The sequence below is a fragment of the Marinobacter sp. MIT932201 genome (assembly GCF_047123295.1).
Lineage (GTDB): Bacteria > Pseudomonadota > Gammaproteobacteria > Pseudomonadales > Oleiphilaceae > Marinobacter > Marinobacter salsuginis.
The window spans coordinates 2875869-3106554 of record NZ_CP138917.1; the positions used below are offsets into that span (position 1 = coordinate 2875869).

General features: G+C 56.3%; 204 protein-coding genes and 2 pseudogenes (2 of these 206 only partly in view). 85 read left to right on the forward strand and 121 right to left on the reverse strand.

What is annotated here, in order from left to right:
* On the forward strand, positions 1-825 hold the final stretch of the coding sequence (locus SIC15_RS13155) for a M48 family metallopeptidase (RefSeq protein ID WP_412536118.1). It extends 1173 nt beyond the left edge of the window; only the last 825 of its 1998 coding nucleotides appear in the window; its start codon lies off the left edge, out of view; it ends in the stop codon at positions 823-825.
* 8 nt (positions 826-833) lie between these two features.
* Here the strand turns inward: SIC15_RS13155 and gspD are convergent, their stop codons facing one another.
* From gspD to SIC15_RS13185, 6 genes are all read right to left on the reverse strand, one after another.
* Positions 834-2786, reverse strand: a complete 1953-nt coding sequence (gene gspD / locus SIC15_RS13160) for a type II secretion system secretin GspD (RefSeq protein WP_412536119.1) — start codon at positions 2784-2786, stop codon at positions 834-836.
* 32 nt (positions 2787-2818) lie between these two features.
* Positions 2819-3673, reverse strand: coding sequence for a type II secretion system protein N (locus SIC15_RS13165; protein WP_412536120.1), 855 nt, complete (start codon positions 3671-3673; stop codon positions 2819-2821).
* Between the two features lies 1 nt (position 3674).
* Entirely contained in the window at positions 3675-4466 is a 792-nt protein-coding gene (gene gspN, locus SIC15_RS13170) for a type II secretion system protein N (RefSeq protein WP_349342877.1), read from the reverse strand.
* Between the two features lie 164 nt (positions 4467-4630).
* Positions 4631-6283 carry a chaperonin GroEL gene (gene groL / locus SIC15_RS13175; protein ID WP_069183154.1) on the reverse strand — a complete coding sequence of 551 codons (1653 nt, stop codon included), beginning with the start codon at positions 6281-6283 and terminating at the stop codon, positions 4631-4633.
* A gap of 78 nt (positions 6284-6361) precedes the next feature.
* Positions 6362-6649 carry a co-chaperone GroES gene (gene groES, locus SIC15_RS13180; protein ID WP_008171363.1) on the reverse strand — a complete coding sequence of 96 codons (288 nt, stop codon included), beginning with the start codon at positions 6647-6649 and terminating at the stop codon, positions 6362-6364.
* A 193-nt stretch (positions 6650-6842) separates the two neighbouring features.
* The gene (locus tag SIC15_RS13185; RefSeq protein ID WP_349342876.1) at positions 6843-7391 is read right to left on the reverse strand and encodes an FxsA family protein; all 549 of its coding nucleotides are present in this window, start codon (positions 7389-7391) and stop codon (positions 6843-6845) included.
* Positions 7392-7552: 161 nt separating this feature from the next.
* Here SIC15_RS13185 and SIC15_RS13190 point away from each other — a divergent pair, with 161 nt between their 5' ends.
* Positions 7553-8314 (forward strand): SDR family oxidoreductase, encoded by a 762-nt coding sequence (locus SIC15_RS13190; RefSeq protein WP_412536121.1) that lies wholly within the window; start codon positions 7553-7555, stop codon positions 8312-8314.
* A gap of 41 nt (positions 8315-8355) precedes the next feature.
* Here SIC15_RS13190 and SIC15_RS13195 read toward each other — a convergent pair whose 3' ends face one another.
* The 3 genes from SIC15_RS13195 to SIC15_RS13205 all read right to left on the reverse strand — a co-directional run bounded on the left by SIC15_RS13195 (position 8356) and on the right by SIC15_RS13205 (position 10559).
* Positions 8356-8661 (reverse strand): MGMT family protein, encoded by a 306-nt coding sequence (locus SIC15_RS13195; RefSeq protein WP_069183151.1) that lies wholly within the window; start codon positions 8659-8661, stop codon positions 8356-8358.
* Positions 8661-9986: an AmpG family muropeptide MFS transporter gene (locus tag SIC15_RS13200; RefSeq protein ID WP_412536122.1), complete on the reverse strand. Its 1326-nt coding sequence runs from the start codon at positions 9984-9986 to the stop codon at positions 8661-8663. The genes SIC15_RS13195 and SIC15_RS13200 overlap by 1 nt, the downstream gene beginning before the upstream one ends.
* 90 nt (positions 9987-10076) lie before the next feature.
* Positions 10077-10559, reverse strand: a complete 483-nt coding sequence (locus SIC15_RS13205; protein ID WP_069183150.1) for a YajQ family cyclic di-GMP-binding protein — start codon at positions 10557-10559, stop codon at positions 10077-10079.
* Positions 10560-10670: 111 nt separating this feature from the next.
* Here SIC15_RS13205 and SIC15_RS13210 point away from each other — a divergent pair, with 111 nt between their 5' ends.
* Together SIC15_RS13210 and SIC15_RS13215 are read left to right on the forward strand one after the other, a co-directional pair.
* A complete protein-coding gene (locus SIC15_RS13210) occupies positions 10671-11642 on the forward strand; it encodes a response regulator (protein ID WP_412536123.1) in 972 nt (323 codons plus the stop codon).
* A 298-nt stretch (positions 11643-11940) separates the two neighbouring features.
* The gene (locus tag SIC15_RS13215; RefSeq protein WP_349342871.1) at positions 11941-12966 is read left to right on the forward strand and encodes an AraC family transcriptional regulator; all 1026 of its coding nucleotides are present in this window, start codon (positions 11941-11943) and stop codon (positions 12964-12966) included.
* Here SIC15_RS13215 and SIC15_RS13220 read toward each other — a convergent pair.
* From SIC15_RS13220 to SIC15_RS13240, 5 genes are all read right to left on the reverse strand, one after another.
* Positions 12963-14174, reverse strand: a complete 1212-nt coding sequence (locus SIC15_RS13220) for an argininosuccinate synthase (RefSeq protein WP_412536124.1) — start codon at positions 14172-14174, stop codon at positions 12963-12965. The genes SIC15_RS13215 and SIC15_RS13220 overlap by 4 nt on opposite strands.
* Positions 14175-14347: 173 nt before the next feature.
* Positions 14348-14746: a flagellar export chaperone FliS gene (gene fliS, locus SIC15_RS13225; protein WP_412536125.1), complete on the reverse strand. Its 399-nt coding sequence runs from the start codon at positions 14744-14746 to the stop codon at positions 14348-14350.
* 36 nt (positions 14747-14782) lie between these two features.
* Complete coding sequence (gene fliD / locus SIC15_RS13230; protein ID WP_291905877.1) at positions 14783-16774, reverse strand: flagellar filament capping protein FliD; 1992 nt, start codon at positions 16772-16774, stop codon at positions 14783-14785.
* 247 nt (positions 16775-17021) lie between these two features.
* Positions 17022-17456, reverse strand: coding sequence for a flagellar protein FlaG (locus SIC15_RS13235; RefSeq protein ID WP_291905878.1), 435 nt, complete (start codon positions 17454-17456; stop codon positions 17022-17024).
* A 70-nt stretch (positions 17457-17526) separates the two neighbouring features.
* The gene (locus SIC15_RS13240) at positions 17527-19152 is read right to left on the reverse strand and encodes a flagellin (RefSeq protein WP_291905880.1); all 1626 of its coding nucleotides are present in this window, start codon (positions 19150-19152) and stop codon (positions 17527-17529) included.
* 384 nt (positions 19153-19536) lie between these two features.
* On the opposite strand from SIC15_RS13240, the gene SIC15_RS13245 reads away from it, so the two are divergent.
* The gene (locus SIC15_RS13245) at positions 19537-21141 is read left to right on the forward strand and encodes a flagellin (RefSeq protein WP_291905882.1); all 1605 of its coding nucleotides are present in this window, start codon (positions 19537-19539) and stop codon (positions 21139-21141) included.
* A gap of 194 nt (positions 21142-21335) precedes the next feature.
* Positions 21336-23336 carry a hypothetical protein gene (locus SIC15_RS13250; protein WP_412536126.1) on the forward strand — a complete coding sequence of 667 codons (2001 nt, stop codon included), beginning with the start codon at positions 21336-21338 and terminating at the stop codon, positions 23334-23336.
* Positions 23337-23431: 95 nt separating this feature from the next.
* Here the strand turns inward: SIC15_RS13250 and SIC15_RS13255 are convergent, their stop codons facing one another.
* The 3 genes from SIC15_RS13255 to SIC15_RS13265 all read right to left on the reverse strand — a co-directional run bounded on the left by SIC15_RS13255 (position 23432) and on the right by SIC15_RS13265 (position 26233).
* A complete protein-coding gene (locus SIC15_RS13255; RefSeq protein WP_412536127.1) occupies positions 23432-23755 on the reverse strand; it encodes a nucleotidyltransferase family protein in 324 nt (107 codons plus the stop codon).
* A gap of 96 nt (positions 23756-23851) precedes the next feature.
* Positions 23852-25297, reverse strand: coding sequence for an exodeoxyribonuclease I (sbcB, locus tag SIC15_RS13260; protein WP_412536128.1), 1446 nt, complete (start codon positions 25295-25297; stop codon positions 23852-23854).
* 48 nt (positions 25298-25345) lie between these two features.
* Positions 25346-26233: a hypothetical protein gene (locus tag SIC15_RS13265; RefSeq protein ID WP_412536129.1), complete on the reverse strand. Its 888-nt coding sequence runs from the start codon at positions 26231-26233 to the stop codon at positions 25346-25348.
* A gap of 351 nt (positions 26234-26584) precedes the next feature.
* Here SIC15_RS13265 and SIC15_RS13270 point away from each other — a divergent pair, with 351 nt between their 5' ends.
* From SIC15_RS13270 to SIC15_RS13285, 4 genes are all read left to right on the forward strand, one after another.
* On the forward strand, positions 26585-27613 hold the full coding sequence (locus SIC15_RS13270) for a response regulator (protein ID WP_153633653.1): 1029 nt from the start codon (positions 26585-26587) through the stop codon (positions 27611-27613).
* A 3-nt stretch (positions 27614-27616) separates the two neighbouring features.
* Complete coding sequence (locus SIC15_RS13275; protein WP_412536130.1) at positions 27617-28570, forward strand: diguanylate cyclase; 954 nt, start codon at positions 27617-27619, stop codon at positions 28568-28570.
* A 239-nt stretch (positions 28571-28809) separates the two neighbouring features.
* Positions 28810-29373: a transposase gene (locus SIC15_RS13280; RefSeq protein ID WP_412536131.1), complete on the forward strand. Its 564-nt coding sequence runs from the start codon at positions 28810-28812 to the stop codon at positions 29371-29373.
* 142 nt (positions 29374-29515) lie between these two features.
* The gene (locus SIC15_RS13285) at positions 29516-30223 is read left to right on the forward strand and encodes a Fic family protein (RefSeq protein ID WP_412536132.1); all 708 of its coding nucleotides are present in this window, start codon (positions 29516-29518) and stop codon (positions 30221-30223) included.
* A gap of 75 nt (positions 30224-30298) precedes the next feature.
* Here SIC15_RS13285 and SIC15_RS13290 read toward each other — a convergent pair whose 3' ends face one another.
* From SIC15_RS13290 to cysQ, 31 genes are all read right to left on the reverse strand, one after another.
* Positions 30299-30667, reverse strand: coding sequence for a histone-like nucleoid-structuring protein, MvaT/MvaU family (locus tag SIC15_RS13290; protein ID WP_412536133.1), 369 nt, complete (start codon positions 30665-30667; stop codon positions 30299-30301).
* 178 nt (positions 30668-30845) lie between these two features.
* Positions 30846-32108 (reverse strand): Vi polysaccharide biosynthesis UDP-N-acetylglucosamine C-6 dehydrogenase TviB, encoded by a 1263-nt coding sequence (tviB, locus tag SIC15_RS13295; protein WP_412536134.1) that lies wholly within the window; start codon positions 32106-32108, stop codon positions 30846-30848.
* A 42-nt stretch (positions 32109-32150) separates the two neighbouring features.
* Positions 32151-32438 carry a type II toxin-antitoxin system RelE/ParE family toxin gene (locus SIC15_RS13300; protein ID WP_412536135.1) on the reverse strand — a complete coding sequence of 96 codons (288 nt, stop codon included), beginning with the start codon at positions 32436-32438 and terminating at the stop codon, positions 32151-32153.
* The gene (locus tag SIC15_RS13305; RefSeq protein WP_136632001.1) at positions 32416-32682 is read right to left on the reverse strand and encodes a type II toxin-antitoxin system ParD family antitoxin; all 267 of its coding nucleotides are present in this window, start codon (positions 32680-32682) and stop codon (positions 32416-32418) included. The genes SIC15_RS13300 and SIC15_RS13305 overlap by 23 nt, the downstream gene beginning before the upstream one ends.
* A gap of 95 nt (positions 32683-32777) precedes the next feature.
* The gene (locus SIC15_RS13310; protein ID WP_412536136.1) at positions 32778-34223 is read right to left on the reverse strand and encodes an MBL fold metallo-hydrolase RNA specificity domain-containing protein; all 1446 of its coding nucleotides are present in this window, start codon (positions 34221-34223) and stop codon (positions 32778-32780) included.
* A gap of 78 nt (positions 34224-34301) precedes the next feature.
* A complete protein-coding gene (locus SIC15_RS13315; RefSeq protein ID WP_412536137.1) occupies positions 34302-36287 on the reverse strand; it encodes a polysaccharide biosynthesis protein in 1986 nt (661 codons plus the stop codon).
* Between the two features lie 29 nt (positions 36288-36316).
* A complete protein-coding gene (gene istB, locus SIC15_RS13320; protein WP_008170042.1) occupies positions 36317-37072 on the reverse strand; it encodes an IS21-like element ISSpu5 family helper ATPase IstB in 756 nt (251 codons plus the stop codon).
* Between the two features lie 11 nt (positions 37073-37083).
* A complete protein-coding gene (gene istA / locus SIC15_RS13325) occupies positions 37084-38625 on the reverse strand; it encodes an IS21-like element ISSpu5 family transposase (protein ID WP_053114397.1) in 1542 nt (513 codons plus the stop codon).
* A gap of 306 nt (positions 38626-38931) precedes the next feature.
* Positions 38932-39489: a sugar transferase gene (locus tag SIC15_RS13330; protein WP_209396809.1), complete on the reverse strand. Its 558-nt coding sequence runs from the start codon at positions 39487-39489 to the stop codon at positions 38932-38934.
* Between the two features lie 51 nt (positions 39490-39540).
* The gene (locus SIC15_RS13335) at positions 39541-40707 is read right to left on the reverse strand and encodes a nucleotide sugar dehydrogenase (RefSeq protein ID WP_412537620.1); all 1167 of its coding nucleotides are present in this window, start codon (positions 40705-40707) and stop codon (positions 39541-39543) included.
* A 34-nt stretch (positions 40708-40741) separates the two neighbouring features.
* Positions 40742-41707 carry an NAD-dependent epimerase/dehydratase family protein gene (locus SIC15_RS13340; protein WP_412536138.1) on the reverse strand — a complete coding sequence of 322 codons (966 nt, stop codon included), beginning with the start codon at positions 41705-41707 and terminating at the stop codon, positions 40742-40744.
* Positions 41708-41715: 8 nt separating this feature from the next.
* The gene (locus tag SIC15_RS13345; protein ID WP_412536139.1) at positions 41716-42663 is read right to left on the reverse strand and encodes a UDP-glucuronic acid decarboxylase family protein; all 948 of its coding nucleotides are present in this window, start codon (positions 42661-42663) and stop codon (positions 41716-41718) included.
* A 1-nt stretch (position 42664) separates the two neighbouring features.
* Positions 42665-43459 (reverse strand): glycosyltransferase family 2 protein, encoded by a 795-nt coding sequence (locus SIC15_RS13350; RefSeq protein WP_412536140.1) that lies wholly within the window; start codon positions 43457-43459, stop codon positions 42665-42667.
* Positions 43456-44625: a capsule biosynthesis protein gene (locus SIC15_RS13355; RefSeq protein ID WP_412536141.1), complete on the reverse strand. Its 1170-nt coding sequence runs from the start codon at positions 44623-44625 to the stop codon at positions 43456-43458. The genes SIC15_RS13350 and SIC15_RS13355 overlap by 4 nt, the downstream gene beginning before the upstream one ends.
* Before the next feature lie 396 nt (positions 44626-45021).
* Entirely contained in the window at positions 45022-46287 is a 1266-nt protein-coding gene (locus tag SIC15_RS13360) for an O-antigen polymerase (protein ID WP_412536142.1), read from the reverse strand.
* A gap of 88 nt (positions 46288-46375) precedes the next feature.
* Positions 46376-46990: a DapH/DapD/GlmU-related protein gene (locus SIC15_RS13365; protein ID WP_412536143.1), complete on the reverse strand. Its 615-nt coding sequence runs from the start codon at positions 46988-46990 to the stop codon at positions 46376-46378.
* A 2-nt stretch (positions 46991-46992) separates the two neighbouring features.
* On the reverse strand, positions 46993-48189 hold the full coding sequence (locus tag SIC15_RS13370) for a lipopolysaccharide biosynthesis protein (protein WP_412536144.1): 1197 nt from the start codon (positions 48187-48189) through the stop codon (positions 46993-46995).
* Positions 48190-48275: 86 nt separating this feature from the next.
* Complete coding sequence (locus SIC15_RS13375) at positions 48276-49226, reverse strand: phytanoyl-CoA dioxygenase family protein (RefSeq protein WP_412536145.1); 951 nt, start codon at positions 49224-49226, stop codon at positions 48276-48278.
* Positions 49227-49260: 34 nt separating this feature from the next.
* A complete protein-coding gene (pseI, locus tag SIC15_RS13380) occupies positions 49261-50313 on the reverse strand; it encodes a pseudaminic acid synthase (protein WP_412536146.1) in 1053 nt (350 codons plus the stop codon).
* Positions 50306-50830: a UDP-4-amino-4,6-dideoxy-N-acetyl-beta-L-altrosamine N-acetyltransferase gene (gene pseH / locus SIC15_RS13385; protein WP_412536147.1), complete on the reverse strand. Its 525-nt coding sequence runs from the start codon at positions 50828-50830 to the stop codon at positions 50306-50308. The genes pseI and pseH overlap by 8 nt, the downstream gene beginning before the upstream one ends.
* On the reverse strand, positions 50827-51936 hold the full coding sequence (pseG, locus tag SIC15_RS13390; RefSeq protein ID WP_412536148.1) for a UDP-2,4-diacetamido-2,4,6-trideoxy-beta-L-altropyranose hydrolase: 1110 nt from the start codon (positions 51934-51936) through the stop codon (positions 50827-50829). Before pseG ends, pseH begins: the two co-directional genes overlap by 4 nt.
* Positions 51927-52727: an SDR family NAD(P)-dependent oxidoreductase gene (locus tag SIC15_RS13395; RefSeq protein ID WP_412536149.1), complete on the reverse strand. Its 801-nt coding sequence runs from the start codon at positions 52725-52727 to the stop codon at positions 51927-51929. Before SIC15_RS13395 ends, pseG begins: the two co-directional genes overlap by 10 nt.
* A complete protein-coding gene (locus tag SIC15_RS13400; protein WP_412536150.1) occupies positions 52720-54351 on the reverse strand; it encodes an aldo/keto reductase in 1632 nt (543 codons plus the stop codon). The genes SIC15_RS13395 and SIC15_RS13400 overlap by 8 nt, the downstream gene beginning before the upstream one ends.
* Entirely contained in the window at positions 54348-55505 is a 1158-nt protein-coding gene (pseC, locus tag SIC15_RS13405; protein WP_412536151.1) for a UDP-4-amino-4,6-dideoxy-N-acetyl-beta-L-altrosamine transaminase, read from the reverse strand. Before pseC ends, SIC15_RS13400 begins: the two co-directional genes overlap by 4 nt.
* A gap of 2 nt (positions 55506-55507) precedes the next feature.
* Entirely contained in the window at positions 55508-56506 is a 999-nt protein-coding gene (gene pseB / locus SIC15_RS13410; RefSeq protein WP_209396784.1) for a UDP-N-acetylglucosamine 4,6-dehydratase (inverting), read from the reverse strand.
* Between the two features lie 21 nt (positions 56507-56527).
* Positions 56528-57493 carry a Wzz/FepE/Etk N-terminal domain-containing protein gene (locus SIC15_RS13415; protein ID WP_412536152.1) on the reverse strand — a complete coding sequence of 322 codons (966 nt, stop codon included), beginning with the start codon at positions 57491-57493 and terminating at the stop codon, positions 56528-56530.
* Positions 57493-60030, reverse strand: a complete 2538-nt coding sequence (locus SIC15_RS13420) for an SLBB domain-containing protein (protein ID WP_412536153.1) — start codon at positions 60028-60030, stop codon at positions 57493-57495. Before SIC15_RS13420 ends, SIC15_RS13415 begins: the two co-directional genes overlap by 1 nt.
* Before the next feature lie 32 nt (positions 60031-60062).
* Positions 60063-61406 carry a capsule assembly Wzi family protein gene (locus SIC15_RS13425; protein ID WP_412536154.1) on the reverse strand — a complete coding sequence of 448 codons (1344 nt, stop codon included), beginning with the start codon at positions 61404-61406 and terminating at the stop codon, positions 60063-60065.
* Between the two features lie 358 nt (positions 61407-61764).
* The gene (locus tag SIC15_RS13430) at positions 61765-62523 is read right to left on the reverse strand and encodes a Wzz/FepE/Etk N-terminal domain-containing protein (protein ID WP_412536155.1); all 759 of its coding nucleotides are present in this window, start codon (positions 62521-62523) and stop codon (positions 61765-61767) included.
* 94 nt (positions 62524-62617) lie between these two features.
* Positions 62618-63097, reverse strand: coding sequence for a transcription/translation regulatory transformer protein RfaH (rfaH, locus tag SIC15_RS13435; protein WP_412536156.1), 480 nt, complete (start codon positions 63095-63097; stop codon positions 62618-62620).
* Complete coding sequence (cysQ, locus tag SIC15_RS13440; protein WP_412536157.1) at positions 63094-63870, reverse strand: 3'(2'),5'-bisphosphate nucleotidase CysQ; 777 nt, start codon at positions 63868-63870, stop codon at positions 63094-63096. Before cysQ ends, rfaH begins: the two co-directional genes overlap by 4 nt.
* Before the next feature lie 90 nt (positions 63871-63960).
* Between cysQ and SIC15_RS13445 the strand changes: the two genes are divergently transcribed.
* Complete coding sequence (locus tag SIC15_RS13445) at positions 63961-65322, forward strand: MBL fold metallo-hydrolase (protein ID WP_412536158.1); 1362 nt, start codon at positions 63961-63963, stop codon at positions 65320-65322.
* A 3-nt stretch (positions 65323-65325) separates the two neighbouring features.
* On the opposite strand, the gene SIC15_RS13450 is transcribed toward SIC15_RS13445, so the two are convergent.
* The 3 genes from SIC15_RS13450 to SIC15_RS13460 form a co-directional block, all read right to left on the reverse strand.
* On the reverse strand, positions 65326-65772 hold the full coding sequence (locus SIC15_RS13450) for a pilin (RefSeq protein WP_412536159.1): 447 nt from the start codon (positions 65770-65772) through the stop codon (positions 65326-65328).
* Between the two features lie 131 nt (positions 65773-65903).
* A complete protein-coding gene (locus SIC15_RS13455) occupies positions 65904-67757 on the reverse strand; it encodes an O-antigen ligase family protein (protein WP_412536160.1) in 1854 nt (617 codons plus the stop codon).
* On the reverse strand, positions 67757-68194 hold the full coding sequence (locus SIC15_RS13460; RefSeq protein WP_412536161.1) for a pilin: 438 nt from the start codon (positions 68192-68194) through the stop codon (positions 67757-67759). The genes SIC15_RS13455 and SIC15_RS13460 overlap by 1 nt, the downstream gene beginning before the upstream one ends.
* A 410-nt stretch (positions 68195-68604) precedes the next feature.
* Here SIC15_RS13460 and pilB point away from each other — a divergent pair, with 410 nt between their 5' ends.
* From pilB to SIC15_RS13520, 12 genes are all read left to right on the forward strand, one after another.
* The gene (gene pilB, locus SIC15_RS13465) at positions 68605-70320 is read left to right on the forward strand and encodes a type IV-A pilus assembly ATPase PilB (protein WP_412536162.1); all 1716 of its coding nucleotides are present in this window, start codon (positions 68605-68607) and stop codon (positions 70318-70320) included.
* 2 nt (positions 70321-70322) lie between these two features.
* Positions 70323-71543, forward strand: coding sequence for a type II secretion system F family protein (locus tag SIC15_RS13470; protein WP_412536163.1), 1221 nt, complete (start codon positions 70323-70325; stop codon positions 71541-71543).
* Positions 71544-71635: 92 nt separating this feature from the next.
* A complete protein-coding gene (locus SIC15_RS13475; protein WP_412536164.1) occupies positions 71636-72511 on the forward strand; it encodes a prepilin peptidase in 876 nt (291 codons plus the stop codon).
* Between the two features lie 75 nt (positions 72512-72586).
* Positions 72587-73186: a dephospho-CoA kinase gene (gene coaE / locus SIC15_RS13480; RefSeq protein WP_412536165.1), complete on the forward strand. Its 600-nt coding sequence runs from the start codon at positions 72587-72589 to the stop codon at positions 73184-73186.
* Positions 73179-74273: a hypothetical protein gene (locus SIC15_RS13485; protein ID WP_412536166.1), complete on the forward strand. Its 1095-nt coding sequence runs from the start codon at positions 73179-73181 to the stop codon at positions 74271-74273. Before coaE ends, SIC15_RS13485 begins: the two co-directional genes overlap by 8 nt.
* Positions 74274-74326: 53 nt before the next feature.
* The gene (gene tsaA, locus SIC15_RS13490; protein WP_412536167.1) at positions 74327-75070 is read left to right on the forward strand and encodes a tRNA (N6-threonylcarbamoyladenosine(37)-N6)-methyltransferase TrmO; all 744 of its coding nucleotides are present in this window, start codon (positions 74327-74329) and stop codon (positions 75068-75070) included.
* Positions 75071-75113: 43 nt separating this feature from the next.
* A complete protein-coding gene (locus tag SIC15_RS13495; protein ID WP_412536168.1) occupies positions 75114-77465 on the forward strand; it encodes a response regulator in 2352 nt (783 codons plus the stop codon).
* 62 nt (positions 77466-77527) lie between these two features.
* On the forward strand, positions 77528-77716 hold the full coding sequence (gene yacG / locus SIC15_RS13500) for a DNA gyrase inhibitor YacG (protein WP_008170214.1): 189 nt from the start codon (positions 77528-77530) through the stop codon (positions 77714-77716).
* Positions 77717-77828: 112 nt separating this feature from the next.
* Positions 77829-78386, forward strand: coding sequence for a YfaZ family outer membrane protein (locus tag SIC15_RS13505; protein WP_153633691.1), 558 nt, complete (start codon positions 77829-77831; stop codon positions 78384-78386).
* 156 nt (positions 78387-78542) lie between these two features.
* Complete coding sequence (locus SIC15_RS13510; RefSeq protein ID WP_412536169.1) at positions 78543-80714, forward strand: hypothetical protein; 2172 nt, start codon at positions 78543-78545, stop codon at positions 80712-80714.
* An 89-nt stretch (positions 80715-80803) separates the two neighbouring features.
* Positions 80804-81739 (forward strand): glucosaminidase domain-containing protein, encoded by a 936-nt coding sequence (locus SIC15_RS13515; RefSeq protein ID WP_412536170.1) that lies wholly within the window; start codon positions 80804-80806, stop codon positions 81737-81739.
* A 12-nt stretch (positions 81740-81751) separates the two neighbouring features.
* Positions 81752-82666: an acyltransferase gene (locus SIC15_RS13520; RefSeq protein ID WP_412536171.1), complete on the forward strand. Its 915-nt coding sequence runs from the start codon at positions 81752-81754 to the stop codon at positions 82664-82666.
* 23 nt (positions 82667-82689) lie between these two features.
* Here SIC15_RS13520 and SIC15_RS13525 read toward each other — a convergent pair whose 3' ends face one another.
* The 5 genes from SIC15_RS13525 to zapE form a co-directional block, all read right to left on the reverse strand.
* Positions 82690-85392: a LuxR C-terminal-related transcriptional regulator gene (locus SIC15_RS13525; protein WP_412536172.1), complete on the reverse strand. Its 2703-nt coding sequence runs from the start codon at positions 85390-85392 to the stop codon at positions 82690-82692.
* A 214-nt stretch (positions 85393-85606) separates the two neighbouring features.
* On the reverse strand, positions 85607-86968 hold the full coding sequence (locus tag SIC15_RS13530) for a DUF1329 domain-containing protein (RefSeq protein ID WP_412536173.1): 1362 nt from the start codon (positions 86966-86968) through the stop codon (positions 85607-85609).
* Positions 86969-87002: 34 nt separating this feature from the next.
* On the reverse strand, positions 87003-88868 hold the full coding sequence (locus tag SIC15_RS13535; protein WP_412536174.1) for a DUF1302 domain-containing protein: 1866 nt from the start codon (positions 88866-88868) through the stop codon (positions 87003-87005).
* Between the two features lie 626 nt (positions 88869-89494).
* Positions 89495-90679, reverse strand: a complete 1185-nt coding sequence (locus tag SIC15_RS13540; protein WP_412536175.1) for a thiolase family protein — start codon at positions 90677-90679, stop codon at positions 89495-89497.
* 83 nt (positions 90680-90762) lie between these two features.
* Positions 90763-91860: a cell division protein ZapE gene (gene zapE / locus SIC15_RS13545; RefSeq protein WP_205632655.1), complete on the reverse strand. Its 1098-nt coding sequence runs from the start codon at positions 91858-91860 to the stop codon at positions 90763-90765.
* A gap of 230 nt (positions 91861-92090) precedes the next feature.
* Here zapE and SIC15_RS13550 point away from each other — a divergent pair, with 230 nt between their 5' ends.
* Positions 92091-92531 carry a YhcB family protein gene (locus tag SIC15_RS13550; protein WP_008170195.1) on the forward strand — a complete coding sequence of 147 codons (441 nt, stop codon included), beginning with the start codon at positions 92091-92093 and terminating at the stop codon, positions 92529-92531.
* Positions 92532-92752: 221 nt separating this feature from the next.
* Here the strand turns inward: SIC15_RS13550 and SIC15_RS13555 are convergent, their stop codons facing one another.
* The 11 genes from SIC15_RS13555 to SIC15_RS13605 form a co-directional block, all read right to left on the reverse strand.
* Entirely contained in the window at positions 92753-93496 is a 744-nt protein-coding gene (locus SIC15_RS13555) for a Nif3-like dinuclear metal center hexameric protein (protein WP_412536176.1), read from the reverse strand.
* A gap of 164 nt (positions 93497-93660) precedes the next feature.
* The gene (hisC, locus tag SIC15_RS13560; protein WP_412536177.1) at positions 93661-94713 is read right to left on the reverse strand and encodes a histidinol-phosphate transaminase; all 1053 of its coding nucleotides are present in this window, start codon (positions 94711-94713) and stop codon (positions 93661-93663) included.
* A gap of 153 nt (positions 94714-94866) precedes the next feature.
* The gene (gene hisD / locus SIC15_RS13565; protein WP_412536178.1) at positions 94867-96171 is read right to left on the reverse strand and encodes a histidinol dehydrogenase; all 1305 of its coding nucleotides are present in this window, start codon (positions 96169-96171) and stop codon (positions 94867-94869) included.
* A gap of 53 nt (positions 96172-96224) precedes the next feature.
* Entirely contained in the window at positions 96225-96866 is a 642-nt protein-coding gene (gene hisG / locus SIC15_RS13570; protein WP_069183084.1) for an ATP phosphoribosyltransferase, read from the reverse strand.
* 40 nt (positions 96867-96906) lie between these two features.
* Positions 96907-98169, reverse strand: coding sequence for a UDP-N-acetylglucosamine 1-carboxyvinyltransferase (gene murA / locus SIC15_RS13575; protein ID WP_069183083.1), 1263 nt, complete (start codon positions 98167-98169; stop codon positions 96907-96909).
* Positions 98170-98197: 28 nt separating this feature from the next.
* A complete protein-coding gene (locus SIC15_RS13580) occupies positions 98198-98440 on the reverse strand; it encodes a BolA family protein (protein ID WP_064228698.1) in 243 nt (80 codons plus the stop codon).
* A gap of 104 nt (positions 98441-98544) precedes the next feature.
* Complete coding sequence (locus SIC15_RS13585) at positions 98545-98877, reverse strand: lipid asymmetry maintenance protein MlaB (protein ID WP_305966743.1); 333 nt, start codon at positions 98875-98877, stop codon at positions 98545-98547.
* Positions 98874-99527 carry a phospholipid-binding protein MlaC gene (locus SIC15_RS13590; protein WP_069183081.1) on the reverse strand — a complete coding sequence of 218 codons (654 nt, stop codon included), beginning with the start codon at positions 99525-99527 and terminating at the stop codon, positions 98874-98876. The genes SIC15_RS13585 and SIC15_RS13590 overlap by 4 nt, the downstream gene beginning before the upstream one ends.
* A 32-nt stretch (positions 99528-99559) precedes the next feature.
* A complete protein-coding gene (gene mlaD, locus SIC15_RS13595) occupies positions 99560-100009 on the reverse strand; it encodes an outer membrane lipid asymmetry maintenance protein MlaD (protein WP_069183080.1) in 450 nt (149 codons plus the stop codon).
* Between the two features lie 34 nt (positions 100010-100043).
* Positions 100044-100826 (reverse strand): lipid asymmetry maintenance ABC transporter permease subunit MlaE, encoded by a 783-nt coding sequence (mlaE, locus tag SIC15_RS13600; RefSeq protein WP_305966742.1) that lies wholly within the window; start codon positions 100824-100826, stop codon positions 100044-100046.
* Positions 100823-101635: an ABC transporter ATP-binding protein gene (locus SIC15_RS13605; protein ID WP_305966741.1), complete on the reverse strand. Its 813-nt coding sequence runs from the start codon at positions 101633-101635 to the stop codon at positions 100823-100825. The genes mlaE and SIC15_RS13605 overlap by 4 nt, the downstream gene beginning before the upstream one ends.
* Positions 101636-101823: 188 nt before the next feature.
* Between SIC15_RS13605 and SIC15_RS13610 the strand changes: the two genes are divergently transcribed.
* From SIC15_RS13610 to yjgA, 12 genes are all read left to right on the forward strand, one after another.
* On the forward strand, positions 101824-102804 hold the full coding sequence (locus tag SIC15_RS13610) for a KpsF/GutQ family sugar-phosphate isomerase (RefSeq protein ID WP_412536179.1): 981 nt from the start codon (positions 101824-101826) through the stop codon (positions 102802-102804).
* A gap of 22 nt (positions 102805-102826) precedes the next feature.
* Positions 102827-103375, forward strand: coding sequence for a KdsC family phosphatase (locus SIC15_RS13615; RefSeq protein WP_412536180.1), 549 nt, complete (start codon positions 102827-102829; stop codon positions 103373-103375).
* Entirely contained in the window at positions 103372-103956 is a 585-nt protein-coding gene (gene lptC / locus SIC15_RS13620) for an LPS export ABC transporter periplasmic protein LptC (protein WP_069183075.1), read from the forward strand. The genes SIC15_RS13615 and lptC overlap by 4 nt, the downstream gene beginning before the upstream one ends.
* The gene (gene lptA / locus SIC15_RS13625; protein ID WP_209396722.1) at positions 103940-104506 is read left to right on the forward strand and encodes a lipopolysaccharide transport periplasmic protein LptA; all 567 of its coding nucleotides are present in this window, start codon (positions 103940-103942) and stop codon (positions 104504-104506) included. Before lptC ends, lptA begins: the two co-directional genes overlap by 17 nt.
* Positions 104484-105209 carry an LPS export ABC transporter ATP-binding protein gene (lptB, locus tag SIC15_RS13630; protein ID WP_069183073.1) on the forward strand — a complete coding sequence of 242 codons (726 nt, stop codon included), beginning with the start codon at positions 104484-104486 and terminating at the stop codon, positions 105207-105209. Before lptA ends, lptB begins: the two co-directional genes overlap by 23 nt.
* A gap of 157 nt (positions 105210-105366) precedes the next feature.
* Positions 105367-106887 (forward strand): RNA polymerase factor sigma-54, encoded by a 1521-nt coding sequence (locus tag SIC15_RS13635; protein WP_136630269.1) that lies wholly within the window; start codon positions 105367-105369, stop codon positions 106885-106887.
* A 100-nt stretch (positions 106888-106987) separates the two neighbouring features.
* Complete coding sequence (gene hpf / locus SIC15_RS13640) at positions 106988-107296, forward strand: ribosome hibernation promoting factor (protein WP_008170154.1); 309 nt, start codon at positions 106988-106990, stop codon at positions 107294-107296.
* Positions 107297-107383: 87 nt separating this feature from the next.
* On the forward strand, positions 107384-107854 hold the full coding sequence (gene ptsN / locus SIC15_RS13645; protein ID WP_069183072.1) for a PTS IIA-like nitrogen regulatory protein PtsN: 471 nt from the start codon (positions 107384-107386) through the stop codon (positions 107852-107854).
* 28 nt (positions 107855-107882) lie between these two features.
* Entirely contained in the window at positions 107883-108767 is an 885-nt protein-coding gene (rapZ, locus tag SIC15_RS13650) for an RNase adapter RapZ (protein ID WP_209396719.1), read from the forward strand.
* Positions 108768-108774: 7 nt separating this feature from the next.
* Entirely contained in the window at positions 108775-109044 is a 270-nt protein-coding gene (locus tag SIC15_RS13655; protein WP_069183070.1) for an HPr family phosphocarrier protein, read from the forward strand.
* Between the two features lie 9 nt (positions 109045-109053).
* Positions 109054-110415 (forward strand): magnesium transporter, encoded by a 1362-nt coding sequence (gene mgtE / locus SIC15_RS13660; protein WP_412536181.1) that lies wholly within the window; start codon positions 109054-109056, stop codon positions 110413-110415.
* A gap of 15 nt (positions 110416-110430) precedes the next feature.
* Positions 110431-110958: a ribosome biogenesis factor YjgA gene (gene yjgA, locus SIC15_RS13665; protein ID WP_412536182.1), complete on the forward strand. Its 528-nt coding sequence runs from the start codon at positions 110431-110433 to the stop codon at positions 110956-110958.
* Between the two features lie 43 nt (positions 110959-111001).
* Here the strand turns inward: yjgA and SIC15_RS13670 are convergent, their stop codons facing one another.
* From SIC15_RS13670 to SIC15_RS13700, 7 genes are all read right to left on the reverse strand, one after another.
* Positions 111002-111847 (reverse strand): carbon-nitrogen hydrolase family protein, encoded by an 846-nt coding sequence (locus SIC15_RS13670; protein ID WP_412536183.1) that lies wholly within the window; start codon positions 111845-111847, stop codon positions 111002-111004.
* A gap of 30 nt (positions 111848-111877) precedes the next feature.
* Positions 111878-115633, reverse strand: coding sequence for a YhdP family protein (locus SIC15_RS13675; RefSeq protein WP_412536184.1), 3756 nt, complete (start codon positions 115631-115633; stop codon positions 111878-111880).
* 40 nt (positions 115634-115673) lie between these two features.
* A complete protein-coding gene (gene rng, locus SIC15_RS13680) occupies positions 115674-117155 on the reverse strand; it encodes a ribonuclease G (protein ID WP_136630255.1) in 1482 nt (493 codons plus the stop codon).
* Entirely contained in the window at positions 117152-117757 is a 606-nt protein-coding gene (locus SIC15_RS13685; RefSeq protein WP_069183064.1) for a Maf family protein, read from the reverse strand. Before SIC15_RS13685 ends, rng begins: the two co-directional genes overlap by 4 nt.
* Positions 117758-117759: 2 nt before the next feature.
* Entirely contained in the window at positions 117760-118236 is a 477-nt protein-coding gene (gene mreD / locus SIC15_RS13690; RefSeq protein ID WP_069183063.1) for a rod shape-determining protein MreD, read from the reverse strand.
* Positions 118236-119069 (reverse strand): rod shape-determining protein MreC, encoded by an 834-nt coding sequence (mreC, locus tag SIC15_RS13695; protein WP_412537621.1) that lies wholly within the window; start codon positions 119067-119069, stop codon positions 118236-118238. Before mreC ends, mreD begins: the two co-directional genes overlap by 1 nt.
* 92 nt (positions 119070-119161) lie before the next feature.
* Entirely contained in the window at positions 119162-120202 is a 1041-nt protein-coding gene (locus SIC15_RS13700) for a rod shape-determining protein (RefSeq protein ID WP_008170134.1), read from the reverse strand.
* A 366-nt stretch (positions 120203-120568) separates the two neighbouring features.
* On the opposite strand from SIC15_RS13700, the gene gatC reads away from it, so the two are divergent.
* Genes gatC through gatB form a run of 3 tightly spaced genes read left to right on the forward strand, consistent with a single transcriptional unit; the run spans position 120569 to position 123798 of the window.
* On the forward strand, positions 120569-120856 hold the full coding sequence (gatC, locus tag SIC15_RS13705) for an Asp-tRNA(Asn)/Glu-tRNA(Gln) amidotransferase subunit GatC (protein ID WP_069183061.1): 288 nt from the start codon (positions 120569-120571) through the stop codon (positions 120854-120856).
* Between the two features lie 11 nt (positions 120857-120867).
* Positions 120868-122325: an Asp-tRNA(Asn)/Glu-tRNA(Gln) amidotransferase subunit GatA gene (gene gatA / locus SIC15_RS13710; RefSeq protein WP_412536185.1), complete on the forward strand. Its 1458-nt coding sequence runs from the start codon at positions 120868-120870 to the stop codon at positions 122323-122325.
* Between the two features lie 21 nt (positions 122326-122346).
* Positions 122347-123798: an Asp-tRNA(Asn)/Glu-tRNA(Gln) amidotransferase subunit GatB gene (gatB, locus tag SIC15_RS13715; protein WP_069183059.1), complete on the forward strand. Its 1452-nt coding sequence runs from the start codon at positions 122347-122349 to the stop codon at positions 123796-123798.
* 195 nt (positions 123799-123993) lie between these two features.
* Here gatB and rimO read toward each other — a convergent pair whose 3' ends face one another.
* A complete protein-coding gene (rimO, locus tag SIC15_RS13720; RefSeq protein WP_412536186.1) occupies positions 123994-125340 on the reverse strand; it encodes a 30S ribosomal protein S12 methylthiotransferase RimO in 1347 nt (448 codons plus the stop codon).
* Between the two features lie 305 nt (positions 125341-125645).
* Between rimO and SIC15_RS13725 the strand changes: the two genes are divergently transcribed.
* The 4 genes from SIC15_RS13725 (at position 125646) to SIC15_RS13740 (ending at position 130205) form a co-directional block, all read left to right on the forward strand.
* Entirely contained in the window at positions 125646-126056 is a 411-nt protein-coding gene (locus SIC15_RS13725) for a PilZ domain-containing protein (protein WP_069183666.1), read from the forward strand.
* 159 nt (positions 126057-126215) lie between these two features.
* Complete coding sequence (cysD, locus tag SIC15_RS13730; protein WP_305966734.1) at positions 126216-127124, forward strand: sulfate adenylyltransferase subunit CysD; 909 nt, start codon at positions 126216-126218, stop codon at positions 127122-127124.
* 1 nt (position 127125) lies between these two features.
* Positions 127126-128784 carry a sulfate adenylyltransferase subunit CysN gene (gene cysN, locus SIC15_RS13735; protein ID WP_412536187.1) on the forward strand — a complete coding sequence of 553 codons (1659 nt, stop codon included), beginning with the start codon at positions 127126-127128 and terminating at the stop codon, positions 128782-128784.
* A gap of 404 nt (positions 128785-129188) precedes the next feature.
* Positions 129189-130205 carry a nucleoid-associated protein gene (locus SIC15_RS13740; RefSeq protein WP_412536188.1) on the forward strand — a complete coding sequence of 339 codons (1017 nt, stop codon included), beginning with the start codon at positions 129189-129191 and terminating at the stop codon, positions 130203-130205.
* On the opposite strand, the gene trmH is transcribed toward SIC15_RS13740, so the two are convergent.
* Positions 130141-130920, reverse strand: a complete 780-nt coding sequence (gene trmH, locus SIC15_RS13745) for a tRNA (guanosine(18)-2'-O)-methyltransferase TrmH (protein WP_349342788.1) — start codon at positions 130918-130920, stop codon at positions 130141-130143. The genes SIC15_RS13740 and trmH overlap by 65 nt on opposite strands.
* A gap of 186 nt (positions 130921-131106) precedes the next feature.
* Here trmH and miaB point away from each other — a divergent pair, with 186 nt between their 5' ends.
* From miaB to lnt, 5 genes are all read left to right on the forward strand, one after another.
* Entirely contained in the window at positions 131107-132453 is a 1347-nt protein-coding gene (gene miaB / locus SIC15_RS13750; RefSeq protein WP_349342787.1) for a tRNA (N6-isopentenyl adenosine(37)-C2)-methylthiotransferase MiaB, read from the forward strand.
* Between the two features lie 506 nt (positions 132454-132959).
* On the forward strand, positions 132960-133943 hold the full coding sequence (locus tag SIC15_RS13755) for a PhoH family protein (RefSeq protein WP_412536189.1): 984 nt from the start codon (positions 132960-132962) through the stop codon (positions 133941-133943).
* Positions 133940-134413: an rRNA maturation RNase YbeY gene (ybeY, locus tag SIC15_RS13760; protein WP_222464969.1), complete on the forward strand. Its 474-nt coding sequence runs from the start codon at positions 133940-133942 to the stop codon at positions 134411-134413. The genes SIC15_RS13755 and ybeY overlap by 4 nt, the downstream gene beginning before the upstream one ends.
* Positions 134410-135255 carry an HlyC/CorC family transporter gene (locus SIC15_RS13765; protein ID WP_069183050.1) on the forward strand — a complete coding sequence of 282 codons (846 nt, stop codon included), beginning with the start codon at positions 134410-134412 and terminating at the stop codon, positions 135253-135255. The genes ybeY and SIC15_RS13765 overlap by 4 nt, the downstream gene beginning before the upstream one ends.
* Positions 135245-136807: an apolipoprotein N-acyltransferase gene (gene lnt / locus SIC15_RS13770; RefSeq protein ID WP_412536190.1), complete on the forward strand. Its 1563-nt coding sequence runs from the start codon at positions 135245-135247 to the stop codon at positions 136805-136807. The genes SIC15_RS13765 and lnt overlap by 11 nt, the downstream gene beginning before the upstream one ends.
* Here the strand turns inward: lnt and SIC15_RS13775 are convergent.
* On the reverse strand, positions 136776-137324 hold the full coding sequence (locus tag SIC15_RS13775) for a zinc ribbon-containing protein (RefSeq protein WP_069183048.1): 549 nt from the start codon (positions 137322-137324) through the stop codon (positions 136776-136778). The two genes, lnt and SIC15_RS13775, sit on opposite strands and share 32 nt — an antisense overlap.
* A 447-nt stretch (positions 137325-137771) precedes the next feature.
* Here SIC15_RS13775 and leuS point away from each other — a divergent pair, with 447 nt between their 5' ends.
* The 5 genes from leuS (at position 137772) to SIC15_RS13800 (ending at position 143158) form a co-directional block, all read left to right on the forward strand.
* Complete coding sequence (gene leuS, locus SIC15_RS13780; RefSeq protein ID WP_412537622.1) at positions 137772-140357, forward strand: leucine--tRNA ligase; 2586 nt, start codon at positions 137772-137774, stop codon at positions 140355-140357.
* 40 nt (positions 140358-140397) lie between these two features.
* A complete protein-coding gene (gene lptE, locus SIC15_RS13785) occupies positions 140398-140946 on the forward strand; it encodes an LPS assembly lipoprotein LptE (protein WP_412536191.1) in 549 nt (182 codons plus the stop codon).
* Positions 140943-141950, forward strand: coding sequence for a DNA polymerase III subunit delta (gene holA / locus SIC15_RS13790; RefSeq protein WP_412536192.1), 1008 nt, complete (start codon positions 140943-140945; stop codon positions 141948-141950). The genes lptE and holA overlap by 4 nt, the downstream gene beginning before the upstream one ends.
* A gap of 111 nt (positions 141951-142061) precedes the next feature.
* Positions 142062-142325: a hypothetical protein gene (locus SIC15_RS13795; RefSeq protein ID WP_412536193.1), complete on the forward strand. Its 264-nt coding sequence runs from the start codon at positions 142062-142064 to the stop codon at positions 142323-142325.
* A gap of 197 nt (positions 142326-142522) precedes the next feature.
* Positions 142523-143158 carry an endonuclease gene (locus SIC15_RS13800; RefSeq protein ID WP_412536194.1) on the forward strand — a complete coding sequence of 212 codons (636 nt, stop codon included), beginning with the start codon at positions 142523-142525 and terminating at the stop codon, positions 143156-143158.
* 91 nt (positions 143159-143249) lie between these two features.
* On the opposite strand, the gene SIC15_RS13805 is transcribed toward SIC15_RS13800, so the two are convergent.
* The 9 genes and pseudogenes from SIC15_RS13805 to bioB all read right to left on the reverse strand — a co-directional run bounded on the left by SIC15_RS13805 (position 143250) and on the right by bioB (position 153079).
* Complete coding sequence (locus SIC15_RS13805) at positions 143250-145040, reverse strand: acyl-CoA dehydrogenase C-terminal domain-containing protein (RefSeq protein ID WP_412536195.1); 1791 nt, start codon at positions 145038-145040, stop codon at positions 143250-143252.
* 211 nt (positions 145041-145251) lie between these two features.
* A pseudogene (locus SIC15_RS13810) lies at positions 145252-147052 on the reverse strand (acyl-CoA dehydrogenase C-terminal domain-containing protein).
* Between the two features lie 269 nt (positions 147053-147321).
* Complete coding sequence (locus tag SIC15_RS13815) at positions 147322-147990, reverse strand: putative metalloprotease CJM1_0395 family protein (protein WP_412536196.1); 669 nt, start codon at positions 147988-147990, stop codon at positions 147322-147324.
* Positions 147991-148012: 22 nt separating this feature from the next.
* Entirely contained in the window at positions 148013-148258 is a 246-nt protein-coding gene (locus SIC15_RS13820; RefSeq protein ID WP_136631502.1) for a flagellar basal body rod C-terminal domain-containing protein, read from the reverse strand.
* A 51-nt stretch (positions 148259-148309) separates the two neighbouring features.
* Positions 148310-149002, reverse strand: a complete 693-nt coding sequence (gene bioD / locus SIC15_RS13825) for a dethiobiotin synthase (RefSeq protein WP_412536197.1) — start codon at positions 149000-149002, stop codon at positions 148310-148312.
* Positions 149002-149853, reverse strand: coding sequence for a malonyl-ACP O-methyltransferase BioC (gene bioC / locus SIC15_RS13830; RefSeq protein WP_412536198.1), 852 nt, complete (start codon positions 149851-149853; stop codon positions 149002-149004). Before bioC ends, bioD begins: the two co-directional genes overlap by 1 nt.
* Positions 149841-150596 (reverse strand): alpha/beta fold hydrolase, encoded by a 756-nt coding sequence (locus SIC15_RS13835; RefSeq protein WP_412536199.1) that lies wholly within the window; start codon positions 150594-150596, stop codon positions 149841-149843. Before SIC15_RS13835 ends, bioC begins: the two co-directional genes overlap by 13 nt.
* Complete coding sequence (gene bioF, locus SIC15_RS13840; protein ID WP_412536200.1) at positions 150593-151768, reverse strand: 8-amino-7-oxononanoate synthase; 1176 nt, start codon at positions 151766-151768, stop codon at positions 150593-150595. The genes SIC15_RS13835 and bioF overlap by 4 nt, the downstream gene beginning before the upstream one ends.
* 252 nt (positions 151769-152020) lie before the next feature.
* Positions 152021-153079: a biotin synthase BioB gene (gene bioB, locus SIC15_RS13845; protein WP_069183036.1), complete on the reverse strand. Its 1059-nt coding sequence runs from the start codon at positions 153077-153079 to the stop codon at positions 152021-152023.
* A 50-nt stretch (positions 153080-153129) separates the two neighbouring features.
* Between bioB and SIC15_RS13850 the strand changes: the two genes are divergently transcribed.
* On the forward strand, positions 153130-153864 hold the full coding sequence (locus tag SIC15_RS13850; protein WP_412536201.1) for a ComF family protein: 735 nt from the start codon (positions 153130-153132) through the stop codon (positions 153862-153864).
* 197 nt (positions 153865-154061) lie between these two features.
* On the opposite strand, the gene SIC15_RS13855 is transcribed toward SIC15_RS13850, so the two are convergent.
* Positions 154062-155207 carry an NAD(P)/FAD-dependent oxidoreductase gene (locus SIC15_RS13855; protein ID WP_412536202.1) on the reverse strand — a complete coding sequence of 382 codons (1146 nt, stop codon included), beginning with the start codon at positions 155205-155207 and terminating at the stop codon, positions 154062-154064.
* A gap of 110 nt (positions 155208-155317) precedes the next feature.
* On the opposite strand from SIC15_RS13855, the gene SIC15_RS13860 reads away from it, so the two are divergent.
* The 5 genes from SIC15_RS13860 to cmoB are packed head-to-tail and all read left to right on the forward strand — an operon-like array spanning position 155318 to position 158938.
* On the forward strand, positions 155318-155743 hold the full coding sequence (locus tag SIC15_RS13860) for a hypothetical protein (protein ID WP_412536203.1): 426 nt from the start codon (positions 155318-155320) through the stop codon (positions 155741-155743).
* An 11-nt stretch (positions 155744-155754) separates the two neighbouring features.
* Positions 155755-156771: a serine/threonine protein kinase gene (locus SIC15_RS13865; RefSeq protein ID WP_412536204.1), complete on the forward strand. Its 1017-nt coding sequence runs from the start codon at positions 155755-155757 to the stop codon at positions 156769-156771.
* Between the two features lie 34 nt (positions 156772-156805).
* Complete coding sequence (locus SIC15_RS13870; protein WP_222464983.1) at positions 156806-157174, forward strand: kinase; 369 nt, start codon at positions 156806-156808, stop codon at positions 157172-157174.
* A complete protein-coding gene (gene cmoA, locus SIC15_RS13875; RefSeq protein ID WP_412536205.1) occupies positions 157167-157943 on the forward strand; it encodes a carboxy-S-adenosyl-L-methionine synthase CmoA in 777 nt (258 codons plus the stop codon). Before SIC15_RS13870 ends, cmoA begins: the two co-directional genes overlap by 8 nt.
* Before the next feature lie 2 nt (positions 157944-157945).
* Positions 157946-158938 carry a tRNA 5-methoxyuridine(34)/uridine 5-oxyacetic acid(34) synthase CmoB gene (gene cmoB, locus SIC15_RS13880; protein ID WP_412537623.1) on the forward strand — a complete coding sequence of 331 codons (993 nt, stop codon included), beginning with the start codon at positions 157946-157948 and terminating at the stop codon, positions 158936-158938.
* Between the two features lie 54 nt (positions 158939-158992).
* Here cmoB and SIC15_RS13885 read toward each other — a convergent pair whose 3' ends face one another.
* From SIC15_RS13885 to SIC15_RS13935, 11 genes are all read right to left on the reverse strand, one after another.
* On the reverse strand, positions 158993-160288 hold the full coding sequence (locus SIC15_RS13885; protein WP_069183031.1) for an adenylosuccinate synthase: 1296 nt from the start codon (positions 160286-160288) through the stop codon (positions 158993-158995).
* Between the two features lie 83 nt (positions 160289-160371).
* Positions 160372-161553, reverse strand: coding sequence for an ATP phosphoribosyltransferase regulatory subunit (locus tag SIC15_RS13890; protein ID WP_412536206.1), 1182 nt, complete (start codon positions 161551-161553; stop codon positions 160372-160374).
* A 173-nt stretch (positions 161554-161726) separates the two neighbouring features.
* Positions 161727-162602, reverse strand: coding sequence for a protease modulator HflC (hflC, locus tag SIC15_RS13895; RefSeq protein ID WP_069183029.1), 876 nt, complete (start codon positions 162600-162602; stop codon positions 161727-161729).
* Between the two features lie 2 nt (positions 162603-162604).
* Complete coding sequence (gene hflK / locus SIC15_RS13900; RefSeq protein ID WP_412536207.1) at positions 162605-163780, reverse strand: FtsH protease activity modulator HflK; 1176 nt, start codon at positions 163778-163780, stop codon at positions 162605-162607.
* Between the two features lie 83 nt (positions 163781-163863).
* A complete protein-coding gene (hflX, locus tag SIC15_RS13905) occupies positions 163864-165162 on the reverse strand; it encodes a ribosome rescue GTPase HflX (protein WP_412536208.1) in 1299 nt (432 codons plus the stop codon).
* A 121-nt stretch (positions 165163-165283) separates the two neighbouring features.
* Positions 165284-165535 (reverse strand): RNA chaperone Hfq, encoded by a 252-nt coding sequence (gene hfq, locus SIC15_RS13910; RefSeq protein WP_008170056.1) that lies wholly within the window; start codon positions 165533-165535, stop codon positions 165284-165286.
* A 33-nt stretch (positions 165536-165568) separates the two neighbouring features.
* On the reverse strand, positions 165569-166573 hold the full coding sequence (gene miaA / locus SIC15_RS13915) for a tRNA (adenosine(37)-N6)-dimethylallyltransferase MiaA (RefSeq protein ID WP_412537624.1): 1005 nt from the start codon (positions 166571-166573) through the stop codon (positions 165569-165571).
* 28 nt (positions 166574-166601) lie between these two features.
* Positions 166602-168512 carry a DNA mismatch repair endonuclease MutL gene (gene mutL, locus SIC15_RS13920; protein ID WP_412536209.1) on the reverse strand — a complete coding sequence of 637 codons (1911 nt, stop codon included), beginning with the start codon at positions 168510-168512 and terminating at the stop codon, positions 166602-166604.
* Between the two features lie 20 nt (positions 168513-168532).
* Complete coding sequence (locus SIC15_RS13925) at positions 168533-169891, reverse strand: N-acetylmuramoyl-L-alanine amidase (RefSeq protein ID WP_305966712.1); 1359 nt, start codon at positions 169889-169891, stop codon at positions 168533-168535.
* Between the two features lie 38 nt (positions 169892-169929).
* Entirely contained in the window at positions 169930-170427 is a 498-nt protein-coding gene (gene tsaE / locus SIC15_RS13930; protein WP_222464989.1) for a tRNA (adenosine(37)-N6)-threonylcarbamoyltransferase complex ATPase subunit type 1 TsaE, read from the reverse strand.
* Complete coding sequence (locus tag SIC15_RS13935; RefSeq protein WP_412536210.1) at positions 170424-171977, reverse strand: NAD(P)H-hydrate dehydratase; 1554 nt, start codon at positions 171975-171977, stop codon at positions 170424-170426. Before SIC15_RS13935 ends, tsaE begins: the two co-directional genes overlap by 4 nt.
* A gap of 147 nt (positions 171978-172124) precedes the next feature.
* Here SIC15_RS13935 and queG point away from each other — a divergent pair, with 147 nt between their 5' ends.
* Positions 172125-173204, forward strand: coding sequence for a tRNA epoxyqueuosine(34) reductase QueG (gene queG, locus SIC15_RS13940; protein ID WP_412536211.1), 1080 nt, complete (start codon positions 172125-172127; stop codon positions 173202-173204).
* Here queG and orn read toward each other — a convergent pair.
* The gene (gene orn, locus SIC15_RS13945) at positions 173199-173744 is read right to left on the reverse strand and encodes an oligoribonuclease (protein WP_412536212.1); all 546 of its coding nucleotides are present in this window, start codon (positions 173742-173744) and stop codon (positions 173199-173201) included. The genes queG and orn overlap by 6 nt on opposite strands.
* 313 nt (positions 173745-174057) lie before the next feature.
* Between orn and rsgA the strand changes: the two genes are divergently transcribed.
* Entirely contained in the window at positions 174058-175113 is a 1056-nt protein-coding gene (rsgA, locus tag SIC15_RS13950; RefSeq protein WP_209396647.1) for a small ribosomal subunit biogenesis GTPase RsgA, read from the forward strand.
* Between the two features lie 11 nt (positions 175114-175124).
* Here the strand turns inward: rsgA and motB are convergent, their stop codons facing one another.
* The gene (gene motB, locus SIC15_RS13955; RefSeq protein WP_136631652.1) at positions 175125-176084 is read right to left on the reverse strand and encodes a flagellar motor protein MotB; all 960 of its coding nucleotides are present in this window, start codon (positions 176082-176084) and stop codon (positions 175125-175127) included.
* Between the two features lie 31 nt (positions 176085-176115).
* The gene (motA, locus tag SIC15_RS13960; protein WP_069183018.1) at positions 176116-176967 is read right to left on the reverse strand and encodes a flagellar motor stator protein MotA; all 852 of its coding nucleotides are present in this window, start codon (positions 176965-176967) and stop codon (positions 176116-176118) included.
* A gap of 174 nt (positions 176968-177141) precedes the next feature.
* On the opposite strand from motA, the gene asd reads away from it, so the two are divergent.
* Positions 177142-177996 (forward strand): archaetidylserine decarboxylase, encoded by an 855-nt coding sequence (asd, locus tag SIC15_RS13965; RefSeq protein WP_412536213.1) that lies wholly within the window; start codon positions 177142-177144, stop codon positions 177994-177996.
* 15 nt (positions 177997-178011) lie between these two features.
* On the opposite strand, the gene epmA is transcribed toward asd, so the two are convergent.
* Both epmA and efp read right to left on the reverse strand, forming a co-directional pair.
* Complete coding sequence (gene epmA, locus SIC15_RS13970; protein WP_153633727.1) at positions 178012-178980, reverse strand: EF-P lysine aminoacylase EpmA; 969 nt, start codon at positions 178978-178980, stop codon at positions 178012-178014.
* A 7-nt stretch (positions 178981-178987) separates the two neighbouring features.
* Positions 178988-179563, reverse strand: a complete 576-nt coding sequence (gene efp / locus SIC15_RS13975) for an elongation factor P (RefSeq protein ID WP_069183015.1) — start codon at positions 179561-179563, stop codon at positions 178988-178990.
* 45 nt (positions 179564-179608) lie between these two features.
* Here efp and epmB point away from each other — a divergent pair, with 45 nt between their 5' ends.
* From epmB to SIC15_RS13990, 3 genes and pseudogenes are all read left to right on the forward strand, one after another.
* Positions 179609-180649 (forward strand): EF-P beta-lysylation protein EpmB, encoded by a 1041-nt coding sequence (gene epmB, locus SIC15_RS13980; protein WP_412536214.1) that lies wholly within the window; start codon positions 179609-179611, stop codon positions 180647-180649.
* A gap of 225 nt (positions 180650-180874) precedes the next feature.
* Positions 180875-182680: a GTPase gene (locus SIC15_RS13985; protein WP_412536215.1), complete on the forward strand. Its 1806-nt coding sequence runs from the start codon at positions 180875-180877 to the stop codon at positions 182678-182680.
* 107 nt (positions 182681-182787) lie between these two features.
* Positions 182788-184864: pseudogene (locus SIC15_RS13990) on the forward strand (EAL domain-containing protein).
* 11 nt (positions 184865-184875) lie between these two features.
* On the opposite strand, the gene serB reads toward SIC15_RS13990, so the two are convergent.
* Complete coding sequence (serB, locus tag SIC15_RS13995; protein ID WP_412536216.1) at positions 184876-186108, reverse strand: phosphoserine phosphatase SerB; 1233 nt, start codon at positions 186106-186108, stop codon at positions 184876-184878.
* Positions 186101-188410 (reverse strand): DNA topoisomerase IV subunit A, encoded by a 2310-nt coding sequence (gene parC, locus SIC15_RS14000; protein WP_412536217.1) that lies wholly within the window; start codon positions 188408-188410, stop codon positions 186101-186103. Before parC ends, serB begins: the two co-directional genes overlap by 8 nt.
* Before the next feature lie 278 nt (positions 188411-188688).
* On the opposite strand from parC, the gene SIC15_RS14005 reads away from it, so the two are divergent.
* The 4 genes from SIC15_RS14005 (at position 188689) to SIC15_RS14020 (ending at position 190555) form a co-directional block, all read left to right on the forward strand.
* The gene (locus SIC15_RS14005; protein ID WP_069183009.1) at positions 188689-188931 is read left to right on the forward strand and encodes a hypothetical protein; all 243 of its coding nucleotides are present in this window, start codon (positions 188689-188691) and stop codon (positions 188929-188931) included.
* A 126-nt stretch (positions 188932-189057) separates the two neighbouring features.
* Positions 189058-189432 carry a hypothetical protein gene (locus tag SIC15_RS14010; RefSeq protein ID WP_227549350.1) on the forward strand — a complete coding sequence of 125 codons (375 nt, stop codon included), beginning with the start codon at positions 189058-189060 and terminating at the stop codon, positions 189430-189432.
* Between the two features lie 59 nt (positions 189433-189491).
* Positions 189492-190367, forward strand: coding sequence for a methyl-accepting chemotaxis protein (locus SIC15_RS14015; protein WP_227549349.1), 876 nt, complete (start codon positions 189492-189494; stop codon positions 190365-190367).
* Entirely contained in the window at positions 190346-190555 is a 210-nt protein-coding gene (locus SIC15_RS14020; RefSeq protein WP_227549348.1) for a hypothetical protein, read from the forward strand. The genes SIC15_RS14015 and SIC15_RS14020 overlap by 22 nt, the downstream gene beginning before the upstream one ends.
* 34 nt (positions 190556-190589) lie before the next feature.
* Here the strand turns inward: SIC15_RS14020 and SIC15_RS14025 are convergent, their stop codons facing one another.
* Positions 190590-191171, reverse strand: a complete 582-nt coding sequence (locus tag SIC15_RS14025; protein WP_069183007.1) for a YceI family protein — start codon at positions 191169-191171, stop codon at positions 190590-190592.
* Between the two features lie 68 nt (positions 191172-191239).
* Positions 191240-191785: a cytochrome b gene (locus SIC15_RS14030; RefSeq protein WP_136631659.1), complete on the reverse strand. Its 546-nt coding sequence runs from the start codon at positions 191783-191785 to the stop codon at positions 191240-191242.
* Between the two features lie 517 nt (positions 191786-192302).
* On the opposite strand from SIC15_RS14030, the gene SIC15_RS14035 reads away from it, so the two are divergent.
* Positions 192303-193589, forward strand: coding sequence for an EAL domain-containing protein (locus SIC15_RS14035; RefSeq protein ID WP_412536218.1), 1287 nt, complete (start codon positions 192303-192305; stop codon positions 193587-193589).
* Here SIC15_RS14035 and SIC15_RS14040 read toward each other — a convergent pair.
* From SIC15_RS14040 to SIC15_RS14075, 8 genes are all read right to left on the reverse strand, one after another.
* Positions 193584-195362, reverse strand: a complete 1779-nt coding sequence (locus tag SIC15_RS14040) for an SLC13 family permease (protein WP_069183004.1) — start codon at positions 195360-195362, stop codon at positions 193584-193586. The genes SIC15_RS14035 and SIC15_RS14040 overlap by 6 nt on opposite strands.
* A 95-nt stretch (positions 195363-195457) precedes the next feature.
* Positions 195458-197353, reverse strand: a complete 1896-nt coding sequence (parE, locus tag SIC15_RS14045) for a DNA topoisomerase IV subunit B (RefSeq protein ID WP_153633732.1) — start codon at positions 197351-197353, stop codon at positions 195458-195460.
* Between the two features lie 67 nt (positions 197354-197420).
* Positions 197421-197894, reverse strand: coding sequence for a protease complex subunit PrcB family protein (locus SIC15_RS14050; protein ID WP_412536219.1), 474 nt, complete (start codon positions 197892-197894; stop codon positions 197421-197423).
* A complete protein-coding gene (locus SIC15_RS14055) occupies positions 197894-200401 on the reverse strand; it encodes a S8 family serine peptidase (protein WP_412536220.1) in 2508 nt (835 codons plus the stop codon). The genes SIC15_RS14050 and SIC15_RS14055 overlap by 1 nt, the downstream gene beginning before the upstream one ends.
* 273 nt (positions 200402-200674) lie before the next feature.
* Positions 200675-202726 carry a TRAP transporter large permease subunit gene (locus SIC15_RS14060; RefSeq protein ID WP_412536221.1) on the reverse strand — a complete coding sequence of 684 codons (2052 nt, stop codon included), beginning with the start codon at positions 202724-202726 and terminating at the stop codon, positions 200675-200677.
* A 15-nt stretch (positions 202727-202741) separates the two neighbouring features.
* Positions 202742-203752: a putative solute-binding protein gene (locus SIC15_RS14065; protein ID WP_069182999.1), complete on the reverse strand. Its 1011-nt coding sequence runs from the start codon at positions 203750-203752 to the stop codon at positions 202742-202744.
* A 58-nt stretch (positions 203753-203810) separates the two neighbouring features.
* Complete coding sequence (locus SIC15_RS14070; protein ID WP_412536222.1) at positions 203811-204875, reverse strand: hypothetical protein; 1065 nt, start codon at positions 204873-204875, stop codon at positions 203811-203813.
* A gap of 203 nt (positions 204876-205078) precedes the next feature.
* On the reverse strand, positions 205079-205690 hold the full coding sequence (locus SIC15_RS14075) for a TetR/AcrR family transcriptional regulator (protein ID WP_174805008.1): 612 nt from the start codon (positions 205688-205690) through the stop codon (positions 205079-205081).
* 165 nt (positions 205691-205855) lie between these two features.
* On the opposite strand from SIC15_RS14075, the gene SIC15_RS14080 reads away from it, so the two are divergent.
* The 8 genes from SIC15_RS14080 (at position 205856) to SIC15_RS14115 (ending at position 217758) form a co-directional block, all read left to right on the forward strand.
* Positions 205856-207652: an acyclic terpene utilization AtuA family protein gene (locus tag SIC15_RS14080; RefSeq protein WP_412536223.1), complete on the forward strand. Its 1797-nt coding sequence runs from the start codon at positions 205856-205858 to the stop codon at positions 207650-207652.
* Positions 207653-207802: 150 nt separating this feature from the next.
* Positions 207803-208669 carry an SDR family oxidoreductase gene (locus SIC15_RS14085; protein WP_412536224.1) on the forward strand — a complete coding sequence of 289 codons (867 nt, stop codon included), beginning with the start codon at positions 207803-207805 and terminating at the stop codon, positions 208667-208669.
* A 10-nt stretch (positions 208670-208679) separates the two neighbouring features.
* Complete coding sequence (locus SIC15_RS14090) at positions 208680-210296, forward strand: acyl-CoA carboxylase subunit beta (RefSeq protein ID WP_412536225.1); 1617 nt, start codon at positions 208680-208682, stop codon at positions 210294-210296.
* A gap of 482 nt (positions 210297-210778) precedes the next feature.
* Complete coding sequence (gene atuD, locus SIC15_RS14095; RefSeq protein ID WP_209400803.1) at positions 210779-211939, forward strand: citronellyl-CoA dehydrogenase; 1161 nt, start codon at positions 210779-210781, stop codon at positions 211937-211939.
* A gap of 160 nt (positions 211940-212099) precedes the next feature.
* On the forward strand, positions 212100-212921 hold the full coding sequence (locus SIC15_RS14100) for an enoyl-CoA hydratase/isomerase family protein (protein ID WP_412536226.1): 822 nt from the start codon (positions 212100-212102) through the stop codon (positions 212919-212921).
* 152 nt (positions 212922-213073) lie between these two features.
* On the forward strand, positions 213074-215044 hold the full coding sequence (locus tag SIC15_RS14105) for an acetyl/propionyl/methylcrotonyl-CoA carboxylase subunit alpha (protein WP_412536227.1): 1971 nt from the start codon (positions 213074-213076) through the stop codon (positions 215042-215044).
* On the forward strand, positions 215041-215868 hold the full coding sequence (locus SIC15_RS14110; RefSeq protein ID WP_069182990.1) for an SDR family oxidoreductase: 828 nt from the start codon (positions 215041-215043) through the stop codon (positions 215866-215868). Before SIC15_RS14105 ends, SIC15_RS14110 begins: the two co-directional genes overlap by 4 nt.
* A 63-nt stretch (positions 215869-215931) precedes the next feature.
* Complete coding sequence (locus SIC15_RS14115) at positions 215932-217758, forward strand: long-chain-acyl-CoA synthetase (RefSeq protein WP_412536228.1); 1827 nt, start codon at positions 215932-215934, stop codon at positions 217756-217758.
* A 347-nt stretch (positions 217759-218105) separates the two neighbouring features.
* Here SIC15_RS14115 and SIC15_RS14120 read toward each other — a convergent pair whose 3' ends face one another.
* On the reverse strand, positions 218106-219086 hold the full coding sequence (locus SIC15_RS14120) for an NADPH:quinone oxidoreductase family protein (protein WP_412536229.1): 981 nt from the start codon (positions 219084-219086) through the stop codon (positions 218106-218108).
* A 144-nt stretch (positions 219087-219230) separates the two neighbouring features.
* Positions 219231-219797: a BLUF domain-containing protein gene (locus SIC15_RS14125; RefSeq protein WP_412536230.1), complete on the reverse strand. Its 567-nt coding sequence runs from the start codon at positions 219795-219797 to the stop codon at positions 219231-219233.
* A 192-nt stretch (positions 219798-219989) separates the two neighbouring features.
* On the opposite strand from SIC15_RS14125, the gene SIC15_RS14130 reads away from it, so the two are divergent.
* The 5 genes from SIC15_RS14130 to SIC15_RS14150 all read left to right on the forward strand — a co-directional run bounded on the left by SIC15_RS14130 (position 219990) and on the right by SIC15_RS14150 (position 224694).
* A complete protein-coding gene (locus SIC15_RS14130) occupies positions 219990-220607 on the forward strand; it encodes a trimeric intracellular cation channel family protein (RefSeq protein ID WP_069182986.1) in 618 nt (205 codons plus the stop codon).
* A 151-nt stretch (positions 220608-220758) separates the two neighbouring features.
* Positions 220759-222057 carry an NCS2 family permease gene (locus tag SIC15_RS14135; protein ID WP_069182985.1) on the forward strand — a complete coding sequence of 433 codons (1299 nt, stop codon included), beginning with the start codon at positions 220759-220761 and terminating at the stop codon, positions 222055-222057.
* Positions 222058-222087: 30 nt separating this feature from the next.
* Positions 222088-222630, forward strand: a complete 543-nt coding sequence (locus SIC15_RS14140) for an adenine phosphoribosyltransferase (protein ID WP_069182984.1) — start codon at positions 222088-222090, stop codon at positions 222628-222630.
* Between the two features lie 23 nt (positions 222631-222653).
* Positions 222654-223316 carry a fumarylacetoacetate hydrolase family protein gene (locus SIC15_RS14145; RefSeq protein ID WP_412536231.1) on the forward strand — a complete coding sequence of 221 codons (663 nt, stop codon included), beginning with the start codon at positions 222654-222656 and terminating at the stop codon, positions 223314-223316.
* Between the two features lie 49 nt (positions 223317-223365).
* On the forward strand, positions 223366-224694 hold the full coding sequence (locus tag SIC15_RS14150) for an ABC1 kinase family protein (protein WP_412536232.1): 1329 nt from the start codon (positions 223366-223368) through the stop codon (positions 224692-224694).
* Positions 224695-224712: 18 nt separating this feature from the next.
* Here SIC15_RS14150 and SIC15_RS14155 read toward each other — a convergent pair whose 3' ends face one another.
* On the reverse strand, positions 224713-225390 hold the full coding sequence (locus SIC15_RS14155) for an SIR2 family NAD-dependent protein deacylase (protein WP_291906051.1): 678 nt from the start codon (positions 225388-225390) through the stop codon (positions 224713-224715).
* Positions 225390-226793 carry an FAD-binding oxidoreductase gene (locus SIC15_RS14160; RefSeq protein WP_069182981.1) on the reverse strand — a complete coding sequence of 468 codons (1404 nt, stop codon included), beginning with the start codon at positions 226791-226793 and terminating at the stop codon, positions 225390-225392. Before SIC15_RS14160 ends, SIC15_RS14155 begins: the two co-directional genes overlap by 1 nt.
* A gap of 190 nt (positions 226794-226983) precedes the next feature.
* On the opposite strand from SIC15_RS14160, the gene serA reads away from it, so the two are divergent.
* Positions 226984-228213 (forward strand): phosphoglycerate dehydrogenase, encoded by a 1230-nt coding sequence (gene serA, locus SIC15_RS14165; protein WP_069182980.1) that lies wholly within the window; start codon positions 226984-226986, stop codon positions 228211-228213.
* 63 nt (positions 228214-228276) lie between these two features.
* Here the strand turns inward: serA and SIC15_RS14170 are convergent, their stop codons facing one another.
* Positions 228277-228933 carry an OmpA family protein gene (locus tag SIC15_RS14170; RefSeq protein ID WP_069182979.1) on the reverse strand — a complete coding sequence of 219 codons (657 nt, stop codon included), beginning with the start codon at positions 228931-228933 and terminating at the stop codon, positions 228277-228279.
* 38 nt (positions 228934-228971) lie between these two features.
* A complete protein-coding gene (locus tag SIC15_RS14175) occupies positions 228972-229979 on the reverse strand; it encodes an alpha/beta hydrolase (protein WP_069182978.1) in 1008 nt (335 codons plus the stop codon).
* 77 nt (positions 229980-230056) lie between these two features.
* Here SIC15_RS14175 and SIC15_RS14180 point away from each other — a divergent pair, with 77 nt between their 5' ends.
* Positions 230057-230686 carry the 5' portion of an alpha/beta hydrolase gene (locus tag SIC15_RS14180; protein WP_136631598.1) on the forward strand. 264 nt of this gene lie beyond the right edge of the window, so only the first 630 of its 894 coding nucleotides appear in the window; the start codon lies at positions 230057-230059; its stop codon lies off the right edge, out of view.

Below are 230686 nucleotides of genomic sequence, written 5' to 3' on the forward strand. Positions count from 1 at the left end.
GCGCCGATCAAGCCGGGGCGGAAATTCTCAGACCAGGTTGGAACCATCAACCGGCAAAGCGAAGACTTCGCGCTGCGCTTTCTGGAGCGACTGCCAGCCACTTTCCGGAACCTGCTTTACACCCGGGCCGGAGCCTCACAACTTTGTTACGCCATGCTGATCTGTGAATTGCCGCGACCGCAGCAGGAGGAACGACTGAACCTGCTGCCGGCTCACCCGGTATTGGGCAGCCAGCCAGAGCTGCTGGAGAAGCTCTTACCAGCCCTGAAGACTATTGGGGATGGAGTCCGCTTTCCTGCCCTGGAGCTGGCCATGCCGGCGCTGCGCAAGCTGGATCCGGAAGAACGGGAGATGCTGATTACCAATGTCCAGAAGCTGGTTGCGGCGGATAATCGGGTCACCCTGTTCGAACTCGCCTTGACCAGTTTCCTGTCCCGCCATCTGGGCGATGAGGCAGCCAGAGTGGTTCCGGTTCGCTACAAGAGCTACAAACCGGTCATGCCGGCCCTCCAGCGACTTCTGAGCCTGATGGCAAGGGCGGGGTCTGCGTCCCAGGCTGACGCCGAGAAGCTTTATCGGGAAGCCATGGCAGGCTTCATGAATGCGAAGGATGGCAATGAGCCGGTTCTGGAGAAAGTCACCATGCGCCAGCTAAGAGAGGCCTTAACGGCCCTGAACGGCCTCTCGCCTTTGCTGAAACCGGCGATCATTGATGCCTGCGGGTACTGCATCACCCGCGACGGCAAGGTGGAAACGCGGGAGTATGAGTTGATGCGTCTGGTGGCGGATCAGATGGACTGTCCGATGCCGCCACTGGCTGTCTGAACGCTTACTTACTGTACGCGGGTGCTTTCGCCTTCAAACAGTGCGTCCACCGTCGGGCGCTGCTCTTCGGTAGGCATGCCCAGCTTTTCCCGGATATTCAGGTTAACGTCCCACAGCTGATTGAACTTGTCAGAGGTGGCCGCAACGGCTTCCTCTTTACCCAACATGATTTTCGGGCGCAGGAACACCAGCAGGTTACGCTTTACCCGACGCTCCGATTCCGATGAGAACAGACGCCCGATGAACGGAATATCACCCAGCAGGGGCACCTTACTCTTGTTGACCTGGTAATCATCCCGGGTCAAACCGCCCAGGACGATGGTCTCGCCGTCATCTGCGAGTACCGTAGTCTTGATTTCCCGCTTGTTGGTAACGATATCCGAGGCGTCCTCGATACTGTCCGCCACGTTCTCCGTGGTCTGCTCTACCACCAGACGTACCAGGCCATCGGCGCTGATGGTCGGGGTAACCTTGAGGGTCAGGCCAATATCACGACGCTCGATGGTGGTAAACGGGTTGGTGGTGCCATCGCCGGTGACTGTTGACTGGCCAGTCCGGAACGGCACGTTCTGCCCCACAATGATTTCCGATTCCTGATTGTCCAGGGTAATGATGCTGGGCGTGGACAGCAGGTTGGCTGCTGCGGAAGTGGACAGAGCCTGCAGGAGAATTCCCCAACTCACACCATCCTCGTTCCGCTGGCCGGCGCCGACGGTGATTCCACCTACTGCGGGGGTGATGGCGGACTCGGTCAGAATCGCGCTGAGTACCTCGCCCAGACTGCGACCCACGTTGCCGAAGTTGGTGCCGGCAACCGGTGTGGATTCGCCGGACTCGTCACCGACGGCAACCTGAACGCCCAGATCCTGGCCCAGCTCGTCACTGATCTCGACAATGGCCGCCTCAATCATCACCTGGGCACGACGCACATCCAGAGCGGCCACAATCTGTTCGGCTTCCTGCATCAGGGACGGCTCGCCACGCACCACCAGGGCGTTCAGCCCTTCATCGGCGAAAACCGCGAAGCTACTCTGAGGCTTCGCGCCACCCCCGGCGCCGCCCGAGCCCGCGCCCTCTTTAACCAGCTCTCCCATAACCCCCTTGAGAATCTCAGTGAGGTTCTTTGCGTCGGCGTGTTTGAGCCTCAGGACTTTGGTGGTGCCACCGGTTGCCGAAGGCTGATCCAACTGCCGGATCAGGCCGCGCATCTTATCCCGGAAGGTTTCATCGCCCCGCAAAATCAGCCGGTTACTGCGTTCATCGGCGGTTACGCTGTATTTTCTCGCCGCGTTGTCGCCGCCGGCCCGACCCAGTTCATCGGGAGCCAGTTCCTGCAGCAGCGTCACCATATCACCGACCCAGGCTTCCTGGAGCTGGATTACTTCCACTTCGTACTTGGAGGGGCTATCCAGTTCCCGGACAATCTGCTCGATGCGCTGGATGTTGGAAGAATGATCGCTGATGATCAGCGCGTTGGCAGCGGCTACCCCGGCCAGGTGGCCATACTTGGCCACCAGTGGGCGAAGAATCGGGACCAGCTCCAGGGCATTTGCGTTATCGATCTGTATGACCCGGGTGATCAGCTGTTCCGAGGGCGTTTCCGGAAACCGCTCCAGAATCTCGGCCGACTGCTTGGCGTCAACCTGCTGCACCACCTTGATCACTTCTTCGCCAGGAATGGCCGTAAATCCGTGGACGTTCAGGACCGCCAGGAACAGGTCGTAAATCTCATCCTTGTTCATGGGCGCGCTGGAGAGCACGGTTACCTTGCCCTTCACCCTGGGATCCACCACAAAACTGTACCCGGTAATATCGGCCACCTGGGTCACGAAGGCGCGGATATCGGCGTCCTTGAGATTAAGCCGCCATGTCTCGGCTTCCTGCCCGTGCGCCATGGACATAAAGGGCAGGAGAACAAGCAGGACAATAGCCCGCAAAAGATTGATCTTGTGGTTATACATCTGGCGATTTCGTCCTGTTTCAATGAACCCGATCAGCGCCACTGTTCGGGTATGGCATAACTTATGGTGAGGATGGATCCGTCACGCTCGATTTCGATCTCCAACTGGGCCTGACCGCGCCAGTTCTCAAGCAGGGCCTTGTCCTGACTGATATCTCCCAGCCTCTGGCCGTTGATCGCCGTTATTACGTCACCGGCCTGCAGGTTGACAGCATTCAGCATGGCATTGGAGCCGTCGTAGACGTAACCGGACATGCCGCTGTCATCCACCGGGCTCAACCCGAAAGGCGCGAGAGCAGCAATGCCCTGGCTATCAATCTGCTCGCGGGCGCTGGCCAGAAACTCATCCGGTCCTGATTCTGCCGGCTCGGCAGTTACTTCTGCAACCAGATCTGAAGACACCTGTTCCTCAAATGTCAGGGTCTCGTACCGTCCGCCCCGACGAATCAGAATTCGACCGGGCTCGACTTCGGCAAGCTCGGCGTTGCCGGGCAACATTTCCCCGACCCGGTAATACGCCGTTTCACCATTGCTTCCAGCAACTATAGCACCGGAGTCCTCCGGGCGCTGCGCTACCAGCACCCCTTCGAGCCGAAGCCGAAGGCGGGTTTCCGGAGCCGAGCGGCGAACGGCTTCCGCCACCTGAACCGGCTGCTCCGAACGCCCGAAGAAATCGTAAACGGCCATGGAAGTCGTCAGACCGCTGCTCCCGGCCATGTTCCCGGCACTGTTCGACGCTGGCGCACTTGGGACCGGCCTGTCCTCCCAGGCGAACAGCCAGGTCATCCGGGCGAGCGTGACAGCCAGATACACCACCAATACCAGCAACAACAGGTTCGCCAGAGTCCGCGAAATCCGGCGCTGGGCCGGGGTACTTAACATAGCCATACTATCGCGCCCCCGGGACAAGAGGCTGGCGCACCCGGAACACCACATCGCCGGGGCTGGCAGAATCCGGCCAGGGCTGACCTGCCAGGTCCACCATTCGCTTGTAGACACGCAGTTCCAGCATTCCGTTCCAGAACACCGTGGCATCTGCCGCCGGACCCTGTCCGCCCTGTTCGGAAACGCTCAGGGCAACGCCCCCCTGGGTGGTATCCATGGTCGCCTGCATGGGCGGAAACTCCGCCCGACCCCGCTGGTCGCCCATGGGCCAGGTCACCAGACCGCCATCCCAGCGCCCCAGGCCTTCAGCGCGTGTAATCCGGTTATCGGCCCAGGCCATAGTCAGCCGGTCGATCATCACCTCGCCTTCGATCATTGCACCGCCACTCTGGCGAATCAGGTCTTCAAACTCGGCTACCATAACCCGCCCACTCGCATCCAGCTGCGCACTGGCAGGCCAGCCAATCGTAACATCGCCATTAAGCGAGGATTGTGACGACTCGACAGAAATTGTCATTGGCCATTTCAGGCTGGTGACCTTTGGCATGTGAAGACGCCAGTCAACACGCAGCGGGAAGCCGGCAACCACAACCCCGGCCTCACCATCCCATACTTTTCCGGCAACCTGTCGCACCTGAACCTGGGGCGGCAAAGAAACGTGAGCAGAAGCCTGCTGCCAGACCCACCCAGCAGGTACCAGAAAGACCAGTGACAGCAGATAAACCAGAGCGCCCAGCAGCAGGAGCAGAAACACCTTGCCGGGGCGAAGAAAAGTTTTGGGTTCAGCGTCACTCATTCGGCGTTGCACAGATAATGGACCGGAAGCCGAGTCTAGCAAAGGCATTGCCCAAGTTCATGACAAAAAAACAAAAACCCCGCGTTGGAGTGAACCAACGCGGGGTTTTCAGTGGTGATCGGGCAGCGCCCCAAAACTTCGGAGCGCCTGGGATCAGGCCGGCATTACATCATGCCGCCCATGCCTCCCATGCCGCCCATGCCACCCATGTCCGGCATACCGCCGCCGGCTTTCTCGTCTTCCGGCTCATCGGCAACCATCGCCTCGGTGGTGATGATCAGGGACGCAACGGAAGCAGCCGCCTGCAGCGCGGAACGGGTAACCTTGGCAGGATCCAGAATACCCATTTCCAGCATGTCGCCATACTGCTCAGTAGAGGCGTTGAAGCCGAAAGAGCCTTCGCCTTCACGAACCTTGGCAACCACCACAGAAGACTCACCGCCTGCGTTGTACACGATCTGGCGCAGCGGAGCTTCCATGGCACGGCGCAGGATGTTCACACCGGCTTTCTGCTCTTCGTTGATGGCATCTACCTTGTCCAGAGCAGCAATAGCGCGGATCAGGGTAACGCCGCCGCCCGGCACAATGCCCTCTTCAACCGCAGCGCGGGTGGAGTGCAGTGCATCTTCAACGCGGGCCTTCTTCTCTTTCATTTCCACTTCGGAACCGGCACCAACCTTGATGACGGCAACACCGCCAGCCAGCTTGGCAACACGCTCCTGCAGCTTCTCCTTGTCGTAATCGGAAGAGCTGTCTTCGATCTGCTTGCGGATCTGCTCAACGCGAGCTTCGATGTCCGCCTGTGCTCCTGCACCGCCGATGATGGTGGTGTTTTCCTTGGTCACGTTGACACGCTTGGCTGTGCCCAGGTCATCCAGGGTGGTGTTTTCGAGAGTCAGGCCGACTTCTTCGGAGATCACGGTACCACCGGAGAGAATCGCGATGTCCTGGAGCATTTCCTTGCGACGATCACCAAAGCCAGGCGCCTTAACAGCGTTGACTTTCACGATGCCACGCATGTTGTTCACAACCAGAGTTGCAAGCGCTTCGCCTTCGATGTCCTCAGCGATGATCTGCAGCGGCTTGCCAGCCTTGGCTACAGCTTCCAGCACCGGCAGCAGCTCGCGGATGTTGGAAATCTTCTTGTCAACAAGCAGGATGTATGGGTCTTCCAGCTCGGCAGACATGTTGTCCTGGTTGTTGATGAAGTACGGAGACAGGAAGCCACGGTCGAACTGCATACCTTCAACCACGTCCAGCTCGTCTTCCAGGCCACGGCCTTCTTCAACGGTAATGACGCCTTCCTTGCCAACCTTTTCCATCGCGTCGGCGATGATCTTGCCGATGGTCTCGTCGCCGTTGGCAGAGATGGTGCCAACCTGGGCAATCATCTTGCTGTCGTCGCAGGGCTTGGCCATGTCGCGAATTGCCGCCACGGCTTCGGTAGTAGCCTTGTCGATGCCACGCTTCAGATCCATCGGGTTCATGCCGGCAGTAACAGCCTTCACGCCTTCATTTACGATGGACTGGGCCAGAACAGTTGCAGTAGTGGTACCGTCACCAGCCGTGTCATTGGCCTGGGAAGCCACTTCTTTCACCATCTGGGCGCCCATGTTCTCGAACTTGTCAGCCAGCTCGATTTCCTTGGCGACGGAAACACCATCTTTGGTGATGGTCGGCGCGCCGAAGGACTTTTCCAGAACCACGTTACGGCCTTTCGGGCCGAGGGTCACTTTAACCGCGTCTGCCAGAACGTTGACGCCCGCGACCATGCGCTTACGCGCGCTATCACCGAATTTAACGTCTTTTGCTGCCATGTCTTCTATTCCTGTTCGTTAAACCGAAGTAACTGAATTTATCGGATTAATGAGAGTTCGTGCGATTCGCCTCAGCGATCACTCAAGCACGCCGTAAATGTCGCTCTCGCTCATGATGAGGAGCTCTTCGCCGTCGATCTTGACGGTGTTACCGGCGTACTGGCCGAAGACCACGGTGTCACCCACCTTGACCGCCAGTGAGCGGGTTTCGCCGTTTTCCAGGATGCGACCGTTACCAACGGCAATCACCTCACCCTGGGAAGGCTTCTCTTTGGCGTTACCCGGCAGCACGATGCCACCCGCAGTTTTCTCTTCTTCTTCCTTACGGCGCACGACAACACGATCGTGTAGCGGACGAATTTTCATTGCTCGGTTTCTCCAATAGTCAGATTAATGTGGCAATGACATTGTTGATGTTGGTCGGATCGGCAAAACCGGACCCGACAAATTGCCCGGCTGGATAACCAACTGTTTTCAGTGGAAATCAGCCTGCAGCGAACTTGTGGTTTCTATTTGGGGTAGCGGGTAGGTGTTTTCAACACCCCGGAGAGAAATTTTTTCACTTTTTTTCGATCCGGTCCCGATCGGATTCCGTCTCGTCCTGATACTCCCCTTCTATGATGTCGCCGTTGCTGTCCCGGTCAAACGGGCGTTGCCGACCGAAGGGATTTTCGCGGCCACCGAACGGATCCTGCCCGAAAGGGTTCGACCCGCCGCCGGCACGGAAATAGAAGCTGCTGCTCCGGCTTTGCCCAGCCACAACCATACGCTTGAGCGCCTGGGCTGCCAGCCAGTGACGGGACCCGGGAATCAGGCATAGGAAACCGACCGTATCGGTAATAAAGCCCGGCGTAAGTAATAGGGCACCACCAATGGCCAGAATCAGCCCCTCGGCAACCTCCTTGGCCGGCAATTCCCCACTGTTCAGCCGCTGATTGGCCTTTAATAGCGTGGCAAGGCCCTGCTGGCGAAGCAGCCAAGCACCGATGACGGCAGTCAGCAGCACCAGCCCAATGGTATTGAGCACACCAATCATGCCGCCGACCTGGATCAATACCGCCATCTCGGCGATTGGCATGATAATGAATAAGAACAGAAACACTGACATCCGGACCTCAGGGTCTGAGCAGGAATTTCAGAAGGTCTGGTATACTCGCAGCCCTTCCGTTTTAAAAAGAAGCCATTTAAATGGCCCGACACACCAGTTTTACCGGTGAAAAGACGCACAGCAACCGTAAAACCACCTGATAACAGTAGTTAGGGCAAAACATGAAACTTCAAGATTCCGTGATTGCAATTACCGGCGGCGGCCAGGGCCTTGGCCGTGCTATGGGCGAATACCTCGCCGCCAAAGGTGCCAAAGTCGCGCTGATCGACCTGATGCCGGAAAAACTGGATGAAGCAGTTGCCGCGTGCAAAGCCGCCGGCACAGAAGCCAGAAGCTACATTTGCAACGTCGCCAAAGAAGAAGACGTTGAAAAAACCTTTGAAGCCATCGTGGAAGATTTCGGCCACCTCAATGGCCTGGTCAACAACGCCGGTATCCTCCGGGACGGTCTGATGGTCAAAGTGAAGGATGGCGAAGTCGAGCGCCGTATGGAGCTGTCCCAATGGCAGGCCGTAATCGACGTCAACCTCACCGGCGTGTTTCTCTGCGGCCGGGAAGCTGCGACCCAGATGATTAAAAACGGCGACCAGGGCACGATCATCAACATCGCTTCCATTTCCCGTGCCGGCAACATGGGCCAGAGCAACTACTCCGCCGCCAAAGCCGGCGTCTCTGCCCTGGTTCCCGTGTGGGCCAAGGAACTCGCCCGTTACGGCATTCGCTGTGCCGGCATCGCCCCGGGCTTCATCGAGACCGAAATGACCGCCTCCATGAAACCGGAAGCCCTGGAAAAAATGACGGCCGGCATTCCGCTCAAGCGCATGGGCAAGCCCGAAGAGATTGCTTCAACTGCGGCGTTCATCTTTGAGAACGACTATGTGTCAGGGCGGATGATTGAAGTGGATGGAGCCCTCAGGCTCTAACCGGTTGAACAACCACTGAATGGGGCGCCCGGAGCGCCCCATTACCAACGGAATCGAGACATCGATACTCGTCCATCAACGACCTCAACACCCTCGGCCTCAAGACGGCTAACCTGCTCTTCAAATTTCTCGGACCCAACGGGAAAGGCAATCTGGCCGTTACTACGAATAACCCGATACCACGGCACGACATGGCCTTCTGGCAGCTTACCCAAGGCCTTTCCGATATACCTGGCCTGACGACCCAATCCAGCCATCTCTGCAACTTGCCCGTAACTGACCACTCTACCCTTTGGGACGGCCAGTACCACTTGCCAGATTTTCTGGTCTTTTGTTGGTTCGGACATCAGGAGCTCACCGCTTCTGCGTCAGACTTTAATTCATGTCGAAGCGCTAACGCATCCAATCGATCACCATGTCGAATCATAAAAATGGCCAACAGGATGGCCGGCACACCCATGATGCCGGCCACCAGGAAGAACTCTGCGTAGCCGAAACCAGCCACAACTATGCCTGAGAACCCACCGATGAACTTGCCTGGCAGGGTCATCAGCGAACTGAACAGAGCATACTGGGTGGCGGTAAATGAGGCACTGGTCATGCTGGAGAGCCAGGCAATGAGAGCCACGTTGGCAATGCCGCCACTGAGGTTATCGGCGCTGACCACCGCGGCCAGCGTGACGATGTTGGGCGGGTACTGGGCCAGCACGACGAACAGCAGATTGGTGGCTGCGGTCATGACTGCGCCCAGCAGAAGAATCCGGCGAACGCCGTAGCGAACCACCATAACTCCACCCACCAGCGAGCCGGCGATGGTCATGAAGAAACCGAAGATCTTGGTCACGTCCGCCACCTGGGTTTTGCTGAATCCCATAAAATCCAGATAGAACGGATTGGCCATCACGCCCATGGCGATGTCGGAGATCCGGTAGACGGCAACCATAAGCAGGATAATGAGGGCCAGTTCTTTGTACCGGCGGAAGAAGTCCAGGAAAGGGCCGGCGACGGCGGCGTAGAACCATCCAACCAGTCTCGCTACGCGGGGACTCAGATGGGTGAGCTTGGCGGCCTCCTGCTCGATCTTGTGGGCAATGTCCTGAGCGGCGGCAAAGTGGTTTACGCTGGGCTCGCGAACAATCAACACCGTCAGCGCGCCAACGCCTACCAGGGCGGCCATTACCTCATAGGACACCTGCCAGGACCAGAATTCCGCCAGGTAAAGGGCACCGGCGCCGGCCACCAGAAGCGCCAGCCGGTAGCCAAAGATATAGGTTGCAGCCAGGGCGGCCTGCAACCGTTCCTCGGCAATCTCGATACGATAAGCATCAATGGCCACATCCTGGGTAGCTGAGGAGAAAGCCACCAGCAGGCCACACAGAGCCATCATTTCAGGCGCTACCGTGGCATCCACGTGAGCCATCAGGTAAAGCCCCGTGGCAATACCCGCCTGCGCAAAGATAATCCAGCTTCGCCGCTTGCCCAGCAGCCGGTCCAGCAGCGGCAGTTTCAGACGGTCCACTACCGGCGCCCAGAACACCTTGATGGAATAAGTTATGCCTAGCCAGCTGAAAAAACCGATGGTGGCAGTTTCCACCCCGACATCCGCCAGCCGCGCATTAAGCGTGGAAAACACCAGCAAGAACGGCAGACCCGCCGAAAACCCCAGGAACAACAGGGCGATCACCTGCCAACGGGTGTAGGTGTAGAGCGTATCCCGAATCAGGGTCAGGCGGGTGCCGGTGAAGATGGTAAAGCCTCCGGATCAATCACGGAAATTATTGAACTGAAGCGGGATATCCAGCTCAGCCTCGCGCAACATGGCGATGGCTCCCTGAAGATCATCACGCTTCTTGCCGGTCACCCGCACTTTATCGCCCTGGATACTGGCCTGGACCTTCATCTTCTGGTCCTTGATCATCTTCACAATCTTCTTGGCCATATCGGTCTCAATGCCCTGCTTCAATAGCAGGTGCTGCTTGACCAGCTTGCCAGACTTGCTGTCTCCGTCCTCTGCCAGGGCGCGGGCATCGATATTCCGCTTGGCAAACGCCATCCGCAGCATATCCAGCAACTGCTCCAGCTGGAACTCCTGCTCGGCACTGATGGTTATACCCTTGTCGTCCAGCTCAATGTCGGCTTCAACGTTTTTGAAGTCCCAGCGATTGCCAAGTTCCCGCTTGGCCTGGTCGACCGCATTGGTCACTTCGTGCATATCGATTTCTGAAACAATGTCAAAAGAAGGCATGGTCGTTATTCTCCAACAGGGTAAGAAGGTATACTTCTTCAATTTGCTGGGGATGATACCAACCCCCGGCATCTCCCGCACCTGACAACGGACTGGTAAAAGTAGATAACAATGCCCAATCTGGACCTTCCCATTCTCGTAGTAGACGACGCGAAATTCAGCAGTATGGTGGTTGGCCGCACGCTGCGAAATGCCGGATATCGCGACGTGCGCATCGTGAACAACGCACCGGAAGCCCTCAAGCTGATCGAGCAGCGCCCGGTTAGTGTGTTGATTGCGGACTGGCTGATGCCCGAGATGGATGGCCTTGAGCTCACCGACCAGGTGCGACAACAGGACGAGCAGAACAATCACTACACCTACGTGATCCTGCTCACCGCCCGGGAGAGCGTCGAAGCCCTCTCTGAAGCCTTCGACCGGGGCGTGGATGATTTCATCTACAAGTCCGACATGACCAAGCAGCTGATCCCCCGCATCTTCGCGGCGGACCGAATGGCTGACCGCCAGAACACCCTGCTCCGGGCCAACTCCCTGCTGATCGAAAACAATCGGGAACTGGAATCCACCAACATCATTGATCTGGAAACCGGTCTCTGTAACACGAAATACGGCCGCGAGCGACTAACCAAGACGCTACGCCACGCTGAATCCCGCGGCGGCTGCTCTGCCTACGTGCTGTGCGGCATTCGCAACTGGCAAGAGCTCAAGCGCAAACACCCACCGACGGTGATGAGTGAACTGGCCATCGGCATCGCCCGCCGCCTGAGCACTCTGATTCGGCCCATTGATGCCCTGTGCCGCGTTGGCGACAACCAGTTCGCCATCATTGCCTACTTCCCGAACAGCGACCACTGCACCACCACCGCTTTCCGGCGCGTGTTCGACGGCATCAACCACAAGGCTCTGAAGACGACTGCCGGCTACATTTCCGTGGAAGCGGGCATGGTGCTGTGCAAAGCCGACGCCCAGAACGGCACCCCGTCAATCCAGGATATGGAACGGGCCGCAGTGCAAGGGCTGGTGGATGCCTACGATACACGCCGGTTTACCGAGACCGCACCCGAGATCGGAGCGACGGCCTGAAGCGGCGACACACTCGGTAACACTGATACACACTTCACAAACAGACAGGAAGGCACGGAAGACTTAATCTGACATCGTGGATTTAAGCAGTATCCCCCATGGTGGAGGAGCCGAGTAGTACCTCCGCCGCCATATGGGGAATCGAATCCACCGGATTAACGAATTTTTCAGGCACTTTCGTTCTTTCCTTGTTTTTAGGCCAGCTTTTTAGCTGGCCTTTTTATTTTCTGCCCCGGACGTTTCCGCGCCAGTTCCGTTATACTCCCGCCATAACGATTCCAAAAACAGTGCTGTAACCATGAAAACCCTCGGAACCGCTTCTGTCGCCGCCTTGCGCCAATACGTTCGTGCTGCCGAATCCACTGACGTGGACATCCATCGCCTTTTCGTCCAGGCCGAACTGGACCAGAGAATACTCGACACTGACGACGGCCGAATCAACGGCGAGCAGTTCCAGCACTTTATCCGTTTATTGTGCGAGCAAACCGGCAACCCGATTCTGGGCCTCGAAACCGGCGACTTCGTTCAACCCGGCTCCTACAGCGTGCTTGGCTACATCACCATGAGCTGCGCCACCCTGGGCGAGGCCGTGGCACGCATTGCGCCGTTCGAAAAACTCGTCGGAGATATGGGCACCACCAGCCTCGCCATGAAAGGCGAAGACATCAAACTGACCTGGAACTGCAACTACACCGATCCCGTCGTCCGCCCGCAACTGGTGGACAACGTATTTGCCTCCTGGGTGAACTACGCCCGCTGGCTTGCAGACAATCAGGACGCGTCACCTAGCTCGGTAAAGCTCCGCCGATCCTCGCCAGGCTCGGAATTTGAAATGGCCTACCGGGAGCGCTGGCACTGCCCGGTGACTTTCTCAGCCGATGAGGACAGCATCACGCTCAAGAAAAGCCTGCTGGAAACCCGCCTGCGACAACCCGACCCCCTGCTCCGCAAAACCCTGGAAGCCCATGCCCTGAGCCAGCTGGCCTCTCTGGATACCGACAGCGACCTGACCTCAAAAGTTCGCCACAGCATTCAGCAACAGCTGATGCAAGGTGTCACAAGGCAGGACATGGTGGCCGAGGACCTTGGCATGACAAGCCGCACTCTGCAGAGAAAGCTCGGGCAGGAAGGTGTGTCTTATCAGAAACTCTTGGATGAAGTGCGGCAAAAAATGGCCGAGGACTATCTACGAAACAGCGAGTTGGCCATTCCGGATATTGCTCTGAGGCTGGGGTACAGCGAAACCACGTCGTTCCACCGGAAGTTCAAGGCGGTAACGGGGAAGACGCCCGGAGAGTTCCGGGCGTCCAAAGAGCAGACTTAAAGCTTGCGGCCTTTGCCGGCAGCAATCCGAAGCCGCAGCGCATTCAGCTTGATAAAGCCTTCGGCATCCTTCTGATCGTACGCACCCTGATCTTCCTCAAAGGTGGCGATCTTCTCGTCGAACAGAGAATCCTCAGACTTACGGCCAACCACATCCACATTGCCCTTATAGAGCTTCAGACGAACCGTGCCGTTTACATAGTTCTGGGTCTGATCGATCAGCGCCTGCAGCGCCTCACGCTCCGGAGACCACCAGTAACCGTTGTAGATCACCTCAGCGTAACGCGGCATGATGCTGTCTTTCAGGTGCGCCACTTCGCGGTCCAAAGTGATGGACTCGATGGCACGGTGGGCACGCAGCATGATGGTACCACCCGGGGTTTCGTAGCAGCCGCGGGACTTCATACCTACATAGCGGTTCTCAACAATATCCAGACGACCAATACCGTTGGCACCCGCCAGCTTGTTCAAAGTCTCCAGAACCACATGCGGCTTCATGTCCTGACCATCGATAGCAACAATGTCGCCCTTCTTGTAGGTCAGCTCTACGTAAGTCGGCTCATCCGGTGCGTTTTCAGGAGACACACTCCAGCGCCACATATCTTCCTCGGCTTCCGTCCAGGGATCTTCCAAATTGATGCCTTCATAAGAGATGTGCAGCAGGTTGGCGTCCATGGAGTACGGGCTCTTGCCCTTCTTCATTTCCACCGGGATGTTGCGCTCTTCGCAATATTTGAGCAGCTTCTCGCGGGAATTCAGATCCCACTCACGCCAGGGCGCAATCACCTTCACACCGGGCTTTAGCGCGTAGGCACCGAGCTCGAAACGCACCTGGTCGTTGCCCTTGCCGGTAGCGCCATGGGAAATAGCATCGGCGCCGGTCTCATTGGCAATATCGATCAGACGCTTGGCAATCAGAGGACGGGCAATGGAGGTACCCAGCAGATACTCACCCTCGTAGATGGTGTTCGCGCGGAACATCGGGAACACGTAATCGCGCACAAACTCCTCGCGCAGGTCCTCGATGTAGATTTCCTTAACGCCCAACGCCTCGGCTTTCGCCCGCGCCGGTTCAACTTCCTCGCCCTGGCCGATGTCGGCGGTGAAGGTCACCACCTCACAGTTATAGGTATCCTGCAACCACCGAACGATAACGGAAGTATCCAGGCCACCAGAATAGGCCAGCACCACCTTTTTGATATCAGACATGCCCTTGCTCCAGACTGAACAGAATGGATGTGTTGAAAATAAGGGCGCTATTGTACGGGACAGCGGGGGGAATGGCTATTGGGCCGGGGTATTAGGCAGGCTGCGTGTTCGAAACAGGGGTCAGATGAAAGCCTTCATCTGACCCCGACTTTAGCAAGGCTGAGCGTGCCGGTTCAAACAGCCTGCTGCTGCCCAATAGCCTCTTCACGAATGCCGTCCCAGCCTTCTTTGACGGAACGGAGAAGAGTCAAAACCTCATCCAGCTTTTCCACGTCACTCTTCGCACTGGCTTGCAGAAGCGTCCGCTCCATGTAGTCATAAAGCGCCTCAAGACGCGCAGCCAGATCGCCACCCTGCTCAAAATCCAGGAAAGAGCGGAGTCCACCAATAATTTCGATGGCCTTATTGATCAACTGTGCCTTTCCAGAGTAATCCTTTGCCTGAATCCGGGACTTGGCCATGTTAATTCGCTCAATCGCACCGTTGTACAGAAGCTGGATCAGCCTATGGGGGTCCGCATCTGTGATGCTGGTTTGGGTGTTTACGCGCTGGTATGCCTGTAAACCGTTCATACTCGACCTCTTGGTTCGCTAATCGGCCCGTGCCAATCAGTTGTTGTTCCGGTTGTTTTGGGGTGCAAGCGCAGCAAGCTGCTGACTTACGTAATCCTGGGTGCTGTTGAGTTGCGAAATCAGTGAGTCGGCTGCCGTGAATTGGCTAACCAACCTCTCACGATAAGCAGCAATTCGCTCCTCAAGGCGAACCTGGCTCTCCTGAATTTGCTCAAGCTCTCTGTTAAGACCTTCGGTTCGGGATTCGATGGCACCGTCCGCACCAACAAAACTGGTCACCAAATCAACGGTTCTTTCGGCTACCCCTTCAACAAAGGTGATCGAGCCACGGCTTCCGGTCTGGTCTCCCAGAATCCGGACCTGGAGACCAGACGCACCGCCATTGCCATTCCCCAGAAAGAGCACTTGGCCGTCGCCTTCCGCCGTTCGACCACCGATGGTGCCAGCCACATCGACACCCGATGTACCCGTGGCAGCGGAAAGCCCATAAGCAGAACCGTCTTCCACTGATGTTAGGCTGACGTTGGAATCACTGCCGTAATCGGAAGAGGCAAATGTCAGCTCACCACCGCTCCCAACGCCAACTTGGACATTCGAGCCAGACGCATTCAGAGCATTATTGGCATTCAACTGCGCCTGGATTTCATCTGCCAGTTCTTGAGCGGTGTTGTAGGTTTGCTGAGTGAGCTGAATGCTCACCGAGGTTTCCCCATTAACCTGAAAAGTCAGCTCGTCATTGCCGGCGTCGATGGCAAACGGCACACTCGAAATCGCAGTCCCGGAGAGTGAGCCTTGTGTCGCGGCCTGGGTGATATTGATGTCGTACCTGCCTGGCTCAGTGTTCAAACCACTGCGAACAAACTCAACCTGGCTATCAGTTGTCCGGCCTTGCTCAGCAAACAATGCTGTTACATCGTCCGGATTATTCTTCAGTTGCTCTTCAAACTTGGCTCGATCAAACTCCAAGCCGCCGGTTTCAAAGTTTGTTGTGACACCCACATCGGCCAGACTGCGAACACTGGCATTCTCCAGGCCCGGCACAACCCGCGTCAGCACCTGCCGCAATTGATTCTGAATCGAACGGACGGTGCTGTCGCCCGTGAGCAAGCTGCCAACGCCCGCTTCGGCGTTAAAACCAGCAAGGCTGTCAATGGTGGACTGAAGCGCGTTAAATTTGTCGACGAAACCCTGCACTCGATCGGCAACTGCACCGAAGTCTTGCTGGACCTTGATAATCGAGGAACCAGTTTCAGCAATATCAAAGGTTAGGCCGTCAATCACATTTTCAAAGCTGTTAGTCGACCGGGTAACTTCAACACCGTTAACCTTCATAACCGCATCAGAAGCAGCAATGGTCTCTTGCAGACCGGAATCTGCATCCATGCCAGTGTTAAACGCGAAACGCGAAAGACCTTGATTGTCGGTATCTGTCCCCCCCGTATCACCGGAAACGGAGATACTCACCGCGTTGGCCGTTCCGGTCTCATCCGCAGAGAGAACCAACTGGAAGCCGTTCCCCGTATCAATGACACCCGCAGAGACGCCCGCACCGGAATCATTGATCGCGTTCGCGAGCCCCTGAAGCGTGTCATTGCTATTATCAATGGTGATGTTCGTAGTTTTATCACCAACATTCAGCGTCAGCGTGCCCTGCCCGACACTGGTCGCGTCACGGTCCGCAAACGCATCCCGGGAAGCCAAAGCCTGCGCACCGGCAAGACTTGTCACCTCGACACTGTATGTGCCGCGACTCGCCTTGGTGCTGTCCACTGATACCGCAATGCCTTCATTGGAAGAACTTGCAGAAAACGCTTTGAGATTATCTGGAGCGCTGAGCTGGCGCATCGGTAGGCGCAACTCGGTAACCACGCTACGAAGTTTTCCATAGGCAGAGAGCAAAGCCTGTGTTTGCTCTGTTTTCTGTGTCAGCCTGTTTTCCGTGGGCGCGCGCTCCGCTTGAACCAACTGATCCAAAAGATCAGAGGTCAGAACACCTGAACCTATACCCAGCGATGAAATGCTTGCCATGCTCATGCCTCCTCAAGGGGGCGAACCTCTTCATTGATCAGTTTATCGGCAAAAAGCGGCAGAACTTTGCCTTTTTCTTTAGCTGATTTGTAACACCGTGTAACAGCTGACACCCCTCCTGGTCCGAAGAAAACCTTTTTCTTGCCCCACTTTTACCAGAATACCAATACGCAGAACACCGCCGGCCCCTCACGGGTGCGGCGGTGCTGAAATACCGTCGTTTCCATCGGAGTAAAAGCGACCGCCTTTACACTTTGATATTAAACAACGTCAGCGGCTCTTCCTGCTGCAAGTTTTCTGCCAACCTCAATGCTAATTCATCCGGAATCTGGCGAATAACTTCTTTGGTCGACTGATCAACGACTTTTACGATCGTCTGGCCAAGCTCATTATCCACTTCAAACTGCAAATCCCGCTGCACATTCTGAACAAAGTCGTTCAGCTGGCTAACCGCATCATCCAGTTGCTCCCGAGTGGCTTCGTTCCGAGCTTGAAGCTTTTCAGTCTTCGAAGCGTCGGATATTGCCTGCGGGTTCTGTACTTGACGGACAGCGGCAGACGAACCAGCAAGGTCGGAGGCATTCCTGCCTTCGGCCTGAGATGACGAAATTGCCCGAGCCGGTGCTTGTTCACTGGCACGAACCAGCTTCAGATCCGGGCTGTTCAGGTTAACGTCATTCATAGCTTTACCTCGCTATCCTCAAACGGCATTAAACCGGAACCCGAGGGTTCCGGCTGTTACCGCTAGCCCCTTACTGCAGGAGGGACAGAACCTGCTGCGGACGGGCGTTGGCCTGGGCCAAGACAGAAATACCGGCCTGCTGCAGTACCTGCGACTTAGAGAGCTTTGCTGTTTCTGCCGCAAAGTCTGCGTCCAATATGCGTCCACGTGCCGCCGAAAGGTTCTCCGAGGTGGTTTGAATGTTCGCAATGGTTGACTCAAACCGGTTTTGTACAGCACCCAACTTGGCTCGCGTGTCGTTAATTGTATCCAGCGCCGCGTCCACTCGACGAATTGCTTCGCTTGCACCAGTGACGGTGGCTACAGTCAGTCCCTCGATGCTACCGCTCGTTGCAATGTTCGTTTGATTAGATGAGTCGAAACCTATTCCAGCAATAGTGCCACCCAACTCAACATTATCGTTCGATTGCAACGTAACGGTTCCTCGATATGTTTCAGTTGAATCAACTACCGCTGCTGCGCCAGCGCCACTCTGGACTGTGCTCGAGAACGCAGTATCGAGGGTAAGGACAGCATCACCGTCAAAACTCGCCTCTTCCTGGATTTCAATATTTCTTCCGTCTGAGGACTCCAATACAAGCTTATCACCGTCCTTTCTCGCGGTAACACCTGTGTCTCCAGAAACCTCGTTTATCTTGGAAATTGCGTCATCTAGTGAAATATTTGCAGAAGTGCCGGCTGTTTCACCACTTACAAAGTTCTGACTCAAGACTTGTTCGCCGTTAATGGTCAGGGTGTAACTTCCATTAGCATCAAAGTCACCACCACTAATATTCAGAAAGTCATCGACTCCGGCCGTACCGCCGTTTGTTCCGAACGTAATCTCATTCTTCGCCACGGCACTAACGCCAGTTTGGGCTGACTCTGAGTTGATAGCTGCTGCTTTCGCAGTTGCACTATCGCCCCCTCTGTAGGAATCGCCATCAAGAGCATAAGCGGTTGACGATGGAATGTTCACACTATTTATCGTTAGATCTGAAACGGCCGCATTGGAAACAGAGCCAACGAGGTCACGGGTAGTATCGGCAGCAGTACCGTCTGCTTCTCTCAAGTTTCGAGTGCCAGCGGTCGCTGCGGCACCTGCGGCGGCAGTGCCCGCCAGAGTGCCCTCGGCATCAACGCTTGCGCCAAGTTGGCTGGTACGAACACCAGCAACCGATACGCTTATCGTCTGGTTTGCATTCGCGCCCACTTGAAAGTCTTGGGCGTTGAAGCTCCCGTCAAGAAGATTCAACCCGTTGAACTGAGTGGTCGTTGCTACACGGTCAAGCTCATTCAACAACTGTCCGACTTCCTGCTGAAGCGCGGCTCTGTCAGAGGATGAGTTCGTCGCATTCGATGACTGGACAGACAACTCTCGAATCCGCTGGAGAATGTTGCTGCTTTCCTCCAGAGCCCCCTCCGCTGTTTGCGCCAGAGAGATACCATCATTGGCATTACGCGCTGCTTGATTGAGGCCATTGATCTGACTTGTAAACCTCTCAGAGATAGCCAAACCTGCTGCATCGTCTTTGGCAGAGTTGATCCTCAGTCCCGACGAAAGGCGCTCCAATGCTTGGTCATTCAGCTTTTGAGAATTGCTCAGCTGATTCTGAGCAGACAGTGACGCGACGTTAGTGTTAATACCGAGAGCCATAATGCTTCTCCTTCGACAGATGTCGTTATTTCATGGAAAAGGTCTGGCGCCCGTTTTTCGTTTGGGAGCGCCGCCCTGTTACTCCACTTAACGGCGCCACAGGCGGTTGCTTTAGAAAAAAATCCACTGTTTTTGTTAACAAATGTAAAACCGGCAATTCAGTTCCCTTCAGAGCGGCAGCGTTTTGGCGTATGGATACAGGCCAACCGTATAGCGAAGCCTTAATTCCATTTAAAAACAATAAAATAAACACCACCCTCAGAAACTGGCACACCCTTCGCTTGTCACCTTGCAAAACGGCAATTTAACGAGTTTCCGCCGGCAAAGGTTCCCACTCAGGATCGGGAACCTGGCTTCCGGCACCTCTGAGCAGGGAGAATTGATATGCCTCAGGTCATTAACACCAACATTGCTTCACTGAACGCCCAAAGAAACCTGAACACAACCCAAGGTGACGCAAATGTCGCTCTTCAGCGACTTTCATCTGGTCTGCGGATTAACTCTGCCAAAGACGATGCAGCAGGTTTAGCCATTTCAGAACGCTTTACATCCCAGGTGCGCGGGCTTAATCAGGCAATTCGTAATGCCAACGATGGTATTTCTCTGGCGCAAGTCGCGGAGGGCGCTCTTGGAGAGGCAGCCTCTGCTTTGCAGAGAATCAGGGAGCTCGCAGTGCAATCCGCCAACGCAACCAATTCTGGTTCTGACCGTAAGGCACTCCAAGCGGAGGTAGCACAGCTGATTGAGGAGGTCGATCGGATTGCGGCGGAAACAGAATTCAATGGATTGAGGGTTTTGGATGGCAGCTATGTTACCCAACAGTTCCAAGTGGGTGCCAACGCCAACCAAACTATTGGTGTCTCGATAGAAGGCACGAAGGCCAACCAGATTGGCTCGGTGGTTGACGAGGCGGGAACTGTTGCGAGAACCGGCGCAGAAACTCTCGGAACAGCAACTGGGGGAACTAACGGTACAGTGCAGTCAGGGGTAACCGATTACACTGGTGTGAGCGGTTCTGCCACCGGGGCGAACCTGGTGATTAACGGCGAAGTTGTAGCCGATTCCACTCGGTTTGCAGGTACCCTCGCAGGCCAGGAATCAGATAGCGCCTATGCCAAAGCTGCTGCAATTAATGGCAGCGGACTGGATGGTGTGAGCGCTCTCGCTAGTACCGAAAAAAGCTTTGCCGGTATAGGAACCGGCAACACCTCGCTCGTCCAGTTTTCTGATCCGGACGACGAAGGCGATACCGCAAGTTATTCGCTTCAGATTAATGGTGTGGTGGTACTAGAAACAACTCTGGATGATGACGACACAGTATCTCTGGCTGACGCCGAAGCGGCGATCAATCAGTTCAGCAGCAGAACTGGAGTAAGGGCTGAAATTGATGTCTCAGGCAATCTTGTTATGAGAGCCGAAGATGGACGGAACATTCAGATTCAGGAGGACATGTCAATTACAGACGATGGTGCCACAGCTAACACTGGCCAATCTGAAATTGTCTCGATTTTCCAAGACGGCTTTGCGCAGACGGCTGACACTGATGCAAGCGTGACAAATAGTTTTCTCTACCGAGGCGAGATCACTCTTCAGTCTCTAGATAATGTCACTCTTAACAGCGGCGCTGACATTATTGGCTTTGATCAAACGCTTCTTAACGTCGATGCCAGTCAGAATGTCGCAACCGTCGATATTTCTACGGTCGAAGGCGCAAACAAAGCTCTTCTTGCGATGGACTCTGCCCTTCAGAGCATCAATAGCGTCCGAGCGGATCTCGGTGCAGTACAAAATCGTTTCGAGACCACCATTGCAAACCTGAGCACGACTTCAGAGAACCTCTCGGCAGCCCGTTCCCGGATCCGCGACGCCGACTTCGCCGCAGAGTCCGCCGAACTGGCCCGAACCCAGGTCCTTCAACAGGCTGGCTTGTCCGTCCTGGCCCAGGCCAACGCTCGGCCTCAGCAGGTTCTGCAGTTGCTGCAGGGTTAAACGTAAAGACCAAACCCAAGAGGGCTCGGTGTAAACCGGGCCCTCTTTTTTTAAGCAACAACCTCCCTCATCTTAAAGCTATCCACTGCACAAACTGGCACAGCTTTCGCAACACCTCCCTCAAAGCACGGCAAACCGTCCAAAACTGCAGACCTTTGCCGCTTCCCATTGCGGCTGTATTCACGAGGTGTCCCATGCAAGCCAAGCATCAAGTCCAGGTATCCCAATCCCAACAGGCCCAGGTTGCCCGCCTTCTTCTTCAGGCCAATCTTGCCTACGGGGAGTCCAACAGCAACGGCCTTAGCCATATCCAGCGGCTGAAGGCCCGGCAGGAATGCCGCGGCTATCTGAACGATGCGCTGGCTCTGGAGCCGGAGAATGCCGGTGGGCTGGGACTGCTTGGCCGCGTGGAAATGGACGACGGGCAGCTCGAGAAAGCCCACACCCTGTTCAATGCCAGCCTGAACCATCAGCCGGGCCAGGCGCAGCAGTACTGCAACCTGGGTTACTGGGCCCTGAAAACCGAGCGGCCAGCGCTTGCAGAGCAGTATTTCCTGCAGGCCCTGGACTGTGACCGGCAATCTGCCGCCGCTTTCTGTGGTGTTGCCCATGCCAAACGGTTGCAGGGGCAATTCGATGTAGCCTACCTGCATTATCGCAAGCTGCTGGAAACCGGCGCCGGATGGGATTCCGTGTACAGCGGCATGCTGAGCTGTGCCCAGCATCTGGAGGTGAACAAGGCCGATTCAGCCCTCGCCCACGATGCGATCGCCTTGCTCCAGCGGGATGGTTTGCCGCATCAGGAGCTGGGTCGGTTTGTCGGCGCGATTATCCATCAACAGTATGATCTGGATAACCCGGATGCACAGATCTTCCTGGATGCTGCGAGCGAAGACGAACTACTGATGCTCGCGCTCCAGAAAACTCTGATGCCCAATCCTGCGGTGGAAGAGCTGGTTACCCTGCTGCGCAGGGCGATCATTGCCGAAGTCGCACAAACCGTTGAACTTCGGGACCAACTGCAACGTCTGACACTGGCCATCGCTCAATACGCCGACAGAACCGGCTATGCCCTCGCCGCAGAGGACGATGAAGAACGGCTTGTCTCTGCCATCAACGACAGCATCCAGGCCCAGTTTGCCCTTGGTGAGGAACAGGACGGGCTCATCGGCTCACTGATGATCAGCGCAATGTATGGCGCACTCTTCCACCAATCATTTGCCGTTCAACTTGGCCAATGGAACCTGGTAGATTGGCCTCTGGCGCTGCAGCCAGTTCTGGCTGCCAGCTATTACGACCGGGCCGAGGAAGAGGCAATCAAACAGAATTTCGATGAGAAGGCCGAGGAGCTCTGTCTGGACAAGACCGATGTTCCCCAGGCATGGCCGTCCTGGTCTCAGTTGGCCTACCGCACCGAAAGCAGCCTTAAAACATTGATGGCCACCGAGCTGGGGCTGGACACCGACAATCTCCCGGCCACCGTTCGCATCATGGTGTGCGGTGCGCAGTCCGGCCAGCGGGCGATGGAACTGGCGGGCTATCTGGACGATGTGGAAGTGATCGCGGTGGATGAATCTCTGGCCAACATCGCCAAGGCCACGCGTATGGCGAACGAGATGGGTATGGACAACATCGTGTTCTGGCCCTGGTCCATCGCCCAGCGTTTCGTGGCCGATGGCCACCAGGTGCACTGGATCGAAGTCGGTCGCCTGCCCTCACCGGCCATGACGAGCCTGTCTCTGGCGGCCCTGGTCAACGAAGCCACCGGATCCGGCGGTGTGGTGCACATGCATACCGCCATTGCAGAGCAAACATCGGGTGACCAACAGATCCGCAAACTGGTTGCCGAACACAAGCTTCAACCTACCCGCCAAACGCTGCGCCAGCTCCGCCGGATGGTGCTTTCCAATAGGAACGATGCAGCGTGGCAGGAATTGATTTCCGACGCCGATTTCTACAGCCTCGGCGGCTGCCGGGACCGATGGTTCCGGCCACAGGACACAGCCCAGCTGAAAGAGCTGATGGCTATGGCGAGCAACGAGGTGGAATGGAAACTCGTGAAAGCACGGGATGTGGATGGCCACAGCCTGGCAACCGGGCCGGTTCAGCAACAGATTCAGGCGGAGGCACTGGGCAGTGAGGTGCAAAGCCTGATGGGGCAGAATTTGAGTGTTTATTTCGTGAAGCGGCGCTGAGATTGAACTTGGGGTCAGATGAAAGTTTCATCTGACCCCGTTTTCGACGCACTCCTGCAATATCGACTGACGATTATTAATCAGCATTGAGAGCCTCACGCTGCATATAAGGAATGCCGCTCTTCGAGAACCGAGTCTCTGAAATAGGGATTGGTTAAGGAGGACATCGTGACCAAATCCACAGGGCGAGAAAACATTGATTCCAGTTCTTCTTTTAGCCCGAAAAACGCCGCAGCCTTTTGAGTAGCGGTTAGAGCTGGATCAAAATCCACAATAAAATCCAGATCACTGGTCTCATTGAAATGCCCTGTGGCAGCAGAGCCGAAAACACCGAAGGACTTTACCCTGTGCTTTTTACAAAGCAGGCGAATCTCGTCCTGTTTTCCTTTCAGCATCTCCAGTGCATTAATTGCGGCCATACTTCACTCAGTAGCTTGCGGTATATGTCTGGAGTTTAAACCTTGCCCCCCAAACAATAAAGAAAGCGGCGGCCGGAACGGCCAACATCCTTATCCTCAGATATAAGGAATCAAAGACTCCCCATACAAATGCAAATCTTCCAGAATATGTCGCCGCTGCGGCGTCAATTCCGGGTCCGCCGCCAGGCGCTTTAATTCCTGAGCGTAAGCCTCCAGAGATCGCCACCCCTTCTTCGGGTGCATTAGCCTCTGGCTACGGAACTCCTCCCACCGCTCCAGCTCCTCACCCATCAGGCTGCCTGGATAGTTCCGCGCCCGATAGCGAAACAGCAGCTCCTGCAGGCGATTGTCTTCGAACGTCACATCCAGCTCGCCAAGCGTCTCGACCGGCTGCTCCAGCACCCAGTTCAGCTTCTCTCGATCAGCTTTGCTGATGAAGCCACCTGCATAGAGCTGCTCATCCGGGTCTGTCAGATCGCTTTCGTGGGGCTGGTCGAAGGCCTCGGCAATCTTGGCTGGCAGATCGGGGGCCTTGCGCAACATGGCGAGATTGGCCCGCAGGGTATCCCCATCCAGGGCCAACTCTTCGAGGCGCTCCGGAGAAAGGGTGGATAACATGTTCGCCGGCGCCAGCACCGGGCATTTATTCAGCTGCACGCCTTTCAGCGGAAAGCGGCTCACGCCTTCCCCCAATTCCGCCTGGGAAGTAAACACCCGCTCACGAATCTGATCAGCGCTGGCATTGATCAACTCGGTGGGGTCTTCCCTCAGGTCGTAAACAATCACCAGGTTCTTATTTGTGGGATGCTCGGCCACCGGGGCCACCATCGCACAGCAACCCCGACTGGCCGGGTACTTGGCGGATATGTGGAAAACCGGCTTCATGGTGGCGGTATCCAGCATGGCGCGTGCAGAGTGTTTATCCTTGTTCTGCAACACAAAATCAAAGAGCTTTGGCTGCTTCTCCTTGATCAGTTTGGCCACCGCAATGGTTGCCTCAACATCCGACATGGCATCGTGGGCCGCCTCGTGTGCGATTCCGTTGGCAACCGTTAGCTCCTCCAGTTTGAAACTGGGGCTTCCATCTTCCTTGCGGGGCCATTTGATACCCTCCGGTCGCAGGGCGAACGTCAGGCGCACCATATCAATAATGTCCCAGCGGGAATTGCCATTCTGCCATTCGCGGGCATAGGGATCCCGCAGGTTGCGGTAGAGGGTGTGGCGGGTCACTTCATCATCAAAGCGCAGGCTGTTGTAGCCCACCACACAGGTGCCTGGCTGGCTGAAAGCCTCGTTGATCTGCGCGATAAACTCGGCCTCTGGAAAGCCATCTTCCAGTGCTTTCTGGGGCGTAATGCCGGTAATGAGACAGGCTTCCGGCGATGGCAGGTAGTCTTCCGCTGGCTTACAGTAAATCACCAGCGGGTCTTCGATGATGTTGAGATCCGCATCCGTTCGCACGCCGGCAAACTGGGAAGGCCTGTCGTGAACCGGGTCTACCCCGAAAGTTTCGTAATCGTGCCAGTAAAACGAGCGGATCAAGGGATTAGGCTCCTGCCGAATGAATTTGCACTGGCAGGAGTTTAGCATTTAAAACAATCGGGTACCCATATCGTCCCGATGGGTCTGCAGCCGGTCCACACCCTGCGTGATCAATTGGCTCATATCCACTTTCATACTTGTGGGCAGATTAATAAACACACCCTTTCCAGCATTGATCACGGTGCTGCCATCCGGGCTCTGCCAGTCCACACCCTCGCGCTGGAAGCCAATGAAGAAGTCGCTGGTGAAATCAGTCACGCCATCGACGCCCTCTTCGCCCACAGTAATCGACTGTAAATGCGTCAGTGGCGCACAATTTGTTTCAGAACCAGCGGTGCAATCAGCTGGCGCGGCAGCAGGGTCGTTGATACCTATGTGGCTGGCGCGATAGTTGGTCGCCTGGGCGTTCTCATCAAAGAGAGTGGCATCGTACTCCTGGCCTCCACTAACGAGTTTCAGGCCAATATCGCCACTGAAACTGCTGGTAAGCGAGGAAACCGATCCCCTCGCCTGCTCAAACCCCATACGGAAGCCGGAAAGCTTCCCCTCGGCAGGGTCTTCCGCCAGCTCGATATACGGTTTGAACGCCTCGAAATGAACGGTATCTCCGGCACTGTAGGTGCGGCCGTTGAACTGCTCACCGTCATTCCGGGCAATGTGCCCGAGCGCCACATGCTGGGCAGCGAAGTCCACGCCGCCATCAATGTCGCCGGCCTGCACGTCATCCACGTTCATCCGGGTTTCCACATCCATGGTCAGCGTCATACGCGTGAACGCATGGGTATCCCCCGGGATGTTCTCGATCTGCATAAAAGCCTGCCCGGTCACCTCACCCATTGTTTCCTCTGAAATGGGCTTCAGCTCGGCCTGGGCAACGGGCGCAATACCCAGGCAGAACAAGGTGACGGCAGCGTATCCATACGCTCGCTGTCTCATATTTTGCGTCTCTGAATTAGTTATTTAGAGTCAGTTTCCGACGCCCGACTCCTCTGCAGCCCGGTTTGTTTTTGGTTTTCCGGTGCTCACAGGCGGCAGGGATTTACATTATTTTTTATTTGCCGCACACACACTATAACCAAGGCAGATCGGCCAATAGAGTGAGCAGAGTCACAATCACCATTTACAATTCAGTAATACTCAACCAACTTTGAATACAGTCACAAAACCTTTGCCTTAAAATACTTACAACACCTTACCGATTGTTACGCATGCTGTAGCAAACGTGTACACAACAAAGACTACTGGTATACTTTCGCACCTTATGAGCAACCCCCTACGGCCCCATCAATGACCACCCGCATTCTGATCTGCGACGACTCTGCCCTGGCCAGAAAGCAAATGGCCCGAGCCCTGCCAGAAGGATTGCGCGGGGACGTCAGTTTCGCGAAAGACGGTGTGGAAGCACTGGAGAAGCTGCGGCGGCACGAGGCTGAGCTGATGTTCCTGGACCTCAACATGCCGGAGATGGACGGCTACCAGGTGCTGGAACAGGTTCGCAAGGAAGATCTGCCGGTGATGACCATCGTGGTTTCCGGCGATATTCAGCCTGAAGCCCGGGAACGGGTCAAAAAACTCGGCGCTCTCGACTTCATCAAGAAGCCCACCGAAACGCACATCGTGCTCGACCTGTTGGTGGAATACGGGGTGTACCGCCCCGGAGAACTCGAAGACACAGCGCTGCAGGATACCAGCCTCAAGAATTCAGGCAGCGCCACTCCGGAGATCTCCGTTTCCCTGAACGACTACCTGCAGGAAATCTCCAACGTCGCCATGGGCCGGTCCTCGGATCTTCTGGCCCGCCTGCTACGGGTTTTCGTGAAACAACCGATACCCAAGGTCGCGTTCCTGGCCAACTCCGAACTGCACATGGCCATTTCCTCGGTCAGCGACAGCGACACCTATTCTGCGGTGTGCCAGGGGTTCACAGGTGCCGGTATTGCCGGCGAAGCGCTACTGTTATTTGCAGATGCCAGCTTCCGGGAAATGGCAGAGATGCTTCACTACGACACGCTTGAGGGCGAGGCGGTAAACGTGGAGGTGCTGATGGACATGTCCAGCATACTCTTCGGCGCCTTCCTCAAGGGCATCGGCGACCAGCTGGACCTGAAACTCGGCCTTGGCCACCCCACCGTGCTTGGCCAGCATCGGCAGATCACCGAATTGCTCGAACACCACAGCGCCCGTGAAGAACAGCTGCTGTGCATCGAAATCTGCTACGCCCTGGAAGACCGGGACATCGAATGCGACATGCTGATCCTCCTCACCGAGGATTCAGTGCCTTTTCTCGAAGATCGCCTGCAATATCTGGTGGACTGACTCATGGCCATAGAAGAATCTGAAGCCAACTCTTTTCACTGGCTGATGGACATGCTGGAATCCGTGGAAGTGGGCCTTGTGGTGCTCGACCTGGATTTCAGGGTGGAAGTCTGGAACGGCTTCATGGAGAACCACAGCGGCATCACAGCGAGCAAGATCCAGGGCCAGGTGTTGTTCGACGTATTCCCGGATATCCCAAAGGCCTGGTTGACCCGTAAGGTGGACGCCGTAGCCTTGCTCAACACCAAAGCGTTCACCTCATGGGAGCAGCGCCCTTACCTGTTCCAGTTCCGCAATACCCGGCCCATCACCGGCACGGAAGAGTACATGTTCCAGAACCTCACCATCAGCCCGCTCTCCGGCACCAACGGGGAAGTCGAGAAAGTGTGCCTGATGGTGTACGACGTTACCGACATCGCCAGCAGCAAAATGGCCCTGGAACGGGCCAACGAGCAGCTGGCCAAACTGAGCATGACAGATCGTCTCACCGGCCTGCTCAACCGGGGCACCTGGGAAAACCTGGTGGACGCGGAGTTCGAACGCTTCCGCCGCTATGGCCACACCACCAGCCTGGTGATGTTTGATATCGACCATTTCAAGCCAGTGAACGACACTCATGGCCACCTGGCCGGGGACGAAGTGATCAAACACACCGCCAGGGTCACCCGCAACGCCATCCGCCAGTCAGACAGTGCCGGCCGCTACGGGGGCGAGGAATTCGGCATCATCTTGCCGGAAACCGACGCCGAGGGCGCGCGCATCATCTGCGAACGGATACGGGAGACCATTGAACAAAGCGTGGTGGAAACCAGCGTGGCGCCGATCCGCTATACCATCAGCATTGGCATTGCCCAGTTAACGGAAGAGCCTGAGAACTATATGCAGTGGATGCAGAAGGCGGATGAGGCGTTGTATGCGGCGAAGGAAGGCGGCAGGAATCGGGTGGTAGTTGCTTAACTCGGGGTCAGATGAAATTGGGGTCAGAAGAGAAGTTCTTCTGACCCCAATTTCATCTGACCCCGAGTTCGTGTGTTCCGTCATGGCAAACAAGACCACATAGCGGTAGGGTTCCAACTTCAACTCAACTGTCACAAGGATGTGATGCTATGCCCAGAACGATAAGATTCTGCCCTCCCGGCATTCCCCAACACATTATTCAGAGAGGCAACAACCGTCAGCCGACCTTTAAAGGACGCGTGGATTTTGCCTTCTACTGCCGCCTGATGGAGCAGTATTCCGAAGAGCACGGTGTCGCCCTTCATGGCTGGGTGCTGATGACCAATCATGTGCATTTGCTGGTAACACCCTCAACAGAGACCAGCCTGTCAGCCTTCATGCAGTCCATTGGTCGGCGGTATGTTCGTTACTTCAACCGTCGACATGAAAGAACGGGCGGCCTTTGGGAGGGCAGATTCCGATCCTGTTTGATCGATTCAGAGAATTATTTGCTCGCCTGTCAAAGGTATATCGAGATGAACCCTGTGAGCGCCGGCATGGTCACAAACCCTGAAGATTATTGGTGGTCCAGCTACCAATGCCATGCGCTTGGAAAGGTAAGCGACATGCACAGCCCCCACCCTATCTATCAGGCCCTCGGCAAAGACCAGCCCGACCGCCAACGCCGTTATCGTCAACTGTTTGCCAAACCGATGCCGGATTATCTGAAAGATGAAATCCGGAAAACTGCAAGAAGTGGCAAAAGCCTCGGCTCAATTGAGTTTAAGAGCCAGCTTAAAGCCAGGTACGGCATATCCGACTAACAGCGAGTGGTTTCCAAGTTGGGGTCAGATGAAAACGGGGTCAGAAGAACTTTTCTTCTGACCCCGTTTTCATCTGACCCCGATTTTCAAGAACCTCGCTGCTATAATGTCGCATAACTCTTGAACCGGATCCGAAGTGCCTATGACTGCAATGACTGCAAGTACCGACACCTACTGGAATATGCCGGCTAGTCAGAGCAAGGCTTTGATGATTGCGCAGAGGGAAGTCTCTGTTTTTGTCTATGACGCCGTGCGTCTAGAGGGCATTAACTTTACGTTGCCGGAAATTCAAACATTGCTGCAGGGTATTACCGTAGGGGGGCACAAATTAAGCGATCAACAAATTGCTATAAACCAGAGCGAAACTTGGAAAGCGCTATTTCAAATGATCCGTGACGGACAATTCCAGGTCACGAGAGAATGCGCTGAAAACCTACACAAAATTGCGGCAAAAGAAGAAGCGTTGGAATGGGGATGCTTCCGGTCAGGATCTGTTCTTATCGCAGGCACTGATTATGAGCCTCCGGCAGCTGAGAAACTTGCGGGCCTTTTTGAGGAAATGGTGCTTAGGTTAGATGACATTGAGGACATCTACGATCAGGCCATTCATATTTTTCTGACCATGGCCCGATGCCAGTTTTTCTATGATGTGAACAAACGGATGGGCCGCTTCATGATGAATGGCCACTTATTGAACAACGGGTATCCCGCTATAAATATCCCTGCCTCGCGACAGCTTGAGTTTAACGAGTTAATGCTCGAGTTTTATGAATCCGGTGACCAGCAGGCAATGAACCGATTTGTCAGAAGCTGCCTCAGCGATAAAATCATCCGGATTATGAAGGAGTAAAATCGGGGTCAGATGAAAATGGGGTCAGAAGAAAATCTCTTCTGACCCCATTTTCATCTGACCCCAAGCTGGCGGTTAATCCTGCTGCCAGCTCTGCACGGCTTCCTTACCATGCTTCTGACGCCATTCGTTCAGCGTCTTATGATTGCCGCCACGGGTCTTGACCACTTCACCGGTGTGCGGGTTCTTATAGGTTTTCATCGGGCGCTTCGGGCGGCTGCCAGCCGTTGAATCAACCTTGCTGCCGGCCACAGAGGGATCAATTGCCGAAAGAATCTGAAGCACGTCTTTCGGCGACTTGTCATACTCCTTCATCAATGCGCGAACCTTGTTTTCAAACTCCAGTTCACCTTTCAGAGCCTGGTCTTTTTCAAGCTGTTCCAACTCTGAAGCAAGCTTTTCCATAAGCTGTTTTTTCTGGTAATAGTCGTTAATCTTTGCCATGGAATTAAAACCTTATTCAAATAGGGGTTTTAAAAACTCAATTGGAGTTGACTAAAAGTCAGGCCCAATAATAATCAAATAAATTTAGTCTGGCAAAATTATTTATTTACGAGCCCTTAATAAAAATGGCCGATCAAATTGACCGGCCTTTAATACAAACGCTGTACGAAAATTGTACTTACAACCTCAGGTCCGCTTCGCCCAGCGGCAAAATACCCTTCAGATCAAACAGAACCCCATTATCTTTCAAATAAGCGCGCAACTCTTGCGAAGATCTAGTGGCATACTCACGATGCGGCACTGCCAGAAACAGTGCGTCATAATCTCCGAATCTCGGTGACTCTACCAGAGAAATACCATATTCATGTTCTGCTTCGGCATTATCCGCCCAGCAGTCTGTTACATCCACCGAACAGCCAAAATCTTCCAATTCCCGAATAACGTCAATCACCCGAGTGTTGCGCAAATCCGGGCAATTCTCCTTAAAGGTCAGCCCCATTACCAGCACTTTTGATGATGCCACGGTATGCCCGGCCTTGATCATCGCTTTTACCAGTTCAGCCGCTGCATAGGGCCCCATATTGTCGTTTACCCGCCGGCCGGACAGAATAATTTCCGGGTGATAACCAATAGCCTGGGCTTTGTGAGTGAGATAGTACGGGTCCACACCAATACAGTGGCCACCGACCAGTCCAGGTTTAAAAGGAAGAAAATTCCATTTGGTTCCCGCGGCGGCCAGCACTTCATGAGTATCAATTTTCAGGCGCGAAAAGATCATCGAAAGCTCATTCATCAGGGCGATATTCAGATCACGCTGGGTATTTTCTATAACCTTCGCCGCTTCGGCCACTTTAATGGAACTGGCTTTATGGGTGCCCGCCGTAATAATACCGGCATAAAGCACATCCACTTCGTCAGCAATATCCGGAGTGGAGCCAGAGGTAACCTTCATTATGGTAGTTACCCGATGCTCTTTATCACCCGGATTAATACGCTCAGGACTGTAGCCAGCAAAGAAATCCTTGTTAAACGCAAGGCCAGAAACTTTCTCCAGTACCGGCACACAAACTTCTTCCGTGGCGCCAGGATAGACCGTGGATTCGTAAATCACGATATCGCCCTGCTTCAAAACCTTGCCTACGGTTTCGCTGGCTTTTACCAGAGGTGTTAAATCCGGGGTTTTGAATTCATCAATTGGGGTGGGCACCGTGACAATGTAAATCTGGCAATCGCGAATGCCCTCAAGATTATCCGTAAACGACAAACCAGATGCTGCCGCTAACTCTTCCTTGGAAACCTCACGGGTAAAATCAACGCCATCCTTCAGTTCGGCAATGCGCTTACTATTGATGTCGAAACCGACAATTTCGCGTTTCTCGCCAAAGGCAGCAGCAAGAGGCAGACCAACGTATCCCAAACCGATAACTGCAATTTTCTTCATTTTATAAACCTTTCCCTGTGAACCAGGGGGCTGCCCCCTTTTTCATAATGCCGTTTTCAGGTCCTGATTACGCAGAATTCGAATAATAAGAACGCCACTCTCATCAACGCGGTAGTATATTGAGTGACTCTGGTAAACGCTGAGCCTATACCCCGGCTTCAGATGATCAATGGCCGGATACAAATCGGGCTGCGCTGCAATCTGTTCGAAGCGCTCCTCCAGCCCATCAACATAAGCGTCCGCCTGAATCAGACCAAAATTCAGCAACCCAAACAAATAAATCGATTCAAAATCCTCATCAGCTCTTTTACTGAGCTGGTAATTTGCCATCTTTTTCGAGCCTCTCCCTGGCCGCCTGACGAATTTCTTGTGGGCTGCGGTTGCTTATACCACTGCGCTCCCCTTCATCAAGAGCCGCACGCAGTTGTTCTATTCCCGCATTACGGGCCTGGTCCTGCCGAATCAGATCACGAAAATACTCACTGTCGTTAGTGAAGCCGCCGCTGGCGATCCGGGATTTAATCCAGTCACCTTGTTGGTCGGTCAATGTTATTGTCTTGCGTATGGTGCCCATCCCCTCACTCCGCAACAAAGTTCATACTATTGATGCAGATTAGCACAATAACTCAAAACAAGGCAGGGTGAATTCAACCGGTGCGAGCATGCCCTTTAATCCGGAATCACTACACGACTGTCAGGCAGAGAACTCACCAGCCTCTCTCGAAATGCCGCCTTCGCATCCTCATCCCCATGCACTACCCGAATCTCCCTCGGTGCTTCAGGAATACCTTCAACAAAACGAAGCAAATCACGCTGTCCTGCATGGGCCGAATAACCCCCAACCTGATGAATTCGGGCCCGGATATCGTAGCGGTCACCATCAAACTCCACCCAACCACCACGGGGACCATAGGTCAGAATATCCCCTCCCGGCGTGCCCGCGGCCTGGTAACCCACGAACAGAACATCGTTCCGTTTATCGCCCAGCATCGCCTTCAGGTAATTAACCACCCTGCCACCTGCGCACATACCGGAGCCGGCCAGAACCACACAGGGGCGGTGGGAGCGGGCCAGGTAATCTACCGCATTCAGGTGGTCTTCGTGGGAGTTGATGACCGTGAGTTGCTCGAAAGAGAGCGGATGCCGGCCCTGATTGACCAATTCAGTAGCCTCGGCGTCCCAGTAGGGTTTCAGATCGCGGTAGATGCGAGTGAATTCGGCGGCGAGTGGGGAATCGACGATAATTTCCAGAGACTCCCAGGTGAAGGAGGGGTCTGACCCCACGGGGTCAGACCCCATTTTCATGCCCGAAGCTACCGCGCCTCTCCCAAACTCATGAATCAAACTCTCAATTTCATAAAGCAACTCCTGCGTCCGCCCAATACTGAACGCCGGCACTAACACCGTGCCGCCATCTTCCAGGGCGTGCTCGAGCACCGCCTTCAATCGATAGCGCCGCGTTTCCCGATCCTCATGGTCCTTATCCCCATAAGTACTCTCAATCACCAGCCGGTCCGCTCGATCCGGGGACTGGGGCGCCGGAAGCAACGGAGCATGGGGCGCCCCAAGATCGCCACTGAATACAATCCGTTCTTCAGAATCCCCCACACGCGCATCGCATTCCACATAGGCCGAGCCCAGAATATGCCCGGCTCTCTGCAACCGAACCGACAGCGAGCAATCATCCTCATCAAACACCGAATGCCACTGGCCATAGGGCACCGGCACCAGGCGGGAACGAATCAGCCCCAAAACCCGCTCAATCAACTGCCGATCGCGGGTGAAACCGATCTTCAGGGCATCTTCCAGAATTTCCGGCAGCATAATCGCCGAGGGCTCGGAACAAATAATGGGTCCCTCAAACGCCGCCGCCAGCAAATAGGGAATGCGGCCGACGTGGTCGATATGCACATGGGTAACCACCAAGGCCCTGATGTGTTCGATGGGAAAATCAATGGAGAGATCAGAGGCGGAAGCGCCGCGGCCTTCGTCCTGGCCCTGGAACAGGCCGCAGTCGATGAGAATGCCACTCTTTTGGGAACCCCGAGACAGGGACAATTCATGGCACGAGCCGGTTACGCCGGAGGTGGCGCCGTGGTGGGATACTTCAATCATCGTCAACGTTCCTTGTTAAAAAACAAAAACGGGGGCAATCAAGCCCCCGCCATTCAACTACCAAACCAATAGTATATCCTACGCCAAAGGCAACCGACGGACTTTGTCCTCATTCCTTGTCTCGCCAACCGGCGTCTGATTCCCGTTACACCAAACTAAATCCGCCACATCACCATTGTGCGAAAACGCAGTGGGCGCTGCTTTAAGAATCTGAACCACCTCGTGACAATCAAATTCGTGGCTTGCCCGCATCAACCGATTGAGGGTCTGCTCTACATCCTCCCAAGGCATGGACGCTTCCCGGGCCATCATTATTCTTGGATGCGCGGTGCCTTGCGGGTTGTCACCAATCAATAGTTCTTCATAAAGCTTCTCGCCCGGCCTCAGCCCTGAGAAGACAATCTCGATATCTCCATCTGGCCGTTCATCGGTTTTCTCGATTAACCCCATCAGATGAATCATCTTGCGGGCCAGGTCCGCAATCTTGACGGGCTCCCCCATATCTAGAACAAACACTTCACCACCGAGCCCCATACTTCCGGCCTGAAGAACCAGCTGACTCGCCTCCGGAATGGTCATGAAGTATCGGATGATATCCGGGTGAGTCACTGTAACTGGCCCGCCATCCCGAATCTGGTCGCGAAACAATGGAACCACAGACCCTGATGATCCGAGCACGTTGCCAAAGCGCACCATTGAAAAAACAGTATCGGACTGCCGCTGGGCCAGCCCCTGCAATACCAGTTCCGCCATTCGCTTGCTGGCGCCCATCACATTGGTAGGGCGCACCGCCTTATCGGTAGAAATGAGGACAAAACGCTGAACACCAGTGGCAATCGCAGCCTCAGCCACATGGAATGTACCGAAGACGTTGTTCTGAACACCCTCAATAATGTTGTGCTCAACCAAAGGTACATGCTTGTAGGCAGCGGCGTGGTAAACCGTCTCGATACCAAAGCTGCGCATAACCGCTTCACATCGTCTGCGGTGGGTAACACTGCCCAGCAAGGGGTGAATCTCCACACCCAAGCCTTCTATACGGTTCAAAGCTTGGAGTTCACGCTCGATTGCGTAGAGTGAGAACTCGGACTGCTCAAAAAGCACAAGTCGCGTAGGCCGGTGGCGAATAATCTGCCGGCACAGCTCAGAGCCAATGGAACCACCGGCACCCGTTACCAGTACCGAGCGGTTATAAAGACTAGCCGCGACTTGGGCATTGTCAGGCTGGACCGGATCACGACCTAGCAGGTCTTCTATTTCCAAATCTCGGATATCGTTAATGCGAGCCTGTCCTGCCACCAATTCGGACATGGTTGGAACCGTCTGAACCGGGATCGCTAATGGCTCCAGTCTTTTCAACAAACGTTTCCGATCAATCCCAGAATCAGCATCTAATGCTAGCAAAAGCCTTTTTATCCGATGTTCTCTTACAACACGCTCTATGTGGCTGATGTCGTAAACAGGAATACCATTTACAAGCGCTCTGTGATTGGACTTCATAAGGGTTATAAACGCACAAGGATGATACTCAGTCCCCTGATCCAAGGCATTCGCCAACTGAAGACCGGTTTCTCCCGCACCCACTATGCCAACAAACTGTTTGTTTCTATGCTTCGGTCGGTTCACCAACATGCGCACTGTCATGCGAGTACCGCTCACGAAGATAAAGGCCAGTGCGCCGTAAATTATGGGAACGGAGCGGGGCACCAGCACCTCAAGCCAGTACCCAAGCAAAATCAGGGTAATCGCAGATACAAAGACACCAGTGATGACCGTGATAAAAGCCCGGTCGCTCAGGTAACGGATCACCGCCCGATAAAGACCCAGCTTAACGAATACCGCAATGGTAATAGCGACGGTGAGACCCGAGACGATGAGCTGGCCCCGGTCGGGCACCCAGAACTGCTGGTCCAGACGAAGCGAAAACGCTGCCCAAAGAGCAAAAAACAGCACGGCGACATCAGCGAAGACCGAAATCAGTCTCTTGTGTGCGTAAACCGCTGAAGGTTGCCACCCATTCCACGTGAAGCCTGCCACCCGGACCGGAGCAAGGCTGCCACCCATCGGAGCGTAGCGACGCGGGGTTTCTCTTCTTACTCCGAAGTCTCAGTGCCCGTCAACTTTGCCTGCTGTTTTCGCATGGATTCGCCCCGCAGATTGATCTTGTAGGCGTTGTGTACGAGCCGGTCCAGGATGGCATCTGCCAGAGTGGCGTCACCGATGATGCCGTGCCATTCCTCGATGGGTAATTGGCTAGTGGCGATGGTGGAGCGCCGGCCATGTCGGTCTTCCAGCACCTCCAGCAAGTCCCGCCGGTTCTCCGCGCTCAGCTTCATCAGCCCCCAGTCATCCAGGATCAGCACGTCGACCTTGGCCAGGCTGGTCAGGAGCTTTGAGTATTGGCCATCGCCCTTGGCGATGGTCAGCTCTCGTAGCAGCCGGGTCAGGCGGACGTACTGGGCGGTGTAACCCTCCCGGCAGGCCTTGTGTGCCAGAGCACAGGCCAACCAGGTTTTCCCGACGCCAGTCGGGCCGGTGATGAGCACGTTCAGGTGTTCCTTCACCCACTGGCAGCTGGCCAGACTCTGGACAAGCCCTTTATCCAGGCCCCGTGAGTTCCGGTAATCAATGTCTTCGAGGATGGCGGCGTGTCGCAGCTTGGCCCGGCGCAGGCGGCTGCTCATGCGTCGGTTGTCCCGTTCCGTCATTTCCCGGTCGACCAGCAGGCCAAGGCGCTCCTCGAAGCTCAGGTCGGTAATGTCGGGGGTGGCCGATTGATCCGCCAGGGCGGCGGCCATGCCGGTCAGTTTGAGGGCGTGGAGCTTATCCAGCGTGGGATGTTTCAGCATGTCAGGTTCCTTCAGTGGTAGTAGGCGGGGCCACGGATGTTGTCGTGTGTGTCGGGTAAGGCCAGTTCTTGTTGCTCTTCCAGGGGCTGCTCATCCAGGCGGTGCTTGAGGATGGATTCGATGCTCTTGTATCGGCAACTGCCCAGCATCAGGGCGCGTTGGCAGGCACGTTCTAATCGTGCCTCGCCGTAGCTCTGGCCCAGCCGGAGAATGCCCAGACAGGACCGATAGGCCTGTTGCGGATGCTTTCTTGCCCCCAGCGCGGTACGGATAAGCTTTTCAGTTGCCGGTCCAGTCTTGGCTGCCCAGGCGGTCAGTCGCTCTGGGGTCCACTCGCCGGCTTGGCGATGGGACTCCGGCATGTGAGCGGCGATGGTGCTATGCCGACCCTTCTGATCCGAACGCCGGTGGCTGGCGATCCGGTTGCCCCGGTGGAAGCATTCGATGGTGTTGTGGGTGATCCGGACCTCCACCTCTTTCTTGATCAGGGTGTAGGGCACCGAGTAGTAGTGCCCATCGATGGCCACGTGGTAGTCGATGTGTACCCGGGCTTTTTTCCACTCGGCGTAGACATACGGCTCGGCGGGTAGCGGTTGTAGAACCGGCTGGTCCAGCTGTTTGAAGTGATCAAGCCGGCACCCGGGCAACTTGCGGAAGGGGCGGCTATTGAGCTTCTCCAACAGCTCACGGATGGTGGCGTTGAGCTGCCCCAGGGAGAAGTGCTGACGATGGCGCAGGGCCGCCAGGATCCAGCGCTCAACGATCAATACGCCACCTTCCACCTTGGCCTTGTCACGGGGCTTGCGAACCCGTGTGGGGACAACGGCCACGCCATAATGGCTAGCCATATCCTGATAGGTCGGATTGAGATCCGGCTCGTAGCGATGGGCCTTGCTGACGCCGGAACGGAGGTTATCCGGAACCACCAGTTCCGGCACGCCGCCCAGGAACTCGAAGGCTCGGATGTGAGAGCCGATCCAGTCCGGCAGGGTCTGGCTCCAGGTGGCCTCGGCGTAGGTGTAATTGGACGCACCCATCACCGCCACAAAGACTTGCGCCTCATGGATCTCACCGGTGGTGCGATCAATGACGGGCACCGTGTGCCCAGCATAGTCCACGAACAGCTTTTCACCGGCTCGGTGGTCCTGACGCATCACCAGATCCAGCTTGCCCTGCCAGGCCCGGTAGTGCTCGCAGAACCAGCTGTACTGGTAGCCATCCGGATTGGCTTCCCGGTACTCCTGCCAGAGCAGGAACAGGGTGACGTTCTTGCCCCGGAGTTCATCGTGGATTCGCTTCCAATCCGGAATGCCTCGGGCCTGTGCCGGCAGATCCGGTGGTGGCGGGAACAGCCGTTGCTCCAGCTGGGCTTCACTCAGATCCTCTGGCAGCGGCCAGCCAAGCTCCGCCTCAGCAGCACGCCGCAGATACTCGCTCACAGTGGGGCGACTGATGCCGCAGGCTGCGGCAACCTGCCGGTTACTCAGCCCTCGCTCCCACTTGAGGCGAAGGACTTCTTTGATTTTACGCATGGATAACCTCATCGCTGGCATCTGGCCCTCTCCGGATGAAAAGGAGCAGAGTACCGTTAGTTATCCCGCGCCGGACGTTTTGATGGGGAAATCAGGCAGCCTGCCAGGGTGGCAGCTTTGCCGTGGAATCAGTGGCAGCTTTCGCGTGGAATGGGTGGCAGGCTTCGTCTGGAATCAGTGGCAACCTTGGTCTGGAATACGCAGCTTGTGAACCCGGGAAAGATTCAGAAATCTCTGGAACATGGTTTTCCTTTACCAGCTAAAAAAATACAAGGCACTAGATATTATAAGACACAAGGAGCGCGAGCGATGCTTTGAAGCAGCCAATCAGTGTTTTCCAGGCACTCTGTCCCCGGCGCCCTTCCCTGAAACAGTCATCAAAATATATTTGAAGTAGGCCGACACAGTCAGATTCTGAAGCATTTTCTGGTCCGTCTCTGCCAGGAGTGTTGGCGTAGACATATCAATGTCGTTCACCTGCGCAAGTCCGGTAATACCCGGCCTGGCAGCCAAAACACCGCGCTTTTCACGTTCCATAATGAGCTCTTCCTGATTGAAGAGACACGGCCTCGGGCCCACAAGGCTCATTTCGCCTTTCAGCACATTCCACAACTGCGGCAGTTCATCCAACTTGGTTCGTCTCAGAAAGCGACCGAATGGTGTAATCGCAGCAGGGCTGGCCAGGTGACTGGCGACAGACAGTGTTTCTTTGCTCATCGTGCGGAATTTAACCAGGGTAAACGGCTTTTTGTGTCGGCCCACCCGCTCCTGCATGAAAACAGGCGAGCCCGTGTCGAAGAGCCCGATAAAAACCAGTAGAAGCAGCAAAGGAAGGCCAACAACCAACCCTAGTAGCGCAAAAAAAACATCAAAAGCGCGAATCACATAAACTCCTTGGTGACGGAAAGGACAAGCTCCAATCGGTTCTATTCCCGATTAATCACTGCCGAACAAATCGCGAGTGTAAACTCTATCTTGAATATCTGATAATTCCGGCACCATGCGATTGGAAATGACTACATCGCATCTTTGCTTGAATTGATCCAAATCGTTTACGATTTCCGACCCATAAAACTGATCCTCTTCAATTACCGGCTCATAAACGACTACCTCAATCCCTTTGGCCTTGATTCTCTTCATAACACCCTGGATCGCTGAAGCTCGGTAATTGTCTGAACCTGACTTCATAATCAAACGATAGATGCCAACACAGTTCGGCCGTTTTTTTATTACAGCCTCCGCAATAAAGTCTTTTCTTGTAGTGTTGGCATCCACTATCGCTTTGATCAAATTCTGTGGCACATCCGAATAGTTAGCCAGCAATTGCTTTGTGTCTTTTGGCAGACAGTAGCCTCCATAGCCAAATGAAGGATTGTTATAAAAGTCGCCAATTCGTGGGTCGAGGCATGCGCCATTGATAATTTGCCGACTATCCAACCCATGCGTCTCTGCATAGGTATCAAGCTCATTAAAAAAAGCGACCCGCATAGCGAGGTAGGTGTTGGCAAAGAGCTTGATGGCTTCAGCCTCTGTCGATTCTGTGAATAGTGTTGGAATGTCTTCCTTAAGCGCACCATCGCAAAGCAACTTGGCAAAGGTTTCAGCCCTCGCAGAGCGCTCGCCAACAACGATCCTTGAGGGGTATAAATTATCGTAGAGTGCCCTACCTTCACGCAGAAATTCGGGAGAAAAAACGATATTCTCCGTACCGTACTTGGCTCTAGCCATCGCGGTAAAACCTACCGGAATGGTGGACTTTATAACCATCAGCGCCCCCGGATTTATTTCGAGGACATCCGAAATCACCGACTCCACGGTTTTAGTGTTGAAATAATTTGTTTCAGGGTCGTAATCTGTCGGCGTCGCAATTATTACAAAGTCGGCATCCTCATAAGCGATGTTCTTATCGGTGGTGGCCCTGAGGCTGAGTTTTTTGCTTACCAAAAAAGACTCAATTTCTGGATCCTCTATCGGCGACAGCCTCTCATTCACCATGCCAACGCGCCTGTCATCTATATCCAGAGCAATGACATCGTTATGCTGAGACAGCAAGACAGCATTTGATAAACCAACGTACCCGGTACCAACCACTGCAATTTTCATTTTCATTTGGGTCCTAATTCAAAATTCGTTTCGATCACTGAGACTCATAAAAGAGTTTTCCGACTGTCTCCAGTTCTGACCTGGTATTATCGCAAGGCGCCCATCCATCAAGCCTTTTCGCCTTCTCATTGTCGATCTCCAAATCGCAGAAAAGCTGTGTGTACATTTCTCGCTTCCCTACTAACCTCAAAGCAATAGCCACAAGCGACGCCGGAACGGGAATGAGCCTTTCAGACCTGTTCATTCCGCGCCTCAGAGACGACACGATATCTGCGGTTGAGACAGCTGAGGAATCCGCTACAACGAAGGCCTGGTTTCCAGCTTCGGTGCTCTGAATGCACGTAATAAGGAAATCTGACAAAGTTCCCACAGATATCAGACTGCGACGGTTTGAACACATACCAAAAGGGAGCGGAGCAGGTGAATTCGCGAGCCGAAGAAGACTTCCAAAGTTCCCCGGCGCTTTCTCGCCATAAACAAGCGGAGGGCGAACAATGACAAATTCAGAAGATCCAACCCCATCGAACAGGCGGGTTAGCTCCACCTCTGCCTCCATCTTTGATTGCGTATAAGGAGAGGCGGGGCTCAATGGCGTGCTCTCAGATATTGCCTTCCCCGTGGTCGCCGTCCCGTGCACGCCAATCGAACTTACAAACACGAACCGCCGAACATCGGCTTTAATCGCCGCCTCAGCAAGCCTGAGCGTCACATTCACATTCGCCCGTCTAAAGCCATCCAGTTCCTGGCGTTCGCTACCGCCCTTACCATGTGCCTGGCCCGCCAAATGAACAACCGCGTCGATGCCGTCTGAAAACAGCTGTTGCAGATCGTCCGTTTCCAGATCCAGCTGACGATATGCCAGACCTGAACGCCCTGTTAAATCGCCTAAATCGCCTCCGCGGCCAACCGCCACGACGTCCTTTCCAGCGGACACAAGTCGGGCGCATAGCTCCCGCCCGACGAATCCCGTGGCACCGGTAACGAGAACCCTATTTTCCATGGAACGACTCAATCCAGATCTTTAATAGACAGCAAATCATCGAAATAGGTGATTGTTTTTTTCAGGCCATCATCAAGCTTGATCTTGGGTTCCCAACCCAATTCTGCACGCGCAAGCTCAATGTTCGGCTGACGCTGCTTTGGGTCGTCCTGTGGAAGGGGCTTGAAAATCAATTCGGAAGACGAACCAGTCAATTCAATCACGCGCTCCGCGAGCTCTCTGATGGTAAACTCACCTGGGTTACCCAAGTTAACCGGACCGGTGAAGTCTTCCCGTGAATTCATCAAACGGACGAAACCATCGACCAGGTCATCCACATAGCAGAAGCTGCGGGTTTGCTGCCCTTCACCATAGATCGTGATGTCTTCTCCTTTCAACGCCTGAACAACAAAGTTGCTGACGACTCGTCCGTCGTTCGGATGCATCCGAGGACCATAGGTGTTGAAAATCCGGGCCACCTTAATTGGAAGGTTATGCTGCCTGTAGTAATCAAAGAACAGCGTTTCTGCGCATCGCTTCCCTTCGTCGTAACAGGACCGTATTCCGATTGGGTTAACTTTACCCCAATAACTTTCGGGCTGGGGGTGTACCTCCGGGTCGCCATATACTTCACTGGTGGACGCTTGGAAAATCCGCGCCCCCAATCGTTTTGCAAGACCCAGCATGTTGATCGCGCCGTGAACACTCGTCTTCGTAGTCTGTACCGGGTCGTGCTGATAGTGTACAGGAGAGGCGGGACACGCCAGGTTATAGATTTGATCGACTTCCACGTAAAGGGGGAACGTGACGTCGTGTCTCATCACCTCAAAGTAAGGGTTATTCATAAGGTGGGCAATATTTCTCTTTCGCCCCGTAAAGAAGTTGTCTACACAAAGGACGTCATGGCCTTCATTCAAGAGGCGTTCACACAGATGGGACCCTAGGAAACCAGCCCCACCAGTTACAAGTACTCTCATATCACATTCCTTTCTTTATAAATCTGAAATACAAACCACCCAATACATGGGTCAGGGTTAAAAACACCGCCTCAGAAAGACTCCTTCCAGGGTAGTCCCAATGCACCATGAAAACTTTTTTCATCATAGCCATCTTGGAGCCGGATATTTGACCCTCAATCTTTCGATAGAAAAGCAGCGGAGCGCGAACCTTTATACATTTTGGTTTTTTTTCAAGAATCCTCAGCCAGCAGTGATAGTCTTCGACAGCCTTATAGTTAATGCCTTCTACGAACGGAGTTGCCTTTAAAAGATCTCTTTCAGCAATCACGCTGGAAGTAGGAATCCGCGCGCGCAAGCTTTGTTGCTTAAACGAAACTTCTTCAACGTCATATCGCTCAATCCTATCAAACGATATTCCCTGCTCACTCGTGAAATCCTTCATCTGCGAGCAAACGAAACTCGCATTAGATTTGGATAGCACCTCCAATTGGATTTCCAGCTTCCTTGGATGCCAAATGTCGTCAGAATCCAAAAAGGCAACATATTGTCCAGACGCTTCTCTCACGCCAATATTCCGTGGGCCTGCTGGCCCCCCAAAGTTAGCGCTCAGTGCAATCAATTTAATTCTCTGGTCCTTTTCCGCCCACTTTTGAACGATTTCGCGTGTTCCATCAGTCGAGCAGTCATCAACAACAAGCATCTCCCAATCGTCAAAGGTTTGGTTGACGACCGATTGAATTGTAGAGTCGATTAATCTCGCAGCATTGTAGGCGGGAGTAACTATCGTTACTGATTGTTCTGTAGTCTTGCTCACCCCCGATCCCCTCTAGAAAACATAGATCTAAAACCGTCGACCCATCGAAAGGCAAAACGACGACTAACTTGATATGGCTGGCCAACAGTTTTTGGGACTTCGTAATCGGCCAACTCTCCCCAGGCATTCTGCCGAAGCAGCGAAAGCACCTCGTTCTCTGAATTCTCGAATTCTGAAAAGACCGGATCGTCTGCCTCTATGTTGCCAGTCTCAAATTGCCTGATGATGCGATCAGGGTCTGCACCTTCAAAATATTGATACTTGGTGGTTTCCAGCGCCTTCACATAATCCACGAACTGGGGGTAACGATGAGAACGAACGTATAAAAACCTAAGGGTTTTACGCCGCACCAGGTCTTCATCCAAATCAAGCAGATCATTCTCTTCCATATCCTGGCGGGACAGGAAAATCTGGGCGAACCCCGCCCTCTCGTAAGGAGCTGGCCCGAGACACACAACTTGCTTACCACACGCTCCGGCCTCTACAGCTGAACTTCCCCCATTCAAAACAACAATATCTGACTGTTGTATGAGGTCGTATGTGCTTGCCTTCTCTTCACTACTGATGAAATGGATTCCTCGATCTTCCGCCCATTGCCGGTAAAGCCTTAGCGAACGTTCTCCCGTTACCCGCCCAATATTTTCAGACCAATTAGGGTGGCACCGTAAAACTACTTGCTCTGGGTGAATGTTGTAGACCTCGAAAAAGTCGTCAAGGGCCTGGGTGTTATCCTGCCACCCAGTTTCCCAGTCTTCATGACCGGCGAACTCGTTCTTACTACTTGGTACAATTAGAATCCTCTTTCCGGATGTCCTGGTTGGCCAAGGAGCAGGCTCAGGATTTTGGTTATACAGGCGCCATTCCAATGAGTTTCGCTGCAGGAACCTATCCCCTACTAGTTTTCCTGCATATTTGGCTTGGGATACTGTCAATGGTTTTTCGCTGTACTCTGAAACAAGCTCACCCAACGCTTTCAGTCCGAGACAGTTGCCATTCGGCACCAGCTGGATACCGTCCCCAAACCATGTCCGTTCATGGCTAATAAAGGGAATACCCACTGATTCACAGGCGTAGGTGACACCACGAGTCAAATCCATGCGCCCATTGAAACAGATGACACCTTCTAGGCTATTGTCTGCTATCCATTGTTTGGTGCTCTCGTACACGGAACCTATGGGTGAATATAGAGATCGTCGGATTTCAACTACTTCCGTATCATTCCATTCAACATCGGACTCAGTCCGTGACAAAGTACAGGAGCTTGACAGAGCCATTCGATCCAACTGACGCTCGGTTAGATCAGTCTTTTGATCAACCACGGAGGTAATGTTTTCGTTTGTGTATGAGCGGACGCCTCCTAGTATACATTTACTGCACTCGCTTATTCGCCCAGAGCCCTTGATTTCACGGGCGTAGCAGTTGGATACAGAAGAATCACACGTGAGAAAGTAAACATTATGCCCCTTCGCTTTTAATAATTCTGAAAGATATATCAAATGCTCAACGTGAGGCCGAAAAGCAAAAACATTAACAAATCCAATATTCAAGAAAAATCTCCGAAGTCAGAATTTAAGTGAACGTGCTATAAATTTACTCGCGCTCGAAATAACCGCAACAAGGAAGAAAGAAAACATCACAAATGGAAAACTCATAAAATCAATAGCAAGAAGCAAAGGCGAAATAATAAGAATAGAATACATCATTAGATAAAAGCTCATAGCAACGATGCTAGAAGGAAAGGCTATATAAAAATAGCGCGCTGCGGCACTCAAGAATCCTACAAAAATTGAAACAACAATAAAACCAAAAAGACCGAACTGATAAAACAATGCAGCGGGCAATGACGGAAACCTACCAGACAAAAACCACGAACTATCCGGCCGGGCAACAATTCCTAGCTTGTTTAAGATGTTCAAAGGGTGTAGAAAAACAATTACCTTGTCCCCAGGCCCGTTCTCGATGATTCCGGCTGCGGTTGCCAAACTATGTGTGATATAACTAAGCGCGAGCACCAATAGGTTAATAATATCAAACAATACTCCATTACCACTTGCCTCAGAAAACCATGGGGCTAACCTTAGACCGAGGTAAGGAAGAAAGTGTTTTACATAGGCGGAAACGTCGATCCCTGTCGCTTCGGCTCGTTCAGAAAAGACATACAAAACATAGAAAAATGAAAATAAAACCAAAACAAATACAGATGAGCGCAGCCCTTTACTTGGGAAAATTGACCGATATGACCATCCAGATACTGCAGTTATCGCACCCGCAACGAAGACTGTGACCAATAGAACATTTGAACGCCCACCAGCCAGAACGGAGTTAGCCATAAGTAAAATAAAAACTAGAAAAATTCCTTTATATAGGAATGACCTTTTTAAACTTTCGCCAAACGCAACAAGAAGCACGGCAGCCACGTAATAGCCACTACTTAAAAGGTACCCCAGCATACTGAAGACCGAAGAAATACCACCCTCTCTTTCAATCCCCTCTTTTCTCCAAGCTTCTCTGGCTACTGCCACACCTTGACTATAATCTATGCCCTGAATTGCGATTTTGTCATAAATTATACAGAGAGTGCCAACGCTCGAAAATATTAACGACAACTGGATCGCTTTGTGTAAACTCTTCGGTGTCCGCGTTCCGCACATTGGGGCTCGATAATGGACACCTGCCAACCAACTCCAACTAAAACCAAACAAAACTAAGACTAAAAATGTGAGTTGAAGTAAAAAAGCTTCGCCTACAGATGTATAAAGCGAACTAACGGGTAGAAAGGCAAAAGCGATCCAGTAAAAAACCCAAACCCAGATAAAATGCTTAATCATTTAGCATCCCGAAGCTGTATATATTTAGTCTCCTACCAAAATCTGAAATACTATGGATTATCATAAGGAAGCTTATTTCAAACTAAAGTCATCGAGATCCGACGATATTAGCTGGGACACCAGCACAAACGGTGTTTTCTGGAATATCTTTTAATACAACGGAGTTCGCGCCAACAACCGATCCCCGGCCAATGTTGACCCCTGGGCATATGACTACATTCACACCCAACCAGCAGTCATCGCCAATACTAATTGGCCTGTCAAGTGAAGAAAGATCTCCCCGCTCCTCAATGATTAGTCGCTCCTGCTCCCGGATGGTTTTTTCCGGATATACTCTAAAGGGATGAGTTCCTGATGAAATGAAAACGTTTGGCGCAATGATGCACCCGCTCCCAATGCTTACCGATCCGTTAATGGTTGCTCTTCGCTGCACCGTCGTACCGGCGCCAATTGTGATTTTTTCCGAAGACTCGATCTCAACATCGTGGGAAAGCCAAACATCATTTGATAAAACTAACTCTCCGGATGCTGACAATCGTATATTGACTCGTGCTCCTATCTTCGCTCCCCTATTAAGGGTTATTTGTTCAGAACGCCCATCTATAACCGTTGTGGGATGAATTCGCACCCCTCTGGCAATGAAACAGAGAAAATTCCACCACCGCCACAGAAATGTTCTTCTTAAATGGGAAGCTTTAAACAACGTCATCTCCTAAATTTCAGAGAAAAGATCAATACAAGAAGGTAATTTACAACGGTCAAAGCTAGGGCGAGATGAGCAAGCTCAGTGATGCCTAGTTTATCTACGGACTGAAAGTAGCCGAGCAGCGAAAATGAGATAAAAACAAATGCCCCGGATAAGCAATTTACCGCAAGTAGTAAACGCTCTTTTCCTGAAACAAGTAGATGACTAGACCAGAAATCAGATAATCGAATCGAAGCAACAGCCAGGAAAATTGGAAGTATTTCGAGGGAACGTTGATAGTCCTCAAACCAATTAACAATTATCTCTTCCAAAAGGAAGTAACTCGGCAACACGCCGATACCACCCAAAATCAAGAAGACTAAGCTCGCTTTCCAAGCGAGTGAAAAACTGGCCCTTCTCCCCCCTATCGCGAAACGTTTTGCCAATGCGGGATAAAGGGATGAATTGGTAATCGTTTGAATTGATTGCGCCGCTGTAAGTAATATCCAGGCAAATCCATACCACGCGAACTGAACAGGCGGAAGAACGGTAACTGCTACCCATCGGTCTGCGTTTGCCAAACTGAACCCCACCAACATCACAAGCATCAGCGACAGCGGTTCAGACCACCGAATTACGGCTAGTCTGCGAATTGCCAAAAGAAATAAGGCACGGAGCCCAGTGCTGTGGCGAGTAGAGCTTTTGACCAGTATAAGCGAGGCCAATAGGATGGAAATGATGGCTTCGGTTAGAAGTGTCTCTTCGGGCGAGCGCACGTACCACGCGACCATGCCGGCCGCCGTGATTATTGAAATCGCCCGCCCCATATTCTGCCAACTAAACCTTAACGCCTGCCCTCTACTCCTGCTCTCCACCGTTGAGAGCACGAAAATCTGCTGAGAAAAACCATGGACGACGCTTATTGCAAAGGTCCCCGGGCTCAAGCCGGCGATAGACAAATCTGCCACCCCGATCAAACAACCTACCAAGGCCAGAAGAAGTGCAACCAGAATGGACTGAAATAAAAGGATTTGGCTTGCCAATTCTTTTCGAGCGACGAAGCCCATCGGCATACTGCGCTGTAATTTTGGCTGTAGTCCCAAACAGCCAAGGACACAGAAACTGCTCGAAACCAACAATCCAGCTATGTACGTGCCAAAATCAGGGGCGTCAAAAAGCCGAGCCATAAGCAAGGGGCGCAGCATCATTAGCGCCATGGCTCCGCCCAATATCGGAACGTACCAAACTTCTCTTTTCCACCTCTGATTGATACGTAACCAAGATGCCGAGTTTAATCGGTTGTTCACGCTAGCCTTTGAAGCAACTCTTGGCTTCTTTGATCATGCATTGCGTTGTAATCGAAAAGCGCAAATTGGAGTTGAAGCAAAAGGCGAGGCTTTCTTACTGGCGTCTGCCCTTTGTGAATACACCAAGTATCTTCTGCAAATCCATCGCCTGCGCTACCGTCAATTTCTTTTACTTGGGACGGGCTGTAGTTCTCAGCAATCTCTTGATCGGTGTAGCGGCGGATGTTCCACCGATCAAAGAAACCGTTTATGGGCGGTTTCCCTTGAGAGCCCGCAACAACGACGTGGGCTCCATCCCCTTTCTCAACATCTGTGAGATAGAAAAAGAATTTGAAGAATTTGAAGTCGTCTACATCCCTATGGAATTTGTGCGCATGCCGGTGACGATCCTCTTCAGTCGCTTCCACCGGAAACGTCCACCACAAGTTGGCACCAACGAAGGTCGGAGGTGAATTCAAAAAACGACGGGCTATCTCCTTGAGAGTGGGATCTTGAGCCAGACGGGCAATTTCAGGATTTTCCGAAAGCGTATTAAAATACTGAGCAACAAGTATTTTTTTATTAAGCACTTCCTCCGCACGCTCTCTATGTTCTATCTTAAAACCATATGCAGGTGCCCTATCAGCGAAACATAACGCTTCTTCTGCGTATGAGCGGATAGACTGCACTACTTCATCCGGCAGCCTGAAACCAAATGCAACTCCATCCTTTCGAAGCGCTGCCACCACTGAATCGATATCAACATCAGGAAAGCATGTCTCTTTGCCTTCTAGCTCAAGAGAATCGAGATGGGAACGACCTTTAATTTTGAGAACTGCTGCACGCAGAAAGGGTATGGATAACCTCAAAGTGGAAAAACGCGCAAAACCCCTCATTAAGGTATAGCCTGGTTTACTGGACAAACTCTCGAAAACGCGTTTTAACCGCCCTACTGCAGCAGCATTCAAATCAAAACCTCCTCTGAAAGATTATTGGTCATGCTCAAGCCAGCAAGTCCCAAGTAACAGCCGTACCCTTTTTAACATCGCTTTTCAGCCTTCGATCCAAAAGCTCATCGTAGTATTTTGGGGGCAATCCATATCCCGGCCTAACACTACGAATTGAGCTGGAAGCAATCCGATCCCCACATTTCAAGTCTTCAACGAAATAGAGCGACCTTCGAAATTGTGCATTACCTACCTCGCTGGACTTTTGACCATAATCAACTTTGCCAAGCGATTTCCAAGCCGTTTTTGCGCCGGAACAAAGCTCTGCCAGATCTTTCGGCTCAAGAGAAAAGCTATCATCTGGCCCACCACCACGACGATCTAGCGTGAAATGCTTTTCTATCAGAGAGGCCCCTAAAACTACGCTGGCAATTGCAGTTGTGTTGTCCAAGGTATGATCAGACAGGCCGGTAACTAAGCCAAACCTTTCAACCATGTCTGTAATCGTGCGAAGGTTGTAATCCTCGGCTGGAGCCGGATAGCCGCTTACGCAATGCAGAATTGCTAGTTCCTTACAACCTCCCTCATAGGCAGCATTGATGGCTTCTTCAATCTCTTCGGCATTGGCCATACCCGTAGAGATAATCATAGGCTTCCCAGTGGCAGCCACATAACGGATAAGTGGGAGATCAATCGCTTCAAAAGACGCAATTTTGTATGCTGGCGCGTTTAGATCCTCAAGAAGGTCCACCGCAGTTCGGTCAAAGGGCGAACTAAATATCGGAATTCCAACATTCCGTGCGTGATCAAAAAGTGGCTTATGCCACTCCCACGGCATATGCGCTTCCTCATAAAGCTCATAGAGCGTTCTTCCGTCCCAAAGCCCCCCTTTGATCTTGAACTCGTCCGACTGGCAATCCAGCGTTATAGTATCAGGTCGGTATGTCTGTAACTTAACAGCGTCGGCACCTGCTTTGACGGCCTCGGTAATAATCCTCATCGCAGTCTCAAGATTACCGTTATGGTTAGCTGAAAGCTCTGCAATAATGTAGGGAGACTGGTTGCGAGAGATCTCTCTTCCGGCTATTACTATTTTCGGTTCAGTCATTATTCGATTCCTGATCTTTTGTTTTCCACTCTTGTTTTAGTAGACCAAAGCAAAAAACGTCGTGGAACTCGTGGCCATCAAAATGCTGATCTCGGAGGCGCCCTTCTTCGGAGAACCCTAGCGCCCTATGGAACGATATAGAGCGCTCATTAAAGCCGAGAGCCTGGCCGCAAAGCTTGTGAAGGCCAAGCTCTAGAAACACGTACGTTAAAGCTTGGTTACCCAAAGACCTCCCTGTACCTTTCGGCGCGTCAGGCGCCAGGTAGAACCCCCAGTCTGCAACCTCCGGGCATCGCGTGCGCGTAATATTCACAAAACCTCTGGCCAGCCCGTGGTTTTCATAAATCATAGGATCTACCGCAGGATCATGCTTGACGCCGGAAAACCATTTTCTATGCTCTTCTATCCCAATTTCGTGAGTGGTGTACATGTAGCGACGTACATCAGGGTGATTACGCCAACTCAACACCTGCTCAAGGTCAGTTTCCGTCATAGGCCGGAGATTGTGCGCTTTCACGATGCTCTCCTGCTCACGGTCATAATCGACTCAAGAACCCTGGAGGTACCTTTCCCATCGGTTATCGCAGCTGCGGCACGGCTCATGCGTTGAAGACAATCAAACCGACCAATTTCGGCCATCACGGAGGGCAAAGATGCCTGAACTGTATCGGGATCAGTGATCGTTAAAGTAGCTCCGGCGGCCTCCAAGGCTCTCGCTCCAGGCACTTGATTATCAGCCAGAATCACCAACACTGCAGGGAGGCCCAAACAGCAACGCTCCCAGGAGGTACCGCCCGCCGCTCCAATAGAGAGATCTGCCAGGCACATCCGCTCGGCCATGTCGGGAACATTCACATTCACCGTTGCCTTGAAAGGCAACCGGCTAGCCTGTTGCTGAACTTCGTCCAGATGAGGCGCAGAGCCTCCCATGACGATGTCTAGTTGAGTGTCGCGAGGCAGCTCCGATTCCACCAATGACTCTAAAACCTGCCCCGTCACATTGTTTCGATCCACACCACCCAGAGAGATCAGAACTCGCTTCAGCTTCGGCTGCTCACGCCGCTTTAGGCTGAATTCGCGACGTGGTGCGAACTCCGGCCGCAGCAGCGCGTATTCGGGGCCTATCAATCGCAAGCAATCCTTCGGCACAAGCCAATCATAATCTGAGGCAACCCGCCCCAGATTCTGATCCAACAACAGGGCACATTCGTGCTGCCTGCTAGCCAGATCATCAATAACCATAATTTGATCTACCACCATTGCAACCTGCTGTTCCCAGCAGGCATCAAGGGCGTAGTGATCCACCACCAACCAGTCCGCATCTATTAGAGCCAGAGCTTCACGGGTCTCTTTTGCATCTTGTTGCCAAGGCACACCTAACCAATCGCCATAAGAATCGTTCAAATAGGCTGACGAGTTGCATTCCATAGTTTCGGGAGCCGGCAGAATGAACAGCTGGTACGCTTTGCCTGCGATTAAATCAGTCAGGTGCCCTTGATGTTTACGACAGATAAACACGCATTGGTGACCCTGACAGGTAAGTTCATCAGCTAGCGTGAGACAGCGAATAACGTGGCCCGTTCCTATACGCTCCGAAGCATCAACGCGAAACGCTACCAGCACGTCCATCCCCCATCAACAACTAGGTTGGAGCCGTTCACAAAGGTGGACGCATCCGAAATCAGGAATGACAGAGGCCCCTGAATTTCCTCTGCCTGGCCAATTCGTCCCAAAGGCACTTTGCCAGCCAAAGTCTCTACGAAATCCGGATTGGTCGCCTGCACAGCAGTTGAAGGAAATGGCCCGGGGGAGACTGCATTGACTCGTATTCCTTCTATGCCAAACTCACAGGCCGCATACCGAGTCCACTGGATTAGTGCGGCTTTTGCGGCACCATAAAACGGCGGATTGGCCGCGTTCTTGCCCTTGTATAATCTTTGATCAGGGCTCACCATTCCATACATCGAACCAATATTTACTACAGAAGCTCCGCCACCGCTCTTAACAGCCAATCGCAAATTAGGCAGTGCTTCTCGTAGCAGTCTGTTCGCTGATACCAACGAAACTTCATAGCTATCACGGTAATCTTTATCTGTCGCATTCTCTATGGAACCTGCCCCACCAGCATAAGCATTGTTCACCAAGCCGTGTAATGGCGTGTTACCAAATTGGGCAAACCAGTGACGTACAGCTTGTCCATCATTTACGTCGAAGACAGCAGGCTGGGCGGCTAGCTTTGCCTCGCACAACTCTTCCACAAACTGTTCGACACGAGGGCGATTTCTGCCGTTCACCAGTACTTTAGCCCCCAACTCCGCCAGACCAAAAACCATCGCCCTACCAAGATATCCAGTGGCCCCTGTTACTAGAACGCTTTTGCCGTAAAGTGAAAATCTTTGTTTTAGATCAGGCATCGGGCTTCGTCCAGGTTGCGGGGTCAAGCGTTTCTTTCGGGACCTGAGGGCGATCTTCAATGATCTTCAGTAGCTGATCTCGTGACCACGGCTCGACGCTCATTACCTTGAGGTTGTAAAGGAGCTGTTCCTTAGTATCCAAGCCCAGCACAACGCCATCAATCCAGTCTTGAGAGAGCGCAAAGCGCAAACAGAGTTCAACCACATCCCCTCCGCAGTTGTTATTTGCCTGTTCACGAAGCCATTCCAATACCTGGTCCGCATTAGGACATTTAGCTCTCTTCCAAAGGTTTAAGTGATTGGTAGTCAACAACCCCTGCAGTAAAGCACTTCGGACGTGAATAGTGAGGCAACGATGCTTTCGCTCATCCAAAATTTTTTCGATGACCGAATCCCAGCGGTAGTCCAGGATGTTGAAAGGTATCTGGAGAATCGAAACGGAATCAAATGACAAAGCGGTCAATGCTTCCTTCGGGGACTGTACCGATACCCCGAGTTCACCAACAACGCCCTTTTTTTTGAGTTGGGCAAGTGCGTTCCAGACCTCCCCGTTCCAAGCAGTTAAGTGGTCCGCCCTGTGAAGCATTAAAGCGTCGAGCTTGGAGACACCGAGCAATCGACAGGATTGATATACACTTCGTTCTACAAAGGCTTCCACCACTTCCGGCTGGGCCACAGGAGGGCAGTCATCTAAAGGTGACAGCTTCGTAATAACGGTTGTCCTTGAGGACCAGCCTTCAGCCAACGCTTTGCCCAGCACCTTCTCACTGTCGCCATAGGCTCTCGCGGTATCCAGGTTCTGAACACCATTTTTAATAGCGGTTCGTACCAGGTCGTTCACAAGTTTCTGTTGAGGGCGCCCAGCCCTGTTCGCAATACCGTAGTCCAATCCAAACTGAGCGGTTCCCAAAACCATTCTTTTTGCTGGAGCTGTAACTGCCACGTCTGTCGATTCAGCTTTCAATGCTTTCAGCAAAGCTTCCATCGGCATATTTTCAGGTTTATCGGAGCCTTCAAACAACTTTGCAACGGTTAAGTAATCATCCAGTGTATCTACGGTACAGCGATAGTGTTCCATACGCTGGGATTGGTAGTGTTCGAATCTGCTTCCACCATATTTTCTTATTATCCAAGGGGTAACATGTTCGCGATCAAACGAGGACTCTGTCTCGTTCTGAGCTTCCCTGAGATGTCCGGCGCGCGTTATTTCAGCGCTGACGCCGTAGGGAAGCCCCGATGAGCCTCCAACGCAGCCAAGATATGCGACTTCTTTTTTCTCGAATTCCTTGAGCATTTCATCGATGAATGCCCCATCCGGAAAGACATTATCGCCGGTCAGCCGAACAACGGCATATTCGTCTGAGACCCCCTCAAGCGCATCCACGAAGCGCTTGAGGGTATCCTCCAAGTCCCCTCTGAAAAAGTTGATGCGCCACTTGGCAAGGACTTCACATAACAGATCATCCGAAGGTTCCCGAGAGGTTACAACCGTTACAGGATGGCCGGTATTGCCTGCCCGACGGGCTGCAAGCACGACCAAAGGCACACCGCCCACTGGCAGTAAAACCTTGGCCGGCAAGCGAGAAGAATTTGTCCTTGCCTGCAACAAGAGCCGAACCTTCATACCAGCGAAAACTCCAACGCGCTCGAAACCTGGTCCTGTTGTTCGTAAGTCATCCCATGAAACATGGGCAGGCTGATTGCTTCGCGGTAATAAGCCATCGCCTCTGGAAAATCACTTGCATTGAAGCCCATGGACTCATAATGGGGCTGCGTATGAACCGGGATATAGTGCAAGTTCACTCCAATGCCTTGCTCCCGGAGAGATTCGAATACCTCCCGATGGGATTTATCAGCTTCATTGAGACGCAAACGGATGACGTACAGGTGCAAACCTGAGTAGCTATCTGGGTGCTGCCATGGCGTAGTCACCGGCAAGCTCGCCAAGATTTCATTATAACGATCGGCTAGCTCATGACGGCGAGCTACGAAAGCATCCAAGCGATTCATCTGGCTTACACCCAAAGCTGCCTGAAGCTCTGTCATTCTATAATTAAAGCCCAAGTCGATTTGCTGGTAATACCATGGGCCGTCAGCCTCGCGAGTCATCAGGCGAGGATCCCGGGTAATTCCATGGCTACGCAGTAAATTCATACGGATGGCCAGATTTTCATCATTGGTAAGGGCCATACCACCTTCCGCGGTAGTAATGATCTTTACTGGGTGAAAACTGAAAACCGTAATGTCGCTGAAGCGACTGTTGCCGATGAACTCCCCCCTATACTTTCCGCCAATGGCGTGTGAGGCATCCTCGATAACCCGAAACCCATATTTTTTGCTTAATCGGTGCACTTCTGCCATGTCACACGGCTGACCACACAGGTGAACTGCAACCACAATTTTGGGCAGGCATGCGGACTTCTCAGCCTGTTCCAGCTTAGCAGCCAGTGCTTTCGGGCACATGTTGTATGTTTTGGGGTCAATATCAACAAAATCGACCTTAGCACCGCAGTAAAGTCCGCAGTTCGCGGAAGCTACAAACGTAATAGGCGATGTCCACAGCCAGTCACCCGGCCCCAACCCCAGACTCAGACAAGCAATGTGTAAGGCCGAGGTTGCACTGTTCACGGCCAACGCATGCTTGGCACCGACATGTTCAGCTACCTTTGATTCAAACTCAGGCACCTTCGGGCCTTGAGTCAGAAAGTCCGACTGGAGCACTTCAAGCACAGAGTCAATGTCGGCCTGAGAGATTTCTTGCTTGCCGTAGGGAATCATTCTCAGATCTTTCCAATTTCGTTGTTGTGACGATCAATCCACGCCTGAAGCTCCTTGTCAGTCATCCATTCCGAATTATTGTCACTTGAATAGACAAAGCCCTCGGGCACTTTCTTACCGTCCTTGATTCGGCTTTCGCATGTTCCCCAATCGTTAATGTTGGGCAAAATTTTGAAGTGCTCTGGATATTCGTAGGTGAAATAGGAGTCTTCTGCGCCAATCATCTGTTCATGCAGTTTTTCACCCGGGCGAATTCCAACCACTTCCTGTTTTGCATCCGGGGCAACCACTTGCGCGAGGTCCGTTACTTTCATTGACGGGATCTTCTTGACATAAATCTCACCACCCACCATGTCTTCGAATGCATGCCAGACCAACTCTACGCCTTGCTCCAGGCTGATCATAAAACGTGTCATGCGCGGGTCGGTTATAGGCAACACGCCTTTTTCTTTGATCGACATGAAAAAGGGTATGACCGAGCCGCGAGACCCCATTACGTTACCGTACCGGACCACAGAGAATTTGGTCTTATGGCCACCAGAATATGAGTTGCCGGCCACAAAAAGCTTGTCAGAGGCCAACTTGGTGGCACCGTAGAGATTGATAGGACTGCTGGCTTTATCGGTTGAAAGCGCGACGACGCCCTTAACGCCTTTATCAATCGCGGCATCTATCAGATTCATGGCTCCGTGAATGTTTGTTTTTACACATTCAAAAGGATTGTACTCAGCGGTGGGTACGATCTTCGTGGCAGCTGCATGCACAACATAGTCAACGCCATCAAGTGCCCGATATAGTCGATCCCTGTCTCGTACATCGCCTATAAAGAAACGAAGGCGGTCGTCGCCTTGAAACAGCTTGGCCATTTCCCACTGCTTCATTTCATCCCGGGAAAACACAATGATTTTCTTGGGATTGTATTTTTCCAGTGTCATGGGAATGAATTTATGGCCGAACGACCCAGTGCCACCGGTTACGAGGATAGTAGAGTTTTCTAACATTAGATTTTCGCCAAGTGTCTTCTATGGATTGCTGGATTTGTTACTCGTGAAGAGTACGAGCCTAATGAACACAATTATAATCGAAAGCATGAGGCCCAGAATGGTTGCCAAGACAACCGTTAATGCTCTTTTAGGTTCACTTTTTTCTTGAGGCACAACCGCCGGATCTACAGTCTCGAACACGTATTCTTGCTGGGCATTGGCCAGCATCACTGTGCGGGTTTCATTTTCAATGAGTTGATAAAACACTTGCTGCATGCCAGCGACGTTGGTGTCGTTCAGTTTTTCTTCAAGATAGTTGATTCGGGCAGTGGCTTTGGTGACATCCTGCTTGCGCATATGTTCGTTGATATCTTTAACCAGCCATTGGGCCCACTGCTGCGCAGCGGAGGGTGACAGGCTTTTCACGCTTATAGTGATCATGCCGTTGTCTTTGTTCTCGCTGACGTTAAGGCTTTTTTCCTTAAATGTTTTCACCAAGTCCCAATCCGTCGGCTTGTAGCTCTTGCCGCCTTCATCCAAGAGCCATTCACCTGTCTTGGGGTTGTAGATTTCCCAGTTGTATACCCACGTTTGGCTCTTTTCATTCCAGGCTTCGGTACCCATAAGTGGCACTTCAAGGCTGTGGCGACGAATAAAGTCAGCCAGAAAAGCGCGGGACTGAAGGACTTCCTTTGCTATGATGGTCTGATTGGATCTTTCACCACCAATGCTAATGCCGGCTAAGCTGGCCAAGCCTCCGAGTTGCCCACTGAGGCCCTGTAAGCCACCCTCTTCGTTTGCTGGGGCTAGGAGTACATTGGCTTGATAGACGTTTGGCTTATAAAGCGCGTATGCAACGCCGCCTGCAGCGAAGACAAAAGTGATGGCCATGATCAACCACTTGCCGCGCCAGAAGGTCTCAAATAGCTCTCGAAGGTCTATTTCATCATCCTGAAGGTGAGGCTTTTCTATTGCAGGCTGAACTCGCAGCTCATGCTTACTCATTACAAATTCCCCACAGCGGCAGCACCGAGAGCCATTTGGTAAACGATCTGGCTCACGTTAGACCACAACTCGAGCTGGTTCAGCCGGTCAACATCGATTGGCATGATGATCGTGTCTCCCGGCTCCATTTGTTGGCTGCGACTGCCAAACCAGCGGCTTCTTTCGGGCAGCATTACGGAACCATCCGCTTTTACAATGTAAACCCTACTTTCATCAGCCTGACGTGTTGGCCCACCGGAACGTTCGAGGTAGTCATCGACAGTTAAGCCCGCCTGATGCAAGTGGCTCGTTGGGAATTGAACTTCGCCAAACACGGTAACGGACTGAGGAATGGTTGGAACAGTCAGGGTATCGCCGTCCTGAAGGCGGATCGCCTGGTAGTCTTCGTTATTCACGACTGCTTCGAGATTAACCACCATTCGACCGACCGGACGACTGCTTTGGACATCCTCAAGCAGATCCTCAACCTGTTGCGCTCGATCCGCACTCTCTCCTGCCAGTCCATCGCCCTCAAGCTGGACTCCGAGCAGGTCTCCCTGCAGGCGCTCTTCCGCTTCGCGAAGGCGCTGAGCTTCAAGGCGGCGTAACTTTTCTCGGGTGAAGACCGCGCCTCTCGGGAAAGCGTTATCAGTTAGTCCGCCGGCTCGCTCAATAACTTCTTTGAGCGTTTCTCCGTCCCGGAAAGTGTACACACCCGGGTAACGTACTTCGCCCTGCAGCTGGATGGTGCTTGTCTTCGCGAATTCCGGGATGGATTTAATCAGAATCCGGTCCCTACTTTGCAGTGCCAGATTGGCGTTTCCGGCCAAGGCGTCGGCCAGGTTCACATTGAGAATTTTCGTCCTCCCAATGCCGTTCTCATCAGTGGTGTATCGGGCAATTTCCGCATTGAAAAGTGACGCTGAATCTTTCAACCCGCCAGCCACAAAAACGGCATCCGCAAGTTGCCGTGAGGCAGGCATGGGGTATTCACCGGGGTATCGAACTGGCCCGCTAATCTGAATGGTTCTCTGTGGAGCAGACGGTGTTGCCTGGCTTTTCAGTCGACGGAGTACTGGTTCGAAGAGGGCTTCCCGTGTGAACTCCCACTGTTGCTCACCATCCATGTCGCCAAGCTGTTCAGTTGGCTCATTTTTGCGCTCCACCTTTCCTGCGTCAGAGAAGATCAACAGCTTATCCTTTTCCTTAAGCAGGAAATCGAACTCGCCGCCGGGATTCTGAATGGCCTTTCTCAGCCTGAGGTTTAGCACTGAAATAGTGTCACTTTGTTTGTCTGTACGAACGATGGCCGCATAGCGCTTGTCTGCGAAGGGGGTAAGATCCGCATCCAGATTTCGAATCAACGAACTCACCCGCATGCCCGGCATCCAGGCAAATCGACCGGGCCGCGTGGCCGCGCCGGCGATCTCTACATACTGGCCTGTGATATCCGAGATCGACGGAATGGTTACTCTATCACCCGCCTGAATTCGTGCACTCTTTCCCTTTGCTGCAGTGTAATCCGCCTCGGCAATGATTCTAAGGAAGTCCTCGTTGGTGCGTTCAATATTGATGCGCTGCGGGTACGCCTGAGGGGTGAGGCCACCGGCCATACTGACTAAGTCCTCGAGGGTGTTCTCATTTTCCAGTTCATAGAGCGCAGGGCGGTAGACCTCGCCCTCAATGCCCGCACGCCTGCCTACAGATGGAATAAAAATCACGTCGCCCGGCTGGAGACGGTTATCGTTTGAGCTGTCGCCCTTGAGCAGGAGATCGTATAGATCCAGGGTGCCTACCAGCTTTCCGTCGCGTTTGTGCTGGAGGTTTCTCAGCGATCCAGTTTGTTTAATGCCACCGGAGACGTACAAGGCATTGGTGATTGTGGAGAGCGAACTGACTGAATAGGAACCCGGGTTACGCGCTTCACCGAGCACGAATACCCGCATGCTGCGAAGCTCGCCCAACGATACGCTGGCCTGAACCCCGATGTATTGTTCAGATACCTGATTGCGGATCTGCTGCCTGGCTTCATCAAAGCTCAAGCCCGCGACGCTCATGGGTCCAGATTGAGGAAAACTGATGGTACCATCGCGGCCGATGGGCAGTTCCAGGTTCTGATTTTCCTTGCCCCAGAGCTGGATGCGCAATACGTCTCCGGGCCCAAGGGTGTACTCGGAGGGAATGGGGATTTCGGTTACCGGAGCAAAGGTGGTTGGGCTGCCCCGAAACAACTCGTAGCCGAAGGGCTTCAGACCACCGTTTTTATCGGCGGCTCGCCGCTCTTTTTCTTCTTCCTCCTTTTCTCCGCGGGCCTGCCCCCTCTCTTCGTCCGAAATACTTTCAGCCGGCTCAACTACTTGAACGTCTCGTGGTCGCTGATTGCGTTGCCCAGAGGATTGGAAGTCTTCCAGATCAATACCGTACTGGCTAGCCAGGGCTTCCTGCTGGGCTCTGGGCAGGCTCTGAAATTGTTCGATCTGGGACTGACTGATAGCTTGGGCGGAGGTTACCGCGGGGAGCAGTATGGCCAGGGGTAGCAGGAGATTCTTGAGCTTCACAATTTAAGATCCGACGTTTTGGTTCGATCAGTTTAGAAACGGTATGTCCAGGCGGCACCCAAAGACCACTGGTCTTTTTCGCCACCCAAGTACTTAATTTTCTTATCGGTGGCTTGGAGCTTCAGGTCCAGCCATCCTTCAAACAATCTGGCTCCGTACCCTACATCAAGAATGGTTACGTTCTGATCAACATCGGGCACGGTATAAAATATTTCGTCGTTCGGCACCACTGTTCCAATTGCACCCTCTTTATTGAGACGTGCGAAACTCACTTTGGCGCTGAAGTTCGTGCCATTGCCAAAGAAATTGAAAGCCCCGAGGGTGATGGCCTCTGCGTCGCCGTCAAAACTGGTAGCCATACTGCGACCGTAGTAGCGGTAGCCGGAACGGTAACGGGAGTGCTCATACGTAATATTGGGAATGGCGTCACCCAGAAAGTCGTCAGCCAGGGTATTCGCGTACTCAACAAACCATTGCTGGTCGGCTTCGAATAGCTGGGTGGTCCAATCTGCCCCGAAAAGCCAGGACTTTCTGGCCGGAAAGGCACCAGCTTCGTCTTCCCCCATCATTTGGCCGTAAATGCCCATTGTTTGCTGGCCAACTGAGAAACCGTATCGCGCATCAACGCTGGCAAGTTGGTTGCCCGGATCGTTTTCCTCAAGCTGTCCATTATCCCGGCCGATCAGGGCATTCCAGATAGTGGACGCCCCTTCCGGCCGCCCCTCCCCACCGAACATAATCGCACGGGAGAGGCCAAAATCCAGGCCATCGACGGGACGGAAGGTAAAGCGCATACCAATGAGTTTGGCATCCGGCACCGCGCGATCGCTCTCGTACTGTCCGGCTAGCGCTGTAAACTGCCAGGGACCGATCCAGCTCAGCCAAGGGGTTTCGAAGGCGTGGGTATTGTTTCGGTTGATCCAGAGCGCCGGCATCGGGCGGGCGTTATTCGAGAGAATCAGGCTAGACTGCCAACCGGGCCCCCACCAACGGTCAATAGCACCCACACCGAACACCCAGTTGCCGGCTGCTGCCGCAAGATAGGAGCCATCCAGGCGCAGTTCTTCATCATCATCAGGATTATGGGCATAGCCGGGGTTGAGCCCGAAGGCCCAGACTTCGCCCTGCCACTGAAGATCAATTGCCGCTCCAACCTTCGCAAGAGCATTCTGATCAAACCCACGGATACCGGGAATCTCGCTGCTGCCATACAGACTGTACTCACCGCGAAAACCAGGGTGCGCCTGCTGTTCCTGCTCGAAACGCAGGTAGGCCGCGGCAGAGCCTACCGACGAATGATCCGCACTCACACTGGGCTGCAAACCACTGTGAACGGCACTCCACATCAGCGGCCAGGTGCTTACAGTACGGTCCATATGGCCACGGTCTGCCAACTTCTGAGCCGCGAACCTGGCCCGTGAATCCCCCGGCTCAAGCCAGGGCGCCGCCCAAAGGTGGGGGCTGCTAAAGCACGCTACCGCCCCACCGACCAGGGCCCAGTGTTTTAAGGTCATAAATATAAATAATCTGAAAATCGACAGGAAACAGGCAAAAGGAAGGGAACAACTGAATCCCAACTATTTCCTTGTCGGTAGATGAATGTTCTGTTTCAGAAGGGTGACGATTTTACGGCATCGCCTGTGACAAGCAAGTGACAAAAAGTCTGACAGGTGCGGTTTCAGAGGCTTACCGCAGTAAAGAATTGTTAAAGGATCACAAATGCAGGGAAATCGACTAACTTTCGCTCACCCTGGCCCTCATAACGCTGGCAAACTCCATAAAGAACGCCGAAAAAACGCCTCCCATCAATCCGAGCATACCTGCCAAAACAACGATCAGGGTTCGCGCCGGACCAATAGGCTCCGAGCTTTTTCGACTTTCAGCAAGAACTTCCATTGGCTGAATTGACTTCAGGGTCGCTTCCAGCGACAAACGCTTTCCTACGGTCCCTGCTATAGCCTCGCCGGCGTCGTTGTAACTCTCCAACATGCCGACCGTCTGAGACAGAGACTCTATCTGGCTCTGAAGAGCCCCCTTCACAGCCGACACTGCGGCTGACTGACTCTGCTCTAACTCATTGACCAAATGAGCGTGCGCCCGCCTCACCTGTTCACCCTGCTCAACTGAGGCTTCTGAAGAAATTCGAATCAAAGCGGTATTCTCGGGGTTGACGAAGTTGATATCGAACGGCAAGGGTTGATTATGGCTTGCTTGATATATTGCCTGATATTCAGGAAGCCAGCGATTCTCCAGAGTTGCAATAACAGTACCCGGCTTTTCGATAAAGGTACCGGGCTCCTTCTCTGCAAGCCCAACGAGAGTGACGTATTCGTACTTGTGAGGCACGAAAAAAGCGTAAATGACACCCAAAAACAGTGCAGAGAAGAATACTAGATAGAAGGCTCTCCGATGCTTCAGAAACATAAAGGTCAGATCCACAAGACTAAGTTCGTCATCTGCCTCTGATCGACGCTCTCGCGGCATCTCTTCCATCTGCGCTCCTCTATTGATGCTTTAAGCCAAGGATGTCTCTGCTCGACGCCGGAACCGAATACCCAGTATTTTTTCTGGGCAAAGGCCACAACAGTTACTTCTTTATAGCAGATACCGGGACTCTGATGCTCTGTTGCTTCTGCATAAAATTGACGAGCACAATTGCCCGCTCTTCGCCGTCATAGGCCTGAAAAATGGCATTGATGCCCTCGAAGGGCCCCTCGCTCAGGTGTACCGGCTGGCCCGGCTTGATGCCGCCCTGCTCTGCCACCGAGTCGAGGCTCTCTTTGATATGCTGGATCACACCATCGCTTATGGGTGCGGGTTTGTTGGCAAATCCGACAATTCTCAACACACCACGGGTGGAACGAAGCTTCGACCACATTGGATCCGTCTGCTCAAGGTTTACGAACAGATAGCCAGGGAACAAGGGTTCCAGTTTCTTCGAGCGCTTTCCGCCCTTGATTTTCTCCACACTGATTTTTGGGTAAAAGCAGGCGATGTCTTGGTTCTGAAGGTGCTGAAGAGCGCGGTCGCCCTGGGCGGGCTTGTGTTGAAGTGCGTACCAGGTCATGGCCGGGGACTGTACCAGCTTCCCGATGCAACGAAATACGGATTTAACACATTCTGCTTACCATAGTTAAGGGGTTCCCCATCCAGTGTCTGCACTTTGCCGCCGGCAGCCATCAGCACGGCTTGCGCAGCACCGGTATCCCACTCAGAGGTAGGGCCCAGCCGTGGATAGATATCCGCATGCCCCTCGGCGATACGGCATAATTTGAGGGAGCTGCCCGCCTGCACCAACTCATGTTCACCCAATGCCTCGATAAATGCCCGGGTTTCGTCGTTGAGGTGGTTTTTGCTGGCAACAACCCGTTTCAGGGGTTTAGGTTCTGCCACACGGATGTGATGAACCCTGCCCGTGCGGTCCCGCATATGAGCGCCCTCTCCCACAATGCCCCAGAACGCCTCTTTCAGGGCAGGCGCGATGACAACCCCCATCACCGGCTGGCCATCTTCGATCATGGCGATATTTACCGTGAACTCGCCGGTGCGCTGGGTGAAGTCCTTTGTGCCGTCAACAGGATCCACCAGCCAGAAGCGACGCCAGTGTTTGCGCTCTTCCCAGGGGATATCGCCGCCCTCCTCCGAAAGGATCGGGATATCCCGGCTGATGCTTCTAAGCCCATGGGTGATGATGTCATGGGCAGCGGTGTCTGCAGCGGTAATTGGCGAGTCGTCTTCCTTGTAGCTCACTTTGAAGTCAGACTGGTAAATGTGAAGCACTTTCTCACTGGCCGCATCGGCCACTTTTATCACGTCCGGGAGGATGGAGCTGTAATGCATGTGATTCGCTTCCTGCTTCAGATCAAAACGTTATGAACTATCATAGGCAATAGTAACACTCCCTCAATAAAGAACGAGAAGGATGGCTCTATGAAACTTCGCTTCCTCGGCGGCACAGGCACAGTCACGGGCTCCCGCTACCTTTTATCCGATGAGAAACATCGGGTATTGGTGGATTGTGGCATGTACCAGGGCGTCAAAACCTTGCGCCGGCGCAACTGGGCGAAGTTTCCTGTGGACCCCTCCACTATTGATGCGGTGGTGCTCACCCATGCTCACATTGACCACTCCGGGTATCTTCCCGCTCTGGTTAAGAATGGATTCAAGGGCAAGGTTTACTGCACCAAAGCCACGCACGAACTGTGCAAGGTTCTGCTGCCAGATGCCGGCTTTTTGCAGGAAGAGGATGCGAAATACGCGTTTCGCAAGAAGTTCTCCAAGCACGAAAAACCGGAACCGCTGTTCACCGAGAAAGACGCCTGGGAAGCCCTCAAGCACTTTGAGTCCCTGCACTACCACGAGACGTTCGAACCGGTTAAAGGGTTCCATGTAACCTTTACCCCGGCGGGTCACATTCTGGGTTCGTCCTGTGTTCATGTTCATCACAAGGGCGCAGACAGAACAGTTGTATTCAGTGGTGACGTTGGGCGTCAGAACGACATCATCATGCGTCCGCCGGAGCCGCTTCAGAAGGCCGATGTGCTGATCTGCGAATCAACCTATGGGGATCGGGCCCACGGCGAGACAGATCCGGAAGCAGAGCTGGCTGAAATCATTACCCGCACGGCGGGGCGTGGCGGTATCGTGCTTCTTCCTGCGTTTGCCGTGGGCCGCGCGCAAATGCTGCTGTATGTGATTCACAAGATTATGGGGGACGGGAAGATACCCAAACTTCCGGTTTTCCTGAACAGTCCCATGGCCATCAAGGCTACCGAGATCTTCTGCAAGCATCACAAGGAGCACAAACTGAACGCCGCTCAATGCGAACTGATCGACGAAAAAACCGAATTTGTCCGCAAGGTGGAGGAATCCATTGAACTGGATGCGGTGCGCTATCCCTGCGTGATTATTTCCGCCAGCGGAATGGCCAGTGGTGGACGGGTCCTACACCACCTGAAAACGCTACTCCCAAATCCCCGCAACAGCGTGGTGTTCGCTGGCTTCCAGGCGCCTGGCACCCGCGGTGATGCACTGGTGAACGGTGCGGAATCAGTGAAGATCCACGGTGAGTACTGGCCTGTGAAGGCGGAGATTCATAACCTGGATTCCCTCTCTGCGCACGGCGACTACAACGAGATTCTGGCGTGGCTTGAGCAAAGCTCACTCAAGCCGGAGAAGGTATACGTCACTCACGGTGAGTTAGTCGCGAGTGACGTTATGCGCAAAAGGATTCGGGATAAGTTTGGCTGGGATGTTGAGGTACCGGAGTTGTTTGAGGAAGTTGAAATCTGATGGCTACAAAACCCGACAACCATCCGGGCGGTATTCGCTCCGCCAACCACTGGCACCGCTCACATCGATTGTACACACCCAGACTCCATTGATATCCCGCACGAGCTGAACAACTACACCGGATAGATTTGGATGCGCCCTGCCCCCCATCGTCACTTCGATGCGACCAGATCCGTCGCCATTAGCCACACCAACGTCAGTCATAACGTTTCCGGTAGTAAGATCCGACGGAACATAACCCAGATCCACATTGGCTACAGAACTTCCTTTCGCAAGCTGAACTTCAAAAGCCGACTTGTAGGCAGCAATCTCACTTAATACACGATTCATTTGAGATTTCATGACGTTAGAGCTATAAAGCGGAATAGCAACCGCGGCCAAAATGCCAATAATCGCAACAGTGATCATAACTTCAATGAGGGAAAAGCCGGAAAATTTTCTATTTTTCATCAGGTCGCCAACTCTTGATAACTATTCACGCGATACTTCAGGCAATAATCGAACCAATAAAGAGTTCGGCAATAGTTGAAGCTTGTTCGGCGTCTACCAATTCTTAACAGGGGATGCTTAAATAAAAAGCGTCAGCTTGCACGACTGAATGCTTCAATCGCGCGCGCTTCCGATTCTTTGCCTTGACGCCGCAGGGTCTTTGCAAGCGCATCAAGCAAAGCAGAGGCTTGCTCTTTGCTGACCTCACCAAATTTAAACCGTGCGAGCGCCCCTTCCAGAAGCTGCTCAGCCTCAGAAAATCTAAGTTGTTCGAGATAAGCTTCGGATAGGGAGATATATGCCCGGTAGCAATTCGGAGCCCTATGAACAAGTGACTCAAGGGCCGAAACCGCCCTATCTTGATCGTCCAACCACAACAAGCGCCCACGCGCGGATTGCTGGACGCAGTTGGGCTCATAATAGCGCCTACCTTGCTCTATCCTTTCGATAATCTGCTTTCGAAAAGGTGGGCCCATATCCGTGCCAACCAACCCCAGAGCAGATGCAACTTCAGCATCGACAATAAAGTTCTTGATATTGACATTAAGCGGAGAAAACATCTCGAGAAAAAGCAAGTCGTAATATGCATTTGACTGCAAGTTGAAGGGACCTTCACTTTGAACAATCTGAGAAATCCTTTTAGTCGCCATTAAATCTGCAGATGACATCACCAAAATAAGCGAGGAGATTGCTACACTAAAAACTCCGAACAGGCGACGAGCAGGAGCATTAAAAGTCAAATCAAGCCCTCTCTCACCTCTTTCTGAAGCGCCAATCAACAACCCGACAGTAAAGGCGATCAACGGCTGATAAATCACGAAGTTGACTAATCCATGCAAGCCCACAAGAACCACCACACAAAAAGCAAGTACCGGCAAACCAAAACCAGCGCCATATTTTCTAATACTGGCACCAAAACTAACAACAAACACAATCGGCACCAATAAAAATAATAAAGCACCAAAAAAACCTAGCTCGACAAATAACTGGAGGATGTCCGAGTGGGCAAAATGACCCGTTGTTGAAATTTCGAAAGCGGATCGAACTGCAGGATACCTTAAGGGGAAAGTACCAATACCGCTTCCTAGCAATGGGCGCTGCGAAAAGAGCTCCCAAGCGCTACCCCATATTTCAACACGATACCCGAGAGACTGACTTCTTACACCGATACCAACCGATTCAGCGAGGCCTGTACCCGCCAAATGAAAAGCAACCGCGAACCCTGTCAAAAGTGCCAGACCCAAAAAGAACAGCCGCTGCCGTTCACGTTGCCCCGATACAAGAAAAACAAGAGACAGAATCGATCCAGAAATAATCAACGCAATCCAGGCACCCCGTGACTGGGCAAAAAAAAGCGCCGCAGACATTATTGCGACTGTAAGAAGCACCCAGTGGGAGACTGTTTTCGATAGGTAATGATATGCCGCGCACAGCGCACCTATTGCAATAATGTTTGCACCGAGATTTGGGTCCTCCAGAAATCCGCCTGGGCGACCGTCTGAAGCCAGCGCTTGATAGAGAAGAAATAAAGCATTTACCAAAGCAACAACAATCAAAACGATTGGAAGGGCTTGCTCAATACGCTTTTTTGCGTCGATATTGCTTGCTAATAGAACGCCAACCGGCAAAAGCGCCAAACACCCACCCAACCATAGCGACATCCAAGGCCAGTCGCTGAAAAGCCAGTGAAAAGATAAAAAGATCAATGAGAAATTGGCGAAAAGCGCAATCGGCGAGACTTTGTACCTTGCGTTTGATACCAAAAACGTAGGCGCAATTGCGATGATAAAAAAGACCGGGGCAAGGAAGAACTGATCCTCAGGAAGAGAATCAACATTCAAAAGGCAAAAACAAAGAACGAATAAAGCCAGACCAGAAAACGAAAATTTCGGACAGGGGCGCTGTGCGCCCCTGTCCAAACCAGACCGGAAGGCCTGTCTAGACATTAATTACAACCGGCCGGCACGTATTCTGCGTCAACATTAGTAGTACATGCCCAACTGCCAGCAGTCGTGCGAGTCAGCGTAATGGTATCGCCGTTCAGGATGGCAGAAGCATCTTGCCCGAATGTTGCCACGATAGTACCCGCACCCTGGCCATTGGAGGCAAACGTTACCGTGGGCAGATCATTTTGCATCAGGTTTGAAGATGTCATACCGATATCCGTCGCACTACCCGGGAACACACCCCGGTTCAACTGCTCTTCGGTCGCAGTCTTGCCCGCAGAAATTTCACCCAAAACCCGATTTACCTGAGAGCGCGCAACATAGTCTTGGTACTGCGGGATGGCGATCGCCGCCAAAATACCGATGATCGCAACAACGATCATCAATTCGATCAGTGTGAAACCCTTCTGGGCGTGATTAATTTGGATATTCTTCATTATCGACCTCTGTGTTTATCGTTGACCAACTGTTTCTGACCCGGGCCAGATGGAGCCGCGCCCCGTGACCGGCTTTTTGAGCCTGAGTACGAAAATGCATTGAATGTGCCAACATTGAAGTTTTACAAACCTATAAAGATTACTGCATTTATTTCAGAAACCTACAAGAACATGAGGACAATTTCACAGTTTACGGCAGGGCCATTTTTCCTGCCCAGCGGCGTCAGTGGGTGACAATTTTCGTCACTGAGACCGGAATTTAAAGAGCTGACATACCAGGGACCTTTCTTGCTTCGCTACTAGACGCCATCTTACGCAATAGCTTTCCAAACTTGCGCCAGCCATCTAAACTCTTTGCAACTGACAAAACACCCGTTTCAGATACTTAGGCTGCGTTTCTTACTTAATTTATGTCTACCAACAAAAGCAACATCACGCTCACGGGCCTTGCGAGGCGCTTCGTAGATGACGGTCTTCTGGATGAAGCAACGGCTAAAGATGCCTTTTTGCAAGCATCCCAGAACCGTATTGCCTTAATCACCTACCTGACCCAGAACAATCTTGCTGACAGCTCAAAGCTTGCATTCTCGGCAGCGATGGAATTCGGCGTCTCTGTTCTGGACCTTTCAGCGTTTATGCCGGAAATGATGCCGGAGAAGGTAGTAGATGAGAAGCTGGTCCGTAAGCACAACGCTCTTCCTTTATATAAGAGAGGTAATCGCCTGTTCATCACTGTCTCGGATCCAACTAATATCCAGGCTCTTGATGAAATCAAGTTCAATACAGGACTTAGTACCGATGCTGTCTTGGTAGACGACGCCAAGCTCAGAGAAGCGATCGATAAATACCTGGAATCTCAGGATACCTCCATGGGTGATCTTGAAGATGCCGATCTTGAAGGTGTTGAAACGGAAGGTGGAGAACAGGAAGACGAAGGAACAGTAACGGCAAGCGAAGTTGATGATGCACCCATCGTTAAGTACGTAAACAAAATGCTGCTTGATGCAATTCGGGGCGGGGCGTCAGACATCCACTTTGAACCTTACGAAAAGATCTATCGGGTTCGATATCGTACTGACGGTATCTTGAAAGAAGTTTCTCGGCCTTCTATAAAGCTAGCCCCAAAAATATCCGCCCGCGTAAAAATCATGGCCCAACTCGATATTTCCGAGAGACGAGTCCCCCAGGATGGCCGGATAAAAATGAAGCTATCCAAAACAAAAGCCATAGATTTCCGAGTCAACACGCTCCCCACCCTATGGGGTGAGAAGATCGTTTTGCGGATTCTTGATCCCAGTCAAGCGAAGCTTGGCATTGATGTTCTGGGTTATGAAGAAGATCAGAAGCAGATGTACCTGAATGCCCTGCAGCAGCCACAAGGCATGATCCTCGTTACCGGGCCAACCGGCTCCGGCAAGACGGTTTCTCTGTATACCGGGCTGAACATACTAAACACCGCGGACATCAATATCTCTACTGCCGAAGACCCTGCAGAAATCAACCTAGAGGGCATTAACCAAGTCAACGTGAACACGAGGGTTGGACTTGGCTTTGCTGAAGCACTCCGAGCGTTCCTGCGCCAGGATCCCGATGTAATCATGGTCGGTGAGATTCGGGATCTGGAAACGGCCAATATTGCTATCAAAGCGGCACAGACCGGGCACCTGGTTCTCTCCACCCTCCACACAAACAGTGCAGCAGAGACGCTCACCCGTATGATGAATATGGGCGTACCCGCGTTCAACATCGCTACTTCGGTAAGCCTGATTATTGCCCAACGCCTGGGCCGAAGACTGTGCAGCGCTTGCAAACAGCCCTTCGAAGTCCCGAAAGACGTGCTGTTAGAGGAGGGGTTCACACAGGAACAAATTGATACAGGCTTCACGTTGTACCGTCCCAAGGGCTGTGATAAATGCAATGGAGGATATAAAGGCCGCGTCGGGATTTACGAGGTGGTCAAAATTACCGACGAGCTGGCGAACATGATTATGGAAGAAGCCAGTTCCATTAAAATTGCAAAGCAGGCTCAGGCCGAGGGCTTCCGTAACTTGCGTCAATCGGCACTTATGAAAGTGATCGAGGGCGTAACAAGCCTTGAGGAAGCCAACCGCGTGACGAAGGATTAAGCATGGCAGAGAAAGCGCAGAAGCTAGAATCGTACGTTTGGGAAGGGAAAGACCGAAAGGGAAACAAGTCCAAGGGTGAATTGACTGGCTCCAACCTGGCGCTGGTTAAGGCGCAACTTCGGAAGCAAGGCATTATTCCGGATAAGGTCAAGAAGAAGCCGAAGCCGCTTTTCGGTGGCAGTAAGAAGATTACCCCCTTCGACATTGCCATGCTGACTCGTCAGCTTGCTACCATGATGAAGGCCGGCGTGCCTCTGGTTCAAAGCTTTGACATTGTTGCCGATGGCCTTGAGAACAAGGGGCTTCAGGAACTGGTTATGAGTATCCGGAATGATATTTCGTCGGGTACAAGTTTCGCAGGCTCATTGCGTAAGCATCCCAAGTACTTTGATGACTTGTACTGCAACCTGGTTGATTCAGGTGAAAAAGCCGGTGCGCTTGAGGCCATGCTCGACAGGATCGCCACATACCTGGAAAAAACAGAGAATCTCAAGAAAAAAGTAAAAAAAGCAATGACTTACCCAATTGCGGTAATTGTCGTTGCTATCGTGGTTACAGCGATCCTCTTAGTAAAAGTAGTACCTCAGTTTGAGAGTCTGTTTAAAGGCTTTGGCGCAGAGCTCCCGGTGTTCACCCAGATGGTTGTTAATCTATCGGAATGGCTCCAAAGCTGGTGGTTTGTTGTGTTACTGAGCATTGTCGGGTCGATTTTTCTGTTTAAAGAAGCCAAACGACGTTCTCAAAAGTTTTCGGATTTGGTGGATAAGTACGTCCTTAAGTTACCTGTTGTGGGAGAAATACTCGATAAATCAGCAGTCGCAAAGTTTGGCCGGGTTCTTTCTACCACCTTTGCCGCAGGTGTTCCGCTTGTCGACGCCCTTGATTCTGTAGCTGGCGCAACAGGTAATGCGGTTTACAGAGACGCTATCGACCGCATCAAGAACGACGTTTCAAGCGGCACCCAATTACAGGCCTCTATGCGCCAGCAGGATGTATTCCCCGTCATGGCTGTTCAGCTGACGGCGATTGGCGAAGAATCCGGTAACCTCGATGAAATGCTGGCCAAAGTGGCGGAACACTACGAGGCAGTGGTCGACGACATGGTCGATAACCTGACAGCTCTCATGGAGCCAATGATTATGGCCGTTCTGGGTGTGCTGGTTGGCGGTTTGATCATTGCCATGTACCTGCCGATCTTCCAGATGGGTCAGGTTGTTGGCTAAAAGCCTGCTTTAACAGCCCACTGCTTTAAGGCGGGGTCAGAAGAAAAGAGTCTTCTGACCCCGAGTTACCCCGCCTGATTCTCGGACAATTGATGATTACTCTGGACGCTTTTCTCGGCACGCCCTGGCTTCTCTTTCTTACAGTCACCCTCGTTTCCCTCTGCATCGGCAGCTTCCTGAATGTTGTCATTCTCAGGCTGCCAAAAATGATGCACCAGGATTGGCGCTGTCAGTGCGAGGAATTCCTGGAACTGCCGGAGAAGCAGCGCAAACAGGAAGAGCGAATTACGCTCTCCAAACCGGCTTCCACCTGCCCCTCGTGCGGCCACGGCATTCGGGCTTGGGAGAATATACCGGTAGTCAGTTGGCTGGTTCTTCGGGGCAAATGCGCTTCTTGTAAGGCGCCTATCTCGCCCCGTTATCCGATCATCGAGGCCGTTACCGCGATTTTCTCGGTGGTTACCATTGCTGTCATCGGGCCGAACGAGTCGGCGCTTTGGGCCCTTTTGCTGGTTTGGGCACTGGTGGCTCTGACCGTTATTGATTTCGATACCCAGTTATTGCCAGATAGCATTACTCTGCCATTGATGTGGCTGGGCCTGGTGCTGAATTATTTTGGTGTGCTTACGGACTTCAACAGTGCCTTTTGGGGTGCGGTGGCCGGGTATCTCTCGTTGTGGTCGGTTTACTGGCTGTTCAAGCTGGTCACCGGCAAGGAAGGTATGGGGCATGGAGACTTTAAATTGCTCGCTGCGCTGGGTGCGTGGCTGGGGTGGCAGTTGTTGCCGGCGGTGATTCTGCTTTCTTCGGTGGTTGGTGCGGTTGTGGGCATCAGCCTGATGGTGTTCAGGAAGCATGGACGCGAGGTGCCGATTCCGTTTGGGCCTTACCTGGCGACGGCGGGGCTGATCTGTTTGTGGTTTGGGAGTGAGATTCAGGCGTTTTGGTTTGGGTTTTTGGGGGTTTGAGTATTTTGTCGGATTACGCTTTGCTAATCCGACCTACGCCAAACTTGTCAGACAGAATTCTAATTCGGAGATTCAATGTCAGTAATCGGCCTCACCGGCGGAATTGGTTCCGGGAAATCCACTGTGGCTCGCCTGTTCGGTAAGCTTGGCGTGCACTGGGTGGATGCGGATGATGTTGCCAGGGAGGTAGTTGAGCCAGGCAAGCCAGCGCTTGCTGATATTGCAGAGCATTTTGGGGAGCGAATTCTCAACTCCGAGGGTGCTCTGGATCGGGCTCAGCTTCGTGGGATTGTTTTTGAGAAGCCGGAAGAGCGGGTCTGGCTGGAGTCTCTGTTGCATCCGATCATCCGCGAGGAATTGATTCGGCAGTTGAACCCGGAGAACTACTCGCTTCCCTATGTGCTTCTGGTCTCCCCTCTCCTCCTCGAAACTGACCAGCACGAGCTGGTTGACCGCATTATCGTGATTGATGTGCCCAAAGAAATTCAGCTTGAACGCACCATGGCCCGGGACACGAATTCCAGGGAGCAGGTGGAGCGCATTATTGCGGCTCAGATGTCCCGTGAGGATAAGCTGGCGCGGGCCGATGAGGTGATTGATAATGATCGCCCTCTGGATGATGTAACGCGTCAGGTGCGGGAGCTGCATGAAAGGTTGTTGGTGGACTTTGTCTGACTGGTTTTTCCGCTCTCGTTTTGCAGGTTTTGCCGCGGCACTGTCTCTGACATTCTCTTCCCCGGGCCACACCATTGAGCCGGTGTTTGAGGTTCGGGAGCGTTCGGTGGCGGAGATTCTGTCCCCGGCTCAACTACCAATCGGATTCTACACCTTTGAACCGGACGAATACTGGGCCGAACCGCGTGATTCCTACTGGCTGAAATTCAGCAACTGGGTGTTGCGACAGGAGCGCCTCCACGGGCAGAAGATCCAGTCGGTTGGACAGTGGGCAGACCGGACTCTTTCCGGAAGCGCCCAGAGCCTACCCAATAATGAGAGCTACCTGCGCGTTGGGTTTGCAACGGAATCTGAATATGGCGACCCGGCACAGTTTGAGCCGGAGGCCCGATTTCGGCTGGACATTCCCACCACCCGACGCAAACTGCGCCTGGTTATCGAAAGCGAAAGCGAGGACCTGATTCCGCTCGGCGAGCGCCAGCGGGACCGGCAGCTTACCGAGCCGGAGCGATCTGATACAGAAGCCACGGGCGCTTTGCGCTACCTGACCCAAATTGGCGATGCCATCAACTTCTCCAATGACGTGGGTGTGCGTCTTCGGCTTCCTCCGGATGCTTTCTGGCGGGCAACGGCTGAAAAGCGATGGCGGCTTGACGACAAGTGGGTTCTGAACGCCCAACAGCGGTTTTATTATTTTCATCAAGACGGCTGGGGCGAGCGAACCTGGGTTGGCGTTGGTCGCCCGGTTGGGAATGACTGGTATTTCCGCTCCTCTTCAGAACTGGAATGGGTGCACAACGATAAGGAATTTGTGGCGGGCCAGATCTTCAGCATGCGCAAGCGCATGAATAACAGGTTGATTGTAACGCCGAGACTGGGCCTGCTGGGAGAAAGCAAGCCCTCCTGGCGCACCACCTCCGCGTTCACCGATGTCACTTTTCGCTACCGGCTGCACAGCAACTGGCTGTACGCAGAGCTAATTCCCGCGCTGGAATTCCCACGGGAGGAAAGCTTTAAAGACCGGGCGTCTGTGGTGTTCCGGGTGGAGATGTTTTTCTCGGGGATTATTGAAGATGATCGCCTCTGAAAGAGGGGTCAGAAGAAAGCGTTCTTCTGACCCCGGTGTTCACCGGAGACTCTATGTCTAGACACCCGTCAAAGCCGGCGGCCGAGGCCCTTACCCTCACGCCAATTGCCATTACCCGCTCCTGCTTCCGGGACAAGTTCGGGGTGCCGCGCCAGCCGGGGCTCACCCGTCATGCCCGGGCCGACCTGATCATTCAGCCACCGTTTGACCGGGAAGATGCGTTTCGGGGGCTGGAGACCGCCAGCCACCTGTGGCTGACCTTCCAGTTTCACGAGGCGGTGCGGGCAGAATGGCGGCCCGTGGTGCGCCCTCCCCGGCTAGGCGGTAACCGCAAGATGGGTGTATTTGCCAGTCGCTCACCGTTTCGCCCCAACAGTCTCGGTTTGTCCGTGGTCCGCAATGAAGGGCTGATTCGTAAGGACGGCGAGCTTATCCTGCGCATCAGCGATCATGACCTGATCGAAGGAACACCGATTCTCGACATCAAGCCCTACCTGCCCTTCGCCGATTCCGTGCCCGAAGCCACCCTTGGCTGGGCAGATTCTCCGCCCACGGAACGGCTGGAGGTAGTTTTTCTGCCGAAAGCGGAAGCGCAGATCCGTCAACTTTCACCGGAAGACTATCCGGAACTTCGCCCCCTTATAGAGGATGTGGTCGCTTACGATCCCAGGCCCTCTTTTCGCAGAGGGCGGGAAGAAGAACGCATCTACGGCGCGCATCTGTACGACCTGAACGTGCGATTCCGATTCGTGAATGATCATTCACGAAAACGTGTCGAAGTGCTGACGGTCTGTTAAACTGCTTCTGGTGATTTTGTAGTCGACACAGGGAATATGTGCCTTGCCTTCAACACGTTTGTTCAAACGATTGGGAATACGGCCATTGGCAGCAAGGTTGCTCGCCTACGTATTACTGTTCAGCGTGTTTCTCTCTCTGGTGGCCACCGGCGTTCAGCTGATTGGTGAGTTCGAGCGGCGGAAGAATGACCTTCTGAACGACCAGACCCGGGCAGCCGAACTGGTTTCCGGGAGCATGAGCAACAACATCTGGCTGATGAATTTCAGCGAGGTGGCCAACGCCCTGGATGATATGAAGGCGGTGCCCGCGGTCCAGTATGGTCGGGTGGTGACCAGCACCGGCGAAACCTTCACAACCGGCACCTACCCCGAAGGCCGGGTGCTCTCCCAGACGTTCCCCCTGGTGTTCGACCGCTCCAGCACCCGCAGCCCGGAAAATGTGGGCACACTGACGGTTACCTCCTCCATCGACCAGATATACACGGACCTGCGCAACCGCGCCCTGCTGAACCTGCTGTTCCAATCAATCGTGGTGATGCTGGGAACCCTGGGGCTGCTGGTGATCGTTCGTCTAACGCTGTCCCGGCACCTGGAAGCCATGGCAGATTACGCAGCCCGGCTGAACCTGGACGCGCTGGTCGACCCGCTGAAACTCAAACGCAAAACCCGGAAAACGCCAGACGAGCTCTCGGAACTGGAGCAGGCCCTGAACAAGATGCGCCTGCAAATTCTTGAGGACACCCGCTCACTGCGCCAGACCACGATCCAGTCCCAGGGTGAGCGTGACGAAGCAGTGCGCGCCAACCACGCCAAGAGCCAGTTCCTCGCCAATGTCAGCCACGAACTGCGGATTCCCCTGCAATCCGTGTTGGGCTATGCCAACCTTTTGACCGACACGCCCCTGGACCAGGAGCAGCGGGAATACGTTCAAACACTCTTGAGTGCCTCCGAGAGCCTTTCGGCCATTATCAATGACTTGCTGGATATCTCCAGCATGGAAGCCGGCAAGCTGGTACTGGATGACATTCCTTTTGATCTGAGGGAAACCCTCAATGATCTGGTGCACATGCTGGGCTCCCGGGCCCGGGAGAAGGGTCTGGCACTGGAGCTTCGGATCGATGAGAACCTGCCCTGGGCCCTGAAAGGCGACCCGGTGCGAATTCGCCAAATCCTCCTGAACCTCACCTCCAACGCCATCAAGTTCACCGATTCCGGCCACGTGCTGATCAGTATCGAAGTGCTGGGGCGCCGGGACGACAGGGCGCGCATTCGCATTGCGGTGGAAGACACGGGTGTAGGCATCAACCCGGAAGACGTTCCCCTGGTTTATGAGCCCTACGTGCAACTGGGCCAGCAGTTCCAGCGCCAGTTACCTGGTGCAGGCCTGGGCCTCACCATTTGCCGCCAACTGGTTGGCCTGATGGACGGCTCTATGGATCTGGAGAGCCGCCCTGGAGAGGGCTCAACGTTCTGGATGGAACTCACGTTGCCCATCGCTCCGGAGAACGCCGCCCGGGTTCGCCCGGATACCCGCATGGTGAAGAATCGCCGGATTCTGGTGGTGGATTCCTATGAGTTATCCCGCAAAATCACCCTGGAAATGCTGTCCCGGCACGACGTCCACATTGAGGCGGTAAAGTCCGCCGGCGAGGCCCTGACGTCCCTGCGTACGGCGTTCGATGGCCAGCAGCCGTTCGACGCGATCATCCTGGATGGATTCGTGCCAGATATGGACAGCGATCTGCTGTGCCGTCAAATCAGGAGCAATCCGCTCTGGGCAGACATGCGTCTGCTGATTCTGTCGTCCAACCCGCAACGGGGCGACGCCGAACATTTCCGCCAGGCCGGTGCCGATGCCTTCCTGAGCAAATCTCTGCGAGAATCCTGCCTGACTCCGATTCTCAACCAGTTGTTTGTTGATGCCGCGAGGGACGAACGGCGTTTCCTGACCCGGTTCTCACTGCAGGCGGTTACCGACACGGCGCGGCGCCGGGAACTCCCCTGTGGTCGCATGAAGGTTTTGCTGGTGGAGGATAATCCGGTCAACCGCACTCTTACCCGCAGGCTGCTTGAGAAACTGGGCTGCGACGTGATGACCGCCAACGACGGCGAGGCGGCAGCCAGCCTGTGGCAGTGGCATCCCTTCGACCTGGTCTTCATGGACTGCGTGATGCCCCGGGTGGACGGTTTCGAAGCCACCCGCCGCCTGCGGGAGTGGGAGACCGCCCATAACCGCGCACGAATCCCGGTGGTCGCACTAACGGCCAGCGCCATGGAAGAAGACGAAGAGCGCTGCCGCCGGAGCGGTATGGATTCTTTCGTTGCCAAGCCTGTCAATATTGAAATGCTGCGGGCAGTACTGGAACAATATTGTCAGGCGTCTGCTGCCTCCTGAGAGCAACTTCCTGACATACGGGCACAGACATCCAGACACCTTTCCAAACCCCGAAGGCAACCATGAACGTTGAATGCCCAACCTGCAAAAAGTCCGTGGAATGGACCGAGACCAACCCCTGGCGCCCATTCTGTTCCGAGCGCTGCAAATTGATCGACCTGGGGGCCTGGGCCAACGAGGAATACCGGGTACCCGCAGAAAATGCATCACCGGAGGATCTGGACCAGGGCGGTGAGACCACCCGGCACTGATCTGCGAAAAACGAAAGTTAACGGGGACTTACTGGCTTTTAAGTTGAGTGGTCCGGAGCGCCCCGCTAACATACCGCCAATTCTGCTAAAAACGTAACAAAGGTGCACACATATGAAAGCGTCCCGGATTTCCCTCTTGGTTCTCTCACTGGCGGCCGCGCCGGCATTTGCGGCGGATGCCGATCTCAGCCTTACCAACGACTCGGTGAAAGGCCAGGTTAACTTCTTCAACACCAACAATGATGTCCAGCTTGGCGCCGGTTACACCTACCACGAAGGCGGCCGCGACATTTTCAATGCCGATTTCCACGCCCAGGGCCGCACCGCTATCGGTAACCTGCCCACCACCGCGGGCATCGGAATGCGTGGTATCTTCTGGGATCAGAGCCGTGCAGATGGCGGAGCGCTGGGGCTCGGCGGTTTCGCCACCGTGAACATCCCGAATGTTCCTGGTTTGTCATTCACCGGCGGCCTGCACTACGCGCCGAGCATTCTATCGTTTGGCGATTCAGACGATATGACCAGCCTGGAACTCCGTGGCAGCTATCGCGTTATCCGCAACGCCGAGCTCTTTGCCGGCTACCGTTATCTGAACACCGATATTGAGAACTCGTCACGAGACGTCAATCTTGATGAGGGCGTTATGGCGGGCATGAAGATTTTCTTCTGATCCCAGCCCCTCCGAAACGGGCCCAGCTTGTTGGGCCCGTTTTACGTTCTCTCCGCAACGCATCCACGCCATAACCCTTTCGTGCTTTTCCTCACGCTTTCCCGATAATCTGACTGTTAGACTGTTTGCCTGTATTTTCTGCACGGATAGCCAGGCATGCGTTTCACACTCGGTATATTGCTCTCCTCAACTCTGTTGCTCACCGCAGGCTGCGGAAGCGGCGAAGACGCCATTGAAGGCGCGGCCAGCCAACCCAACAATTTCGCTGGAAACAAGAATCCAGTGGATGATTTCAGTACCGGCAGTACCGGCGACTCCAACAACGCAGGTGGCCTTGCCAGCAACGAAGTCCGGGTGACCATGGAGGTACCGGATGGAGTCACCAGCGAGGGCGAGCTTACCCGCCGTAACCTGAGAATCGTACAACCGGACAGGGTGAGCGTTTACTACACCAATCAGGCCCTGTCTGTGCTTGATGAACCCTCGATTTCCACCCGCACCGACAGCGAAGGCTTCACCATTATCGAGTTTACCGACGGCCTGCCTCTCGGGCCGGATGTGATTATCGATGCCACTTACGGCAATACACGCATGCGGGCCCTGGCCGCCGATGCCGACCGGGATGTGAAGGTGAACCCTTTCTCCGAGTATCTGATACGCAACACCCTCAGCAGCTACACGGCCGGTGAGTTCCAGACCATAATGGATTGCGTTGCCGATGCCGGTGGCGAGCTGTGCCTGAACAAATATGTGTGGTCCACCCTGGCCGATCAGGTGCACGACTTTGAAATTGATATTCCCTCGAATACAGGCCTGGGCGGCGCCCTGGATGTCCTGGAGAATCGGGGAGACTTTGCCCGGTACGTAAGCGCCATGGCCGATTACGCAGTACTGGACGAAACTTCTTCGGGCAAGATCAGCGCCAGTTCGGCGGACTATAACGCGGTATTCCTGGGCATGGAACTGGGACAAACGTTTCTGGAATCCTCCCTCAGCGGATCGGGACAATGGGGTGTTCGTACGGCCCAGGAAGAGGTGCTGACGGACAATAGCGGCACCGGCTATGTCTACCCGGCCCTGACACTTACCAGCTTCGATGCCTTCAATATCCGCGTTACGTCTCTGGCTAACGATATCCCCTACGATCGGGAAATCCTGATTCATCAGGATGGCAACAATTTCTTTGTGCGCGGCTCCGAGAACTGGGAACGTAACACCCATTCCTCCTCTCCCGGGGCTGCCACCTTGCTGGAAGACACTCGGTTACTGGCTGGCCGGGCGCTTTACCAGAGTATTACCGGTCGTGGCAGCTCCAAAATCATCGGCTGGACCCGGAACCCCTACTACCTGGATGCCTTCACCAGCACTCCCGTGGATGAAACCACCGGGCCGGACCGGGTGATCAGCGGCTATTTCAGTGCCGGCAAGGCAATTGAACTGGAAGCTGAGGGCGATCAGTTGCAGAGGCTCGCCACGCTGGAAGACCAGTATCTGTCTGTTCTCGAGATAAACCTGCTGCGACAGGAGGGCTTTGACGCTGGCACTCTGAACGGCCGTGACTACAACGTTGTATACCTGGCGAATCAGTTCAGCGATGGGACGGCACCTTTGACCATCGAAGCCGGTATTGGTCAGTGGCAAGTCAATGGCGGCACGGTCAGCCAATCCCAGAGCTACACAACGGTACAGCGCGGTAACTCGGGCACTGTCACCACGGACCCCACCGGCTCCCGAACAGACTCCTGGACCCTGAGTTCCCGCACTGCACGGCTCAGCAATGGCGATGCGGATATTGGTCGGTTGAACCTGGACATCACCACCGCCTCCGGAAATTTCGAACAGCCGGATATCGGTGTAGGCGCCAGCACACCGGACGGCTCCCTGATGGCATTCAATCTGGACGACAGCCCACTGGGTGACGGGCTCCTGATCGCAGCCGAGCAAACTACGAACAGCGCACCGGCCACCGGCCAGTTCCGGCTTCAGGGCGTGGCCCTGGCCCTGACACCGGATACGAACCGGCTGCGGCATTTCGACAATGCCTTGCTGACCATCGACTCCTCCAGTGCCGCAACACTGTCTCCGGTAGCAATTACCAGCACCCATTCTGTCGATAACGAGACAGTGACAAAACCTGCCCTTGAGAGCCTGCCGGACATCGCCCTGACCTACACTCAATCCGGCGGTGGTCAGGTGCAGTTCACCAGCGGAAGCCTTGTTCTCGATGGCTTTCACACAGCAAGTCAGGACCAGTTTTACCTGCGCTTCCGAACCACCGAGGGCAGCGAGGAACAGATTGGCCTCGTGATTGCGACGCGGCTGCCCTGAGCCCGGCAGCATCCGACAAAACCCAACAGGCAGACGCTTACGTATAACCTGTTATAATTATTGCCATATCGACTTTTTCGAGAGGTTTTATGTCTGCAGGTAAACGTGCGGCCATGTTCATGGTTCCCTTGATTGCGTTTGCGATCGGGGGCGGGTTCTATACGCCTCAGGCGAGCGTTGACCGAGGCAATTCTGATAACTCGGGTTCCGAACCTGCCCTTTCCTCCCTGCCACCACTGCCACACTGGGCCAACGACGACCTTCCGGATTTCTCACAGTACCGCGACACAACGGAGAAGAAAGCCGCCTTCTTTTCGTTTCTGTACCCAAGGATTGTCCTGGCCAACTCCCGGATTCTGATTGAACGCGACTACCTCGACAGTCTTTCCGACAAGGAAACCTTGACCAGCAAGGAATACAACTGGCTGGCGCAGCAATCCGAGAGGCTGAGAGTGGACGCCGAGCCGGGCAGCGAGGAGCAATTTTCCCTGTTACGCAAGCGTCTGGATGTTATACCACCGTCACTGATCCTGGCCCAGGCTGCCAACGAATCAGCGTGGGGCACCTCCCGCTTTGCGACCGAGGGCAACAATCTGTTCGGCCAGTGGTGTTTTTCCAAGGGCTGTGGCCTGGTGCCCCTCGGGCGTGCTGAAGGCGCCAGCCATGAAGTGGCGAAGTTCTCTTCACCGTACCGGTCGGTTCGCGCCTATATTCAGAACCTGAACCGCCACCCCACGTACCAGCTGTTGCGGGACGTTCGCCTCAAGGATCGCCGAAACGATACGCCTCTGTCCGGCCTGGAACTGGCTGAAGGCCTGCTCGGCTATTCCGAACGGGGCGAAGAGTATATAGAAGAGATCCGGGCAATGATTCATTACAACAACCTTGAGTTCTATGATGACAATTTCCGCAGCGTCGTCAGTAACCTCGATCCCGGCAGCCTGGAGCAGCTGGCCTCGACGGACGCACCAAACGGGTTGTTGCCCCGCCAATCCTCATTGAACACGAACCCGGCTGAAGGCTAGAGACCCTACCCCATGCTCGATTTTCTCCCCGCGCCGCTGAAGGGGACTTTGGCGGCCCTGCTGATCTTGTGTAACACATTGGTGCTGTTTCCGGTTCTTCTGGTATTCGCCCTGCTGAAACTCGTGCTGCCGATCACGTCCGTTCGCAAGGGCTGCACGGTGGTACTCAGCAACATTGCGTGGGTCTGGATCGGTTTCAACAATCTGCTGATGGATCTGTTACACAAGGTCGAATGGGATGTGCGGGGCGTTGAGAATCTGAGCCGGGAGCACTGGTATTTTGTTACCTGCAACCACCAGAGCTGGGCCGATATTCCTGCCATTCAGTACGTACTCAACAGCCGGATCCCGCTGCTGAAGTTCTTTCTGAAGAAACAGCTGATCTGGGTGCCGTTGCTCGGCGTTGCCTGGTGGGCACTGGATTTCCCGTTTATGCACCGCCATACCAAGGAGCAGTTAGCAAAACGCCCGGAACTGAAAGGCAAGGATGTGGCAGCCACCCAGGCCGCCTGCGAAAAGTTTCGCTACACACCGGTGACCATCTTCAACTTTATGGAAGGCACGCGGTTTACACCCGAGAAACATGATCGCCAGAATTCACCCTACAAGCACCTATTGAAACCAAGAGCAGGCGGAACGGCTTTTGTACTGGGTGCTATGGGCGAAATGATCCACACCATGCTTGATGTCACCATCGTGTATCCGGACGGCCGCGCCGGCTTTTGGGATTATCTGTGTGGGCGGATCCGCAGGATTATTATTGATGTGCGGACGCGCGAGATTCCCGGTGAGTTCCTGGGAATGGATTACGAAAACAACCGGGAAACCCGAATCGCGTTTCAGCGCTGGGTAAGTCAGATCTGGACAGAGAAAGATCGGCGCATAGAGGAGCTAAAGACCGAGGGAAAAGCTGAAATTGGGGTCTGACCCCACGGGGTCAGACCCCGTCTTCAGAGCAAACCTAGTTCTCTGGCGCGCACAATAGCCTGAGTCCGGGATTTCACTTCCAGTTTGGCATTGATCCGGCGGGCATGGGTTTTCACCGTGTGAAGGGAAATGTGCAGTTTGTCGGCAATTTCCTGGTTTGACAGCCCTTTGGCAATCAACTCAAGCACGCCCTGTTCCCTCTCGCTGATCGGTTCCGCCAGAGCGTCAGCACCGGCTGAGCCGGCACACAACTCGAAAAGCTCACCCAGCGCCTCCTTGAAAGCACTATCCGGCAACTGACCAAAGCCCTTTGCCATCAACTCCTGAAGCTCATTCCGCAACTCCCTGAACGGACTGATGAAGTGCTCTGCCTCCGCCTCGGTAACAACGTTAGACAGAATCTTAACGGCGACCACGGGCCCCTTTTCATCCAGAACAATCACCGCCTCCAGCAGACGCATGTGGATCTCAACGCCCCAGGGAATAGCGCCCTGATAACGCTCACGGATTCCCTGGAGAGTCTCCCGGGCGCGGATCAGGTCACCACGGGCGAGATCAACCCGCACCTGCAGGCAGTCCAGAAGCCCTGGCATCATTGGGAACAGCTCAGGCACACAGCCAGCTTCCCGATATGGGGCCAGCTTACGAACTGCCTGATCGGCGCTGTCGATCTGGTTCTGGGCCAGCCAGCAATTTGCTTTCAGTGCTTCAAGCACCGGCACAAACAGCGATTCGTCAACCTGCCAGGAATGCATGGTGCGCTCGGCCCTGCCAATCCAGACAAAAGCATCCTCAAGCCTGCCCTGGGCCTTGCACATCAGCACGCGGATCGTCATTGCCAGTAGCAGGCCCAGATCGCGGGTCTGTTCCGCATGACGGCCGCAGGTAACCAGCAAACGGTCTGCCTCGGCTTCCCGCCCCTGATGCCAGAGCACCAGAACGAGGTTCAACTGCAGTCGGGTTTCGCCAATTCGGGCCGGGCGAGACAGTTCCTGCATGGCGGTATCAAGGCCTGTGCGCAGTAACTGCTCGGCGTGTTTCAGTGCGCCTTTGCCAAGTTCAATCCGGGCATGGGCATAAACCGCCAGGGCTTCAGAACCGGAATCGCCCGCTTCCCTGGCCAGTCTCGAGGCAGCGCGATTCGCTTCCCGCGCTTCCTGGAATCTACCTGCTGCACAAAGGGCACTGGAGCGGACCATCTGGGTAACCAGTTGACCCTGGGTACTGAGCTCACCCTCGGCCAGGGCCCGATCCGCCATTTCCAGGGCCGGGCCAACACTTCCCTCTCCGCGCAGAATAAAGGCTTTGAGTGCGCAGATACGCGGAGCCTGTTCTTTCAGGTCATGCTCCGCCAGGCCGTCTATCAGGGCTCGCGCCTGACGGAACTGTCCACCGATCGCATGAACCCAGCTATAGACGATCCTGAGCCGCACGCTCCGTTCCAGCAGCTGTGCGGGCAGGCTCTTGCGGAGGCGAAGCAGTGAAGCCGTATCCTGCCCCAGTAACAGGGCTTCTGACCCCTCGGAAGCAATGCGGATTACCTCGTCGGCATCGCCAGCCAACAGGGCATATTTGAGCGCTTCCGGGAACTGGTCACGCACACCAAACCAACGACTGGCCTGGAGCATACGCTCCGAATAGCCGGCCATCACCGGCGATTTCAACCATTCCTGCAACAACGGATTGATGCGGTACCAGCGCCCACGGCCCGGCATGGACTTTAGCGGCAGCCCCCGCTCAACGGCCTGGGAAGGAACAAAACCCGCTTCAGGCAGGAGGGGCTCAAGGGCCAGGAACAGTTCATCGGAACACAGCTCAAGCTCGGCAATGCCGCGCATGGAGCGCATCTGGCCCGGTGTCAGAGTGCCAAGGACCGATTCCTTGAGAAACCGCTCAACACTGGGCGTTTCCTGAATCGGTTTCCTTTCAACATTCTGGAAAACTTCTCGACGATAAAGCGCTAATGGCGTTGCCCAACCCTCGGTCATGTCATAAAGGTTGTCGACAGCCACACTGGTCAGTCCACTGTTTGATGTGGCCGGCCGGAAGAACTCGAAAGTCTCTGAACGAGAGAATTCCAGCGCTTCCGGCCCAATGCGGACAAAGCGGTTTTCCAGCTCGAGACTGTGTGTTTCAAACGGCAGTGCCTTGCGCGAAATCAGCACGATGGAGGAGCCTGCCGGAAAATCGATAACCAATTGCTGAAGCAGGTCCACGACGGCGGGGTTGCTGAGATTCTGGAGGTTGTCCAGCACCAGCACTCTTGGCTGATCTGAACCCTTGCGGGCCAGCGCCACCTGCATCATTGACAGGATATCCGAGAAGGTCGCGCCATTCTTCAAGCCCTGCTCCGGCGTTTCGGGGAGATCGAGGGCGGTGGCGAGCAAGGTCAGAAAACGGGAGGGCGCATTGTCCTGAGAGTTAAGGGCAACCCACCGAACCTGTTCAGCAGTCATTTCTGCACTGCCAAGCGCATTCACCACGGCATGGGATTTTCCGTAGCCACAGGGCGCCTCTATAAACAGAACACTTCTGGGACTCAGCGCTTCGGAGATCTTGCCATCAAGCCTGGGCCGGGCCAGTGAATCAGACGGAATCGGCGGAAGCTGAACCCGCTGTCTTAGCAAGTCTCTGACCAGTTCACCTCGCTGTAGACCACTATTCGCCGACTGAAATTCATCGTTGGCTGCACAGCCATCATTGAATGGTTTCACGCACTGCCCCATTTAACTCCGGCCTGAACTGCCTCGCACCGCCGGAAAAGTGGATCTTGCACTGACTTTTGAGTGGCGACCGGCATCGGGTACGCCTTTAGTATGATAGGAAGGTTAAACCAATTGAGGGGTAGGCTGCAAAATTTTGACGTGAAAGGATTTTCTCAGGTGTAAAAAAAACGGCGGGCCATGGGGCCCGCCGTTTTTCAGATCTTCAGATGATCCGTTACCGGGTACCTGCGCGGCGCAGTGCGGCCGGCGTGTAATCCCGTGAGCGACGCTCAACGCCGAACTCATACGGATTCTCTTCTTCGTTAGTCAGACCCAGTGCAAGGTAACGGCCAGAGAGCAGATCGTACAGAGTCTCAATGGCGTACCAGGGCACAGTCTGATCATAGAACTGCATGCTGTGGGCTTCGGCAACGCGCCAGAGCTCGCCACGACCGTCGTAATGATCAATAACCGATGCCTGCCAGGAGTCTTCGTCAATGTAGAAGTCACGCTGGGCGTAGATGTGACGGGCGCCATCCTTCAGGGTTGCCCTTACGTGCCACACGCGGTGCAGCTCGTAGCGGGTGTATTCCTGATTGATGTGGCCAGCCTTGATGATCTGGTCATACGTCAGACTCGGATCAACCAGCTTGTAGGAGTTGTACGGAATGTACATTTCCTTTTTGCCGATCAACTCCCAGTTGTAACGATCCGGAGCACCGTTGAACATGTCGAAGTTGTCAGACGTACGCATACCGTCAGACGCAGTACCCGGACCGTCATAGGCTACCTGGGGTGCGCGACGAACCCGACGCTGACCGGCGTTGTATACCCAGGCACGGCGAGGCTCTGCAACCTGGTCAATGGTCTCGTGTACCAGCAGAACGTTACCCGCCAGACGTGCCGGCGCAGTGATGGCCTGCTTGAAGTAGAACAGAACGTTCGGGTCCATGCCCGGCTCGTAGTCCGCCAGGTAGGTCCGCCAGGTCAGCTCGTCCTGGAATTTCACCACCGAGAATTCACCGCCCTCGGTCGGAGTTACCTGGCCAACGTTACGCTGAACAGAACCACCACGGTAGCGGGTAATATGGTTCCAGATCGCTTCCAGACCGTTCTGGGGAATCGGGAACGGTGTGGCGGACTGATAGTTGCCCAGACCATTACCGCCTTTAATGAGCTCTACTTCTGTCGCGTTCTCGACAGTCTGCTCCATTACTTCCTGCGGATAAGCAGCGGTACGATGGGTTTCGTACACCGGCATGAAGTAGTCGTCGTAACGCTCAATCATCGCAACCTGACCCGGGGACAGGTTGTCCTTGTACTGCTCGACATTGCTCTGATCGATGGTGAACTTCGGCTGCTCATTCGGGAACGGATTCACATAAATTCCGTCATTCTTGTAACCGGCCGGTGGAGTTGTAAGGCCTCCAGTCCAGGCGGGAATCGTACCACCATTACCGGATTTTTCTGCACCCATCGGTGTCAGCGACTTACCCAGCTTGGCCGCTTCTTCAGCAGAAACCGCACCCCAGGCCTGGCCAGCAAAAATGCTTGCTGCCAGTACGCCTGTGGCCAGTAGTTTCTTGTTCAGTTTCATTTAAATTCCCTCGTTCAACGAATTCTTTCCGGGTTCAGAATGAGTATGAAACGCTAACACTCACGAAATCGCGGTCAGTCAACTCGTTATACGGCTTGCCGCCGAAAAAGTTTGTGTAACTGATCTCACCGGTAATCTTGTTCTGATATTCCGCTTCCAGAGAAAGGCCAATCGCTTTGCTGCCCTCATTGAAAGCTCCACCCGGCTGGGGGCTGTAACCCTGCACATCATGGCTCCAGGCCAGCTGCGGCGACAGGTTAACACCAGCCAGTGCGTTCAGATAGCTCCAGACCAGACGCGTACGGTAACCCCACGAGAAGTCGGTTGTGAAGCCTTCGTTGTTACAGTAGTTGGTATTGATGTTCAAAGCCGCTCCGGTTGCGCCACTGCCATCACAGGCGCCGCCAGGCAACTGGCCAATACCGAAGGTGCCGGACCTGCCGTAACGGGCAGTATCGTAGTCCGGAAGGTCATGAACGTAAGTTGCACCAAACTCGGTAATGAGAGAGAGACGGCTTGCGCCCATCACCTGATCGAAGAACTTGATCAGCGTAAACTGCGCCTGAGACACACCATACTCATCCCAACCTCTTACGGCTTCACCGTTGAGAGACGCACCACCGGCTTCTGCTTCGCGGATAACCTGCAACTTACTTGCTGGTTCGCCAGTTTCGGGGTTAATAACCTCGTTGCCACCGTAAAGGAGCTCGAAGGCGTTCCACTGCAGCGGCATCTTGTCACGGTAGGAGTATTCTGCACCCAACGACCAGCCACCCGGGGTGGTGGTGTTGATGCTCACGCCGTACAAGTTGATATTTTCCGGGTACTCAATGAAGTACAGGGGCAGGTTCTGACCATTGGCCGGATCCCGCACAATACCGCTGACGTACGGCAGACGGCTGTTGTACTTGATGTAGTAGAAGCCCAGTTCCGAATCGTTCAACTGCGGCACATACCAGCGCAGAGCAACACCAAACTGGTCTTTGGAATCAGCCTCGCGATCGCCTACACGATCGGATACCAGACCCTGGGCAAGCGCCTGGGAGTCCGGCAACTGGCCAGCGAGAAGTACCGGGCCACAGCCATCAGGCGCGAAATCGTTGGTAGAGAAGAAGGTGCCGCAATCGTCGGGACGAATGGGTTCCCAATCTGCCTGAACAAAGGTTTCTACCGTCACATTCTCGGTAACACCTGCAGACATGTAGAACATTTCAACGGGCAACAGAGCGTCTTTCAGCTCGGAACCAGGTGCGCGGAACGCGGGGACGTCAACAGGGTTGATGACGTTAATACCACCCTGGATAAAGGTGCTTTCGCCCCAGCTCACTACCTGTTTGCCGTAGCGCAGGCTCACAGGAACGTTGCCAAAATACCAATCAGAGAAGACGTAGGCATCGAGAATTTCACCGCCAGAGGCATTGTCCTTGGCTTCCGGGTTCAGCTCACGCTGTTGGCCAACGTAGTCTACCGCCCTACTCTCATCCTTCAGTTCAAAATCGTACCAGTAACGGCCACGCAAAAGGCCGCCTACTCGGGTGAGGTAAGGATTGTCGACGTAATAATTCAGGTAGAGTTCGCTGTTACCCTTGACGATCTTGGAGTAGGTATCTCCGCTCTCGAAATTGAGGTTACCGTCATCGTAGTTGTTCGTGGACGCACCAATGTTTTCCAGTGCTCCGCCCGGCGTGTACTCAGGGCCGAGGTTACCCTGGGCGATCAGACGCTTGTCCCGATCCTCAACTCGCCAACCTGCACCCGCAGAAAGCGTGGTGTTGAACTGGGCTTCCACATCTCCCATGTAAAACGATAAAGCTGCTGCGTTGCCAGACATACCGGCTGCAACGGCCACGGCCAGCGGTAATTTAGTCCAACGCTGCCATTGATGTGTTTTTCTTGTCATTGGAAGGCTACTCCATTGTTGTTCTGAGTCGCTGCTCTGATTATTGGTGTTCACGATGTATTGGAGGCTTCATGCACAGTGCTCGTGATGTTGGCACTATAGCTAACGCCATCAGGCGCTTTGATCAGTCAAAAGTATGATTTTGCTCTCATCCCTCTGTTAACGCCGTTTGCCGCCGGGTTTCTTCGCACAGAATCACTATAGACAACAAATTTGGATGCAACCACTTTGGTTTTGGTGGTTTTTCTGGCTTTCTTGAAGTCTTCAAGTCGGGTGAAAGCACTGCCGCCGGGGTGGGGCTTCCGGGAACCGCTACGAGCACATCCATGTGCGCTTGACGTCGGCCATCCTTGGCCGCCGACATCCCCGGAAGCCCCACCCCGGCGCCAGCGCCCATACTTGGCGCAAAGGCCGCGAATTATTACGCCTCAAATCGAGACGAAAACAGAACTGTGCTGACAATAGCTTGAAAAGCATTCCCTCATTCTGGCGGGAAGGGGCATTGGCCTTTCTGAAACTGTCGGCAGCAGGGATGCTGCCGTCAAGCCTACATGGACGTATTTACGGCGCGTTTCAGAAAGGCCAATGCCCCTTGCCGGAACTCAAAAGCAGAGGGCTATAAGAAGTTACAGCATCTCGATAGCCATAGCGGTTGCTTCACCACCACCGATGCACAGGGCCGCAACGCCTTTCTTTTTGCCATAGCGTTGAAGGGCGTGCATGAGGGTTACCAGCAGGCGGGAGCCGGTGGAACCGACCGGGTGGCCCTGGGCGCAGGCGCCGCCGTGAATGTTGACTTTCTCGGGGTCCAGGCCGAGTTCGCGGATCGGCATCATGGCGACCATGGCGAAGGCTTCGTTGATTTCGAAGAGGTCGACGTCGTCTTTGCTCCAACCGGTTTTGCCGAACAGGGTTTCGATGGCGCCAACCGGGGCGCAGGTGAACTCGGACGGGTGCTGGGACTGGGTGCTGTGACCGACGATTCGCGCCAGGGGTTTGAGGCCGCGTTTTTCGGCTTCGGATTCACGCATCAGGAGAAGCGCCGAGGCGCCGTCGGAAATTGATGAGGCGTTAGCGGCTGTTACGGTGCCGTCTTTCGCGAAGGCCGGACGCAGGCTCGGGATTTTTTCGATATTGGCGTTGTGAGGCTGCTCATCATCCTCGACAACGACCTCGCCTTTTCGACTCTTGACGGTAACCGGGATGATCTCCTCTTTAAGCAGCCCTTCTTCGATGGCTTTCTTCGCCCGCGTGAGGGAGGTGATGGCGTACTCGTCCATTTCTTCACGGGTGTAGCCTTTCTTATCTGCCATTTCCTGGGCGAACGCCCCCATCAGGCGACCGGTTTCAGCGTCTTCCAGGCCATCCAGGAACATGTGATCCTGGGGTGCCTGGCCAGGGCCCATGCGGTAGCCGCTGCGGACGCCCTGCAGAATATAAGGGGCGTTGGACATGCTCTCCATGCCACCGGCAACCATGATGTCGTTGCTGCCGGCTTTGATCAGGTCGTGGGCGAACATAGCGGCCTTCATGCCGGAACCGCAGAGTTTGTTGATGGTGGTGGCGCCGGTGTGGTCCGGAAGACCGGCCTTGCGCATGGCCTGGCGTGCCGGGCCCTGCTTGAGGCCGGCGGGCAGGACGTTGCCCATGATAACTTCCTGCACATCCGTAGGCTGAAGGCCGGCGCGCTTGACGGCCTCGGCGATGGTGATGGCGCCCAGGTCGGTGGCGCTGACGCTGGCCAGGCTGCCCTGGAATCCGCCCATGGGGGTGCGGACACCGCTAACGATGACGACGTTGTCTGTGCTCATTTCTGAATCTCTCAGTTGATTGTATGGTAGTTTTTTGTCGGACTACGCTTCGTTAATCCGACCTACTCAGGGCTGTTTTCTTTTTATGGTTTATGCGGCGCTTCGAGGTATTCCCGGGATTGCATTTCCAGCAGGCGGGATTCGGTGCGCTCGAATTCAAAGCCAAGGCGGCCGCCAGCATAGAGTTCGGTGATCGGTGCAGCGGCAGAGATGATGACTTTGACGTTGCGGTCGTAGAACTCATCGATCATGTTGATGAAACGGCGAGCCTGGTCATCTTTTTCTTTGCCCAGGATGGGCACATTGCTGACGATGATGGCGTGGAACTGCCGTGCCATTTCGATGTAATCATTCTGGCTTCGGGGGCCGTCGCACACATCTTTGAAATCAAACCACACTACGTCGTCCGCGTGGGCCTGGGCCGGGATTTTTCGGCCGTTGATTTCCATGGTTTTGCTGTGTTTACCGGCTTCGACCGCCAGGGCATCGAAGCTCTTCCGAAGGCTGACGTCCGCTTCCTCGTCCAGGGGGGAGTGGAAGAGCTCCGCCTGCTCGAGAGTCCTCAGTCGGTAATCAACTCCGCCATCCACGTTGACCACATCGGTGTGTTTCTTGACCAGATCGATCGCGGGCAGGAATCTCGCACGCTGAAGCCCGTCTTTGTAAAGGCCGTCTGGTACGATATTGGAGGTGCAAACCAGGGTAACGCCGCGGCTGAACAGCCCGTCCATCAGGGTGGCCAGGATCATGGCGTCACCAATGTCTGACACGAAAAACTCATCGAAGCAGATAACCCGGGTTTCATCGGCGAATTTTTTGGAGACCAGCTCCAGCGGGTTCTTTTCGCCTTTGAGGGATTTAAGTTCATTGTGTACCCGCTGCATGAAGCGGTGGAAATGAACCCGCATCTTGCGATCGAAGGGCAGCGACTCGTAGAAAGTATCCATCAGGTAGGTTTTGCCGCGGCCTACTCCACCCCAGAAATACAGGCCCTTGACCGGCTCTTCCTTGCCTTTTTTGAGCTTGCGCAAAAGTTTGGCCTTGGGCTTGCTGCGATCCCTTTCGGCTTCCACCAGTTTGTCGTACAGTGATTGAAGGCGCTTGACGGCATCTTCCTGGGCCGAGTCCTTCTGGAAATCGGGGCGTTCAAGATCCTTCTGGTAGCGTTGCCAAGGGGTCATGTTCGCACTGGTTTCGGAGGACATCGCAGCTGTCATCAGGTATTCCCGGAAGTTGAACGTAGATTTGGGCGCCGTATTGTCTCGCATTTAGCGATTTTTCGCCACGTTGGCCACCTTTGCGGCAATACGACGATAGGCGCAGGCCGCAATCATGGGATGATGGCGCCTGGGGCGTTATACTCGGCTTGCAGGGGCTTGGCTCACTTCTAGGTAAAAGGACGACACAGCATATGACAAACCTGATTCTGGCAGCGATTGCCGCATTGGTTGTTGGCATTGTCATCGGGGTATTTGTTGGCCGTTCCGGGCAGGGAACGTCGCTTCGGCAGCGCCGGGCGGAACAGCAGATTGAGGAACTGAGAAGCGAATATACCCGCTACCAGGCCCAGGTGAACGAGCATTTCATGGAGTCGGCCCATTTGCTGCGCCGCTTCAACGATGCCTACCGCGACGTGAACCAGCATATGGCACGCGGCGCCAACCGTCTTTGCAATGACGAAGACTGGATGGAGGAGTTGGCGCAGGAGACTTCCAAGAAGCGCCTGGAAGAGGTTCGCGAGGACGCTTCCGAGCCGCCGCGGGATTATGCGCCCAAGACAGATCCTAAGGATTCCGGCACGCTTGCTGAGGACTTTGGGCTCAAGAAGGGTGATAAGGCTCAGCAGGCCTGATTTTTCTTGCGGTAGTTTGGGAATTCAGCCTGGATTAAGACTGCTGAACTCGGGGAGGGAGCGGGGTAGGTGCCCCTTTCCGAGAACCGCTACGAGCACATCCATGTGCGCTTGACGTCGGCCATCCTTGGCCGCCGACATTCTCGGAAAGGGGCACCTACCCCGCTCAATCAGCTTCTGTGCAATTCGCACTAAACCTTCATTTAATCGCCTGTTATTGATTAGACAGGGTTGTCGCAATCAATAAATTTGTGGGTTACCCCAAACTCCTCCACTAGAGCCTTTCCGAGGGCCTGAACCCCGTAACGTTCAGTCGCGTGATGACCAGCTGCATAATAGTGGATACCACATTCTCTGGCCGTGTGCGTCGTCGGCTCGGAGATTTCACCGCTGATGTAGGCATCGAGGCCAGCATCCAGCGCAGTGTTGATGAATCCCTGTGCAGCACCGGTGCACCACCCTACCCGCTTGATAGTTGCCGGGCCCTCGCCAACCCAGAGCGGTTCGCGGTGGAGCTGCCTTGCGATGTGAAGACCGAATTTCTCCGGAGACATCGCCTCTTCCAGCTCGCCTTCCCAGACCAGACCGCCCAACGGGCGCGGGTTCTTGATGTTGAGGATATCCGCCAGCTGACGGTTATTGCCGTATTCGGGGTGGTCATCCAGTGGGAGGTGGTAGGCAACGAGATTGATGTCGTTGTCGAAAAGCTGTTTCAAACGTTCTCGTTTCATCCCCTGAATACATTGATCCTCGCCTTTCCAGAAGTAACCGTGGTGGACGAGGATCATATCGGCGTGTGCTTCAATAGCGGCTTCGATCAGGGCTTTGGAGGCTGTTACGCCGGAAATAACGGTATTTATCTCGGACAAGCCTTCGACTTGAAGGCCATTTGGGCAGTAATCCTGGAAATTCTCCGGCTGTAGCCACTCGTTGATTTTCTTCAGGATGTCGTTTCGATTCGCCATAAAACTAAGCTCCTGACTATTTTACGGAAGCTCGACGAGTCGGGTGGGCGCTCCTCTCCGGGAATGTCGGCGGCCATGGATGGCCGACGCCAAGCGCACATGGATGTGCTCGTAGCGTTTCCCGGAGAGGAGTGCCCACCCGGCTCCACCCGCCAATACGCAGGCTAGAGTGATTCGAGGCCAGCAATCAAAGCATCGTTCTGCTCAACAGTGCCAATCGTGATTCGCAGGAATTCGCTGATTCGAGGCTTATTGAAGTGCCGGACGATAATACCCTGCTCCCTCAGGCCTTTCGCCAAAACCTCACCCGGCTGATCCTTATGACGGGCAAAGATAAAGTTCGCTTTTGAGGGTAACACCTCAAAACCCAACTCCTCGAGGGCGGCCGTTACGCGCTCGCGCTCGGAGATCACGCCATCGCGGCACTTCCGGAACCAGGCTTCATCTTCGTAGGCCGCTTTCGCGCCAGCCAGGGCCAGGCGGTCCAGGGGGTAGCTGTTGAAGCTGTTCTTGACCCGGTTCAATGCCTCGATGAGGTCGGGGTGGCCAACGGCGAAACCTACCCGCAGGCCGGCAAGAGACCTTGCCTTGGAAAGGGTCTGGGAAACCAGCAGGTTCGGGTACTTGTCGACAAGGGTGATGGCGGACTCGCCACCGAAATCAATGTAGGCCTCATCCACAACGACAACGCGATCCGGGTTGGCAGCCAGGATTTCTTCCACATGCTGCAACCCAAGATACATTCCGGTTGGCGCATTGGGGTTCGGGAAGATCACGCCACCGTTGGGCTGCTTGAAGTCGTCCGGGTTGATTTCGAAGCTTTCTGTCAGCGGTACTCTTTTGCTCTCGATGTTATAGAGGCCACAGTACACCGGGTAGAAGCTGTAGGTGATGTCCGGAAACAGGATCGGTTCGCCATGCTGGAACAGGCCAAAGAAGATGTGTGCCAGGACTTCATCCGAGCCATTGCCGAGGAAGACCTGATCCGGCTTTACCTTGTGGTAAGCCGCGATGGTCTGGCGCAGGCTTTCGCCTTCCGGGTCCGGATAGAGGCGCAGGCTGTCGTTCAGTTCGGCCTGGATGGCTTCGATGACCTTTGGTGAGGGGCCGAAAGGGTTTTCGTTGGTGTTCAGCTTCACCAGGTTGGCCATTTTTGGCTGCTCGCCTGGGACGTATGGAACCAGGTCGTTTACGAGGGGGCTCCAGAATTTGCTCATTTTTAACTCCGAGCTAACGGTCTGGTGGGGGCCGCCTTTCCGGGAAACGCTACGAGCACATCCATGTGCGCTTGTTTCGGGCCATCCATGGCCCTCTACATTCCCGGAAAGGCGGCCCCCACCATCCCTGCAGACATAGGGGGTAAGGTCTTTTTAATCCTTAATACGGTATTCCGCCGACCGGGCATGGGCGGTTAACCCCTCACCACGGGCCAGAACGGACGCCACGCGCCCCATACGATCAGCACCGACGGCACTGAAACCGATGATGGAAGACCGTTTCTGGAAGTCGTAGACACCCAGGGGCGAGGAGAACCGAGCTGTGCCGCTGGTAGGCAGCACGTGGTTCGGCCCGGCGCAGTAGTCGCCCAGGGCTTCTGCGGTGTAACGGCCCATGAAGATAGCGCCGGCGTGACGGATGTCTTCCAGCATGGCTTCGGGGTCTTCAACCGACAGCTCCAGGTGCTCCGGGGCGATCCGGTTGGACACTTCGGCGGCTTGTTTCAGGTCGGCGACCTGGATCAGCGCGGCGCGGTCGGTCATGGAAGTGCGAATGATGTCGGCACGCTCCATGGTTGGCAGCAGTTTATTGATGCTGGCTTCGACGGCATCCAGAAATTCCGCATCCGGGCTGATCAGGATGGACTGGGCCTGTTCGTCGTGTTCTGCCTGGGAGAAGAGGTCCATGGCAATCCAGTCGGGATCGGTTTTGCCGTCGCTGATCACGAGGATTTCCGAGGGGCCGGCGATCATGTCGATGCCGACGACGCCGAAAACTTCGCGCTTGGCGGTGGCGACGAAAATGTTGCCGGGGCCGACGATTTTATCCACCGCCGGGATGGTTTCCGTGCCATAGGCCAGCGCGCCGACGGCCTGTGCGCCACCAACGGTAAACACGCGGTCAACACCGGCAATCGCTGCGGAGGCCAGGACCATGTCGTTCACCACACCATCCGGTGTCGGAACAACCATCACCACTTCACTGACGCCAGCAACCTTGGCAGGAATAGCATTCATCAGCACCGAGGACGGATAGGCGGCTTTGCCGCCGGGCACGTACAGGCCCGCCCGATCCAGCGGCGTTACCTTCTGGCCGAGCACGGTTCCGTCCTCGTCTTCATACTGCCAGGACTTCTGGTTCTGGCGCTCGTGGTAGTCGCGGATGCGCTCGGCGGCTTTTTCCAGAGCTACGCGCTGGTCCTCGGGAATCGCTTCGAGGGCCTGCTGCAAACGGTCCTGACTCATTTCCAGCTCGGCAACAGAGCCAATCTTCAGACGATCGAATTTTTCGGTAAATTCCAGAACCGCCTGGTCGCCACGGGTTTTCACCTCATGCAGGATATGACGCACCGACTCGTTCACCTGATGATCAACGCTGTCGTCCCAGGCCAGCAGTTTGGCCAACGCATCGTTAAAGTCACTTTGGGAAGCGTTCAATCGGGTGATCTTGGCGGTCATAACTCAAATCCTGTCTGGGATTAACGACTAACTGACTCTGCCCGGCTCTGGCACTAAGCCCGGCGTTTATCCACGGCTGCGGACATCTTCTCGATTATGGGGTTAATACGTTCGTGTTTCATCTTCATGGACGCACGATTAACCACCAGACGGCTGCTGATATGCTCAATCAGCTCTCGGGCTTCGAGGCCATTCGCCTTCAGCGTGTTGCCGGTATCCACAATATCGACGATCTCGTCGGCCAGACCAAGAATCGGCGCCAGCTCCATGGCGCCATACAGCTTGATGATGTCTGCCTGGCGACCCTGGGCCGAATAATATCGGCGGGCCAGATTGACGAATTTCGTGGCCACCTTGATACGACCGGATGGCGGAGTCTGATTTTTCGGACCGGCGGTCATCAGGCGGCAACGGGAAATATTCAGATCCAGAGGCTCATACAGCCCTTCCCCACCGTGCTCCATCAGTACGTCCTTGCCAGTCACGCCAAGATCCGCACCGCCGTACTGAACATAGGTCGGCACATCCGTGGCGCGGATGATCAACACCCTGACATTCGGGTCCGTTGTCGGGAACACCAGTTTGCGGGACTTTTTGACGTCGTCGATCAGCTCAATGCCCGCCTCTGCGAGCAGAGGCAGGGTTTCTTCCAGGATTCGTCCCTTCGACAAGGCGATGGTGATGGAATCTGTCATGGATTCTTCCGGTTTCCCGTATTGTCTGGATGGATATCTTTTAGGCTGGCAAGCGTCGGATGGTGGCGCCCAGCAACTGCAGTTTCTCTTCGATACACTCGTAACCGCGGTCGATGTGGTAAATGCGGTCAACAATGGTATCGCCGTCAGCCATCAGCCCAGCGATAACCAGGCTGGCCGAGGCCCTCAGATCCGTCGCCATGACCGGCGCGCCGGTAAGGTGATCCACGCCCTTGATGATGGCAGCGTTGCCTTCCAGCGTGATGTCCGCGCCCATCCGGATCAGCTCCTGCAGGTGCATGAACCGGTTTTCGAATACGGTTTCCACAATGGTGCCGGTACCTTCGGCCACCGCATTCATTGCAGCAAACTGGGCCTGCATGTCTGTGGGAAAAGCAGGATAAGGCGCTGTACGCAGGCTCACCGCTTTCGGGCGATTGCCTTTCATGTCCAGCTCGATCCAGTCCGGACCGGTGTTGATGTGGGCGCCGGCCTCTTCCAGCTTGAGCACCACCGCTTCAAGCAGGTCTTCCCGGGTATCCTTCAACTTCACACGACCGCCGGTTGCAGCGGCAGCCACCAGGTAGGTACCGGTTTCAACCCGGTCTGGCAACACGTTGTAATGACAACCGTGCAAACGCTCGACACCGTTGATTTCAATGGTGGCAGTACCGTGACCTTTGATGTCTGCGCCCATGGCAATCAGACACTCGGCAAGGTCGACAACCTCCGGCTCGCGGGCCGCGTTTTCCAGGATGGTTTTTCCGTCTGCCAGGGCAGCGGCCATCATCAGGTTCTCTGTGCCAGTTACGGTGACGGTATCCAGGAAAATGTGGGCGCCCTTCAGGCGACCGTTGGTCTTGGCCTTGATGTAGCCATTCTCGACCTTGATCTCTGCGCCCATCATTTCAAGGCCGTGGATGTGCAGGTTCACCGGACGGCTACCGATTGCACAGCCGCCTGGCAGGGATACTTCCGCCTCGCCGAAGTGGGCAACAAGGGGACCCAGCACCAGGATGGAGGCGCGCATGGTTTTCACCAGCTCGTAAGGCGCATGGAAGTGTTTGATGGTGTTGGCGTGAATTTCCACGCTCATTTTCTCATCAATGATCACTTCAACGCCCATACGACCGAGAAGCTCGATCATGGTGGTCACGTCGTGCAGGTGAGGCAGGTTGCCGACGGTCACCGGCTCGTCCGCCAGCAGGGTTGCTGCCAGTATGGGCAGTGCGGCGTTCTTTGCACCGGAAATCCGGATCTCACCATCAAGAGGCTTTCGGCCCCTGATCAGAAGTTTATCCACAATAATTATCCTGTTTTGTCCGGGCCGCTCAGCCCTGGCGCTCGGCCCATTCGGCCGGAGTAAAGGCTTTCGGATGAAGTGCGTGAATCGAACCATCCATGATTTGCTGGAACAGCGCCTTGTTGATCAGCTGCTGGCGTTTGATGGTCGGCAGGCCTTCGAAGACATCACCCACCACGACGACCAGATAATGGGTACCATCAACCTGTACCTGAACTTCGCAGCCGGGCAATGCTTCCTTGACCAGCTCGGTGACTTGGGTGGCATCCATAGAAAATCCTCGGGTGTTTTAAAATCAGGGGCGAGATTGTAACCAATTCCGGCGCTCGGGTCAGCTTTACTGTCTTGTAAACAGAGGGCCCGAGACCGGAAAATTCAGTGGGGTGCCTGGGAAGTTTCCGGGCGAAAACCCGTAAGCTGGTCATCCAGGTTGCTCAGGGCCGCCAGAGAAGCCAGTCGACTACTGACACCCCGGAATGACAGGCTAATACCGGCTTGATGCGCCAGGCGCTGCCAGCAGAGCAGCATAGAGAGCACCACACTGTGGGCGGTGACCAGTCCATCGAGGTCGATAACCAGATCCCCGGATACCGAGCGGATCAGTTTCTCGCCTTCGTTCCGCAGGCTTACCACCGTGTCCGGAGTAACCTCTCCAGACACAATCAGCGCTTCATCGGAAAGCTGAACCCGAGGCACACCTGCCGTCATGAGTTGTCCACTTCCCGCTCCAGGTTCAGCGATTCAACGGCATCGCTCCAGCCGTCAATCACCACCTGAATCTGGCCGCGGTTTTCCTCCATTTCCTGGCTGAACCGATCCCTGAAGGCCAGACCGATGTTCACGCCCTCAACAATCACGTTTTCCATCAACCATTTGCCTTCGGAGTTCTTGTACATCGAGTAGGTCACCGGGTAACGGTTTCCGGATGCGCTGATAACCTCCATCTGAACGGAGGCGCGGTCGTCACTCTGGGGATTGATGGTCGCTTCTTTGACCTGGATCTCGAAATCTTCGGCATTGACCAGCGCCTGCGCGTAGCTGTCAAACAGGCTGCGCTTGAACTTGACCACGAATTCGTCCCGCTGCTCGGGCGTCGTCTGCCGGGCGTAACGCCCCATCACTCGCGCAGCAATGCGACGGAAGTCCACGAAATCCGTCAACGCCTTGTCCATGCTCTCGTAGAATGCTTCCGGATCTCGCTCGTACAGCCCGCGCTCTTCATTGAGCTTTTCAACGAGCCGCTGGGTGTTTTCATCCACATAGTTCCGGAGATCCTCCGCTTCACCAGCGTGAGCCGGCATAACGAGAACCAGAGCCATCAGAAGGCCAAGCAGAATGTGGTGTTTTAGTGCAAACATCAGGATCTCCTGTTAAATCTTCCCGGCCCGAGTCAGCGGCCCGATGCAAAGTTGCTGATCAATCGCTCCAGGTTCATGGCCGACTGCGTTGAATAGAAGGTATCGCCTTCCTTCAGCGAATCCATCTCGGCCCCGATCGATATATCAATGTACTGTTCACCGAGCAGGCCGGATGTACGTATAACTGCGGAACTGTCCGAGGGGATATTGTCGACGTCCGAGTGAATCGACATTTCCACCCGCGCCTGAAATGTCTCTTTGTTCAGGCTAATGGATTCAATGGTGCCCACGGTCACCCCTGCCATGGAGACTCGCCCACGTGGCGTAAGCCCGCCGGTATCGTTGAAATTGGCATAGATCGTGTAGGTGCTGTCGGCCGACTTCGGCGACAGCCCGCTCACCTGCAATGCGAGGAAAAGCAGCGCCGCGCAGCCTGCGATCATGAACAGCCCAACGATTATTTCAGTGGTTCTCTGTGCCATTTCCGGCTCCGGTATTCTCTCGTTAATCGATGATTCAGAAATCGCCAAACATCACAGCGGTCAGCACAAAATCCAGCCCCAGCACGGCCAGCGAGGAGTACACCACGGTTTTGGTGGTCGCCGAACTGATACCTGCCGAGGTCGGCACGCAGTCATAACCCTGATAAACCGCGATCCAGGCGCAGACAAAGCCGAAAACAACGCTTTTAATGACGCCGTTCAGGACGTCATCAACAAAATCCACCGACGACTGCATGTTGCCCCAGAAGGAGCCTTCAAACACGCCTAGCCAGTCTACACCTACCAGCATCCCGCCCCAGATACCGACCACCGAGAAAATCACGGCAAGCACCGGCATGGCGATAAACCCAGCCCAGAGCCGGGGCGCAATAACCCGCCGCAGCGGGTCCACGCCCATCATCTCCATGCTGGACAGTTGCTCGGTGGCTTTCATCAGACCGATCTCAGCTGTCAGCGCCGAACCCGCCCGGCCCGCAAACAACAGCGCAGTCACAACAGGCCCGAGTTCACGCACCAGAGTCAGGGCTATCATCTGACCGATGGCTGCCTCAGAGCCATAATCGCTCAGGATCGTATACCCCTGCAGCCCCAGCACCATGCCGATAAACAGGCCGGACACCACAATGATGGCCAGGGACAGAACACCAACAGCGTAAAGCTGTTTCAGCAGGAGCGGGAAACCGGTGGCCGGCCTCGGCACCCCGCCCAGAACGCCCGCCAGGAAACGACCGGATCGGCCGAATGAGGAGACAATATCAAGACCGAGACGACCGAAGGCCGCTATTCTGTCGATCAAGAGGCACCCCCGGACAATCCGAAGTCCTGAGCGGCGCCATCCGCGGGGTAATGGAACGGCACGGGGCCGTCCGGCTGCCCCTGAAGGAACTGCTGCACCTGCCCGGAGGGATGGGCCCGCAACTCTTCCGGCGTGCCTTCACCGATCACCTTGCCGTCCGAGATGATGCAGGCGTAATGACAGATGCTCAGGGACTCAGGCACGTCGTGGGAGACCAGCACGCTGGTCAGCCCCATGGAACCGTTCAGATCACGGATCAGCTTGACCAGAACGCCCATGGCAATCGGGTCCTGGCCCGCAAATGGCTCGTCGTACATGATCAGCTCTGGATCCAGGGCAATGCTTCGGGCCAGAGCCACGCGGCGGGTCATGCCTCCGGACAACTCCGAGGGCATCAACTGGCGGGCACCACGCAAGCCAACGGCTTCCAGTTTCATCAGGACGATGTCGCGAATCATGTCTTCCGGTAGTTTTGTATGAACCCTAAGCGGGAAGGCGACGTTCTCGAACACGCTCAGATCCGTGAACAGTGCCCCGCTCTGGAACAGCATGCCCATCTTTTCGCGGAGGCTGTAGAGGGCCTTACGCTTGAGCTTTGGGACCTCATGACCATCCAACACAACACTGCCGGAATCCGGCTTGAGCTGACCACCAATAAGGCGCAACAGTGTGGTTTTACCGGTTCCGCTGGGCCCCATGATCGCGGTAATCTTTCCGCGCGGAATGTCCAGGCTGACACCGTCGAAGATACGGCGCCCGGAGCGGGAGAACACGACATCCTTGAGCGATATGTAAGCCGGCGAATTCATAGTCCTTACCTTTCAAAGAGGGGCTACATTATGCCAAGGAGCGTTCAAGCTCAATCCAAACAGCCCAAAATGTACTGATAGCAATGATCAGTTTGACTGAACTTTCGGTAAGCGGGCATCGTTGCCGGGTGAAAATGGTATACTCTGCCCAACATTTTCAATGTCCCGACAGCCAGGCCCAAAGCCCGATGACCGAACCGACACCCTACGATTTCCGATCCTCTGCCATACGAGCCATCCGCATCGAGCGCGACGCCATTGATGCCCTTGAGAACCGGATCGATGACCAGTTCACCCGAGCCTGCGACGTCATTATGAACTGCAAGGGCCGCGTGGTGGTGACCGGCATGGGAAAATCCGGCCACATCGGCAACAAGATTGCGGCCACCCTGGCCAGTACCGGCACGCCCTCTTTTTTCGTGCACCCCGGCGAGGCAAGCCACGGTGACATGGGCATGATCACCCCTCAGGATGTGGTGATTGCGATCTCCAACAGTGGCAGCACCAGCGAGGTGGTCACCATTCTGCCGCTGATCAAACGCATGGGTGCCCCCCTGATCAGCATGACAGGCAATGCCAGCTCCATCCTGGCCCGAGAAGCAGTCGCCAACCTGGACGTCAGCGTGATGGTGGAAGCCTGCCCCCTGGGCCTTGCGCCTACCTCCTCGACAACGGCCACCCTGGTCATGGGCGACGCTCTTGCAGTTGCCCTGCTCGAAGCTCGCGGATTCAGTGCCGAGGATTTTGCCTTCTCGCATCCCGGCGGCAGCTTGGGGCGCCGGCTTCTGCTCCGGGTGTCCGACATCATGCACACAGGTGACCAGATTCCGGTCGTCAACGAGAGCACACTTCTCAGTGGCGCACTCCTCGAAATCTCCCGCAAGGGGCTTGGCATGACCACCGTCGTCAATCAGGACGGCACCCTCACCGGAATATTTACGGACGGTGACCTGCGCCGGACCCTGGATCGGTCGGTGGATATTCATAATACCCCCATCAACGAGGTGATGACCCGGAATGGCAAAACCATTCAGGCCGATCATCTTGCGGCGGAAGCGCTCAATATCATGGAGGAAATGAAGATCAACGCCCTGCCGGTGACGGACGAAGCAGGTGCTCTGGTTGGCGCCATCAACATGCATGACCTGCTGCGAGCCGGCGTAATCTAAGGGCTATGGGGAGCTATGTGATATGACGCACCGATGGCCGGACGCCCTGCTTACAAAAGCCGCCAGAATCCGACTGATTGCCCTCGATGTCGACGGCATTATGAGCGATGGCAAGCTTTACTTCAGCGCCAACGGCGATGAACTGAAGGCATTCAACATCCTCGACGGCCTGGGGTTGAAACAGCTTATGGCAGCCGGCATTACCGTCGCCGTTATTACCGGCCGGCAGTCGCCGCTGACTGAGAAACGGATGCGCGATCTTGGCATACCTCACCTTATGCAGGGGCGCGAAGACAAGAAAGTGGCCCTGCAGGAGCTTGTCAGCACCATGGACATTGGTCCGGAAGCCATCGCCTATATGGGCGACGATTTGCCAGATCTGCCGGCGCTCAGATTCGCCGGGCTCGGCATCACCGTACCCAACGGTTACTGGCTGGTGCAGCAACATGCGGACTACTGCACCCACGCTCGAGGCGGAGAAGGTGCGGTGCGGGAAGCCTGCGATCTGCTGCTTACCGCCCACCGCAAGCTTGATTCTACACTGGCACCCTATCTGGAGCCCGAGGCGTGAACTGGCTCCCGGACCGGCCCTGGCTGCGAACCCTGGCGCTGGCTGGCACCGTGGTGGCAGCCGTCTTTTTGCTCTGGCAAAGCGATGAGCCGCCGGTCATCGATGATGAGGCAGCGGCGCTGAGGGGCGATGCCGAGCCGGACGGCTTCGTGGTGAATGGCCGGTACACTTCCTTCGACGAATCAGGGAACCTGAAGATCCGGTTCTCCAGCCCTCGCATCGAACAGTTCGAAGAAGGCAACCTGGCTACCATGGACTCTCCCCGTGCCGAACTCTATGGCGGCGACGGCGCCCTACCCTGGATTGTTGAAGCCGAGAATGGCAGCCTGCTACAGAACCAGAATCTGGTGTACCTGACGGACAATGTCCGGATTCAGCGCACGATTGGAGAACGGGACGCCACCCTGACAACATCAACCCTGACCCTGGATAACGACCGGGGCATGGTATATACAGATGCACCCGTAGAAATACGCGACGTTACCGGTATTACCCGGGCCACGGGCATGAAAGCGTGGATAGACGAGCGGATTCTGGAACTGAACTCCCAGGTGGAAGGACGCTATGAAACCGGAAACTAACCGATACCGGCGCCTGCTGGTTGCCCTGCTGACAGCCGCGATGATCGGCCCGGCGGCCGCTTTCGACCTTGATTCCGACACCCCCATCAAGGTTACCGCAGACAATGCACGCCTCGACGACAGTCAGGGCATTGCCACCTACACCGGGGATGTAGAACTTGAGCAGGGCAAAACTCGGCTGAACGCGGACCGGGTGGTCCTCTATCGCTCCGAGGACGGGCTGAGCCGGATCGAAGCCTCCGGCACCCCGGCCAGATACCGGCAACCGGCGCGAGAGGGCGAAGGAGAAACCGACGCCCGCGCCCTGAACATTTCCTGGTCAGCCACCGACAGTCGGCTGACCTTTGAACGCGAAGCAGTCATCGAGCAGAATGGCAACCTGTTCCGCGGCGACGTCATTCATTATGATACCGCCGGCCGGGTAGTGACCGCTGAAGGCGGCGCCGACACGGGCGAAGGCAGCGGCCGGGTAGAGATGGTGATTCAGCCACGCAGCGCCGACAGACGCACTGACAGACAGGAAACCGATGGCAGTTCTGAGAGCCAGTAACCTGGCAAAGAGTTACAAGCAGAAAAAAGTGGTGATCGACGTTTCCCTGGAAATTCGCAGTGGGGAGATAGTGGGACTGCTTGGCCCCAACGGCGCCGGGAAAACCACCTGCTTCTACATGATCGTCGGGCTGGTCCCTGCCGATCGTGGCCGTATCACCATCGACAGCCGGGATATTACGCCACTGCCGATGCACGGACGCGCCCAGCAAGGCATCGGTTACCTGCCCCAGGAAGCCTCGGTGTTCCGCAAGTTGTCGGTACGCGACAACATCATGGCGATCCTCGAAACCCGTCGGGGGCTGGGCAAAGCGGATCGAGAGAAAAAGCTCGAGGAGTTGTTGGAAGAATTCCACATAACCCATATCCGGGACAGCGTTGGCATGGCCCTGTCGGGAGGGGAACGGCGACGGGTGGAAATTGCCCGGGCGCTGGCCATGGAACCGGCCTTCATACTTCTGGATGAACCCTTCGCCGGTGTCGACCCGATATCCGTAAGCGACATCAAGCACATCATCCGGCATCTGCGTGACAAGGGTATTGGCGTTCTGATTACCGATCACAACGTGCGAGAGACCCTGGACATCTGCGAGAACGCCTACATTGTCTCCGGAGGCCACATCATCGCCTCCGGCAATGCCGATGCGATTTTGGCCAACCAGCAAGTCAAGGAAGTCTACCTGGGCGATGAATTCAGGCTGTGACACCGAAAGGCTCATTGTTTTGATGACCTGTAGCAAGTAAACTCGGCAAAGAACTTGCTAGGGTAAAATAAAACGACGGCAAGTAACCGGCATATATAGAATTTTTCACGACTTATGACACAAAGCGCTGATGAGTGACGGATCCTGAACCATGGTTATGAAAGCCTCCTTACAGTTAAAGCTGGGTCAGAGCCTGACCATGACGCCCCAGCTGCAACAGGCGATCCGGCTTCTCCAGCTCTCCACCCTCGACCTCCAACAGGAAATCCAGCAGGCACTGGAATCCAACCCCATGCTGGAGACATCCGAGGACGATGATCAGGCTGACGCAACCGCCGAGAACGACGAGCGCGAGACTAGCGAGAAAGAATCCGCGGCCGAGTCAGCGCCGGAACCTTCGAGCGACTGGGACGAATCAGAGAATGGCCCGGATTGGTCCTCCGAAAACGACATTCCGGACAACATTCCGGACGACCTGCCGGTAGACACCGCCTGGGACGACATCTACCAGTCTGCGCCGGCACCTGCCGCCCGCAACGACGACGAGAACGATCACGATTTCGAGACCCGCAACTCGCCCACCGAAACACTTCAGGATCACTTGGAATGGCAGCTCAATCTGACCCCGCTGAGTGAACGGGACCAGGCCATTGCCCATGCCCTGATGGACGCTGTGGATGAGCGCGGCTATCTCACCAGCCCTCTGGAAGAAATCCACGCCGGACTGCTGGATGAGAACGAGGAAGACCCTCTGGAACTGGATGAAGTGGAAGCCGTCTTGCACCGCCTCCAGCACTTTGATCCGCCAGGGGTGTTTGCCCGGGATCTGCAGGAATGCCTGCTGATCCAGCTCAACCAGCTACCACCCGAGACGCCCTGGCTGGCCCAGGCGCGACTGGTGATTACCCACTACATCAATCTGCTGGGCAACCGTGACTACGCCCAGTTGCTGCGGCGCAGCCGTCTGAAAGAAGACCAGTTGCGAGAGGTTCTGGCGCTGATCACCGGCCTTAACCCGCGGCCGGGCGACGTGATTGATCGCGCCGAACCCGACTATGTCATTCCGGACGTTATCGTTCGCAAGCACAATGGCCGCTGGCGTGTTGAGCTGAATCCGGAAATTGCCCCGCGCATTCGGGTGAATGCCAGCTATGCTTCACTTATAAGGCGTGCGGACAGCAGTGCCGACAACACCTACCTGCGTGATCAGTTGCAGGAGGCCAAGTGGTTTATCAAGAGCCTGCAGAGCCGCAATGAGACCCTGTTGAAAGTGGCGACCCGTATTGTCGAACACCAGCAGGGATTCCTGGATCACGGCGAGGAAGCCATGAAGCCGCTGATTCTTTCAGACATCGCCCAGGCGGTAGAAATGCATGAATCGACGATTTCACGGGTAACCACCCAGAAATACATGCATACCCCAAGGGGCATTTTCGAGTTGAAATATTTCTTCTCCAGCCACGTCAGCACTGACGAGGGCGGCGAATGCTCCTCCACGGCCATCCGGGCGATGATCAAGAAGCTGATTGCCGCGGAAACGCCCAAAAAGCCGTTGAGCGACAGTAAAATTGCAGCCATGCTAGGAGAACAGGGAATCAAGGTTGCGCGACGCACCGTTGCCAAGTATCGGGAGGCCATGCACATTCCGCCGTCCAACGAGCGCAAGCGGCTGGTCTGAATACCCCAATGCGGGGCGCAACACCGTATTCGCGGGCGCACAATGCGCCAGCACCCAGACCGGCTCCCGGGAGCCGGCACGATGACAACAGGAGACGCCTATGCAACTCAATATTTCAGGCCATCACGTAGAACTGACTCCCGCACTGAAAGATTACGTTTCAGAGAAGTTCGAAAAGCTCGAGCGTCACTTCGACCACATCAGTAACTGCCAGGTGACCCTGGAAGTGGAAAAGGTGCGCCAGATTGCGGAAGCCACGTTGCACGTGGTTGGTGGTGAGATTCACGCAAAGGCAGAAAACGAGGACATGTACGCAGCCATCGATGCCCTGATCGATAAACTGGACCGCCAGATCCTCAAGCACAAGGAAAAGAATGTAGACCGGATGCACGGAAACGGCTCTCGCTAACTGGCTGTTTTCATGCAAGTCATCTAATCGAGCTGCGACATGAACAACGTGTCGCAGCCTTTTTTTTAACGGAAACGCAGTCGATCCATGAGCGACACATCCCTGACCATAGACACTATTCTTGTTCCGGAGCTCACCCTCTGCAGGGTACCTGCGTCCAGCAAGAAACGGGCCCTGGAGTTTATTGCCGAGCAAATAAACCACCAGGACAACACGCTCAGCGAGACCCAGCTCTTCAACAACCTCATTTCCCGTGAGCGCCTGGGCAGTACCGGCATTGGCCAGGGGATCGCCATTCCCCACTGTCGCCTGGAGGGCCTTGATCACGTGGTGGGCGTTCTGATGACGCTCGAAGAAAGCGTTGAGTTCGATGCCATCGACAATCAGCCGGTGGATCTGATTTTTGCCCTGATCGTCCCGAAAGAGGCAACCAGCGAACACCTGGAGCTGCTCAGCCAACTGGCGGAGAAGTTCAATGAGCGGTCGTTCTGTGATCGCCTCCGGCAATGTGAGGACGCCGGCACGCTGTACCAGCGCATGACCGCCTCAGGCGGCTGATTTTCATTGCAGTGGAGGTGATTTGGTCATGAAGCTGATTATCGTCAGTGGCAGGTCCGGTTCGGGTAAAAGTACCGCGCTTCATGTGCTGGAGGACCTCGGGTTCTACTGCATCGACAATCTTCCCATTGGCTTGCTCTTTCCTCTCACCCGGGAAGCAGCGAGCCAGACCAAGCCCGGCCGGCTCGGCAAGATGGCGGTCAGCATTGATGCGCGCAACCTTTCCGGCGAGCTCGCCAATTTCGAGGAAATTTACCGGCGCCTCCAGGAGACCGGGGTTACCGTTGAAATTATCTTCCTTGATGCCGACGAGCAGTCACTTCTCCAGCGTTTCCACGCTACCCGCAGAAAACACCCGCTGAGTGACGACAAGACCTCCCTCAGGGAAGCCATTACCAGCGAGAAGAAGCTGCTTGAACCACTGTCCAAGCTTTCCGACCTGTATGTGAACACCACCGGTATGTCGATGTACGAACTTCGGGATATGGTGAAGCAGCGAGTCGTGGGCCGGAAGGATCAGGAGCTGGCACTGCTGTTCCAGTCGTTTGGCTTCAAGCACGGAGTACCGCTGGATTCCGACTATGTTTTCGATGTTCGCTGTTTGCCCAACCCTTACTGGGATACCAGTCTGCGGAAGTACGTGGGCACGGATCAGCCGGTTATCGAATTTCTGGAAAAGGAACCGGCGAGCCGGAAGATGATCGAAGACCTGAAGGCCTTCCTGGATACCTGGCTGCCCTCCTTCGCAGACAGCAACCGCAGCTATATGACGATTTCCATTGGCTGTACCGGCGGCCAGCACCGTTCAGTGTATGTTTGCGAGCAGTTGGGCGACTACTTCCGGCAGCGCTACAGCAATGTGCAGGTACGCCATACCGAACTGCCACACCTTCAGACCCGGGAAGAGATCTGATCGAACCATGATTCGCCGCCCGATTACCATTATCAACAAGCTGGGTTTGCACGCGCGCGCCACGGCCAAACTCGTTAACACGGCATCCAGATTCGACAGCAGTGTGCGGATCAGTGGCAAGGGCCGGGATGTGGACGCAAAAAACATCATGCAGGTGATGATGCTGGCCGCCAGCAAGGGGACCGATGTGGAGCTTATTGCCGATGGTCCGGATGAAGAGCAGGCCATAGAGGCCCTGGCCGAACTGATCAACGATTATTTCGGCGAAGGTGAGTAAAATAGACACATGACCGATATTCTGGAAAAAAGCCAGGCCCGCCAGCGCCTTCGTTCACTGAGCGAGGCCCTGGACAGTGGCGCACTGAAACAGGTTGCCCGCATCCTGAACGGTGGCCTGAGCCCCAGTGATATTGCCCATCTGCTCGAATCCTCTCCGCCCCGCCAGCGTGCCCTGCTCTGGAACCTGGTAGACAAAGAGCTGGAGGGCGAGGTTCTCCAGTATCTCAGCGATGATATCCGGGGTTACTTCCTGAGCCAGTTGAACGCCCAGGAACTGGCCGACATCATCGAGGATTTCGAATCCGACGACCTGGCGGACCTGCTGCAGCAGCTGCCGGATACGGTCATCCAGGAAGTCCTGGAGACCATGGACGAACAGGACCGGCAACGGGTTGAGGAAGTGCTCTCCTACCCGGAGGACACCGCCGGCGGCCTGATGAACACGGACACCATCACGGTGCGTCCGGACATCAGTATTGACGTTGTTCTCCGCTACCTGCGTCGACACCGCAACCTTCCCCCCATGACCGACAGTCTGATCGTGGTGAGCCGGCGGGATGATTTCATTGGCATGCTGCCGATTACCAAGATGCTGGTATCGAATCCCGCCTCCACCGTGCGGGAAGTGATGGATACCGACATCGAGCCGATTCCCGTAAGCCTCTCCGACACCAAGGTAGCGACATTGTTTGAACGCTACGATCTGATCTCGGCGCCGGTGGTGAACGAGGAAGGCCGGCTTCTGGGCCGCATCACCATCGACGACGTGGTGGACGTAATCCGGGAGGATGCGGACCACTCCCTGATGAGCATGGCCGGTCTGGACGAGGACGAGGACACCTTCGCGCCGGTGTGGAAGACATCGCGCCGCCGCGCCGTCTGGCTGGGAATCAACCTGATCACCGCCCTGATTGCATCGGCGGTGATCGGTTTATTCGAGGAAACCATCGCCAAGGTCGTAGCTCTGGCGGTGCTGATGCCCATCGTAGCGAGCATGGGCGGTATTGCCGGCAGCCAGACCCTCACCCTCGTCATCCGCGGCATGGCGGTCGGGCAAATCAGTGGTGCCAATGTAAAATGGTTGCTGAACCGGGAGTTCCTGTCGGGCATCCTGAATGGAATGCTGTGGGCCGCCGTTGTTGCCGGCGCCGCCATGCTCTGGTTCCAGGATTTGCTGATAGGAGCCATTATCGCTGCCGCGCTGGTGATCAATCTGGTTGCAGCTGCCCTCGTCGGCACGGTCCTGCCACTGTTTCTCAGATCCCGCAACATCGACCCGGCCCTGGCAGGCAGCGTGATTCTCACGACCGTTACGGACGTGGTCGGTTTTATGGCGTTTCTCGGCCTTGCGACGATTTTCTATGCTTAAACGGATGTCGGATTTATGAAAGATCACCAAGACAACGACGCGCCGGAATACGACGGTCCCAGCAAATCCCAGCTGAAACGGGAGATGAATGCCCTGCAGGATCTTGGCAAGCGGATGCTCGATCTGAGCAATGATCAGCTGGAAACGCTGCCGATCAGCGACACACTTCGTGCCGCCATCGAAGAATCCCGGCGCATCCGCCAGAACGAGGCAAAACGCCGGCATCTTCAGTACATCGGTAAAGTCATTCGCCAGGAAGACGATCCAGAGGCCCTTTCAAAAGCCATCGACGCTTTTGATGCTGGCAGCGAGGAACACACCCGCCGGCATCACCTGGCGGAGCGCTGGAGGGATCGAATGATTGCAGAAGGAGACTCGGTCGTTGGGGAATTTTTCAGCTATTGCCCCAGCGCCGACATGCAGCATCTGCGCAACCTTGCCCGCAACGCCCGCAAGGATGTAGAGAAGCAAAAGAACACCGGCCAGGCCCGAAAACTCTTCCGGTACCTTCGGGAATGCATCGACGACGCTGAGGCGATGTGAACCTGTGAAGTCAGGGGCAGATGACGGTTCATCTGCCCTGCTTTCAGCCTTTGAGCCGACGGTGCTCCCACACTGGCATCCGGGTGCGCAGGTTGGCCACCTGATCCAGGTCCAGCTCGGCGGCAACCAGTCCCGGGCCTTCACCCATTTCCGTCACCACCCGCCCCCAGGGATCACAGATCAGGCTGTGGCCATAGGTGCGCCGGCGCTCGCTGTTCTGACCACCCTGGCCCGGCGCCACTACCCATACCTGGTTTTCGATAGCCCGCGCCCGGATCAACGGATACCAGTGAGCATCACCCGTCTGCCAGGTAAAAGCGCTCGGCAGGCACATCCAGTCCACATTCTGCTCCCGCAACAGCCGGAACAGCTCCGGGAAGCGCAGGTCGTAACAGATCGCCAGCCCCAGCTTCCCGGCGGGCGTGTCCACGGTCACCACCTGCTCGCCGGGCTCGAAGGTGTCGGATTCCCGATACTGGCCATGGGCGTCTTCGACCATGGCGTCGAACAGGTGGATCTTGTCGTAGCGGGCAACTTCACTGCCCTGATCGTCAAACACCAGGCAGGTCGCCCGAACCCGATCTTCGATCTCAGAACCATCCGGTCGCTTGGCCACAGGCATTGATCCGCCCACGATCCAGATTCCGAGCTTTCGGGCCTGCTCCGCCAGAAATGCTCTGATTACGGGCTCAGGGCCGGCTTCCTGACGGCCACAATCGATCATCTGAGACGTGGCCAGAACTGCAAAATTCTCTGGCAGCACCGCGACAGAAGCCCCCTCTGCGGCGGCCTCCTTCAACAGCTTTTGCGCTTCAGCCAGGTTGGCCTCGATATCATGGCCGCTGACCATCTGTATGGCCGCAACCCGGTTGGAAACACGCTTGCTCATAACTGCCTCCGCTATTGCCGAACAGAAAACTCATTCACCGGTATCGAAGACCCGCTGCAGATCCACCTCCGGCTCATCCCATGTACCGGTCACACTGTAGGTTGCGCTGGTCAGCCTGCTCAGAGGATCGCCCAGAATCTTGTCCAGTACAAACAGAGCGCCGCCAATCGGCGCTCCTGCCCCCATAAGCAAAGCGGCCAGGGGTAAGTTCTGGGTCAGGGGTAACACAACTACAAGTCGCATATCCAGATCTTCGCTGGCCATATTGGTGGTACCACTGAGCTTGAAAGCGCCCGATGGGCCCACAATCTGAAGTTCCGGATCCATGGTCAGCAATCCGTTGATAATTTGCGCCTTCCCCGAGATCGCGTCAAAGGCCACGCCCCGCTCATACAGATCAGAGAAGTCGAGCTTCAGCCGGCGCCAGAGTGTGTCGGAGTTCAGCAGATTGAAGACACGGAACAGTTGAGCTGTGTTGTTTCGTTCAAGGATGACCCCCTCATCCAGTCGCAGGCTTACGGAACCGCTGAGTTCGGGTATGGAGAACTCATCCGGGCGGCCGGGCCAGTCCAGGTCCAGCTCGATGTTCGTGCCCTCGTTGGTAACCGGCATTTCGGCATTCAACAATTCATTCAAGTCCGACAGGGCACCACCGGTTATCGAGCCTTTGAACCGGCTGGTTTCACGGTCTCCGACGATGCTCCAGGTCATATCTCCCAGCAGGGTCAGGGAGTTGAGGCGACCCTCGATGTCGTTCACCTGTAGCCGGAAAGGCTCAGGGCGAAGCCGGAAGGCCCACTGCCCCAGGGATTCTTCATTCAGCCGAAGTTCAGCGATCGACACATCGATATCTGGCCAACTGCCCATATCCAGCGCCCGGAAGGCTTCCAGCTGTTCTTCCAGCGTTAATAATTCTTCGGACTCCTCACGGGGGGGCTCGCTACGGACGAGCCGTAGCACCTGAAAGTCAGCCTTCACTGTCTCGCCGCTCGTCGGAATCACCAACCGGCCTTCGGCGCGTCGGGAACTGGTGTTGACCACCCAGCGGTCATCAAGGTCGAGCGCATTGATCTCGATGTCGCTCAGGACCTCTGGGCCAAGATAGAGCCGCCCCAGGCGCAGATCAAACCCGGTTTCTTTCCACAACAGATCGAACGTAGCCCGGTTTTCCCAATCACCGGTAATGCCGAGACCGCCGGAAGCGGATGGATTGATCGTGGCCCGCAGCGGTGCGGCCTCACTCGCTGTTTTTGACAGCGGCTCCGGCCAGTCCACCGACAGCCCCTCTAGACTGGAGCGAACGCGAATTCCGGATGTTGACTGGGCTCCCACATCCAGTTCGGCACTGTAGGCAACGTTACCCTGCAGACCAAAGCCGGAGTCCGTTGACAGCCCGGCTTTGGCGAACACTTCCGGTACCCGGAGAGAGCCGGACTGGCGAATGCTGAGTGCATTGCCGGCGCGGGCCTTGCTGAAGGCAATGGTTACCGGCTCGCCGAAAAACTCTGCAGCCAGGGGGCCACCCGAGAATCCATCTTCACTGTGATAGGTCAGCGCACCACGAACCGATTGCCAGTCTAGCCCGGCTGCCGGATAGGACACGGCGCCCTCCTCGACGGCAATACTCGCTTCAACCACGGGCAGCTGGTCCGAGCCCAGCGGCAGATCAATGCCCAGATCCAGCTGATACTGACCGCGGTACTGAAGTTTTTGGGCCTCCGTCCCTGCCATATCACCCAACGGGCTGTTTTCCATCCAGTAACCAACCGACTCACCCGGCACCCGAGCCGAGGCATCCACCTTTATTCGGGTACCTTGATCAGAGGGAATAACCCGGACTGTTCCGGAAGCCAGATCCAGGCCTCCGGTTCGCCCGGCCTCCAGACGGACCAGGGTATCACCATTATGAACCCTGACATTGCCCCGGGCACCTGTGACTGCCGGCCAGGCGTCATCGTAACGAACGGACGCCTGGTCAAACTCATAGATCATGGACGTCACAAAGGACCCTTTCGGAGCATCCGAGCCTATCTGGCCATGGCCGAAGAAGGTTCCCGAGCTGATATCTGCCTCAAGGATCGCCGTGGTAAGCCAGTCATACAGTCCCTGATTGACCGCTTTGACCGGAACAAAGTCTGCCAGCATCCCGGCATTGCCGTTTTTCACCGAAACCCTGAGACCAAGGTTGTCCTCGCCTTCGCGATCCATCCTCAGGTCGAAAGCGCCGTCGAGTTCTGTGGTTTCGCCGTAACGCATGCGAACGCCATCTGAAAAGACCCGGGTAATGGCACCATCCAGTTGCCAGGCCACGTCGCCCTCAATGGCCGGGAAGGACCAGGCACCACCGAAAAGCTGGGGAAACTCGAGCGAAACCGGAGACTCTCCCGCCGCAATCCGGACATAGCCCTTTTGCCTGTCGAGAAAGATCTCACCGTTCGCGGAGGTGATGCCGGGTGCGCCACCGTGGGCCCTCACGCTGACCTCGCGTAAACGTCCCGAGAGCTCGAAATTCTCCGGTGCGCCGTCGGGGAAGAAGATTTTCAGTTGATCAAGGAAACCGCCCGGACGATAGTTTCCCAGAGCCCTGAGCGCGCGTTCAGGGAGTATCGGCAGCCTGGCCGCAAGGCGGCGGGTGGGCGCAAGTGGCAGGGCATCGGCGATCACGGACATGCCGCCCTCCGACGGTGCCAGCCGCAGGCTGAAGGGGGAAACCACGTCACCATCCCAGGTCCACTGGAGCTGCTTCAGGTGCCACTCCCCGAGTGCGAAGGCGCCGGTTTCGACCAGGGTTTCATCGGTCATCACGCTATCGTGGCGACGCCAGCCGAATCTGGCCTGGATATCCTCCAGGGGCGCCAGGGATTCGTACCCGACACCCAGTTGCAGGTAGGGTGTTCGAACGGTTCCGGTCACCTGTTGCAGCAGGCCGTTGCGGAACGTGAGCCAGGCCTCGCCGCCAAGATCGAACCCTTCCACCCGAAGCGTCCGCCACTGGTATTCGTCGATCAGCCCATCGAACAGCCGACCGGAATCCACATCAAGGTACAGCTGACCGGTAAAATCGCCCCGAAAAAAGTGACGACCTACCAAAGCAAAGCTGGCCAACTGCTGGGTGGTACCGGACTGCATGGCGCGGCCAGAGGCATGGAACAAGCCACGGCGATAATCAAGGTCCAGTTGGGGAATGTCCAGGTGACGAAGATTGCCCTGATTATCCCGGATGCCCAAATTGACCCGGGTGATTTTCACATAGGGATCGGACAGCCAGTTGCCGGCAAGCTCCAGCCACTCCTGCAACTGGTTGCTCACTGGTTCCGGTATGTCCGCCCCCCTCACAGCGACGTCACCACCCCGTTCCTGGTTGACGGTCAGCTCAAGACCGTCTGCCTGGAAGTCCTCAAAGACGATCCTCAGGCGGGTCAGCGAGGCGAGCGCATCAAAACGGATGTTCAGATGCTGGAGATTCGCTACAACGACGCCGGTATCAGGGTGACTGATCTGAATGTCCCGAGCGGTGAATGCAGGATCCAGCCAGTACCACTGGGAGGAAAGACCGCCGATGCTGACATCATGGCCCAGTCGATTGGACAACTCCTGTGCCAGATCATCGCGAAAGCTGTCCACATTCTGGGTTAGCTGGCGCCCAAGCCCGGCGTACAGTGCCAGGAGCACAAGCAGAGCCAACAGCATCCACCAGATCAGACTGGCCAGCCGCGCCAATAGCCGCACTGGAGGGCTCTCGGGCAGGTTCTCCGGAAGCGGCGGTTCGTGATCAGCGGAGGACATCCAGGCCCCTTAACCCGGTAACCGGCGCGGTTTCCCGGGTTCAGAGCAGAACCACATCATACTGCTCCTGGCTGTAGAACGGCTCCACCTGGAACCGAATGGTCTTGCTGATGAAAGTCTCCAGATCGGCGACGTTGTCAGACTCCTCATCCAGCAGGCGGTCCACCACGCTCTGGGAGGCCATCACCAGATAGCTTTCGGCATCGTAGGCACGATTGACCCGGAGAATTTCCCGGAAAACTTCATAACACACGGTTTCGGTGGTCTTCAGGAAACCGCGTCCGTCACAGATCGGACAGGGCTCGCAAAGCACCTGGCCCAGGCTCTCGGTGGTGCGCTTGCGGGTCATTTCCACCAGGCCCAGCTCGGACACCCCGGTAATCTTGGTCTTGGCGTGATCCCGTTCCAACATCTTTTCCAGCATCCGGTGCACCTGGCGCTGATGCTCGGGATCTTCCATGTCGATGAAATCGATGATGATGATACCGCCCAGGTTCCGCAGCCGCAGCTGGCGGCTGATCGCCCGGGCTGCTTCCAGATTGGTCTTGAAGATGGTCTCTTCCAGGTTACGGTGCCCCACGAACGCGCCGGTGTTGATATCGATGGTGGTCATGGCCTCGGTCTGGTCGATGATCACATAACCGCCGGACTTGAGCTGGACCTTTCGGCTCAGGGCTTTCTGGATTTCGTCTTCCACCGAGTAGAGATCAAAGATGGGCCGCTCGCCCGGGTAGTACTCTACCTTGTCGGCAAATTCCGTAACGAACTCTTCGACAAACTCCATCACCCTCTGGTGGCTCTCGCGGCTGTCGATGCGAACCTTTTCAGTCTGCGGTCGGATCAGGTCACGGATGGTGCGAATAAACAGCGGCAGATCCTGGTACACAACGGCCGGGGCCTGAACCCGGGCAATTCGCTCGTGTATGGACTGGCTCAACCGGTGCAGATAGGCCATATCGCCAATCAGGTCCTCAGGCGAGGCCGCTTCTGCAGCCGTCCGGATGATATAACCACCCTGAACGTCCTGATCTGCCGCTGCCGCCTCCTCGACGAGGGTTTTCAGGCGCGCTCGCTCGGCATCATCCTCAATGCGCTGCGAAATGCCAACGTGACTGACGCCGGGCATGAACACCAGATACCTTGAAGGGATTGAAAGCTGGGTGGTCAGACGGGCGCCCTTGGTACCAATCGGGTCCTTGGTAACCTGAACCACCAGGGACTGGCCCTCCCGGAGCAGGCTGCGGATATCCGGGACGGTCTTGGGGGTGTCGGCAGGCTCATCGCCATTGGACTGACTCGGAACCACATCGGAGGCATGGATAAATGCAGCCCGTTCCAGACCAATATCGACGAACGCGGCTTCCATGCCCGGTAAAACCCGCACCACTTTGCCCTTGTAGATGTTCCCGACAATGCCTTTCCTGCTGGTGCGCTCTATGTAGGCCTCCTGCAGCATGCCGTTTTCAACCAGGGCCACCCGCGTTTCCACCGGGGTGACGTTGATAAGAATCTCTTCACTCATAATGTTTGGCTCTCCAGACTGCGCGGCCAGTTTTTCCAGACCGGGTAACCGGCACCAGCCAACAACGCGGCGGTTTCCTGCAGCGGCAGGCCAACCACGGCACTGTAGCTACCCCGGAGCTCATTAACAAAAATACCACCAAGGCCCTGAATTCCATAACTTCCGGCCTTGTCCATGGGTTCGCCGCTGGCCACGTAAGCATCAATCTCTTCGGAGGAGAGATCCCGGAAACAGACTTCCGTTGTGACCAGAACGGATTGGCATTGCCCATCGTTGGCCAGCGCCACGGCAGTCATCACCTGGTGCGTCGCGCCCGAAAGGCGGGCCAGGGTTTCCCGGGCATCCGCCGCGTCTGTGGGCTTACCAAGGATTCTTCCATCGAGCACCACTGAAGTGTCCGACCCCAGAACCAGGCATTGCGGCGCGGATTCGGCCACAGCCAGCGCCTTCTCCCGGGCTAAACGTTCCACATAATGTTGCGGCGTTTCATCGACTTCCGCTGTTTCGTCGATGTCCGCCGGACGAACCGAAAATTTCAGGCCGATTTGCTGCAACAGCTCCGCCCGGCGCGGCGAAGCCGAAGCAAGAATGATGGATGGCATGGCTAACCCAGTTTGCGGTTAATGTTGTCCAGCAGGATACAGAATACCGGCCACACCAGGGCACTGGTCAGGGCCGGCCAAAGGTAGCTGAACCCGGCGTCATCGGCCCCCAGCAGCTGCTTCACGAAATGCACCAGCATCTGGTTGATGCCCAGCAACAGGAACACCATCAGGCACTGCTGGGGCATCGGATACATGCGCAGACGTTGATGGATGGTAAGCACCAGAAAGGCGATCAGCGCCATGGCCATGGCATTGACGCCAAGGGGAGTGGCTTCGAGCACATCCAGCAACAAGCCCAGACACCAGGCCAGGAGGATTCCGAACTGGGCCGGAGCCCGGAATGTCCAATAGAACACCACCAGCCCCAGCCACTCCGGGCGGAACTCGAACCAACCCACAGGAAACAGGGAAATACTGAACACCAGTGCAACAACCACGGAGAGCGCGAAAACCGGATAGCTGATTACGGATAACATCAGTCCTCCCCTCCCTGGTTGCCGTCATCCTCGGCGTTAGCGGCAGCCTCACCCTCGACCACCTCGACTTCGATCGGAGAGGCATTCTCCGGCGGGAATACCACCAGTACAAGACGGCTCTGGTTCAGCTGCGCCTTGGGCGACGCTTCGATGGAAACAAACGGTTCGCCCGGTTCCTTGGAAATACGGCTGACTTCCGCAACCGGGTACCCCCTCGGAAAACGTCCGCCAAGCCCGGAACTGACCAGCAGATCGCCCTCACGGATATCGGCCGTGTCCGGCACATGAACGAGATCCAGGGTATCGGTATCACCGGTGCCCAGCAGGATTGCGCGCAGGCCGTTGCGCACTACCTCCACGGGCACCGCGTGGCTGCTGTCAGAAACCAGCAGAACGCGAGAGGTGATCTGACTACTCTGCACCACCTGCCCCATCAGACCATGGGCATCCAGGATTGCCTGGCCCGGCGACAAGCCGTCGCTACGGCCCTTGTTGATGATGATTTCGTGGGAGAAGGGATCCGGGGAAACGCCGACAACCTCACCGACAATTACCCGATCATCCAGAACTTCGGAAGAGTTCATCAGGCGGCGCAGCTCGTTGTTCTCCGACGCAAGCGCGGCGTATTTCAGGGCGCGACGTTCAAGGATCAGCAAACGGGCGCGGAGATCTTCGTTTTCTTCCTGTAGATCCTGTTTGTTTTCGAACAGCCCGGCGACCCAGTCGGTAAATTCGTAAGGGGCGTTGCCCAGCCAGTACACAGGGGCCAGGCCGGTGGCGATGGTGCTTCGCACGGTTGAGAGCTTGTCGAAACGCGCATCGGCAACCACCAGGGCTGCCGATACGAGAAGAACAATGAGGAGTCTGAAACCGGGAACAGGCCCCTGGACAAAGATGGTTTTAATGGCGAGCCCTCCCCACAGGATTATCCCTCCTGGGAGAACATTCCGATGCCACCCCGATCAATCACTTCCAGCGCCTTGCCGCCACCACGGGCAACACAGGTCAGCGGGTCTTCAGCGATGATCACCGGCAGGCCGGTTTCTTCGCTGATCAGTTTGTCCAGCCCGCGCAGCAGAGCGCCGCCACCGGTCAGTACAATACCGCGCTCGGCAATATCGGAGGCCAGTTCAGGCGGAGACTGCTCAAGAGCACTTTTGACGGTCTGAACGATCTGCGCCAGGGATTCCTGCAGCGCGTCGAGAATTTCTTCGCTGTTGAGCGTGAATGCCCGGGGCACACCTTCTGCAAGGTTGCGACCGCGCACGTCGATCTCACGAATTTCGAGGCCTTCGTAGGCGCAGCCGATTTCGTGCTTGATGCGCTCGGCGGTCGAATCGCCAATCAGGCTGCCGTAGTTGCGGCGCACGTAGGTAACGATGGCTTCGTCGAACTTGTCACCACCAACCCGCACGGATTCGGCATAGACGATGCCGTTCAGGGAAATAATGGCGATTTCGGTGGTACCACCACCGATGTCGACGATCATGGAACCGCTGGCTTCCTCAACCGGAAGGCCGGCACCGATAGCAGCCGCCATGGGCTCTTCAATCAGGAAGACTTCCCGGGCACCAGCACCGAGGGCGGATTCGCGGATGGCCTTGCGCTCAACCTGCGTAGACTTGCTGGGCACACACACCAGCACTCTCGGGCTAGGGGTAATGAAGCTGTTCTCATGCACTTTATGAATAAAGTGCTGGAGCATTTTTTCGGTTACCACGAAATCTGCAATTACGCCGTCTTTCATTGGGCGAATGGCGGTAATGTTGCCCGGTGTACGGCCGAGCATGCGTTTGGCTTCGGCGCCTACCGCGGCGACCATTTTTTGGGAGTTGTTGGTGCGAATGGCCACTACCGAGGGCTCGTTCAGCACGATTCCGCGCTCACGCACGTAAATGAGGGTGTTGGCGGTGCCCAGGTCGATGGACAGATCGCTGGAGAAGATGCCTCGGAGTCTTTTTATCAACATTCGTGTAGTTTCAACCTGAGAGTTGCAGTCGCAAAGAAAAGATGCGGCAACTTTAGCAGTGAGCACCCCTGCAGGCAAGGCGCTAGCGGGCCTCACGCCTTACGGTTCACACATTTACCTTATGGGCTGGGGCCTCCCGCCATTGTTCGAATCTGTTACCATATTGCCCTTAATTTTTATTTGGGTGCAGGGGCGGTTGGAAAAGGCTGTCCAAAACACGCTACAAGCACATCCGTGTGCGCTTGATTCGGGCCATCCATGGCCCTCAACAGTTTTGGACAGCCTTTTCCAACCACCCCCGGACCCCGTGCAAAATTCCGGCTTCTTTTATTACCGACATTTCATTTACCTGGGAGGCAATGCGTGACCATTTCCCGTGAGGACATTGAGAAAGTCGCTGTGCTCGCCCGCATTCGTGTGGATGACGAGCAGGTTTCGGCTCTGGAGAAGGATCTGGGCAACATCCTGGATCTGGTTGATCAGTTGGGTGCGGCCGACACCGATTCGGTTGCGCCCATGGCCCATCCGCTGGATGCGGTCCAGCGCCTGCGCGCGGACGAGGTAACCGAGACCAATCAGCGGGAGGCGTTCCAGGCGATTGCGCCGGCTACCGAGAACGGGCTTTATCTGGTTCCCCGAGTGATTGAGTGAAAGGAAACGTCATGCATAACAAATCCGTAGCAGAGCTTTCCCGGGATCTTAAGAGCGGCGAGGTGTCCAGCGTTGAGCTGACGCAGGAGTTCCTCGACCGCATCAAGCGGGAAGATTCGAAGTACAACAGCTTTATTACCGTGACCGAGGAGCAGGCGCTGGCTGATGCCCGGATGGCGGATGAGCAGCGGGCAGCGGGGAATGCCACGGCCTGGACCGGGGTTCCTTTCGCGCACAAGGATATTTTCTGTACCAACGGCGTTCGCACCACCTGTGGTTCGAAGATGCTGGAGAATTTTGTTCCGCCCTACGACGCGACCGTTACTGCGAATTTCCGCCAGGCGGGCGCGGTATGCCTGGGCAAGACCAACATGGACGAATTCGCCATGGGGTCGTCCAATGAGAACAGTTATTTTGGCGCCGTCACCAACCCATGGGGATTGAGTGAAGGCAACAAACGTGTGCCGGGCGGGTCGTCTGGCGGGTCGGCTGCGGCGGTTGCAGCTCGGCTGGTGCCCGCGGCGACGGCCACGGACACCGGTGGCTCGATCCGTCAGCCGGCGGCGCTGTGTGGTGTTACCGGGCTGAAGCCGACTTATGGCCGGGTATCCCGGTACGGGATGATTGCCTTTGCCTCCAGTCTGGATCAGGGTGGCACCATGGCCCGCACAGCAGAAGACAATGCGCTGATGCTGAATGTAATGGCCGGCTTCGATCCCAAGGACTCCACGTCTATTGACCGTGAGGTGCCGGATTACACGGCGACCCTGAACGAGCCGCTGAAAGGTCTGAAAATTGGCCTGCCGAGGGAATATTTCAGCGACCAGCTCAGCCCGGCGATGGAGCAACAGGTTCGCAACGCGGTCAAAGAATACGAGAAGCTGGGCGCCACTGTGAAAGAGGTGTCACTGCCAAACGCCAAACTGGCGATTGCGGCCTATTACGTGATCGCGCCGGCCGAAGCCTCCGCCAACCTGTCACGGTTTGACGGTGTGCGCTATGGCTACCGCTGTGAGGACCCGAAGGATCTGATGGATCTGTACACCCGCTCCCGGGCAGAGGGTTTTGGTGAAGAGGTGAAACGTCGGATTCTCGTGGGCACCTACGCCCTGTCCGCCGGCTATTTCGATGCCTATTACCTCAAGGCCCAGAAGGTTCGGCGGCTGATCCAGCAGGATTTCATCAATGCCTTCAAGGAAGTGGACGTGCTGATGAGCCCGACCACGCCCTCGCCTGCCTTTATCCAGGGCGAGAAGACCAGCGACCCGGTGACCATGTACCTCGAGGACGTATTCACCATCGCCATCAACCTGGCGGGTGTTCCGGCTATGTCAGTGCCGGCCGGTTTCGTGGATGGTCTGCCGGTGGGCCTGCAGATCATTGGGGATTATTTCTCCGAGGCCCGTTTGCTGAACGCCGCCCATCAATTCCAGCAGGTGACCGACTGGCACCAGCGCGAACCGCAATAAGCCCGGAACAGGAGAACGAGTATGCAGTGGGACATTGTGATCGGGCTGGAAATTCACGTTCAGCTCGCCACCAAAACCAAGATTTTTTCCGGCTCCAGCACCGCCTACGGCGCCGAGCCCAACACCCAGGCCAACGCGGTTGACCTGGCCATGCCCGGCACCCTGCCGGTGCCCAATGAGCAGGCGTTCCGCTATGCAGTCATGTTCGGCCTGGCAGTGAATGCCGAGATTGAGCGCCGTTCGGTCTTCGAGCGGAAGAACTATTTCTACCCGGACCTGCCCAAGGGGTATCAGACCACCCAGCTTGAGCGCCCGATTGTTGGCCCCGGCTACGTGGACATTGACCTGCCCAACGGTGAATCCAAGCGGGTGCGCATTCACCACGCCCACTTGGAAGAGGATGCGGGAAAGTCCCTGCACGAGGATTTCCATGGCATGACCGGTGTTGATCTCAACCGGGCGGGCACCCCACTGATTGAAGTGGTCACCGAACCGGACATGAACAACGCTGACGAAGCGGTCGCCTTTGCCAAGAAGCTGCACAGCATCGTGACCTCGCTGGGCATCTGCGACGGCGATATGTCCCAGGGCTCTATGCGGTTTGACGTCAACATTTCGCTGAAACCCAAGGGCTCCGACACATTGGGTACGCGTACCGAAACCAAGAACCTGAACTCATTCCGGTTCATGGAACAGGCCATTGCCCACGAAGTCGAGCGGCAGATGGATATCCTGGAAGACGGCGGCAAAATTGTGCAGGAAACTCGTCTGTACAATGGCGATCGTGATGAGTCCCGTTCCATGCGCACCAAGGAAGAAGCCAACGACTACCGCTACTTCCCCTGCCCGGACCTGTTGCCGGTGGAGATCGATGACTCGTTCATCGAAGAAGCCCGCAATAGCCTTCCGGAACTGCCGGACGCTCGCAAGGCCCGCTTCAAGGATCAATACGGCCTGAACGACTACGACGCTGGCCTGCTCAGCGGCGACTCGAAACTGGCCGCATTCTTCGAAGAAGCCGCCAGCCAGGGCAAAGATGCGAAGCTGGTCGCCAACTGGATCCAGGGCGAATTCTCTGCCCGCCTCAATGCGGAAGAGAAATCCGTCGCCGATTCGCCTATCACCGGCGCTCAGTTGGGTGACCTGGTGGTACGGATTGCCGACAATACCATATCATCCGCTGGCGCGAAGAAGGTCTTCGAGGCGCTGTGGACAGGCGAGAACGACAGCGTCGATGCCATCATTGATGCCAAGGGGCTGAAGCAGGTCTCTGACACTGGCGCTCTGGAAGCCATGGTGGATGAGGTTCTGGCCGGTATGCCGGATCAGGTGGCGCAGTATCAGAACGAGGAAGACCCGAAGAAGCGCAAGAAGATGCTTGGTGGCTTTATGGGGCCGCTGATGAAGGCTTCGAAGGGTCAGGGGAATCCCAAGCTGTTTAACGAGATTCTTGTTCGCAAGCTTGGGGGATAGCCTGCTGGCTTTGGGCCGTGGCTCTTGGTTGCGGCCCTGGCCTGGTTGTTTGGGGGATGCCATGGCAGGTGGCTTCTCCCAAAAAACGCTACGAGCACATCCATGTGCGCTTGACTGTGGCCATCCTTGGCCACAGACATTTTTGGGAGAAGCCACCTGCCAAGGCTGCGGACTCCTTCGATAACGCCCGGCAGATCAGATCAGACGAGCCCAGAGGTCATGCTCGTCGGCATGTTCAACCACGGCCTGAACGATTTCGCCTGGAACAAGGTCGGTCTCATCATTGAGGTAAACCATACCGTCAATCTCCGGCGCATCGGCCTTTGAGCGACCAATCGCGCCTTCCTCATCAACTTCATCAATCAGCACGTCAATAGTCTTGCCAATCTTTGCCTGCAGGCGGGCCGCTGAAATCTCGGCCTGTTTTTCCATGAAACGGGCCAGACGCTCTTCTTTTACTTCCTCAGGAACCGCACCTTCCAACTCATTAGCTTTGGCACCTTCCACCGGACTGTATTTGAACGCGCCAACACGATCCAACTGAGCTTCGTCGAGCCAGTCCAGCAGGTACTGGAAGTCTTCCTCGGTTTCGCCGGGGAAACCGACGATGAAAGTGGAGCGAATGGTCAGCTCGGGGCAGATCTCACGCCATTTGCGGATGCGCCCCAGGGTCTTGCTGTCGTGGGCCGGGCGTTTCATGGCCTTTAGCACTTTCGGGCTGGCGTGCTGGAACGGGATGTCCAGGTACGGCAGGATCTTGCCTTCGGCCATCAGGGGAATGATGTCGTCCACATGGGGATACGGATAAACGTAATGCAGGCGAACCCAGACACCCAACTCGCCCAGCGCTTCGCACAGGGACTGCATTTTGGTCTTGAGCGGCCTGCCCTGCCAGAAGCCGGTGCGGTATTTGGTGTCGACGCCGTAGGCCGAGGTGTCCTGGGAGATAACCAGCAACTCCTTCACTCCGGCATCTACCAGTCGCTGAGCCTCGTCCATCACATCGCCAATGGGGCGGCTCACCAGGTCGCCGCGCATGGAGGGGATGATGCAGAAGGTGCAGCGGTGATTACAGCCTTCGGAGATCTTCAGGTAGGCATAATGCCTCGGCGTCAGCTTGATGCCCTGAGGCGGGACCAGATCGGTGAACGGGTCGTGTTGCTTTTGCTGGGGCACGAACTGGTGAACCGCGCCTACCACCTCTTCATAGGCGTGGGGACCGGAAACCGCCAGTACACCGGGATGAGTGTCGCGAATCTTGTCGGCCTCCACGCCCATGCACCCGGTAACAATCACCTTGCCGTTTTCGCTGATTGCCTCGCCGATGGCGTCCAGGGATTCCTGCTTGGCGGCATCAATGAAACCGCAAGTATTTACGACAACGATATCTGCGTCGTTGTAGGTGGGCACGACGTCATAGCCGTCCAGCCTCAGCTGGGTGAGGATTCGCTCGGAGTCTACGAGAGCCTTGGGGCAGCCAAGGCTGATGAAACCGACTTTGCCGTTACCGGAGGAGGCAGGGGTCTGGGTGTTATCTGTCATAAAAGGCTTGGAAATCCCGGAGCTCGGCACGAGCCCACAAATGAATGAAGGCCGGTATTTTACACCAGCTGCGGGATCGGCTGCACCAAGAGTCGAACCGGGAAAAGCAGCAGAATAATCTGACAGACGTCAAAATTTGTGACGCCCTGTTCAGAAAGATTTAACAAATCTGCCACTATAGACGGCAGGCTTCTTGCTGATCACAAAGTAAACAACTACACTTTCATGCGCTTAAGTGTTTTTTCTGGAAGAGATTTATGGGAAAGGCAGCCTCATTTGCAACCAGACACGCCAGAAGAGTCAACATGAAACCTGTCGCCGCCAAATTGAATTTGCGCAACCAACAACGGGTGGATGTAGCCACCGACATTACGATTGAGAAACCGGACGGCTGCTGCCTGACCTGTTCGGTGTCCAATCTTTCCCGTACCGGGGTGATGATCTCCTGTAATCAGGAGACGGTGAAACAGCTTATACCCGAGCAGAAGGCGCCCGCCCCCGGCAACTGGATTGCGGTAAAAACGCGCTTCGCCGTGCCCGTCGTCGCCACACAACCGGTTTCTATTATTGCCGACGGCAACATCGTTCACATGAGACGCATCGCGCGGGATGAGTTCCAGCTGGGCATCCAGTTCGCAGAGTTTGAAGGCAACGGCTTCGACTACGTTGACCGCTACGTCTCCAAACTGTTGGCCGACTCCCGCAATCCGGCCTGAACGTCACCCCTGGCTCACCTCCATTCAGAGCCTGCCACTGCTATATTGTTATAACGCCAATGTCTAGTTGGGCGTCTTCTTATGCCCTTACCCCCTCTGGTATAGTTGCCGTATTCATTCGCACAGCCAACACGGCCCGCACGGCGGCAACGGATTATCATGACCACATACAACCTCACGCACCTGAAACAGCTGGAAGCGGAAAGCATCCACATCATCCGGGAAGTGGCAGCCGAGTTCGACAATCCGGTAATGCTGTACTCCATCGGCAAGGATTCCGCCGTAATGCTCCACCTGGCCCTGAAGGCCTTCTATCCGGGCAAACCACCCTTCCCCCTGATGCACATTGATACCACCTGGAAATTCCGGGACATGATCACGTTCAGGGACAACGTGGCTGAGAAGTTTGGCCTCGATTTGATCGTCCATACGAACCAGGAAGGCGTGGATCAGGGAATCGGCCCTTTTACCCACGGTAGCGCGAAACATACAGATGTCATGAAGACCCAGGCCCTGAAACAGGCACTGGACAAGTACAAGTTCGATGCAGCGTTTGGCGGTGCCCGTCGCGATGAGGAAAAATCCCGGGCCAAGGAACGCGTGTATTCGTTCCGGGATGAATACCACCGCTGGGACCCCAAGAACCAGCGGCCGGAGCTGTGGAACATCTACAACGGCAAGATCAACAAGGGCGAGAGTATCCGGGTTTTTCCGCTGTCCAACTGGACAGAACTGGATATCTGGCAGTACATCTACCTCGAGAACATCGACATCGTTCCGCTTTATTTCGCCGCCGAGCGTCCGGTTGTTGAGCGTGATGGCACCCTGATCATGGTGGACGACGACCGCATGCCATTGAAGGAAGGCGAAAAACCGATGATGAAATCGGTCCGCTTCCGGACACTGGGCTGCTACCCGCTGACGGGTGCCATCGAGTCCGAAGCCAACACGCTTCCGGACATTATCCAGGAAATGTTGCTGGCCAAGAGCTCCGAGCGCCAGGGTCGGGTGATCGACCACGATTCAGCCGGCTCCATGGAACAGAAAAAGCGGGAAGGGTATTTCTAAGATGTCACACCAGTCTGATCTGATTGCAGAAGATATTCAGGCCTACCTGAAGCAGCACGAGAACAAGGAACTCCTGCGCCTGCTCACCTGCGGCAGCGTGGACGACGGCAAGAGCACCCTGATCGGCCGGCTGCTCCACGACACCAAGATGATCTACGAAGATCACATGGCCAGCCTGAAAACCGACAGCGCCAAGATGGGCACCACCGGCGAGAAACTTGACCTCGCCCTGCTGGTGGACGGCCTACAGGCAGAGCGGGAACAGGGCATCACAATTGATGTCGCCTATCGGTACTTCTCCACCGACAAGCGCAAGTTCATCATTGCCGACACCCCGGGCCACGAACAGTACACCCGTAACATGGCAACCGGCGCTTCCACGGCCCAGGTCGCCATCCTGATGATCGATGCCCGCCACGGCGTGCTGACCCAGACCCGGCGCCACTCTTACATCGCTTCTCTTCTGGGCATTCGCCATATTGTCGTGGCAGTGAACAAGATGGATCTGGTGGATTTCAGCGAAGAACGCTTCAACGAAATCAAAGACGATTACCTGGCATTTGCCGCCAAGCTGGGCCTGAAGGACATCCGCTTCGTGCCGCTGTCCGCCCTTGAAGGCGACAACGTTGTGAACAAGAGCGAGAACACGCCCTGGTTCACTGGGCAGCCGCTGATGGAAATCCTCGAAACGGTAGAAGTCGGCCGGGATAAGAACCTGGAGCATTTCCGCTTTCCGGTTCAGTACGTTACCCGACCGAACCTCAATTTCCGGGGCTTCTGCGGCACTATTGCCTCCGGCGTGATCCGCCCGGGCGAAAAGGTCATGGCCCTGCCCTCACGCCGCACCAGTACGGTCAAGGAAGTTGTCACCTTCGATGGCAACCTGGAAGAGGCGTATATCGATCAGGCAGTCACCCTCACCCTGACCGATGAAATCGACATCAGTCGCGGCGATATGCTGGTCAAGGTGGAAGATGAACCCGAAGTGGGCAACCGCTTCAATGCCAACATCGTGTGGATGACGGATGCACCACTGGAAACCGGGCGCCTGTACGACATCAAGCTGGGACCGACCTTTACCTCCGGCACGGTGAAAAAGATCCATCACCAGACCGACGTAAACACCCTGGAACAGCAGGCCAACCCCAGCCAGCTGCAGCTGAACGAAATTGGTCTGTGTGAACTGACCCTTAACCAGCCGATTGCCTTTGACGCATACCAGCGCAACCACGTCACCGGCAGCTTTATCGTGATCGACCGCCTGTCCAACGTCACCATTGGTGCTGGCATGGTGGCTGGCCTGGCCGATTCCGGGGAATCCCTCGATCCGGTGTCGGCAGAAGAACGCGAACGCCGACTGGCCCAGAAGCCCGCAATCATTGCCTGCAACGGTCGACAGGCGCCAGCACTGGCCCTCGCCGTAGAGCGTGCCCTGTTCGACCAGGGCAAAACCGCGGTTGTGGTCAACGAAGAGAACGCCGGCGATGCCGACGAGCGCCGCCGTGTTGCCCAGCTTCTGACTTCCCACGGACTGGTTGCCATTGCCGTGAACCTCGGCACTGACATCGCCAATGCGGCTGCGACCGCGGACAGCGAACAGGAGATTCCTGAGGCTGTTAGCAAACTTGTTCAGGAGTTGATTCGCAGCAAGCGGGTTTAAATTTTGAATTGACTGGAGATACCCTTACTACGGTGGCTGGCGCCGGGGTGGGGGTATCTTTTTCTTTGGAAAAACAACTCGCTTCGCTCAGACATCTTTTTTCTAGAGAAAAAGATACCCCCACCCCGTCACCGGCATACTCTAGTGCTTATTCCCGCGTAAAATTACGGCAAAACATTCATCCTTTTTTGGCGGACCACTGAGAGGCCCGTGGACGTGGGGTAGGTCATTCTTTTTCTCTAGAAAAAAGATGTCTGAGCGAAGCGAGTTGTTTTTTCGTAAGAAAAAGAATGACCTGCCCTGCGGCCCTCCCGCAAACCTTCAGGCTACCAATGAATCCGCCACCAAATCGTGGCAGAATCCCGCCTCTCTGAGTTAACCGAAACAACGAACAGGAGCCAAAAATGGCCATCAAACACCTCCGCACTGCCTTCGCCAGCCAGTACCAGCCGGGCCAGCCTGCCCGCCTCGTGACCGGCGAGGCCCTGCAGGAGCCCGGTGGCGATTACGAGGGGCTGCACAAACAGATGAAGCGGCTGTTCAACAGCAAGCCCGGCAAGAAATACGGCCGGTTTTCCGAAGATCTGGGCGAGTGCCCGTTCAGCGCCTGGCTAAAAGACTATCTGGAAGACAAACAAACCTTTGGCGCCATGACCGACCGCCTGTTCGGGCAGTGGCAGGAACTGCTCACTGGCAGCCAGGAAGAATTCGATGGCCATCTGATGATTGTCCACGATGCCCTGGCCGACGCCGAGGTGGTTTACCTGTTTATTCTGGAAACCGACAGCGCCATGCGCTTCGATGGCAAGCAGTCACTGGATGCCACCGACGTCCTCAGTCTGTCCCGCCTGAACCTGGCCGTTCGCATCGAGCTGGACGACTGGCGCAGCAACAACCCGGCGGAGAACTACCTCACTCTGGTGCATGGCCGTGGAACCGGTGAGCCGGGCGAGCTGTTTATCCGTTTGTGCGGGTTTACCAATCAGGTGGATGTGGAAAAGGAAACCATGACGTTCCTGGACGCCGTGGAAGCCTTCGCAAAATCCTCGGAGCCAGAGAAAGCCGGCGAGGTTCGCAACAAGGCTTATGAGTTCTGCAAGGAACAGCATGCCCTGGGCGAGCCTGTGGAAATCGAGGCGCTATCCGGCTACCTGGACGAGAGCGAGCCGCAACGCTTCAAGGAATTCGCCTCGAAAACCGCCGAACTGCCGGAGAGCGGCGTATTGCACCCGGACCACCGTAAGGTGAAAAAGCTGGTGCGTATTGCAGGCTCCGGGGGTGGCATGAGCGTGTCCTTTTCATCCGACCTGGTGAATCAGGCGGTTTACTATGACCGCGACAAAGACGCCTTGACGATTACCCGGCTTCCCAAGGCTTTGCGGGAACAGCTTCAGCGGTATCTCGAGGCTCGCGAGGAGTGATGGGCTGATCGTCCCATCTTGGGCGATTTGCCCTTAGTTTTCTTACTTCCTGCATCCAGCCTACGCCATCAATTAACTCGCCGGTGTCCGGATCGATTGGCGGGTACGGCAGGTTGCGGTCGTCGCAGTAGCGTTTGACGGTTGGCTGGCACCATCTGAACAGCAGGCGGTTGTATTCGTCATCCGGCAACCGGCGCTGGTCGAACATACCAGCCAGTTTTCTCTGCCGCTGAGCTTCGGACAGGATAATCGCGCAGGCGGAAGACACGTTGAGCGACTCCACCATGCCCATCATCGGGATCACGATGTGCTCGTCGGCCTGGGCCGCCGCATCGGCGCTCACACCATCAACTTCGTTACCCATGATCACCGTACACGGCACTGTGTAATCCGCCTCCCGGAAGTCGATGGCCCGGTCAGACAGCTGAGCCGCGTATAGCTTGTGGCCCTGCCCTTTCAGACTGTCGATCGCTTCGTCCATGCTCCGATGGGTGTGGGTGGTTACCCAGTTGTAGCTGCCGCCGGCGGTCTTGCGAAAGGCCCGGAAACCTTCCTTCGGCCAGACCACATGCATGTTGGCAAGGCCAAACGCGTCGCAGGAGCGGATAATGGCGGAGAGGTTCCGGGGTTTGTGAACCTGATCGGTGAGGACGCTCAGGTCCGGTTGCCGGGTGTTCAGGGTTTGTTTGATTCGGGCTAGGCGTTCGGGGGTCATGATCGTGTTCGGGCTTGATTGTCGATTTAAAGAACCAAAAATAATACCACAAGCGGACTAGCAACTAGCCGAGACAAAGGTGGTTGAAGTTTAAGCACCCCGTTATAATACGCAGTTCCTTTTTGCTGGCGCCCCGTTTAAACCATCCAGTTCCCGGCGCACCATCCAACAGAATACGTGAGACCCATGGCCAAGAAGCTGTACATCAAAACCCACGGCTGTCAGATGAACGAGTACGATTCTGCCCGCATGGCAGACCTGCTCAAAACCGGTGAAACCGTCGAAATGACCGATTCCCCGGATGACGCCGACATTCTGCTGCTGAACACCTGCTCCATTCGGGAAAAAGCCCAGGAAAAGGTGTTTCACCAGCTTGGCCGCTGGAAAAAGCTGAAAAGCAAAAAGCCGGAAATGATCATCGGCGTGGGCGGCTGTGTGGCGTCCCAGGAAGGCCAGGCGATCATTGACCGCGCGCCCTACGTGGACATGGTCTTTGGCCCGCAAACCCTGCATCGGCTACCGGACATGATCACCGAAGTGCGCGCCAAGGGTAACGGCGTTGGCGTGGTCGATGTCAGCTTCCCGGAAATCGAAAAATTCGACAATCTCCCCGAACCGGGCGCAGACGGCCCTTCAGCATTCGTTTCCATCATGGAAGGCTGCAGCAAGTACTGCACCTTCTGCGTGGTTCCGTATACCCGCGGGGAAGAAGTCAGTCGCCCGGCTGATGACGTCATCGCTGAAGTCGCCCACCTGGCCAGCCAGGGTGTTCGGGAAGTGAACCTGCTGGGGCAGAACGTGAATGCCTACCGTGGCGAAACCCACGACGGAGACACCATGGATCTGGCGGAGCTGATCGAGCTGATTGCCACCATCGAAGGCATCGACCGTATTCGGTACACCACCTCTCACCCGGTGGAGTTCTCGGATGCACTGATCGACGTCTATGAGCGTGTTCCGGAGCTGGTCAGCCACCTGCACCTGCCGGTTCAAAGCGGCTCCGACCGGATTCTGGCTGCCATGAAGCGTGGCCACACGGCTCTGGAGTACAAGTCGAAACTCCGCCGCCTGCGCAAGATCCGCCCGGACATCAGCTTCTCTTCGGACTTCATTATCGGCTTCCCGGGCGAAACCGAGAAAGACTTTGAAGACACCATGAAGCTGATCAACGACATCGGTTTCGACATGTCCTTCAGTTTTGTCTACAGCGCCCGCCCGGGCACACCGGCGTCAGATCTGCCGGACGACACTCCGATGGATGTTAAAAAGCAGCGCCTGAGTATCCTGCAGGATCGCCTGAATCAGAATGTGATGGATATCAGTCGCAAGATGGTGGGTTCTACTCAGCGTATTCTGGTAACCGGGTTGTCCAAGAAGGACCCTGGCGAATACGCAGGGCGTACCGAGAATAACCGGATTGTGAATTTCCGGCATGAGAATCCGGAGGTTGTTGGGCACTTTATTGATGTCGATATTGTGGAGGCCTATCCCAACTCACTTCGCGGGGTGCCCGTGAACTCGGAGATGTTTTAGGCCTTATTCGGGATTCGTCCGGCTTGGGAGTTTGGCGAGCGGTGGGGCCTTCTTCCCAAAAACCGCTACGAGCACATCCATGTGCGCTTGGCGTCGGCCATCCATGGCCGCCGACATTTTTGGGAAGAAGGCCCCACCACTCTCCGCTGACTACTCCATTGCATGCCCAAAACAACCAGACGGCAATGCATAGGGCTGTAGTTTCGATTAGACAAAGTCGTAATCCATCAACGTGCCTGTCACGAGTGAACCTGTCGGATAACGCTACCGGCTTATCCGACCTACTTGTTTTTCAGCATTCGGGCCTGCACATAGTACGTAAAGGGTAAGGGCCGGAGGGGCTTTCCAAAAACGTGGAGCGCCAGGGATGGCGCGACCGAGCCCTACATGGACGTATTCACGGGCGTTTTTTGGAAAGCCCCTCCGGCCCTTGCCCGTTAACCGAACATCAGAAAGACGTACTCCCCAACAAAAAACCAGGGGAAGTAAACCTAAACGGAGCACTTTTGAACGCCAACGATCACAGACAATTTGACCTGCACCCGGTGGACCAGCGTCGGCTGGCGACGCTTTGTGGCCAGTTTGATGAAAACCTGAAGATGATTGAAAAACGCCTGCATGTGAAAGTCGGCAGGCGGGGTCATCATTTCCGGGTGGAAGGGGAAACCGAGCATGTGGCGGCGGCCGTCGAGGTTATCCGGCATCTTTATCGGGAAACCGAGGCCACGGAAGATATTCCACCGGATACCGTGCATCTGTTTATCCGGGAAACCGGCTTTGAGCGTCTACCGGAGGACGTGCCCTACGATGGTGCTGTGACGGTGATCAAGACGCCCAAACTGACAGCCAAGCCCCGGGGCGCGAATCAGCAGAAGTATGTTCACAACATCCGCACCCACGATATCAACTTCGGGATCGGGCCGGCGGGTACCGGCAAGACCTGGTTGGCGGTGGCTTGTGCTGTTGAGGCTCTGAAAGACGAGCAGGTGAAGCGGATTCTTCTGGTTCGGCCGGCGGTTGAGGCCGGCGAGAAGCTGGGCTTCCTGCCCGGGGATCTGGCCCAAAAGGTGGATCCGTATCTGCGCCCGCTGTACGACGCCCTTTACGAGATGCTCGGCTTTGACCAGGTTACCCGGCTGATCGAGAAGAGCGTGATCGAGATTGCGCCGCTAGCATTCATGCGCGGTCGCACGCTAAACAACTCGTTCATTATTCTGGACGAAAGTCAGAACACCACCCGTGAGCAGATGAAGATGTTTCTGACCCGGATCGGCTTTGGGTCTACCGCGGTTATTACCGGTGACACCACCCAGGTGGACCTGCCCCGCGGCCAGAACTCCGGGCTTATTCATGCCGCCGGTGTTCTCAGCAAGGTGCCGGGCATTGGGTTTACCCGGTTCGAGGCGAAGGATGTGGTACGCCATCCGCTGGTACAACGGATTGTCGAGGCCTACGATTCCTTTGATGATGGGAGTGCGACCGGCCAGTGAACGAGCTGACAGTAGATTTTCAGCAGGTTTTTGAGGCTCCGGGAATACCTTCGGAGGCGCAGGTTCAGAAATGGGCGCAACTTGCCTGGCAGGGCGAGGATCCGTCCGAGGTGACTGTCCGTATTGTCGGAACCGAAGAAAGTCAGGCACTCAATCACCAGTACCGGGGGCGGGACTATCCGACCAACGTGTTGTCCTTCCCATTTGAGGCGCCAGCCGGTATAACGGTGCCATTGGCCGGAGATCTGGTGATTTGTGCGCCGGTTGTCGAGAAAGAGGCCAGGGAGCAGGACAAAACCCTCGACGCCCATTGGGCGCATATGGTGGTGCATGGCATGTTGCACCTCCAGGGTTTTGATCATATTGAAGACGATGATGCCGAGGTCATGGAAGCCCTCGAAATCCGGCTGCTGATGCAGCTTGGATATGGCAATCCTTACGAAGCAGAGGAAACGGAACAAGACTCATGAGCGACGATCAGTCGAGTCGCAGCCAGGGCGGAAAGTCCTGGCTGGAACGTATATCACAGGCCTTCTCCAGCGGGCCTGAGTCCGTTGAGGACGTGCTGGAAATCCTGCGGGACGCCGAGTCCCAGAACATCATCGATGTCGATGCCATGAGCATCATCGAAGGTGCCATGCAGGTGATCGACATGCGAGTGGATGAGATCATGATTCCCCGCTCGCAGATGGTCACCGTAAAGGCATCCCAGGAGCCCAAAGAGTTTCTGGGCGAAATCATGGATTCTGCACACAGCCGTTTCCCGGTTATTGGCGACAGCCAGGACGATGTCATCGGCGTGCTGCTGGCCAAGGATCTGCTTCCCCTGGCCCTGAACAACGACCTGAACTGGAATCGTATCCGGGAAATTCTGCGGCCACCCAATTTTGTCCCCGAGAGCAAGCGCCTCAACCAGTTGCTCAAGGAGTTCAAGGAAAACCGCAACCATATGGCCATCGTGGTGGATGAATACGGCGGCACCGCCGGCCTCATCACCATCGAAGACGTTCTCGAGCAGATCGTTGGCGAGATCGAGGACGAGCACGACTTCGATGAAGAGACGAACATCAAGGCCCGGGGCGATGGCAGCTACGCCGTAAAAGCAGTAACGCCCATTGATGATTTCAATGAGTTCTTCGAAACCGAAATGGACGAAGAAGAATTCGATACCATTGGTGGCGTGGTTCTCAAGGAATTCGGACACCTGCCCAGACGGGGCGAATCGGTTGAATTCGGCGGCTTGCGCTTTACCATTGCCAACGCTGATAACCGTGTAATCCGTCTGCTGCAGGTAACCCGAAGTGACCAGTGACGCCACCAACACCAGAGCGCTGACAACCCCGTTTTCTTCCAATGCCTGGCTGGGCGCGGCGGTACTTGTGGTCGCCGGCGCCCTGCAAACCCTGACTTTTTCACCGTTCAACCTGTGGTGGCTGGGGCCGGTTTCGCTCCTGTTGATCCTTCTGGTTACCGTACCCCTGGCCCCCGGGAAACTGTTCCGGGCCGGCTGGCTCACTGGCCTGGGCCTGTTCGGCAGCGGGGCCAGCTGGGTTTACATCAGCATCAGCGAACACGGCAACACAGCGATTCCCATAGCCATCCTGCTCACTGTTCTGTTCGTAGGGGGTCTGGCACTGTTCCACGGCCTCGCTTTCTGGTTCTGGGGCAAGCTTGCCAAGGACAGTCCCGTCCGACGCCTGATCCTCTTCCCCGCCATCTGGATTCTTGGCGACTGGCTCCGTGGCTGGCTGCTTACCGGCTTTCCATGGCTGTATCTGGGCACGGCGCATACAGACGGCCCCCTGGCCGGGCTGGCTCCCTTGACCGGCGTGCATGGCATCACCTTCTGGATTGCTGCTACCGGTGCCGCACTTTACGGCGGCTGGTGGCTCTTGAAGCATCTGAGACCAGTTGCTGCCGGCATCACACTCGTTGTTGCCCTTATCCCCTGGTTAGTTGCTCCGGCGATGAATCGCCTCGACTGGACGGATCTGAGCGAAAACCCGACTTCCTTTGCTGCCATGCAGGGCAATATCCCCCAGCAGATAAAATGGGACCCGGAGTTTTTGAAGGACCAGATCGTCACCTATCTGGGAATGACGGAAGACCACTGGGACACAGACCTGATTCTATGGCCGGAAACGGCCATTCCCATTCCCCAGGATCAGGCTGGCAAAATCATTGACCACATCAGCGCAGAACTGGGTGAAAACAGCACCCTGATTACCGGTATACCCTGGTATGGATTCAGTGACCGAATTGAGGATTTCACCTTCCACAACAGCATCATGGCCATCGGCAACGGCGAGGGCATGTACCACAAGCAGAAGCTGGTGCCATTCGGGGAGTATGTGCCTCTACAAAGTGTGTTGCGGGGTCTGATCGGTTTCTTCGATTTGCCCATGAGCGATTTCAGCCGTGGACCTGAGTGGCAGGATCCGCTCGAGGCCAATGGCATCAACGTGATGCCCTTTATCTGCTACGAAGTCGCCTATCCCGATTTTGTCGCCTTTAACGCCCGGGGCGCAGGCCTTCTGCTCACCATCAGCAACGACGGTTGGTTCGGCGACTCTATCGGCCCTTTGCAGCATTTACAAATCGCGAGGATGCGGGCATTGGAAACCGGCCGCTACATGCTTCGAGGCACCAACAATGGCGTAACGGCAATCATCAATAACCGTGGTGAACTGACCGAAACCATTCCCCAGTTCCAACGCGCCACCCTGAGCGGCGAGGTGTTCACTGCCACGGGTAACACGCCCTACATGCAAACCGGCTCCTGGCCAGTGCTGACCCTTGCGGTCATTCTGATCGTTTTTGTCCGGGAGCGGATCATTCCTCCTGTTTCGGCCAGCGGCTCGTGACCCGCTCGTAGTAGTGGGAGCCGCAGGCTTCACAGGGTTCCAGGTGGCTGGTGGCTGTCAGACACCGCATATGTCCACAGTTCAGGCACTGGAACATCCCGGCGGTAGCCACTTCCCCTGAGATGTACTGGCCCACTTCCTTATTTTCCAGCTTCTGTTTCAGCTCCAGGAAGTCCACAACCGTTTTGTCAGCGACTGACAGCAGACTGTCCGCCAACTGGTGTTCCAGCAATGCCATATCAAGCTGCAACCATTCACTCAGGCCTTCTCCAGTTTCCTCCACGAAGTGCAGTAGGTGCTCGAGATCCCTCTGGAGGTATTCGCCGAGCAGGGCCGCTTCATCCCTGGTCATCTCCTCGAGCTCGTACTCAAATTCCACCGCTTTCTGGACCTCTTCTTCGAGGTTCTGGAGCGATGTTTCCTCCAGGTCATGAAGGCGCGTTTTTACCCGCTCCAGCATACGGTCGTAAACTTCCAAAGCCTTGCCTGATAGATGACTTCTTTCTGGTTGTGTCATTTTGACTCCTCGATACCGCGTTCAGGTGCAGGAGCCGCTGCACAGCCTTCTTTTCCGGGACACGCTGTGAATACATCCATGTACGCTTGGCTGCAGCATCCATGCTGCAGACAGTCCCGGAAAGAGAGGTCGAAGCCCGTCTCCCAAACCTTGGAAAAACACCTGCCGACTCCACTGCTTATGCCTGGGGCGCTGGCGGCGATGACTCCCCGGGACTGTGAGCAGCATGGATGCTGCGATCAAGCCTACACGGACGTATTCACGGCGTGTCCCGGGGAGTCATCGCCGCCAGCGCTTCCCCCATATCTGCAAGTCTGGCACAAGAACAGAAAATTGGCAGACTACCTGTAAAGGCTAGTGTGCGTTAGAATGTCCGGCCCGCTCCGGACGTGATTTTGATACAGGCTTTTATTTTTTCCACACAAGGTAATTTCGGTAATGGCAGGAATGGACGAGCAATACAATCCCCGTGACGTAGAACAGAATGCCCGTAATTTCTGGGAAGAGAACAAGACCTTCACGGTTAAGGAAGAACCGGGCAAGCCCAAGTACTACTGCCTGTCCATGTTCCCCTACCCCAGTGGCAAGCTGCACATGGGGCACGTCCGCAATTACACCATCGGCGATGTGATTTCCCGCTACCAGCGCATGCAGGGCAAGAACGTGATGCAACCCATGGGCTGGGATGCATTTGGCCTGCCTGCCGAGAACGCCGCCATTGCCAACAAGACTGCACCGGCCAAGTGGACCTACGCCAACATCGAGTACATGAAGAACCAACTCAAGCAGCTGGGGTTCGGGTACGACTGGGATCGGGAGCTGGCTACCTGCAAGCCGGATTACTATCGCTGGGAACAGTGGTTCTTCGCGCGTCTGTATGAGAAGGGCCTGGTGTACAAGAAGATGTCCACGGTGAACTGGGACCCGGTGGACCAGACGGTTCTGGCCAACGAGCAGGTCGTGGACGGCCGGGGCTGGCGTTCCGGGGCGCTGGTGGAACAAAAGAAGATTCCCCAGTGGTTCATCCGCATTACCGATTACGCCGAAGAACTGCTGAACGATCTGGACGAGCTGGAAGACTGGCCAGAGCAGGTCAAGACCATGCAGCGCAACTGGATCGGCAAGTCTGAAGGCACCGAGCTGACCTTCCCGCTTAAAGACCGTGATAGCGGTCTGACCGTTTATACCACCCGCCCCGACACCCTGATGGGCGTGAGCTACATGGCCGTGGCCGCAGAGCATCCCCTGGCCAAAGAGGCGGCAGAGCGCCATCGCGACGTGGCTGAGTTTGTCGAGGAGTGCCGCAACAGCAAGACCGCGGAGGCCGAGCTGGCCACTATGGAGAAGCGCGGTATCGATACCGGTTTCAAGGCGGTGCACCCACTGACCCAGGAAGAGATTCCGATCTGGGTCGCCAACTTTGTGCTGATGGATTACGGCACTGGTGCGCTGATGGCGGTGCCCGGTCACGACGAGCGCGACCATGAGTTTGCCCGCAAGTATAAACTGCCCATCAAACAGGTGATTGCCGCCAGTGACGGCCGGGAGATCGATGTCCAGGAGCAGGCCTTCACCGAGAAGGGCATCCTCGTTTCCTCGGGCAAGTACAGCGGTCTGAGCAGCGACGAAGCCTTCGATGAGATTGCAAAATTCCTGGAAGAACACAGCATTGGCAAGCGCACCGTGAATTACCGCCTGCGCGACTGGGGTGTATCCCGCCAGCGTTACTGGGGCGCGCCGATTCCGATGATGACACTGGAAGACGGCACCGAGATGCCGGTGCCCGACGACAAGCTGCCGGTACGCCTGCCCGAAGACGTGGAAATGGACGGTGTGCAGTCTCCCATCAAGGCAGATCCTGAGTGGTGCAAGACTGAATTCAACGGCCAGCCGGCGACCCTGGAAACCGACACTTTCGACACCTTCATGGAGTCTTCCTGGTACTATGCCCGGTTCTGCAGCCCCAATTACGATCAGGGCATGCTGGACCCGTCCGCTGCCAACTATTGGCTGCCGGTAGATCAGTACATCGGTGGCATTGAGCACGCTATCCTGCACCTGCTGTATGCCCGCTTCTTCCACAAGCTGCTGCGCGATGTGGGCCTGGTGACCAGTTCCGAGCCCTTCAACCGGCTGCTGTGCCAGGGCATGGTCCTGGCGGAGACCTACTACCGCGAAGATGGCAAGGGTGGCAAGGTATGGATTTCGCCCGCCGATGTAACCGTCGAGCGAGACGAGAAAGGCCAGCCTGTTCGGGCCGTGCACAGGGAAGATGGCGAGCCGGTAGTATCCGGCGGCGTCACCAAGATGTCCAAGTCCAAGAACAACGGCATTGATCCCCAGGCCATCATCGACGAGCACGGTGCCGATACCGTTCGCCTGTTCATGATGTTTGCGGCACCCCCGGAACAGTCCCTGGAGTGGTCGGACAGTGGTGTTGAGGGTGCACACCGTTTCCTCAAGCGCATCTGGCGCCTGGTGAACGAGCATGCAGCAGGCGGCCCTGCGCCGGCTGTGGCCGCGGCCGAACTGAACGATGGCCAGAAAAACCTGCGGCGCAAGACTCACGAGACTATTGCCAAGGTCAGTGACGATATCAGCCGGCGGCTGACGTTCAATACGGCCATTGCCGCCGTGATGGAGCTGCTCAACGATGTTGGCAAACTCCAGGGTGACGAGCCCCAGGCACGTGCCGTCCGCCAGGAAGCCCTGGACACCGCGGTGCTCGTGCTGTCGCCGATCGTTCCGCACATCTGCCATACCCTTTGGCAGGCGTTAGGTCACGAAGAGCCCGTTGTCGATGCGTCCTGGCCCAAAGCTGATGAGTCCGCCATGGTTCGCAGCCAGATCCAGGTGGTACTGCAGGTCAATGGCAAGGTTCGGGCCAAGGAAGATGTGCCGGCCGATATCAGCAAGGCCGATCTGGAAAAGCTGGCCCTCGAGAACGAGAACGTTATGCGCTTTACGGAGGGCGCGACGGTACGCAAGGTTATCGTGGTGCCGGGCAAACTGGTGAATGTGGTGGCCAACTGATATGTCATGCCACTCCGCTCTGAAATCTTCAGCACGCCTGATGCTGACCGCTGTAATGGCGGCGCTGGTTGGTGGTTGCGGATTCCAGTTGCGGGGTGCGCCACCGGTTTCTTCGGCCCTTGAACCTCTGGCCGTGGATTGCTCATCCCAGGTACCCGACACCCTGTGCCGTTCCTTGCGCGAACAGCTGAACCTGGGCAATGTCCGTGTGGCGCCAGTGGCGGAGGCCGATTACATTCTGCGACTGAGGAATTTCAAGCGGGATCGTCGCGCAAGCGCCATCACAGCCCAGGCCGCGGCCGCCGAATACACGCTCCGTCACTCCGTTGATCTTGAAGTGGTCAGCTCGGATCGGGTTCCCATGGTAGGTACGACCCGCCTGACGACCAGCGAGAGTTACCGCTACGACGAGACCAACGTGCTGGCAAGACAGCGTGAAGAAGAGGTCCTCCGCCAGCAAATGGACGATCGCCTTGCGCAGCAGGTGATATTCCGGCTGGCTCCTCTGACCCCGCAGCGCATCGACGCCATCCGGGCAGAATATCAGCGCAAACAGGAAGATGACGCCCAAGCCACAGGCCAGCCATGAAGACCAACCCGGGCCAGTTATCCCAGCTTCTGAAAAAGGGCCTCTCGCCGGTCTATCTTGTTTCCGGTGATGAACCCCTGCTGGTTCAGGAATGCTGTGATCAAGTACGAAAGGCCGCAAAAGACGCCGGCTATCATGACCGCCTGACCTTCCACGCCGATCACCAACTGGACTGGAATGCCGTTGGCGAAGAATTCAGTGCCATGTCCCTGTTTGCCGAGAAACGGCGCATCGAGATTCATTTGCCCACGGGCAAGCTTGGTGACGGTCGCGCGGTGCTGGAACGGGTACTGGCAGATCCTCCCGAAGATATCATTCTGCTGCTGATCAGCGCCCGCCTGGACGCCGCGGAGACACGGAGAAAATGGTACAAAGAACTCCAGGGTAAAGGTGTTCACGTGCCGGTGTGGCCGGTAGATGCCGATAAGTTCCAGGGGTGGCTCCAGCAGAGGGCCAGCAACCGGGGCCTGAGCCTGACCCGGGGCGCCCTGGCAATCATGAGCGAACGCCTGGAAGGCAATCTGCTCGCCGCCAGCCAGGAGCTGGACAGGCTGTCTCTGCTGGCAAACGGCAATACCATCGACGAGGAAACTGTTGAACAGGCAGTCCAGGACAGTTCCCGATTCAATGGCTTCGAACTGGTCACGGAATTAATCAGTGGCCGGGCCCCTCACGCCGGTAAGATGATCACTGTGCTTCAGCAAGAGGGAGAAAACCCGTTGGGCCTGCTGTCGGTTCTCAGCCGCGACCTGAATCTCTTGCTGGAGCTGAAGTCCTCAGCCGGTCAGTCGGAGAATCCCGCAGCCTTCCTGAAGAAGCGAGGAGTGTTCCAGCCCCAGCGGGCCCGGGCGCTCGAGCAGGCCGCGCGCAGGCTGAACCGCTCCCAACTGAATGAGGCCATCAGCCTTTGCAGTCAGATCGATCGGGCCGCCAAAGGCTTCGATTCCCTCACTCCGTGGCACTATTTGCGGGATATGTCCGCCCTGCTTGCCAGTCGTTCCTGACCTGAATCAAACTCTGCCTTTCTTGTTATCGTCTGGCCCAGCCAGCCCCTTGACAGATTTTTACAATCGGGCGCATTGTAAGCACACCAACAATCCAAGGAGGTGCTTGATATGAGTCTTCAAGAAGAGCTCAAGAAGCTGTCGGAAAAGGTAAAACAGTACCGGGATGAGGCGCGCGTTCAGATGCATCTGGCCCGGGAAGACGTTAAGGACGAGTGGGAGGACCTCGAACAGGACTGGGATCGATTCAAAAACAAAATCGACCAGGTTCTGCACGATGCAGAAAACGCGTCCCAGGAAGCCCGCCAAACGGCGCAAAAACTGGGCGAAGATCTGAAAACCGGTTATCAGAACATCCGCAACAAACTGAAGTAAAACTGTTAACCCGTTAACATTACGCCACAAATTTCTACCTCAGAGGCTCTGTGCCTCAGAGCCTCTGTGTCATACTTCACAGTATCAGTGAACAAAGCGTCATAGTTTTGACCCGCCCGGTCAGTTTCTGATCAACCCTTTTCATTCGGGCCCGAATTGCCAGGACGTTTGGGAATACTGCGAGGTATAAAAGGCGTATGAAAAAAATCTTACTGATACCCACAGCGCTCTGCCTGTTACTCACCACCACCCTCGTGATTGGCCAGAATACCCGGTTCAGTGACCCCAAAACCGTCGTTGCCGATCACTTCTGGGGTGACCTCTACGCCAACGGCGGCAACTCCTTCTTTTGCAACACGGCTTTTACAAGCAAAGGTTTCGTGCTGACAGACGGCTATGTCTATCCATTGGCGGATGTCCGTAGCGCACTGGATTGCGGTACATCCCGTGAATGTGAACAGGACAATCGCTACCGCCAGATCGCGTCTGACATGCACAACATGATACCGGTACGCAGCCGGACCGAGATGGGGCGCCGCAATGCCCGCTACGAAGATCTCGGGGCGTCCGTCAGCGAGGATGACTGTGGCATTCGCCAAAGCGCCCAGTTCTTCGAGCCACCGGTCCGCGTCAAAGGCGATGTCGCGCGCACCGTTGCGTACATGGTGGATACCTATGACCTGCCCTGGCTGGGCTCCTCCGCGGTCTTCAAGGGATGGAATCGTCTGGACCCGCCGGATGATGGCGAGATCACCCGTCATCGGCGCATCGCTGAAATCCAGGGCAACGACAACCCCTTCGTCACCGATCCGAACCGGATGGAGCGATTGTAAGTTCTTTAGGGATCAGGCCAATTGGTCAGCATCCATAAAAAAACAGGCCCGAAGGCCTGTTTTTTTTTGCGCGTTGCCATTGCTGACGGAATCAGAATTCCTCTGCAGTCAGCGCCATCATGGAATCACTGCCGCTGCGAATACCCTCGGCCAGCGAAACCGTCTTTGGCAACAGACGGTCATAGTAGAATCGCGCTGTCTTCATTTTACCGCTGTAGAAGCCGGAGGTGTCCGCTTCGGCCTGGGGTGCCGCTGCTTTGGCAATCTTCGCCCACATGTAGCCAAGCGCCGTCAGACCAAACAGGTCCAGATAGTCTACGGAGGCCGCGCCAATGGCGTTCGGATTGTCCCCAGCCTGCTTGATCACGTGCTCGGTAACATCATCAAGACGCTCAACCGCCGCCGCTAGCGGCTCTAGGAACGGGCGCAGGTGCTCATCACCGCTATTCTCCTCGAGGAAGTTTGCCACGTCCTGGGCGAACAACTCATATAGTTTACCCTGCGTACCAACCACTTTCCGGCCCATCAGATCCAGCGCCTGGATACCGTTGGTGCCTTCGTAGATCTGGGTAATACGGCAGTCACGAACCAGTTGCTCCTGACCCCACTCGCGGATGAACCCGTGGCCACCGAAAACCTGCTGGCCCATGATACAGGCATCCAGGCCGCGATCGGTCAAAAATGCCTTGGCTACCGGGGTCAGCAAGGCCACCATGCCCTCGGCATGTTTGCGGCGCTCGTCGTCCTCGGCGTACTTGGAGATATCCAACCACTGCGCAACGTAGGTCGAGAAGGCCCTGCCGCCTTCCACATAGCCTTTCATGGTCAGCAGCATGCGGCGCACATCCGGATGAACGAGAATCGGATCTGCTGCCTTTTCGGGCTGCTGGGCGCCGGTTGGCGCGCGGCTCTGGATACGGTCAAGGGCGTATTCCCGGGCACTCTGGAGAGAGGCCTCGGCAGCGCCGATTCCCTGGATGCCCACGCCCAGGCGCTCGTAGTTCATCATGGTGAACATGGCCGCCAGGCCTTTGTTCTCTTCACCGACCAACCAGCCTTTGGCGCCATCAAAGTTCATAACACAGGTAGCAGATCCCTTGATGCCCATCTTCTTCTCGATGGAACCGCAACTGAAGCTGTTGCGCTCACCCAGTGAACCGTCGTCATTCACGAGGAACTTGGGCACGAGGAACAGGGAAATCCCCTTGGGACCCTTCGGCGCGTCAGGCAGCTTGGCGAGAACCAGGTGAATGATGTTCTCCGCCATGTCGTGCTCGCCCCAGGTAATGAAGATCTTGGTGCCTGTGACGTTGAAAGAGCCGTCTTCGTTGGGCTCGGCCTTGGTGCGGATAATTCCCAGGTCGGTGCCGGCGTGGGGCTCTGTCAGATCCATAGCGCCGGACCAGACACCGGAATACATGTTCGGCAGGTACTTTTCTTTCAGATCATCACTGCCGTGGGCGTCCAGCGCGAGGCAGGCGCCGGCCGTCAGCATAGGAGCCAGGCCGAATGCCATGTTGGCACCCTGCATCATTTCCTCGAACTGGGCCACCAGAGTCTTGGGCATGCCCATGCCGCCAAAATCCGGGTTACCGCCGAGGCCGTTCCAACCGCCTTCTACGATGGTCTGGTAGGCTTCCTTGAATCCGTCCGGTGAGGTCACCTCCCCGTCGTTCCATTTGCAGCCCTGCTCGTCGCCCTCGCGATTCAGGGGCGCCAGTACACCGCTGCTAATCTTGCCAGCCTCTTCAAGAATCGCGTCCGCCGTTTCCGGGTCCACATGCTCGGCAACCTTGGGCAGCGAGGCCCATAGGGCGGGGGCATCGAAAACCTCATTCAGAACGAAGCGCATGTCACGTAAGGGTGCCTGATAATCAGCCATCTAAAACTCTCCAAAAATTCTGTCAGTCTGTTCAGGTGGCAATAGGGCCTCAGTTCGGGCCGGTCACACCTGCTCGGGCTATGTGTCCGCTGAAGATTATTTTTATGGGCGCCTATTCTACCCTAAAAGCGGACCGCAACTCACGAAAAAAGCCCGCCTCCGGGGAGTGCGGGCTTCCTGTCCTGTCGAACCGTCCTTCGGTGCCCGCGCCTTAGATGGCGAAGGCTTCCTCCGGCATGTCCATCAGGCTGTCGGCGCCGGCCAGCATGCTTTCTGCGTGGCTCTTGGCCCGGGGCAGCATGCGCTTGAAGTAGAAGCGCGCAGTCTGAACCTTGGCGTTGTAGAACATTTCTTCGGTAGTGCCTTCAACCATCTTGTCCAGTGCAACCTTGGCCATCCGCGCCCACAGGTAGGCGAAGACCGCGTAACCGGAATACATCAGGTAATCCACGGAAGCCGCACCCACTTCTTCGCGGTTCTTCATGGCGGACATACCGATCTTGGTGGTCAGCTCACCCCATTCCTTGTTCATGGCGGCCAGCGGCTCGATGAATTCCTGCAGCTGCTCGTTGTCGGCGTTTTCCTTGCAGAACAGATGAACCTGCTTGGTGAAGCCTCGCAGGGATTCGCCCTGGGTCATCAGAACCTTGCGGCCCAAAAGATCCAGCGCCTGAATACCAGTAGTGCCCTCGTAGATCATGCCGATACGGGCGTCACGAACGTTCTGCTCCATACCCCACTCTGAGATAAAGCCGTGGCCACCGAACACCTGCATGCCCAGGTTGGCCGCCTCGTAACCAATCTCGGTCAGGAACGCCTTGGCGATTGGCGTCAGGAAGCCCAACGCCTCATCGGCCGCCTTGCGCTCTTCGTCGGTCTTGCCGCTGTGCACGATATCAGCCTGCTGCGCAGTCAGGTAAATCAGGGCGCGAGCGCCTTCAGCGACGGCCTTCTGGGTCAGCAGCATGCGACGTACGTCCGGGTGAACGATGATCGGATCGGCAATGCCTTCCGGATTCTTGGGGCCGCTCAGTGAACGCATGGCCAGACGCTCTTTGGCGTAAGCCAGTGACCCCTGGAAGCCCAGCTCGGCGGCACCCAGCCCCTGGATGGCGGTACCGATACGAGCAGTGTTCATGAAGGTGAACATGCAGTTCAGGCCCTTGTTCTCAGGCCCGATCAGCCAGCCCTTGGCGCCGTCGAAGTTCATCACACAGGTGGCATTTCCGTGGATACCCATCTTGTGCTCGATGGAACCGCAGGATACGGCGTTGCGCTCACCGGCAGAGCCGTCTTCGTTCGGCAGGCACTTGGGCACGATAAACAGGGAGATGCCCTTGGTGCCTTCCGGTGCGCCCGGCAGACGTGCCAGAACGATGTGGACGATATTCTCGGCCATGTCGTGCTCACCGGCAGAGATGAAAGATCTTGGTACCGGTAATGGCGTAGGTGCCATCGGCATTCGGCTCTGCCTTGGTGCGCAGGGTGCCGAGATCGGAACCGCAGTGCGGCTCGGTCAGGCACATGGTGCCAGTCCACTCACCGCTGATCAGCTTGGTCAGGTAGGTCTGCTTCTGCTCTTCGGTGCCGTGCTCTTCGATGGTGTTGGTGGCACCGTGGCTCAGGCCAGGGTACATCCCAAAGGACCAGTTGGCGGTACCGACCATTTCACTCATCACCAGGCCGAGGGAATGCGGAAGACCCTGGCCGCCGTAGTTGGGATCGGCGGTCATGGAAGGCCAGCCGCCCTCAACGTACTGCTGGTAGGCTTCTTTGAAGCCAGTCGGCGTCTTGACGCCATCTTCGCTCCAGGTACAGCCTTCCTTGTCGCCCACCTGGTTCAGCGGAGACAGAACCTGCTCACAGAACTTGGCACCTTCCCCGATAATGGCATCCACCATATCCGGAGTAGCGTCTTCAGCACCTTCCAGATTGGCGTAATGCTGCTCGCTGTTCAGCAGCTCGGTCATAACGAATTTGATGTCACGCAGGGGCGCTTTGTAATCAGGCATGGAATCCACCTCAGTTCTCGGTCTCAGCTGAATCGGGTTTAACAGCTTCTGGCCTTGGGTTTGCTCAGACACCGCAACGCAATGCGCTGCAGCCTTAATTAAACACTTGTTTGAAACATACGTTTACAGGCACAGAATTGTCAATAGCCGGATGCAAAATTTGTGTTGCGAACTGTCACCGGATCATGCGCCACGACAGTGCATGCCGGACAGAAGTGACCTTTAACTATGGGATATATTTACAGGAATCAGTGCCTGCAAGGCGGGGGTCAGGCGGACACAGGCTTGAAGGATGACGCGCGGTCTTCGTCGCCTTTTTGTTCACCTTCGCCCATGGCGGAGACTTTGCGATAGGCATCGCTTGCCTCCCTTGGAGAGGATCCGGATTCGGCAGCCAGCTCGGATTGGGCCTGAAGCATAATCTGCATGGCCTGAGCGGCAACGGCCCGATCCTGCCCAGAAGGCTCCGCCGGCGCCATGGCTGCCGCGCGGACGATTCGCATCTTTTCAATGGTTGCCTGGGGATTCCCCTGCACGGGGGAGATATCGATGGAGACTTCGCCACCCACCGCATACTGGGCGCCGTCCGGCCCCCGCTGGTAGGTAAACGACATTGCGCCGGCATACTGGCCACCAACTGCCTGGTGAGCGGCTTCGTGGGCACGAACTTCACGGTCTCGCGCTTTCAGCTCAGTCAGTTGTTTCAGCTCTTGGTCTGTGAGCCCCTGAGGATTGTCGGCTTCCCCGCTGCGGGGCCCGGAGTCCGGATTTTCCCGCGCGGACTCGGCTTTGCCCGCAGCCTCAACAGATCTGGCTCCAGCGGTCGGCGCCTCCGGCTTTGCCGATACTTGGCCCGTGGCCTGGACTCGCGGAGAAACCGGGCCCTGAAACGAGGGCGCTGGGATCGGCGGAGGAACAGGAGGGAGAGAGGAAAGCACGAACTCTGCGCTCTTTCAGTAATCAGGCCATGATATCCAGCAGCGTTCCCAGCGTTTCGTCTGCTGTTTTAACCACCTGCGCGGACGCTTCAACACTGCGCTCATAAATCTTGAGATCAACAATGGGCTCGACGAGGCTACCCGCACCTTCCGCGGTTCCTTGGGGACCATCAGCACCGGCACGGGCAATCTTACGGGCGGCATTTTCCATGCCGACCATGCCATCCTGAATGCCCTGAATTCCAACTGCGAGAGTATTATTGATCATGACCAAGCTGCCTGGTGACCATTTATTGACTCAATTAAGCCACACATTTGGTCAATTTTCAAACAATCCATCGATATTCAGATAGCCGGCCAGCATTTCCGGCCGCGCCTGCTCCAGCCAGGGAAGGATACCCAGGCAGGGCGCGCCCATGTGGTTCACCAGGTAATTGAGAGTGTCCTGCTCGCAGCTCATTGGCTCGGATTCCGTCCGATTGGCAACCCACCCCGCCAACCGCAGACCATCAGTTCTGATGGCTTCCGCCGTCAGCAGAGCATGGTTGATGCAGCCGAGGCGGAGTGAGACCACTAGAATAACCGGCATGGCCAGTTGGCGCGGAAACTCCGAATAGGTTTCCCGATCGTTTAGAGGCACTCGCCAGCCGCCAGCGCCCTCCACCAGCAGCAGGTCTGCCGGACGGATCTGCAAACCACGGCAGAACCCGACGAGGCGATCCGAAGTGATGTGACGTCCGGCCTGCTCGGCGGCAACGTGGGGGGCAATCGCCGGTTCCAGCGCCACCGGGTTGATGAGCTCATAAGCCAGCGGCTCGGTAATGGCGTTCTGCAGAATCAGGGCATCTTCGTTGCGGAGACCTTCGGGCGTTCGATCACAACCAGACGCAATGGGTTTCATCGCCAGGGTGTGTTTGCCCATGGTCCGGGCCGCGTGAAGAATGGCGGCGGAAACCAGGGTTTTCCCAACCCCTGTGTCGGTGCCCGTTACAAAGAAGGAGTGCTTGGCCATTATTGTTTCCCGGTTAACGCTTCCTGTGGTTTCTGCCAGTAAATCCAGGCAGCCTCATAACTTGCCATAATAGTGCCGTCCGGCTCTTTCGGGTAATGCCTGCACATTGCCCGCAACCTCCCGGGCGCCGTGACCACTCGACGACGACCAGCGCCCCGGAAGCCGGCGCCAAGGTGGCGGAGCTCACCGGCCAGGGCCATCGGCGACTCGTAGGGCAGCCTTATTGTACGGTTCTCGATAACGGCATCCGGCAACTCGGCCCCCACCTTGGCCTGCAAGGCAAGATCGGTCTCAAAGCGATTGACGTGCTGATGATCGGGGTCCACTGCGTGCCAGGCTGCCTTCAACTCTCGAAGTGTTCCATCCAGAAGCGTCGAGACCATCAGGAATCCACCGGGACGCAGAATACGCTGGCATTCCCGGAGCACTGCACGGGGGTCATCACACCATTGAATCATCAGGTTACTGAAGATCAGGTCCACGCTGTCATCAAGCAAAGGGAGGTGCTCGGCATCGCCCACAATCCAGCCGACTCCCTCAGGCGAGTTCTCTCGAGCCTGCGCCAGCATACCCGGTGAGAGATCAAGCCCGGCCAGCACCCCAACACCCTCAAGCCCAGCGAACTTGCGGGTAAACCAACCGGTGCCGCAACCCAGGTCCAGGGTGGCCGAATGAGGTTGCTTGCACTCGACGGCCTGGAATTTTTGCAGCATGGTGTTGCCCATGAAACGCTGCAGCCGGGAGGCGCTTTCATAGGTGCCACTGGCAATGCCGAAGCCCCGGGCAATATCCGATTTGAGGGTTTCAGAAACACCGGCCGATGCGCCGACCGGCGAGTTCATAACGCCCATGACAGTGCCTTTTGCGAGGCAAAGAACGACTGAATCGCAGCCCAGCAATCCGAGGCAGAGCATCCACCGGGCCAATGTGCCATGCCAGGGACAACCGCATGGCCACTTGTGGCGGGAAGTGAAAGATCTTGAGCTCTGGACCTGACCACAATATCGTTCTCGCCCATCACATGCAGAGCCGGGGTGACGAGTGATCGCCATAGTGCCCGCTGATCCCCGGCTTCCAGCCACGCGAGACTCTTGCTGAGGTGCTCGTGCGAAACCAGGGTGCCTTTTTCGAGCCAGGGCCTGAGACTTTGTCGCTCGTCTTTTTCGTTCGACGCACCGTTGATCATCAACAACAGAAAATGCAGCCAGTACCGTTGAGGGTCACGGCGAATGCCCAGGGCGAAAGCCCGGAAGTCCGCTGTCGGCATGCCATGGGGCCAGCTGTCATCGGCAACAAACTTCGGAAACCCACCCAGCGTTACGGCGCAGGATACCGAGCCGGTTTGTCGCGCTGCGGCCTCCATCACGACCTGACTACCCAGAGACCACCCCATCCAGACGGACGGCTCCGGGTACAGAGACAAAAGCTCATCCGTGACTTGCGAGAGAGAATCGCAACGTGCGAGTAATTCATCATCCAGCGACACCGGCACAACGTCCCCGGGCCAGTAGCCATACAACTTCGACAGCATCTCTGCGCGGACACCCCACCCGGCAACCACTATCAGGCGCTGACAGACGATGGCGGAACTCATATCGCAACGTCCGTCTTTTGAAGCAGGTGACGGCACTCTGAAAGCCCCCCCAGCAGGCAGTCCAGATCCTCTTGGGAATGCGCGGCACTGAACGTAACCCGCAACCGCGCCTCGCCTACCGGAACCGTGGGCGGGCGAATCGCCGAAACCAGCAACCCCCGCTTCTCCAGGGCCCGGCTGAGCGCCAGCGCGCCGTAATTGTCGCCAATCATGATCGGCTGAATCGGCGTGCGCGACGACATCAATTCATACCCCATGGCAGAGGCCTCGCTACGGAACCGGGACACCAGCCCCATTACATGGTCACGACGCCCCTGATCCCGTTCAATAAGATCCAGACTCGAAATCGTTGCCATGGCAATTGCCGGCGGCATCGCCGTCGTATAGATATAGGTTCTGGCCTTCTGAACCAGATAATCCATCAACATCGGCGGACCGGCCACGAATGCGCCACTGGTGCCGACCGCCTTGCCCAGGGTGCCGATCAACACAGGCACGTCTTCCTCCGACAACCCCAACTCCGCAACACTGCCCCGACCCTCGGGCCCCAGAACTCCAATCCCGTGGGCATCATCAACAACCAGTAACGCATCGTGAGCCCGGCAGACCCGGGCCAACTCCGCCAGCGGCGCAACATCACCGTCCATGCTGAATACACCATCGGTAACCACCAGCTTGTGCCCCGACGTCTCCGCCAGCATCGCCTCCAGCGCTGCCGCATCACCATGGGCATAACGCCGAACCCGGGCCCGGCTCAGAATACAGCCATCAATAATGGATGCGTGATTCAGCCGATCCGAAAAAATCGTATCGCCCCGCCCGGCCAGTGCCGAAATAACCCCCATATTGGCCATGTAACCCGTGGAGAAAAACAGTGCTGAACTGCGCCCGGTAAACTTTGCCAGACGAAGCTCCAACCGGTGGTGGGCATCGTGATGACCACAGATCAGATGAGAAGCCGCGCCCCCGAGCCCTGTTTCAGGAAGCGCATTACGAAGGACCTCGATATTGGCGGGGTGATTGGCGAGACCGAGGTAATCATTGCTGCAGAACGACAGCAAAGGTTTGCCGTCCGCAATCAGAGAGGGTCGCTGGGGACCCGTCACATGCCGACGTGTCCGGTACAGACCGGCCTGTTTCCGCTCTTCAAGTTCAAGGGCAAAGTCCCGCACGATAGCACCTGGAGGTTAACTCAACGGCCCGGGCAACGAGTGGGTAAGGCTCCCCGGAATTGTAGAGGGCCAAGGATGGCCCGAAACAAGCGCACATGGGTGAGGCCGAGCGCCGATGAAGCGAAGCTTCATGCGACAGCCGAACGACAGCAATCTGTGATTGCTGGCTGGACCCCACCGGGGTGCTCGTAGCGTATCCCGGAGAGCCCTGCATGCGGCCTGCTCCCCCGAGCTCAGCAACTCTTCTCAAGCTCAGGCAGATTCCCGCGTAGCGTCATAGAACATATGACGCGTCGCCTCATACTCCACGGCTTCGGCAATCGCCTCCTCTTCCTGTTCCTCAGAAGCGCACTGCTCCCGCTGCTCAGGCCGAATACCCAAACGCTTGAACAGCAGCATATCGGCATCCGCCTCCGGATTGGCGGTGGTCAGCAGTTTCTCGCCGTAGAAAATCGAGTTGGCGCCAGCCATGAAACACAGGGCCTGCATCTGCTCGTTCATGTTCTCACGGCCCGCTGACAGACGAACATGAGATGCCGGCATCATGATCCGCGCCACCGCAATAATCCGGACGAACTCGAACGGGTCCAGATCCTCGACGTTCTCCATGGGCGTGCCCTTCACCTTTACCAGCATATTAACCGGCACACTCTCGGGATGGTGAGGCAGATTTGCCAACTGGACCAGGAGACCTACCCGGTCATCCTCATCCTCACCCATGCCCATGATGCCACCGCAGCAAACTTTCATGCCGGCCTTGCGAACGTTATCGAGCGTATCCAGGCGGTCCTGATAGGTCCGCGTGGTGATGATGTGGCTATAGTATTTTTCGGACGTATCCAGGTTGTGGTTGTAGTAATCCAGCCCGGCGTCAGCCAACTCGACCGCCTGCTCTTCCTTCAGCATGCCCAGCGTCATACAGGTCTCAAGCCCCAGGGATTTGACCTGCTTAACCATGTCCAGCACGTAGGGCATATCTTTTTTGGAGGGACTGCGCCAGGCGGCGCCCATGCAGAACCGGGATGCGCCCTTCTCTTTCGCGGCACGGGCCTCAGCCACCACTTTTTCGATTTCCAGCAGCTTCTCTTTTTCGAGACCGGTGTTGTAATGACCACTCTGGGGACAGTATTTGCAATCCTCCGGGCAGGCGCCGGTCTTTATCGACAGCAGAGTGCTGACCTGCACTTCATTCGGGTCAAAATGCTGCCGGTGCACACTCTGGGCGCGAAACAGAAGGTCGTTAAAGGGTAGCTCGAAGAGCTCGCGGGCTTCCTGCAGTGTCCAGTCGTGGCGGAGTTCTGTAGCGGTCATGTAAAAGTCCTGTTAACCTTTCCCGGTCTCTGGGTTTACGGATGAATCAGATGATAAAGAGACTGAACTGGCTGTCAACCTTCATGGAGAAAAAGGTTAACAGCGTCAGGCACGGTGGGCTATGTGTCGCGTGCCTTTCCTCCAACGCTTTCAATGGGTTATGCAAACCCTGCCGTGATGAGCTGCCGGTCAACCGCTGGCACTGTCGCTGTTGCGCCCTGCCCCTGGCTTTTCCGTCCTCGGAGCTGCTGTGTGGCGACTGCCTGAAGCACCCGCCACCTTTCGATATGTCTTTTGTTCCCTGGCGTTACCAGTATCCGCTGGACGGCATGATTGGCCGCTACAAATACAATGGCCAACGTAAGTTCGGCCGGCCCCTGATGTCCGATTTTGCGGACTCTCTTGAAGAAGCATTACAGGATGGCAGCATGCCGAAGCCGTTGGCGCTGATACCGGCACCCATGGATGCGCGACGACGGCGCCAAAGGGGATTCAATCAGGCCCAGGACATTGCCGAGACCATCGGGAGTCAGTTGAACATTCCTGTCGCTACCGGGCTGGTGCGGCGCGTCCGGCAGGTTCGGGCACAGCGAGAGCTGAACCGGGAGGCGCGGCTGGCGAATCTCCGCGGGGTGTTCGAGGTGACGTCTGTGGTGCCTGCGCGGGTAGCCGTTGTGGATGATGTGGTGACGACGGGGGCGACGGTTCGGGTGTTGGCTTCGGTTCTTCGGGAGGCTGGGGCTCGGGAGATTCAGGTTTGGGCTTTGGCGCGGACACCTGGTTAGCTCGACTAACCGCACTTTCCCTGGAGCATTCGCCGGGAAAGGCCATTAACTCATACTTGGGAGCAAGCACCGGTCAGGCAGGCCCTCCCGGGATACGCTACAAGCACTTCCCTGTGCGCTTGTTTCGGGCCATCCATGGCCCTCTACAATCCCGGGAGGGACTGCCTGACCGGCGCCCGGACTGTTGAGTAAGTTGTTCAGTTCAGCTTTCTCTTCACAAAATCTGCGATTGCCAGGCAAGACGTCAATCCAGGCGATTCGATGCCAAAAAGATTAACCAGTCCCGGCAAACCGTGATCTTCCGGTCCATCGATTCGAAAATCCGCAAAACCACCATCGGGGCCCACCAACTTGGGGCGGATACCGGCATACGCAGGTTGAAGTCGGGCCGGGTCGAGACCAGGCCACCATTGGCGGATACCTCTGGCGAAGGTTTCCTGGCGGTTCGGGTCGACTGTGTAGTCTTCGGTTTCAATCCATTCCACGTCGGGGCCGAAGCGGGCCTGGCCGGCGAGGTCGAGGGTTAGGTGGACACCGAGGCCGCCGGGTTCGGGGACCGGGTAGATCAGGGTTTTGAAGGGTGTTTGGCCGCTGTAGCTGAAGTAGACGCCTCTTGCGAACCACTGTTCTGGCTTGAAGTCGTCAGGTAAGCCGGCCCAGGTTTTTGCCAGTGGAACCGCAGCCAGTCCGGCGGCGTTGATGACGTTTTTCGCTTTCAGAGTCAGCGGATGGTCGCCTCCCACGTGGAGACAATGCCAGTGGTTATCCGATTCAGCGGCCTCCACCGGTGACCGGAGAACGAGTTGGCCGCCGGCATCCTCGAACTCGCCGAGCAGTGAGAGCATCAGTCCATGGCTGTCTATGATGCCGGTTTCCGGCGACCAGAGACCGGAGCTGGCACGGATTTCCGGCATTTCCCGTGTGATCCGGCTTGCGTCATGCAAGGTCAGCTCAACGCCATTGCGGGCCGCGGCCGCCTGAATATCCTTGAGTTTTCCATTCTGCGATTCATTGGCTGCCACAATCCATTTGCCACACTTCCGGTGGTCGACTTTGCGGGTTTGGCAGTACTCGTAAAGCCGCTGTCGGCCTGCAACGCAAAGTTCCGCCTTCAGTGATCCTTCCGGGTAATAGATGCCGGCATGAATGACCTCACTGTTGCGAGAGGATATGCCCTCACCAAACCGGCCAGCGCTTTCCAGCACAATCACGTCATGGCCGGCACTCGCAAGGGCGCGGGCGATAGCAAGGCCAACCACACCTGCACCGATTACCACGGTTTGTGTTTCAAGGACTTCTGTGGACACGGATGGCCGCCCCTCACCAGAGAAAGCACTGAGCATACCCCATCCTCCCGATTCGGCGAAAACCGGTTATGACAGGCTGAACACATTACTCAAGAGCCCATACCGGTTATACTTGCTCCCGGAATGCAGTGCATGGAGCCCGGCTTATGATGTCTGACAGGAAGCAGTTTGTTCTGGTAATGGTGGTGGCCGCCTTGTTTGTCGGATGGCTCGGTTGGCGTGGCTTTGAAGTAATCAGCTTGAATGAGCGGCTGAAAGCGGATGACGTGGTTGCCAGCTATCCCTACAAACACCGTGTACTCCGTGTCGAGGGTGATACTGCCATCATGAGTTCACTGCGGTCCCATACGACATCGACCCACAAGGCCCTGAGTGCAGTGTTTCCGAGTATGCGCAATCTTGGGGAAAGCCATCGGGACTGGCAACGGGCAGAAAGGGAGTTGGCGCAAGTGCAGGCCCGGGCCGGGGATGTAGTTCTCGGGGCATCTGGCATCAGCCGCATTCGCTGGGAGCTGGATGAAAACTGGTACCATCTGCAATCTATGAAATCCAAATACGACACAAGGCTCTGAAACATCCCTTTATGACCCATGACTCCTCACTCGCTGCATCCACCCACCCTTACGATTCTTTGACGCCCGATACTATCCTGGACGCCATGGAAGAGGCCGGGTTCGCGGTAAGTGGGCGGCTGTTCGCCCTGAACAGCTATGAAAACCGGGTGTACCAGGTGGGTCTGGAAGAGCGAGCCCCCGTGATCACCAAATTTTATCGGCCGGGTCGGTGGAGCGAAGCGGAAATTCAAGAGGAGCATGACTTCACCCTGGAACTTCTGCAGGCAGACATTCCGGTTGTTGCACCGATGAAGCTGACTTCGGGCGATACGCTCGGTCGCCACGGCGAGTTCCTGTTCGCGGTTTTTCCTCAGCGTGGCGGACAGGCGCCCGATACCAGCGTGACAGACACTCTCTACCGTCTGGGCCAGTGGTTGGGTCAGATTCACAACATTGGCGCCAAGAAACCATTTGCCCATCGCCCTGGCATGGATCTGCTTGAGGGCATTGAAGCCAGCAACCGGCTTCTGGTTGAAGGCGACTGGATTCCGGGGGATCTCAGGCCCGCCTGGGACAGTCTGATCCCCGACCTGCAAAGGCTCTGTGCGGCGCGGGTTGATGAAGCCGGCCCGGTAGAAACTCTGCGACTTCATGGCGACTGTCATTCCGGCAACATCCTGTGCCGGGACGAGCAGATGCTGTTTGTGGATCTGGACGACTGCCGCACTGGGCCTGCTATCCAGGACATGTGGCTGCTACTTAACGGAGACGATGTCGACCGGGGGGCCCAGCTCGGAGAACTCCTCGAAGGTTATGAGATGTTCCGTGATTTCAATCGTCGAGAACGCCACTTGATTGAGCCGCTGCGGTGCTACCGGCAGATCGCGCACTGCGCCTGGCTGGCAAAGCGCTGGGATGATCCTGCGTTTCCGCGCTTCTTTCCGTGGTTTGCCCAGCCACGCTTCTGGTCAGACCAGATTCTCTCGCTGCGGGAGCAACTATCCGCCCTGCAGTCTCCGGCCATCACGGTGCCGGGGCAATACTGAGTAACACTTTAAATTCGTTTGATTCGAGGTAGGCATGAGCCAGAGTGAGGCCCGTTACACCGTCCGCAGCCTGATCGTGACCGCACTGGTTGCGGTAATCGGCACCGTTCTTGCGTTGGAAATCAGCGGCAAGATCAGTCACAGCGACAACAAGGATCACATGCCGGTTGGCGATTTCCAGGCCATACATGTAACCGAGGACGATCCGTTCCGCATGTCACCCAAGGCATCGGAACTGCATGCGGTCTGCGAGAATGGCTATCTGGCAATTGCCGCCGATGTGGACCCCTCGTTCCGGGGCATTCTGGTGGACTACAAGAACCGGGGCGTGCGCTGCTCCCGACCGTCACCGACAGGCCCTGCGGTTCCACCCTCTCCGGAGGCAGCAGACTCCAATGGTTAAGCCCCGCAAGCCTTCGGAGCCACCCGAGCAGGTGACAGACCGATTGTTTGCCACAGAACGCCGACCCGAGGATTTCCGGTTCGACGCGTCGGTGGCAAGGGTTTTCCCGGACATGATTCGCCGGTCCGTGCCGGGCTACACCACCATCATTCCGATGATCGAGGTGATCACCGAACAATACGCCCAGCCAGCGTCCCACTGCTATGACCTGGGCTGCTCCCTGGGCGCATCGACCCTGGCGATGCGGCACGGCATCTCATATGGGGATTGCACCCTTGTGGGCGTGGATAACTCCAGCGCCATGATCGAACGCTGCGAGCATTACATTGCTTTGGACGACAGCGCCCTCCCTGTCACCCTCAGGTGCGAGGATATTCTGGACACCGAACTCAGCAACGCCTCGGTGACCACGCTGAATTTCACCTTGCAGTTTGTGGATCCGGAAAGGCGGTCCAGCCTGCTCAAACGAATTGCGGATGCTACCCTCCCCGGCGGCGCTTTGATTCTGTCAGAAAAAATCCGCTTTGAGTCGGAGGACGAGCAGGCCATTCAGACCCGACTGCACCACGAATTCAAGCGTGCCAACGGCTATTCGGATCTCGAAATCAGCCAGAAGCGCACGGCCATCGAACAGATCCTGATTCCGGAGACACTGGCGGCCCATAAGGAACGACTGCTGGCGGCGGGCTTCAATGATGTGGTGGTCTGGTACCAGTGCTTCAACTTTGTATCCATGCTCGCCATCAAGGCTGACAAAACCATCGAATGACCATGGCAGATTTTGACTGGAAAGCCCGATTCGGGCCTATCATCAATGAACTCGCAAAAGACGGCCTGGGTCACTGGGCCACTTCGCTTCAGCAGCAACTGGTTCACCGCTTCGAAGACCGCCCCCATGGCGATCTGGATCGCTGGCAGGCCGCCCTGGACCGCCTGCCCAACATTGAGCAGGTGGAGGCGCAGCTGAACCGCTCTGCCATTACCCTGAATTCACCCGAGCCGCTGAACCTGGCACAGCAGGAACAGCTGGAGCAGGGACTGCGCGGCCTGATGCCATGGCGCAAGGGTCCCTTCGATTTTTTCGGCACCTACATTGATACCGAGTGGCGCTCCGACTGGAAGTGGGAACGGGTCGCACCCTACCTTTCAGACCTCTCCGGTCGCCGCATACTGGATGTGGGCTGCGGCTCCGGGTACCACTGCTGGCGCATGCTGGGCGAAGGCGCGGGCCGGGTGATCGGCATAGACCCGGGGCTGCTGTTCATGTTCCAGTTCTTCAGCGTCAAGGACTACCTGGGCGATGTCGCCGTCGATCTGTTGCCGATCCGGATGGAGGATCTGCCAGCCGATCTTGAAACCTTCGACACCACCTTTTCCATGGGCGTCCTTTATCATCGTCGCTCGCCTCTGGATCATCTGCTGGAGCTCAAGGGAACACTGCGCCGGGGTGGCGAGCTGGTTCTGGAAACACTTGTGGTGGAGGGCCCTGAAGGTTTCAGCCTGATGCCCAAGGATCGCTACGGACAGATGCGCAATGTCTGGTTCCTGCCCAGCTGCGAAACACTGCTGCGCTGGCTCGACCGCACCGGCTTCCGCAATGCCCGGGTGGTGGATGTGACCGAGACCACTACCGAGGAACAGCGCAGCACCGACTGGATGCGCTTCAATTCCCTACAGGATTTTCTGGATCCGAACGACCCGTCAAAAACCGTGGAGGGTTACCCTGGGCCCCTTCGTGCCACCGTGATTGCCGAGAAGCCCTGAGCACAAAAAAACCGCCGTGCCTTTCGGCAGGGCGGTTTCTTCATCCATCGGCGATTACTCGCCAAATGGATGACGGAGCGTGATGGTTTCAATGCGGTCCGGCCCCGTGGAGATCACGTCGATCGGTGCCTCGATCTGCTCTTCCAGGAACCGAATGTAGGCCTTCGCATTCTCCGGCAACTGATCGACGCTGGTCAGCCCAACGGTACTCTCACTCCAGCCAGGCAGCTCTTCGTAAACCGGCTCAATGTCCTTGTAACTGTCACAGCCGATGGGCGGCCGGAAAATCTCGCCATTCGGAGTCTTGTAACCGACACAGACCTTCACGGTTTCCAGCCCGTCCAGCACGTCGAGCTTGGTCAGGCAGATGCCGGAGACACTGTTGATCTGGATCGCGTGTCGAATCGCCACCGCATCGAACCAACCGCAGCGACGGGCGCGACCGGTTGTGGTGCCCACTTCGTTGCCTTTCACCGCGAGATGTTTGCCCATGTCGTCAAACAGCTCCGTGGGGAACGGGCCGGAACCGACACGGGTGGTATAGGCCTTGGTGATACCCAGCACATAGTCGAGGAACAGCGGGCCAAACCCGGAGCCAGTGGCGGTGCCGCCGGCGGTGGTGTTGGACGAAGTCACATACGGATAGGTACCCAGATCGATATCCAGCAGCGAGCCCTGGGCACCCTCAAAGAGGATGTTCTCCCCACGCTTGCGGAAATCGTGCAGCATGTCGGTCACGTCCGCCGCCATGGGCAGAATTTCCTCACCCATCTGCTTCAGTTCTTCCAGGGCCGCATCAATATCTTCGGCTTCTTCCTTGAAGTACTCGGTCAGGATGAAGTTGTGGTAAGACATGATCTCGCGCAGCTTCGTTTCGAAGTCGGCGGGATTGCACAGATCACCCAGGCGCAGGCCGCGGCGGGAAACCTTGTCTTCATAAGCGGGGCCGATACCGCGACCCGTGGTGCCGATCTTGTCGACGCCACGAGCCCTTTCCCGGGCCTGATCAATGCGGACATGGGTGCGCAGTATGATCGGGCACGCCAGGCTGATACGCAGGCGATCGCGAACCGCCACATCGTTGGCTTCAAGCTCTCGGACCTCTTTGAGCAGAGCTTCCGGGGAGAGGACAACACCGTTGCCGATAAGACAGTAAACATGCTGCCGCAGAATACCGGAAGGAATCAGGTGAAGCGCTGTTTTCTTGCCGTCTATTACCAGGGTGTGTCCGGCATTGTGCCCGCCCTGGAAGCGAACAACCGCTGCGACCTTGTCAGTCAGCAGGTCAACAATCTTACCCTTGCCTTCATCACCCCATTGGGTGCCCAGCACAACAACGTTTTTACCCATGATTCTCTCTCAATGCGGCTGCCCCAAGGGACACGCGTTTCGCAAGTTTACCTGTAAATGAATTCACCGAGGCCCCGGGGCCATCAGCCCAGCTTCTGCACGACCCACTGGCCGTTCTGTTTCACCAGCTCCCGATCACAGCCTTTGGCCGTCGGATTAGCACCCTCGTCTTCGGGCAGAGCCCGGACAACGGTCTCTGTCATTCTCAGACCGGAAATCACGCCTTCAAGAGCGGGGTCATCGTCCGCCGGCGCCCAGACAGCACCCGCCTTGCGAGCCACCCGCTCTCCGAGGGCGACGAGAGCCCGTATATCGAGACTGAACCCGGTTGCCGGGCGGGCCCGACCAAAATCGCTGCCAATGGCATCGTACCGACCGCCTTTGGCAACGGAATCACCGTGGCCAGGCACATAGGCCGCAAACACCAGCCCAGTGTGGTAGTTGTAGCCACGAAGCTCGCAGAAATCGAATCCGAAGCTAATCTCCGGATAATCCCGACTCAACATATCGGACACCCGCCCGAGCTGGTCAAGTGCGGCATCCAGGCTGTCGGAGGCGCCCTGCAGGATCCGGCGGGCCTCACTCAAGGCCTCCGGGCCGCCACTGACGCGCGCAAGCTCACGCAGGCGGGCCCCGGCTGAACCTGCGGCACACTGCCCCAGCAGTTCGTCAAGCTCGGGGACCGATTTGCGGGCCATGGCATCGAAAATGGCGCGCTCGGTATCCCTGTCAAAATCCGCTTCGCCGATCAGACTCTCATAAATGGCCACGTGGGCCAGATCAAGGTGAATTCGCGGCAAACCCGCCACCCGGAGAGTCTCCAGCATCAGGCTGATCACTTCCATGTCCGCAGCTTCCGAGGCACTGCCGAATAGCTCGCAACCGGCCTGGATAGGAGTACGACCTGTCAGCATATGCCGGGGACGGGTATGGAGTACGTGCCCGGCATAGCACAGACGGGTGATCCCTTCCTGGCCGAGGGTGTGGGCATCAATCCGCGCTGCCTGGGGCGTCATATCAGCGCGAACACCCATCATGCGCCCGGTCAACTGGTCGGTGAGCTTGAACGTCTGAAGCTCCAGGTCGTTTCCGGTTCCGGTAAACAGGGATTCGAGATATTCAATGAGCGGTGGGATTACCAGCTGATAACCCCAGCGCTGGCAGGTATCCATTACATCCCGGCGCAGGGATTCGATCCGTCCGGCCAGCGGGGGCAAAATATCCTCTACCCCGTCTGGCAGTAACCAGCGATCAGATACTGTCATGAGATTCCGTTGTCCGTTATATCCGCTCCGGCGCAGTCGGCGGGGGATCACACAGGATTTAAAGCGGCACTCGTTAAAAAGCCCGACACAAAACCGCCAGAATTTTACACGGTTGGCGGGCACAAAAAAACCGGAATACGGATGTATTCCGGTTTTTGCTCTCAGGCTCCGGTTTACTGGGTGCCCTGGGGGTCGTTCAGGAACTTCATGAACGCGCTGTTGGAGTCGATCACCATGATGTCATCCTTGCTCATGAAGGTATTGCGATAGGCCTGAAGACTCCGGTAGAAGCTGTAGAAGTCCGCGTTCGAGCCATAGGCATCGGCGTAAATCCTGGCCGCCTCACCGTCGCCTTCACCACGGGTTTCTTCCGACTGGGCAAAGGCCTCCGCCAGAATAACGGTTCTCTGACGATCCGCGTCGGCCCGAATACCCTCGGCCAGCTCGCGACCCCGGGAACGGAATTCCTGAGCCAGCTTTTCACGTTCAGTCGCCATCCGACGATAGACGTTTTCGCTCACCTGCCCCGGGAATTCAATTGCCTTGACCCGAATGTCCAGGACTTCGATGCCAAATTCGCTCTGCGCGGTCTGGTTTACACGATCCCTCAGGGTGTGCATCAGCTCATCCCGCTGGCCAGAGACTACTTCAACCATGGTCCGGATACCAAACTCATCCCGAAGTCCGTTGTCCACTCGAGAGGCGAGCAGAGACTGCGCACGGAACTCGTCACCGCCGGTCGCCCGGTAGAACTGGTCCACATCCCGGATCTTCCAGGCGATGTAGGAATCCACATCCAACGGCTTCTTTTCCACGGTCAGGTACTGCCTGGATGGCAGATCCATGGTCAAAACCCGGATATCGAATTCACGAACCTGATCGATGACAGGAACCTTGAAATGGATACCTGCCTGAATGTCAGTCTCTACCAGCTCACCGAACCTGAGCAGAACGCCCCGGTGGGTTTCCGGAATAATGTACACACTGGACAAGACCAGCAGGACAACAATAAGGGCGCCTGCAAGGCCCACTACACCTTTAGGTCCCATAATTATCTGCTCCTCCGAACGGTAGTATCCTGCCTGCTTCGCAGTTCCTGCAGAACCTGATCAGTCAGGGTCTGGATATCCACATTGCCTTGATTGCTACCGGAAGAAGATCCACCGGTGCGTGGCAGAGAACCTTGAGTCAGACGATCAAGCGGCAGGTACATCATGTTGCCGCTGCTCTCTGTGTCGACCAGGATCTTGCTGCTATTGGCCAACACTTCTTCAACGGTTTGCAGATACAGACGTTCACGAGTCACGGTCGGAGCCATCTCATACACAGCCAGGAGCTCGAGGAAACGGGCGGTTTCACCACGAGCCCGCTCGATCACTTCTTCCTTGTAGGCATTAGCCTCTTCGATCATGCGCTGAGCCTCACCACGGGCCTCAGGTACGACTCGGTTGCGATAGGTTTCAGCTTCTTCCTTGACCCGCTGCTCGTCTTCCCGGGCGCGCTGAACTTCACGGAACGCATCCTGAACCGGGGCGGGGGGCTGGGTACTTTCAACGTTCACCCGCACCAACTCCAGACCGGTGCCATATTCTCTCAGAAAGGTCTGAAGCCTTTGCTCTACTCGAACAGCCAATTCGGCACGACCTTCGGTCAGCACGTCATCCAGGGTGGAGCTGCCCACCTCATGACGGATGGCACTATCGGTCGCGAATGCCAGCGCCTGGTTGGAATCTCGAACGTTCAGGACATAGGCTTCGGCGTCGCCTACGCGATACTGCACCTGCAGATCCACAGTGACCAGGTTTTCGTCCTGAGTGAGCATCTGGCCACTGGACTCGGCAGTACGAACACTGGTGACACGCACCTTGGTTACACTGTCGATCAATGGAACCTTGAACCTCAGACCAGGGTTAGCGGTCTGATGGTACTCACCGAATCGAAGCACAACCGCCCTTTCCTGTTCGTCAACGGTGTAAAACGACTGGAAAATCACGTAGCCGACTACCAAGATGCCTGCAAGCGCGAGGATGGCCCCGAAGCCGCCGGCACTTCCGCCGCTTCCGCCGGACTTGCCACCCTTGCCGCCCAGCATTTTGTTGAGCTTGTCGAGACCTTTTTTCAGCGCCTCATCGAGGTCTGGCGGCCCCTGATCATTGCCGCGTCGACCACCACCGGTACCCCAGGGGTCATTGTCGTTACGGTTTCCACCCGGTTCGTTCCAGGCCATAGTGCTCTCCGTTACTGACTTATAGATAGAATGGCTGCAAATACTAGGGATTTATCTCCGCCCCGGCAATAGCCGGGGCGGTTTCATTCGTGTCCACCGTCCAGTCGGATTGACTTTTCGTTGACGCCGGCCCGGCTGAGCAGTTGTTGCCAGTCCCGATTCTGCAATCGCACCTCAACAACGGTGTCGCCGGAATCACGGTACTCCTCACTCAGCACCGAACCCGCTTCATGCAGGAGTGCGCGCAACTTGCCATCCGCAGGACCAAGCAGGACGAAGTGATGGACCACATCTTCCGCTACCCGCTCAACGATCGCATCGAACAGACCGTCCAGGCCCTCACCAGTTACTGCGGACACCCAGGCCCGGACTGGAATCCCCTCTTCATTTCGCTCGACACGCGGTGTGAAGTTTTCCAGCAGATCAATCTTGTTGAACACCTGCAGCATGGGAATCTCGTCTGCACCAATCTCCGCCAGAACCTCTTCAACCTGCTCAATATTCTCGTCGCGGCGCGGATCGTGGCAGTCGATGATATGTAACAGCAAAGTCGCCTGCGTGGTTTCTTCAAGCGTCGCCCGGAACGCCTCAACCAGCTTGTGCGGCAGATGCCTTATGAAGCCTACGGTGTCCGCCATTACGACCGGCCCGATATCCGGAAGTTCCAGCCGCCGCAACGTCGGATCGAGCGTGGCAAACAGCTGGTCTGCAGCATATACGGACGAAGTGGTAATCCGGTTGAATAGCGTGGATTTGCCGGCGTTGGTATAACCGACCAGAGACACCGTGGGAATGTCAGCTCGCTCACGGGCTCTTCGCCCCTGGTTCCGCTGGCGACGCACCTTTTCCAGACGCTTGTGGATGGACTTGATCCGCTCCCGCAAGAGTCGGCGGTCGGTTTCCAGCTGGGTCTCACCGGGGCCGCGAAGACCAATACCCCCTTTCTGACGCTCAAGGTGGGTCCAGCCCCGAACCAGACGCGTGGACATATGTTCAAGCTGGGCGAGTTCTACCTGGAGCTTGCCCTCGTGTGTCCGCGCCCGCTGGGCAAAGATATCGAGAATCACACCGGTACGGTCCAGCACACGGCACTTGAGCTCATGCTCAATGTTGCGTTCCTGGCGAGGACTCAGGGCATGATTGAACAAGACAACATCAGCCTCATTGGCCGCCACTGCGTCACGAATTTCTTCCAGCTTGCCCTCACCGACGAAAAATCTGGGACTGGGCTGCTTCCGGGACCCCGTGACGGTACAAACAGGCTCAACACCGGCGGAGGTTACAAGCTCCCGAAATTCACCGGGGTCTTCGGTGCCATCGTGGGCAGTAAAATCGATGTGGACGAGTACTGCGCGCTCACCGACATCAGGACGTTCAAACAATTGGCGTCAACTCCGGGCAATCAGACTATGGGTGACATAAAAACAAACACCCGCTGCCACAAGATCCCTTGGCTGGCGGGATCTTCTGGAACGCGGGTGACAAGATCGGGAATTGGGCGTATCAGTCTTCAGACTCGCCCTCTCCTCCCGGAGCCTGCTGCGGAATGCGAACATTACGTGCAGGTACCACAGTGGAAATAGCGTGCTTGTAGACCATCTGGCTGACAGTATTTTTCAGCAAAATCACGAACTGGTCGAAAGATTCGATCTGGCCCTGAAGTTTGATACCGTTGACCAGAAAGATGGAAACCGGAATGCGTTCCTTGCGCAGTGCATTAAGGTAAGGGTCTTGTAACGAATGCCCTTTTGACATGTGTTTTCTCCTGTTTTTAGTAAGTGCAGATCGTCATTTGTAAAATTTAAATGTGGTGCGAAGTCGGATTTTTTTCAAGGCTGCCTCAGCGATAAGTTTGTCGTCGCTATCCAGCCACTCCACATCGGACCACTTGCGCAACCAGGTCAACTGCCTCTTGGCGAGCTGGCGTGTTGCTGCCACTCCCTTGCCGACAAATGTCTCGTAATCGTCTTCTCCGGACAAATAACTCCAGGCCTGACGATATCCGACACAACGCATGGAAGGGAGATCAGGGTGCAAGTCTTCCCTGAACATCAGTGCCCGCACTTCGTCAAGAAAGCCTGCATCCAGCATTTTCAGGAAACGCAGGCGAATTCGCTCATGAAGCACGCGCCGCTCCGGCGGCATCATGGCAAGCTGAACAACAGTATACGGAAGCAAAGATGTTTCGTCTGCCTGCCAGCGAGTGAAATAGGTGTAATCCTCAATATCACCGCCTTGCGCCGCGGCCGTTGGTTGTTCGCCGGCACCGGTTTCGGCCTTCCAGAATTCGGAAATGGGCTTGCCGGTAAGACGCAGTACCTCCAGGGCCCGCATCAGGCGCTGCCGGTTATTGGGGTGAATGCGCTCAGCTGCGACAGGATCGCTGCGCCGAAGTTCCTCGTGCAGGGCCTCCCAGCCTCGCTCTTCGGCCTCTTGTTCCAGGGCAACTCGAACGGTGGGACTTGCCGATGGCAGGCCCGACATACCATGGAGAAGCGCCTTGAAATACATCATGGTGCCGCCTACCAGCAGCGGCACCCGTCCCGCTGCTGTAATTTCTGCCATCGCAGCTAGCGCGTCCCGGCGGAAATCTGCAGCTGAGTATGTTTCCGCCGGATCGCAGATATCGATCAGTCTGTGGGGCGCCCGCGCAAGCTCTTCTGCGGTCGGTTTCGCCGTCCCGATATCCATACCCCGATAGATCATCGCAGAGTCCACGCTGATGATTTCACAAGGCAGGTGATCACAAAGCGCCATGGCCAGATCGGTCTTACCCGAGGCCGTGGGGCCCATCAGGAAAATGGCAGGCGGCAGCGACACCTCAGCGGCCCCGGAGAAACAGCTTGTCCAGTTCGGACATGGTCACTAGCGTCCATGTCGGCCGACCGTGATTGCACTGGCCGCTGCGTTCGGTTGCCTCCATATCCCTCAACAGCGAATTCATTTCAGGAATGGTGAGCTGCCGATTGGCACGGACGGACCCATGACACGCCATGGTTCCAAGCAGTTCGTGAGTCACCGCTTCAACCCGGTCACTCTGACCATGCTCGATCAGATCCGCCAGTACATCACGCACCAACTGTTCGGTATCCGCACCACGCAGCAGCGCGGGTACCTGCCTCACCGCCAGGGTCTCCGGGCCAATGCGCTCGATCTGCAAACCAAGCTTCTGCAATTCTTCACCGTGGGTCTCGGTCAGGGCCGCCTCTTTCTGACTGACCGCCAGCGATAACGGCACCAGCAATGGCTGGCTTTTCAGATCCTGCTCGGCAAGTGCACGTTTCATTCGCTCATAGGTGATTCGCTCGTGAGCGGCGTGCATATCTACCACGATCAGCCCCGCGCGCCCCTGGGCAAGAATGTAGATTCCATGCAACTGTGCAATGGCGTAGCCAAGCGGTGGTTCCTGATCGCTGTCAACAGGCGGTGTGGGCATTGGCGTGGCTACGCTATCACTGGTGGATACAGGCTGCGGCCCTTCGCTGCCCCCGCCGGCATTCAGGGACTGGTAAAAGGCCATCTGATCACTGGCCCGCCACTCCTGCTGCGGCTGAGGCTGCCCGCGAAACCCGGCACCTGAGCCGCCCGGATAACCGTAATTGGGTACCGAGGGCTGGCCGTTCCAACCCCCCTCCACAGGAGCACCGGTTGCCGCAACTCCCCCTTGGGTTTGGGCCGATGCCTCGCGACCAAAGGACTGCGCCACCGCACCGCGAAAATGATCGTCCGGCCGCACATCGGCCAGCGCCTTATGGAGGGTTCTGAAGATGAAATCGTGGACCAGGCGACCATCACGGAACCGGACCTCATGCTTGGTCGGATGGACGTTCACGTCGACAGTGGCGGGATCCACCTCAAGATAGAGCACAAACGCCGGATGCCGGTTATTGTAGAGCACGTCGCGGTAGGCTTGGCGCACGGCATGGGCCACCAGGCGATCGCGGATAACGCGACCGTTAACAAAGAAGTACTGTAGATCGGCCTGACTACGCGAAAAGGTAGGTAGAGCCACCCAACCCCAGAGCCGCAAACCGGTTGCTTCGGCATCAATTACCACGGCATTGTCGATGAATTGCTGGCCGCACAGGGCACCAATACGCCGCTCACGATCCAGAGCCGATTCCGCTGGCCTGAGGCTTTGCACAACCCGCTGATTGTGGCGCAGGGTAAAGCCTGCATCGAAACGGCTCAGCGCCTGGCGGCGCACGCACTCCTCAACGTGGTTGAATTCGGTCTTCTCGGTACGCAGGAATTTTCGACGGGCCGGGGTATTGAAGAACAGATCCCGCACTTCCACCGTCGTTCCAACGGGATGGGCTGCAGGCGAAATCCTCGCGTCCATTTCCCGGCCTTCGACTTCCACCCGGGAGGCCGCTTCCTGGGACTCGGTTCTTGAAGTCAGGGTAAGCCGAGAGACGGAACTGATACTGGCGAGCGCTTCTCCGCGAAAGCCAAGCGATGCGACTGCCTCCAGATCATCCAGGCTGGCAATCTTACTGGTGGCATGGCGGCTGAGGGCAAGGGGCAGATCATCTTCCTCAATACCGCTGCCGTCATCGCGAACGCGAATCAGCTTGACGCCGCCCTGCTCAACTTCAACGTCGACCCGGTTGGCACCGGCATCCAGGGCATTTTCGACCAGTTCCTTGACGACAGACGCGGGTCGCTCCACCACTTCACCCGCGGCAATCTGGTTCGCGAGCCGTGGTGACAGCAATCGAATGGGGGGCATGTTACGGAAAAACCTCTTGATCAGGACGCGGGAATACGAATGGTTTGCCCTACCATAACACGGTCGTCCCGAAGGTCGTTAAACTGCATCAGCTCGCTGACGGTCGTCTGGTTTTTCCGAGCCACGCCGGAAAGCGTATCGCCGCGCTGTATGCGATAGTGGCTGATGCTGTTCCCGCCCTGGCGATTCTGTTTCTGCCACGCCAGAAGGGTGCCCGGCGGTGGCGTTTTCTGGAAGTAATCGTCAATGCCCTTCATGATGGCGCCGGCCAGCTTGTTGCGGTACCACTCTGTCGACAGGTTTTTCTCTTCCTGGGGGTTCGAGATGAATCCGGCTTCCACGAGAATGGAGGGGATATCCGGCGACTTCAGCACCGCAAAAGCAGCCTGCTCGACGCCTGGCTTATGCAATTTCGCTACGCCACCCAGTTTGCCAAGAACGGAACTGCCTACGCCAAGACTGGCGTTGATACTGGCCGTCATCGAGAGGTCCAGCAAAACACCGGCAAGCATGTCGTCCCGACCATCCAGAGACAATCCACCGGCGCCACCGATCAGATCGGAGCGGTTCTCACTGTTAGCCAGCCATCGGGCAGTCTCACTGGTGGCACCACGCTGGGAAAGGGCGAACACAGAGGCTCCCCTTGGCTGAGGCGTTCGGAAAGCATCGGCGTGTACCGATACAAAAAGGTCGGCGTTGTATTTTCTGGCCAGAATCGTGCGATTGCGAAGACCAATATAATAGTCCCCTGTCCTGGTCAGTTTGGCGGTATATCCCGGCCGATCATTGATCAGGCTGGCCAGGGTTTTCGCCATTTTCAGAACCACGTCTTTTTCATGGGTTCCTCTCGGACCAATGGCGCCGGGGTCCTCTCCGCCGTGCCCGGCGTCAATGACCACGATGATGTCACGCTTCCCCGAAGAATCCTGGGTCACGGTCGGCGTAGCTGCCTTTTCCAGCCGGCTGCCACTTTCATCAATCAGATCGACCACCAGCCTGTGGCCATACTGCTGATTCGGTTCCAGCTGAAAGCTCCGCGGCTTGATGTCGGCCTTGAGATCCAGGACTACACGCAAGTCAGTCCCGTTCCTTGGCGCGCTCCGGATCCGTTTGATAGGGCTGCCGGAAAGATCCAGGCCGGAGAAGTCGGTTTTCAGATTGGCATTTTTCAGATCGATAACCAGCCGGGCCGGACTGCTGAGGGAGAAGATGTTGTGCTCGACCTGACCGCCGGTATCCAGAACCAGGCGAGTGTGATCGGGCGCGGGCCAGATACGGGCACTCTCGACCTGCGTTGCAGCCGAACCGTGAAACGCCAATGTCGCAAGCAATAGCGCTATTGGCCATATCAGTTGTTTACTCAGCTTTGTACAATTCATACAGCTTACCTGCCAGTCTGTTCCCGCTTTCGGAGCCGCTAATGCGCCGGACCCAACACATCCAATTCGTTCAGCAAATGGCCGCCCAACTCTGAACGGGCCCTGATCACTACAGAACGCCCTTCGCCCCGGGTCTCCAGATGAATCTCCAGATCCGGCTCGGGCAATATACCTTTACCACGCTCCGGCCACTCAATCAGACAAAGATTTTCACCGGAGAAATAATCCCGGATGCCCATATATTCCAGTTCTTCCGCATCGCCCAGGCGATAAAGATCAAAATGGTAAGTTGGTGGCTGCAGGGTTTCATAGGGCTCCACCAGCGTGTAGGTCGGGCTTTTTACAGCCCCCTGGTGGCCAAGCCCGCGCATGACACCCCGGCTGATGGTGGTTTTACCCATACCAAGATCACCATCCAGGTAGATAACCACACCGTGGCCAGATTCAGCGACGGTTCTCGCCAGCTCACGGCCAAGATGCTCGGTTTCCGCCTCACCCTCGAGGAAAAGCCGGCGTTCATTGCCCATTATGCTCATAGATCTCTTGCCCCCGGGTGGGTTTCAGACTCCCGAAAAACCAACGGCAGTGCGTCTATTACATCGTTAGGGATCAAACCCATATACCCATGGGTTTGCGAGGCCCGATCCGCTGCTGCCAGGTGGGCCGATGCTCCGAGCACGGCGGCTTTTTGCCCGTCACCAATCTGTCCCAGAACGGCACCGATAATCCCCGAGAGCACATCCCCCATACCGCCAGTAGCCATGCCGGGGTTGCTGCCACTGACGATGTCAAGGGCGCCGCCTTCAGAAGCGACAACCGTACCTGCGCCTTTCAGGAGAATCGTGCCGCCATACAGTGCCTGCAATTTTCTGGCTGCGGCCATTCTATCCGCTTCTACATCCGGCACCAGACAATTCAGCAGTCTGGCTGCCTCACCCGGGTGCGGCGTCAAAACATGGCTATCCGCCGGTACGGCAACCCGACCGGACAACAGGTTCAGGGCATCTGCGTCAAGCACCCTGGGCTTGCCACTGGCAATGACTTGCTCCAGCATCTGCTGCCCCCATGCGCTTCGCCCGATACCGGGGCCGCAGACGACCACCGAAGCTGCGTCAAGCAGCGACGGAAGCTCAGAACCATGAATCAGTCCATGAACCATCACCGACGGACATCTTGCCAGGGCTGCCGTCACATGCTCAGGGCGCGTTGCCAGCGAGACAAGCCCTGCCCCCGAGCGCGCAGCCGCCTCTGCCGCCAGCAGTCCGGCGCCGCCGAAGCCCCGATCGCCGGCCACCACCAGCACATGCCCAAACCGCCCCTTGTGGGCGTTGGCAGGCCGTGGCGGCAACCAGGACATCACAGAGCCCCAATCACGACGAACAGCCACCGGCTTCTGGCCGCTGCCAGCTACACCATCGGCAGTATCCAGGGATTCAAAGACCACCTCACCGCAGACCGCCGCTCCCTGCCCGGTAAATAGGCCGGCCTTAAGCCCGATAAAGGTGACCGTCATGGCTGCGTTAACAACATCTCCTTCGGCCGCCCCGGTGGTGGCATTCAGCCCGGAGGGCAGATCCACTGCGAGCACAGGCGCGGGCGCCTGGTTACATCGGCCTATCAGCCCTGCAAACGGTTCCCGGGGTGCACCGGAAACGCCAGTACCAAGCATCGCATCGACGATGAGCCCTGCGTCGGAAAACAGATCATCCAGTGAAGAGTCGCTGAGTGCCTCCAGATCGAGCACGTCAACACCGTCTGCCAGTGCCTTTTGCCAGGCTTTTCGTGCGTCACCGGACAGTTTGCCTGTGGGCGCAACCGCGACACACCGGACATCCAGGCCATGCCTCCTCGCGCTGGCTGCAACCAGATAGCCGTCACCGCCGTTGTTACCCGCACCGCACAGCACCAGAACCGAGCCACACTTGGGCCAGTACCGAACCAGGCAGCGAAAAGCCGCATGGGCGGCAGACTGCATCAGCTCAAAACCATCGACGCCCTGATGATCAATCACATAGCGATCAATCTGCCTCACCGCATCGGCGGAAAACAGTGCGTCTGGTAGACTGTGTCCAACGGACGGCGGCATGAACCTTTGCTCCCGTTACAGAAACCGGTTTAAGAAAATTGGCCAGATACCTGTAAAGCATAGCAAAACAGTGGAAAAGGTCATAACTTAATCAGATTAATTATCCGTACCCCGGTTCGAGAACGAACCCTGGCACCGGCCGTGACTATGAGCGCCACATCATTGAGCACCAGAACATATCCGGAACTCGCTGATCTGCCAGCGCTTATCCGCCAGTGGGCGGCTGAGCTCGGGTTCTCTGATGTGGGTATCACCACCGCGGATACCGGTGAGCACGCAACCCATTTGCAGGACTGGCTGGCAGCGGGTTACCAGGGCGAAATGGACTATATGGCCTATCATGGTGACAAGCGCTATACGCCCACCTCCCTGGTGCCGGGTACCACTCGGGTGATTTCTGTGAGAATGGACTATCTGCCTTCGCCGGACAGCCCGAAAGAAGCGCTTACTAACCGGGAGGGCGCCTATGTTACCCGTTACGCACTGGGGCGCGATTACCACAAACTGATCCGCAAGCGTCTCGCGCAGCTGGCAGCCAGGATTGATGACGCCGTCAGCGGATACGACTACCGGGCGTTCGTGGACAGCGCGCCGGTGCTGGAGCGCGCCCTGGCCCAGAGGGCTGGCCTGGGCTGGATCGGCAAGAACAACATGCTGATCCACCCGAAGGCCGGCTCCTTCTTTTTCCTTGGAGAAATTTTTACCAGCGCACCCCTCCCCGTCGACGAGCCCTTTGAGACCGATCATTGTGGCAGCTGTTCGGCCTGTCTCGATCTCTGCCCGACAGACGCCTTTGTCGGCCCCCACAAGCTCGATGCCCGGCGCTGCATCAGCTATCTGACCATTGAACTCAAGGGGAGCATTCCCGAGGAGCTACGCCCGCTGATGGGTAACCGCGTTTTCGGCTGCGACGATTGCCAGTTGGTCTGCCCCTGGCAGAAGTTCAGCAAGCCAACCGGGGAAAAGGATTTTCAGCCTAGACACGGGTTGGACAACAGTTCTTTGGCAGAGCTGTTTCTCTGGACGGAGGAGCAGTTCCTGAAGCGCACCGAGGGATCGGCGATTCGGCGAACGGGCTACGAGGGCTGGCTGCGTAACCTGGCCGTGGGGCTGGGCAACGCGCCATCCACTATTCCAGTGATTGAAGCCCTGAAAAAGCGCGCGGATCACCCTTCCGAGATGGTCCGCGAGCATGTCCAATGGGCACTGAAACTCCACGGTTTATAGTTTGAAGAACTGTTCCCGGTAATGGCGCAGCTCGTTGATGGAGTCCCGGATGTCATCCAGGGCGAGGTGGCTGCCTTTCTTTTTAACCCCGGCCAGGACATCCGGGCGCCAGCGGCGGGCAAGTTCTTTGACCGTGGATACGTCGAGATTCCGGTAGTGGAAGAAGTCTTCCAGTTCGGGCATGTACTTGACCAGGAATCGGCGATCCTGACCAATACTGCTGCCGCACAGGGGTGACTGGCCCTTTTCGACGTGCTTCTTCAGGAATTCGATGGTTTGCCGCTCGGCCTCAGACTCGGAAATATCGCTTTCCTGAACGCGCTTGGTGAGGCCGCTTTCACCGTGGGTTCGGGTGCACCATTCGTCCATGGAGTCCAGCAGGGATTGTGGCTGATGGACGGCGATAACAGGTCCTTCTGCCACAATATTGAGTTCTGAATCGGTGATGATTGTGGCCATTTCGATGATCCGTTCTTTTTCCGGATCCAGGCCTGTCATTTCCAGATCGATCCATACGAGGCGGTTATTGCTTTCTGCCATTATTTTCCTAGCCTTCCAGATTTGAGTGTGCGGTCGCGGGGATGTCATTCCGGGAAACGCTACGAGCACATCCATGTGCGCTTGGCGTCGGCCATCCATGGCCGCCGACATTCCCGGAATGACATCCCCACGCCCGCGTGCAAATTAAGAGATATACAAAATGTGTCGCCATTTCCGGAAAGCCGGTCCCAGCCCCACCGCGAAATCGAATGATATATCTTTGACGTGCCGGCATTGCTTAGGCCGATCAATTACGATTGCAGTATGATGGCACACCAAGAGCAAAACTTTCATCTGGTTATCCGGGACGTAAATGACAAAACGGCGACTGAACAAACAGCAGCAATTCCGCATCAAGAAAGTCCAGGAAGAGCGGGCGGCCCGTGCGGCGCGCAAGGAGAAGAAGGTTCAGGAGCAGGCTGATGCCGGGGAGCTTGGTCCGGAGCAGGAAGGGTTGGTCATTGCTCACTACGGGCAACAGCTGGATGTCGAAGCGCTTGAAGGGGAGTTGGCCGGAAACGTGGTGCGGTGTTTTGTTCGGGCCAACATCGATAGTCTGGTGACCGGTGACAAGGTTGTCTGGCGGCCGGGGAAGAACGAGACCGGGGTTATTGTTGCCCGGGGTGAGCGTCGCAATCTGCTGCAGCGGCCGGATAATTTTGGCGCGTTGAAGCCGGTGGCCGCCAATATTGATCACATTATTCTTGTGATCGCTCCGGAGCCGGAACCCCATGATAACCTGATTGACCGGTACCTGGTGGCATCAGAGATCACGGATATTCCTGCCGTGATTCTGTTGAACAAGACTGATCTGATCACCGGCAGTAACCGGGATAGTATCGATGCGCTTTTGGGCCGGTATGAGGCCCTGGGCTATGAGGTGGTGCGAACGTCTGCCGCGGAGTCTGGAGATAAGCCGTCGCCGGAGGTTGAGGCGCTGGTGAAGGATCAGACCAGTGTGTTTGTTGGCCAATCCGGCGTGGGCAAGTCCTCGATTATCCAGACCCTGATGCCGGATGAAGCCATTCGCGTTGGGGCTGTATCAGAGAGTACCGGCAAGGGAATCCACACTACGACTACGGCGAAACTGTTCCACCTGCCTCTGGGCGGCGAACTGATTGACTCGCCGGGCATTCGCGAATTCGGGCTCTGGCATATGACGGCGCAGGAGATCGAATATGGTTTCCGGGAAATCCGGGAGGTGATTGGCACCTGCAAGTTCCGCAACTGCCGGCACATGGGTGATCCGGGTTGCGCCATCGACAGGGCCGCAGAGGAAGGGAAAATCAGCCCCGAGCGGCTTAAAAGCTTCCACCGGATTCTTCAGGATATGGCGGAACAACAGGCCCGGGGGCTCAAGCTGGACTGAGGTATCCGGCTTTACCAGTTCAATTCACCCGGTGCAGGCTCTTCCTTCTCCTGCAGCCATTCCCCACTCTCCAGGCGTTCACGGGCAGCCTCCTGCTCTTCTTCAGTTGGCTGGGTGAGATCGATCAGCGGCTCGTCGGACTGGCCGGCGCTGCTCTGGATGTTGTCGACGGTTTTCTTGTTAAGGACGATGATGGAAATGCGGCGATTGACCGGTGCATTCGGATCTTCCTTGTCGAACAGCACGGAATCGCTCAGCCCCACAACGCGGGCAATCTGCTGCTGGCGAACACCGCCGGCCACGAGGGCTCTTCTGGCAGTATTGGCCCGATCTGCTGACAGCTCCCAGTTGGTGTAGCCTGGCCGGCCATTGAACGGTGTAGAGTCGGTGTGCCCGGTAATGCTGAGCTTGTTGTTCACGGAGCCCAGTGTTTTGGCCAGCTCAAACAGAATATCCTGAGAGTAATACTTCAGCTCTGCCCGGCCGCTATCGAACATGGGACGCCCCGACCGGTCGACGATCTGGATTCGCAAGCCCTCGTCGGTGATATCGATCAGTAGTTGATCCTTGAACTCCTGAAGGGTTTCATTCTGTTCGATGCGATCTTTCAATTCCTGAAACAGCTCCTCCATACGCCGCTGCTCGAGGGTTTCAGAGAGCTCATCCACCACTTGGTCTTCGATCTGGATCTGGCTGGACTCGATATCCGGACTTGCCTCGTTGACCACCGATGCACTGCCCTCAAGATCGACGGGGTTCGGCGAGCCCCCTTCTGTGAAACCAACGGGATCCCGGAAATAGCCCTCTACGGCTTTTTTCTGCTCAGGCGATGCTGTAGCCGTTAACCAGAGTACCAGGAAGAACGCCATCATGGCGGTTGCGAAATCAGCAAACGCAACTTTCCAGGAACCACCATGGTGGCCACCGGCAACAACCTTTTTCCGCTTGATGATGATGGGTTGCTCTTCCACGAATCGGCTCCGGGTTCAGATGAGGACGTTTTTACTTGGAGCGAACGTGGTCGTTCAGCTCCTGGAATCCAGGGCGTTTGTCCGTGGGCAATGCCTTCCGGCCAAACTCGATGGCCATCTGGGGTGCCTGTCCGGATACGGTTGCGACAATTGACGATTTTACGCACTCGTAGGCCTTCAGCTCGTATTTTGCCGCGTGTTCCATGGCAATGGACGCAGGACCAACGAAGCCATACCCCATAAAGATGCCCAGGAAGGTACCCACCAGGGCCGCAGCCACACTGAGACCGATTTTTTCCGGCCCCTCGGTGAGGAAGTTCATAGTAATCACGATACCAAGCACAGCGGCGACGATGCCGAGCCCGGGCAGCGCATCGGCAATCTTGTTGACCGCGTGGGCAGGCTCCTCAAGCTCATGCTGGCGACTGTCGATTTCGTTCTCCATCATGCCTTCCAGCTCATGGGTTGCCATGTTGCCGGAGCTGATAATGCGCAGATAATCGGTGATAAAGGCCAGCAATTCCTTGGATTTCATAATGGCCGGGTAGCGACTGAAAATCTGACTGGACTCGGGGTTGTCGATATCTTCCTCGATCGCCATCACACCCTGTTTACGGGACTTATCGAAAATCTCATAAAGCAGGCTCAGGAGGTCCATGTAGAACGCTTTTTTGTAGGGCGAGCCTGTGAGCAGCTGAATACCCCTGCCAAACACCTCTTTCAGGGTGTGCATGGGATTGGCAATAATGAACGACCCCAGAGCCGCCCCGAAAATGATCAACACTTCGGTCGGCTGCCAGAGCACCATCAGATTGCCGCCGTGGAGAACATAGCCAGTCAACACGCTGGCCAGAACAATAATCGAACCGACGATCAGTAACATAGAATCTACGCACGCCCTATTTTCTTGGTTATTGGCCGAAGCCGGAAGCTGTCACGCACAAGTTGACCCGATAATAGCAAGGCCATGCCACAACCGCGAAGCCGTGAAACAATTTCTATACAGGTGGCAGTCTTTGGTAAACTTCGCGCCTTTGAGCGCAAAGGATCACATTTAATGTTCGACAAGCTTTTTGTTCTGAGCCAGTACATCACGCCGCAACTGGGGGTTTCCAACCTTGCCGGTCGTCTGGCCGACAGTGACAGCTCCCCTGCGCTCAAGAACCGGGTCATCAAATGGTTTATCGGCCGCTACGGCGTTGACATGAGCGAAGCCGCCGAAACGGATCCGGAAGCCTACCCTACCTTCAATGCGTTTTTCACCCGAGCGCTGAAGCCAGGCATCCGCCCTCTGGCGGACGGCGAAAAAACCCTCGTCAGCCCTGTGGACGGTGCCATCAGCCAGCTGGGACAGGTAACCGGAGACCGGGTGTTTCAGGCCAAAGGCCAGTCTTTCAGCCTGAGTGAATTGCTGGGCGGCGAAGAAGCAACCACCGCACCGTTTACCAGTGGCGAGTTCTCGACAATCTATCTCTCTCCAAAAGACTATCACCGCATCCATATGCCGATGGCAGGCACACTCAGGCAAATGATCCATGTACCCGGCAAGCTGTTCTCGGTGAATCCTGTGACTGCCGAGAACGTTCCGAACCTGTTTGCCCGCAACGAACGGGTTGTCTGTATCTTCGATACCGATTCCGGCCCCATGGCAATGGTACTGGTTGGCGCCATGATCGTCGGCAGCGTGGAAACCCGCTGGGCAGGCGTGGTTGTGCCCGGCAGCAGGCAGGTTACCTCAACGCGGTATGAAGGTGAGCACGCCATCAGCTTCGAGAAAGGTGAAGAGATGGGCCGGTTCCGCCTTGGTTCAACAGTGATTATGGTTATGCCCAAGGGAGCCGTCACCTGGAACAGCGATCAGGTGGCCGGAAAAATCGTCCGGATGGGTGAGGCCTTTGGAGCCCTGGCCTGATCGGTTCGTTTAGGCTCACGCCCGCTCGAACGGAAAGGCGAGAACCTCACTGATATCCTGAACCCCGAGTTTGAGCATCAACAGGCGATCCAGTCCGAGGGCGACACCAGCGCACTCGGGCAATCCCTGCTCAAGACCGGCAAGAAACGCCTCATCCAGCGCCATTTCGGGCTTTCCGGAGTGCCTTCGTAGCTGGTTATCGGCTTCAAATCTCAGCCTCTGTTCCTGCGGATCGGTCAACTCCCAGTAGCCGTTACACAGTTCAAGGCCATCTATGTACAGCTCGAAACGGTGCGCCGTTTCGTAACCCTGCGAAAGTGAAACCCTGGCCAGAGAGGCCTGCGACGCCGGATAGCCGGTTATGAACACGGGTCTGTCCCGGCCAAGATGCGGCTCTACTGCAAAACTCATCAGCAGATCCAGGCAGCCATCGCGCCCGAGATCCGCCAACTGTTCCGGCTCCATCCATTGTTCGCAGCGACGCATCAGTTCCCGATCGGTTGCCGCAAAAGGATCAAGGCCCGCCCAGCGCTCCAGTGCGTCCCGATACTGGATAGTGACTGGCCGCTGACATTGCAGCCAGCCGCACACGAGATCCGACACTTCTTCCATAAGCGCCACGTCATCAAAACCCGTCCGGTACCATTCCAGCATCGAGAATTCCGGGTTATGGCGACGTCCCTGCTCGCCGTTGCGGAACACCCTGGAGATCTGATAGATCGAACCTGAGCCAGCTGCAAGCAGACGCTTCATGTGGTATTCGGGAGAGGTCTGGAGCCAACCCCCGGTCCGGGAACCGGCGGTGACCTGGGCGTGAATGCCGTCGAGGTTGACGTCGGTGACGCCGCACCGACCCAGAATCGGCGTCTCGACCTCAAGCACCCCTCTTCTCGCAAAAAAGCCGCGCACAAACGCCAGTTGCTGTGCACGGCTTTCCAGGGCAGCCTGCGAGGCAGAAGGCTGCCAGACAGGTTTGCGGGTCATGGCTGGATTAACTGCTCTTCACCCGGCTGACGTATTCGCCGGAGCGGGTATCAACCTTGAGGACTTCACCGATGGTAATAAACAGGGGTACGTTGACCACGGCACCGGTGGAGAGCGTCGCGGGCTTGGAGCCGCCCTGGGCGGTGTCGCCCTTCATGCCCGGGTCGGTATCGACCACTTCCAGCTCGACGAAATTGGGGGGCGTTACCGACAGTGGCGAGCCGTTGTAGAGCGTCACGGTGTACACGTCCTGCTCTTTCAGCCACTTCAGAGCATCGCCGACCGCCTTGGCATCAGCCGGGTACTGTTCGAAAGAGCCGTCAGTGAGCATGAAGTGCCAGAACTCACCATCGGTGTAGAGGTATTCCATGTCCTGATCAATGACATCTGCGGCTTCCAGAGTTTCGCCGGACTTGAACGTGCGCTCCCAGACCCGGTTGGTCATGAGGTTACGCAGCTTTACGCGGTTGAAGGCCTGCCCCTTACCGGGTTTTACAAACTCGTTCTCGAGAATGATGCAGGGGTCGCCATCCAGCAAAACCTTAAGACCGCCGCGAAATTCGTTGGTAGAATATGAAGCCATGAAATGTCCACCTGACAAAATGCTGTTTAGAATTCGAAGGGCGTTATGATACAGCGAACCCCCGCCCGTATAGAAGCCCACCTTTCCGACCACGAACATCGCAGCTGGCAGCAATTGCTGTCGGACTCCGTAACGTCGCCGGAAGAGCTGCTCCGACGCCTGGAGTTACCCGAGGAACCGTGGCTGTCGGCGGCACGGCAAGGCCATGGCCTGTTTTCGGTGCGGGTGCCCGAACCGTTTCTTGCTCGCATGGAAAAGGGCAATCCCGCTGACCCGCTGCTCAGACAGGTGCTTCCTCTTGCTGAAGAAACCGGTCACGCGCCGGGTTTTGTCAGCGACCCACTGGAAGAGTCGGGCGCTATTGCCACCACAGGGCTGATTCGCAAATACCGCAGCCGGGCGCTGCTAATGGTGACCGGACAATGCGCGATCAACTGCCGCTACTGTTTTCGCAGGCACTTCCCCTATGATGAACAGCGACTGAACCCGGATGACAGAAAGCAGGTCATTGACACCCTGGCGGCCAGCCCGGAAATCAATGAAGTCATTTTCAGCGGCGGCGACCCCCTGGCTGTTAACGACAGACTGCTGGCTCAATGGGCAACCGCTATCAGTGGCATCCCGCACATTCGTCGCCTGCGCTTGCATACACGCCTGCCAGTGGTCATCCCGCAAAGGGTCTGTGACGAGCTTTTGAAATGGCTCTCCACAACGCCCCTTCAGATCGTGATCGTGTTGCACGTAAATCATCCAGCGGAAATAGACACCGCCACGCGCCGGGCCCTCTCTTATCTCCGGGCTGCAGGCGTAACACTGCTTAACCAGAGCGTTATCCTGAGGGGAGTGAATGATCAGGCTTCGGTGCTTGAGGAACTGAGCGAGACCCTGTTTGAAGCAGGCGTCCTGCCCTATTACCTGCACGCATTTGACCCGGTGGCAGGCGCCCACCACTACGATGTGCCGGATGAAGAAGCACGACACCTGGTGCGTGAACTGCTGTCGAGATTGCCAGGATTCCTGGTGCCAAAGCTGGTAAGAGAGGAGCCCGGCAAGGAAAGCAAGACCCCGATCAACTTGTTCCCGTGACCGACATCGCAAAAAAGGGCCCGATTTCACTTGTCAAAGATTGTCAACTCATGATCTTCTCGCTTTTTACGACTGGTTTGCTACTTTAAAGTCCAGTAACGTTGAAGATAAAAACATGTATTTACGGCGTTTTCCTGACAGGCCGGTGGACACTCAGTAGCCACCAGTGGCCGGACAGGGCCAACCCCGGAATACCACCTGTGGTCCAGACATTGGCATGCATTCATGGAAGGTAAGACCCTGAAACCTGATCTCCGCGTTCCCGAACAGAAAACGGCCAGTCTGTCGTTCTGTGACACGACGCCCAAGGCGTTCCGGGTCTGGATCGACCAATTGCCTATGGCCAATATCGGCGAGGTATCACGGCAGCTCTACCATGCCATTATCGAGCTGAACCACCTGTTTCTGACGCCCCAGCAACGCATGCAGTTCCTGGAGCTTATCCGGGAAAAGATTCATTTCGTGTGCAACGAGCTTTCCAGGCACTACCTCGGTCTGGCGGTGGCGCTTCCTGAAAAACAGAGGAAAATCGCCAACCTGTCCCAGGCGCTTCAATTACACCTGGCCGGCGGATACAAGCTGTGCGTGCTGGAGTTCATCGACAACGGAGGCCTGGACAAAAACCGCCGCCAGATTGCCACCGCCGCGCATCGCGCCATTTCCGAACTTTCGGCAACGATTCTGAGATCACATCAACTCTATTGCCCCAGCCCTGCCCAGAGCTGGCTCGAGTGTCATCGGCTGTACCGGTTTGCCCATCGCAACAAGCTCTCCGTGGTTCAGGTGGAGGACGACACGCTCCTGCATCGTCGCACCAGCTCAGTAGCCGATGCCTACAAGAGAATTCTCCTTCTTGGCTGTGCTCGTCCCAATCAGCTGCGACAGTCGGAACTTCTGCATGTCTATGAGCTTTGTGAATCATGGACTGACCACACCCGTTGCGGGCCTGATATCGGTGACGACAGTCTCTTCGTAATCAACTTGGAGCGGGACAACCCACCGTTTTACCGCAGCCTTCTGGACCAAAAGCCCGGTGATGAGAGCTTTGGCTTCGATACCCGGGATCTCTCGGCGATGCTCTCTGAAACGCTTCACGCCCGGCGTGAGCATAAGGAGACCGATCACGAACTGAGAGTACCGGCAAAGGTCAGCGACACCCTGCTCACCCATCTCAGCCAGGCCCTGGGGATTCTCGCCAAGCGAAATTTCAACCGAATCGCCAGCCAGGGATCTCTCGAAGTGTGCGTGGGTCTGACCGCCGCCCATTACTTCATCGCCGGCGAGAAAACGTTTACCGAATTCGTGAATGGCAATGACAACGGCCATCATGAGGATGAAAACCTGTTCGTACGGTCTTCACGCCAGAAACAGGATGCCTGGTCGGGCGCACACGATGCAGGGCCCAGCGATGAACGACTCCACGCCGCCGATACGCCCATCAATTTCAAAGGTTCCTTCGGCAACTCGCAGGCGCCATCGACGGACAGGAATCGGCCAAGGTCTCACCATTCCCTGTTGATCAATACAAGTCCGGGCGGCTACTGCGTTGCCTGGGAAAGCAATGTGCCACCCTCACTGCAGGCCGGTGAAATTCTGGGAGTTCGAGAGCAAAGCAGCCACCCCTGGAGCGTAGCCGTTGTGCGCTGGATTCGTCAGATCAAGAATCAGGGTACGCAGGTCGGAATTGAGCTCCTGGCCCCCAGCGCCTCACCCTGTGGGGTTCGCCTTGTTCAGAAGGTGGGAAATAGCAGCGAATATCTACGTGGCTTGCTGCTGCCGGAAATCAGCGTGGTCAACCAATCCGCCACGCTGATCACACCTCGCCTGCCGTTCCAGTCCGGGAGCCGCATTTCCCTGCTCCACGACGGCCGGGAGGACCAGGGACAACTGTCTCGCAAGGTCTCCTCCACCGGCAGCATCAGCCAATTCGAACTCAAATTGCAGAATGCCGCAACGCTGAATGCTGGCGCCCCACCAGCATCGTCCGGTGCCAGCGAGGATGAGTTCGACTCGCTCTGGCCATCGCTGTAAGGTCACCAAACTGAGACACCGGCCCCGGCAGAGGGTTGTTATTGAACCACAACCCCTGCATCATTCAGCGTTAGTGAATGAACCGTGTATCACGAGACGCCCTTCGAATGCAGAAAAAGAACGCGACCGTACACCTGCTGATTCTTGATCCATCGCAAAACGATGCCGAATCGCTGGTCAGCCTGCTCCGCAACTCCGGCAAGGCCACCCGAGCCCACAGAATCACCTCGGAAGAAGATCTTGAGGAGACGCTGAAAGCGGGAAACTGGGATCTCCTTCTGGCCCGTGATCTGGACCAGGAATTCTCGGCCGATGATGCCCTTGCCATGATCCGCAGGATGGACAAGGACATTCCGTTTATCCTCCTAACGGAAGAGGAAAGCCGCGAACGCACGGTCGGCATGATGAAGGCGGGCGCCCAGGATACTGTGGCTTTCGAGCATACCGACCTGATTGTGCTGAAGGTAAACCGGGAGCTGGCTGCCCTTGATGAGCGCAGAAGACGTCGTGTTCTGGAATCCCACCTGCGAGAGGCAGAACAGCGCTGCCAGTTGCTCCTCGAGAGCTCCAAGGATGCCATTGCCTACATCAACGACGGCATGCATATCTATGCCAACCAGTCGTACATGGAATTCCTCGGATACGACGATATTGACGACCTTATCTGCGTTCCTGTGCTGGACACCCTTACTCCGGAAAGCCAGGAAAAGTACAAGGAGTTCATGAAGTCGTTTGCCGAAAAGGGCGAAGACGGCATGACCATGAACTGCACGGCACGGCGTAGCGACGATCACGAGTTGAACGTCACGATGTCGGTGTCGGCTGCCACCTATGACGGCGAGGCCTGCACACAGATTGTGTTGCAGCCAGAGCACAGCGATGCGGAACTGGAAGAAAAGCTTCGCCAGATCAGCAGCCAGGATCTTTTGACTGGCCTCTACAACCGTCAGTACCTGATGGATGCACTCGCCGAAGCCATTGCCACTGCCGGCAAGAAGAATGAGACCGGTGCGCTGGCTTACATCGCCCTGGACAACTTCATGAGCATGAAGGGGCAGGTAGGCATTTCCGGCGCAGATTTGCTCTTGGGCGATCTGGCCAACCTGCTCAAGGAACAGGCCGGAGAGGAGCTCACCCTGGCACGTCTGAGCGACGATGCCTTCAGCCTGCTGTGCCAGCCATGCGACGAAGGCACAATGGTCGAACACGCCGAGCGTATCCGTAAGACCGTAGAAGACCATCTTTTCGACATCAATGATCGCACGGTACAGCTGACTGTGAGCATCGGTGTTGCGTCAATTACCGAGAACTCTCCGAAGGCCGAGGAGCTCATGGCCCGGGCGCATACGGCGTCGGCGGAAGTGCGCAAGCTCGAGGGTCATGCCGAAGGCAACGGTGTGGTGGTGTACAACCCGGCCGACTTCGAAACACTGGATCAAAGCAATTCGGTGGAAGCGATTCAGAAGGCACTAGATGAGAACCGCTTCAGGCTGCTGTTCCAGCCGATTATCAACCTGCGTGGCGAAGGAGAAGAGCATTACGAAGCCTTCGTGCGTATGCTCGACAAGGACGACGAGGAAGTCTCCCCTTATGACTTCCTGCCGCCAACGGGCCCGAGCGACACCGCTATCAAGATCGACCGCTGGGTTATCCTGCAGACCATCAAGCAGCTCTCCAGCCACCGGTCACGGGGTCACGATACCCGCCTGTTCCTCAATGTGACGGCTGAAACCCTGCAGGATAAGACCTTCACTCCCTGGCTGAGTGTCGCCCTGAAGGCTGCCCGGAGACTCCCTGATCTTCCAGATCCGTGAAGGCGATGCCAACAACTTCATGAAGCAGGCGAAAGACTTCACCAAGGCGGTCCACGCGCTTCACTGCAAGGTATCCATCGCCCAGTTCGGCTGCGCCCTCAATCCGTTCAATACCCTGAAGCACATCGATACCAACTACGTGAAAATCGATGGCTCCTTCACGGAAGAAATCCAGAAGAGCGAGGAGGCCAAGGAGCAGGTCAAGGAAATGGTCAAGAGCCTGCAGTCCAGCGGCAAGCTCACCATCATTCCGCTGGTGGAGAACGCCGGCGTTCTCGCCACACTATGGCAGGCCGGCGTGAATTACATTCAGGGCTACTATCTGCAGGCGCCGGTACCGGAAATGAACTACGACTTCGGCGACAACTGAGCCTGATCGGCTCAGTTGTCGGCGTTGTCCAGACTCTGGTTGGTTTCGCTCTCCCGGAAACCAATCAGATAAAGGATTGCGTCCAGACCCAGCGTGGAAATCGCATGGCGAGCCGACTCCTTGACCAGGGGTTTGGCACGGAACGCCACACCCAGGCCAGCCTGACTGAGCATGGGGAGGTCATTGGCGCCATCACCGACGGCAATCACCTGTTCCCGGGAAATATGCTCCTTCTCGGCGATCTCCAGCAACAGTTCTGCCTTCCGCTTGCCGTCCACAATCTGCCCTGACACCCTTCCGGTGACCTTGCCAGCCTCGATCTCAAGCTCGTTCGCGTAGATGTAATCGATGCCAAGTTTGCGCTGCAGATGGCGGGCAAAGTAGGTGAATCCGCCCGACAGGATGGCCGTGCGATAACCCAGTGCCTTGAGACTTCGAATCAGGTGCTCAGCCCCCTCGGTCATTCGCAGCCGTGAGGCGATGCCCTCAAGTACCGACTCGTCCAGCCCCTTCAAAAGCGCAAGGCGCTCGGCGAAACTCTGGCTGAAATCCAGTTCGCCCTGCATGGCCCTCTCGGTAATCTCCGCCACCTGCTCGCCCACGCCGGCTTCCGCCGCGAGTTCGTCGATCACTTCGGCTTCGATCAGCGTGGAGTCCATATCAAAGACCACGAGACGACGATTACGCCGGAAAATGGAATCCTCCTGGAACGCAATATCCACATTCATTTCGCCGGCGATGTGCAGGAAGTCCGCGCGCAACTGCTCGAGATCCGATGGTGTACCCCGAACCGAAAACTCGACACAGGCAATCCGGTTATCGGCGGCGTTCAGAGAAGGCCGGGCAGACAGCCGGGAAATATTGTCGATATTCAGGCCGTGGCGGGCGGTAATGGCCGAAACACGGGCAATCTGCTCGGCTTTGATATCCCGGGCCAGCAGCGTCACGATGTAGCAGGCCCGGTTCCGGGCGGCGGCCCAGGATTGGTATTCCTCCACCGTGATGGGCGCAAACCGCACCTGCAGATCCAGGGCATGGAGCCGGAACAACAGATCCCTGATGACCGGAGAGGATTTGGACTCGTCCGGAATTTCGATCAGGATGCCCCAGGTCAGGTGATCGTGGATGACCGCCTGGCCAATATCCAGAATCCGCACATCGTAACGCCCCATGATGCCGGTGATTTCCGACGTCAGGCCCGGTTTGTCACGTCCGGAGACATTAATCAGTACCAGTTCACTCACTGTCGACACCCTCACTGTCTGAGCCGGCCTCTTCCTGCGCCCGAGCAGCGGAAGGAATCACATCGATGCCATCAACCCGTTGCAGTCCCCTGGGCAGCTTGTGGCCGCGCCGGCCCCGCTCTCCGAGGTAGTGTTCAAGGTCACTGAACTGGAGCCCCATCTTGCGCTTGCCCGCCCGGACCTCCAACTGGTCGTCCTCGGCAAATACGGCCACTGCCACCACATATTCCTCGCGGTTCTGGACCCTGGCTGAAGGAATGCTGATGATCTTGTTACCCTTACCCTTGGCGAGTTCCGGCAGCTCGCCCAGCGGGAAAACCAGCATACGTCCCTCGTTGGACACGGCCCCAAGGTACAAGGTTTTTTCGGTGGTCGGTATTACCACCGGAGGCATGATCCTGGCTCCTTTGGGGACACTCACCACCGCCTTGCCATTGCGGTTTTTGCTGATCATGTCGTTCAGTGATGTCACAAAACCATAGCCGCCATCGGTGACCAGCAGTGCCTTGCGGGACGGATCCCCCATCAACAGCCCTGAAAAGCTTGCCCCGGAAGGAGGGTTGATCCGCCCGGTTAGCGGCTCGCCCTGCCCCCTGGCAGACGGCAGGCTGTGAGCCATCAGCGAATAGGCCCGCCCGGTTGAATCCAGGAAGATCGCCTGCTGGTTATTGCGCCCCCGGGCTGCCAGTGAGAAACGGTCACCGGCTTTATAGCTCAGACCTTCCGGCTCAATGTCGTGCCCTTTGGCGGCGCGAACCCAGCCTTTCTCGGACAACACAACGGTGACAGGATCATTCGAGACCAGATCCACTTCACTGAAGGCCCGGGCCTCCTCACGCTCAACAATGGGTGAGCGACGGTCATCGCCAAAGGTTTCGGCATCTGCCTGCAGCTCGCTCTTGATCAGCTCGCGGAGGCGGTCTTCAGAACCGAGGATGGACTGGAGTTCATCCCGTTCGGCTGAGAGCTCATCCTGTTCGCCCCGGATTTTCATTTCCTCAAGCTTGGCCAGATGGCGCAGCTTCAATTCGAGGATGGCCTCGGCCTGATCGGCGGACAACCCGAAACGGGCCATCAACTCGGCCTTGGGCTTGTCTTCAGTACGGATGATTTCGATCACTTCATCAATGTTGAGATAAGCAATCAGCAAGCCTTCCAGGATATGCAGGCGAGCAAGAACCTTGTCCAGGCGATGCTGGAGACGACGGATTACAGTAGTGCGACGGAAGGCCAGCCACTCGGTCAGAATCTGCTGCAATCCCTTCACGCCCGGCCGGCCGTCATTACCGATCACATTGATGTTGACCCGATAGGTTTTCTCGAGATCGGTGCTCGCGAACAGGTGCGCCATCAAACCATCCAGATCCACCCGGTTGGACCGTGGCACGATCACCAGGCGGGTCGGGTTCTCGTGATCGGATTCGTCACGAAGGTCGGCCACCATGGGAAGCTTCTTGGTCTGCATCTGATGGGCGATCTGCTCCAGCACACGGTTACCGGAGACCTGGTGTGGGAGGTCCGTAACCACGATTTCGCCGCTTTCCCGAATCCAGCGGGCCCGCATCCGTAAGGATCCGCGGCCGGTTTCATACATCTGCCGGATGTCCTTCCGGGGAGTAATGATTTCCGCCTGGGTCGGAAAATCCGGGCCTTTGATGTGTTCACAAAGCTCTTCCACCGTCGCCCCGGGCTGATCCAGCAGGCGTATACAGGCGGCGGTCACTTCCCGCACGTTGTGCGGCGGGATATCGGTGGCCATACCAACCGCAATACCGGTGGTGCCATTCAGAAGTACATGGGGCAACCTGGCAGGCAGTACCGACGGCTCTTCCATGGTGCCATCAAAATTGGGCACCCAGTCCACCGTACCTTGCCCAAGCTCGCCCAGGAGCACTTCCGCGAAAGGCGCCAGGCGGGATTCGGTGTAACGCATGGCGGCAAAGGATTTCGGGTCGTCCGGCGAGCCCCAGTTCCCCTGCCCGTCCACCAGCGGGTAACGGTAAGAAAAAGGCTGGGCCATCAGCACCATGGCTTCGTAACACGCGCTGTCACCATGGGGGTGAAATTTACCCAGCACGTCGCCCACGGTGCGCGCGGACTTCTTGTATTTCGAGGTGGATTTCAGTCCCAGCTCGGACATGGCATAGACAATTCGCCTCTGAACCGGTTTCAGGCCATCGCCGACATTGGGAAGTGCCCGGTCAAGAATGACGTACATGGAATAATCGAGATAGGCCTTCTCCGTGTAATCCCGGAGCGAAACCCTCTCGAAGCCTTCATCCGTAGTCTGAAACTCTGGCATGGATGCCTCTTTGATTGCCTGTGTTGCCTGATTTGAAAACCGTCGGTGATGCTGTGCCCTGGCCCCGGAATAATCACCGGACAGCAGGAGCGCACATTATATGGAGCAAGGCGCCGATACACCAACAACCTGCGGATTTATTGGCCAAAAACGGACCTCCGTTGCACAGACGCCTGATTCCAATAGCGGAATTCCCGCATGGAGAGTCTGTAAGGTGGGCCGTATTCTCGCATCCAGTGAATAGAAGACCGTTTTACTTCTCTGACAAGCGGAACACTATGAAACCCAACATCAAAGCCTGCGGGCAAGCCATGGTCACAGCCATGGTAAATGCAGTTCTGGCGGTAGCACTGATGCTCCTTGTGGAGTTTGCAATCAGTGGCAGCTTCCAGATTCCCGAGACCTATCTCTGGGCAGGATTACTGATCTGGGTGGTCATTTTCGCGGGACAGTTCTGGCGACAGCGACATCTCTGCAGATCCTGCGACACACCATCGGAATCACCCGACCCCTCCCGATAACCCGATCTGCTCCCGGCCAGAATGCTGCCTCCTTGACCGGGAGCAATTACCCAGTTGTTTTTCAAATCATTCTCTTCCCCGATGCTATATTGGCAATAAGCCAAACCGACAGTACGGGAGAGATCTATGGATTTTGGTAAGCGTTTGGGGCTTCGGGTAAAAGTTGCTTTGCCTTTCGCTATTACTGCAGTAGCCCTGATTGTTATCGGTTTATTCGCTGTCAGTACCGTCCGGAATCTGGTCTCCGACACCGACAACATTGCCGAAACCTACCTGCCATCCGTCAGCGAAATCCTCAATGGTGACCGGGATCTCTACCAGGCAATGGTGGCCCAGATGGCCTTTGTGGACGCCCAGTTCAACAATGAGGAGGGTGAGAACTACCTCGCCAGTTTCGATGAAAATGCTGGACAGGCTCTCGAACGCTTTAACCAGGCGGTGGCCAGGCTTGAAGGCACTGGTGTATCCGATGGTTTGATACGGCCTACGAGCGTTGGCTGAGTTCCGCCCAGCGAGTTCTTCAGCTGGCAGAGACGGGAGATGCCGAGCAGGCACGATCGTTGGCCGCCAGTGAGACCAACGAGCTTTTCGATAATCTCCGCAATTACTTTGATGAGGTTGGCGCTCACGCCGATGCGCAAGCCCAGATTCGAGCCGGTGAAGCCTCGTCTGAAGGCCAGAGCAGCTCGATGACCATCCTTTTGATCACAGTCGTCGCCATACTGATCAGTATTGGGCTCTTCGCTGTATTCCTGAAAATGATTATCGCATCGATTAGTGCCCTCAGGGATCAACTGGACAATATCGCCCAGGGAGAAGGCGATCTGACCCAGCGAATTCCGGTCGAGATGGATGATGATCTGGGCAAACTCGCAAAAAGCTTCAACCTGGTCCTGGAAAACCTGCAATCGATGATTGGCTCCATCCAGCAGTTGACCCGGGAGCTTGGCACTGGTGCTTCAGATCTTGCCCGGGCGGCGAAGGATAACAACGATGGCGTGACGCGACAGACGGACTCCATTTCCATGGTCGCCACTGCCATCAACGAAATGCAGAGTGCCATCGAAGAGGTTGCTGGCAACGCCTCCAGGGCCGCGGAGATTACACGGGAGGCGGAAGAAAAGGGCAAGAACGGCGCACGAATTATCCGCAGCTCTTCAGAGCAGGTGCACCGGCTGGCCGCCCAGATTTCAAAAGCCGTGGAAGTCATCCGCAAGCTGTCTGACGATTCCGACAACATCACGTCCGTTCTGGACGTAATCAGGGGCATTGCCGAGCAAACCAACCTGCTGGCATTGAACGCCGCTATCGAGGCAGCACGTGCCGGCGAGCAGGGACGGGCAGCAAGGAGGCAAGCGAAACCGAAAAACTGGCCACCGATGCAGAATCTGAACTCAAAGCCATTCTGGAGGCTATGGCAAACATTGCAGATGTAAACACCAGTGTAGCGTCAGCCACTGAAGAGCAAACTCAGGTAGTGGACGAGATCAACCGTAGCATCACTGAAATCAACGATCTGGCAACAGAGAGCGCAAATCGCTCACGGGATATTGATGGAATCAGTGAATCCCTAGAGGGCTATGCGAGGGAACTGGAAAGTCAGACAGGCAGATTCCGGGTCTAGGCCCGGAATCTGTCAGTGGCAGGGTCAGCCAGGATTACTGCCGGATACCCTCGACAGAAATGATGATCTCAACGGTCTCGGAGGCCTTTCCGAGATCCATCGGGATACCGAAGTCTTTCAGGCGAAGCTCGGTTTCCGCTTCAAAACCCATGCGATAGCCTCCCCAGGGGTCCTCACCATGACCCAGCATTTCGGCATCCAGGGTGACTTCCTTGGTAACACCACGGAGAGTCAGGTCACCGATGATATCGGCCTCGCCTTCTTCATCCAGCACCACGCGCTTGCTCTTGAAAGTTGCCTGCGGAAACTCGTCCACATACAGGAAGTCTTCGCTACGCAGGTGCTTGTCACGCTCTGCATGATTGGAATCCACACTGCTGGTATCGATCGTCACGTTCACGGTGCTGTTTTCGGGATTCTCGGCGTCATAAACAAATTCGCCGTCAAAATCGTTAAAACGCCCGTAGAGCCAGCTATAGCCCAGGTGGGAAATCTTGAAAGTGACGAACTGGTGGGCGCCTTTGGTATCAAAGGCATAGGTGCCACTGTGCTCGTCGGCATGAACCGCACCAACAAGCGCCATCGACACGGCAGAAGCAAGCAGAACTTTTTTCATGATTAACTCCCTTATTTCATAGGTGCCCGACTCCCGGGCGTTACACGATGAGAAAAACGGCAGACGGGTCACTTCCCGAACATACGCCACAAGGTCCGATCACGATCAAACAGATGGTGTTTCAGAGCCCCGGCCGCATGGACCGCTGCAAGGGCAACTATTGCCCATGTTGACCAGTAGTGAACGGTCCCGGCGGTGTCTTCCATTCCCTTGATCTGGCCGGTAACTGATGGCACCTCAAACCAGCCGAAAACGCTGATTGAAGAACCGTCCGCTGTTGAAATCAGGTAACCGCTCACCATGGCAACGAAAATCAGCACATACAGCAGGAGGTGGGCCATGTGAGCGCTTCGGATCTCCCAGCGCTTGTGACCGGGCAACGGCTCCGGCGCCTCGTTCAACATTCGCCAGGCCACACGAAAAAGCATCACCATCAGCAAAAGAATTCCGATGCTGCGGTGGATGTCGGGTGCTCTGCGATACCAGTCGTCGTAATACGACAGATCCACCATCCAGAAACCGAGCCCGAAAAGTCCAAGAACAACCACAGCGACAAGCCAGTGGATAATGATCGCCACTAAACCGTAGCTGGCCGGAGTGTTTCTGAATTGCATGATGAAAAATGACCCTATTCCCTGGTTAAAGATGCTTCGGCGAGTTTAGAAACTCGGAACGACGAAAAAAATCGAAATCTTTTGCAGCGCTACATCAGAATTTCTGACCATTCCCCCGCCTTTTGCCTTTGGTCGCATACGGGTTTTACGGATTGCTCAAAATTATAGCAACGATAGACTTGATGCATATTTGAACGCCCCGTCTGGGGCCTCAGTGACCGAGAGGACAGGACATGGAACTCGAATTCGACGAAAGCGTGGTTGTACCCAGCAACAATTGATTCTCTGGCGGTCCGCCCGGGCCGCTGGGCTCCTCTTCCCATCTCAAGACAGCGAAAGATACAAACCGTTTCCACTTTCCACATGAAACAGTGGTAATAAACGCGTTTTTTTGGCAATCTTCCCTCCAACTATCAGTAACTTCGCAAGTTTTACTGCGTCATCTGTACTGATAAAAGACAGTTCAGGCGCCAGAGTGGGGCGGCTGATGCGTTCGTTTAATTGACCAGAATCAGCTATGTCGAAACGCCTCCCTGAAAAGCTGACAGATCCCGAAGTGGAACTGTTATCCCCTATGCTGAACAGGGAAGGTGATACATGGACTGCCGATTTTCGCGGACTGACCCTCAGAACAGCACTCCAACCCATCTACAGCATTTCGCACAAGCGCATCGTCGGTTACGAGGCTTTGATCAGAGCGTTTGATAACGATAACTCCGCCGTCCTGCCGCTCCACCTTTTTCAGCTACCGACTTCAGACGCGGAAAACCTGCTCCTCGACCGCCTGTGCCGATACCTTCACATACGTAATTACAGTGGCATCCGCGATCAACTGAACTGGCTTTTCCTTAACGTCTCTCCGCAAGTGGTCACCAGCGGCAGCCAAGCCGATTCGTTTTTCGGTCACTTGCTCACCAAGACCGGGCTTCCGCCGCACCGTATTGTCATGGAAATCGTCGAGCAGCCAACAGACGATGCAGAAAGGCTGCGGGAAACCGTTGCCTACTACAAAAAACTGGGCTGCCTGACGGCGATTGATGATTTCGGCGCCGGCCACTCCAATTTCGAGCGAATCTGGAACCTGTCCCCGGACATCGTCAAGCTGGACCGGAAGCTGCTGACCCGGGCAACAGACGATCACAAAGCCCGACAGATTCTGAATGGCATCGTGTCACTGCTGCACCAGTCCGGCTGCCTGGTGCTTCTGGAAGGTGTTGAAACCCGCGATCAGGCGATGATCGCCATTGATGCCGGCGTGGACTTCGTGCAAGGCTTCTATTTCCGCAGACCTAGTACCGAACTGGACCAACTGGCCCACGGGCCTGCCGATTTCGACAATCTGTTGCAGGAATACAAGAACCGCAACCAGGTTACACTGGACCCGACACGGCAATTGGTGGACTTCTTCAGTGGCTTTTTTGACCATGCCATCAGCAAGCTCCGCAGCGGTATGAGCATGCAACAATCCTGTCTGGAGCTGCTGAATCACCCCGCCGTCTCACGCTGCTACCTGGTCGACGATAAAGGCGTTCAGATCGATGACACGCTGGTTTCCGACACCGGTACCCGCAGCATGGACCCGCGTTTTAAACCTCTGGAGAGTACCAGCAGTGCCGACTGGTTCCGCCAACAGTACCTCCGCCAGGCTTTGGCCCACCCGGAAAGCCTGCACGTCACCGCACCGTATCTCTGCGTTACCGGTGCTTATATGTGTGTCACTCTGTCATTGGGGTATTTTCAGGACGGAAAACTCCAGGTGCTCTGCTGCGACATTCTCGCCAACCCGACCGAGCAAACCTCATAATCCGGGATTTATGTCGTAAACCAGTGCAATGACCACAACCGTGACCGCACCAATGAACAGATTCATCGGCAACCCCACCCGCACAAAATCACTGAATCGGTAACCGCCCGGCCCGAACACCATCATGTTGGTCTGATACCCCAGTGGCGTGGCAAAGCTGGCCGAGGCGGCCATCATGACGGCGATCACGAAAGGCTCGGCAGCGACTCCCATACTGGTCGTCATCGACAGAACAATGGGAATGACCAGCACAGCGGCAGCGTTGTTAGTAATAACCTCAGTTAGCACCGACACAACAAGATAGACCAGAAGGATGGTTAGAAGGACATTGCCCTGACTGAAGCCAAGAATGCCCTCAGCGACAAAGCCCGCAGCGCCGGTTTGCTCCAGCGCTGCACCCATGGCAAATGACGCCGCTATCGTAAGAATAACCGGCACATCGACCGATTTCTGGGCCTGGCCGACCGAGCAGCAGCCCGACAGAATCATCGCCGCGGCACCTAGCAAGGCCGCATTCAGCATGCTCAGCGTGCCGCAGGCAGCAAGGCCCACCAACACCAACAGGATTCCCCAGGACAGCCAGGCGCGGTCATGCCGGGGCGTCTCGGTTTCCAGGTCATTGATCAGCAGGAAGTCCTTGTTATAGCGCTGACGACTGACAAACGCGGGCCGAGCTTCCAGAAGCAGCACATCGCCCGGCTTGAGTCGAATGTTACCGAGGTTGCCGGACACACGCTCACCACCTCTAGCAACAGCCAGGACGACAGCACCGTATCGGTCACGGAACCGCGCATCGCGAATGGTCGAGCCCAGAACATCAGACTGCGGCGATAAGGCCGCTTCCACGAGACGCCGTTCGGCCCGGTCTTTGCTCAGGCTGGGCTCATCTTCATGAACCGACGGAACGATACCGTTGATGCGCAAGAGGTCTGAAATGGCCTGGGTATCACCGGCGAACACCAGCCGATCGCCACCCCTGAGCCGCTCCTCCGAAGGCACTGCGGTAACCACGCTACCATCCCGCTCAATCTCGACCAGGTATAGACGTTCCAGCTCCCGGAGCCCTGCCTCACCGACGGTCTTCCCGACCAGCGGCCCGTCGAATGACACCGCCACTTCCAGAGTGAATTCCCTCATGGAACCGAATTTCTGCTGGTCCTTGCGGTCCGGCAGCACTCTGGGCATAACCAGCAACAGCGCCGCGACACCGATGATGGCTACCGGCAGTCCCACGGCCGTAATGGAGAAGATCGAAAAGCCCTGTTCGCCGGTCAGTTGCTGGTACTGGCCATTCACGACCAGGTTGGTGCTGGTTCCTATCAACGTGAGGGTACCCCCCAAAATGGCGGAATAGCTCAGGGGAATCATCAGTTTCGACGGTGAGATACCGATTTTCCGGGACCAGGCGTGTACCGCCGGAATCATGGTGGCGACGACCGGAGTATTATTGAGAAAGCCACTCAGAAGGGAGACCGGGAGAGCGATCCGCGCCTGTGCCGAGCGGACGGTCCGGGGATTGCGAAGCAGATGATGCACCAGCAGATCGACGCCGCCGGAATGGTGAATGCCCGCGGCCACCACAAACATGGCTACAACGGTAATCAGGCCACTGTTGCTGAATCCCGCAAGGGCCTGATCCGCGGAAACAATTCCGCTGGCACTGAGCACAACGAGCACACCCATCATAATCAGATGGGGCGCAAATCGCCCTGCACTCATCAGTATCAGCGCGGTGCCTGCGAGGCCCAGCGCAAACCAGCCCTGCCAGTCCATCAACGGTTCTTCCCGATCAGAAAACTGGCAGGATAACGAGTTTAAAGAATGCAGAGAAAGAATAAAGGATGCTTTTTATAGCACCTTATGGCATATCAAACTTCAATGTCGGCCATGTTGCCGTAGGTCTCCAGCCAGGCTCTCCGATCGGATGCGCGCTTCTTGCCTAACAGCATGTCCATACGGCTATCAGTGTCGTCACCGTCCTCTATGGTCAGCATAACCAGTCGACGGGTGTCCGGAGCCATGGTTGTTTCCCGCAGCTGGAGTGGGTTCATTTCACCCAGCCCCTTGAAGCGGGTCACCGAAATCTTGCCCTTGCGTTTCTCGGCAGCAATGCGGTCGATGATGCCCTGCTTTTCGTGCTCATCGAGGGCGTAGAAGGTTTCCTTGCCCAGATCCACCCGATACAGCGGCGGCATGGCGACGAACACATGGCCGGCGGCCACCACAGGGCGGAAGTGTTTTACAAACAGCGCGCACAGCAGCGTGGCAATGTGAAGACCATCCGAGTCCGCGTCGGCGAGGATGCAGATCTTGTTGTAGCGGAGGCCCTCAAGCTGGTCAGACCCCGGATCTACACCAATGGCAACGGCAATATCATGGACCTCCTGGGATGCCAGAATCTCGCCGGAGTCCACCTCCCAGGTGTTGAGGATCTTGCCGCGCAGCGGCATCACTGCCTGGAATTCCCGATCCCGGGCCTGTTTCGCGGAACCACCAGCGGAGTCGCCCTCTACCAAGAACAACTCCGAACGGGCGGTATCACCGCCGGAACAGTCCGCCAGCTTACCGGGCAGCGCAGGGCCCGAGGTAACTTTCTTCCGGGCCACTTTTTTACTGGCCCGCAGACGGCGCTGAGCATTGCTGATAAAGAGTTCCGCCAGCGCCTCAGCGACATCGGTATGCTGGTTGAGCCAGAGACTGAAGGCATCCTTGACCACACCGGAGATGAAGGCGGCAGCCTCACGGGAAGAAAGGCGCTCTTTGGTCTGCCCTGAGAACTGTGGCTCCTGCATCTTGAAGGAAAGCACATAGGCCGCCCGCTCCCAGATATCTTCCGGGGAAAGCTTTACGCCACGGGGCAACAGATTGCGGAACTCACAGAACTCGCGCATGGCTTCAAGCAGCCCCGTACGCAATCCGTTTACATGAGTGCCACCCTGGGCTGTAGGGATCAGGTTGACGTAGCTCTCCATGATGGCATCGCCGCCCTCGGGAAGCCACTGAATGGCCCAGTCCACCGCTTCCTTGTTGCCGGAAAAGCTGCCAGTGAAAGGCTCCAACGGCACCACTTCAATATCTGCCAGGGCAGTGCGCAGATAGTCCCGCAGCCCGTCTTCATAGAACCACTCATCTTTCTCGCCGGTTTTTTCCTGCAGGAAAGTCACCGTAAGGCCGGGACAAAGAACCGCTTTCGCTCTCAGGTTGTGGCGAAGCCGGCTGATCGAAAAGTTGGGGCTGTCGAAGTAAGTTACGTCCGGCGTGAACTTCAGACGGGTACCTGTGTTGCGCTTGCCGACGGTATCGATCACCTCGAGCTCGGAGGCCTTCTCACCGTTAGCGAATGTCATCCTGTGGAGTTGGCCATCCCGCTTGATGGTCACTTCCAGGTGGGTGGACAACGCGTTTACAACGGAAACACCGACACCATGGAGGCCACCGGAAAAGTTGTAGTTGCCCTGGGAGAATTTGCCGCCGGCGTGGAGGCGGGTCAGGATCAGTTCGACGCCAGGCAGGCCCTCTTCCTTGTGGAGGTCCACCGGCATGCCCCGGCCGTCATCTTCAACGCTCAGTGAGCCATCACTGTACAACACCACATCGATACGCTTTGCGTGCCCTGCCAGCGCCTCATCCACACTGTTATCGATAACTTCCTGCGCCAGGTGATTGGGCCGACTGGTGTCGGTATACATCCCCGGCCGCTTTCGCACCGGATCCAGGCCGCTCAGTACTTCAATAGCATCGGCGTTATATTGTTGCTGGCTCATGGGCAGGAACTGACTCCGCGGTTGATATAAAAAGCTGAGCCATAGCTTAGGGATTCGTGACGAAAGATCAACGGTTGTTTTCTGCTCGGGTGATCTGGATATCGTCCCAGCCTTCAGCCGTCACCGCGATCACCGCGCATGGGGTGGTCAGGGCTTGAGTGACGATCATGCCGGGGGCGGGTTCGGTCACTCTGACCTTGAGTTCCAGGGCCCCACTCCGAATTTCGGAGGCGTCCAGTGTAACGCTGTAGCCGCCGGTTGGCTTCTGGCCAATAGCCGCCAGAACGATGTGCTCTCGCTCAAAGTCAATGTTTTTCAAAGACTCGAGGGAGAGGTTCCGACCGGGCAGGGCTTCCAGGCGCCGAACCTCCTCACGGCTTGTCAGATAAACATGACCGGGAGCAGTCAGACCGCAGTGTGCCGACTGGGTAATCTGGCGTGCCAGCGGCCCGCCCGCTGCAGTTTCAGAACGACTGCTCGCACACCCGGATGCCAGCAGCGTTGCAACCAGCAGACATCCGGCGCGAAAGTAAATGGACATCAACGATTGGTCTCCAAGTTTCTCATTGGCTCAGCACTGGCGTTTCCATGGTTTTTCAGACGATAGCCCTCGAAACCGATGCGGGGCAATCCCATGGATGCAATGGTCGGGCGACGGAAGCTTGTACTGAGACTGACTCCAGAAACCCGCTCTTCACCGATAACGATCTTCTCTGGCAGGCCATTTACCGGGTACTCAGCGCAAGCTTCACCACTTTCACAGATAAAGCCGTTGTTATCCGTGTCCGTTCCCGCAACCAGAAAATACTCCCCGGGCTCTATATCATCGAACGAGAAGCTATAGCTTCCGTCACGGGCAGTCACTACGCGCTGCTCAATGGTTTCGCGACTTTCATCAGGACTCACCAACAATACGTAATGGCGACCTGCGTCTCGCTCATCAGCCAATGCCCTGAGGTCTATAGAGACCGGGATCTCAACAGTTCCTGAATCTCCCCCGGCACTGTAATCGATTTCGATGGTGGTGGCATAAGTCTGCCCATCGATAACGTTTCCCTCCACCACAGTGACTGCCACCGACCCCGGCAGAGGGCTCCCAGCTGAAAGTGCGGGTTCGAGACTGATCAGATCGGAATTGAAGGAAACACCGTTTACCAAAACCGATTCGCCGTCGGGATACACTGAAAAGTCGAGATCACGACTGAAACGTGCAATATCAAACTCGAGTGCTGAGGGCGAAGGCAAGACAATGGTACTGACCGAACCTTCAAGGGCGGCGTCAACTGACTTGAGTGCATTCATCAGCCCGGCGCCGTATTCAACGCTGCTCCCGACGCTTTCTGTCAGCAGACCGGCTGCGAGCCAGGCGCGAAAGTTAGAGGGGCTGACGGTTTCACTATTCGCAGCTTTCATCAAGGCATAAATACCCGCTACGTGGGGAGCAGCCATCGAAGTACCCTGCAATCCCGCGTATGAGCGGATAAATTCACCGCCATCGTCGACACCCCAGGTGCTAATGACAAGATCGGCATTGCCATCCAGATTTGCATCCCTGGTGGCATCCCCGCCAGGGGCAACAAGATCAACGGAACCGCCGAAGTTGGAATAAGATGCTCTCACCTTGCCCGCGTCAACTGCGCCGACCCCAATCACTCGTTCAAAGGCTGCCGGGTAGGTCAATTCATCGGTTCCCTGGTTGCCTGCGGCTGCAACGACCAGCTTTCCGTTTGAATCCGCCCGGTTTATGGCCGCCTCCAACACGGTGCTTGGACCAACGCCTCCCAGACTGAGATTGATGACGTCGATATCCGGATTGGTTGCAGCCCAGTTCATCGCCGCCACCAGATCATCCAGAGTTCCTGCCCCATCCCGGCCCAGTACCCGGACTGGCCAAAGAGTGACATTGGGAGCCACTCCATCTACACCCTCGCCATTCGCCAGTGCCGCAACAATGCCGGCAACATGAGTTCCGTGGAAGTTACTGCTCTGAGGTTTTCCGTCTCCCGGGTCGGCAGGATTGTTGTCATAGCCCAACGGATCGTTGAACTGCGGATCAATATCCACCTCGGCGGACACATAATCCAGTATGCGGTTGGAATTGAACGGAACAACGTTCGCATCCAGATCAAGGTGCCATTCGCCGTAGGTTTGCGGGGTGGACGTAAACAGGCCCGTGTCCATGACGGCAACGCCAACATCATTGCCAAGGTCCGGTGCGGCTTGCCAGGCAAGTGGAAGACTGATGAGCGGCAGATTCCATTGCAGAGATGAGAGATCCCGATCCGCCTGAGCGCGATAGATGTAATTCGGCTCAGCAACCTCAACCCCGGGCTGCGTTTTCAAGTCAGCGATCCAGCGAAGCGTCTGATCACGCAGGCCTCCCGGCGTGCTGGATGATTGAGAAGCAACGACACCGGCGGGGTCGCGCCGGATTAACCAGGCGCCCCGCCCCAGTGATTTCGCGGAGGACGCTGACAAAGCGCCGGCAAGGCCCTGCGAACTGAAACGACCCTGCTCTTCCGGCGACATCAACACAATGGCCTCGTCGGGCACAAACTCCGGTTGGCTGTATTGAGCATTCTGGAAACTGGTAACGCCGGTAGTCGAAACAGACAGGACGTATCGGAAAGGACCACCACCTGCCGTTCTGACGCTGATTTCTGCCGGCCCTTCAGCAGGCGCACTTACCATCAGAGGCGTATCGCCTGCTCCCGAATCTGAATCTGAGGCACCGCCCTGCTCAACGGAAAGTGTAATCGTAGGCTCGGTAAAACCTGCATCTTTGAAAACCTGTACGGCAATCGTGCTGCCCGCTGCCAGATCTGTGCGAAATGAATCCTGGCCGTCGATGACATACTCAAATATAAACCCGTCAGAATCCGGATAGACACCAGAGGTGGCACTCAGATAGCCCCCCAGAATACCGGTTGAAGGGATTAATTGCGCGGTGCTCGACGAATCATTGGAAACTGCTTCGTTCAGGCGGCTGTCATCAGCAGTGTCCGAGTCCACCCGTGTTCCACTTTCGATGGTAATGGTGCCACTCAATCCGGGTTCCTGAGAATCCAGGCTGTCACCACTACCTCCTCCCCCACAACCCACCAGGGAAAGCGCAGCGAGGAAAAGCGGGACTGATTTTGAAAGTGCAAGAGAATTCATAGGTCAGGCCAATGGCAGCAGGTCAATGTTGATTCCTAGGTTATACCAAACACGCTTCTCTCAAGTGTTCGGTTTCGTTCAAACTACGTTTCCCCTTGTATTCCAGATGCAAAAAACCGCCTGAAGTTTCCCTCAGGCGGTTCTATTTATCTCACTGCAACATTACAGCGCGTAGAACAGCATCGGCACGAACGCCACAAACAGCAGTGTCGGCCCCATCACGGCCAGAGGCAGCAGCAGCCGCTCATAGCGATGCCAGAAGGAACCGGTGCGCTCTGCCGCCAGCACTTCGGTCTCGCCCACCACCTGGCGGGTCAGCAGGTGGTTCAGCGCCACTGGCGGGCTCAGATAGCCGAGCTCGAATGCCACCAGGCACACAATCCAGAAGTGCAGCGGATCAATACCCAGCTGGATAGCCGGCTGGGCAATGGTGGCCGACACCAGGATCACCGCACCGAATGGGTCCATGACCATACCAATCACCGTGAGCATCACCACAATCACCAGCATGGCGACCCAGGGACTGGTCAAATCCTCCGGGAAGAGCGAATGAACAATATCCGAGCGCTCGAGGATACCCCCCAGGCAAATGGAAAACCCGATCAGCGCAAGCAGGGCTCCAATATGCACCGCTGAATCGCTGGCCGCGGCGGAGCTACGGCTCCAGAATACCTGAGAGAGGGTCTGGCCCTGCTCCTCATTACTGCGACCGGAATCCAGCAACACCAAGGCGAGCATGACCAGCGGCAGAATCAACGGTGCGCTGTACTCGTTAAACTTCAATCCGAGAACCACCCAGATAGACACGATGACCAGGGCCGCCACTGCCACATAAGGCAGCAAAGCCCGGCTTTCAGCGAGGGCGGCGCGAAAGGCCCCTGGCGCCGGACGGGGCTTCCAGCTGCCCTGGGTCTTGCAGACAATCAGCGAAAAAAGCGTCGCTGACATGATGAAAACCCAGAAGCCCCAACTGTACATTTCGGTGGTCGTGACTTCTTTATTGAGGGCTGCGACAACGACAATCAGCAGGCATGGATTGAGAACCACCCCGAGACTGCCGGACATGGCGGTCGTTGCCAGAGACAGCTGGCGCCCAGCACCGGCTCGGCGCAGTTCGTCATAGACCACCCCACCCACGGCCAGGATGAATATACCGGATGCGCCGGTAAATGCAGTCGGAAAGGCCGTGGCGAAGATGATTACCGAAGCCAGCAGCGGCGCGGGCAGATTGAAAGGTTTAATGAGGTTCAGCAGAAGTTCGGGAATCCGGGTCTGCTTGAGCATCATGCCCACCAGCACGTAGAGGCCAATGTTGATAAACATGGACGACAGGTTGGACATCATTCCGAAATAGATGGCCAGGCCCGAGGCATACCCGTCTACCAGGAAGAAGTAACTCATGGCGATCAGGCCCATGGCGCAATACAGCGGAATTACCAGGCCCGAGGAGGCGGAAAGTCCGCCGGGACGAATCCGTTCCGGGACGTTCAGGAACCGGACCGCATTGATCACCATGAACAGGCCGAAGACCCCGCCCCAGGCATATTGGAGGCTCATGGTGTCTTCCGATCCGGGCGATGTCGCCAGCTTGCCCAGGTAAGCGTTCAGGGACAGCACCATCAGACCGTTAACCACAAACTGCACACCCTGGCTCAACCGCCATTCGGCACGATTGCGGGGCAGGCGCAAGGCTATGTGGTCCGTGTCCAGTGCCGCAATGGCGGCGGCCATCGCGAACATTGCGATGAACAGGTACTTGGTAAGCTCAATGTTGTCCAGAAGGAAATCCGCCAGCCCCTGCTCTACCGCCTTGAAAGCGCCGAGAGCCGGCGTGGCATGGGCAAGGTTCTGCTCGTAGACATCGTATTGCTGCTGGCAGAGTTCCAGATTGCTCTGCAGCGATTTACGAATGGCTTCGGGATTGGGCGGTGAACTGAACAGGTCGTCCGGATCCGGCTTATAGTTGGCTACCCGTCGGGCCACCTCAGCATCAATGTCCATCGCCAACTGACACGATGGCTCCGTGGCATCCGGATTGAGCAGGTAATAATTTGGCCAGGTCTGCTCACCAACCCAGAGAAGACGGGAATGGAGAGAATTGCCCATGCCCAGCAACAGGGTGAACAGAAGCAGGAGCAGCAGAACGGCCCCGTACATGCGATGTACGGGGTATAGGGTTCGTGCGGCCGGTGCAGTTATGGCTCGCCAGTTCATGATGGTTTTGCCCCGTTATTCGCGGTTGGCCGCGGTGCATTCGGCAGCAGCGGGGTTACTGGCGCAACGAATCTTGCTGAGCAGCCCCATCATCTTCGGATGATACACATCCGGGGCACCGTTCAATCCATCACGCATCTCGATCCGGTTCTCCCGAAACATTTCCTGATAACCACGGATATCTTTTTCAGGGATGCGCACCCATTTTTCTTCAGGAATCGCCGCTTCCTGGCCTTCGATCAGGCCCATGGCCTGCGGGAACATATTCCAGGCTACTTCCCGGGCTTTCTGCGCGGTTTCATCGTCGAGCACGTCATCCCGGGCGACCATCTGAAGCGTCAGCTGGGCCAGCGGATAGTCCACCACACCCCCGCTCTCGCCGATGCCTTTATAAAGTTCCAGGGCCTCGTAAGCGAAGGCCGGCGCATAGGCGGTATCCACAGAACCGTTGTTAAATTTGCCGGCGAAATTGGTGATGTCGGAAGGCACCACCGTGGCCTTGACGAAGTTCACCATGTGAATGGCGTCTTTCTGGTAATCGAGAGTCGCCATCCGCTTTCCCGCCAGCTCGCCGGCGGTATCGATGCTGCGATCGTTCACAAACAGATAACCGGCACCGACCGGAATGATTCCGAGCACTTCGTAGCCATTATCCTTCATCAACGGCGCTGCTTTGGGCTGGGCCAGCGTGGCCAGCAGGGTCTTAAGATTGTCGTAGGTGGGAAGGGCTCCCACGGCACTGATGCTGCCCGTGAACTTGTTGAATGGACGAATCCGGATGTCGGTGGCGGCAACCGCATCGCACTGCCCGGCATTGAAATCACCTATGGCTACACCCTCGTCGGTGTAAGGTTTCAGCTGGAAATCCACGCCATGACCTTTCATCTCCAGGGCATAGTCTTTGACAAAGTTGTAGAAGTCTCCATTGGCGCCGATGACATCGAATACACACATGGAGACAGACTGCGCCGATGCCAGAGGAGCGGCAGCGACAAGAGCCATGGCAGTCAGGGATTTGCGGATCATAACGACCTCCGGGTCATTCTTGTGTTTGTCAGTTTTCAGAGGATGTCGGCCACCTGCCTTACAGCAGGTCGTCCAGATTCATGGTTTCGACGTTTTCGGTTTGCCGCTCAGGGCTCATCCTGCCGAAGTAGGATTGCGGCGTCCGATAGCCGTAGTTGGCGGTCCAGTGCTTGTCCGAAGAAAAGCGAACCACTCCGGCAGCAACTTCATCCACGAGACGGTAGTCGTCCCAGACCTCAATCGTTGCATCGGCCTCGGCGAAAGTGGCGATGGCTTCTTCAAGTTTTTCGGGCCGGCCAAAGGTTTCGGCGGCAACAGCCTGGAGCGCGTGCGGAACCCGCATTCCTTTCTCAACACCCAGCTCCCTGCTGTGTTCCAGCACCTGCCAGGGATCCGGCGCCAGCGCCGGACGGGTATCCGGCAGTAATAGCCAGACCAGGGCACGAATCGCATTGGGCATACCGCCCCACTTTTCATTGTCCAGACAGGTGGCGGCACGCTCGGCCTGGGGTGCAATGTTCCTGGGTACTCCGGCCATGGCGCCGGAATTGGCATCGTTCACAATTGCCTGCATGCCGGTCAGCAAGCCGAGCAGGAAGGTAATTTCATCCTGCTCGGCGAACAGGAAGGGGCATTCAAGAGGTTCCGCGGCGGGATCGAACTCGTAGGCGGCCATTGCTCGCTGAAAGGACGCATAGCGACGCTTCGCTGTCAGCGCGTTCAATCGCTTGGCCACTTCCCTGGCGTCCTTGGCCGCAGCCACATCACCCTCGTAGTCCGCTCTGAGATAGGCGAGTTCAGCCTCCCAGGCCTCGTACTCGGCACAATTGCCTGCCAGAAGCATGAGCAAGGAACCGGTACTGTCAGGGGCATCGGTAACGCGGGAGAAGGAATAGAGCAACGGGTCAATGCCCTCACCCAACGCACAGGCCATCTGGGCGTCGGACATTTGCAATACGTAGGGCGTAGCCTCGCCCTCCGAGTAATTGGAGAGCACAACGCCAGTGGTGGTGTAGATTGGATTTGCCGAGCAACCTGCGAGTGCGGCAACCGCCGCCAGCGAGAGAGCCTTGAGGCGAGCCGCGAAAAGGCGCGGTCCGAGCCTTGCCAGAGAGGAGATCATATTTCACCCTGCATCACGTTGTTTTTGTTTGCCCGATCTGAACTCGGTTTTTGTCAACGGGTGCAAGAATGCGGTGAAAACTGTCCTACAAAAATGGCTCGAATGCCGATTTTGTTATGCCGATCGGGCCAATGGCCTCCAGGGAATGGAATTGCTCTGGGTTTTATTGATTTAAAACAAAGACTTTCGAAAATGACACCGATTCAGAGAGACATCATGGCCATGACCTGATCGGTCAAACCATCCAGCGTCAGTCCTCCCCGCTCCGGCTTGTACCAGGTTACGGTCCAGCTGAGAGCACCGGTCAACATCCTTCGAACAACGAAGGGATCCGCCTTCAGAGCGCCTTCGCGTTTCAGCGATTCCAGGACATCGAGCCAGAGCTTCTCATAGATATCCCGAAGCTCCAGCACTTCCACCTGGGAGGCGGCCGACAGACTCCGCCATTCGAAAACCAACACCGCCATGGCCTCGCCGGTCTGGCCGTTGATTGACTCCAGCTCGGCACGGACAAGACCCCGCAGCTTTTCTCTGTTGGTATCTGCAGCCTCCAGCGCCGCCTGCATGAGCGCGGTGTTCAAACGGATGGTTTCAACCATCACTGCTTTGAGGATCTCTTCCTTGGTCCGGAAGTGATGGAACAGGCTGCCAGACTGAATACCGACGGCGGCGGCCAGATCGCGAACCGTGGTGCGCTCATAGCCTTTTTCCCGGAACAGCCGGGCCGCCTCTGTGAGCAGGCGGCCGCGGGCACCATTGGGATCAGACACGAGGTTCTCGGCGATCAGGGACTGAAGGATCTTGTTCTGGCTCACTGAGGCTTTCCGGTTGGCAAAAGAGGCCTTTAATTCTACCTGAAACTTGCCTATTTACAAACCAAGCGCTTGCTTGGTATTGTCAATTCCATGTTTGACAAAACCGCGATTGCCCCGGGCATCGAATCGGTAACCATAGACAGGGCTTAAACAGGGCACAGGAACATGGCTGAATCTCAAAAAACTGTTCGCATCGGATGCTCCGCCGCTTTCTGGGGCGATACTGAGACCGCCGCCGCGCAACTGGTTCATCAGGGCAACATTGACTACCTGGTGGCCGATTACCTGGCCGAGATCACCATGTCGATCATGGCCGGGCAGAAGATGAAAGATCCGTCCCAGGGCTATGCAAGGGATTTCGTCCAGACCGTCATGGCTCCCCTGCTTGGGGACATTAAGGAAAAAGGCATCCGTGTACTGGCCAACGCTGGCGGCGTGAACCCGGTAGCCTGTCGCGACGCCCTTCAGGCCCTCTGCGAGAAGGCAGGCGTAGACATGAAGATTGCCCTGGTTCTGGGCGACGACCTGCTGACGAAAAAGAAAAAGCTGGCCGATATGGGCATCACGGAAATGACCTCCGGCCAGCCGATGCCACCCATGATGGTCAGCCTGAACGCCTACCTCGGCGCGCCGGGCCTGGTTGCCGCCCTGGAACAGGGCGCCGACATCGTGATTACCGGCCGGGTTGCTGACAGCGCTCTGGCGCTGGCCCCTCTGGTGCACGAATTCGGATGGAGCTGGCAGGACTACGACAAGCTGGCCCAGGGTAGCCTGGCCGGGCATCTGCTGGAATGCGGCGCCCAGGCTACAGGTGGCAACTTTACCGATTGGGAAGAGGTGGCCGGTGGCTACGCCAACATGGGCTTCCCGATTGCCGAAGTGAGTGCCGACGGCAGCTTTTTTATCACCAAGCCCGAGGACACAGGCGGCCTGGTGAGCCGGGGCACCGTGGCCGAACAGTTGGTCTATGAGATTGGCGATCCCAGGGCCTATCTGCTGCCGGACGTTACCTGCGATTTCACGGGCGTTGAATTGGAGGAAACGGGCAAGGACCGGGTTCAGGTTCGAGGCGCCCGGGGCCTTGCGCCTACGGATAGCTACAAGGTGTCGGGCACCTGGCCGGACGGCTTCAAGTGCACTGTCACATTCCTTCTGGCTGGTATGAACGCCAGGGCCAAAGCCAAGACCGTGGCCCAGGCCATCCTCGCCAAGACCTCTCGCATGTTCAGTGAGCGTGGTTTGCCCGATTACAGTGAAACCAGCATCGAGCTTCTGGGTACCGAAACCACTTATGGCGCTCACGGCCGGGGTGAGGATTGCCGGGAAGTCGTGGTCAAGATCAGCACGGCCCATCCCAAGAAAGAAGCGCTTGTGCTGTTTTCCCGGGAAATTGCCCAGGCGGCAACGGGCATGGCACCGGGAATTACCGGAATTGTCGGAGGACGTCCGACCGTGTGGCCGAAAATCCGGCTGTATTCCTGCCTGGTGCCTAAAACAGAAGTCGAGGTATCCGTGGATCTGGGTGGCGAGCGGCAGGCGGTTGAAGTTGAGACCAGCGGCAGCTTCGATAGTGCCGACCTTCCGCCACAGTCGTTCACTCATGACACCAGCGCCACCGATACCACTGTTCCTCTGGTGAAACTTGCCTGGGCCCGCAGTGGCGACAAGGGCGACCACACCAACATTGGCGTGATTGCCCGCAAGCCGGAATTTTTGCCGTTCATTGAAACCGCACTGACGGAAGCGGCCGTTGCGGAATGGATGGAACATACCCTGAATCCGGAAAACGGTCGGGTCACCCGCTGGGCCATGCCCGGTTTGCAGGCCATCAATTTCCTGCTGGAGCACAGTCTTGGTGGCGGGGGTGTCGCCAGCTTGCGGATTGATCCCCAGGGGAAGGCGTTTGCGCAGCAATTGCTTGAGTTCCCGGTGCCTGTTCCTTCTGGCCTGGTTAAAGATTGATTTTTTTGTGCATGCACTCTGGTTGGTAGCGCGTTCCGGGACACGCCGTAAATACGTCCATGTAGGCTTGATCGCAGCATCCTTGCTGCTCACAGTCCCGAAACGCGCTACCAACCAGAGCGCCCGAACTTTTAAAGGGTCTTCATTACTATGAGCTATCAGTCTGTTTTTCATCCCGACTTGTTCAAGGGCCAGGTGTTTATTGTTACCGGCGGCGGTTCTGGCATCGGCCGGTGCACGGCCCATGAACTCGCTGCCCTGGGCGCGCGGGTTGCCCTGGTCGGTCGCAAGTCCGAGAAAGTGGAATCTGTGAAAGCTGAGATCACTGAGGACGGCGGCATTGCGTCCGCCCATGTCTGCGATATCCGTGAAGAGGAATCAGTCAAAGCCACGGTGAAAGCGATCATTGCCGAACACGGCGGTCTGAACGGACTGGTAAACAATGCCGGCGGGCAGTTCCAGGCGCCGCTGACCGGGATTAACCAGAAGGGCTGGGAGACGGTCGTTCGCACCAATCTGACCGGCGGTTTTCTGATGGCTCGGGAAGCATACACCCAGGCGCTGTCGAAAACCGGGGGTGCCATCGTCAATATCGTGGCCGATATGTGGGGCGGCATGCCCGGCATGGGACACTCCGGTGCTGCCCGGGCCGGGATGGTGAACTTTACCCAGACAGCGGCCGTTGAATGGGGCGCTTCCGGCGTTCGGGTGAATGCCGTTGCCCCGGGCTGGATCGCTTCCAGTGGCATGGACAACTACCCGGAACACATGAGGCAGTGGATTCGCAGCCTGGGCGATAACGTGCCGATCAAGCGGATGGGTACCGAATCCGAAGTCAGCTCGGCGATCTGTTTCCTTCTCAGCCCTGGCGCAGCGTTTATCAGCGGCGACTGCCTGCGGATCGATGGCGGCGCCTCCCAGGGTGGCCGGGTGTGGCCGTTGCCGAAGGCCAAGAATAACGAGCCCTACAACGGCTTTCACCGGGCCGTTACCCCGAAAGTTCTGAGCGACAACTGAGGAGCCTACCATGCAGGTACTTGAATCCACCGTAAGCTCCCAGTCCGAGGATTTCCGCTCCAATGCCGAGGCCATGGACGCCCATATCACCACGTTCCGGGATGTGGAACAGAAGGTGCTGGATCTGGCGGAAGCGGCCCGGGAGAAGTTCACCAAGCGGGGCAAGCTGCTTCCGAGGGACCGTATCAACCGGTTGCTGGACCGGGGAACACCCTTCCTGGAGCTGTGTTCGCTCGCCGGCTACAAGATGCACGATGACAAGGACGGCAGCATGGCCGGCGGCGGGATCATCGCTGGTATTGGCTATGTGAGCGGCATTCGCTGCCTCGTTGTTGCGAGCAACAGCGCCATCAAAGGTGGCACCATCACCCCAGCCGGCCTGGACAAGACGCTGCGGCTGCAGCAGATTGCCATGGAGAACAAGTTGCCGGTGGTATCGCTGTCTGAAAGCGGCGGCGCCAACCTGAACTACGCTACCGATATTTTCGTGCTCGGCGCCCGGGGCTTTGCCAACCAGGCGCGCATGTCGGCCGCCGGCATTCCCCAGGTTACCGTCGTCCATGGCAACGCCACCGCCGGCGGCGCCTATCAGCCGGGGCTGTCCGACTATGTGATCGTGGTGCGCGAGCAAGCCAAGATGTTCCTGGCCGGCCCCCCGCTTCTGAAAGCCGCCACCGGCGAAGTTGCCACTGACGAGGAACTCGGCGGTGCCGAAATGCACGCCAATGTGGCAGGAACCGCCGAATACCTGGCCGAAGACGACGCCGACGGCATCCGCCAGGCCAGAAATATCCTCGAGGCCTTGCCCTGGAACGAGCAACTGCCGCCGCAGCGAGAATTGAAATGGGAGGAGCCACTTTACCCGGCCGAGGAACTCCTGGGCGTGATCCCGGCAGACTCGAAAAAACCCTACGACGTTCGCGAGATTCTTGCCCGAATCGCCGACGGCTCGAAGTTCATGGACTTCAAGAACGAGTTCGACGACCAGACCGTCTGCGGCACCATCCGTATCGAAGGCCATTTGGTTGGCATCATCGGCAACAACGGCCCGATCACCCCGGCCGGATCCGCCAAAGCCGCCCAGTTCATCCAGCTCTGCGACCAGGCCGGAACGCCGCTGCTGTTCCTGCATAACACAACCGGTTTCATGGTGGGCACCCACTCGGAGCAGAACGGAATCATCAAACACGGATCAAAAATGATCCAGGCCGTGGCCAATTGTCGGGTGCCAAAGGTCGCAATTGTCATCGGTGGTTCCTATGGTGCAGGTAACTACGCCATGTGCGGACGTGGTCTGGACCCACGGTTCATCTTTGCATGGCCCAACAGCCGAACAGCAGTCATGGGCCCTGCACAGGCTGGCAAGGTGATGCGTATTGTGGCCGAAGACAAGCAGCGCCGCGGCGGCATGGAGCCGGACCCTAAGACACTGGATTTTCTGGAGCAGGCGACGGCCAAGAAACTGGAGGAAGGCTCAACGGCGTTGTTCGGAACGGCCAGATTGTGGGATGACGGGCTAATCGATCCGCGGGATACCCGTCGGGTTCTGGCTCTGGTTTTCGGCGTTTGCCGGGAAGCCGAGACGAGGCAGTTGCGGCCCAATACGTTTGGGGTGGCCCGCCTTTGAGGCTTCTGGTTTCGGTGGGGCCCGCCTCCATGCCTTCTTTGGTTTCGGTGGGAACCGATTGGGCCCCTCTGTCCAAAAAACGCTACGAGCACATCCATGTGCGCTTGGCGCCGGCCATCCTTGGCCGTCGACATTTTTGGACAGAGGGGCCCAACCGGTTCTTCGGAATTCGGAGTTAACGCTTAGAAACAGCATGCTTTTCAGCGGCGGCATACAGAAAACAACGGTAGGTCGGATTACGCCTTCGGTTAAGCCGACCTACAAAAACAACAAAACTGCCAGCAGGCAACAACCAGTTTGTAGACGTCAGCGGCTGTGTGGGATCGGTTTCAGAAAATGTCGGCGGCCATGGATGGCCGACGCCAAGCGCACATGGATGTGCTCGTAGCGGTTTTCTGAAACCGATCCCACGCAGCCGCCACCCAAGCTAGAGAACGTGCACCCGAAACAGAAGGCACGAACTACCTCAGGAGAACAAGAACGTGAAATTCACAGCCGAACACGAAGCCCTCAGAAAAACCGTCCGCGATTTCGTGGAGAAGGAAATCAATCCTCACTGCGACGAATGGGAAGCGGCCGGGGAATTCCCGATTCATGAGCTGTTCAAAAAGCTCGGCAACCTCGGGATCCTGGGCATTCAAAAGCCGGAAGAATATGGCGGCATGGGGCTGGATTACAGCTACAACCTGGTGGCTGCGGAAGAGCTTGGCATGGCCCATTGTGGCGGCGTGCCGCTGGCCATTGGGGTTCAGACTGACATGTGTACCCCAGCGATATCCCGGTTTGGTTCCGATGAGCTGAAGCGCAGCTTCCTGGCGCCGGCCATTGCCGGTGACATGGTCGGGTGCATCGGTGTCAGTGAAGTGGGCGCAGGTTCGGATGTGGCGGGGATGAAGACCACCGCAAAAAAAGACGGTGACGACTACATCATCAACGGCTCCAAGATGTGGATCACCAACAGCCCCAAATCCGACTTCATCTGTTTGCTGGCCAACACATCGGACGACAAGCCCCACAAGAACAAGTCCCTGATTGTGGTGCCCACAAAAACTCCAGGCATCTCCTTCAGCCCGCACCTGAACAAGCTGGGTATGCGCTCTTCAGAAACCGCACAGATTTTCTTTGACGACGTGCGCGTGCCCCAGCGCTACCGCATTGGCGCCGAGGGCACCGGTTTCATGATGCAGATGCTCCAGTTCCAGGAAGAGCGCCTTTGGGGTGCCGCCAACGTCATCAAGGCGCTGGAAAATTGCATCAACAAGACCATCGAGTACTGCCGCGAACGCAAAACCTTCGGCCAACCACTTATCGACAACCAGGTAATCCATTTCCGCCTCGCGGAGCTGCAAACCGAAGTCGAGGCCCTGCGTGCCCTCACCTATCAGGCCTGTGAACTGCACGTTGAAGGCAAGGATGTGACCCGCCTGGCGTCCATGGCCAAGCTCAAGGCCGGACGTCTGGGACGTGAGGTTACGGACAGCTGCCTGCAGTACTGGGGTGGCAACGGTTACATGTGGGATAACCCGATTTCTCGCGCACACCGGGATGTAAGACTGGTGTCCATCGGCGGTGGTGCCGATGAAATCATGCTCGGGATTATCTGCAAGATGATGGGGACGCTTCCGGGCAAAAAGCGCGACTAAGTGCCTTAGGCTTCGGTGGCAGGGCTATCGGGCCAGATCAGGCGTCCCGGACACGCCGTGAATACGTCCATGTAGGCTTGATCGCAGCATCCATGCTGCTCACAGTCCCGGACGCCTGATCCGACCCGATAGCCCCCAGACAAATTTCGTGGAGTCAGTTATGGATCAGCTACCACATTGCGAAACACTTTTACTGGAGAAACAGGGCCCCACCCTGTTCATCACCATTAACCGCCCGAACGTCCGCAACGCCATGAGCCTGGAAATGGTCGCGGAGCTCTCGGCCGTATTTACGCAGATCGAGAGCGACCTGCACATCCGCGCCGTCGTCATCCGGGGCGCCGGTGGTCATTTCTGCGCCGGCGGCGACATCAAAGACATGGCCGGTGCCCGCGGACAGAAAGCCGCCGAGGGTGAAGCAGATCCGTTCTACCGCCTGAACCGGGCCTTCGGCCAGATGATCCAGCAGGTGAACGAATCCTCGAAAGTGGTCATCGCGGTCACCGAGGGTGCCGTCATGGGCGGCGGGTTCGGCCTGGCCTGCGTTTCCGACGTTGCCATTGCCGGGCCGACTGCGAAATTCGGCATGCCGGAAACCTCCCTCGGCGTCATTCCCGCTCAGATTGCACCCTTTGTGGTTGAACGCATCGGCCTCACACAGGCCCGCCGGCTCGCTTTGCTCGGTTTGAGAATTGATGCAAACGAAGCATGCCGTCTCGGCATCGCACACCAGGCGGCATCTTCCGATGATGAACTTGAAGATATGCTGGGCAGCGCTCTGGATCGAGTTCGCCAATGTGCCCCGGTTGCCACCACAGAAACCAAGGCGTTGCTGCACCGGGTTGGTCATGAGCCGATGAGCGGCCTGCTTGACAGCGCGGCTGAAAAGTTTGCTGAAGCCATCCGGGGCAGCGAAGGAACAGAGGGCACCATGGCTTTCATGCAAAAGCGGAAGCCAGCGTGGGCAGGCGAATCGGACTGATGCGGAGCGAGGGTGAGTGCCGTCTGGCTTCCAGAAAATGTCGGCGGCCATGGATGGCCGACGCCAAGCGCACATGGATGTGCTCGTAGCGTTTTTCTGGAAGCCAGACGGCACTCAGCCTCGCGGCCTACTCCAAAGGAGAGAATAAGAACATGTTAAAGAAACTATTAGTAGCCAACCGAGGCGAAATCGCAGTCCGGGTCATCCGAACCGCGAAAGCCCTGGGTTACCGCACCGTGGCCGTCTACTCCGAGGCTGACGCCAAAGCCATGCATGTGGAAATGGCCGACGAAGCCGTTTGCATTGGCCCGGCCCAGGTGTCCGCCTCCTACCTGAACAGCGACGCCATCCTCGAAGCCGCCCGCAAAACCGGCGCTGACTGCATCCACCCCGGCTACGGCTTCCTTTCCGAGAACTCCACCTTCGCCAACGCCTGCAAAGACGCCGGCCTCGTGTTCGTTGGCCCGCCCTCATCGGCCATCGAACTGATGGGCAGCAAACGCCGATCCAAAATCGCCATGCAGGAAGCCGGCGTACCCGTGGTGCCCGGTTACGAGGGTAACAACGCCACCGACGACGAACTGATCGCCGCCGCCAAAGACATCGGCTACCCGCTGATGATCAAAGCCTCAGCCGGCGGCGGTGGCCGCGGCATGCGCCTGGTTGAGAGCGAATCCGAACTGGCCGACAACATCAAAAGGGCCCGGTCTGAATCCAAGCAAGCCTTCGGCGACGACGAATTGATCCTCGAAAAAGCCGTGATTGAGCCCCGCCACGTGGAAATCCAGGTGTTCGCCGACCGACACGGCAACGCCGTCTACCTGGGCGAACGAGACTGCTCGGTCCAGCGCCGGCACCAGAAAGTGGTCGAAGAAGCGCCCTCTCCCTTTGTCACACCCGAACTGCGACAGGCCATGGGCGAGGCCGCGGTGAAAGCGGCACTGGCCTGTAACTACGAAGGCGCCGGCACCGTCGAGTTCCTGGTCGATAAACATCGGAACTTCTACTTCCTGGAAATGAACACCCGCCTGCAGGTGGAGCACCCGGTCACCGAGCTGATTACCGGCCAGGACCTGGTGGCCTGGCAGCTCACCGTTGCTGAAGGCCGTGAACTGCCACTCACCCAGGACGAAATACAGCTCAATGGCCACGCCATTGAATTGCGGCTCTATGCGGAGGATCCCGCTCACGGATTCACCCCCCAGACCGGACCACTGTATGCCTTTGAACCAGCAGAGGGAGAAGGCCTTCGATACGATACGGGCGTTCGCTCCGGAGACACCATCACACCCCACTACGACCCCATGCTGGCCAAAGTCATTGCCTGGGGCCAGAACCGGGACGAAGCCCGTCGCCGCCTGATCCGGGCCCTGGAGGACACCACCGTATTCGGCGTGACCACCAACCGACATTTCCTGAGCCGGATTATCGCGGACGACACCTTCGGGGCTGGTGAGGCTACCACCGCCTTCCTGCAGCAGGCGTTCAGCGAAGATCCATCCCTGCAGCCCCAGACTCTGGATATACGCCAACTGGCGCTGGCCGCCTGCGTGCTTGACCATGGCATTGCCGGACAGAGCGCCTGGAGCAATGCACCGGCCACCATGACGCCAATCAAGCTCGAAAGTGGCGACGCCACTGTGGAGTTACTGGTGACCCGCAGCGGTAACCGGTTGACGTTCAACATGGGCGAAACCCGACACACTCTGGTGCTTGAAAGCCAGCGGGATGGCCTGTTGTGCATTATCGACAATGGTGTTCGTCAGACTTGCCAATATCACCGCCAGGGCGATTCCTTATATTTGCAGGCGTTCGGGCAATCCTGGTCGGTTCGGGATGTTACCCATCAGCCTGCGCAAGGCGCAGGTGGCGCTGGCAGTGGAAGAATCCAGGCAACCATGGATGGCGCCATTATTGATGTGTTGGTAGAGACTGGTCAGAGCGTTCGCCAGGGCGATACGCTGGTGATACTGGAGGCCATGAAAATGGAGCATCCGGTAAAAGCCGATCGAGACGGCATTGTGGGCGAGGTTCATGCCGGCAAGGGCGACCAGGTCAAACGCAGTCAGTTGTTGGTTGAAATCAGCGCCAGCGAGACAGCCGAACAGGAGAGTAACGCATGAGTACATTGCGTAACCGCACCGTTTTTATCACGGGCGCCAGCCGGGGCATCGGCAGAGCTATTGCCCTCGCCTGTGCCCGCCAGGGCGCCAACGTGGTGATCGCCGCCAAATCGGACACTCCACACCCGAAGCTGCCTGGCACCATTCACACGGTGGCCGAGGAAGTGCGCGAAGCCGGCGGCCAGGCACTGCCACTGGTTTTGGATGTGCGGGACGAAAAACAGATTCGCCAGCGCATCGACGAAGCCGGCGAGCATTTCGGCGGCATTGACGCTCTGGTGAACAACGCCGGCGCCATCCGGCTGACTGGCGTGGAGAAGCTCAAGGTCAGCCGGTACGACCTGATGCATCAGGTCAATGCCCGGGCGGTCATGGCCTGCAGCCAGGCTGCTCTGCCCTGGCTCAAAGAGTCGGACCAGGCCCACATACTGAGCCTGTCGCCGCCTTTGAACCTGAATACCCGGTGGTTCGCCCAGTATGGGCCCTACACCACGACGAAGTACGCCATGACCATGCTGAGCCTGGGCATGGCCGAGGAATTCAAGCGATATGGCATAGCGGTAAATACCCTGTGGCCGAAAACCCTGATCGCCACGGCGGCCATCGAGTTCGAAGTGGGCGGTCCGCAACTGATGGCCCAGGGCAGAAAGCCGGACATTATGGCCGATGCCGCCGTCAGCATCCTGGGCCGGTCGCCTGACACCATGACCGGCCAGAACCTGATCGATGAAGACCTGCTGAGGCAGGACGGTATGACCGACTTCGAGCACTACCGGTACGAGCCAGGCGACAAGCCGCTGATGCCGGATCTGTTTCTGGACTGAGGCCGCGACATGCGTTGTTACAGGCTCTCAGCTCGCACAATAAAAGGGACCAACGGAAAAACCATGAGCCAAGACAACGTATCCGCACTGGACATTGCCCGCAACCTGCCCGGCGTGCTTCGGCGCCTGCCGTCGATCACACGGGGGCTTTATTACTATTCCCTCAAGAACGAGAAGCGAGAGCTCACTCTGGGCACGCTGATCGAAAACAACGCCCGGTCCTTCGGCAATCGACCAGCCATCCTGTTCGAGGATCGAACGATCACCTGGGGCGAGCTGAATTCGTGGGCCAATCGTATCGCACGCTATCTGCAAGAACAGGGACTCACCAAAGGCGATGCCATTGCGGTATTCCTTGAAAACCGGCCGGAACTGCTGGCCGTGGTGGCCGGCGCAGCCAAACTCGGCGTCGCCTGCGCCATGCTCAATACCTCCCAGAAAGGCAAGGTGCTGGAACACAGCATTAACCTGATTGAGCCGAAGATGACAATTGTGGGCGAAGAGCTGGTGGAGGCCTTTGACGGTATCAAGGCAGAACTCAAGACTGACCACCCGCAACCCTTCCAGTTTCTGGCAGACACCAATACCGTGAACGCCTTTGGCGATGCCCCGTCCGGTTACGCCAACATGGCCGAGCAGGTCAGCACCTTCAACAGCGATAGTCCGGTGGTGAACACTCCCCCGAAAATGGGGGACAACGCCATTTACCTGTTTACTTCCGGCACCACCGGACTGCCCAAGGCGGCCCCGGGCTCGCACAGGAAGTTTATCAAGGCCTACGGCGGATTCGGCCTGATGTCGCTGGCCATGGAGCCAGAGGACGTTCTCTACTGCACCCTGCCCCTTTACCATGGCACCGCCCTGCTGGTGTGCTGGGGCTCAGTGCTGGCCGGCGGCTCGGCCATTGCCCTGCGCCGCAAATTCTCCGCCAGCGCCTTCTGGGACGATGTGCGCCGTTACCACGCCACCACCTTCGGATATGTCGGAGAACTCTGTCGCTATCTGTTGAACCAGCCGCCTGGCGAGCAGGACCGCAACCACGGCCTCACCAAGATGATCGGCAACGGCCTGCGCCCATCCATCTGGAAAGAATTCAAGGAACGCTTCGGCATAGAAACCGTGGCGGAACTCTATGCCTCAAGCGAAGGCAACATCGGCTTCAGCAACTTCTTCAACATGGACAACACCGTCGGTTTCTCCACCGCGCCTTACAAGCTGGTGAAGTTCCACGAAGGCACCCGGGATCCGATCCGCAACGAAAAAGGCTTGATGCAGGAAGTGGCAAAAGGTGAGCCCGGCCTGTTGATCGGGGAGATCACCAAGAAATGGTCATTCGAGGGCTACACCCAGAAGGAGGCCACGGAAAAATCCATCCTCCGCAACGCATTCAAAAAGGGCGATGCCTGGTTTAACACCGGTGATGTGCTGAAGGAAATCGGCTGCGGCCATCTGCAGTTCGTTGACCGCATGGGTGATACCTTCCGTTGGAAAGGCGAAAATGTCTCCACCACGGAAGTCGAGAACATCATCGACGGCTCTGGCATGGCAGAGGAAGCCATTGTCTACGGCGTCGAGATCCCCGGAACCAACGGCAAGGCCGGGATGGTGACGCTCGTGCCCCAGAGCAACGGCCGGGCCTTCGATATAAATCGCTTGTTCCGCTATCTGCAGGACAATTTGCCAGCCTATGCGGTACCGGTGTTCGTGCGCGTCACCCACGCCATAGAGAAAACCGGCACCTTCAAGTACCGCAAAGTGGACATCCAGAAGCTTGGTTATTCACTTCGGGAAAGCGAGGAGGTTTATGCCTGGTTGCCGGGGACTGACGGGTATTCCCTGCTGACTTCGGAGCTGGTTTCGGAGATTAACTCGGGCTCGGTTCGGTTTTGATGATTGGCCGTTTGTCTGGGCCCTAGCCTTTTGGGTTAGCGGAGTGGTGAGGGTGGGTGCCTCCTCCCAAAAACCGCTACAAGCACGTCCGTGTGCGCTTGTTTCGGGCCGTCCTTGGCCCTCTACATTTTTGGGAGGAGGCACCCACCCTCACCAACGGGCTATAGCGATATAGTCTCTGCAACCTGAGATATAACTGATGTCAGAAGTTGCCGGTTGGAGGCACTTCCCAAAAATGTCGGCGGCCAGGGATGGCCGACGCCAAGCGCACATGGATGTGCTCGTAGCGGTTTTTGGGAAGTGCCTCCAACCGGCAACCTCCTCAGACTCGCAGGCTACGATATAACTCAGGAGCCGACCTTGAGCACAACCTTGCCGGTGGCCTTACGACCAGTCAGAGCCCCCAGAGCCTCGGCGTAGTTCTCAAAGTCGTAGACGGCGCTGATCTTCGGATCGATCTTGCCTTCGGCATAGAGCTTCATCAGCTCCATCATGTTCTGCGCGCTCGCCTCCGGCTCGCGCTGGGTGAAGCTGCCCCAGAACACGCCAACCACGGAGCAGCCTTTCAGGAGCGTCAGATTGGCGGGGATTTTCGGTATATCACCGGCAGCAAAGCCGATGATCAGGTGGCGGCCGTTCCACCCCATGGCGCGAAGGGCCTGTTCGGTAAAGTCACCGCCGACCGGGTCGTAGATCACGTCCACGCCCTTGCTGTGGGTGAGCTTCTTTACCGCATCTTTGAGAGGCTCTTCGGTGTAGTTTATCAGCTCGTCGGCGCCGGCCTCTTTGGCCACAGCCAGCTTCTCGGCAGAACTGGCCGCTGCGATGACCTTGGCGCCCATGGCCTTGCCCAGTTCGACCGTGGCGAGGCCAACGCCACCACTGGCGCCAAGAACGAGCAGCGTTTCGCCAGGCTGGAGGTTGCCTCGCTGTTTCAGGGCGAAATAGGAAGTGCCGTAGACCATAGTGAAGGCGGCGGCCTTCTCGTCTGACATGCCATCGGGAACGGGCAGCAGGTTCTGCTCCGGCACGATGACTTCTTCTGCAAAAGCGCCATAACCGGTCAGGCCTGCGACACGGTCCCCTACCTTGAAGCGCGTGACTTTGTCACCAACTTCGATAACCTCACCAGCCATTTCACCACCGGGCGAAAAAGGAAGACTTGGCTTCAACTGGTATTTGTTTTCAATAATGAGGGTGTCGGGGAAATTCAGGCCGGCGGCTTTTACGCGGACTTTTACGCCTCGGCCTTTTACCTCAGGACTGGGAACATCTTCGATGACCAGCGTCTCGGCCGGTCCATATTCCTTGCAGAGGATGGCTTTCATGAACTCTCCATTTTTGTTTGATCGGGCTCCAGGCAGTGCACGCCTGTAATTGTTATCCGTCAAGCTAAACAGAGTCTTATCATGAAGCAAATAAAGTTCTTTTATCCAACCGCATAAGCAAGGCTTATTTTTACAGCATTTCCATCAGAGCATGGTCCCGCCAATCACCAGAGCCCCCACCAGCACCAGACCAGCCACGATCAGGCCCATTTTCATTCCAGACGACAACACCTGGGGGGCGTCGCCAACGAATTGATTGTTGTCCCGGTTGACCAGAATCTGATCCTGGCTGGAATTGCGTATTAGCTCGATCATTTTCTCGCACTGATCCGATGTGAAAGAGGACGGCTCGAAGGATTCCAGACCCTGCTCATCGAGGAAGTTCCGGACATCCCGGGAGAGAGGCACATACTTCATAGACCAGTTGCTAAAGGTCCGGCTTGTGAGCGGCTCTTCGATGAGGGTCACGACATTCTTATGGCGCTCATCCTTCAGAATGCGATCGAAGGTCCTGCGCACCGCATCTTCATCTCCTTCCAGATACTGGAAAAAGCGGTCGTTGCCGTAATAAAGACCACCCACCAGTTGGTCTCTGGCGTTGTTTTTTCGGGAGGTCATCAGGATTCGCGCAACGTGTGGCTCTACACCTTTTTCCACCGGCTTGGCTTCGAACGTGGCTTCACTGGCATAGGCCAGACGCATCAAGGACATAGCAACTCCGTACAACAGGATAGACGTAAGATGAATCCAAGATACGTCTGAACGTGTCGTTATGGATCACAGTTCCGGGTGGCCACAAACCTGACAGGCCCGATCCGTAGATGAAAGGAGGCGCTTTTTCCGCTATCCTCGGCGCTCAAAACCAGGCCATCAGGCCATTCTCCGCCTCTCCCGGGTTTCGCCATGCTCGACATCATCTACGTACTTGAAATGATAGGAATCGTCGCCTTCGCGATTTCCGGCATGATCGTGGCGCGCTCCAAGAATATGGATCCTGTGGGCGTGTTTACCATCGGATTTATCACGGCGCTAGGTGGCGGTACCCTTCGGGACCTGATCATGGACAACCACCCGCTCTACTGGATCAAGCATGAGGAACAGCCCATGCTGATTCTGGCGATGGCAATTGTCTTCAGTTACTGGAAACGGGCGGAGCGGCTTCGGGAGTCCAGAATCGTCTTTCCGGACGCCATCGGACTGGGAGTTTTTTCCATTCTGGGCGCCCAACTGGCCCTCGACCTGGGACACTCGTGGTTTGTAGCGTCTCTTCTCGGCGTCATGACCGGTACCTTTGGCGGCGCACTGCGAGACACTCTGTGCAACGAAGTGCCCTACATTTTCCGCAAAGACCAGATCTACGCATCCATTTCGTTTGCCGGTTGCTGGCTGTATTTCGTCTGCCAGTGGTTCCTGGACAACGAGGCCCTGCCTCTGACCATCGGACTGCTTTTCATCGTGATCGTGCGCATGCTGGCCGTGCGGTTTGATATCCGACTCCAGCGGGATCCACACAACAGCTAGCCCCATCGGCTGCTTGACGAACTGTCAATCATCCCTTGGCCTGAGGCGCACGAGTCGGTAATATTGCCGTTTTTTCACGCAATCCACGAATTCCGCTCAGACCAGATTCCCAAATACTAACTTTCAGCATCCTGTGAGGCAGACACCCGTCATGCTTGAACGACTGTTCCAACTCCAGGCCCACGGCACCACCGTTCGTAAAGAAGTGGTTGCGGGGATTACCACCTTCCTGACCATGGCGTACATCATTGTGGTCAACCCGAGCATCCTGTCGTCTACCGGCATGGATTTCGGGGCTGTCTTCGTTGCTACCTGCCTTGCAGCCGTTATCGGCACCCTGATCATGGGATTGTGGGCCAACTACCCCATCGCCCTGGCGCCGGGTATGGGACTGAATGCCTTCTTCTCCTTTACGGTCGTTGGCAGCATGGGCTACAGCTGGCAGGTGGCGCTGGGGGCGGTGTTCATTTCCGGCTTCCTGTTTTTCCTGCTGAGCATTTTCAAGGTCCGTGAATGGATCATTAACAGCATCCCGATGTCCTTGCGGTTCGGCATTTCTGCCGGCATTGGTTTCTTTCTGGCCCTGATTGCGCTCAAGAACGCCGGTATTGTGGTGGATCACCCTGCAACTCTGGTTGGCCTTGGTGAAGTGAAGGTTGCCGAAAGCCTGCTGTTCTTTGGCGGCTTCGTGCTCATCTGCGCACTGTCGTTCCGTCAGGTAACCGGCGCTGTCATGATTGGTATCATCGCGGTTACCGGCGTTGCCATGGCGCTGGGGATGGTGGAGTACAAAGGCTTTGTTTCCGCGCCGCCCAGCCTGGCTCCCACTTTCATGCAGCTGGATCTGGCCGGTGCCCTGAACGTGGGCATGATCAGCGTTATTTTTGCGTTCCTGTTCGTTGACCTGTTCGACACCTCCGGCACGCTCATAGGCGCTGCCCAGCGTGGCGGACTGCTGGACAAGGACGGCAAGCTGCCGCGCCTGGGCCGGGCCCTGATGTCCGATTCGGTCGCCACCATGTCCGGTGCTGCCCTCGGCACCTCGACCACCACCAGCTACATCGAATCAACGGCGGGTATTTCCGCTGGCGGGCGTACCGGCCTGACCGCTGTGGTTGTTGCCGCACTGTTCCTGGCGTGTTTGCTGCTGTCGCCCATTGCCAGCATCATTCCCGCCTACGCAACCGCTCCGGCACTACTCTACGTTGCGGTTCTGATGGCCAGCGGCCTCAAACTGGTTGACTGGGATGACGTTACCGACGCGGCTCCGGCTGTGGTCACAGCCCTGATGATGCCGCTGACGTTCTCCATCGCAAACGGCATTGCCCTCGGGTTCATTACCTACGCCATCCTGAAGGCCCTGAGCGGCCGCTGGGCGGATTTGAACGCCAGCGTTGTTATTATTGCTGTCGTCTTTGTTCTGAAATTCATTTTCCTGGATGCGGCCTGATCCGCATCCAGAGCATTTACCGGAACGTTTATGGATTATTTTTCTGAGAGCATCAAAAAGGCGATTCGTACGGTGCCGGACTGGCCAAAGCCCGGCGTAGCCTTTCGTGATATCACCACGGTACTGCAGGACAAGACTGCATTCCGGAAGCTGATTGATGCCTTCGTACACCGCTATCACGGCCACAAGATTGATGCGGTGGCAGCTGTGGACGCGCGCGGTTTCATCATCGGCTCAGCACTGGCCTACGAGCTCAACGCGTCCCTGGTACTGGTGCGAAAGAAGGGCAAGCTTCCCTTCGATACCCTGGTGGAAGACTACGAGCTTGAGTACGGCACCGCCTCCGTCGAACTGCACAAAGATGCCTTCAAGCCGGGCGATAATGTGGTATTGGTGGACGACCTGATTGCCACCGGCGGCACCATGCTGGCCGCGGCCCGGCTGATCCGCCGGATCGGCGCCGAAATTGTGGAAGTGGCCGCCATGATTGATCTCCCGGATCTCGGCGGCTCCCGCAAGCTTCAGGAAGAGGGTCTTCAGGTTTATACTGTCTGCTCGTTTGAAGGGGATTAACCGAACGTGGACAGGGGGCAGCCATGCCGGATTACCAACATCACTGGAAAGACGGCACTTCGATTCACCTGCCGTTAGGCAAGATCGTCTGTGTTGGCCGCAACTACGCGGAGCATGCAAAGGAACTGAACAATCCGGTGCCCGACGAGCCCCTGCTGTTCATCAAACCCTCCACCTCGGCCGTCCATATCACCCGCCCCCTGAGAATTCCGGCAGACCAGGGGGAGATCCACTATGAAACCGAACTGGCCGTTCTCATTGGCCGCCCTCTGACCAACGCATCCGCCAGCCAGGCCGAAGCCGCAATACTCGGGTATGGCCTGGCGCTGGACCTGACCCTCCGTGACCTGCAAACCCGGCTCAAAGAGAAAGGGCAGCCATGGGAGCGCGCCAAGGGGTTCGATGGAGCCTGTCCCCTGTCACCGTTCATCTCGGCTGACAAACTCGCCGTGGACAACATTCACTTTACCCTGGATATCGACGGGCACCGCCAGCAAACCGGTGACACCCGGGATATGCTGAATCCCATTGTGCCGTTAATTGCCCACATCAGCGGCCAGTTCACCCTGCTTCCCGGCGATGTCGTGCTTACGGGTACGCCAAAGGGCGTTGGCCCGTTGGTCTCGGGCCAGACCCTGTCACTTGAACTGGAAGACCTGCTGTTCGTGGAGACCAAAGTGGTTTAACGTGCAGGACCGGCTAAACCCAAATCCGGTCAAAGGCGTAATGGTATTTATGGCAAAGAAACCGGTTACCTCCCGACGTGGTCGCTTCTTCAAGCTCGCTGGCATGACTGCTTCCGTGGCAGGCCAGTATGCGGGTCAGCGCGCTCGCAGGCTTTTTCGCTCGGAGAACGACGAAGGCGCCCAGAGTGAAAGCTATACCCGCATGGCCGGGCAGATAGCCGACACCCTCGGGGAGCTCAAGGGTGCCGTGATGAAAGTCGGTCAGATTGCCTCCCAGACGCAGGATTTTCTGCCCCGGGAATTCTCGGAAGCCCTGGAAAAGCTGCAGAAAGAAGCGCCACCAATGCCGTTCGAGGTGATCGTGGAGCAGATCGAATCCGGGCTCGGGAAGCCGGTCTCCGAATTGTTCGAGTACCTCCAGGAAAAGCCTTACGCGGCCGCATCCATCGGTCAGGTGCACCGTGCCCGCCTGCACGATGGCACCGATGTGATCGTCAAGGTCCAGTATCCCGGCGTAGACGAATCCTGCGACTCGGACCTGAAACAGCTGAGAATGACGCTCAAACTCGGCGGCCTGCTGAAAATGCCAAAGGAATCCGTGGACAAGCTGTTCGCAGAAATCCGGGAACGCCTGAAAGAAGAGCTGGATTACGAAAACGAGGCCCGGAACATCGAGCTGTTCCGCAAGTTCCACGAAAAACAGCCCTGGGTCCTGATCCCGGCGATCATTCCCGGCCATTCCACCCGGCGGGTGCTGACCATGGAACTGGTGGAGGGCGATCACGTCAGCAAGGTCACCCGGGAGCAATACGATCAGGACACCGTCAACCTGATCGGCCATCGCATTTTCACCCTCATGGCGGACCAGCTATTCCGGTTCCAGTGCATCCACGGCGATCCCCACGCCGGCAACTTCGCCTACCGACCGGACGGCTCCATCATCATGTACGACTTCGGCTGCGTGAAAAAACTCAAGCCGGAGATCGTCGAAGCCTACCGCAACGCCCTCGTGGCCGCGCTTGATGAAGACTATGAGGCCCTGGACCGCTACCTGATCGACCTTGGCGCGCGGGTGGGAAGCCAGCCAGCCGTGGATGAAGCGTATTACGCGATGTGGCGGGACATACTCGTGGTGCCTTTTGAGCAGCGCGACCAACCATACGATTTCGCGGAAGCCGACATTCATAAACGCGTCGCCGAAAAAACCAGCACGGTGTTTAAATACCTCGATTATTTCAAACCACCTGTGGAGAGCATTTTCATTGACCGAATGATTGCTGGCCACTACTGGATGCTGAAAAGACTGGGGGTTCAGGCGGCATTTCGGTCAGAGCTCGAGAAATACCTTAAGGCTTCAGAGACCGCTGCGCCAGGATGAGCCTCGAGAAATGGAGAATTACTTCAGGCCATCAACCCACTCGGCCACACCCTCGGCAGCCCCCTTGCGAATGACCCGGGCACGGGACACTGAAGCGGGCTCTCCCGGGTCGACGACCGTGATGGGCACATCCATGTCCACCTCATACACCAGCCCCGCCGCCGGATAGACCTGGAGCGACGTCCCTACGATCAGCAGATGATCGGCGGTGCGCACAATGTCGGCGGCCTTTTCCAACATGGGAACTTCCTCACCGAACCAGACGATATGGGGGCGAAGCTGGGCGCCGCGGTCGCAGGTGTCGCCCGGATTGATATCACGATAACCAATGTCGTAAACCAGCTCCGGATACCTTGAACTGCGGGCCTTGGTGAGCTCGCCGTGAAGATGAATGACGTTGCTGGCGCCACCCCGTTCGTGGAGATCGTCCACGTTCTGGGTGATCACCGTTACCCGGTACCGCTTTTCCAACTCTGCCAGCAGGCGATGGGCCCGGTTGGGCTGGGCGGATTCCAGCTGGCGCCGGCGGTCGTTGTAGAACCTCAGCACCAGCTCCTGATTCCGGGCAAACGCCTCGGGCGTGGCCACATCGTACACACTGTGCTGCTCCCACAGCCCGCCGTTGTCACGGAATGTGGAGAGACCGCTCTCGGCGCTGATACCTGCGCCTGTCAGTACAACGATGTGGTCCTGCATCAGTCGAAAATCTTGCCTGGGTTCATGATGCCGTTGGGATCGAATACCTTTTTAATACCTCTCAGGTAAGCAATCTCCGCCTCACTGCGTGTGTATTGAAGATAGGGCTTCTTGGTCATACCCACACCGTGCTCGGCTGACACACTGCCCTGGTAGCGCTCGACAATCTCGAACACCCATTTGTTAACCTGCTGGCACTTTTCGAAAAAGTCCTCGTTGGCCATATCTTCCGGCTTGAGGATATTGAGGTGCAGGTTGCCATCGCCGATGTGCCCGAACCAGATAATCTCGAAATCCGGATAGTGCTCGGTAACCACGGCGTCGATTTCCTGCAGGAAACCCGGCACCTTGGAGACCACCACGGAGATGTCATTCTTGTAGGGCGTGCGGGGCGCGATGGATTCGGAGATGCGCTCGCGCAACTGCCACAGATTCTGGGCCTGAGTTTCGCTCTGGCTGATCACACCATCGAGCACCCAGCCGTTCTCCACACATTGCTCAAACAGGGTCATGGCGTCGTCCATCACCTGGTCGGAGACAGACTCGAATTCCAGCAAAGCGTAGTAAGGCGCCTCGGTTTCGAACGGCGCCTGCACCTGGCCATGGGCCAGCACGTGCCCCATGGCCTGATGAGAGAAAAACTCATAGGCGGTGAGGTCGATCTTTTTCTGGAAAGTCTGCAGCACGTCCATGGTGTTGGTCAGGTCGTTCAACCCCAACACCAGTACGGTCAGGTTATCCGGCTTGCGGGACAGCTTCATGGTCGCTTCCGTGATAAAGCCCAGTGTCCCCTCAGCACCAATAAACAGATGACGCAAATCGTAGCCGGTATTGTTCTTTTCCAGGTCCTTGTTCAGATCCAGGATATCGCCCTTGCCAGTGACTACCTTGAGCCCGGCCACCCAGTCCCGGCTCATGCCATAACGGATCACTTTGATACCGCCGGCGTTGGTGGAGAGGTTGCCCCCCAGTTGGCTGGAACCGGCGGAGGCAAAATCTACCGGGTAATACAGATCATTTTCTTCAGCAAAATTCTGGAGCTGCTCGGTCACAACGCCCGCCTGACAGCGAACCACTCGATCACTGGCGTTGAAATCCAGGATCTGGTTCATGTTGTCGAACGCCACAACCACTTCACCATTGGCGGCCACGGCACCGGCACTCAGACCTGTCCGGCCGCCGGAAGGCACCAGCGCCACCTGATTCTCATTGGCGAACTTCACCAGCGCCTGCACCTGCTCAGTGGTTTTGGGCAAGGCAATCGCCAAAGGTTTGGGTGGGTAGATCTTGGTCCAGTCCTTGCCATAGGTATCCAGATCTGCCGGGTCGGTCAGCACCTTGCCGGGTGCATCGCCAGTAGCCATCAGGTCTTTGAGGGAAGCAATGATCTGTTCAGAATTCATGGGCTATTCGGTCTCGTCAGGTTTCGGCCGGAGCATCCTGCAACAGGAGTCACAGACAGTTGATTCAGGCAAACCGGCGCGCTGTGAAAATCTGCGTTTATGGTATCATACCGGCCCTGTTCTGTGAGCCAGCCCCGACGATCACTGGCCACAGGTCATTTCACGTGACGAAAGGTTCGGAAGCAAGCCCATGTCAAATACGTCTCTTGAGAAGAGCAAAATCCGTATCCTGCTGCTGGAAGGCGTCCATCAATCTGCCATTGATACCCTGAACGCTGCGGGCTATACCAACATCGAGTACCTGTCTCACTCGCTGGCCGAGGAAGAGCTGATTGAGAAAATTGCCGATGCGCACTTCATCGGTATCCGCTCGCGCACCCAGCTGACAGAGAAAGTATTTGAAGCCGCCAACAAGCTGGTGGCCGTGGGTTGTTTCTGTATCGGTACCAACCAGGTGGATCTCCAGGCAGCCACCCGGCGCGGCATTGCCGTATTCAACGCGCCCTTCTCCAACACCCGGAGCGTTGCCGAACTGGTTCTGGCCCAGGCCATCCTGCTCCTGCGTGGTGTTCCAGAGAAAAACGCCAAAGCCCATCGCGGCGAATGGCTGAAGTCCGCCAAGGACAGCTACGAAATCCGCGGCAAGAAGCTGGGCATCATCGGCTACGGCAACATCGGCACCCAGTTCAGTGTCCTGGCCGAGGGCCTGGGCATGGATGTGTATTTCTACGATGTAGTGTCAAAGCTGTCGATCGGTAACGCCACTCAGGTGGGCACGCTCCAGGAGCTGCTCAACATTGCCGACGTGGTCAGCCTGCACGTGCCGGAAACACCGGCCACCAAGTACATGTTCAAGGCCGAGCAGTTTGCCCAGATGAAGCCCGGCAGCATTCTGATGAATGCCTCCCGTGGCACGGTTGTCGACATTGATGCCCTGGCCGACGCTCTGCGCAGTGGCAAACTGCTGGGCGCCGCCATCGACGTATTCCCGGTGGAACCCAAATCCAACGATGAGGAGTTTGTGTCTCCGCTACGGGAATTCGATAACGTGATCCTGACCCCGCACGTGGGCGGCTCCACCATCGAAGCCCAGGAGAACATCGGTCGGGAAGTGGCGGAAAAACTGGCCATGTACAGCGACAACGGCACGTCTGTTTCGTCCGTGAACTTCCCGGAAGTGGCCCTGCCGTCACACCCCAACCAGCACCGCCTGCTGCACATCCACGAGAACGTGCCGGGCGTGATGTCCGAAATCAACCAGGTATTCTCGGAGAACGGCATCAACGTCTGCGGTCAGTACCTGCAAACCAAGGAAGACATTGGTTACGTGGTTGTGGATGTGAACAAAGAATACGGCGAGCTGGCGCTGGAAAAGCTGCTCAAAGTGAAGGGAACGATTCGCTGCCGCGTCCTGTTCTGATTCATGGCCTGAGACAAAAACCGGAGCATTTGCTCCGGTTTTTTATGGCCTTAGAACAGCGACTTACTGCATGGGCACGAGCGTCAGCTCAACGCGACGGTTCTGCTCACGACCGGCCGGGGTATCGTTGGAGGCCACAGGGTAGCGCTCACCATACCCCACAGCACGGGTACGCTTGGGCTCAATGCCCTGATTCAGCAGGAAGTCACGTACTGAGGATGCGCGACGCTCACTGAGCAGCTGGTTGTAGCTGTCCGAACCAGAGCTGTCGGTATGGCCTTCAATCTGAATAATCGTTTTGTCGAATTCCTTCAGCACCAGGGCAACTGACTCGAGAGTGCCGCTGAATGAAGGCTTGATCGTCGATTCATTCAGATCAAAGGTGATGTTGCCCGGCATGATCAGTTCGATCTCGTCGCCGTTGCGCACTACGCGAACACCGGAACCCTCCAGCTTGCGACGCAGCTCGGCTTCCTGCTTATCCATGTAGTAACCAACGCCACCGCCGATAGCAGCGCCACTGGCCGCGCCAATCAGGGCGCCTTTTCCCCGATCACTCTTACTTGAAGTTGCGGCACCGATGGCCGCACCGCCAATCGCGCCAATAATGCTGCCCTTGGTCGCATTCGACGTTTTCTCTTCGCCGGTGTACGGGTCATAGGTCATACAACCACCAAGACCAAACGTTGCCACCGCAAATGCAAGAATCGTCTTCTTCACAGCTTTCTCCTGTTCCTGGTTTCTTCAGCAAACCCGATTCAACGGGTCCTTTCTGCCGAATTCGTGAATGTATCAATGATGGTATTGAATACGGTTGCCTGCAAATCCTGAGCTTCGTTCACAAGATGATGACGTCCGTCAGGGATCTTCAGTTCCTCCACCGCCGAAAATTTATTCCGGATAATGCGCAAATTATGTTGCCAATCGACTGTCAGGTCCTTTTCACCTTGCACGACAGTCACGGGAAAGTCGACAGGCCGTGCCGATTCGATATGGGGCACCCACTTTCGCAACGCACTCACCCAATCCACATGTACCGCCCTGGCCTGGAGCGGATCGTGTTCACGCAGAAACCTCAGAAAACGGCTATTACCGCTGTTCTCCGCAAACACCCGGCGCCAGCGGGAAATGAACGGTTTGGCGATGCTATGGAGTACCTTGGCTCCTAACCAGCCCGCCGGCCTTACCAGTGGCGCCAGCAGCACTACTTTCCGAAAATCCGAGGTCTGCTGATTGTGCTGATTGGACAACAGATAGTCGATCAGGATCGCGCCACCGGTGCTCTGGCCCACCGCAAACCAGGGCTGGCGTACCTTGTCTCTGACCTTGGCCATCACATCTGTCAAGACACCCTGGTATTCGAGAAAACTTCCAATCGCCGCCGGCGTGCCGCTGGAAAGACCATGTCCCGGTTGATCATAAGCCAGCACATCAAAGCCGGCGCCCAGACAGCGGTCAATCAACTGGCTGTAAAGCCCAACATGATCGAAGTAGCCATGCATAATAAACACTGTGCCGCGTTCACCTGCCTGCTCCGGCAACCGGAAATAATGCACCATGACCTCGTGATCACACGCGTTGACGTACCCCTGATGGTAAGCAACGTCCGGGTGCTCCACCCAGAGATCCAGACCGTAAAAGCGGCAGTAGGCGACCATTTCGTCGCTGAGATCCCGCGCGCAGGCCGGATCGAAGGGTTCGAGCCTGTCCAGAAGCGAGTGCCTGTCCCAATCCGGTATTTCTATGGTATCTGTTTTCCAGTACACGTAGAGTTAAACGCCTGTCATGAATAGATTATAAATTTTGGCCTCCAATCCTAACCCATAGCAGGGGAAAGACACAGATGTTGCAACACCTTCTGGAGAGTGCGTTGCGCCAGACCATGAACCGGCTGGTAAGACCGGTTCTCAACCCGACGGTGCCGGTTCCGCTTCAGCGACGCATTGTGCGCCAGGCTTACAGGAGTTCGATACCGCCCAAGGGTGCAAAATTCGAAGCCACCACGGTTGGCGGTATTCCCGTTACCCGAACCAGTTTCAGCATCAAGCCGCACGGCGCTGTTCTCTATCTGCACGGCGGTGGCTATATCATTGGTTCTTCGAGTACCCACCGCGGCATAACCGGGCACCTGGCAAAAACCAGCAATTGCAGCATTGTTACGCCTGATTACCGGCTGGCACCCGAATTCCCCTTCCCCGCAGCTCTGGACGATGCGGAAGCTTGCTGGAACGGCCTGCTGGAGCGGGGCCTAAAGCCGGAGCAGATCGCTGTCGCCGGGGATTCCGCCGGCGGCGGCCTCGCCGTTGCCCTGGCCATGCGGCTACGCGACAAGCAGCAGTCCCTTCCGGCATCGCTAACAGTATTTTCACCCTGGGTAGACCTCACTCAGGAGCAGCTCTATGAACCCGAATGTGAGCCGGTACTCCAGCCAAGCTGGACCAGTAAGGCAGCAAAGCTCTATGCCGGAAAGGAA

Coding starts and splice junctions, on each gene's coding strand:
- gspD (WP_412536119.1), bottom strand. CDS start 2,786: ATGTATAACCACAAGATCAATCTTTTGCGGGCTATTGTCCTGCTTGTT.
- SIC15_RS13165 (WP_412536120.1), bottom strand. CDS start 3,673: ATGGCTATGTTAAGTACCCCGGCCCAGCGCCGGATTTCGCGGACTCTG.
- gspN (WP_349342877.1), bottom strand. CDS start 4,466: ATGAGTGACGCTGAACCCAAAACTTTTCTTCGCCCCGGCAAGGTGTTT.
- groL (WP_069183154.1), bottom strand. CDS start 6,283: ATGGCAGCAAAAGACGTTAAATTCGGTGATAGCGCGCGTAAGCGCATG.
- groES (WP_008171363.1), bottom strand. CDS start 6,649: ATGAAAATTCGTCCGCTACACGATCGTGTTGTCGTGCGCCGTAAGGAA.
- SIC15_RS13185 (WP_349342876.1), bottom strand. CDS start 7,391: ATGTCAGTGTTTCTGTTCTTATTCATTATCATGCCAATCGCCGAGATG.
- SIC15_RS13190 (WP_412536121.1), top strand. CDS start 7,553: ATGAAACTTCAAGATTCCGTGATTGCAATTACCGGCGGCGGCCAGGGC.
- SIC15_RS13195 (WP_069183151.1), bottom strand. CDS start 8,661: ATGTCCGAACCAACAAAAGACCAGAAAATCTGGCAAGTGGTACTGGCC.
- SIC15_RS13205 (WP_069183150.1), bottom strand. CDS start 10,559: ATGCCTTCTTTTGACATTGTTTCAGAAATCGATATGCACGAAGTGACC.
- SIC15_RS13210 (WP_412536123.1), top strand. CDS start 10,671: ATGCCCAATCTGGACCTTCCCATTCTCGTAGTAGACGACGCGAAATTC.
- SIC15_RS13215 (WP_349342871.1), top strand. CDS start 11,941: ATGAAAACCCTCGGAACCGCTTCTGTCGCCGCCTTGCGCCAATACGTT.
- SIC15_RS13220 (WP_412536124.1), bottom strand. CDS start 14,174: ATGTCTGATATCAAAAAGGTGGTGCTGGCCTATTCTGGTGGCCTGGAT.
- fliS (WP_412536125.1), bottom strand. CDS start 14,746: ATGAACGGTTTACAGGCATACCAGCGCGTAAACACCCAAACCAGCATC.
- fliD (WP_291905877.1), bottom strand. CDS start 16,774: ATGGCAAGCATTTCATCGCTGGGTATAGGTTCAGGTGTTCTGACCTCT.
- SIC15_RS13235 (WP_291905878.1), bottom strand. CDS start 17,456: ATGAATGACGTTAACCTGAACAGCCCGGATCTGAAGCTGGTTCGTGCC.
- SIC15_RS13240 (WP_291905880.1), bottom strand. CDS start 19,152: ATGGCTCTCGGTATTAACACTAACGTCGCGTCACTGTCTGCTCAGAAT.
- SIC15_RS13245 (WP_291905882.1), top strand. CDS start 19,537: ATGCCTCAGGTCATTAACACCAACATTGCTTCACTGAACGCCCAAAGA.
- SIC15_RS13250 (WP_412536126.1), top strand. CDS start 21,336: ATGCAAGCCAAGCATCAAGTCCAGGTATCCCAATCCCAACAGGCCCAG.
- SIC15_RS13255 (WP_412536127.1), bottom strand. CDS start 23,755: ATGGCCGCAATTAATGCACTGGAGATGCTGAAAGGAAAACAGGACGAG.
- SIC15_RS13265 (WP_412536129.1), bottom strand. CDS start 26,233: ATGAGACAGCGAGCGTATGGATACGCTGCCGTCACCTTGTTCTGCCTG.
- SIC15_RS13270 (WP_153633653.1), top strand. CDS start 26,585: ATGACCACCCGCATTCTGATCTGCGACGACTCTGCCCTGGCCAGAAAG.
- SIC15_RS13275 (WP_412536130.1), top strand. CDS start 27,617: ATGGCCATAGAAGAATCTGAAGCCAACTCTTTTCACTGGCTGATGGAC.
- SIC15_RS13285 (WP_412536132.1), top strand. CDS start 29,516: ATGACTGCAATGACTGCAAGTACCGACACCTACTGGAATATGCCGGCT.
- SIC15_RS13290 (WP_412536133.1), bottom strand. CDS start 30,667: ATGGCAAAGATTAACGACTATTACCAGAAAAAACAGCTTATGGAAAAG.
- tviB (WP_412536134.1), bottom strand. CDS start 32,108: ATGAAGAAAATTGCAGTTATCGGTTTGGGATACGTTGGTCTGCCTCTT.
- SIC15_RS13300 (WP_412536135.1), bottom strand. CDS start 32,438: ATGGCAAATTACCAGCTCAGTAAAAGAGCTGATGAGGATTTTGAATCG.
- SIC15_RS13305 (WP_136632001.1), bottom strand. CDS start 32,682: ATGGGCACCATACGCAAGACAATAACATTGACCGACCAACAAGGTGAC.
- SIC15_RS13310 (WP_412536136.1), bottom strand. CDS start 34,223: ATGATTGAAGTATCCCACCACGGCGCCACCTCCGGCGTAACCGGCTCG.
- SIC15_RS13315 (WP_412536137.1), bottom strand. CDS start 36,287: ATGGGTGGCAGCCTTGCTCCGGTCCGGGTGGCAGGCTTCACGTGGAAT.
- istB (WP_008170042.1), bottom strand. CDS start 37,072: ATGCTGAAACATCCCACGCTGGATAAGCTCCACGCCCTCAAACTGACC.
- istA (WP_053114397.1), bottom strand. CDS start 38,625: ATGCCAGCGATGAGGTTATCCATGCGTAAAATCAAAGAAGTCCTTCGC.
- SIC15_RS13335 (WP_412537620.1), bottom strand. CDS start 40,707: ATGAAAATTGCAGTGGTTGGTACCGGGTACGTTGGTTTATCAAATGCT.
- SIC15_RS13340 (WP_412536138.1), bottom strand. CDS start 41,707: ATGGAAAATAGGGTTCTCGTTACCGGTGCCACGGGATTCGTCGGGCGG.
- SIC15_RS13345 (WP_412536139.1), bottom strand. CDS start 42,663: ATGAGAGTACTTGTAACTGGTGGGGCTGGTTTCCTAGGGTCCCATCTG.
- SIC15_RS13360 (WP_412536142.1), bottom strand. CDS start 46,287: ATGATTAAGCATTTTATCTGGGTTTGGGTTTTTTACTGGATCGCTTTT.
- SIC15_RS13370 (WP_412536144.1), bottom strand. CDS start 48,189: ATGGCGCTAATGATGCTGCGCCCCTTGCTTATGGCTCGGCTTTTTGAC.
- pseI (WP_412536146.1), bottom strand. CDS start 50,313: ATGACTGAACCGAAAATAGTAATAGCCGGAAGAGAGATCTCTCGCAAC.
- SIC15_RS13395 (WP_412536149.1), bottom strand. CDS start 52,727: ATGCCTGATCTAAAACAAAGATTTTCACTTTACGGCAAAAGCGTTCTA.
- SIC15_RS13400 (WP_412536150.1), bottom strand. CDS start 54,351: ATGAAGGTTCGGCTCTTGTTGCAGGCAAGGACAAATTCTTCTCGCTTG.
- pseC (WP_412536151.1), bottom strand. CDS start 55,505: ATGATTCCCTACGGCAAGCAAGAAATCTCTCAGGCCGACATTGACTCT.
- pseB (WP_209396784.1), bottom strand. CDS start 56,506: ATGTTAGAAAACTCTACTATCCTCGTAACCGGTGGCACTGGGTCGTTC.
- SIC15_RS13415 (WP_412536152.1), bottom strand. CDS start 57,493: ATGAGTAAGCATGAGCTGCGAGTTCAGCCTGCAATAGAAAAGCCTCAC.
- SIC15_RS13425 (WP_412536154.1), bottom strand. CDS start 61,406: ATGGACCGTACTGTAAGCACCTGGCCGCTGATGTGGAGTGCCGTTCAC.
- SIC15_RS13430 (WP_412536155.1), bottom strand. CDS start 62,523: ATGGAAGAGATGCCGCGAGAGCGTCGATCAGAGGCAGATGACGAACTT.
- rfaH (WP_412536156.1), bottom strand. CDS start 63,097: ATGACCTGGTACGCACTTCAACACAAGCCCGCCCAGGGCGACCGCGCT.
- cysQ (WP_412536157.1), bottom strand. CDS start 63,870: ATGCATTACAGCTCCATCCTCCCGGACGTGATAAAAGTGGCCGATGCG.
- SIC15_RS13445 (WP_412536158.1), top strand. CDS start 63,961: ATGAAACTTCGCTTCCTCGGCGGCACAGGCACAGTCACGGGCTCCCGC.
- SIC15_RS13450 (WP_412536159.1), bottom strand. CDS start 65,772: ATGAAAAATAGAAAATTTTCCGGCTTTTCCCTCATTGAAGTTATGATC.
- SIC15_RS13455 (WP_412536160.1), bottom strand. CDS start 67,757: ATGTCTAGACAGGCCTTCCGGTCTGGTTTGGACAGGGGCGCACAGCGC.
- SIC15_RS13460 (WP_412536161.1), bottom strand. CDS start 68,194: ATGAAGAATATCCAAATTAATCACGCCCAGAAGGGTTTCACACTGATC.
- pilB (WP_412536162.1), top strand. CDS start 68,605: ATGTCTACCAACAAAAGCAACATCACGCTCACGGGCCTTGCGAGGCGC.
- SIC15_RS13470 (WP_412536163.1), top strand. CDS start 70,323: ATGGCAGAGAAAGCGCAGAAGCTAGAATCGTACGTTTGGGAAGGGAAA.
- SIC15_RS13475 (WP_412536164.1), top strand. CDS start 71,636: ATGATTACTCTGGACGCTTTTCTCGGCACGCCCTGGCTTCTCTTTCTT.
- coaE (WP_412536165.1), top strand. CDS start 72,587: ATGTCAGTAATCGGCCTCACCGGCGGAATTGGTTCCGGGAAATCCACT.
- tsaA (WP_412536167.1), top strand. CDS start 74,327: ATGTCTAGACACCCGTCAAAGCCGGCGGCCGAGGCCCTTACCCTCACG.
- yacG (WP_008170214.1), top strand. CDS start 77,528: ATGAACGTTGAATGCCCAACCTGCAAAAAGTCCGTGGAATGGACCGAG.
- SIC15_RS13505 (WP_153633691.1), top strand. CDS start 77,829: ATGAAAGCGTCCCGGATTTCCCTCTTGGTTCTCTCACTGGCGGCCGCG.
- SIC15_RS13510 (WP_412536169.1), top strand. CDS start 78,543: ATGCGTTTCACACTCGGTATATTGCTCTCCTCAACTCTGTTGCTCACC.
- SIC15_RS13515 (WP_412536170.1), top strand. CDS start 80,804: ATGTCTGCAGGTAAACGTGCGGCCATGTTCATGGTTCCCTTGATTGCG.
- SIC15_RS13520 (WP_412536171.1), top strand. CDS start 81,752: ATGCTCGATTTTCTCCCCGCGCCGCTGAAGGGGACTTTGGCGGCCCTG.
- SIC15_RS13525 (WP_412536172.1), bottom strand. CDS start 85,392: ATGGGGCAGTGCGTGAAACCATTCAATGATGGCTGTGCAGCCAACGAT.
- SIC15_RS13530 (WP_412536173.1), bottom strand. CDS start 86,968: ATGAAACTGAACAAGAAACTACTGGCCACAGGCGTACTGGCAGCAAGC.
- SIC15_RS13535 (WP_412536174.1), bottom strand. CDS start 88,868: ATGACAAGAAAAACACATCAATGGCAGCGTTGGACTAAATTACCGCTG.
- SIC15_RS13540 (WP_412536175.1), bottom strand. CDS start 90,679: ATGAGCACAGACAACGTCGTCATCGTTAGCGGTGTCCGCACCCCCATG.
- zapE (WP_205632655.1), bottom strand. CDS start 91,860: ATGACCCCTTGGCAACGCTACCAGAAGGATCTTGAACGCCCCGATTTC.
- SIC15_RS13550 (WP_008170195.1), top strand. CDS start 92,091: ATGACAAACCTGATTCTGGCAGCGATTGCCGCATTGGTTGTTGGCATT.
- SIC15_RS13555 (WP_412536176.1), bottom strand. CDS start 93,496: ATGGCGAATCGAAACGACATCCTGAAGAAAATCAACGAGTGGCTACAG.
- hisC (WP_412536177.1), bottom strand. CDS start 94,713: ATGAGCAAATTCTGGAGCCCCCTCGTAAACGACCTGGTTCCATACGTC.
- hisD (WP_412536178.1), bottom strand. CDS start 96,171: ATGACCGCCAAGATCACCCGATTGAACGCTTCCCAAAGTGACTTTAAC.
- hisG (WP_069183084.1), bottom strand. CDS start 96,866: ATGACAGATTCCATCACCATCGCCTTGTCGAAGGGACGAATCCTGGAA.
- SIC15_RS13580 (WP_064228698.1), bottom strand. CDS start 98,440: ATGGATGCCACCCAAGTCACCGAGCTGGTCAAGGAAGCATTGCCCGGC.
- SIC15_RS13585 (WP_305966743.1), bottom strand. CDS start 98,877: ATGACGGCAGGTGTGCCTCGGGTTCAGCTTTCCGATGAAGCGCTGATT.
- SIC15_RS13590 (WP_069183081.1), bottom strand. CDS start 99,527: ATGTTTGCACTAAAACACCACATTCTGCTTGGCCTTCTGATGGCTCTG.
- mlaD (WP_069183080.1), bottom strand. CDS start 100,009: ATGGCACAGAGAACCACTGAAATAATCGTTGGGCTGTTCATGATCGCA.
- SIC15_RS13605 (WP_305966741.1), bottom strand. CDS start 101,635: ATGAATTCGCCGGCTTACATATCGCTCAAGGATGTCGTGTTCTCCCGC.
- SIC15_RS13610 (WP_412536179.1), top strand. CDS start 101,824: ATGACCGAACCGACACCCTACGATTTCCGATCCTCTGCCATACGAGCC.
- SIC15_RS13615 (WP_412536180.1), top strand. CDS start 102,827: ATGACGCACCGATGGCCGGACGCCCTGCTTACAAAAGCCGCCAGAATC.
- lptA (WP_209396722.1), top strand. CDS start 103,940: ATGAAACCGGAAACTAACCGATACCGGCGCCTGCTGGTTGCCCTGCTG.
- lptB (WP_069183073.1), top strand. CDS start 104,484: ATGGCAGTTCTGAGAGCCAGTAACCTGGCAAAGAGTTACAAGCAGAAA.
- SIC15_RS13635 (WP_136630269.1), top strand. CDS start 105,367: ATGAAAGCCTCCTTACAGTTAAAGCTGGGTCAGAGCCTGACCATGACG.
- hpf (WP_008170154.1), top strand. CDS start 106,988: ATGCAACTCAATATTTCAGGCCATCACGTAGAACTGACTCCCGCACTG.
- ptsN (WP_069183072.1), top strand. CDS start 107,384: ATGAGCGACACATCCCTGACCATAGACACTATTCTTGTTCCGGAGCTC.
- rapZ (WP_209396719.1), top strand. CDS start 107,883: ATGAAGCTGATTATCGTCAGTGGCAGGTCCGGTTCGGGTAAAAGTACC.
- SIC15_RS13655 (WP_069183070.1), top strand. CDS start 108,775: ATGATTCGCCGCCCGATTACCATTATCAACAAGCTGGGTTTGCACGCG.
- mgtE (WP_412536181.1), top strand. CDS start 109,054: ATGACCGATATTCTGGAAAAAAGCCAGGCCCGCCAGCGCCTTCGTTCA.
- yjgA (WP_412536182.1), top strand. CDS start 110,431: ATGAAAGATCACCAAGACAACGACGCGCCGGAATACGACGGTCCCAGC.
- SIC15_RS13670 (WP_412536183.1), bottom strand. CDS start 111,847: ATGAGCAAGCGTGTTTCCAACCGGGTTGCGGCCATACAGATGGTCAGC.
- SIC15_RS13675 (WP_412536184.1), bottom strand. CDS start 115,633: ATGTCCTCCGCTGATCACGAACCGCCGCTTCCGGAGAACCTGCCCGAG.
- rng (WP_136630255.1), bottom strand. CDS start 117,155: ATGAGTGAAGAGATTCTTATCAACGTCACCCCGGTGGAAACGCGGGTG.
- SIC15_RS13685 (WP_069183064.1), bottom strand. CDS start 117,757: ATGCCATCCATCATTCTTGCTTCGGCTTCGCCGCGCCGGGCGGAGCTG.
- mreD (WP_069183063.1), bottom strand. CDS start 118,236: ATGTTATCCGTAATCAGCTATCCGGTTTTCGCGCTCTCCGTGGTTGTT.
- gatA (WP_412536185.1), top strand. CDS start 120,868: ATGCATAACAAATCCGTAGCAGAGCTTTCCCGGGATCTTAAGAGCGGC.
- gatB (WP_069183059.1), top strand. CDS start 122,347: ATGCAGTGGGACATTGTGATCGGGCTGGAAATTCACGTTCAGCTCGCC.
- rimO (WP_412536186.1), bottom strand. CDS start 125,340: ATGACAGATAACACCCAGACCCCTGCCTCCTCCGGTAACGGCAAAGTC.
- SIC15_RS13725 (WP_069183666.1), top strand. CDS start 125,646: ATGAAACCTGTCGCCGCCAAATTGAATTTGCGCAACCAACAACGGGTG.
- cysD (WP_305966734.1), top strand. CDS start 126,216: ATGACCACATACAACCTCACGCACCTGAAACAGCTGGAAGCGGAAAGC.
- cysN (WP_412536187.1), top strand. CDS start 127,126: ATGTCACACCAGTCTGATCTGATTGCAGAAGATATTCAGGCCTACCTG.
- SIC15_RS13740 (WP_412536188.1), top strand. CDS start 129,189: ATGGCCATCAAACACCTCCGCACTGCCTTCGCCAGCCAGTACCAGCCG.
- trmH (WP_349342788.1), bottom strand. CDS start 130,920: ATGACCCCCGAACGCCTAGCCCGAATCAAACAAACCCTGAACACCCGG.
- miaB (WP_349342787.1), top strand. CDS start 131,107: ATGGCCAAGAAGCTGTACATCAAAACCCACGGCTGTCAGATGAACGAG.
- SIC15_RS13765 (WP_069183050.1), top strand. CDS start 134,410: ATGAGCGACGATCAGTCGAGTCGCAGCCAGGGCGGAAAGTCCTGGCTG.
- SIC15_RS13775 (WP_069183048.1), bottom strand. CDS start 137,324: ATGACACAACCAGAAAGAAGTCATCTATCAGGCAAGGCTTTGGAAGTT.
- leuS (WP_412537622.1), top strand. CDS start 137,772: ATGGACGAGCAATACAATCCCCGTGACGTAGAACAGAATGCCCGTAAT.
- lptE (WP_412536191.1), top strand. CDS start 140,398: ATGCTGACCGCTGTAATGGCGGCGCTGGTTGGTGGTTGCGGATTCCAG.
- holA (WP_412536192.1), top strand. CDS start 140,943: ATGAAGACCAACCCGGGCCAGTTATCCCAGCTTCTGAAAAAGGGCCTC.
- SIC15_RS13795 (WP_412536193.1), top strand. CDS start 142,062: ATGAGTCTTCAAGAAGAGCTCAAGAAGCTGTCGGAAAAGGTAAAACAG.
- SIC15_RS13800 (WP_412536194.1), top strand. CDS start 142,523: ATGAAAAAAATCTTACTGATACCCACAGCGCTCTGCCTGTTACTCACC.
- SIC15_RS13805 (WP_412536195.1), bottom strand. CDS start 145,040: ATGGCTGATTATCAGGCACCCTTACGTGACATGCGCTTCGTTCTGAAT.
- SIC15_RS13820 (WP_136631502.1), bottom strand. CDS start 148,258: ATGATCAATAATACTCTCGCAGTTGGAATTCAGGGCATTCAGGATGGC.
- bioD (WP_412536197.1), bottom strand. CDS start 149,002: ATGGCCAAGCACTCCTTCTTTGTAACGGGCACCGACACAGGGGTTGGG.
- bioC (WP_412536198.1), bottom strand. CDS start 149,853: ATGGGCGTTATGAACTCGCCGGTCGGCGCATCGGCCGGTGTTTCTGAA.
- SIC15_RS13835 (WP_412536199.1), bottom strand. CDS start 150,596: ATGAGTTCCGCCATCGTCTGTCAGCGCCTGATAGTGGTTGCCGGGTGG.
- bioB (WP_069183036.1), bottom strand. CDS start 153,079: ATGACCGCTACAGAACTCCGCCACGACTGGACACTGCAGGAAGCCCGC.
- SIC15_RS13850 (WP_412536201.1), top strand. CDS start 153,130: ATGATAAAGAGACTGAACTGGCTGTCAACCTTCATGGAGAAAAAGGTT.
- SIC15_RS13855 (WP_412536202.1), bottom strand. CDS start 155,207: ATGCTCAGTGCTTTCTCTGGTGAGGGGCGGCCATCCGTGTCCACAGAA.
- SIC15_RS13860 (WP_412536203.1), top strand. CDS start 155,318: ATGATGTCTGACAGGAAGCAGTTTGTTCTGGTAATGGTGGTGGCCGCC.
- SIC15_RS13865 (WP_412536204.1), top strand. CDS start 155,755: ATGACCCATGACTCCTCACTCGCTGCATCCACCCACCCTTACGATTCT.
- SIC15_RS13870 (WP_222464983.1), top strand. CDS start 156,806: ATGAGCCAGAGTGAGGCCCGTTACACCGTCCGCAGCCTGATCGTGACC.
- cmoA (WP_412536205.1), top strand. CDS start 157,167: ATGGTTAAGCCCCGCAAGCCTTCGGAGCCACCCGAGCAGGTGACAGAC.
- cmoB (WP_412537623.1), top strand. CDS start 157,946: ATGGCAGATTTTGACTGGAAAGCCCGATTCGGGCCTATCATCAATGAA.
- SIC15_RS13885 (WP_069183031.1), bottom strand. CDS start 160,288: ATGGGTAAAAACGTTGTTGTGCTGGGCACCCAATGGGGTGATGAAGGC.
- SIC15_RS13890 (WP_412536206.1), bottom strand. CDS start 161,553: ATGACAGTATCTGATCGCTGGTTACTGCCAGACGGGGTAGAGGATATT.
- hflC (WP_069183029.1), bottom strand. CDS start 162,602: ATGGGACCTAAAGGTGTAGTGGGCCTTGCAGGCGCCCTTATTGTTGTC.
- hflK (WP_412536207.1), bottom strand. CDS start 163,780: ATGGCCTGGAACGAACCGGGTGGAAACCGTAACGACAATGACCCCTGG.
- hfq (WP_008170056.1), bottom strand. CDS start 165,535: ATGTCAAAAGGGCATTCGTTACAAGACCCTTACCTTAATGCACTGCGC.
- miaA (WP_412537624.1), bottom strand. CDS start 166,573: ATGGGCCCCACGGCCTCGGGTAAGACCGATCTGGCCATGGCGCTTTGT.
- mutL (WP_412536209.1), bottom strand. CDS start 168,512: ATGCCCCCCATTCGATTGCTGTCACCACGGCTCGCGAACCAGATTGCC.
- SIC15_RS13925 (WP_305966712.1), bottom strand. CDS start 169,891: ATGAATTGTACAAAGCTGAGTAAACAACTGATATGGCCAATAGCGCTA.
- tsaE (WP_222464989.1), bottom strand. CDS start 170,427: ATGAGCATAATGGGCAATGAACGCCGGCTTTTCCTCGAGGGTGAGGCG.
- SIC15_RS13935 (WP_412536210.1), bottom strand. CDS start 171,977: ATGCCGCCGTCCGTTGGACACAGTCTACCAGACGCACTGTTTTCCGCC.
- queG (WP_412536211.1), top strand. CDS start 172,125: ATGAGCGCCACATCATTGAGCACCAGAACATATCCGGAACTCGCTGAT.
- orn (WP_412536212.1), bottom strand. CDS start 173,744: ATGGCAGAAAGCAATAACCGCCTCGTATGGATCGATCTGGAAATGACA.
- rsgA (WP_209396647.1), top strand. CDS start 174,058: ATGACAAAACGGCGACTGAACAAACAGCAGCAATTCCGCATCAAGAAA.
- motA (WP_069183018.1), bottom strand. CDS start 176,967: ATGTTACTGATCGTCGGTTCGATTATTGTTCTGGCCAGCGTGTTGACT.
- asd (WP_412536213.1), top strand. CDS start 177,142: ATGTTCGACAAGCTTTTTGTTCTGAGCCAGTACATCACGCCGCAACTG.
- epmA (WP_153633727.1), bottom strand. CDS start 178,980: ATGACCCGCAAACCTGTCTGGCAGCCTTCTGCCTCGCAGGCTGCCCTG.
- efp (WP_069183015.1), bottom strand. CDS start 179,563: ATGGCTTCATATTCTACCAACGAATTTCGCGGCGGTCTTAAGGTTTTG.
- epmB (WP_412536214.1), top strand. CDS start 179,609: ATGATACAGCGAACCCCCGCCCGTATAGAAGCCCACCTTTCCGACCAC.
- SIC15_RS13985 (WP_412536215.1), top strand. CDS start 180,875: ATGGAAGGTAAGACCCTGAAACCTGATCTCCGCGTTCCCGAACAGAAA.
- parC (WP_412536217.1), bottom strand. CDS start 188,410: ATGCCAGAGTTTCAGACTACGGATGAAGGCTTCGAGAGGGTTTCGCTC.
- SIC15_RS14005 (WP_069183009.1), top strand. CDS start 188,689: ATGAAACCCAACATCAAAGCCTGCGGGCAAGCCATGGTCACAGCCATG.
- SIC15_RS14010 (WP_227549350.1), top strand. CDS start 189,058: ATGGATTTTGGTAAGCGTTTGGGGCTTCGGGTAAAAGTTGCTTTGCCT.
- SIC15_RS14020 (WP_227549348.1), top strand. CDS start 190,346: ATGGCAAACATTGCAGATGTAAACACCAGTGTAGCGTCAGCCACTGAA.
- SIC15_RS14025 (WP_069183007.1), bottom strand. CDS start 191,171: ATGAAAAAAGTTCTGCTTGCTTCTGCCGTGTCGATGGCGCTTGTTGGT.
- SIC15_RS14030 (WP_136631659.1), bottom strand. CDS start 191,785: ATGCAATTCAGAAACACTCCGGCCAGCTACGGTTTAGTGGCGATCATT.
- SIC15_RS14035 (WP_412536218.1), top strand. CDS start 192,303: ATGTCGAAACGCCTCCCTGAAAAGCTGACAGATCCCGAAGTGGAACTG.
- SIC15_RS14040 (WP_069183004.1), bottom strand. CDS start 195,362: ATGGACTGGCAGGGCTGGTTTGCGCTGGGCCTCGCAGGCACCGCGCTG.
- parE (WP_153633732.1), bottom strand. CDS start 197,353: ATGAGCCAGCAACAATATAACGCCGATGCTATTGAAGTACTGAGCGGC.
- SIC15_RS14050 (WP_412536219.1), bottom strand. CDS start 197,894: ATGTCCATTTACTTTCGCGCCGGATGTCTGCTGGTTGCAACGCTGCTG.
- SIC15_RS14060 (WP_412536221.1), bottom strand. CDS start 202,726: ATGAACTGGCGAGCCATAACTGCACCGGCCGCACGAACCCTATACCCC.
- SIC15_RS14065 (WP_069182999.1), bottom strand. CDS start 203,752: ATGATCCGCAAATCCCTGACTGCCATGGCTCTTGTCGCTGCCGCTCCT.
- SIC15_RS14070 (WP_412536222.1), bottom strand. CDS start 204,875: ATGATCTCCTCTCTGGCAAGGCTCGGACCGCGCCTTTTCGCGGCTCGC.
- SIC15_RS14080 (WP_412536223.1), top strand. CDS start 205,856: ATGGCTGAATCTCAAAAAACTGTTCGCATCGGATGCTCCGCCGCTTTC.
- SIC15_RS14085 (WP_412536224.1), top strand. CDS start 207,803: ATGAGCTATCAGTCTGTTTTTCATCCCGACTTGTTCAAGGGCCAGGTG.
- SIC15_RS14090 (WP_412536225.1), top strand. CDS start 208,680: ATGCAGGTACTTGAATCCACCGTAAGCTCCCAGTCCGAGGATTTCCGC.
- SIC15_RS14100 (WP_412536226.1), top strand. CDS start 212,100: ATGGATCAGCTACCACATTGCGAAACACTTTTACTGGAGAAACAGGGC.
- SIC15_RS14105 (WP_412536227.1), top strand. CDS start 213,074: ATGTTAAAGAAACTATTAGTAGCCAACCGAGGCGAAATCGCAGTCCGG.
- SIC15_RS14110 (WP_069182990.1), top strand. CDS start 215,041: ATGAGTACATTGCGTAACCGCACCGTTTTTATCACGGGCGCCAGCCGG.
- SIC15_RS14115 (WP_412536228.1), top strand. CDS start 215,932: ATGAGCCAAGACAACGTATCCGCACTGGACATTGCCCGCAACCTGCCC.
- SIC15_RS14120 (WP_412536229.1), bottom strand. CDS start 219,086: ATGAAAGCCATCCTCTGCAAGGAATATGGACCGGCCGAGACGCTGGTC.
- SIC15_RS14125 (WP_412536230.1), bottom strand. CDS start 219,797: ATGTCCTTGATGCGTCTGGCCTATGCCAGTGAAGCCACGTTCGAAGCC.
- SIC15_RS14130 (WP_069182986.1), top strand. CDS start 219,990: ATGCTCGACATCATCTACGTACTTGAAATGATAGGAATCGTCGCCTTC.
- SIC15_RS14135 (WP_069182985.1), top strand. CDS start 220,759: ATGCTTGAACGACTGTTCCAACTCCAGGCCCACGGCACCACCGTTCGT.
- SIC15_RS14140 (WP_069182984.1), top strand. CDS start 222,088: ATGGATTATTTTTCTGAGAGCATCAAAAAGGCGATTCGTACGGTGCCG.
- SIC15_RS14145 (WP_412536231.1), top strand. CDS start 222,654: ATGCCGGATTACCAACATCACTGGAAAGACGGCACTTCGATTCACCTG.
- SIC15_RS14150 (WP_412536232.1), top strand. CDS start 223,366: ATGGCAAAGAAACCGGTTACCTCCCGACGTGGTCGCTTCTTCAAGCTC.
- SIC15_RS14155 (WP_291906051.1), bottom strand. CDS start 225,390: ATGCAGGACCACATCGTTGTACTGACAGGCGCAGGTATCAGCGCCGAG.
- SIC15_RS14160 (WP_069182981.1), bottom strand. CDS start 226,793: ATGAATTCTGAACAGATCATTGCTTCCCTCAAAGACCTGATGGCTACT.
- serA (WP_069182980.1), top strand. CDS start 226,984: ATGTCAAATACGTCTCTTGAGAAGAGCAAAATCCGTATCCTGCTGCTG.